This is a genomic window from Pantoea sp. E2023-21 (assembly GCF_051302795.1).
GTDB classification, from domain to species: Bacteria; Pseudomonadota; Gammaproteobacteria; order Enterobacterales; family Enterobacteriaceae; genus Pantoea; species Pantoea ludwigii_A.
Window position 1 is genome coordinate 2,579,905 of record NZ_CP195344.1, and the last position, 230,686, is coordinate 2,810,590.

General features: G+C 53.0%; 215 protein-coding genes, 4 tRNA genes, 1 other RNA gene, 7 pseudogenes and 1 riboswitch (1 of these 228 cut by a window edge). Of the genes and pseudogenes, 84 read left to right on the top strand and 143 right to left on the bottom strand.

Translation table 11 applies throughout. The annotated features are described in order from the left end of the window. The first annotated feature begins 175 nt into the window (after positions 1 to 175). The 3 genes from ACRQ84_RS12010 (at position 176) to ACRQ84_RS12020 (ending at position 10,698) form a co-directional block, all read left to right on the top strand. Entirely contained in the window at positions 176 to 4,978 is a 4,803-nt protein-coding gene (locus tag ACRQ84_RS12010) for an Ig-like domain-containing protein (RefSeq protein WP_483816183.1), read from the top strand. Positions 4,979 to 5,199: 221 nt separating this feature from the next. Further along, positions 5,200 to 9,945, top strand: a complete 4,746-nt coding sequence (locus ACRQ84_RS12015) for an Ig-like domain-containing protein (RefSeq protein WP_483816184.1) — start codon at positions 5,200 to 5,202, stop codon at positions 9,943 to 9,945. A 270-nt stretch (positions 9,946 to 10,215) separates the two neighbouring features. Next, positions 10,216 to 10,698, top strand: coding sequence for a YlaC family protein (locus tag ACRQ84_RS12020; RefSeq protein WP_483816185.1), 483 nt, complete (start codon positions 10,216 to 10,218; stop codon positions 10,696 to 10,698). Here the strand turns inward: ACRQ84_RS12020 and ACRQ84_RS12025 are convergent. The 3 genes from ACRQ84_RS12025 to ACRQ84_RS12035 all read right to left on the bottom strand — a co-directional run bounded on the left by ACRQ84_RS12025 (position 10,695) and on the right by ACRQ84_RS12035 (position 16,649). Continuing rightward, positions 10,695 to 12,107, bottom strand: coding sequence for an aminotransferase-like domain-containing protein (locus ACRQ84_RS12025; RefSeq protein ID WP_483816186.1), 1,413 nt, complete (start codon positions 12,105 to 12,107; stop codon positions 10,695 to 10,697). The genes ACRQ84_RS12020 and ACRQ84_RS12025 overlap by 4 nt on opposite strands. Positions 12,108 to 12,297: 190 nt before the next feature. Further along, entirely contained in the window at positions 12,298 to 14,388 is a 2,091-nt protein-coding gene (locus ACRQ84_RS12030) for a putative bifunctional diguanylate cyclase/phosphodiesterase (RefSeq protein WP_483816187.1), read from the bottom strand. A 158-nt stretch (positions 14,389 to 14,546) separates the two neighbouring features. After that, entirely contained in the window at positions 14,547 to 16,649 is a 2,103-nt protein-coding gene (locus ACRQ84_RS12035) for a putative bifunctional diguanylate cyclase/phosphodiesterase (protein ID WP_483816188.1), read from the bottom strand. Between the two features lie 548 nt (positions 16,650 to 17,197). On the opposite strand from ACRQ84_RS12035, the gene ACRQ84_RS12040 reads away from it, so the two are divergent. From ACRQ84_RS12040 to ACRQ84_RS12060, 5 genes are read left to right on the top strand one after another with little or no spacing between them, the layout of a single operon-like run. Beyond that, positions 17,198 to 17,767 (top strand): spore coat protein U domain-containing protein, encoded by a 570-nt coding sequence (locus ACRQ84_RS12040; RefSeq protein WP_064738508.1) that lies wholly within the window; start codon positions 17,198 to 17,200, stop codon positions 17,765 to 17,767. 37 nt (positions 17,768 to 17,804) lie between these two features. After that, a complete protein-coding gene (locus ACRQ84_RS12045) occupies positions 17,805 to 18,299 on the top strand; it encodes a Csu type fimbrial protein (protein WP_483817920.1) in 495 nt (164 codons plus the stop codon). Positions 18,300 to 18,327: 28 nt separating this feature from the next. Next, complete coding sequence (locus ACRQ84_RS12050; protein WP_483817921.1) at positions 18,328 to 19,023, top strand: fimbrial biogenesis chaperone; 696 nt, start codon at positions 18,328 to 18,330, stop codon at positions 19,021 to 19,023. Further along, the gene (locus ACRQ84_RS12055; RefSeq protein ID WP_483816189.1) at positions 19,023 to 21,458 is read left to right on the top strand and encodes a fimbria/pilus outer membrane usher protein; all 2,436 of its coding nucleotides are present in this window, start codon (positions 19,023 to 19,025) and stop codon (positions 21,456 to 21,458) included. The genes ACRQ84_RS12050 and ACRQ84_RS12055 overlap by 1 nt, the downstream gene beginning before the upstream one ends. After that, positions 21,455 to 22,420 (top strand): Csu type fimbrial protein, encoded by a 966-nt coding sequence (locus ACRQ84_RS12060; RefSeq protein ID WP_483816190.1) that lies wholly within the window; start codon positions 21,455 to 21,457, stop codon positions 22,418 to 22,420. Before ACRQ84_RS12055 ends, ACRQ84_RS12060 begins: the two co-directional genes overlap by 4 nt. Before the next feature lie 499 nt (positions 22,421 to 22,919). Here ACRQ84_RS12060 and ACRQ84_RS12065 read toward each other — a convergent pair whose 3' ends face one another. From ACRQ84_RS12065 to exbB, 3 genes are all read right to left on the bottom strand, one after another. Further along, positions 22,920 to 24,239 carry an MFS transporter gene (locus ACRQ84_RS12065; protein WP_483816191.1) on the bottom strand — a complete coding sequence of 440 codons (1,320 nt, stop codon included), beginning with the start codon at positions 24,237 to 24,239 and terminating at the stop codon, positions 22,920 to 22,922. Positions 24,240 to 24,420: 181 nt separating this feature from the next. After that, positions 24,421 to 24,843 (bottom strand): TonB system transport protein ExbD, encoded by a 423-nt coding sequence (exbD, locus tag ACRQ84_RS12070; RefSeq protein WP_008103349.1) that lies wholly within the window; start codon positions 24,841 to 24,843, stop codon positions 24,421 to 24,423. A gap of 5 nt (positions 24,844 to 24,848) precedes the next feature. Beyond that, positions 24,849 to 25,577 (bottom strand): tol-pal system-associated acyl-CoA thioesterase, encoded by a 729-nt coding sequence (exbB, locus tag ACRQ84_RS12075; protein ID WP_196762319.1) that lies wholly within the window; start codon positions 25,575 to 25,577, stop codon positions 24,849 to 24,851. 260 nt (positions 25,578 to 25,837) lie between these two features. Here exbB and metC point away from each other — a divergent pair, with 260 nt between their 5' ends. Together metC and ACRQ84_RS12085 are read left to right on the top strand one after the other, a co-directional pair. Further along, complete coding sequence (gene metC / locus ACRQ84_RS12080; RefSeq protein WP_483816192.1) at positions 25,838 to 27,028, top strand: cystathionine beta-lyase; 1,191 nt, start codon at positions 25,838 to 25,840, stop codon at positions 27,026 to 27,028. A 98-nt stretch (positions 27,029 to 27,126) separates the two neighbouring features. Beyond that, positions 27,127 to 27,789: a DedA family protein gene (locus tag ACRQ84_RS12085; protein ID WP_061720572.1), complete on the top strand. Its 663-nt coding sequence runs from the start codon at positions 27,127 to 27,129 to the stop codon at positions 27,787 to 27,789. On the opposite strand, the gene ACRQ84_RS12090 is transcribed toward ACRQ84_RS12085, so the two are convergent. Further along, positions 27,790 to 28,710 carry an AraC family transcriptional regulator gene (locus ACRQ84_RS12090; RefSeq protein ID WP_483816193.1) on the bottom strand — a complete coding sequence of 307 codons (921 nt, stop codon included), beginning with the start codon at positions 28,708 to 28,710 and terminating at the stop codon, positions 27,790 to 27,792. Between the two features lie 205 nt (positions 28,711 to 28,915). On the opposite strand from ACRQ84_RS12090, the gene dkgA reads away from it, so the two are divergent. Continuing rightward, a complete protein-coding gene (gene dkgA / locus ACRQ84_RS12095; protein ID WP_483816194.1) occupies positions 28,916 to 29,743 on the top strand; it encodes a 2,5-didehydrogluconate reductase DkgA in 828 nt (275 codons plus the stop codon). Positions 29,744 to 29,805: 62 nt separating this feature from the next. Here dkgA and ftsP read toward each other — a convergent pair whose 3' ends face one another. From ftsP to parC, 3 genes are all read right to left on the bottom strand, one after another. Next, the gene (ftsP, locus tag ACRQ84_RS12100) at positions 29,806 to 31,233 is read right to left on the bottom strand and encodes a cell division protein FtsP (RefSeq protein ID WP_064738498.1); all 1,428 of its coding nucleotides are present in this window, start codon (positions 31,231 to 31,233) and stop codon (positions 29,806 to 29,808) included. Positions 31,234 to 31,351: 118 nt separating this feature from the next. Continuing rightward, entirely contained in the window at positions 31,352 to 32,089 is a 738-nt protein-coding gene (locus tag ACRQ84_RS12105) for a 1-acylglycerol-3-phosphate O-acyltransferase (protein ID WP_064738497.1), read from the bottom strand. 41 nt (positions 32,090 to 32,130) lie between these two features. Next, positions 32,131 to 34,401, bottom strand: a complete 2,271-nt coding sequence (parC, locus tag ACRQ84_RS12110) for a DNA topoisomerase IV subunit A (protein ID WP_483816195.1) — start codon at positions 34,399 to 34,401, stop codon at positions 32,131 to 32,133. 407 nt (positions 34,402 to 34,808) lie between these two features. Here parC and ACRQ84_RS12115 point away from each other — a divergent pair, with 407 nt between their 5' ends. The 6 genes from ACRQ84_RS12115 to ACRQ84_RS12140 all read left to right on the top strand — a co-directional run bounded on the left by ACRQ84_RS12115 (position 34,809) and on the right by ACRQ84_RS12140 (position 40,139). Next, positions 34,809 to 36,371, top strand: a complete 1,563-nt coding sequence (locus ACRQ84_RS12115) for a BglG family transcription antiterminator (RefSeq protein ID WP_483816196.1) — start codon at positions 34,809 to 34,811, stop codon at positions 36,369 to 36,371. A gap of 17 nt (positions 36,372 to 36,388) precedes the next feature. After that, on the top strand, positions 36,389 to 36,859 hold the full coding sequence (locus ACRQ84_RS12120; RefSeq protein WP_483816197.1) for a PTS sugar transporter subunit IIA: 471 nt from the start codon (positions 36,389 to 36,391) through the stop codon (positions 36,857 to 36,859). A gap of 24 nt (positions 36,860 to 36,883) precedes the next feature. Further along, entirely contained in the window at positions 36,884 to 37,198 is a 315-nt protein-coding gene (locus ACRQ84_RS12125) for a PTS fructose transporter subunit IIB (RefSeq protein WP_008103372.1), read from the top strand. A gap of 11 nt (positions 37,199 to 37,209) precedes the next feature. Continuing rightward, positions 37,210 to 38,301, top strand: a complete 1,092-nt coding sequence (locus ACRQ84_RS12130) for a PTS fructose transporter subunit IIC (RefSeq protein WP_483816198.1) — start codon at positions 37,210 to 37,212, stop codon at positions 38,299 to 38,301. 9 nt (positions 38,302 to 38,310) lie between these two features. Then, positions 38,311 to 39,159 carry a class II fructose-bisphosphate aldolase gene (locus ACRQ84_RS12135; RefSeq protein WP_483816199.1) on the top strand — a complete coding sequence of 283 codons (849 nt, stop codon included), beginning with the start codon at positions 38,311 to 38,313 and terminating at the stop codon, positions 39,157 to 39,159. Between the two features lie 116 nt (positions 39,160 to 39,275). Further along, entirely contained in the window at positions 39,276 to 40,139 is an 864-nt protein-coding gene (locus ACRQ84_RS12140) for a ketose-bisphosphate aldolase (RefSeq protein ID WP_483816200.1), read from the top strand. A 71-nt stretch (positions 40,140 to 40,210) separates the two neighbouring features. On the opposite strand, the gene ACRQ84_RS12145 is transcribed toward ACRQ84_RS12140, so the two are convergent. Further along, complete coding sequence (locus ACRQ84_RS12145; protein WP_483816201.1) at positions 40,211 to 40,975, bottom strand: transporter substrate-binding domain-containing protein; 765 nt, start codon at positions 40,973 to 40,975, stop codon at positions 40,211 to 40,213. A gap of 160 nt (positions 40,976 to 41,135) precedes the next feature. On the opposite strand from ACRQ84_RS12145, the gene ACRQ84_RS12150 reads away from it, so the two are divergent. Beyond that, positions 41,136 to 41,714 (top strand): NAD(P)H-dependent oxidoreductase, encoded by a 579-nt coding sequence (locus ACRQ84_RS12150; RefSeq protein ID WP_064738489.1) that lies wholly within the window; start codon positions 41,136 to 41,138, stop codon positions 41,712 to 41,714. A gap of 31 nt (positions 41,715 to 41,745) precedes the next feature. Further along, entirely contained in the window at positions 41,746 to 42,054 is a 309-nt protein-coding gene (locus ACRQ84_RS12155) for a putative quinol monooxygenase (RefSeq protein WP_483816202.1), read from the top strand. A 120-nt stretch (positions 42,055 to 42,174) separates the two neighbouring features. Here the strand turns inward: ACRQ84_RS12155 and ACRQ84_RS12160 are convergent, their stop codons facing one another. The 3 genes from ACRQ84_RS12160 to ACRQ84_RS12170 all read right to left on the bottom strand — a co-directional run bounded on the left by ACRQ84_RS12160 (position 42,175) and on the right by ACRQ84_RS12170 (position 48,589). Further along, on the bottom strand, positions 42,175 to 45,414 hold the full coding sequence (locus ACRQ84_RS12160; protein WP_483816203.1) for an Ig-like domain-containing protein: 3,240 nt from the start codon (positions 45,412 to 45,414) through the stop codon (positions 42,175 to 42,177). Between the two features lie 123 nt (positions 45,415 to 45,537). Continuing rightward, positions 45,538 to 46,413 carry an OmpA family protein gene (locus ACRQ84_RS12165; RefSeq protein WP_483816204.1) on the bottom strand — a complete coding sequence of 292 codons (876 nt, stop codon included), beginning with the start codon at positions 46,411 to 46,413 and terminating at the stop codon, positions 45,538 to 45,540. 46 nt (positions 46,414 to 46,459) lie between these two features. Beyond that, positions 46,460 to 48,589 carry an Ig-like domain-containing protein gene (locus ACRQ84_RS12170; RefSeq protein WP_483816205.1) on the bottom strand — a complete coding sequence of 710 codons (2,130 nt, stop codon included), beginning with the start codon at positions 48,587 to 48,589 and terminating at the stop codon, positions 46,460 to 46,462. 440 nt (positions 48,590 to 49,029) lie between these two features. Here ACRQ84_RS12170 and ACRQ84_RS12175 point away from each other — a divergent pair, with 440 nt between their 5' ends. Then, on the top strand, positions 49,030 to 50,502 hold the full coding sequence (locus ACRQ84_RS12175) for a tetratricopeptide repeat protein (RefSeq protein WP_483816206.1): 1,473 nt from the start codon (positions 49,030 to 49,032) through the stop codon (positions 50,500 to 50,502). 27 nt (positions 50,503 to 50,529) lie between these two features. Here the strand turns inward: ACRQ84_RS12175 and parE are convergent, their stop codons facing one another. Genes parE through nudF form a run of 5 tightly spaced genes read right to left on the bottom strand, consistent with a single transcriptional unit; the run spans position 50,530 to position 54,984 of the window. Then, positions 50,530 to 52,425, bottom strand: coding sequence for a DNA topoisomerase IV subunit B (gene parE, locus ACRQ84_RS12180; RefSeq protein ID WP_064738483.1), 1,896 nt, complete (start codon positions 52,423 to 52,425; stop codon positions 50,530 to 50,532). A gap of 46 nt (positions 52,426 to 52,471) precedes the next feature. Next, a complete protein-coding gene (yqiA, locus tag ACRQ84_RS12185; RefSeq protein WP_064738482.1) occupies positions 52,472 to 53,053 on the bottom strand; it encodes an esterase YqiA in 582 nt (193 codons plus the stop codon). A gap of 3 nt (positions 53,054 to 53,056) precedes the next feature. Further along, positions 53,057 to 53,884: a 3',5'-cyclic-AMP phosphodiesterase gene (gene cpdA, locus ACRQ84_RS12190; protein ID WP_064738481.1), complete on the bottom strand. Its 828-nt coding sequence runs from the start codon at positions 53,882 to 53,884 to the stop codon at positions 53,057 to 53,059. Between the two features lie 42 nt (positions 53,885 to 53,926). Then, a complete protein-coding gene (locus tag ACRQ84_RS12195) occupies positions 53,927 to 54,352 on the bottom strand; it encodes a DUF1249 family protein (protein ID WP_008103400.1) in 426 nt (141 codons plus the stop codon). After that, on the bottom strand, positions 54,349 to 54,984 hold the full coding sequence (nudF, locus tag ACRQ84_RS12200; protein WP_483816207.1) for an ADP-ribose diphosphatase: 636 nt from the start codon (positions 54,982 to 54,984) through the stop codon (positions 54,349 to 54,351). Before nudF ends, ACRQ84_RS12195 begins: the two co-directional genes overlap by 4 nt. A gap of 213 nt (positions 54,985 to 55,197) precedes the next feature. Here nudF and tolC point away from each other — a divergent pair, with 213 nt between their 5' ends. The 3 genes from tolC (at position 55,198) to ACRQ84_RS12215 (ending at position 58,657) form a co-directional block, all read left to right on the top strand. Beyond that, positions 55,198 to 56,670, top strand: coding sequence for an outer membrane channel protein TolC (tolC, locus tag ACRQ84_RS12205; RefSeq protein WP_064738478.1), 1,473 nt, complete (start codon positions 55,198 to 55,200; stop codon positions 56,668 to 56,670). Between the two features lie 140 nt (positions 56,671 to 56,810). Further along, complete coding sequence (locus ACRQ84_RS12210; protein WP_061720467.1) at positions 56,811 to 57,485, top strand: DUF1190 family protein; 675 nt, start codon at positions 56,811 to 56,813, stop codon at positions 57,483 to 57,485. Between the two features lie 8 nt (positions 57,486 to 57,493). Further along, complete coding sequence (locus tag ACRQ84_RS12215; protein WP_483816208.1) at positions 57,494 to 58,657, top strand: glutathionylspermidine synthase family protein; 1,164 nt, start codon at positions 57,494 to 57,496, stop codon at positions 58,655 to 58,657. 38 nt (positions 58,658 to 58,695) lie between these two features. Here ACRQ84_RS12215 and ygiD read toward each other — a convergent pair whose 3' ends face one another. Beyond that, on the bottom strand, positions 58,696 to 59,481 hold the full coding sequence (ygiD, locus tag ACRQ84_RS12220; protein ID WP_064738476.1) for a 4,5-DOPA-extradiol-dioxygenase: 786 nt from the start codon (positions 59,479 to 59,481) through the stop codon (positions 58,696 to 58,698). Between the two features lie 331 nt (positions 59,482 to 59,812). On the opposite strand from ygiD, the gene ACRQ84_RS12225 reads away from it, so the two are divergent. After that, positions 59,813 to 60,196, top strand: a complete 384-nt coding sequence (locus ACRQ84_RS12225; RefSeq protein WP_064738475.1) for a cell wall hydrolase — start codon at positions 59,813 to 59,815, stop codon at positions 60,194 to 60,196. Between the two features lie 56 nt (positions 60,197 to 60,252). Here the strand turns inward: ACRQ84_RS12225 and ribB are convergent, their stop codons facing one another. Continuing rightward, complete coding sequence (gene ribB / locus ACRQ84_RS12230) at positions 60,253 to 60,909, bottom strand: 3,4-dihydroxy-2-butanone-4-phosphate synthase (RefSeq protein ID WP_008103416.1); 657 nt, start codon at positions 60,907 to 60,909, stop codon at positions 60,253 to 60,255. A gap of 107 nt (positions 60,910 to 61,016) precedes the next feature. After that, positions 61,017 to 61,166: riboswitch (FMN riboswitch) on the bottom strand. 171 nt (positions 61,167 to 61,337) lie between these two features. Here ribB and ubiK point away from each other — a divergent pair. Beyond that, on the top strand, positions 61,338 to 61,643 hold the full coding sequence (gene ubiK, locus ACRQ84_RS12235; RefSeq protein ID WP_008103418.1) for a ubiquinone biosynthesis accessory factor UbiK: 306 nt from the start codon (positions 61,338 to 61,340) through the stop codon (positions 61,641 to 61,643). 37 nt (positions 61,644 to 61,680) lie between these two features. Here ubiK and hldE read toward each other — a convergent pair whose 3' ends face one another. Genes hldE through ACRQ84_RS12250 form a run of 3 tightly spaced genes read right to left on the bottom strand, consistent with a single transcriptional unit; the run spans position 61,681 to position 67,359 of the window. Next, positions 61,681 to 63,105: a bifunctional D-glycero-beta-D-manno-heptose-7-phosphate kinase/D-glycero-beta-D-manno-heptose 1-phosphate adenylyltransferase HldE gene (gene hldE, locus ACRQ84_RS12240; protein ID WP_483816209.1), complete on the bottom strand. Its 1,425-nt coding sequence runs from the start codon at positions 63,103 to 63,105 to the stop codon at positions 61,681 to 61,683. Between the two features lie 59 nt (positions 63,106 to 63,164). After that, a complete protein-coding gene (gene glnE / locus ACRQ84_RS12245) occupies positions 63,165 to 66,023 on the bottom strand; it encodes a bifunctional [glutamate--ammonia ligase]-adenylyl-L-tyrosine phosphorylase/[glutamate--ammonia-ligase] adenylyltransferase (protein ID WP_483816210.1) in 2,859 nt (952 codons plus the stop codon). A 25-nt stretch (positions 66,024 to 66,048) separates the two neighbouring features. After that, positions 66,049 to 67,359, bottom strand: coding sequence for a CYTH domain-containing protein (locus tag ACRQ84_RS12250; RefSeq protein WP_483816211.1), 1,311 nt, complete (start codon positions 67,357 to 67,359; stop codon positions 66,049 to 66,051). Between the two features lie 204 nt (positions 67,360 to 67,563). Here ACRQ84_RS12250 and ACRQ84_RS12255 point away from each other — a divergent pair, with 204 nt between their 5' ends. Beyond that, positions 67,564 to 68,187, top strand: coding sequence for a TIGR04211 family SH3 domain-containing protein (locus ACRQ84_RS12255; protein WP_008103426.1), 624 nt, complete (start codon positions 67,564 to 67,566; stop codon positions 68,185 to 68,187). Between the two features lie 143 nt (positions 68,188 to 68,330). Beyond that, positions 68,331 to 69,563: a multifunctional CCA addition/repair protein gene (locus ACRQ84_RS12260; protein ID WP_483816212.1), complete on the top strand. Its 1,233-nt coding sequence runs from the start codon at positions 68,331 to 68,333 to the stop codon at positions 69,561 to 69,563. 18 nt (positions 69,564 to 69,581) lie between these two features. Here the strand turns inward: ACRQ84_RS12260 and bacA are convergent, their stop codons facing one another. Continuing rightward, on the bottom strand, positions 69,582 to 70,400 hold the full coding sequence (bacA, locus tag ACRQ84_RS12265; protein ID WP_064738469.1) for an undecaprenyl-diphosphate phosphatase: 819 nt from the start codon (positions 70,398 to 70,400) through the stop codon (positions 69,582 to 69,584). A gap of 191 nt (positions 70,401 to 70,591) precedes the next feature. Further along, the gene (folB, locus tag ACRQ84_RS12270) at positions 70,592 to 70,951 is read right to left on the bottom strand and encodes a bifunctional dihydroneopterin aldolase/7,8-dihydroneopterin epimerase (protein WP_483816213.1); all 360 of its coding nucleotides are present in this window, start codon (positions 70,949 to 70,951) and stop codon (positions 70,592 to 70,594) included. A gap of 107 nt (positions 70,952 to 71,058) precedes the next feature. Here folB and plsY point away from each other — a divergent pair, with 107 nt between their 5' ends. Continuing rightward, positions 71,059 to 71,658, top strand: coding sequence for a glycerol-3-phosphate 1-O-acyltransferase PlsY (plsY, locus tag ACRQ84_RS12275; RefSeq protein WP_064738467.1), 600 nt, complete (start codon positions 71,059 to 71,061; stop codon positions 71,656 to 71,658). Between the two features lie 29 nt (positions 71,659 to 71,687). Here the strand turns inward: plsY and tsaD are convergent, their stop codons facing one another. Beyond that, positions 71,688 to 72,701, bottom strand: a complete 1,014-nt coding sequence (gene tsaD / locus ACRQ84_RS12280) for a tRNA (adenosine(37)-N6)-threonylcarbamoyltransferase complex transferase subunit TsaD (RefSeq protein ID WP_483816214.1) — start codon at positions 72,699 to 72,701, stop codon at positions 71,688 to 71,690. A 281-nt stretch (positions 72,702 to 72,982) separates the two neighbouring features. Between tsaD and rpsU the strand changes: the two genes are divergently transcribed. From rpsU to rpoD, 3 genes are all read left to right on the top strand, one after another. Next, positions 72,983 to 73,198, top strand: a complete 216-nt coding sequence (rpsU, locus tag ACRQ84_RS12285) for a 30S ribosomal protein S21 (RefSeq protein WP_008103436.1) — start codon at positions 72,983 to 72,985, stop codon at positions 73,196 to 73,198. Positions 73,199 to 73,316: 118 nt separating this feature from the next. Next, the gene (dnaG, locus tag ACRQ84_RS12290; protein ID WP_483816215.1) at positions 73,317 to 75,062 is read left to right on the top strand and encodes a DNA primase; all 1,746 of its coding nucleotides are present in this window, start codon (positions 73,317 to 73,319) and stop codon (positions 75,060 to 75,062) included. A gap of 380 nt (positions 75,063 to 75,442) precedes the next feature. Further along, the gene (rpoD, locus tag ACRQ84_RS12295; protein WP_064738465.1) at positions 75,443 to 77,284 is read left to right on the top strand and encodes an RNA polymerase sigma factor RpoD; all 1,842 of its coding nucleotides are present in this window, start codon (positions 75,443 to 75,445) and stop codon (positions 77,282 to 77,284) included. A 62-nt stretch (positions 77,285 to 77,346) separates the two neighbouring features. On the opposite strand, the gene mug is transcribed toward rpoD, so the two are convergent. Both mug and ACRQ84_RS12305 read right to left on the bottom strand, forming a co-directional pair. Beyond that, entirely contained in the window at positions 77,347 to 77,862 is a 516-nt protein-coding gene (gene mug / locus ACRQ84_RS12300; protein ID WP_483816216.1) for a G/U mismatch-specific DNA glycosylase, read from the bottom strand. After that, positions 77,859 to 78,446, bottom strand: coding sequence for a TetR/AcrR family transcriptional regulator (locus ACRQ84_RS12305; RefSeq protein WP_483816217.1), 588 nt, complete (start codon positions 78,444 to 78,446; stop codon positions 77,859 to 77,861). Before ACRQ84_RS12305 ends, mug begins: the two co-directional genes overlap by 4 nt. Positions 78,447 to 78,580: 134 nt before the next feature. On the opposite strand from ACRQ84_RS12305, the gene ACRQ84_RS12310 reads away from it, so the two are divergent. The 3 genes from ACRQ84_RS12310 to ACRQ84_RS12320 all read left to right on the top strand — a co-directional run bounded on the left by ACRQ84_RS12310 (position 78,581) and on the right by ACRQ84_RS12320 (position 80,178). Beyond that, the gene (locus ACRQ84_RS12310) at positions 78,581 to 79,363 is read left to right on the top strand and encodes an SDR family NAD(P)-dependent oxidoreductase (RefSeq protein WP_483816218.1); all 783 of its coding nucleotides are present in this window, start codon (positions 78,581 to 78,583) and stop codon (positions 79,361 to 79,363) included. 190 nt (positions 79,364 to 79,553) lie between these two features. After that, positions 79,554 to 79,629, top strand: a tRNA-Ile gene (locus ACRQ84_RS12315). A 183-nt stretch (positions 79,630 to 79,812) separates the two neighbouring features. Then, complete coding sequence (locus ACRQ84_RS12320) at positions 79,813 to 80,178, top strand: hypothetical protein (protein ID WP_483816219.1); 366 nt, start codon at positions 79,813 to 79,815, stop codon at positions 80,176 to 80,178. Positions 80,179 to 80,218: 40 nt separating this feature from the next. Here the strand turns inward: ACRQ84_RS12320 and ACRQ84_RS12325 are convergent, their stop codons facing one another. The 25 genes and pseudogenes from ACRQ84_RS12325 to ACRQ84_RS12445 form a co-directional block, all read right to left on the bottom strand. Then, positions 80,219 to 80,437: a DNA-binding transcriptional regulator gene (locus ACRQ84_RS12325; RefSeq protein WP_483816220.1), complete on the bottom strand. Its 219-nt coding sequence runs from the start codon at positions 80,435 to 80,437 to the stop codon at positions 80,219 to 80,221. Positions 80,438 to 80,517: 80 nt separating this feature from the next. After that, complete coding sequence (locus tag ACRQ84_RS12330) at positions 80,518 to 81,678, bottom strand: phage late control D family protein (RefSeq protein ID WP_483816221.1); 1,161 nt, start codon at positions 81,676 to 81,678, stop codon at positions 80,518 to 80,520. Beyond that, on the bottom strand, positions 81,675 to 82,202 hold the full coding sequence (locus ACRQ84_RS12335; RefSeq protein WP_483816222.1) for a phage tail protein: 528 nt from the start codon (positions 82,200 to 82,202) through the stop codon (positions 81,675 to 81,677). Before ACRQ84_RS12335 ends, ACRQ84_RS12330 begins: the two co-directional genes overlap by 4 nt. Before the next feature lie 3 nt (positions 82,203 to 82,205). Beyond that, complete coding sequence (locus ACRQ84_RS12340; RefSeq protein ID WP_483816223.1) at positions 82,206 to 84,686, bottom strand: phage tail tape measure protein; 2,481 nt, start codon at positions 84,684 to 84,686, stop codon at positions 82,206 to 82,208. After that, positions 84,676 to 84,801: a GpE family phage tail protein gene (locus tag ACRQ84_RS12345; protein ID WP_483816224.1), complete on the bottom strand. Its 126-nt coding sequence runs from the start codon at positions 84,799 to 84,801 to the stop codon at positions 84,676 to 84,678. Before ACRQ84_RS12345 ends, ACRQ84_RS12340 begins: the two co-directional genes overlap by 11 nt. Positions 84,802 to 84,833: 32 nt before the next feature. Then, positions 84,834 to 85,112 (bottom strand): phage tail assembly protein, encoded by a 279-nt coding sequence (locus tag ACRQ84_RS12350; protein WP_483816225.1) that lies wholly within the window; start codon positions 85,110 to 85,112, stop codon positions 84,834 to 84,836. 62 nt (positions 85,113 to 85,174) lie between these two features. Beyond that, entirely contained in the window at positions 85,175 to 85,684 is a 510-nt protein-coding gene (locus ACRQ84_RS12355; protein ID WP_483816226.1) for a phage major tail tube protein, read from the bottom strand. A gap of 12 nt (positions 85,685 to 85,696) precedes the next feature. Continuing rightward, a complete protein-coding gene (locus ACRQ84_RS12360; RefSeq protein WP_483816227.1) occupies positions 85,697 to 86,866 on the bottom strand; it encodes a phage tail sheath protein in 1,170 nt (389 codons plus the stop codon). Between the two features lie 117 nt (positions 86,867 to 86,983). Continuing rightward, complete coding sequence (locus ACRQ84_RS12365; RefSeq protein ID WP_483816228.1) at positions 86,984 to 87,583, bottom strand: tail fiber assembly protein; 600 nt, start codon at positions 87,581 to 87,583, stop codon at positions 86,984 to 86,986. Beyond that, positions 87,583 to 88,659, bottom strand: a complete 1,077-nt coding sequence (locus ACRQ84_RS12370) for a phage tail protein (protein WP_483816229.1) — start codon at positions 88,657 to 88,659, stop codon at positions 87,583 to 87,585. Before ACRQ84_RS12370 ends, ACRQ84_RS12365 begins: the two co-directional genes overlap by 1 nt. Continuing rightward, entirely contained in the window at positions 88,656 to 89,264 is a 609-nt protein-coding gene (locus ACRQ84_RS12375; RefSeq protein WP_483816230.1) for a phage tail protein I, read from the bottom strand. Before ACRQ84_RS12375 ends, ACRQ84_RS12370 begins: the two co-directional genes overlap by 4 nt. After that, positions 89,257 to 90,165, bottom strand: coding sequence for a baseplate assembly protein (locus ACRQ84_RS12380; RefSeq protein WP_483816231.1), 909 nt, complete (start codon positions 90,163 to 90,165; stop codon positions 89,257 to 89,259). The genes ACRQ84_RS12375 and ACRQ84_RS12380 overlap by 8 nt, the downstream gene beginning before the upstream one ends. Before the next feature lie 4 nt (positions 90,166 to 90,169). Continuing rightward, complete coding sequence (locus ACRQ84_RS12385) at positions 90,170 to 90,520, bottom strand: GPW/gp25 family protein (RefSeq protein ID WP_483816232.1); 351 nt, start codon at positions 90,518 to 90,520, stop codon at positions 90,170 to 90,172. Then, entirely contained in the window at positions 90,517 to 91,101 is a 585-nt protein-coding gene (locus ACRQ84_RS12390; protein ID WP_483816233.1) for a phage baseplate assembly protein V, read from the bottom strand. Before ACRQ84_RS12390 ends, ACRQ84_RS12385 begins: the two co-directional genes overlap by 4 nt. 70 nt (positions 91,102 to 91,171) lie before the next feature. Continuing rightward, a complete protein-coding gene (locus ACRQ84_RS12395) occupies positions 91,172 to 91,621 on the bottom strand; it encodes a phage virion morphogenesis protein (protein WP_483816234.1) in 450 nt (149 codons plus the stop codon). Further along, positions 91,618 to 92,085 (bottom strand): phage tail protein, encoded by a 468-nt coding sequence (locus ACRQ84_RS12400; protein WP_483816235.1) that lies wholly within the window; start codon positions 92,083 to 92,085, stop codon positions 91,618 to 91,620. Before ACRQ84_RS12400 ends, ACRQ84_RS12395 begins: the two co-directional genes overlap by 4 nt. Beyond that, positions 92,018 to 92,338 carry an Rz1-like lysis system protein LysC gene (gene lysC / locus ACRQ84_RS12405; RefSeq protein ID WP_483816236.1) on the bottom strand — a complete coding sequence of 107 codons (321 nt, stop codon included), beginning with the start codon at positions 92,336 to 92,338 and terminating at the stop codon, positions 92,018 to 92,020. The genes ACRQ84_RS12400 and lysC overlap by 68 nt, the downstream gene beginning before the upstream one ends. Then, positions 92,262 to 92,606, bottom strand: a pseudogene (locus ACRQ84_RS12410) (Rz-like lysis system protein LysB); the annotation flags it as partial. The pseudogene ACRQ84_RS12410 and the gene lysC, both read right to left, overlap by 77 nt. Continuing rightward, entirely contained in the window at positions 92,606 to 93,118 is a 513-nt protein-coding gene (locus ACRQ84_RS12415) for a lysozyme (RefSeq protein WP_483816237.1), read from the bottom strand. The pseudogene ACRQ84_RS12410 and the gene ACRQ84_RS12415, both read right to left, overlap by 1 nt. Further along, complete coding sequence (locus ACRQ84_RS12420; protein WP_039335507.1) at positions 93,099 to 93,314, bottom strand: HP1 family phage holin; 216 nt, start codon at positions 93,312 to 93,314, stop codon at positions 93,099 to 93,101. The genes ACRQ84_RS12415 and ACRQ84_RS12420 overlap by 20 nt, the downstream gene beginning before the upstream one ends. A gap of 8 nt (positions 93,315 to 93,322) precedes the next feature. Further along, positions 93,323 to 93,529 carry a tail protein X gene (locus tag ACRQ84_RS12425; protein ID WP_483816238.1) on the bottom strand — a complete coding sequence of 69 codons (207 nt, stop codon included), beginning with the start codon at positions 93,527 to 93,529 and terminating at the stop codon, positions 93,323 to 93,325. Next, complete coding sequence (locus ACRQ84_RS12430; protein ID WP_483816239.1) at positions 93,526 to 93,993, bottom strand: head completion/stabilization protein; 468 nt, start codon at positions 93,991 to 93,993, stop codon at positions 93,526 to 93,528. Before ACRQ84_RS12430 ends, ACRQ84_RS12425 begins: the two co-directional genes overlap by 4 nt. 90 nt (positions 93,994 to 94,083) lie before the next feature. Continuing rightward, positions 94,084 to 94,752: a phage terminase small subunit gene (locus ACRQ84_RS12435; RefSeq protein WP_483816240.1), complete on the bottom strand. Its 669-nt coding sequence runs from the start codon at positions 94,750 to 94,752 to the stop codon at positions 94,084 to 94,086. Positions 94,753 to 94,755: 3 nt separating this feature from the next. After that, positions 94,756 to 95,838 carry a phage major capsid protein, P2 family gene (locus ACRQ84_RS12440; RefSeq protein WP_483816241.1) on the bottom strand — a complete coding sequence of 361 codons (1,083 nt, stop codon included), beginning with the start codon at positions 95,836 to 95,838 and terminating at the stop codon, positions 94,756 to 94,758. Between the two features lie 31 nt (positions 95,839 to 95,869). Next, positions 95,870 to 96,718 (bottom strand): GPO family capsid scaffolding protein, encoded by an 849-nt coding sequence (locus tag ACRQ84_RS12445; RefSeq protein ID WP_483816242.1) that lies wholly within the window; start codon positions 96,716 to 96,718, stop codon positions 95,870 to 95,872. Between the two features lie 145 nt (positions 96,719 to 96,863). Between ACRQ84_RS12445 and ACRQ84_RS12450 the strand changes: the two genes are divergently transcribed. Further along, positions 96,864 to 98,627 carry a terminase ATPase subunit family protein gene (locus tag ACRQ84_RS12450; protein WP_483816243.1) on the top strand — a complete coding sequence of 588 codons (1,764 nt, stop codon included), beginning with the start codon at positions 96,864 to 96,866 and terminating at the stop codon, positions 98,625 to 98,627. After that, on the top strand, positions 98,627 to 99,652 hold the full coding sequence (locus ACRQ84_RS12455) for a phage portal protein (protein ID WP_483816244.1): 1,026 nt from the start codon (positions 98,627 to 98,629) through the stop codon (positions 99,650 to 99,652). The genes ACRQ84_RS12450 and ACRQ84_RS12455 overlap by 1 nt, the downstream gene beginning before the upstream one ends. Before the next feature lie 39 nt (positions 99,653 to 99,691). Here the strand turns inward: ACRQ84_RS12455 and ACRQ84_RS12460 are convergent, their stop codons facing one another. The 13 genes from ACRQ84_RS12460 to ACRQ84_RS12520 all read right to left on the bottom strand — a co-directional run bounded on the left by ACRQ84_RS12460 (position 99,692) and on the right by ACRQ84_RS12520 (position 109,683). After that, complete coding sequence (locus tag ACRQ84_RS12460) at positions 99,692 to 100,765, bottom strand: hypothetical protein (protein ID WP_483816245.1); 1,074 nt, start codon at positions 100,763 to 100,765, stop codon at positions 99,692 to 99,694. Between the two features lie 783 nt (positions 100,766 to 101,548). Further along, positions 101,549 to 102,238, bottom strand: a complete 690-nt coding sequence (locus tag ACRQ84_RS12465) for a hypothetical protein (RefSeq protein WP_483816246.1) — start codon at positions 102,236 to 102,238, stop codon at positions 101,549 to 101,551. 2 nt (positions 102,239 to 102,240) lie between these two features. Further along, a complete protein-coding gene (locus ACRQ84_RS12470) occupies positions 102,241 to 103,341 on the bottom strand; it encodes a hypothetical protein (protein ID WP_483816247.1) in 1,101 nt (366 codons plus the stop codon). Between the two features lie 674 nt (positions 103,342 to 104,015). Continuing rightward, positions 104,016 to 104,249 carry a DinI-like family protein gene (locus tag ACRQ84_RS12475; RefSeq protein ID WP_483816248.1) on the bottom strand — a complete coding sequence of 78 codons (234 nt, stop codon included), beginning with the start codon at positions 104,247 to 104,249 and terminating at the stop codon, positions 104,016 to 104,018. Positions 104,250 to 104,266: 17 nt separating this feature from the next. Next, positions 104,267 to 104,458: a hypothetical protein gene (locus ACRQ84_RS12480; RefSeq protein ID WP_483816249.1), complete on the bottom strand. Its 192-nt coding sequence runs from the start codon at positions 104,456 to 104,458 to the stop codon at positions 104,267 to 104,269. A gap of 201 nt (positions 104,459 to 104,659) precedes the next feature. Further along, the gene (locus tag ACRQ84_RS12485; RefSeq protein WP_483816250.1) at positions 104,660 to 106,963 is read right to left on the bottom strand and encodes a replication endonuclease; all 2,304 of its coding nucleotides are present in this window, start codon (positions 106,961 to 106,963) and stop codon (positions 104,660 to 104,662) included. Continuing rightward, a complete protein-coding gene (locus ACRQ84_RS12490) occupies positions 106,957 to 107,781 on the bottom strand; it encodes a DNA adenine methylase (RefSeq protein ID WP_483816251.1) in 825 nt (274 codons plus the stop codon). Before ACRQ84_RS12490 ends, ACRQ84_RS12485 begins: the two co-directional genes overlap by 7 nt. Continuing rightward, positions 107,778 to 108,005, bottom strand: coding sequence for a TraR/DksA family transcriptional regulator (locus ACRQ84_RS12495; protein ID WP_483816252.1), 228 nt, complete (start codon positions 108,003 to 108,005; stop codon positions 107,778 to 107,780). Before ACRQ84_RS12495 ends, ACRQ84_RS12490 begins: the two co-directional genes overlap by 4 nt. After that, positions 108,005 to 108,232, bottom strand: coding sequence for a DUF2732 family protein (locus ACRQ84_RS12500; RefSeq protein WP_483816253.1), 228 nt, complete (start codon positions 108,230 to 108,232; stop codon positions 108,005 to 108,007). Before ACRQ84_RS12500 ends, ACRQ84_RS12495 begins: the two co-directional genes overlap by 1 nt. A gap of 69 nt (positions 108,233 to 108,301) precedes the next feature. Next, positions 108,302 to 108,619 carry a hypothetical protein gene (locus ACRQ84_RS12505; protein WP_483817922.1) on the bottom strand — a complete coding sequence of 106 codons (318 nt, stop codon included), beginning with the start codon at positions 108,617 to 108,619 and terminating at the stop codon, positions 108,302 to 108,304. A gap of 67 nt (positions 108,620 to 108,686) precedes the next feature. Next, the gene (locus ACRQ84_RS12510; protein WP_483816254.1) at positions 108,687 to 108,869 is read right to left on the bottom strand and encodes a phage filamentation protein Fil family protein; all 183 of its coding nucleotides are present in this window, start codon (positions 108,867 to 108,869) and stop codon (positions 108,687 to 108,689) included. A gap of 10 nt (positions 108,870 to 108,879) precedes the next feature. Continuing rightward, entirely contained in the window at positions 108,880 to 109,389 is a 510-nt protein-coding gene (locus ACRQ84_RS12515) for a phage regulatory CII family protein (protein ID WP_483816255.1), read from the bottom strand. A 30-nt stretch (positions 109,390 to 109,419) separates the two neighbouring features. After that, a complete protein-coding gene (locus tag ACRQ84_RS12520) occupies positions 109,420 to 109,683 on the bottom strand; it encodes a hypothetical protein (RefSeq protein ID WP_483816256.1) in 264 nt (87 codons plus the stop codon). A gap of 134 nt (positions 109,684 to 109,817) precedes the next feature. Between ACRQ84_RS12520 and ACRQ84_RS12525 the strand changes: the two genes are divergently transcribed. The 5 genes from ACRQ84_RS12525 to ACRQ84_RS12545 all read left to right on the top strand — a co-directional run bounded on the left by ACRQ84_RS12525 (position 109,818) and on the right by ACRQ84_RS12545 (position 113,156). After that, positions 109,818 to 110,390, top strand: coding sequence for a phage repressor protein CI (locus ACRQ84_RS12525; RefSeq protein WP_483816257.1), 573 nt, complete (start codon positions 109,818 to 109,820; stop codon positions 110,388 to 110,390). Further along, entirely contained in the window at positions 110,390 to 111,400 is a 1,011-nt protein-coding gene (locus tag ACRQ84_RS12530) for a phage integrase (RefSeq protein WP_483816258.1), read from the top strand. The genes ACRQ84_RS12525 and ACRQ84_RS12530 overlap by 1 nt, the downstream gene beginning before the upstream one ends. A 1-nt stretch (position 111,401) precedes the next feature. Continuing rightward, the gene (locus tag ACRQ84_RS12535; protein ID WP_483816259.1) at positions 111,402 to 112,340 is read left to right on the top strand and encodes a pPIWI-associating nuclease domain-containing protein; all 939 of its coding nucleotides are present in this window, start codon (positions 111,402 to 111,404) and stop codon (positions 112,338 to 112,340) included. A 37-nt stretch (positions 112,341 to 112,377) separates the two neighbouring features. Further along, positions 112,378 to 112,671 carry a hypothetical protein gene (locus ACRQ84_RS12540; protein ID WP_483816260.1) on the top strand — a complete coding sequence of 98 codons (294 nt, stop codon included), beginning with the start codon at positions 112,378 to 112,380 and terminating at the stop codon, positions 112,669 to 112,671. Positions 112,672 to 112,826: 155 nt separating this feature from the next. Further along, the gene (locus tag ACRQ84_RS12545) at positions 112,827 to 113,156 is read left to right on the top strand and encodes a hypothetical protein (RefSeq protein ID WP_483816261.1); all 330 of its coding nucleotides are present in this window, start codon (positions 112,827 to 112,829) and stop codon (positions 113,154 to 113,156) included. 161 nt (positions 113,157 to 113,317) lie between these two features. Here the strand turns inward: ACRQ84_RS12545 and ACRQ84_RS12550 are convergent, their stop codons facing one another. From ACRQ84_RS12550 to ACRQ84_RS12570, 5 genes and pseudogenes are all read right to left on the bottom strand, one after another. Further along, complete coding sequence (locus ACRQ84_RS12550; protein WP_483816262.1) at positions 113,318 to 113,536, bottom strand: ogr/Delta-like zinc finger family protein; 219 nt, start codon at positions 113,534 to 113,536, stop codon at positions 113,318 to 113,320. Between the two features lie 62 nt (positions 113,537 to 113,598). Then, positions 113,599 to 114,408 (bottom strand): annotated as a pseudogene (locus tag ACRQ84_RS12555) (contractile injection system protein, VgrG/Pvc8 family); the annotation flags it as partial. Next, positions 114,400 to 114,561 (bottom strand): annotated as a pseudogene (locus tag ACRQ84_RS12560) (hypothetical protein); the annotation flags it as partial. The pseudogenes ACRQ84_RS12555 and ACRQ84_RS12560, both read right to left, overlap by 9 nt. Further along, positions 114,554 to 114,754, bottom strand: a pseudogene (locus tag ACRQ84_RS12565) (GPW/gp25 family protein); the annotation flags it as partial. The pseudogenes ACRQ84_RS12565 and ACRQ84_RS12560, both read right to left, overlap by 8 nt. After that, a complete protein-coding gene (locus ACRQ84_RS12570; RefSeq protein ID WP_483816263.1) occupies positions 114,754 to 115,332 on the bottom strand; it encodes a phage baseplate assembly protein V in 579 nt (192 codons plus the stop codon). The pseudogene ACRQ84_RS12565 and the gene ACRQ84_RS12570, both read right to left, overlap by 1 nt. Before the next feature lie 80 nt (positions 115,333 to 115,412). Between ACRQ84_RS12570 and ACRQ84_RS12575 the strand changes: the two genes are divergently transcribed. Then, entirely contained in the window at positions 115,413 to 116,087 is a 675-nt protein-coding gene (locus ACRQ84_RS12575; protein ID WP_483816264.1) for a DUF6216 family protein, read from the top strand. A 41-nt stretch (positions 116,088 to 116,128) separates the two neighbouring features. Here ACRQ84_RS12575 and ACRQ84_RS12580 read toward each other — a convergent pair whose 3' ends face one another. Then, positions 116,129 to 116,215 carry a hypothetical protein gene (locus tag ACRQ84_RS12580; protein WP_483817923.1) on the bottom strand — a complete coding sequence of 29 codons (87 nt, stop codon included), beginning with the start codon at positions 116,213 to 116,215 and terminating at the stop codon, positions 116,129 to 116,131. A gap of 53 nt (positions 116,216 to 116,268) precedes the next feature. Between ACRQ84_RS12580 and ACRQ84_RS12585 the strand changes: the two are divergent. Continuing rightward, a pseudogene (locus ACRQ84_RS12585) lies at positions 116,269 to 116,550 on the top strand (phage portal protein); the annotation flags it as partial. Between the two features lie 30 nt (positions 116,551 to 116,580). Here the strand turns inward: ACRQ84_RS12585 and ACRQ84_RS12590 are convergent. The 5 genes and pseudogenes from ACRQ84_RS12590 to ACRQ84_RS12610 form a co-directional block, all read right to left on the bottom strand. After that, positions 116,581 to 118,524 (bottom strand): AAA family ATPase, encoded by a 1,944-nt coding sequence (locus tag ACRQ84_RS12590; RefSeq protein WP_483816265.1) that lies wholly within the window; start codon positions 118,522 to 118,524, stop codon positions 116,581 to 116,583. A 248-nt stretch (positions 118,525 to 118,772) separates the two neighbouring features. Beyond that, positions 118,773 to 119,030, bottom strand: a complete 258-nt coding sequence (locus ACRQ84_RS12595) for a hypothetical protein (protein WP_483816266.1) — start codon at positions 119,028 to 119,030, stop codon at positions 118,773 to 118,775. A gap of 113 nt (positions 119,031 to 119,143) precedes the next feature. After that, complete coding sequence (locus ACRQ84_RS12600) at positions 119,144 to 119,332, bottom strand: hypothetical protein (RefSeq protein WP_483816267.1); 189 nt, start codon at positions 119,330 to 119,332, stop codon at positions 119,144 to 119,146. 172 nt (positions 119,333 to 119,504) lie between these two features. After that, positions 119,505 to 119,889, bottom strand: a pseudogene (locus ACRQ84_RS12605) (DUF5347 family protein). Beyond that, a complete protein-coding gene (locus ACRQ84_RS12610) occupies positions 119,873 to 120,043 on the bottom strand; it encodes a phage filamentation protein Fil family protein (protein ID WP_483816268.1) in 171 nt (56 codons plus the stop codon). Before ACRQ84_RS12610 ends, ACRQ84_RS12605 begins: the two are co-directional and overlap by 17 nt. Before the next feature lie 139 nt (positions 120,044 to 120,182). Between ACRQ84_RS12610 and ACRQ84_RS12615 the strand changes: the two are divergent. Then, positions 120,183 to 120,551: pseudogene (locus ACRQ84_RS12615) on the top strand (tyrosine-type recombinase/integrase); the annotation flags it as partial. After that, positions 120,551 to 121,129, top strand: a complete 579-nt coding sequence (locus tag ACRQ84_RS12620) for a hypothetical protein (RefSeq protein ID WP_483816269.1) — start codon at positions 120,551 to 120,553, stop codon at positions 121,127 to 121,129. The pseudogene ACRQ84_RS12615 and the gene ACRQ84_RS12620, both read left to right, overlap by 1 nt. Before the next feature lie 287 nt (positions 121,130 to 121,416). Here ACRQ84_RS12620 and ACRQ84_RS12625 read toward each other — a convergent pair whose 3' ends face one another. The 4 genes from ACRQ84_RS12625 to ACRQ84_RS12640 form a co-directional block, all read right to left on the bottom strand. Next, positions 121,417 to 122,121 carry an MgtC/SapB family protein gene (locus ACRQ84_RS12625; RefSeq protein ID WP_064738452.1) on the bottom strand — a complete coding sequence of 235 codons (705 nt, stop codon included), beginning with the start codon at positions 122,119 to 122,121 and terminating at the stop codon, positions 121,417 to 121,419. A 337-nt stretch (positions 122,122 to 122,458) separates the two neighbouring features. Next, a complete protein-coding gene (locus tag ACRQ84_RS12630; RefSeq protein WP_483816270.1) occupies positions 122,459 to 124,309 on the bottom strand; it encodes a TolC family protein in 1,851 nt (616 codons plus the stop codon). 5 nt (positions 124,310 to 124,314) lie between these two features. Continuing rightward, positions 124,315 to 125,556: an HlyD family type I secretion periplasmic adaptor subunit gene (locus tag ACRQ84_RS12635; protein WP_064738450.1), complete on the bottom strand. Its 1,242-nt coding sequence runs from the start codon at positions 125,554 to 125,556 to the stop codon at positions 124,315 to 124,317. Continuing rightward, positions 125,553 to 127,865 (bottom strand): type I secretion system permease/ATPase, encoded by a 2,313-nt coding sequence (locus ACRQ84_RS12640; RefSeq protein WP_483816271.1) that lies wholly within the window; start codon positions 127,863 to 127,865, stop codon positions 125,553 to 125,555. Before ACRQ84_RS12640 ends, ACRQ84_RS12635 begins: the two co-directional genes overlap by 4 nt. Before the next feature lie 266 nt (positions 127,866 to 128,131). Here ACRQ84_RS12640 and ddlA point away from each other — a divergent pair, with 266 nt between their 5' ends. After that, complete coding sequence (ddlA, locus tag ACRQ84_RS12645; RefSeq protein WP_483816272.1) at positions 128,132 to 129,226, top strand: D-alanine--D-alanine ligase; 1,095 nt, start codon at positions 128,132 to 128,134, stop codon at positions 129,224 to 129,226. Between the two features lie 14 nt (positions 129,227 to 129,240). Here the strand turns inward: ddlA and ACRQ84_RS12650 are convergent, their stop codons facing one another. From ACRQ84_RS12650 to ACRQ84_RS12660, 3 genes are all read right to left on the bottom strand, one after another. Beyond that, a complete protein-coding gene (locus tag ACRQ84_RS12650) occupies positions 129,241 to 130,665 on the bottom strand; it encodes a GGDEF domain-containing protein (RefSeq protein ID WP_483816273.1) in 1,425 nt (474 codons plus the stop codon). 294 nt (positions 130,666 to 130,959) lie between these two features. Then, entirely contained in the window at positions 130,960 to 132,429 is a 1,470-nt protein-coding gene (locus tag ACRQ84_RS12655) for a SulP family inorganic anion transporter (RefSeq protein ID WP_483817924.1), read from the bottom strand. A gap of 688 nt (positions 132,430 to 133,117) precedes the next feature. After that, positions 133,118 to 133,927 (bottom strand): 5'-nucleotidase, lipoprotein e(P4) family, encoded by an 810-nt coding sequence (locus tag ACRQ84_RS12660; RefSeq protein WP_483817925.1) that lies wholly within the window; start codon positions 133,925 to 133,927, stop codon positions 133,118 to 133,120. 109 nt (positions 133,928 to 134,036) lie between these two features. Between ACRQ84_RS12660 and ACRQ84_RS12665 the strand changes: the two genes are divergently transcribed. Next, positions 134,037 to 134,756, top strand: coding sequence for a purine nucleoside phosphorylase YfiH/LACC1 family protein (locus ACRQ84_RS12665; RefSeq protein WP_483816274.1), 720 nt, complete (start codon positions 134,037 to 134,039; stop codon positions 134,754 to 134,756). 30 nt (positions 134,757 to 134,786) lie between these two features. On the opposite strand, the gene ACRQ84_RS12670 is transcribed toward ACRQ84_RS12665, so the two are convergent. From ACRQ84_RS12670 to ACRQ84_RS12685, 4 genes are all read right to left on the bottom strand, one after another. Continuing rightward, a complete protein-coding gene (locus ACRQ84_RS12670; RefSeq protein ID WP_064738443.1) occupies positions 134,787 to 136,106 on the bottom strand; it encodes a gluconate:H+ symporter in 1,320 nt (439 codons plus the stop codon). A gap of 79 nt (positions 136,107 to 136,185) precedes the next feature. Next, positions 136,186 to 136,950, bottom strand: a complete 765-nt coding sequence (idnO, locus tag ACRQ84_RS12675) for a gluconate 5-dehydrogenase (RefSeq protein ID WP_064738442.1) — start codon at positions 136,948 to 136,950, stop codon at positions 136,186 to 136,188. 9 nt (positions 136,951 to 136,959) lie between these two features. Then, positions 136,960 to 137,991: an L-idonate 5-dehydrogenase gene (gene idnD / locus ACRQ84_RS12680; RefSeq protein WP_483816275.1), complete on the bottom strand. Its 1,032-nt coding sequence runs from the start codon at positions 137,989 to 137,991 to the stop codon at positions 136,960 to 136,962. 169 nt (positions 137,992 to 138,160) lie between these two features. Then, the gene (locus ACRQ84_RS12685; RefSeq protein WP_483816276.1) at positions 138,161 to 138,862 is read right to left on the bottom strand and encodes a response regulator; all 702 of its coding nucleotides are present in this window, start codon (positions 138,860 to 138,862) and stop codon (positions 138,161 to 138,163) included. A gap of 523 nt (positions 138,863 to 139,385) precedes the next feature. Here ACRQ84_RS12685 and ACRQ84_RS12690 point away from each other — a divergent pair. From ACRQ84_RS12690 to ACRQ84_RS12700, 3 genes are all read left to right on the top strand, one after another. Next, positions 139,386 to 143,021 carry an ATP-binding protein gene (locus ACRQ84_RS12690; protein ID WP_483816277.1) on the top strand — a complete coding sequence of 1,212 codons (3,636 nt, stop codon included), beginning with the start codon at positions 139,386 to 139,388 and terminating at the stop codon, positions 143,019 to 143,021. Positions 143,022 to 143,120: 99 nt separating this feature from the next. Further along, a complete protein-coding gene (locus ACRQ84_RS12695) occupies positions 143,121 to 143,744 on the top strand; it encodes a LuxR C-terminal-related transcriptional regulator (RefSeq protein WP_483816278.1) in 624 nt (207 codons plus the stop codon). A gap of 322 nt (positions 143,745 to 144,066) precedes the next feature. Then, positions 144,067 to 146,070: a 2,4-dienoyl-CoA reductase FMN-binding domain-containing protein gene (locus tag ACRQ84_RS12700; protein WP_483816279.1), complete on the top strand. Its 2,004-nt coding sequence runs from the start codon at positions 144,067 to 144,069 to the stop codon at positions 146,068 to 146,070. Here the strand turns inward: ACRQ84_RS12700 and rlmG are convergent, their stop codons facing one another. Further along, positions 146,071 to 147,189, bottom strand: coding sequence for a 23S rRNA (guanine(1835)-N(2))-methyltransferase RlmG (rlmG, locus tag ACRQ84_RS12705; protein ID WP_064738436.1), 1,119 nt, complete (start codon positions 147,187 to 147,189; stop codon positions 146,071 to 146,073). A gap of 81 nt (positions 147,190 to 147,270) precedes the next feature. Between rlmG and ACRQ84_RS12710 the strand changes: the two genes are divergently transcribed. After that, positions 147,271 to 147,771 (top strand): M48 metallopeptidase family protein, encoded by a 501-nt coding sequence (locus ACRQ84_RS12710; protein WP_064738435.1) that lies wholly within the window; start codon positions 147,271 to 147,273, stop codon positions 147,769 to 147,771. Here the strand turns inward: ACRQ84_RS12710 and ACRQ84_RS12715 are convergent. Beyond that, entirely contained in the window at positions 147,768 to 149,456 is a 1,689-nt protein-coding gene (locus tag ACRQ84_RS12715; protein ID WP_483816280.1) for a chloride channel protein, read from the bottom strand. The two genes, ACRQ84_RS12710 and ACRQ84_RS12715, sit on opposite strands and share 4 nt — an antisense overlap. A 138-nt stretch (positions 149,457 to 149,594) precedes the next feature. Between ACRQ84_RS12715 and ACRQ84_RS12720 the strand changes: the two genes are divergently transcribed. The 3 genes from ACRQ84_RS12720 (at position 149,595) to sstT (ending at position 153,296) form a co-directional block, all read left to right on the top strand. Continuing rightward, the gene (locus ACRQ84_RS12720) at positions 149,595 to 150,581 is read left to right on the top strand and encodes a Gfo/Idh/MocA family protein (protein ID WP_483817926.1); all 987 of its coding nucleotides are present in this window, start codon (positions 149,595 to 149,597) and stop codon (positions 150,579 to 150,581) included. Positions 150,582 to 150,852: 271 nt separating this feature from the next. Beyond that, on the top strand, positions 150,853 to 151,824 hold the full coding sequence (locus ACRQ84_RS12725) for a TerC family protein (protein WP_483816281.1): 972 nt from the start codon (positions 150,853 to 150,855) through the stop codon (positions 151,822 to 151,824). Between the two features lie 230 nt (positions 151,825 to 152,054). Continuing rightward, a complete protein-coding gene (gene sstT / locus ACRQ84_RS12730) occupies positions 152,055 to 153,296 on the top strand; it encodes a serine/threonine transporter SstT (RefSeq protein WP_483816282.1) in 1,242 nt (413 codons plus the stop codon). A gap of 72 nt (positions 153,297 to 153,368) precedes the next feature. On the opposite strand, the gene ACRQ84_RS12735 is transcribed toward sstT, so the two are convergent. The 3 genes from ACRQ84_RS12735 to uxaC are packed head-to-tail and all read right to left on the bottom strand — an operon-like array spanning position 153,369 to position 157,730. Then, a complete protein-coding gene (locus tag ACRQ84_RS12735; protein ID WP_483816283.1) occupies positions 153,369 to 154,859 on the bottom strand; it encodes a UxaA family hydrolase in 1,491 nt (496 codons plus the stop codon). Between the two features lie 4 nt (positions 154,860 to 154,863). Next, positions 154,864 to 156,312: a tagaturonate reductase gene (locus ACRQ84_RS12740; RefSeq protein WP_483817927.1), complete on the bottom strand. Its 1,449-nt coding sequence runs from the start codon at positions 156,310 to 156,312 to the stop codon at positions 154,864 to 154,866. A 2-nt stretch (positions 156,313 to 156,314) separates the two neighbouring features. After that, a complete protein-coding gene (gene uxaC / locus ACRQ84_RS12745; RefSeq protein ID WP_483816284.1) occupies positions 156,315 to 157,730 on the bottom strand; it encodes a glucuronate isomerase in 1,416 nt (471 codons plus the stop codon). Between the two features lie 372 nt (positions 157,731 to 158,102). On the opposite strand from uxaC, the gene ACRQ84_RS12750 reads away from it, so the two are divergent. The 10 genes from ACRQ84_RS12750 (at position 158,103) to ACRQ84_RS12795 (ending at position 164,884) form a co-directional block, all read left to right on the top strand. Next, positions 158,103 to 159,404 carry an MFS transporter gene (locus ACRQ84_RS12750; RefSeq protein ID WP_064738429.1) on the top strand — a complete coding sequence of 434 codons (1,302 nt, stop codon included), beginning with the start codon at positions 158,103 to 158,105 and terminating at the stop codon, positions 159,402 to 159,404. 88 nt (positions 159,405 to 159,492) lie between these two features. Beyond that, on the top strand, positions 159,493 to 160,266 hold the full coding sequence (exuR, locus tag ACRQ84_RS12755) for a transcriptional regulator ExuR (protein WP_483816285.1): 774 nt from the start codon (positions 159,493 to 159,495) through the stop codon (positions 160,264 to 160,266). 334 nt (positions 160,267 to 160,600) lie between these two features. Continuing rightward, on the top strand, positions 160,601 to 161,278 hold the full coding sequence (locus ACRQ84_RS12760) for a DedA family protein (protein ID WP_064738427.1): 678 nt from the start codon (positions 160,601 to 160,603) through the stop codon (positions 161,276 to 161,278). Further along, positions 161,275 to 161,643, top strand: coding sequence for an EnvZ/OmpR regulon moderator MzrA (mzrA, locus tag ACRQ84_RS12765; RefSeq protein WP_483816286.1), 369 nt, complete (start codon positions 161,275 to 161,277; stop codon positions 161,641 to 161,643). Before ACRQ84_RS12760 ends, mzrA begins: the two co-directional genes overlap by 4 nt. Positions 161,644 to 161,817: 174 nt before the next feature. After that, positions 161,818 to 162,189 (top strand): DUF1090 domain-containing protein, encoded by a 372-nt coding sequence (locus ACRQ84_RS12770; RefSeq protein ID WP_155726371.1) that lies wholly within the window; start codon positions 161,818 to 161,820, stop codon positions 162,187 to 162,189. A gap of 35 nt (positions 162,190 to 162,224) precedes the next feature. After that, positions 162,225 to 162,530 carry an ElaB/YgaM/YqjD family protein gene (locus ACRQ84_RS12775; protein ID WP_007890363.1) on the top strand — a complete coding sequence of 102 codons (306 nt, stop codon included), beginning with the start codon at positions 162,225 to 162,227 and terminating at the stop codon, positions 162,528 to 162,530. A 2-nt stretch (positions 162,531 to 162,532) separates the two neighbouring features. Continuing rightward, a complete protein-coding gene (locus tag ACRQ84_RS12780) occupies positions 162,533 to 162,931 on the top strand; it encodes a phage holin family protein (RefSeq protein WP_196762318.1) in 399 nt (132 codons plus the stop codon). After that, entirely contained in the window at positions 162,928 to 163,212 is a 285-nt protein-coding gene (locus tag ACRQ84_RS12785; protein WP_064738423.1) for a YqjK-like family protein, read from the top strand. The genes ACRQ84_RS12780 and ACRQ84_RS12785 overlap by 4 nt, the downstream gene beginning before the upstream one ends. A gap of 206 nt (positions 163,213 to 163,418) precedes the next feature. Beyond that, entirely contained in the window at positions 163,419 to 163,829 is a 411-nt protein-coding gene (locus ACRQ84_RS12790; RefSeq protein WP_064738422.1) for a DoxX family protein, read from the top strand. An 80-nt stretch (positions 163,830 to 163,909) separates the two neighbouring features. Continuing rightward, positions 163,910 to 164,884, top strand: a complete 975-nt coding sequence (locus tag ACRQ84_RS12795) for a glutathione S-transferase family protein (RefSeq protein WP_483816287.1) — start codon at positions 163,910 to 163,912, stop codon at positions 164,882 to 164,884. Positions 164,885 to 164,923: 39 nt separating this feature from the next. On the opposite strand, the gene mdtI is transcribed toward ACRQ84_RS12795, so the two are convergent. The 4 genes from mdtI to rsmI all read right to left on the bottom strand — a co-directional run bounded on the left by mdtI (position 164,924) and on the right by rsmI (position 167,263). Then, entirely contained in the window at positions 164,924 to 165,253 is a 330-nt protein-coding gene (gene mdtI, locus ACRQ84_RS12800; protein ID WP_483816288.1) for a multidrug/spermidine efflux SMR transporter subunit MdtI, read from the bottom strand. Next, on the bottom strand, positions 165,240 to 165,590 hold the full coding sequence (gene mdtJ / locus ACRQ84_RS12805; RefSeq protein ID WP_064738419.1) for a multidrug/spermidine efflux SMR transporter subunit MdtJ: 351 nt from the start codon (positions 165,588 to 165,590) through the stop codon (positions 165,240 to 165,242). Before mdtJ ends, mdtI begins: the two co-directional genes overlap by 14 nt. Before the next feature lie 397 nt (positions 165,591 to 165,987). Then, an RNA gene (rnpB, locus tag ACRQ84_RS12810) (RNase P RNA component class A) lies at positions 165,988 to 166,366 on the bottom strand. A 33-nt stretch (positions 166,367 to 166,399) separates the two neighbouring features. After that, positions 166,400 to 167,263 carry a 16S rRNA (cytidine(1402)-2'-O)-methyltransferase gene (rsmI, locus tag ACRQ84_RS12815; protein ID WP_064738418.1) on the bottom strand — a complete coding sequence of 288 codons (864 nt, stop codon included), beginning with the start codon at positions 167,261 to 167,263 and terminating at the stop codon, positions 166,400 to 166,402. Between the two features lie 62 nt (positions 167,264 to 167,325). Here rsmI and ACRQ84_RS12820 point away from each other — a divergent pair, with 62 nt between their 5' ends. From ACRQ84_RS12820 to dolP, 4 genes are read left to right on the top strand one after another with little or no spacing between them, the layout of a single operon-like run. Continuing rightward, positions 167,326 to 169,347, top strand: a complete 2,022-nt coding sequence (locus ACRQ84_RS12820; RefSeq protein WP_483816289.1) for a penicillin-binding protein activator — start codon at positions 167,326 to 167,328, stop codon at positions 169,345 to 169,347. Further along, complete coding sequence (locus ACRQ84_RS12825) at positions 169,305 to 169,700, top strand: YraN family protein (RefSeq protein WP_064738416.1); 396 nt, start codon at positions 169,305 to 169,307, stop codon at positions 169,698 to 169,700. Before ACRQ84_RS12820 ends, ACRQ84_RS12825 begins: the two co-directional genes overlap by 43 nt. A 14-nt stretch (positions 169,701 to 169,714) precedes the next feature. Beyond that, positions 169,715 to 170,302, top strand: a complete 588-nt coding sequence (gene diaA / locus ACRQ84_RS12830) for a DnaA initiator-associating protein DiaA (protein WP_007890352.1) — start codon at positions 169,715 to 169,717, stop codon at positions 170,300 to 170,302. Positions 170,303 to 170,316: 14 nt separating this feature from the next. Continuing rightward, positions 170,317 to 170,889 carry a division/outer membrane stress-associated lipid-binding lipoprotein gene (gene dolP, locus ACRQ84_RS12835; RefSeq protein WP_064738415.1) on the top strand — a complete coding sequence of 191 codons (573 nt, stop codon included), beginning with the start codon at positions 170,317 to 170,319 and terminating at the stop codon, positions 170,887 to 170,889. A 90-nt stretch (positions 170,890 to 170,979) separates the two neighbouring features. On the opposite strand, the gene ACRQ84_RS12840 is transcribed toward dolP, so the two are convergent. Then, positions 170,980 to 171,681 (bottom strand): pirin family protein, encoded by a 702-nt coding sequence (locus ACRQ84_RS12840; RefSeq protein WP_064738414.1) that lies wholly within the window; start codon positions 171,679 to 171,681, stop codon positions 170,980 to 170,982. A gap of 129 nt (positions 171,682 to 171,810) precedes the next feature. Here ACRQ84_RS12840 and ACRQ84_RS12845 point away from each other — a divergent pair, with 129 nt between their 5' ends. After that, on the top strand, positions 171,811 to 172,710 hold the full coding sequence (locus ACRQ84_RS12845) for a LysR family transcriptional regulator (RefSeq protein ID WP_064738413.1): 900 nt from the start codon (positions 171,811 to 171,813) through the stop codon (positions 172,708 to 172,710). A 51-nt stretch (positions 172,711 to 172,761) separates the two neighbouring features. On the opposite strand, the gene ACRQ84_RS12850 is transcribed toward ACRQ84_RS12845, so the two are convergent. The 11 genes from ACRQ84_RS12850 to pmbA form a co-directional block, all read right to left on the bottom strand. After that, entirely contained in the window at positions 172,762 to 174,672 is a 1,911-nt protein-coding gene (locus tag ACRQ84_RS12850; RefSeq protein WP_064738412.1) for a BglG family transcription antiterminator, read from the bottom strand. A gap of 24 nt (positions 174,673 to 174,696) precedes the next feature. Further along, positions 174,697 to 175,434 carry a 2-dehydro-3-deoxy-phosphogluconate aldolase gene (gene dagF / locus ACRQ84_RS12855; RefSeq protein WP_483816290.1) on the bottom strand — a complete coding sequence of 246 codons (738 nt, stop codon included), beginning with the start codon at positions 175,432 to 175,434 and terminating at the stop codon, positions 174,697 to 174,699. Next, the gene (locus tag ACRQ84_RS12860) at positions 175,431 to 176,552 is read right to left on the bottom strand and encodes a DgaE family pyridoxal phosphate-dependent ammonia lyase (protein ID WP_483816291.1); all 1,122 of its coding nucleotides are present in this window, start codon (positions 176,550 to 176,552) and stop codon (positions 175,431 to 175,433) included. The genes dagF and ACRQ84_RS12860 overlap by 4 nt, the downstream gene beginning before the upstream one ends. Beyond that, complete coding sequence (locus ACRQ84_RS12865) at positions 176,536 to 177,669, bottom strand: amidohydrolase/deacetylase family metallohydrolase (protein ID WP_064738409.1); 1,134 nt, start codon at positions 177,667 to 177,669, stop codon at positions 176,536 to 176,538. Before ACRQ84_RS12865 ends, ACRQ84_RS12860 begins: the two co-directional genes overlap by 17 nt. A 116-nt stretch (positions 177,670 to 177,785) precedes the next feature. Continuing rightward, a complete protein-coding gene (locus tag ACRQ84_RS12870) occupies positions 177,786 to 178,433 on the bottom strand; it encodes a DUF4310 family protein (RefSeq protein ID WP_064738408.1) in 648 nt (215 codons plus the stop codon). A gap of 12 nt (positions 178,434 to 178,445) precedes the next feature. Further along, complete coding sequence (locus tag ACRQ84_RS12875; RefSeq protein WP_007892190.1) at positions 178,446 to 179,222, bottom strand: DUF4311 domain-containing protein; 777 nt, start codon at positions 179,220 to 179,222, stop codon at positions 178,446 to 178,448. A gap of 53 nt (positions 179,223 to 179,275) precedes the next feature. Beyond that, positions 179,276 to 179,575, bottom strand: coding sequence for a DUF4312 family protein (locus ACRQ84_RS12880; protein ID WP_483816292.1), 300 nt, complete (start codon positions 179,573 to 179,575; stop codon positions 179,276 to 179,278). A 2-nt stretch (positions 179,576 to 179,577) separates the two neighbouring features. Continuing rightward, positions 179,578 to 179,934 (bottom strand): SFCGS family glycine-rich protein, encoded by a 357-nt coding sequence (locus tag ACRQ84_RS12885; protein ID WP_008103553.1) that lies wholly within the window; start codon positions 179,932 to 179,934, stop codon positions 179,578 to 179,580. A gap of 17 nt (positions 179,935 to 179,951) precedes the next feature. Continuing rightward, on the bottom strand, positions 179,952 to 180,290 hold the full coding sequence (locus tag ACRQ84_RS12890; RefSeq protein WP_483816293.1) for a glycine dehydrogenase: 339 nt from the start codon (positions 180,288 to 180,290) through the stop codon (positions 179,952 to 179,954). 253 nt (positions 180,291 to 180,543) lie between these two features. Further along, positions 180,544 to 180,933 (bottom strand): cytochrome b562, encoded by a 390-nt coding sequence (gene cybC, locus ACRQ84_RS12895; RefSeq protein ID WP_483816294.1) that lies wholly within the window; start codon positions 180,931 to 180,933, stop codon positions 180,544 to 180,546. A 72-nt stretch (positions 180,934 to 181,005) separates the two neighbouring features. Next, positions 181,006 to 182,346, bottom strand: coding sequence for a metalloprotease PmbA (pmbA, locus tag ACRQ84_RS12900; RefSeq protein WP_483816295.1), 1,341 nt, complete (start codon positions 182,344 to 182,346; stop codon positions 181,006 to 181,008). 116 nt (positions 182,347 to 182,462) lie between these two features. Between pmbA and yjgA the strand changes: the two genes are divergently transcribed. Beyond that, on the top strand, positions 182,463 to 183,005 hold the full coding sequence (gene yjgA, locus ACRQ84_RS12905) for a ribosome biogenesis factor YjgA (protein ID WP_064738403.1): 543 nt from the start codon (positions 182,463 to 182,465) through the stop codon (positions 183,003 to 183,005). Between the two features lie 86 nt (positions 183,006 to 183,091). Here the strand turns inward: yjgA and mpl are convergent, their stop codons facing one another. Then, positions 183,092 to 184,447, bottom strand: a complete 1,356-nt coding sequence (gene mpl / locus ACRQ84_RS12910; RefSeq protein ID WP_064738402.1) for a UDP-N-acetylmuramate:L-alanyl-gamma-D-glutamyl-meso-diaminopimelate ligase — start codon at positions 184,445 to 184,447, stop codon at positions 183,092 to 183,094. Between the two features lie 166 nt (positions 184,448 to 184,613). On the opposite strand from mpl, the gene fbp reads away from it, so the two are divergent. Then, a complete protein-coding gene (gene fbp / locus ACRQ84_RS12915) occupies positions 184,614 to 185,621 on the top strand; it encodes a class 1 fructose-bisphosphatase (RefSeq protein ID WP_064738401.1) in 1,008 nt (335 codons plus the stop codon). A 27-nt stretch (positions 185,622 to 185,648) separates the two neighbouring features. Here the strand turns inward: fbp and ACRQ84_RS12920 are convergent, their stop codons facing one another. Then, on the bottom strand, positions 185,649 to 185,927 hold the full coding sequence (locus ACRQ84_RS12920) for a helix-turn-helix domain-containing protein (RefSeq protein WP_064738400.1): 279 nt from the start codon (positions 185,925 to 185,927) through the stop codon (positions 185,649 to 185,651). A 91-nt stretch (positions 185,928 to 186,018) separates the two neighbouring features. Between ACRQ84_RS12920 and ACRQ84_RS12925 the strand changes: the two genes are divergently transcribed. Next, complete coding sequence (locus ACRQ84_RS12925) at positions 186,019 to 186,291, top strand: helix-turn-helix domain-containing protein (protein ID WP_483816296.1); 273 nt, start codon at positions 186,019 to 186,021, stop codon at positions 186,289 to 186,291. 101 nt (positions 186,292 to 186,392) lie between these two features. Here the strand turns inward: ACRQ84_RS12925 and ACRQ84_RS12930 are convergent, their stop codons facing one another. Further along, a complete protein-coding gene (locus tag ACRQ84_RS12930) occupies positions 186,393 to 187,955 on the bottom strand; it encodes a methyl-accepting chemotaxis protein (protein WP_483816297.1) in 1,563 nt (520 codons plus the stop codon). A 168-nt stretch (positions 187,956 to 188,123) separates the two neighbouring features. Here ACRQ84_RS12930 and ACRQ84_RS12935 point away from each other — a divergent pair, with 168 nt between their 5' ends. From ACRQ84_RS12935 to ppa, 3 genes are all read left to right on the top strand, one after another. Then, entirely contained in the window at positions 188,124 to 188,540 is a 417-nt protein-coding gene (locus tag ACRQ84_RS12935) for a lysozyme inhibitor LprI family protein (protein ID WP_064738398.1), read from the top strand. A gap of 70 nt (positions 188,541 to 188,610) precedes the next feature. After that, entirely contained in the window at positions 188,611 to 189,060 is a 450-nt protein-coding gene (locus ACRQ84_RS12940; protein WP_064738397.1) for a DUF441 domain-containing protein, read from the top strand. A 100-nt stretch (positions 189,061 to 189,160) separates the two neighbouring features. Beyond that, positions 189,161 to 189,691, top strand: coding sequence for an inorganic diphosphatase (gene ppa / locus ACRQ84_RS12945; RefSeq protein WP_007892166.1), 531 nt, complete (start codon positions 189,161 to 189,163; stop codon positions 189,689 to 189,691). A gap of 56 nt (positions 189,692 to 189,747) precedes the next feature. Here the strand turns inward: ppa and ACRQ84_RS12950 are convergent, their stop codons facing one another. From ACRQ84_RS12950 to tamA, 3 genes are read right to left on the bottom strand one after another with little or no spacing between them, the layout of a single operon-like run. Beyond that, positions 189,748 to 190,095 (bottom strand): gamma-glutamylcyclotransferase family protein, encoded by a 348-nt coding sequence (locus ACRQ84_RS12950; RefSeq protein WP_064738396.1) that lies wholly within the window; start codon positions 190,093 to 190,095, stop codon positions 189,748 to 189,750. A gap of 2 nt (positions 190,096 to 190,097) precedes the next feature. Then, positions 190,098 to 193,868, bottom strand: a complete 3,771-nt coding sequence (gene tamB, locus ACRQ84_RS12955; protein ID WP_483816298.1) for an autotransporter assembly complex protein TamB — start codon at positions 193,866 to 193,868, stop codon at positions 190,098 to 190,100. After that, positions 193,865 to 195,604, bottom strand: coding sequence for an autotransporter assembly complex protein TamA (gene tamA / locus ACRQ84_RS12960; RefSeq protein ID WP_483816299.1), 1,740 nt, complete (start codon positions 195,602 to 195,604; stop codon positions 193,865 to 193,867). Before tamA ends, tamB begins: the two co-directional genes overlap by 4 nt. A 453-nt stretch (positions 195,605 to 196,057) precedes the next feature. Between tamA and ACRQ84_RS12965 the strand changes: the two genes are divergently transcribed. Next, the gene (locus ACRQ84_RS12965) at positions 196,058 to 197,389 is read left to right on the top strand and encodes a polyamine export protein PaeA (RefSeq protein WP_064738392.1); all 1,332 of its coding nucleotides are present in this window, start codon (positions 196,058 to 196,060) and stop codon (positions 197,387 to 197,389) included. A gap of 85 nt (positions 197,390 to 197,474) precedes the next feature. On the opposite strand, the gene ACRQ84_RS12970 is transcribed toward ACRQ84_RS12965, so the two are convergent. Beyond that, a complete protein-coding gene (locus ACRQ84_RS12970) occupies positions 197,475 to 197,681 on the bottom strand; it encodes a DUF1107 domain-containing protein (RefSeq protein WP_007892150.1) in 207 nt (68 codons plus the stop codon). A gap of 313 nt (positions 197,682 to 197,994) precedes the next feature. Here ACRQ84_RS12970 and ACRQ84_RS12975 point away from each other — a divergent pair, with 313 nt between their 5' ends. Further along, a complete protein-coding gene (locus tag ACRQ84_RS12975) occupies positions 197,995 to 198,558 on the top strand; it encodes a YtfJ family protein (RefSeq protein WP_483816300.1) in 564 nt (187 codons plus the stop codon). Between the two features lie 78 nt (positions 198,559 to 198,636). Here ACRQ84_RS12975 and cysQ read toward each other — a convergent pair whose 3' ends face one another. After that, on the bottom strand, positions 198,637 to 199,383 hold the full coding sequence (cysQ, locus tag ACRQ84_RS12980; protein ID WP_483816301.1) for a 3'(2'),5'-bisphosphate nucleotidase CysQ: 747 nt from the start codon (positions 199,381 to 199,383) through the stop codon (positions 198,637 to 198,639). Between the two features lie 293 nt (positions 199,384 to 199,676). Here cysQ and ACRQ84_RS12985 point away from each other — a divergent pair, with 293 nt between their 5' ends. Further along, positions 199,677 to 201,623, top strand: a complete 1,947-nt coding sequence (locus ACRQ84_RS12985) for a bifunctional 2',3'-cyclic-nucleotide 2'-phosphodiesterase/3'-nucleotidase (protein WP_483816302.1) — start codon at positions 199,677 to 199,679, stop codon at positions 201,621 to 201,623. A 33-nt stretch (positions 201,624 to 201,656) separates the two neighbouring features. On the opposite strand, the gene fklB is transcribed toward ACRQ84_RS12985, so the two are convergent. Continuing rightward, a complete protein-coding gene (gene fklB / locus ACRQ84_RS12990; protein ID WP_064738388.1) occupies positions 201,657 to 202,277 on the bottom strand; it encodes a BamJ family beta-barrel-assembly machinery protein in 621 nt (206 codons plus the stop codon). Between the two features lie 216 nt (positions 202,278 to 202,493). Between fklB and ACRQ84_RS12995 the strand changes: the two genes are divergently transcribed. Next, the gene (locus ACRQ84_RS12995) at positions 202,494 to 203,156 is read left to right on the top strand and encodes a LysM-like peptidoglycan-binding domain-containing protein (RefSeq protein ID WP_483816303.1); all 663 of its coding nucleotides are present in this window, start codon (positions 202,494 to 202,496) and stop codon (positions 203,154 to 203,156) included. 56 nt (positions 203,157 to 203,212) lie between these two features. Here ACRQ84_RS12995 and rplI read toward each other — a convergent pair whose 3' ends face one another. From rplI to rpsF, 4 genes are read right to left on the bottom strand one after another with little or no spacing between them, the layout of a single operon-like run. Further along, positions 203,213 to 203,662 carry a 50S ribosomal protein L9 gene (gene rplI, locus ACRQ84_RS13000; protein ID WP_008103594.1) on the bottom strand — a complete coding sequence of 150 codons (450 nt, stop codon included), beginning with the start codon at positions 203,660 to 203,662 and terminating at the stop codon, positions 203,213 to 203,215. A 39-nt stretch (positions 203,663 to 203,701) separates the two neighbouring features. Next, on the bottom strand, positions 203,702 to 203,929 hold the full coding sequence (gene rpsR, locus ACRQ84_RS13005) for a 30S ribosomal protein S18 (RefSeq protein ID WP_002210155.1): 228 nt from the start codon (positions 203,927 to 203,929) through the stop codon (positions 203,702 to 203,704). Between the two features lie 4 nt (positions 203,930 to 203,933). Continuing rightward, positions 203,934 to 204,251, bottom strand: coding sequence for a primosomal replication protein N (priB, locus tag ACRQ84_RS13010; RefSeq protein ID WP_007892027.1), 318 nt, complete (start codon positions 204,249 to 204,251; stop codon positions 203,934 to 203,936). 6 nt (positions 204,252 to 204,257) lie between these two features. Continuing rightward, entirely contained in the window at positions 204,258 to 204,653 is a 396-nt protein-coding gene (rpsF, locus tag ACRQ84_RS13015; protein ID WP_007892026.1) for a 30S ribosomal protein S6, read from the bottom strand. A gap of 386 nt (positions 204,654 to 205,039) precedes the next feature. On the opposite strand from rpsF, the gene ACRQ84_RS13020 reads away from it, so the two are divergent. Beyond that, complete coding sequence (locus ACRQ84_RS13020; RefSeq protein WP_064738387.1) at positions 205,040 to 205,249, top strand: hypothetical protein; 210 nt, start codon at positions 205,040 to 205,042, stop codon at positions 205,247 to 205,249. Positions 205,250 to 205,297: 48 nt separating this feature from the next. Here the strand turns inward: ACRQ84_RS13020 and yjfP are convergent, their stop codons facing one another. Further along, positions 205,298 to 206,047: an esterase gene (gene yjfP, locus ACRQ84_RS13025; RefSeq protein ID WP_483816304.1), complete on the bottom strand. Its 750-nt coding sequence runs from the start codon at positions 206,045 to 206,047 to the stop codon at positions 205,298 to 205,300. A gap of 157 nt (positions 206,048 to 206,204) precedes the next feature. Here yjfP and ACRQ84_RS13030 point away from each other — a divergent pair, with 157 nt between their 5' ends. Further along, entirely contained in the window at positions 206,205 to 208,136 is a 1,932-nt protein-coding gene (locus ACRQ84_RS13030) for a methyl-accepting chemotaxis protein (RefSeq protein WP_483816305.1), read from the top strand. 54 nt (positions 208,137 to 208,190) lie between these two features. Then, on the top strand, positions 208,191 to 208,517 hold the full coding sequence (gene bsmA, locus ACRQ84_RS13035; RefSeq protein ID WP_064738384.1) for a biofilm peroxide resistance protein BsmA: 327 nt from the start codon (positions 208,191 to 208,193) through the stop codon (positions 208,515 to 208,517). Here the strand turns inward: bsmA and ACRQ84_RS13040 are convergent. The 15 genes from ACRQ84_RS13040 to nnr form a co-directional block, all read right to left on the bottom strand. Continuing rightward, entirely contained in the window at positions 208,491 to 210,119 is a 1,629-nt protein-coding gene (locus ACRQ84_RS13040) for an isovaleryl-CoA dehydrogenase (protein ID WP_483816306.1), read from the bottom strand. The genes bsmA and ACRQ84_RS13040 overlap by 27 nt on opposite strands. 185 nt (positions 210,120 to 210,304) lie before the next feature. Then, complete coding sequence (gene rlmB, locus ACRQ84_RS13045) at positions 210,305 to 211,039, bottom strand: 23S rRNA (guanosine(2251)-2'-O)-methyltransferase RlmB (RefSeq protein WP_007892019.1); 735 nt, start codon at positions 211,037 to 211,039, stop codon at positions 210,305 to 210,307. Between the two features lie 66 nt (positions 211,040 to 211,105). Beyond that, positions 211,106 to 213,553, bottom strand: a complete 2,448-nt coding sequence (gene rnr / locus ACRQ84_RS13050) for a ribonuclease R (RefSeq protein ID WP_483816307.1) — start codon at positions 213,551 to 213,553, stop codon at positions 211,106 to 211,108. A gap of 16 nt (positions 213,554 to 213,569) precedes the next feature. Further along, complete coding sequence (gene nsrR / locus ACRQ84_RS13055; protein ID WP_064738380.1) at positions 213,570 to 214,013, bottom strand: nitric oxide-sensing transcriptional repressor NsrR; 444 nt, start codon at positions 214,011 to 214,013, stop codon at positions 213,570 to 213,572. 191 nt (positions 214,014 to 214,204) lie between these two features. After that, positions 214,205 to 215,503, bottom strand: coding sequence for an adenylosuccinate synthase (locus ACRQ84_RS13060; RefSeq protein ID WP_064738379.1), 1,299 nt, complete (start codon positions 215,501 to 215,503; stop codon positions 214,205 to 214,207). 177 nt (positions 215,504 to 215,680) lie between these two features. After that, positions 215,681 to 215,881 (bottom strand): DUF2065 domain-containing protein, encoded by a 201-nt coding sequence (locus ACRQ84_RS13065; RefSeq protein WP_064738378.1) that lies wholly within the window; start codon positions 215,879 to 215,881, stop codon positions 215,681 to 215,683. 57 nt (positions 215,882 to 215,938) lie between these two features. Next, positions 215,939 to 216,943: a protease modulator HflC gene (hflC, locus tag ACRQ84_RS13070; RefSeq protein ID WP_007892013.1), complete on the bottom strand. Its 1,005-nt coding sequence runs from the start codon at positions 216,941 to 216,943 to the stop codon at positions 215,939 to 215,941. 3 nt (positions 216,944 to 216,946) lie between these two features. Continuing rightward, the gene (gene hflK, locus ACRQ84_RS13075) at positions 216,947 to 218,182 is read right to left on the bottom strand and encodes an FtsH protease activity modulator HflK (RefSeq protein ID WP_064738377.1); all 1,236 of its coding nucleotides are present in this window, start codon (positions 218,180 to 218,182) and stop codon (positions 216,947 to 216,949) included. A 227-nt stretch (positions 218,183 to 218,409) separates the two neighbouring features. After that, positions 218,410 to 219,690 (bottom strand): ribosome rescue GTPase HflX, encoded by a 1,281-nt coding sequence (hflX, locus tag ACRQ84_RS13080; RefSeq protein ID WP_064738376.1) that lies wholly within the window; start codon positions 219,688 to 219,690, stop codon positions 218,410 to 218,412. A gap of 80 nt (positions 219,691 to 219,770) precedes the next feature. Continuing rightward, positions 219,771 to 220,088: an RNA chaperone Hfq gene (hfq, locus tag ACRQ84_RS13085; protein ID WP_008103618.1), complete on the bottom strand. Its 318-nt coding sequence runs from the start codon at positions 220,086 to 220,088 to the stop codon at positions 219,771 to 219,773. Between the two features lie 110 nt (positions 220,089 to 220,198). Next, entirely contained in the window at positions 220,199 to 221,140 is a 942-nt protein-coding gene (miaA, locus tag ACRQ84_RS13090; protein ID WP_483816308.1) for a tRNA (adenosine(37)-N6)-dimethylallyltransferase MiaA, read from the bottom strand. Beyond that, on the bottom strand, positions 221,133 to 222,995 hold the full coding sequence (gene mutL / locus ACRQ84_RS13095; RefSeq protein ID WP_483816309.1) for a DNA mismatch repair endonuclease MutL: 1,863 nt from the start codon (positions 222,993 to 222,995) through the stop codon (positions 221,133 to 221,135). The genes miaA and mutL overlap by 8 nt, the downstream gene beginning before the upstream one ends. Before the next feature lie 43 nt (positions 222,996 to 223,038). Next, on the bottom strand, positions 223,039 to 224,697 hold the full coding sequence (gene amiB, locus ACRQ84_RS13100; RefSeq protein WP_483816310.1) for an N-acetylmuramoyl-L-alanine amidase AmiB: 1,659 nt from the start codon (positions 224,695 to 224,697) through the stop codon (positions 223,039 to 223,041). After that, on the bottom strand, positions 224,694 to 225,170 hold the full coding sequence (gene tsaE / locus ACRQ84_RS13105; RefSeq protein WP_064738372.1) for a tRNA (adenosine(37)-N6)-threonylcarbamoyltransferase complex ATPase subunit type 1 TsaE: 477 nt from the start codon (positions 225,168 to 225,170) through the stop codon (positions 224,694 to 224,696). The genes amiB and tsaE overlap by 4 nt, the downstream gene beginning before the upstream one ends. A 3-nt stretch (positions 225,171 to 225,173) precedes the next feature. Further along, positions 225,174 to 226,691: a bifunctional ADP-dependent NAD(P)H-hydrate dehydratase/NAD(P)H-hydrate epimerase gene (nnr, locus tag ACRQ84_RS13110; protein ID WP_483816311.1), complete on the bottom strand. Its 1,518-nt coding sequence runs from the start codon at positions 226,689 to 226,691 to the stop codon at positions 225,174 to 225,176. On the opposite strand from nnr, the gene queG reads away from it, so the two are divergent. Continuing rightward, the gene (gene queG, locus ACRQ84_RS13115) at positions 226,690 to 227,829 is read left to right on the top strand and encodes a tRNA epoxyqueuosine(34) reductase QueG (protein ID WP_483816312.1); all 1,140 of its coding nucleotides are present in this window, start codon (positions 226,690 to 226,692) and stop codon (positions 227,827 to 227,829) included. The genes nnr and queG overlap by 2 nt on opposite strands. A 435-nt stretch (positions 227,830 to 228,264) precedes the next feature. Here the strand turns inward: queG and ACRQ84_RS13120 are convergent. The 4 genes from ACRQ84_RS13120 to orn form a co-directional block, all read right to left on the bottom strand. Beyond that, positions 228,265 to 228,340, bottom strand: a tRNA-Gly gene (locus ACRQ84_RS13120). Between the two features lie 197 nt (positions 228,341 to 228,537). Next, positions 228,538 to 228,613, bottom strand: a tRNA-Gly gene (locus ACRQ84_RS13125). Between the two features lie 28 nt (positions 228,614 to 228,641). Then, positions 228,642 to 228,717: transfer RNA gene (locus tag ACRQ84_RS13130), tRNA-Gly, on the bottom strand. 298 nt (positions 228,718 to 229,015) lie between these two features. Beyond that, positions 229,016 to 229,564: an oligoribonuclease gene (gene orn, locus ACRQ84_RS13135; protein WP_064738370.1), complete on the bottom strand. Its 549-nt coding sequence runs from the start codon at positions 229,562 to 229,564 to the stop codon at positions 229,016 to 229,018. Between the two features lie 103 nt (positions 229,565 to 229,667). Between orn and rsgA the strand changes: the two genes are divergently transcribed. Further along, positions 229,668 to 230,686 carry the 5' portion of a small ribosomal subunit biogenesis GTPase RsgA gene (rsgA, locus tag ACRQ84_RS13140; protein ID WP_483816313.1) on the top strand. Its footprint extends 25 nt past the window's final position, so 1,019 of the gene's 1,044 nt are visible here — the first part of the coding sequence; the start codon lies at positions 229,668 to 229,670; its stop codon lies off the right edge, out of view.

Here is a 230,686-nt window from a genome sequence, read left to right on the forward strand (position 1 = left end):
TAAGTGAGCAGAATTAAATCATTTATATTCACACTTTTGATGACATGGATATTAACGTACCTGTTCAACGTTTACTGGAACGTATAACGCGTTCCTTTCCAGACGGTTCTCGTTAGGAATATTCTTAACTCATCGGAAAATTCGTGTCCCTGAATTCGATATCGAGGAACCACGGATGACACGCTCAAACGAACAGTATTTTGCCCCCTCGCCCAGCATTCTGGGCAGCAGCACGACCAGCAACGGCACCGAACTTTTTACCTCAAAAACCCAGCCGAGATTCAACGGCTCGGTGCCGGGTGAAAAGTCCGGCATCGTGGTGATCTGGATTGATGATGTTAAATATACCGCGCCGATTCAGCCCGACGGCAGCTACACCTTCACGCCGCCGGTGCCGCTGGATGAAGGCCTGCACAACATATCGATCCACGCGATAAAAATTTCCGGGCTGATTGGCGAACCGGCGCTGTTTACCTTACATATTGATACCACCGCGCCCGATGCGCCGCTGATTGAATTTGTACTGGATGATGCGGGCAGCAGCACCGGCGCGCGCCTGTCTGATGAAAAAACCGACGACCGCCATCCGGTACTGCGCGGCAACGCCGAGCCCGGCAGCATCGTGAAACTCTATGAAGGCAGCACCCTGCTCGGCAGCGCTCAAGCCGGTGCTGACGGCAGCTGGGCGCTGGAGGTTTCCCTGAGCGATGGCAGCCACGCGCTGACCGCCACCTCCACCGACAGGCTCGGCAACACCAGCGAAAAATCGGCGGCGTTCGTGCTTGAAATCGGTGACGACAGCGCGGCACCGGAACCGCTGCCCGGCGGCGCGGCACAAATTACTCACGCCGTTGATAACGTGGGCAGCAACACCGGTACGGTAACCAGCGGCGGTCTGACCGACGACAACACGCCGGAGCTGCGCGGCAGCGCCCCCGCCGGCAGCACGGTGCGCATTCAGTACCGCAACGAAGCCGGCGCGTGGACCGACGGCGGCAACGCGCTGCTGAACGGCAGCGACTGGAGCTGGACGCCACCCACACTTGGCTCAGGCCAGTGGGAGTTTCGCGCTAACGCCGGTTCGGGCTGGAGCGACGAGTTCCAGCTGGAGATTGACTTTGTACAAGGTGGTGAAGCCACCCTTACCCATGCGTATGACGATTTTGGCGCAAATACAGGGATCCTGAGCAGCGGAGCGATTAGCGACGATCGAGAGCCCACTCTGCACGGACGCGGTGAATCCAACGGCGTGGTGTATCTGCATTACCGCAATACGCTGGGCACCTGGGAGGTGCTGGACAGCGTCAACGTCGGCGCAGACGGACGCTGGACGTATGATTCACCGCGCCTTATCCCTGCTGACTATGAGTTTCAGGCCAGTAGCACCCTGACGCGTGATCCCCAAGGAGAATCTTTTGCGCTGAAAATCGTTTCAGTGGGGAGCTATGCTCCCACCATTGACTATGTATGGGACGATGTAGGAAAAACCGGTCAAATTGTGAATAACGATAAAACAAACGACAGCTCCCCCACATTACACGGAAGCGCTGAAGCAAACAGCATGGTCACAATAAGTTATGCTCGAGATGGCTATCCTTCAGAGGGAAGTCATGATGTGCTAACTGATTCGAGTGGCCACTGGACATGGACACCACCATTAGTGCTGGTTGATTCAAATTGGAAATTTATTGCGTCCTACTCGCTAGATTCAAAATTAACATCAGAAACTTTCACACTAACTATTGATACTCAGCCCCAATCTTACAATTGGGACTTCAATGATAAAACATTCCAAAGCTGGACTGTAGCAGAGGCTTATCTTGATGGCTTATATTATGAATTAGCGGCAGGCGGAAAAGGTGTATTGAGAGCAACAACGCCTACATCAGGTAAAGCTTATGATGGAGATGTTATATACAACACGATCGAGGTAGAAGCAGGTAGCACTTACAAAGTTAACTTGGTCGTTTATAATTATAGCGGAAATTCCAGCACCGTCCTCCACCCAAAACTAGGTTTTATGATGGATGGTAATCTGGTCATTCCTGCCACTCAACTTTCCAGTGCATTGGGTTACACTACTTTATCTGGTAGTTACATAGCCACTGAGACAAAACTCATTAAAATATCAGTCATCAATAATGAATCCGGATACTGGGGTAATGATTTCAGCATAGACAACATCTCTATAAAAGGTGAAAAAACCAGGACTTCTAATGGATTCACACCCCATGCTAATGAAATGGAAGTTATGACAATAGATGAGAGTCATAAACTCACTTTAGATTCAGATAGCATCACCATTATAAAAAGAAATGGATTATTTATTGATAACGGCAATTTCCAGTTAATGATTAAGGGTGGCAATGGCGATACTTTTGAAATAATAAATAGTGCATCTATTAACACTTTAAAAAATGGATGGACTATTCAATCAGGTACAATCACGATTGCAGGAATTCAATACCAGGTATTAAAAAATGGAATTAGAGAGTTACTGGTACAGGACGGTGTGAACGTTGTCATCCCAGACACTGATGCCACTCCTGTTGATGAAGACGTCACCACCTCGCCGCCTGAAATTGCCTCCTTTGGCATACTCGGCAACACCATCACCAGCAACGGCACCGAACTCTGGACGAAAAACACCCAGCCCACCTTTAATGGCAGCGTGCCCGGTGAAAAATCCGGCATCGTGGTTATCTGGATTGATAATGATAAGTACACCGCCGCCATTCAGCCCGACGGCACCTACAGCTTTGCCCTTACTCAGCCGCTGGATGAAGGTCTGCATAACATCTCGATTCACGCGATTAAACTCTCCGGGCTGATTGGCGAACCGACGCTGTTTACCCTGCACGTTGACACCACCGCACCCGACGTTCCCGCCATTGAATTAGCCCTCGATGACGCGGGCAGCAACACCGGCGCGCGCCTTTCCGGCGAGAAAACCGACGACCGCCGTCCGGTGCTGCGCGGTGACGCCGAGCCCGGCAGCATCGTAAAAATCTACGAGGGCAGCACCCTGCTCGGCAGCGTAACCGCCGCTGCTAACGGCGTCTGGCAAATTGAGGTTTCGTTAAGCGAGGGGCCGCACACGCTCACCGCCACCGCCACTGACAAACTGGGCAACACCAGCAAACAATCGGCGTCGTTCGTGATTGAAATCGGCGATGACGCAATGCCGCTGCCCGGCGGTTCAGCGCACATCACCCACGCCGTTGACAACGTGGGCAGCTACACCGGTACGCTGACGAACAGCGGCCTGACCGACGATGCCACGCCGGAGCTGCACGGCAGCGCGCCCGCCGGCAGCACGGTGCGCATTCAGTACCGCAACGGAACCGGCGCGTGGATAGACGGCGGCAACGCGCTGCTGAACGGCAGCGACTGGAGCTGGACGCCCCCTGCACTGGGCGAAGGCTGGTGGGAGTTTCGCGCCAACGCCGGCGGCGGCTGGAGCGATGAGTTCCTGCTGGAGATTGACCTGACGCCCGGTAGCGAAGCCAGCATTACCCACGCGTACGATGATTTTGGTGCCCTTACCGGCTTGCTGACCAGCGGGGCCATCACCGACGACCGCACGCCAACCCTTTACGGGCGCGGCGAGTCCAACAGCGTGGTGTATCTGCACTACCGCAATGTGCTGGGAGACTGGGAGGTGCTGGACAGCGTTAACGTCGGCGCAGACGGACGCTGGCGCTACGATACCGACCGCCTGGTAACGGGCAGCTACGAATTTCAGGTCAGCAGCACCCTGACGCGCGATCCCTCTGCAGAAAGCTTCGCACTCAAAATCGTTGCCGCTGGCAGCTATGTGCCAACCATTGAGTATGCGTGGGATGACTTTGGCGAAGATCATCTGAAGGTGTTACACAACGGCATTACCGATGACATCACGCCCACGCTCCACGGAAGTGCCGAGGCGAACAGCGTCGTGCAGATAGAATTCTGGCACAGCGGTGAACCTGTTTATACGGGGTATTCGGTTAAGACTGACAGCAGCGGACACTGGGAATGGACGCCACCGACCATCCTCACCTACGACACCTGGAACTTTAAGGCCTATCATCAGGCAGCGGATCCTTCCGCTAATTTTACCATCGAGATTGCACCTCCCATTACAGCGCAGTCTTACGCATGGGATTTTAATGACAATACCCTGCAGGGCTGGGTTTTAGGCGCTGCACACGGTGAAATAAGGCCCGGTGGAAAGGGCGGCGCGGGTGATAGTTATAATGCGGCTTATCGGTTAAGCAGAGGTTATTTAGAATTTGTCACTCCGTATACCGGGATTGATTATAAATCAACCGTCATGCATACGATGATCAACGTGGTCGAAGGCCATAAATATGATATATCAATGAATGTAAATAATGCCGTATCGCTAGGAAATAAAAGCGGTATTGACCTGGCATTCATTCTCAACGGAAAAGTCATTGAGCTGGGAAATCTGGATAAAACAAGCTCCGTATTAGAAAGCTGGGTAGCCGATAAAACCGGCTTAATTAAATTTGAAATATTCTCAAACAACAGCTCATGGCGGTATAATGACTTTGCAATAGACAACATAAAGGTCCAGCATATAGGCGGCGGCTTTACGCCTTCTGGTTCAACGAAAAGCCAGGTTGCAGCAGAAGATGCCATCGATGTGGTTTCCGATATGAATTCACACCAGCAAGGCGTTATTGATATCTCTGCCACATCGGAATACAAGAAAGCGCTCACGCTGGATAATATTCTGGAAGAAAGTCAAAAAAGCCTGTTTATTTCCAATGAACATGAGCAGGTGTTGATCGCCGGGGATGAACATTCGGTATTGAGTTTGCACGATCTTATTGCTGACCAGGATGACATCAGCAACTGGACCGAACAGGCCGGACTGATAACGATTGGCGGAATCGAATACAACGTGATTATCAATGATGCTAAAAACATCGATATTTTAGTGCAAAGCGATATCAAAATAGAGTGGTAACACCAGACTTATCAGCGGCGTAATTAGCGCAACAATAATATATAAATATCCATAAGGGCCATCGATTATCATGGCCCTTACTTTTATTATTTGTTAATTAACTTATCACTATCACGTTTACTGGAACGTTTAACGCGTTCCTTTCCAGACGGTTCTCGTTAGGAATATTCTCAACTCATCGGAAAATTCGTATCCCTGAATTCGATTCCGAGGAACCACAGATGACGCACTCAAACGAACAGTATTACTCCCCCTCGCCCAGCATTCTGGGCAGCAGCACGACCAGCAACGGCACCGAACTTTTTACCTCAAAAACCCAGCCGAGATTCAACGGCTCGGTGCCGGGTGAAAAGTCCGGTATCGTGGTGATCTGGATTGATGATGTGAAATACACCGCGCCGATTCAGCCCGACGGCAGCTACACCTTCACGCCGCCGGTGCCGCTGGATGAAGGCCTGCACAACATATCGATCCACGCGATAAAAATTTCCGGGCTGATTGGCGAACCGGCGCTGTTTACCTTACATATTGATACCACCGCGCCCGATGCGCCGCTGATTGAATTTGTACTGGATGATGCGGGCAGCAGCACCGGCGCGCGCCTGTCTGATGAAAAAACCGACGACCGCGATCCGGTACTGCGCGGCAACGCCGAGCCCGGCAGCATCGTGAAACTCTATGAAGGCAGCACCTTGCTCGGCAGCGCTCAAGCCGGTGCTGACGGCAGCTGGGCGCTGGAGGTTTCCCTCAGCGACGGCAGCCATGCGCTGACCGCCACCGCCACCGACAGGCTCGGCAACACCAGCGCAAAATCGGCCTCGTTCGTAATTGAAATTGGTGATGACAGCGCGGCACCGGAACCGCTGCCCGGCGGCGCGGCACAAATTACTCACGCCGTTGATAACGTGGGCAGCAACACCGGTACGGTAACCAGCGGCGGTCTGACCGACGACACCACGCCGGAGCTGCACGGCAGCGCCCCCGCCGGCAGCACGGTGCGCATTCAGTACCGCAACGAAGCCGGCGCGTGGACCGACGGCGGCAACGCGTTAATGAACGGCAGCGACTGGAGCTGGACGCCGCCAACGCTTGGTACCGGCCAGTGGGAGTTTCGCGCTAACGCCGGTTCGGGCTGGAGCGACGAGTTCCAGCTGGAGATTGACTTTGCGCCCGGCAGCAAAACGTCCATTATCCACGCGTATGACGATTTTGGTACGGACACCGGCTTACTGAACAGCGGTACCATCACCGACGATCGTACGCCAACCCTTTACGGACGTGGCGAATCCAACAGCGTGGTGTATCTGCATTATCGCAATACCCAGGGAACCTGGGAGGTGCTAGACAGCGTTGAAGTCGGTTCAGACGGGCGCTGGCGCTACGATACAGGTAGCCTGGTAACGGGCAGCTACGAATTTCAGGTAAGCCAAACCCTGACGCGCGCCCCCGAAGGAGAACCTTTTGCGCTGAAAATCGTTGCCGCAGGCAGCTATGTCCCAACCATTGATTATGCGTGGGATAACGCTGGAGAGAACATTGGCAAGGTTTTACATAATGAAAAGACCGATGATACGACACCCACGCTGCACGGTACTGCTGAAGCGAACAGCATCGTTAATATCGAATTCTGGCACAGCGGGGAACCTGTTAATACGGGCTATTCCGTTAAGACTGACAGCAACGGACACTGGGAATGGACGACACCGAAAATTCTCACCTTCGATACCTGGAATTTTAAAGTGTATAATCAGGCTGCCAGCCCTTCAGCCGTTTATTCGCTGGAAATAACCCCGGTAAAATCCTATTTTTGGGATTTTAATGATAATACACTTCAGGGCTGGCATCTTGCCACGGAATATTCCAAGGAGTCGGGTTCAGATTTAGTAACTACAACTAATATAATTAGTTTAGGCGCCCAAACGATTTTAAATAGAAATTATAAGGGAGATGTCATCTATCGTGATATAGAAGTTAAAGCAGGCATTACTTATGAGGTGAGTTTTAAAGCACTTCGATATGGTACTGATGGCTGGGCAGCAAAACTTGGCTTTTCAATTGATAATAAACTAGTTATTAATCATCAGAATGTAACAAACACCTCGCAATGGCATGTCTTTACTGGAACCTATATTGCAACAGAAACAAAAACAGTTAAAATAGCCATCACAAATAATGAACCATCATATAATGGTAATGATTTTCGCATCGATGATATCAGCGTCAATGCTGTTTCTTCCAAAAAGAATAATACTGAAGAAGTGGCAGAAAACAGTCATGATCAGCACGGCGTGCTTGATATTTCCAATATGGACGAAAGTACCAAAGTAAAACTCCTCAGCCAGCTTATTACCGAAAGTCGCAATAACCTGTTTATCTCCCATGAGTTAAATCAGGTAATGATTAAAGGAGACCGCCACGCCAGCCTTTCACTGAAGGATATTCACCCGGACGGAAACCCCAATACGCTCTGGGTGCAGCAGGCGGGCTTTGTCACCATTGCTGGCATTAACTATCACGTCTACAGAAATGGCGAGGCTGAATTACTGGTTCAGGAGGGCGTAAACGTTACTATCCCTGAAACGGATGCCGCTCCTGTTGATGATGGAATACCAACCTCACCGCCCGATATTCCCTCCTTTGGCATACTCGGCAGCGCCATCACCCGTAACGGCACCGAACTCTGGACGAAAAATACCCAGCCCACCTTCAACGGCAGCGTGCCCGGTGAGAAGTCCGGCATTGTGGTGATCTGGATTGATAATGATAAGTACACCGCCGCCATTCAGCCAGACGGCAGCTACAGCTTTAGCCTTAAGCAGCCGCTGGATGAAGGCCTGCACAACATCTCGATTCACGCGATTAAAATCTCCGGCCTGATTGGCGAACCGGTGCTGTTTACCTTACACATCGACACCACCGCACCCGACGTTCCTGCCATTGAACTTGCCGTTGATGATGCGGGCAGCAACACCGGCGCACGCCTTTACGGCGAGAAAACCGACGACCGCCGTCCGGTGCTGCGCGGTGACGCCGAGCCCGGCAGCATCGTCAAAATCTACGAGGGCAGCACCCTGCTCGGCAGCGTAACCGCCGCTGCTAACGGCGTCTGGCAAATTGAGGTTTCGTTAAGCGAGGGGCCGCACACGCTCACCGCCACCGCCACTGACAAACTGGGCAACACCAGCAAACAATCGGCGTCGTTCGTGATTGAAATCGGCGATGACGCAATGCCGCTGCCCGGCGGTTCAGCGCACATCACCCACGCCGTTGACAACGTGGGCAGCTACACCGGTACGCTGACGAACAGCGGCCTGACCGACGATGCCACACCGGAGCTGCACGGCAGCGCGCCCGCCGGCAGCACGGTGCGCATTCAGTACCGTAGCGGGACCGGCGCGTGGACGGACGGCGGCAACGCGCTGCTGAACGGCAGCGACTGGAGCTGGACGCCTCCGGCGCTCGGCGAAGGCCGGTGGGAGTTTCGCGCCAACGCGGGCGGCGGCTGGAGCGACGAGTTCCTGCTGGAGATTGATTTTACGCCGGGCAGCGAAGCCAGCATTACCCACGCGTACGACGATTTTGGTGCCCTTACCGGCTTGCTGACCAGCGGAGCCATTACCGACGACCGCACGCCAACCCTGCACGGACGCGGCGAATCCAACAGCGTGGTGTATCTGCATTACCGTAATGTGCTGGGAACCTGGGAGGTGCTGGACAGCGTCAACGTCGGTGCAGACGGGCGCTGGAGCTACGATTCAGACCAACTAATACCGGCCAGCTACGAGTTTCAGGCGAGCAGCACCTTGACGCGCGACCCCTCCGCAGAAAACTTCGCACTCAAAATCGTTGCCGCTGACAGCTATGTTCCCACCATTGATTATGCGTGGGATAACTTTGATGGAGAGCAACGTGAGGTTTTACACAACGGCATTACCGATGACATCACGCCAACGCTGCACGGAAGTGCCGAAGCGAACAGCGTCGTGCATATTGCATTCTGGCGCAGCGGTGAACCCACCAACGAGGGTTATTCGGTGGTTGCCGACAACAGCGGACACTGGGAGTGGACGCCGCCGACGATACTGCCTTACGATACCTGGAACTTTAAGGCCTTTAATAAGGCATCGAATCCTTCCGTTAATTTTACCATCGAGATTACTCCTCCGATTATAGCAAAATCCTACACTTGGGATTTTGACGATGGCACTTTTCAAGATTGGCAGGCAAGTGGTGGATATAAATTTAATAATAACCTAACGGTTAGAAAATGGGAATATCATAATGGAACTAAGGCAATGGGAAGCATCACGAATAATGGATCTCATGATCTTTCTGGTGAGGTCGCTTATAATTACATTGAAGTTGCATATGGAAAAACCTATTACATTTCGTATGAGGCGACTCGCCAGACAACAAACGAGGGTGCTGGCTCATATTTGGGTTTCAATGTAGACGGAAAGACGATTATTAGTCCATCTCAGCAGACCACAACAAAAACCCTATATACCGGAACCTATATTGCTGACAAAAGTGGCTTAGTAAAAATTTCCTTTATAAATGCAAGTGATTTAACATCAGGAAATGACTTTAGCATTGATAATATTTCAATTTCCGTTGTTGATAAAGACCAAAGCAATGCTATTCAAACTCCAGAGTCGATGACAAATCACGATGGCATCATTGATATTACGCAAACATCGGAGAACATAAAAAAAATCACTTTAGATGATATTTTGGTTCAAAGCCAAAAGAATCTTTTCATTGCTAATGATCATGAGCAAGTCATCATTATTGGAGATGAAGCCTCCGTTTTATCATGGCAAGATATTATATCCGAAGAGGAAATCGGTAGCTGGGCGGAGCAGGTAGGGTTAATCACTATCGCAGGAGCTGAATATACTGTTTTTGTTAACGATGAAAGAAATTTGGATCTATTAGTTCAGCAAGACATTAAGATTGAACATTAAGCGTTCAAATTTAAAATAAAAAAATAGCAACACTATAAATAAGGGCCGCTTTTCATGGCCCTTATTTATCATCTTTTAAAGCCTCTGGTTAATATTACCAATATGCTCTAAAAGTGAGACTGTATTCAGCTCCCTATATTTATTCTTATCAATGCAATCTTCTCCCACCGCTGTAACATAAACTGTTATACAAAAAATTGACCAATCTGTCTCTAATTCGCTTCACTGTTATGTGCTTTACTGGCAGGCAGTGATAATTAGAGGTGAACAATGGACGCGATCAAACAAATCTTGCTCGACGAAATCGATACGCTGAACCGTGACGAACTGCGTGATAATCGCCCACGCTTTAGCTTCTCGTTTTTAAAAAAACACCCCGGACTCTGGGCCGCTATGTACTTATGCTACGCACTCAGCGTTGCGCTGATCTTCACCACCGAGATGCTCGGCTGGCCGGCGTTCTGGTTTGCCACGGTGTTTGTGCTGGTGATGAGCGTGCTGATGCTGATGGATATCAATCCGAAGTACCGCTTTGAAGATATTGATACGCTGGATCTGCGCGTTTGCTACAACGGCGAATGGTATTATGTGCAGCCGGTTTCTCAGCAGGCGCTGGATAAGATTCTGGATAACCCGCACACCCCGGATCGCGTGCGCAGCGGTATTGATCGTCTGATGAAGCAGAAAGGTGAAGTGGATTTCTACGACGTTTACTATCTCACCTGGGGCCACCAGCAGGCGGCCCACGTTTAGCCCTTTAACCCGGCAATCAGTTTGCCCAACGTCTCTACCGCCGCCTCGGCGCGTGTGTCCCACGGCCAGGCGGTGTTGAAGCGGAAACAGTGGCTGAAGCCGTCGCCGCTGGAAAATAGCTGGCCGGGGGCAATGCTGATCCCCTCGCGCAACGCCAAATGATAAAGCTGCGTGGTGTTAATGTGCGCCGGCAGCGCAATCCACAGGAAATAGCCGCCCGGCGTATCGCTGATGCTGGCGTCATTGGGTAATACTCGGCGCAGCGCCTGCTGTGCCAGCTGCTTGCGCTTTGCCAGCGTCTGACGCAGCTTCTTCAAATGCGCATCGTAACTGCGCGTGCTGAGGAAGTCGGCGAGCGCCAGCTGCATCGGCGCGCTGGTCGACAGCGTGCTCATCAATTGGATGCGCTGCACACGCTGCGCATGGCGTCCCGCCGCCACCCACCCCACGCGAAATCCCGCCACCAGATTCTTGGAGAAACTGCCGCAGTGCAGCACGTTACCGTCACGATCAAAGGCTTTAGCGGGCAGCGGTTTGTCATGGCCTTCATACAGATCGCCGTACACATCGTCTTCAATCATCGCCACGTTGTAGCGCGCCAGCAATTCCACCAGCTGCTGTTTGCGCTCGGCGCTCAGGGTAAAGCCGAGCGGATTTTGCCGGTTGGTCATCAGCCAGCAGGCTTTCACCGGCCAGCGCTGCAGCGCCTGCTCCAGCTCCTCCAGATCCATGCCGTTTTCGACATCGCTGGCAATGGCAATCGCATTCAGCTTGAGGCGCTCAATCGCCTGTAGCGCACCATAAAATGACGGATTTTCAAGGATCACCCAATCGCCAGGTTCGGTAACGGCTTGCAGGCTGAGATTGAGCGCTTCCATCGCGCCGTTAGTGATGACGATGTCATCCGGCGACAACGTGATGCCCTGCTGCGCATAGCGCTGCGCCAGAATTTTACGCAGCGCTTCGTTGCCCGGCGGCAAATTGTTGAGCGCATCGGTGGGTTTAAGGTTGTGCGAGACTTTCACCAGCGAGCGCATCAGCTGGCGCTGGGGAAACAGTTCTGGGTCGGGAAAGGCGGAGCCAAATGGCATGATGGCGGGATTACGCGTGGCTTGCAGCACGTCAAACACAAAGCTGTTGGTATCGGCCTGATCGGTTTTGGCGATTTCCTGGGTCGGCAGGCGTGGACGACTTTCGGCGGCGCGCGGTGCCACGTAATAACCCGATTGCGGCTTCGAGACGATCCAACCCTGGCTCTCCAGCACTTCATAGGCGTGCATCACCGTCATCAGGCTCAGCCCGCTCTGCTCCGCCTGCTGGCGTAGCGAAGGCAGCTTCTCGCCCGGCGGCCAGATGCGCGCCTCGATCTGCGTGCGAAGCTGCTCTACCAACTGCTGATATTTCGCCACCCGAACTCCGATGTAGAGGATTTGGCGGCTAGTTTCCCTCACCCTAACCCTCTCCCGCAAGCGGGAGAGGGAATGAACAGAGGGAGAACACCCGCAAGCAGGGGAAGGTTGGGATGAGAAAAGTGCAAAGTGCTGGATCGGCTCCTTCTCCCGCTTGTGGGAGAAGGTTGGGATGAGGGAATCAATAGCGTTAAGGCATGCGCTCCAGCTCTAACACGTCCTCGTAGAAATTCGGCAGTTCGGCAATCCGCTCCGGCGGTACCGGTTTGCCCAGCAAATAGCCTTGTAAGGTATCGCAGCCCAAACCGGTGAGGAACGCCTGTTGATCCTGAGTTTCAACGCCTTCAGCGACCACTTTAAGATGCAGCGACTGCGCCAGCGCAACAATCGCTGAAACGATGGTGGCATCTTCAGAATTCGCCTGTAGTTCATTGACGAAGGCGCGATCGATCTTCAGCTCGCTAGCCGGTAAACGCTTCAGATACAGCAAGCTGGAGTAGCCGGTGCCGAAATCATCAATCGATGCCTTCACGCCCATGTTGGTCAGTTCGGTGAGAATGCGTACGCTCTCTTCCGGGTCGCGCATGGCGGTGGTTTCCGTCACTTCCAACGTCAGCAGTTCGGCGGGAATTTGGTGATGCGCCAACGCTTCGGTGACGGTTTCGACCAGATTGTTTTGCTCAAACTGCAGCGCCGACAGGTTCACCGCAATCGACCAGTGGGGATGACCTTGCAAATGCCAGGAGCGCAGCTGACGACAGGCTTCGTTGATCACCCAGTTGCCAATACTCACAATCATGCCGGTCTTCTCCGCCATCGGCAGGAAAGTGTCGGGTGCCAGCAAACCGCGCGTTGGATGCTGCCAACGCAGCAGCGCTTCAAAACCGAGGATGGGCCCGCTCGGCGCGCAGTATTTAGGTTGATAGAATAGCCGAAGCTCCTGGTTATCCAGCGCTTGCCACAAATCGTTATTCAGCTGCAACTGCGACTGCGCCAGCATATTCATTGACGGCTGGAAGAAAGTGTAACCGTTGCGACCATTGTTTTTGGTGTGGTACATGGCGGCATCGGCGTTAAACATCAGCTCGCGCTCGTCTTTGCCATCGCCGGGATAGACCGCAATACCAATACTCAGCGACACCACCAGCTCATAGCGCGAGATATCGAACGGACGATCCACCGCTTTGACCAGCGTATCGGCTACGGCTGCGGCATCGTTGGGATCATCAATCTCCAGCAGCAGCACAAATTCGTCGCCGCCCATGCGCGCTAACGTGTAGTGCCCTTTCATCTGGTCGGTCATGCGCTCGGTAACGCCAATCAGCAAATTGTCGCCAACGTGGTGACCAAAGGCATCGTTAACCGCTTTGAAACCGTCGAGGTCCATAAACATCAGCGCAAACTGCGACTTTTCGCGGTTGGCTTTATTGATGGCTTGCTCCAGGCGGTCTTCTAACAGAATGCGGTTAGGCAAACGCGTCAGGTTATCGTGCAGCGCCAGCTGCGCCAGCTCACGATTGGCCTCAGCCAGCGAGTGCGCGAGGATTGAAGTACGCGCCTGCAGACGTGCATCCAGCATCGAGACCAGCAAGGTGATGCCGAGGATCGCCAGCGTCACTACCGTCACCACCACCGCCAGCCAGTTACTGTTGACGCCCATGTGCGTCGCGTGGCTTTGCATCGGGAAGTTGGCGGCCGCCATGCCGGTATAATGCATGCCGGCAATCGCACAGCCCATCACCACTGACGCGCCAAGGCGTAATAGCGTGACGCGACCATGTCCTTCGCGCAGGTTAAACGCCAGCCACAGCGCAGCGCCCGAGGCCACCAACGCAATCGCCACCGATGCCGCCACCCAGCCCCAATTCCAGGTGATACCAGGGGAAAACATCAGCGCCGCCATACCGGTGTAGTGCATGGCCACCACGCCGGAACCCAACACCAACGCGCCGCCACACAGTCGTGACCACGGCAAGGTACTGGTTGAGCACACCAGCCACAGGGCAAAAACCGAGGCCAGCACCGCCACCACCATGGAGGTGACGGTTAGCATTGGGTCGTAGCTCATAACCATGTTGAGGCTCATCGATAACATACCGATGAAGTGCATCGCCCAGATGCCGATGCCCATGGCGAATCCACCGCCGAATAACCAAACCAGCGCCACCTTGCCAGTTGAGGAAGCCACGCGTCCTGCCATATCAAGCGCAGTAAACGAGGCCAGCATCGCCACCAGGATCGAGACGATGACGGTAAACGAGTCGTACGAAGTCACTAACATAGTGATTTCCCAAGTTAAAGCCGGTGTAAGTCAGCTGTGGTGTTGTTATTAAATAGGTGGAATCTGTTGGTTTTATTGTAGGAATTATCGGCAGCGAGCCCGCCGATCTGAGTCTTTGAACGATGAAACCTTCCGATGCGGAAGAAAATAAAAATTGTTTATTGCGCGCCAGCCATCGATACAACGTTATCGGTAAACGGCAGCGGCACGGTAAGCGCAGCGGTAAATTCGCCAATACGCTCTGCGGGTGTCGGCTTGCCGAGCAGATACCCTTGCAGCGTGTCGAAGCCCAACCCGGTTAACAGGCGCTGCTGCTCCTCGGTTTCAACGCCTTCTGCGACCATACGCAGGTTTAGCGTTTGTGCCAGCGTCAGCATGGCACTGACAACAGCGGCGTCTTCGCTACCGGCACGTAGACTATTGATAAATGAACGATCTATTTTAAGCTCGCTGGCTTCCAGATGTTTCAAATGCAGCAAATTGGCGTAGCCGATGCCGAAATTATCGATCGCGACTTTCACGCCTAGCCGATGCAATTCAGCAATGCGCTGCTGGCTGAACTGCGGGTCGCGCATGGCGATGTTCTCAGTAATCTCCAGCATCAGCATGCCCTGAGGAATCTGGTGACGCTGCAGCGCCTGACGCACGCTATCGATAAGATCGCGCTGCTGAAATTGCAGAGCCGAAAGATTGACCGAAACAGTCCAGTCACCGTTGCCTGCGTCGTGCCACTGTTTCAGCTGGCGGCAGGCTTCATTCACCACCCAGTTTCCTAGCGCGACAATTTGCCCGGTTTTTTCGGCGCGCGCCAGAAACATATCCGGCATGAGCAGGCCGCGTCGCGGATGCTGCCAGCGCAACAGCGCTTCAAAGCCCATCAACACCGTGCCGCCCGCACGGAATTTTGGCTGATAGAACAGGCGCATCTCCTGATATTCCAGCGCGTTCCACAGATCGTTAGCGAGCGCCAATTGATGCTGCGCCACGGCACTCATCGCCGGTTCAAACAGGCACCAGCCGTTACGGCCGCTGTGTTTGGTGTGATACATGGCGGAGTCGGCATTAAACATCAACTCCTGCTGGTTGCGGCCATGCAGCGGGAAGATAACAATGCCGACGCTGAGCGAGACGCGCAGCGAATAACGATCGAGATCGAAAGGCGCATCAATCACCTGGACGAGTTGTTGCGCCAGCCTGGTGGCCTGATGGATATGGAACTGTGGACACAGCAACACGAATTCATCGCCTCCCAGACGCGCCAGCAGAACCTCTTCACTCACCTGCACACGCAAGCGCTCAGCAACCGCAACCAGCAAGCGGTCACCGACGTGATGGCCCCACGTATCGTTGACGGCTTTAAAGCCGTCAAGATCCATAAACATCAAGGCGAAGTGCTCGTCCTGCAGCGTCGCCTGTTTGATCTGCGTGGTGAGCTGGTGATCCAGCATCACACGATTTGGCAGCGCAGTAAGATTGTCGTGCATCGCCAGCTGGCGCAGTTCGCTGTTAGCGCGCTTGAGTTTGGCCGCGAGACGAGCAGCACGTAGCTGTGCATCCAGCATCGAGATCAGCAGCATCAGTCCTAAAATGCTCAACGTGATAATGGTGACCCATACCGCCAGCCCCTCTTCGCTCGCACCGTGATGCTGCATGGTCATCGGCAAGATGAATTCCGCTGCGGCCATGCCGGTGTAATGCATCCCCGCAATCGCAATGCCCATGAGTACGGCCGCGCCAGCGCGCAATAGCAGCAGGCTTTCGCCCTGGCGCAGATGGAATGCCAGCCACAATGCCGCGCCAGATGCAGCGTAAGCAATGAGTACCGAGAGCGCGACCAACGGCATATTCCAGCGAATCGGGGTTTCAATCATCAGCGCGTTCATACCGAGGTAGTGCATGACAATGATGCCGCTGCCGAGTATGAGAGTGCCGCGCACTAAGCGCCGGCGGGTGAGATGACTGCCTTGCACGCCCTGCGCGAAAGCGAAGATGGCGCTGATTATTGCCACCAGCAATGAGAGAACGGTGAGCTCGACATCGTAGCGCATGGTCATCGGCATCATCATCGCCAGCATGCCAATAAAGTGCATCGCCCACACCCCGATGCCCATCGCTGTACCGCCACCTATCAACCAAAGTTTTGCTAGCCAGCCGCGTGAGACGGCAACACGCCCGGCGGTATCCAATGCGGTAAAGGCGGCGATGAAAGCCACAATCAGTGAAACGGAAACCAGAACGCTATCCCAGGTAACCAGTAGCATGTGCGCTCCTAAACTTTACCCGCTGCGGAGCAGGTACGCTGTCGTCAAATTAGGACAAGGATGATAAAACGCCGCTCAAGCAGGATTCATGACCGCCTGCGGCGAAGCTCAACAAAAAAAACGACCAGGACAATTCTGGAGTCGTTATGCTGTTTTTTTTATTTTCATCGTCAGCCATTGAGAGAAAAATTAATAATATCTGATTAATGCACGAACATAACATTGAAGCGATGTGCGCGGTAGAGGAAGAAATCATCGACCGTTTAGTTTTTTTAACTGCCCGCTACCCCTTGCGAATACTGAGTTATCGGCGAAAAAAGTGAATTGATTAGGGAAAAAACGAAGCATTGCGGTACAAGGCTTGATTTGCTGATCTATAGTAAAGAAAACTGATATAAGTTATTAACCCAACGTCTAGGAATTTTCTTAGGTAGCGGGCGCTTACGCTGTCTGGCCGGTTCCGGCTCTTGCATGATTTTGGCTGTATTTGCATAAATGTATAACCAGGTGAAAAAGCACTGACCTTGGATAATCAGTAAGGAATGATTATGAAACTCAAGCTTTTTCTTGTGGCAACTAGCCTAAGCGCCGCACTTGTACCTCATGCTGTTTTTGCCGCCACCACAACGGGAACCATCAATGCTACATTGACGCTGACCACCGGCTGTTTGGTGAACGGCCAATCTGCAACGACTGGGGTTAACTTTGGTACCCTGAACTTTGGTAGCAGCGCTGCAACCTTCGATACCCTCAACGCCACGCTGGTCGGAGCCGCGGGTAATGGCATCTTTGTCCGCTGTACCACCGGACAAACTTTCAACGTGCAAGTCACCAGCAGTAACACTGCCCCGTCTACGGTATATGGCACAGTGAGTGGACAACCGCGTTACCTCACCCTTGGTTCAGACAATACCCAAGGCATTGCCTATACGCTGTATAGCGACGCCGCGTTTACCACCGCTATTGCTAACAACACCAATATCGCCGCCAGTGGTACTACGGACCCCACGCTGGGTACCAACTACGCCATTTATGGTCGCGTGGTGGGCGGCGGCTTTAACCCGCTGATCCCGGCAGGTACTTACACTGACACCATTAACGTGGCGGTGAATTACTGAGGAAAGGATAATCAGGGTGGCCGCAGTGCAGCGGTTGATGCACAGTGCAGGCGGCCTTGCCCTGCTGATAGGGAGCGTCTCCGCCTGGGGGTTGCCGACGGCAACGTTTCAGGTTTCAGCATCAGTAGTGGCAGGCTGTGTCGTCTCCGGTACCAATACCGGGGTATTTGGCACGCTTAATTTTGGTACGCAATCGGGCGTGGCTTCCAGCAGCGTCAGCGCCAGCTATGTACAAAGCACCACTATCACTCTTGCCTGCACGCCAGGCACTGCCGTGAGTATGAGCATCAACGGCGGCAGCAATTACACCTCCACCCGCAATCTCAAACACACGGCTAATACCGATACCCTGGCCTATAGCTTGTTCACCAATGCGGCGCATACCACGGCGATCCCGGTGAACAGTGCCGTGGCGTTGAGTTACAGCAATGCCAACAACATCACATTGCCGATTTACGGCCTGTTAACGCTGCCCGGCCCGACGCGCGCCGGGACTTATACCGACACTTTAACCGTCACGCTCAGTTGGTGACGTCAGTGATAAGAAGGATGATATGAAGATGAATCTGCGCGCCCGATTACTGTTGCTCCTTGTGGTACTCACGCCTGCGGTGCACGCCGCCAACTCGCTGATGGTTTGGCCCATCGATCCGGCTATCGATCCGCAAGAAAAAGCCAGCGAGCTGTGGCTGGAAAATCGGGGCAATGCCACCACCATGATGCAGGTGCGCATCTTCAGCTGGCAGCAAATGAATGGTCAGGAACAGTATCAAACACAGCAACAGGTGGCGGCGAGTCCGCCAATGGTGCGTCTTGAACCGGGACAAAGGCAGCTGGTGCGCTTGATTAAACAAACGCCACCCGCGGCCGGGCGTGAAATGTCGTATCGCGTGGTGCTGGATGAGATCCCTACGCCGCGCACGCCGGGCGAAAACCAGGCCGGTCTCACTTTCCAGATGCGCTATTCGGTGCCGCTCTTCGTGTATGGCGACGGCGTCACGCGCGACACGGCGAAACCGCAGCTGAGCTGGCAGGAAGTCAACAGCGGCGGCAAACGCTGGCTGGAGCTGACCAATCGCGGTAACGGCCACGCACGTTTAAGCAACGTCACCATTGGTGGGCGCAAAATGGGCAATGGCTTATTCGGTTACGTGCTGGCGAACAGCAGCAATCGCTGGCCATTAACCAGCAGCGTGAGCGGTGAGCTGGCAGCTGACATGAATAAAGGCCACTGGAGCAGCGCTGCCGCGCGTTGATGAAGTTAACGCCGCATCCCTGCGCGTTGGCCGTTGCCAGTGTGCTCTGTCTCAGTCCGATAAGCAGCAGTGCGGAAACGTTCTCCGAACTGCCACCGCCGCCTGCGCTGGAGAATAATGCCGGCGGTCAGCAATACATGCTGGAACTGGTGGTGAATCAGGGCCAACGCGGCGAGATCGTGCCGGTTGAGCGCAAAAACGGTGATTTCTGGCTGCGACGTGGCGATCTGCAACGCGCAGGAATTCCGGCAGAGAAACTGCAAGGGCAGCAGATTGATGTCAATCAACTCAGCGGAGCGAAAGTGGAGTACGACGAACGACGCCAGCGCCTGTTACTGACGGTGCCGCCCGCCTGGCTGCCGGGTCAAACGATTGGCCAGCGTCAGGATGCGCCGCGCTTTCCCGGCCGCGCCAGCAATGGCGCCTTGCTCAACTATGACTTCTACGCCACGCGTACCGACAATGCCGGTTCGCGCCTCTCCAGCTGGAACGAGCTGCGCTTCTTCGGTCCGGCTGGACAGTTTTCGACCAATGGCGTCTACGTACAGCAGTTGGAAGGGGGCGTTTCAGGGCAGCAGGAAGGTTACATCCGCTACGACACGTGGTTTAGCAACGAAAATGAGAACGCGGTGATCAGCTGGCGCGCCGGGGATTTGGTCACGGATGCGCTGAGCTGGAGCAACAGCGTGCGTCTCGGCGGCGTGCAGATTGGACGCGACTTTAGTGTGCGACCCGATCTGGTGACCTATCCGCTGCCGGCTTTTTCCGGCCAGGCAGCGGTGCCCTCTTCGGTTGATCTCTTTATTAATGGCTACCGCAGCACCCAGGCCGAGGTACAGCCGGGTCCGTGGTCACTCACTAACGTGCCCTTCGTTAATGGTGCGGGCGATGCCGTCATCACCACCACCGATGCCGTGGGTCGACAAATCACCACCACGCTGCCGTTTTATGTCTCCAGCAGTTTGCTGAAGCAAGGGTTATCTGATTACTCATTCTCCGCCGGTGCGATACGCGAAAACTACGGCATTCAGAATTTTGATTACGGCGCAGCAGCCGCCAGCGGATCGTATCGCTACGGATTAACCGACTGGCTGACGCTGGAGAGCCATGCGGAAGGCAGCGACAGCGTAGCGATGGGCGGCGCAGGTGGATTGCTCAAGCTTGGTAGTTTTGGCGTGGTGAATAGCGCGCTGGCACAGAGCCAGATGGACGGTAATCCAGGCACGCAATATAGCTGGGGCTATCAGTACAACAACAGTTGGTTCAGCCTGGGAACCCAGCACATCATTCGCAGCGTCGATTTTGGTAATCTTGCGCTGGTCGGCAGCCGTGGCGACAGCGCTAACACCAGCTATTCGCTGGCGCGCCGCAGCGCGCAGTACACCGCCAGCGTGTCGCTGAGTGACTACGGCAGTCTTGGGTTGGCCTATTTTGATATCGCCGGCGGTAACGGTGACCGCACGCGGTTATTGAACCTTTCGTGGAGTAAAAATCTGTGGGGCAACAGCAGTTTGTACGTCTCCGCCAGCCGCGATCAGGCGCAAGGCAACTGGAGCGGCGCGATTTCGCTGATCATCCCGTTCGGTGAGCAGAGCAGCGCCTCGGTCAGTACGGAGCGCGATCAGCAAGGAAACAATAGCCAGCGTCTGTATGTGTCACGTGCCATGCCAACCGACGGCGGTTTCTCTTATGATGCCGCCTGGGCCAACCAGGGCAGCGACAGCGGCGATTATCGCCAGGCCAGCCTGCGTTATCGCAACAATAAAATTGATACCTCGGCCGGTTTCTACGGCGATAACGACAACACAACGCAATGGGCCGATTTCACCGGCTCGCTGGTGTTAATGGATAACCGCGTCTTCGCCGCCAATGACATCAACGATGCCTTTGTGGTGGTGAAAACCGATTATCCGGACGTAACGGTGCGTTATGAGAACCAGACGATGGGCCGCACGGATAATCAGGGCTATCTGCTGGTGCCCTCGATCAGCAGTTATTACGGCGCTAAATACGATATCGACACCCTCGATTTACCGGCCGATCGGACTGCGCCGAAGGTAGAACAGCGCTTTGCCGTGAAACGCAAAAGCGGCTATCTGCTTAACTTCCCGGTGGAGCGTTTGCGCGCGGCCAGCGTGGTGCTACACGACAGCAACGGGCAGCCGATTCCCATTTCCAGCCAGATATTGCGTCCGAATCAGGCCACCGAATATGTCGGCTGGGACGGCATTGTGTGGATGGAAGATCTCACGGCCAATAACCCGATTCACGTGGTGACGCCGGATGGCCGCAGCTGCGATACACAACTGGATATTGCTCACGGCCAGCCAAAAGCGCTCGAAACTTACGGACCGCTTACCTGTCCGCTGCCACCGCCACCGCAGGGATCTGCGGTGAGCAGCGCGGATAATTCACAGTCAGGGATTTCACCATGAGAAAGCTTCTGCTGCTGCTCGCGCTGTTTTTGCTGCCAGGCACCAGCTATGCGCTTTGCAGCTTATCGGCACCCAGCGCAACCTTCGGTTCAGTCACCACGTTTTCAGTGGGTTCGACGGTGAATAACACATCCAGCACGACCAACGTTAACTGCGGATCGGGCACGCTTTCTCTGCTGGGCTCCGATAACATCACCTATGCCTTCACCACCGCCTCAAACCTCAGCGGCACGCGCGCGGTGTTGAAAACGGCCAGCGGCGGCACCGATAACATTCCAATCAGGTTGTGTATCGACAGCGCCTGCGCCACCGAATTACAACAGGGCGGCAGCTATCGCTGGAGCTCGGCCTCGCTGCTGGCGTTGGGTAACAGCCTCAATTTCAACATTCCGCTCTATTTCCGTACCGTGCCGGGACAAGTGATTGCTGCGGGTTCCTATACCACCACCATTACGCTGACCGTCAGTTATACGGTATGCGCCGGTTTAAACGTGGCGGGATTGTGCGTGGGAACGGTGCAGACCAGCCCCGGCACGGCGATGCCGATTACGGTTAATCTGGTGGTCACCAACGATTGCACCACCATTACCGCACCGAACGTCAGTTTTGGCAGTGCGCCGTTGGTGAGAAGTTTTTCCACGGTGCAGCAGACGATTAATGTGGTGTGCTCAAAAGGCAGCACCTATACCGTGGGTTTGAGCAACGGCAGTTATTACAGCGGCACCACGCGGCAAATGGCGAGCGGAACTAACCGGCTGGCATATGACATCTACAAAGGCACCACCACCACCTCACGCTGGGGGCCAACCGGCACCGATCGCTGGAGCAGCAGCACCTCGACATCGTTGAATGCGGATACCGTGACGCGCAACTTCACCTATACGGCGCAGATTTTGACCACGCAGAATACGCCGGCGGCGGGGAATTACACCGATAGCGTGGTGGTGGATGTGTCGTTTTAATCCGGAGATGAAGATCAGGTCGCCATGAATGGCGTAATGCTCATCAGTTAAGCAGCGCATTGGCTCGGTAACCTGGTCACCATGAATGGCGACCCTACAGCCGTTACAGCGACAGTGATTAAAAAATAGGCATTGATGCTCTAGCGTGGGTGTTGAGGCGACATCCCAGCCCGCTGAGCGAGTGAAGGATTCCAGGGCGAGCCGCAGGGATGCGGCGAGAGGCGGCGCTGAGCAGGAGCGAATCGCCGCCGGTCCGTCAGGAATCGTGAATGAGTGAAGGCACCGCGCAGCGGCGGGCTGGGCTGGCGCAGGGCCCCGGAGTGCAGAGGGCGCGGCCAGGCGTCCTCTGCTCGGTCGCCGCACGGCATAGCTGAAACTGCCCCAGCCGATGGCGAACGAAAGTGGCTTGGTGCTTAACTGATCGGCATTACGCCATTTATGGCGACCCTACGAAATCCGGATGCATACATTGTAGGGTCGCCATTTATGGCGACCTGGTTTACGACGCGCTTAGCGAAACTGCGCCGTGGCGCGCTTGATACTGCTTTACCATCCGGCCAATCAGTAAGGTGCCGACCAGACCACACACCGCCGCAAATGACAGCCACACGCCCGGCATTGCTTTATCACCTGTCGCATGAATCAGATAACTCGATATCGCAGGGGTGAAGCCGCCAAACAGCGCGGTCGCCAGACTATAAGCCATTGAAAAACCAGTGGCACGCACTTCGGCTGGCATAATCTCGGCCAGATAGACCACCATCGCACCGTTGTAGCTGGCATAGAGGAACGACAACCACAGCTCGGCTTCAACCAAACGGGCAAAGCTTGGGGATCCTACCAACCAGTGCAGCACCGGCCAGGTAGTAACAATCATCAATATTGTACATACGATCAACAGCGGACGACGACCCACGCGATCCGAAAGTGAACCCATTATCGGCAGCCAGAACAGGTTGGAAAGGCCGACAAACAGCGTCACCAGAAAGCTCTCTTTATCGCTCATCATTAGCACGGTTTTGCCAAACGTCGGGGTAAAGGCGGTGATCATGTAGAACATCACAGTGGTGGTCACCACCATCAACATTCCTGCCAACACCAACGCCCAATTTTGCCCGACCGAACGCACAATCTGGCTCATTGAAGGATGATGTTTACGCTGGCTAAAAGCGTCGGTCTCTTCCAGCATGCGGCGAATATAGAACAGGAATGGCACGATCATACAGCCCACCACAAATGGAATACGCCAGCCCCATTCGGTGACCGCCTCTTTCGCCAGCAGATGATTCAGACCCAAACCGAGCAGTGCGGCGAAGATCACCGCGACCTGCTGGCTGCCCGATTGCCAGCTGACATAAAAGCCTTTGCGCCCTTTCGGCGCCACTTCCGCCAGATAGACCGACACGCCACCCAATTCAACGCCCGCCGAGAAGCCCTGCAGCAGACGACCGAGCAGAATCAGAATCGGCGCGGCGGCACCCAACGTGGCATAGCCGGGCACCAGCGCAATGGTTAAGGTGCCGATCGCCATCAAACCTAGCGTCAGCAGCAAGCCTTTGCGGCGGCCATGATGGTCGATGTAAGCGCCAAGAATAATCGCGCCGAGCGGGCGCATCAGGAAGCCTGCGCCAAAGGTCATTAGCGTGAGCATTAAAGAGGCAAAGGGATCATCGCCGGGGAAAAAGGTTTTGGCGATGGCCGTGGCGTAGTAGCCAAATACCATAAAATCATACATCTCAAGAAAGTTACCGCTGGTAACGCTAAAGATGGTTTTGGCACCGCCCTGCGACGACTTTTGTAAAGAGTGACTTGAGCTCATATTGTCCTTCCTGGTTTTTCTTCCGTTTTAACGCGCTAAGCCAGGAATAGATGTGATCTTCTTCACCATTGCAGTTTACAAACATGAGACCAAAAGTAACAAGGAATTAACAAGTTGAGTGCGGGACATAAAAAAAGGTCGCCATGAATGGCGACCCTACGGCAAGATGGGTGAGATGAGGTTACTTCTTCACCGTTTCCATGCCCATCAAACCAATCTTCAGATAACCGGCTTCGCGCAGCTGATCCATCACTTCCATCAGCGTGGCGTAATCGACTGATTTATCCGCCTGGAAGAAGATGGTGGTGTCTTTCTTGCCTTCGGTTTGCGCCGTTAGCGCATTCACCAGCGTCTCTTTGGTGACCGCATCGTTACCAATGAAAATCTGCTTATCTTCCTTAATGGAGAGATAAACCGGTTTTTCCGGACGCGGCTGCGGAGCGCTGGTCGATGCTGGCAGGTTTACGCGTACATCGACCGTGGCTAAGGGCGCGGCGACCATAAAGATGATCAGCAGAACCAGCATGACGTCGATAAACGGCGTCACGTTAATTTCGTGCATTTCGCCATCGCCTACCGAGTCATCGTTTAAACGCATCGCCATAATACTTATCCTACGCGCAGTTTCTGTGCCGCCGCTGGACGGTTGGCTTCTTTGGCGGTATCGACGTTGCCGAGATCAAGATCGCGGCTCTGCAGCAGCATCACCTGTGCAGCGACGTCGCCCAGCGAGGCTTTGTAACTGGCAATCATACGCGCGAACACGTTGTAGATAACTACCGCAGGAATCGCTGCAACCAGACCGATCGCGGTGGCCAGCAGCGCTTCCGCGATGCCCGGCGCCACGACCGCAAGGTTGGTGGTTTGCGTTTTGGCGATCCCGATGAAGCTGTTCATGATGCCCCACACGGTACCGAACAGACCGATAAACGGTGCAACGGAACCGATGGTGGCGAGGAAACCATTACCGCGACCGGCATGACGGCTGAATGCCGCAACGCGACGATCGAGACGGAAGCTGGTGCGCTCTTTGATGCCATCCAGATCTTCAGTGCCGGCGGACAGCTCCAGCTCATTCTGCGCATCGTTGAGCAGCACAGCGCTGTGGCTGTTGCCTTTGAAGTTTTCAGCAGCACGGTAAGCATCGTTTAACGATCGGGCTTCACCCAGCGCCTGATGCTCGCGTTTCAGGCGACGTTTCGCCCCGCTCAGCTCAGCAAACTTACCGAAGAAAATTGCCCACGTGACAACGGAAGCCAGTAACAGGCCAATCATCACAATCTTTACCACGATATCGGCATGCTGATACATGCCCCAAACGGAAAGATCCGTTTGCATCAAATCACTGGCTACCACGCTGCATCTCCAACTTCTGTTGCACAGTTCACGATTGAAGCGCGGATCATAGCAAAAAAAACGTCCGAAGTGATAGTGGTTCTCATTACTATTTACAAAGCAAAGATGCCAGCGATATCCACAATTTAGCGGATGTTATGCGCAATACTGGCCTCACTCTGATAATCGCCAATCAGGCTCAACCCACCAGGCTGATTCGTGGTAACGTGGATGTTTTGTGGGAAATGTCAGGAAAGGCAGTGATGGCAACGAAAAAAATAGACACCACGCTGGTCAGCGCGGGACGTAGTAAACGTTACACTCAAGGCTCAGTTAATAGCGTAATTCAACGCGCTTCATCCCTGGTTTTTGACACGGTCGCCGATAAAAAACGCGCGACCGCGGGTCGCGCTTCAGGCGAGCTGTTTTATGGCCGCCGCGGCACCCTCACCCATTTCTCACTGCAAGATGCGATGACCGAACTGGAAGGCGGCGCAGGCTGCGCGCTCTATCCGTGCGGCGCCGCGGCGGTATCCAACGCCATTTTGTCTTTCGTCGAAGCCGGTGACCATATTCTGGTGAGCGGCGCGGTTTACGAACCGACGCAGGATTTCTGCTCGAAAATTCTCAGCAAGCTGAACGTCGCCACCACCTATTTCGATCACTGTATCGGCAGCGAAATCGGTGAGCTGGTGCAGCCGAATACCCGCGTGGTGTTCCTCGAATCGCCTGCGTCTATCACTATGGAAGTGCAGGATATTCCAGCGATTGTTGCCGCCGTGCGTGCTAAAGCGCCGGATGCGATCATCATGATCGACAATACCTGGGCAGCGGGCGTGCTGTTTAACGCGCTGGCGCACGGCATCGATATTTCAATTCAGGCCGGCACCAAATACATCATTGGCCACAGCGATGCGATGATTGGTACCGCTGTAGCGAATGAACGTTGCTGGCCGCAGCTGCGCGAGAATTCCTATCTGATGGGCCAAATGGTCGATGCCGATACCGCCTATATGGCGAGCCGCGGTATTCGCACCCTCGGCACGCGCCTGCGTCAGCACGAAGAGAGCGGTTTGCAGGTGGCCGAATGGCTGGCAACGCGGCCGGAAGTGGCGCGCGTTAATCATCCGGCGCTGGCGCAGTGTAAAGGCCACGCATTCTGGCAACGTGATTTCAGCGGCAGCAGCGGTTTGTTCTCGTTCATCCTGCATGAAAAACTGAGCCGTGAGCAGCTGGCAAATTATCTCGATCACTTCCACCATTTCAGCATGGCGTATTCGTGGGGCGGCTACGAATCGCTGATTCTGGCCAATCAGCCAGAAGAACTGGCGGCGATTCGTCCGGCGGGCGGCGTGGATTTTGACGGGACATTAGTGCGATTACATATCGGCCTCGAACACGTCGATGACTTGCTGGATGATCTTAAAGCCGGCTTTGCGCGCTTAAAAAATTAAACAGAAACTAAACCATGCTGTGGCGGTGATGAGAGATCAACGTATGCCATGCCACAGAAGGTTAAAATTAGAATCCTTGTGACTCGATGGAATAGCTGATGGGTGTTTTACATGAGATTGTCCAGGCGCTTTGGCATCAGGATTTTGCCGCGCTAGGTAATCCGGATGTGGTGTGGATTGTCTATGGCGTGATGTTTTTGACGCTATTTCTGGAAAACGGTTTACTGCCCGCGTCATTCCTGCCGGGCGATAGCCTGCTGTTATTAGCGGGCGCGATGGTCGCTAAAGGTGTGATGGATTTCGTGCCAACCATTGTGATTTTGACCACGGCGGCCAGTCTGGGCTGCTGGCTCAGTTATCTGCAAGGGCGCTGGCTCGGCAATACCAAACTGGTGAAAAGCTGGTTATTACACTTGCCGGCGCAATATCACCAGCGCGCGTGGAATATGTTTAACCGACACGGGTTGATGGCGCTACTGGTTGGCCGCTTCCTCGCCTTTGTGCGCACCTTGCTGCCCACCATGGCGGGCATTTCTGGTTTGAACAACGGTCGCTTTCAATTGTTTAACTGGTTGAGCGGGCTGTTGTGGGTGGGCATTGTGGTGACGCTGGGCTACGGCATCAGCCATGTACCCTTTATCAAACGCCATGAAGATCAGGTAATGGCCATCCTGATGATTCTGCCAATCGCGCTGCTGTTTATCGGCCTTGCCGGCAGCATTGTGGTGATTTGGAAAAAACGCCGCCAGAAAGTCTCCTGATTACGACGCGGCGTCAAACGGTAGCACCGGCACTGTTTGACGCACGCGGCTCGCCTCTTCTCCCGGCGTCACGCCGAAATAGCGCTTAAACTCGCGAGAAAACTGCGACGGGCTTTCATAGCCCACGCGCACCGCTGCTGCGCTGGCTTTCATGCCATCCTGTAGCATCATCAGACGCGCCTGATGCAGACGATAACGCTTGAGATATTGCAGGGGCGAGGTTTGCGTCACGGCTTTAAAGTTGTGATGAAACGCAGAAACGCTCATGTTCACTTCTGCAGCCAGCATGTCGACACTGAGGCTTTCCGCAAAATGGTTTTCGATGCGACGCAGCGCGCGCGCAATCTGGCTGAACTGCGTCTGGCGATTGACCAGCGACAGCAGCGCGCCACCAATCGGTCCGGTTAACACGTAATAAATAATCTCGCGTACCAGCTGCGGGCCAAGTACACGGGCGTCACGCGGATTATTCATCACATCCAGCAAGCGTTCGGCGGCGCACAGCATCTCTTCGCTCATGAACGCCGAGTGGATGCCCGAGGTTTGCGCCTGCGGCTGGAACTGCTCGTCATCGCCGATATCCATCAGCAAATCCTGCAGGCAGGCGACATCCACGCTTAAACACATGCCAGCCAGCGGCTCTGCCAGCGTAGCTTCGGTTTCACACTCCACCGGCAGCGGCACGGTAAGCATCAGATATTTGGTGGCGTCGTAGTGAAAAACGGTGCTGCCGAGATAGCCGGTTTTGCGCCCCTGAAACAGAATCACAATGCCTGGCTGGTACATCATCGGCGTGCGCGGCAGGGTTTCGCAGGCATAAATGAGTTTGACGTTTTCTACTGCGCACAGCGGCTTATGCAGGTCACTCATTAGTGCAACCACGCGCTGCGCCAGCTGGCGACAAAGGGCGTCGTATGACATGGTTCTCTCTCAGGCAGCAAAAAATGCAGTTTGCCGCAAGGCTGCTCAAAACTCCATCAAACTGGAGAATCAGGCAAGAAATTTGCAGAAATCTACCGGGCAAAATTGCTGCCTGCTTGCCACAATGATCCGCAGGCAAGGTTTGTTGACTAGACTTAAGCACATCTTTTCTACGGTAAGTCACTGCAACAGATAAGGAGCAACTATGGCAGAGCAACCCATTATTAAATTGCGCGACGGCAATATGATGCCGCAGCTTGGCCTCGGCGTCTGGCAGGCAAGCATTGACGATGCGCGTAACGCCATCCTGGAAGCGTTGAAAGTCGGCTATCGCTCCATTGATACCGCAGCCATCTACAAAAATGAGGAAGCGGTTGGACAAGCGCTGCATGAGACCGACGTGGCACGCGAAGACATTTTTATCACCACCAAGCTATGGAATGACGATCAAACCAACTGGCAGCAGGCGATGGAAACCAGCCTGAAGAAATTACAGCTGGAGCAGGTGGATTTGTATCTGATGCACTGGCCGTGCCCGGAAAAAGATAACTTCGTTGAAGCCTGGAAGGGATTGATTGAGCTGCAGCAGCAGGGCTTAACCAAGAGCATCGGCGTATGTAACTTCCACGAGGCGCACCTGAAGCGTTTGATCGATGAAACCGGTGTATCGCCGGTAGTGAACCAGATTGAGCTGCATCCAATGCTGCAACAGCGCACGCTGCACGCATGGAATGCGTTGCATCAGATTCAGACTGAATCCTGGAGCCCGCTGGCGCAAGGTGGTAAAGGCGTGTTCGATCAGGAGATCATCCGCGAGCTGGCGAAGAAATACAGCAAGACGCCAGCACAAATCGTTATTCGCTGGCATCTGGATAGCGGCTTAGTGGTGATTCCGAAGTCCATTACGCCGGAACGTATTCGTGAGAATTTCCAGGTGTTTGATTTCAGGTTAGATAAAACTGAGGTGAGCGAGATCAGTAAGCTGGATAGCGGTAATCGTCTGGGGCCAGATCCGGAGACGTTTAACGGCTAGCGTTTTGCAAAGGTCGCCATGATTGGCGACCCTACGGTGCGCATAAATGCGCACCGTTTTAATTAAGACGTGGGATTCACCAATAATTGCCCCGCTGTCCCGCGATCCGCCATCTCTAACGTCTGGCTGTAATAGACAAACGGGAAATGATCTGACGAGCTCTGCGGGAAGCTCACCAGCAATTCCACGCTGCCATCAACCCACACCGTATCTTTCCAGCCGCGATCTTCACCCATCGGCTGCGCACCATTAACGTTCTTAATCAGGAACATTACGCCCTGAATATGGAGCGACTGTGGGCGATCGGCGTGAATGATCCAGCGCTCAAAGGTGCCCTGCTGCGCAGTGGTATCAATGCGGTTCATGTCCCACAGCACACCGTTAATGCCCGGCTCGCTGTCGCCAATACGGAATTCGCGCGTGCGCACCGCCACGCCGTCCAGAATCTGATCCGCCAGCAGACGCATCGGCAAATTGTCCGTCACCAGCGGCAACAAACCAGTAGGACGTAAGCTCAGCACCAGCGTGTTGGTTAGAATGGATGAAGGCTCAAACAAGCCGCGTAGGCGATCCATCAAGCCCGCCGCTGTTCCAGCCATAATCGAGACTTCATCGCCCTGCGACATATCTACCAGCACTTCACGACGTTCTCCCGGCGCCAGCGTAAGCAGCTGTACAGCCACCGGCGCAGGCAGGAAGCCCTGATCGCTGGCGATCACCGTAAACGGACGATTATCGGAAAAGGTAAGATCGAAACGGCGCGCATTCGAGCCATTCAGCAAGCGCAAACGCACCCAGCCGCGTGATACTTCGACGTAGGGATTTTGCACGCCATTGACCAACAGCACATCGCCAATAAACCCGCCATCAGAGGTGGGGTTGTAAACCGGCGTGGCAAAGTTATCGAGACGCTTGTCCTGGATGATCAGCGGGAAATCATCGACGCCGTAATGTTTCGGCAGCGGCAGCGATTTACTGACATCGTCTTCAACCAGCCACATGCCGGCTAAGCCGTTGTAGACGTGCGGCGCCATACGGTTCGGCGTGTTAGCGTGATACCACAATGTGCCGGCGCCCTGACGAATCGGCAGCACCGGCGCCCAATCGGCTCCGGCCGACATCATGCGCGGCGCACCGCCCATTAACGCGCCCGGCACCTGTAAACCGCTGACAGTCATTGATACCGGTTCGTTGAGGCGGTTACTGTAAATCAGCTTCACATCATCGCCACTGTACACGCGCACCGTTGGCCCGAGGTACATTCCGTTAAAGCCCCACACCGGCACTTTGTTGCTGTTGCCACTAAATGACCAATGGCTGCGCTGTAACGTTAAAAATAGCGGCTGACCGCGACGTGATTCAATCAGTGGCGGAATAGGAAGTGGCGTGTCGCCCAATGGCGCGGCGGCACGAGCGGCGTAAGGTATGGCACCGGAAGCCAACGCGACACCGGCAGAAAGCTGAATAAACTGACGTCTGCTGCAAGACATAAAACTTCAGACCTTTTGAGCGTGGCGTGAGGACGCCGTGTCCATGTTGTTTTAATTAATTATTCGTTGCTGTGTGACTTGAGATCGGGGCAGATGATCACCTGCCCCATTTGGCTGGTCAGAGTTTACCGTTTTTTTCGCGTTCGGCGACTTCGGCGTTCAATTCTTCCAGTTTAGTCGACATTAATTCACGGCAATGCGTGGCGAGCTTACGCACCGAGGTGGTAGCAAACTGCGACGTATCGACGGGCGGCAACATCTCCACAATCACCAAACCGTTGTTCCAGCGATTCAGTTTAATCTTGTCGTGGGTGTTGGAGACCACGATCGGAATGATTGGCACGCCTGCCGCCACCGCCGCATGAAACGCACCGGTTTTAAACGGCAATAGGCCGCGGCCACGGCTGCGCGTCCCTTCCGGGAACATCCAGAACGAGATGCGCTTTTTGTTAAATTGGTCCACCAACTCACCGATTGTTCCATGCGCTTTTGAACGATTATCACGATCAATCAACAGGTTGCCGGTTAACCAGTAAAGCTGGCCAAAGAACGGGATCCACAGCAGGCTTTTCTTGCCCACGGTGACCGTTGTTGGCTGCACAATCTTGGCTGCGGTAATCATGTCGTAGTTGTTCTGATGGTTAGCAATGTAGATTGCGTTGCCGTAATGCGCGGCTTCCGGCGGTTTACGCAGTTCTACTTTGAGACCAAACACTGTCGACAGACGACCGAGCATATGGCCGAACGTTGCGACGTGACGCGGATTACGCGGTGAAAAAAGACACCAGATACAGCCAACAATACTGACCAGAATCGAATAAACAATAACAATAATTGCGCGTAAAATTAGTAACATAGATTCCTCAAGTTGGGCATTCCATCGCCTGAATTACAGCGTTACTCTTCGCTCGCGTCGGCTTTTGGACGCGCTGGAGCATTCACTTCTACGCTATCAATACGTTGCAGGCCGCGCGCCACGCTGCCGCGACGACCGCGATCGGCACGCACTTTCTGCAGATCTTCATCACGCATGATCAGCTTACGTTTACCGACATACACCGTGATCGACGCGCCTGGCGGCAGAATCAGCAACCATTGTAGTTTGTCGGTGCCCGCAGCAACGTCCGCAGACGGGATCGAGATGATTTTATTGCCCTTGCCTTTCGACATTTGCGGCAGATCGCCGACCGGGAACATCAACATGCGTCCGGCCTGCGTGATCGCCAGCAGCATATCATCGCCCGAATGCACCGCCATTGGCGTCATCACTTTAGCGTTATCTGGCAGTGTCAGCAGCGCCTTACCGGCACGATTGCGTGACACCAAATCAGCAAAGGTACAGATAAAGCCGTAACCCGCATCCGATGCCATCAGCAGTTTTTGATCGTCTGGCTCCATCAGCACTTGTTCAAAGGCCGCGCCCGGCGGCGGCGTCAGTTTGCCGGTGAGCGGTTCGCCCTGCCCGCGCGCTGACGGCAATGAGGTCGGATCCAGCGTGTAGCTGCGCCCGGTAGAGTCGATAAAGGCCACCGGCTGATTGCTCTTGCCGCGCGCGGCGGCCAGATAGCTGTCACCGGCTTTGTAGCTCAAACCGGCAGGATCGATATCGTGACCTTTGGCACTGCGTACCCAACCCATTTGCGACAGCACGATGGTGACCGGTTCAGCGCTCACCAACTCTGTTTCGCTCAGTGCTTTGGCTTCTTCACGCTCGCGCAATGGCGAACGACGATCGTCGCCGTAAGTTTGGCTATCGGCCAGCAGCTCTTTCTTCAGCAGATTGCTCATCTTGCGTTCAGACGCCAGAATCGCCTGCAGTTGATCGCGCTCTTTTTCCAGTTCCGCCTGCTCGCCGCGAATCTTCATCTCTTCCAGTTTGGCAAGATGACGCAGTTTTAATTCGAGAATCGCTTCGGCCTGGGTTTCGCTGATGTCAAAGCGCGACATCAGCACCGGCTTCGGTTCATCCTCAGTACGGATGATGTGGATCACTTCATCAATATTGAGGAACGCGACCAACATACCTTCAAGAATATGCAGGCGACGCAGTACGCGATCTAAACGGTAGTTGAGGCGGCGCGTCACGGTATCGCGACGATATACCAGCCATTCAGAGAGGATTTCCAGCAGGTTTTTCACCGCCGGGCGGTTATCCAGTCCGATCATATTCAGGTTAACGCGGTAGCTTTTTTCCAGGTCGGTGGTGGCAAACAGGTGATTCATTACCTGCTCCACATCCACACGATTGGAACGCGGCACAATCACCAGGCGCGTCGGGTTCTCGTGGTTGGATTCATCACGCAGATCTTCCACCATCGGCAGCTTTTTATTGCGCATCTGGTTAGCGATTTGCTCCAGCACGCGCGCACCCGACACCTGATGCGGCAGCGCGGTGATCACTACATCGCCATCTTCCTTTTTCCACACCGCACGCTGGCGGATCGAACCGCGACCGCTTTGATAGATCTTACGGATTTCGCTGCGTGGTGTGATGATTTCGGCTTCAGTTGGGTAATCCGGCCCCTGCACAACATCCAGCAGCTCATTGAGCGTGGTTTTCGGGTTGTCGATCAGCTTAACGGCGGCTTCCGCCACTTCGCGCAGGTTATGCGGCGGAATGTCGGTGGCCATACCGACGGCGATGCCGGTGGTGCCGTTCAGCAAAATGTTTGGCAGACGCGCCGGCAACATCTTCGGTTCCTGCAAGGTGCCGTCGAAGTTCGGGATATAGTCCGACGTGCCCTGGCCGAGTTCACCCAGCAGAATTTCCGCGTATTTAGACAGGCGCGATTCGGTATAACGCATCGCGGCGAAGGATTTCGGATCGTCCGGTGCGCCCCAGTTTCCCTGGCCATCCACCAGCGGATAGCGATAGGAGAACGGCTGCGCCATCAATACCATCGCTTCATAACAGGCGCTATCGCCATGCGGATGGTATTTACCCAGCACGTCACCGACGGTACGTGCCGATTTTTTGAATTTGGCGCTGGAATTGAGGCCCAATTCCGACATGGCGTACACAATTCGGCGCTGTACTGGCTTGAGGCCATCGCCGATATACGGCAGCGCACGGTCCATGATCACGTACATGGAGTAGTTCAGGTACGCGTTTTCGGTAAACTTGTGCAGGGCAAGACGCTCTGCACCATCCTGCGTCAATTCGCTCATTAAGCTCGCATCCTCACTTCGTGGCCCGCAACGACGGGTCATCCGGCGCTCATTTGGCGAGGATATTACCTTATTCGTGCGGTTTAGTCACAGAGAAGCCCGCGCGGCGAACAGAATCGTCTCGAATTAAATAACGTGATGTCGGTTGGAAAATTAAAACGGAATGGGAGCGGCGTCACACAGAATATTGCCAATAATATGTGAGCAACTTCGCAATTAATTGCCCACTGAAGATAGCCTATTAATGATGTCCATCAGCAAGGACATCATTTAGTATTGTTGCTTACTCAATGCTCTCCTAAATTCATACTCCACAAGACCCACAGTTTTGCGCTTCTGATTTCTGGCATGGAATAAATATAAACTTCAATTCGCCATAAACGTTTTGCCAAAATAAGGGTGACCGAATGCAAATACTGACTTCGCGACAACACCGATTAGTAAAATGGCTGTTGCATCATGCGGCACCGCAACCCGTTAAAGAGTTAGCGTTACAGCTTGGCGTGTCGGAAAAAACCATTCAGCGCGATCTGCAGTGGCTTGAAAGCTGGCTCAGTAATTGGTCGTTACAGCTGGAGAAAACGCCGGGCCGCGGCGTGCGACTGCGGGTTGATGATATCCAGCAGCGTTTGCAGCTCGAGCAGCAGCTCAACGGCGACGAAAGCAGCTCAGATGCGCTAAGCCACAACAGCCGACGGGTGAAGATTGCCTCGCAGCTATTAAGTGATGCGCCACGCGCGACTTCAATCAGCAAGCTTTCAGAGCGCTACTTCATTAGCCATGCGTCGATTGTTAATGACTTAAAAGTGATTGAAGAGTGGCTGCAGCCGCTGGGTTTGGCGCTACAGCGCGGTCCCGGCGGCACGCACATTGAAGGCAATGAGCAGACGTTACGCCAGGCGATGGTTTCGCTGATCAATGATGTGATGCAGCAAAACGTCGCCGGTACGCCGCTGCTGCCACGCCTCGATCCCGGCAGCCAGCAAGCGCTGGTGCATTATTTTGGCGATGAGGATGTGGCGTTTGTGCAGACGTTACTGCAACAAATGGAGCAGCAATTGAGTTATCCGCTGGGAGACGCGTGGTATCTCAATCTCTGCACCCACATCCTGATCATGATGCATCGCATGGCGCAAGGTAATGCGCTGGCGCTGGAAACGCTGACCAGCGCGCAGGATCTCGATCAGCGCATTCTCACCATTGCCAAACAAATGGTGGCGCAGATTGAGCAACGTATGTGCTGTGCACTGCCAGTCGATGAAGTGGGTTTTATTTATCAATATATTGTTTCGTCCGGCATTGTGCTGGAAGAGCGCGGAGATAATGCGCCGCTGCATAATCAATTTTCCACCGCTGAATCCGTGAAAATAACCTGTGAATTAATCGATCGTTTCTCCTCATTTATTCAGCAGGACTTAGCGCAGGACCGATTATTATTTGAAGGATTATTGGTTCATATAAAGCCACTGTTAAATCGACTCAAATATCATATTCACATTCGTAATCCGCTACTGGAGGATATTCAGCAGGAGATGAAAGAGATATTTTCCCTGACCAAACAGGCCATGCAATTAACGGCGCACGGCCAGGGACTTTCATCGATAGCGGATGACGAAATAGGTTATCTCTGCGTGCATTTTCAGGCGGCGCTGGAACGACAAATCGCCCATAAACGCATTCTGGTGGTGTGTTCCAGCGGCGTCGGGACATCGCATCTGCTCAAGAGCCGCATTCTGCGCGCTTTCCCCGATTGGGAAATTGTCGGCGTGGTATCGGCCAGCAATCACGCGGCATTTTGCCAGCGCGAAACGGTGGATTTGGTGATTACCACCATTCACCTCCATGCCGGAACGGTTCCGGCGGTGTATGTCAGCGCCTTTTTTAACGATGACGATATTCGGCGGGTGACTGACGCCATGATTGGCAGCCAGCTGCCCGACGGCGCCTCCTGCGCTATGGCTGAACATTAATTGAATGAGGATTCCCCATGGATATTTCGCGCATTCTCACGCCACGCCGCGTTAACCTGACGCTCACCGCCACCAGCAAAGAAGAAGCGATTCATGAGCTGACCGATTTGCTGTTCAACGACGGTGCCATTAGCGACCGCGCCGCCTTTATTGAAGATGTGTGGCTGCGAGAAGCCGAGGGTTCTACCGGCTTCGAAAATCACATTGCTATCCCGCATGGAAAATCGGCGGCGGTGAAACAGACCACGCTCGCCATTGGCCGTACCCAACATGATATTCCGTGGGAAACGCTTGATGGCAGCCAGGTGCGCTGCATCATCCTGTTCGCGGTGCGACTGGAAGATCAGAACACCACCCATATTCGCCTGTTGTCGCAGGTGGCCAGTGCGCTGGCCGATGATGAGGTGATTGCCCAACTGCTGGTGGAAAACGACCCCAGCAATATCATCCGGCTGTTTAGTCAGTACGCCGAAACCGACCTCTGTTAACACACTCACTCTCTGAGGTAACACATGAATATCGTCTGTGTAGCGGCCTGCACGGCAGGCATCGCGCATACCTATATTGCGCGCGAAAAACTGATTAAAGGGGCCCACGCGCTGGGCCACACCATCCACGTGGAAACCCAAGGCACCATTGGCACTGAAACTGCGCTGACGCAGGAGGACATTGCCGCCGCCGATGTGGTGATCCTCGCTGTTGACGTGAAGATCAAAGGCGAAGAGCGCTTCCAGGGCAAACCCATTGTGCGAGTGAAAACCGAAGTGGTGATCAAGTCTCCGGTGAAATTCCTCGAAAAAGTGGCGGATTCACTGGCGCGCGCCTGAGGAGATCCAGCATGAGTGACAACAAACGTCAGTACGGCCAGGAGATCAAAGGCCACCTGCTTACCGGTATTTCCTGGATGATCCCGCTGATCGTCGCCGCCGGGATCTGTATCGCGCTCGGCCAGGTGATTGGCGGGCCGGATGTCGGCAAACACACCGGCACCCTCGCGTGGATGCTTAATCAAATCGGCGGCTGGGGCATGGGCCTGATCGTACCGCTGATCAGCGCGGCGATCGCCTACTCGATCGCCGATCGTCCTGGCTTTGCGCCCGGTCTGATCGTCGGCTTTATCTGCGGGCAGATCGGTACCGGCTTTATTGGCGGTATCTTCGGTGGCTTCCTCGTCGGTTATACCGTGCTGCTGCTGCGTCACATCATCAAGCTACCCAAATCAATGCAGGGCTTAATGCCGATTATGGTGCTGCCAGTATTGAGCACCATCATTGCCGGGCTGTTAATGATGACCTTTATCGGCCAGCCGATTGTCTGGTTGCAGAAGGCGCTGATTGGGCTGCTTGAATCGATGCAGGGCGGATCGAAGTTTGTTATGGGCGCAATTCTCGGCGCGATGGCCACGTTCGACTTCGGCGGTCCGGTGAATAAAACCATGTCGCTGTTCGCCGACGGCATGCTGGTTGACGGCATTTACGGGCCAGAAGCGGTGAAGTTTGTCGGTTCAATGATCCCGCCGTTCGGTATCACGCTTTCGTATCTGCTGAGCCGCAATAAGTACACCAAAGCGGAAAAAGAGGCGCTAAAAGCCGCCTTCCCGATGGGTATCTGCATGATTACCGAAGGCGTGATTCCGATTGCTGCACGCGACCTGTTCCGCGTGGTCGGGAGCTGTGTGGTGGCCTCCGCCATCGCCGGTGGACTGATTATGGTGTGGGGCGTAGGCGCGCCGGTGCCGCACGGCGGGATGTTTGTGGTGCCGCTGTTTGAGAAGCCGTGGCTGTTCTGTTTGGCGCTCGGCATCGGTACGACCGTCTGCGGCGTGATGCTGTCGGTGCTGAAGAAACCGGTTACCCAGGCGGATGAGGAGTTCGATGACGTGGAAGCCCCCGGCACCCGCGATGAAGACATTAAATTCACTCTGGAATAAGGAGCCACCATGTTTGCCATGATGAATGACCTCATTCAGACCGCAGCTCAGCAGAAATATGCGGTGCTAGCCATTAACTGCTTCAACCTCGAAACCGCGCGTGCCGCCATACAAGCCGCTGAACAGCAGCGCGCGCCCTTGATTCTGAATGTTTATCAGGGCCACAGCGCACATTTTCCTCCCGCCGTTGCGGTGCCGCTGGTCAGGGCGCTGGCCGATGCCGCCAGCGTGCCGGTGGCGCTGGCACTCGATCACGGCAAAGCGTTTCCGCTGATTGGTCAGGCGTTTCGCGCCGGTTTTACCGGACTGATGATTGATGCTTCATCTGAACCGCTGGCAGAAAACATTCGCCAAACCGCCGCCGTAGTGAAAATGGCGCATACCGCTGGCGTGTGCGTGGAAGGCGAGCTCGGTCATATCGCCGATGCGCCAACCTACGAGCTGGCTGATGCCTCAGTGAAGATGACGCAGGTAGCCGATGTGCTGCCGTTTATTGAGCAGACCGATATCGATTTGCTGGCGATCTCGGTCGGTACTGCGCACGGGCTCTATCCGGCGGGCGTGAAGCCGAAGATCGATTTCCAGCGCTTGCAGGAGCTGCAGGCTGTTGCCACGCGACCGCTGGCGTTGCACGGCGGTTCGGGCACGCCAGCCGAGGATATTCGCCGCGTCAGCGAATTTGGCGTAGCCAAGATCAACGTCGGCGCGGCGGTGTTTGATGCCGGAAAAATGGCTGTTGAACAGGCGCTAAAGCATCCGCACGTCGAATTGGCCGATTTGCTGGGCCTTATGGAATCCGCTTGCCGCGAAGTCGTGGTGGAGTATCTGAGCTGGTCAGGATCGGCGGGTAAGGTTTAAGCACGGCGGTCGCCATAAAGCGACCCTACATCGCAGTGTAAATTTCACATTCCTATCCATCATCGGGTCGGCGCACGCGTCGACTCCGGTAAACATCACGCTGAGGAAATATTAACATGTTGATTTCAATGAAAGAGATGTTGGCACCGACTCGTGAACACCGTTATGCCATTGGCGCATTCAACGTGGCGGACAGCTGCTTTATTCGTGCGGTAGTAGAAGAAGCAGAAGCCACCAATACGCCCGCAATTATCTCCATCCATCCCAGCGAATTGGAGTTCGTTACCGATGAGTTCTTTGGCTACGTGCGTGAACGCACGCTGAAAAGCAAAGTGCCGTTCACTCTTCACCTCGATCATGGTGCATCTATCGCTCATGTGATGCGCGCCATCCAGTGTGGGTTCACTTCGGTGATGATCGATGGCTCGCTGCTGCCGTATGAGGAAAACGTGGCGCTGACCAAAGAAGTGGTGAAACTGGCGCATTCAGTGGGCGTTTCGGTAGAAGGCGAACTCGGCACCATCGGCGATACCGGCACTTCGGTGGAGGGCGGCGTGAGTAAAGTGATCTACACCGAACCGGCGCAGGCGGAGGATTTCGTGCAGCGTACCGGCGTGGATACGCTGGCGGTGGCGATTGGTACCGCGCACGGCATCTACCCGAAAAATATGAAGCCTGAGCTGCAGATGCATATCCTGCGAGACATTTCGCAGCGCGTAACCATTCCGCTGGTGCTGCACGGTGGATCGGCGAATCCGGATGCGGAGATCGCTGAAGCAGTGACATTGGGCGTTGGCAAAATCAACATTTCCAGCGACATGAAATTCGCCTATTTCGACAAGCTGCGTGAAATTCTGGCGCGCGAAACCTGGTGGGATCCGAACGTGATTTATCCGGATGCAATTGCGGCGGCGAAGGCAGTCATTCGCTACAAAATGAATCTGTTTGGTGGCTTGGGTAAGGCGAGTTTGTATCGTTAAGTTCCATTTTGGGCGCGCATGGATGCGTGCGTGGATTAGCGGTCGCCATGAATGGCGACCCTACGATCTTCTTATCGGGCAACACCTAACCACTGTTTTGCAATCTGGGCATATTCTCCCGTAGCGGTGCTGAGATGTAGCCACTGATCGACATACAGCTTCCAGCTCATATCATCACGCGGGATCATGTACGCCTTCTCGCCGTACTGCATCGGTTTATCCGGATTGATGGCGCACAGCGTGGGATAATGCTGCTGCTGGAACAGTGCTTCAGACGCATCAGTGATCATCACATCGGCTTTGTTATCTACTAACTGTTGGAAAATCCCTACGTTATCGGCCAGCTGCAGCGTTGCTTGCGGCAGGTGGCTGTGTACGAAGGCTTCATTGGTGCCACCCGCTGGTTCAATTACGCGCACGGTGGCTTTATTGATCTGTTCAACCGTCTGGTACTTCGCTTTGTCAGCGCAGCGCACCAGCGGGATTTTGCCATCCACACCCAGCGGCTGAGCAAACCAGGCGAGCTGCTGGCGCTTGAGCGTGACGGATACGCCGCCCAGCGCGATATCGCACTGCTTCGCCACAAAATCATCGCTCAAGGTTTTCCATGTGGTCGGCACCCACTGTACTTTTGCCCCAAGACTTGCCGCCAGCGACTGCGCCATGCTGATATCCAATCCTTCATACTGGCCATCGCTGCGAAGATAGGTGTAAGGCTTGTAATCGCCGGTGGTACAGACTTTGAGGGTTTTGTTTGCGCGGATTTCATCGAGATGGGATTGCGCCTGAGCAGCGCCAGTCACCAGAAGTAATGCACTTAAGATTGCGGTTTTCATGATCTCTTCTTTTTAATTGACGGTGGTTTGCGTGCGGATTGTTTCATAAGCGACCGGATTATTGCGTTAAACGCAAAAGTGTTGTGATCAATCACGCATTTTTCTCACTCCTGCGCGCGCGTAGAGTGTGCGGCATCAAACAGAAACGGAGTGAATCTACATGAATTTTTTAATTATCGATGGCGGCAAAACCTTCGCCCATTCGAAAGGCGAATTGAACCACACATTAACGGAGGTTGCGGCCAGTCAACTGCGCGACCTGGGCCATCAGGTGCAAGTCACGCTCGCTGATAGCAATTACAACGTGGCAGAAGAAGTGCAGAAGTATCTCGACAGCGATGTGGTGATTTACCAGATGCCGGGCTGGTGGATGGGTGAGCCGTGGACGGTGAAAAAGTACATTGATGATGTGTTCACCGAAGGTCACGGTTCGTTGTATGCCAGCGATGGCCGCACGCGCAGCGATGCTGGCAAAAAATACGGCTCTGGCGGCTTGATTCAGGGCAAGAAATATATGCTGTCACTGACCTGGAACGCACCGCTGGAAGCCTTTAACGATCCTGAGCAATTCTTCGAAGGTGTTGGCGTGGATGGCTTGTATCTGCACTTCCACAAGGCCAATCAATTCCTTGGTATGGAAAGCTTGCCAACCTTTATCTGTAACGATGTGATTAAAATGCCGGATGTGCCACGCGATATTGAACGTTATCGGACTCATCTCAGCCAGATCTTTGCTTAACTGTAAGCACCCAGGGAAAAGAGGAAGCGCTATGTTAACCGTTGTTGCAGAAATTTGTGTCAAGCCAGGCCGACGTCAGGTGGTGCTTGATGCCATCAATCAACTGATTCCTACCGTGCTGGAAGAAGAAGGCTGCCATCAGTATGACGCCCTTGTTGACCATCAAGCGCAGGTGCCGTGGAAACAGAACTCACCGGATTCAATCTTTATGTTGGAACAGTGGGAATCGCTACGTCATTTGGAGCAGCATCAGCAGATGCCGCATATGGATGATCATCGCGCGGCGATCAAAGATGATGTGGTGGATGTGAAGATTTTGGTTCTGGAGCCAGCAAGTTAGATACTGATTATTCATTTGTGGCTGATATTAAACATACCCTGTGAATTGATACCGTAAAATTAAAAGCCCTTGTCGCGAGACAAGGGCTTAATATTAGGGAAAGAAACAAACCATTAGCTATTAATGATGGGTTTCGATGCCTTGTTGTACTAACAGTTCTACATTGTTTGCGTTGTTTTCGTACACATTATACTGAACACCCGCAACCGTTACAGTGCCAGTTGCCTGCTGCCAGGACGCTGTTTCTGCACCTTCTGGCAGAATATCAGCAATATTCAGCACATCACCTTTCTCGCCATTTACCATCAACTGCGCTTTGCCGTTATCGATGAACAAGTTATTTTCACCTTTCGTGACAATGTCATTAATGGACATTGACATTAAATTGGTAACTTCTTCATCAGACAATTCATTGATTGCAAATACCGAGTTGATGCCAGGAATAACTGGCTTAGTTGGTGCGACGGTATCAACTTCGACTTTATAGTTTGTTGACACATTCAGCTGGTTACCTGCAGGATCCTGTAACACAACATGGAAATCGTACCATTTACCATTGTCATTGAGACTGCGGTCTTCTAACACGCCAGTTGTGAATTCCCATTTACCATCGATTACCGTTGTTGAACCTAATAATTCACCCGTGCCGGTGCTACCGTAAATAAACACGGTGTTACCATCTTCACCACCGGTACCACGCATAATTAAGGTGTTATCGTTGGTTGGTTTAGACAAATCAACTTTGCCTTCTGGCAATGGGCCATACTGGCCAGCATCATAATAAACACCGTCGAAGGTACCAGTAACTGGGGCAGTAGTATCAATGGTGAAGTTAATCGGCGTTGTTGCGTTGCCTTTTACACCTGCTGCGCTAACTGGGATTGCAGAAATGGTATGAGCAGCTTCGGACAGGGCAGTCACTGGCGTATAGCTCCACGCACCATTTTTTACTTCAACACGAGCCACTTCCACACCATCGATGATTACAGCAACTTTAGTGCCGTTAACACCTGTACCACTAAATGTTGGCTTAGTATCGTCGGTGGACATGCCATCCAAAATTGGACCTTGAATTACGCCTACATCATCAGTTAATTGAACATTGTTCAGATCTGCTGGCTTCTGCGTATCAACAATGATTTTCACTGGATCTGAAGGCGTAGATTTGTTGCCTGCAGGGTCAGTTACGCCAACAACAATCTGGTATTCGCCATCGGCTAAGTCAGTTGGTGGAGTAATTGACCAATTGCCCGACGCATCAACAACCTGAGTACCAACAAAGACAGGATTGCCTTTATCGTCTTTAACAACAACTTCTACAGTATCGCCCTCATCTACACCACCGCCTTTAAATTCAGGACGTTTATCATCGGTGACTCCGTCTGATCCAACAGGGCCAGTCACATCGCCTTGATCATCAATAACAATGGCAGGAGCGGGCTTGTCTGGTGCAGTGATGTCGATGACAACATCGCGCGGTTGCGAAACAGGGGCCCATTTGTCCGTTGATGGGTCTTTAGCACGGACAGTTAGCTCATGTGCTTTCTCCGACAAAGGTGTGGTAGGAGTGATGCTCCACTTGCCACCAACAACTGTTGCAGAGCCAATCGGAGAAGTTGCACCATCTACATAGAGGTAAACAATATCGCCATCGTTGCCAACGCCACTAACAACAGGCGTGGTGTCATTGGTTACGCCGCCGTCTGGAATCGAAGAAGTAACACCGCTCACGTTGTCTGCAAAGACATCGCCAATTTCTACTGGCTGCATCAACGTGGAATCAATGACTAAATCAAAGACCGGTGTTTTAGGTGAAGCGTTACCGCCTTTACTGATGGCATCTACCTGAATATCATAGTTTCCATCAACAAGTGCAGGAGATGGGGTGAATGACCATTTGCCCAGCTTGCTGACCGTTGTAGTGCCTAAAAGCGTACTACCAGACCAGATACGAACAATCGAACCCAGCTCTGCAGAACCTGAGAACGTGGGAGTTTTATCATCCGTAGCCTTGCCACTTTCTACTGCACCAGTTAAGCGGCCTTCGTCATCATAAACCAGCTCCAACGTAGGCGTAACTGGAGTATTTGTGTCAATTTCCAGTTTGAAGGCATCCGATTTCGGGCTTACACGACCAAAACTGTCGGTATACTCCGCTGAAATAAAGTGAGCACCTTCAGTTAATCCTATTGATGGCGTAAATGACCAAGTGCCGTCAGCGAGGGCAATAGCGGTACCAATCACGACAGCACCACCATCGTATAATGTAACCTTGCTACCTGGCTGTGCGATACCGCTGAAGGTTGGCATGTTGTCATTGGTAAAATCACCAGGTGAGAGGTTGTGCATACCACCGACATCATCCAGCGCGTTCATGATGATCGGCTTCTCAGGAGAGGCGGCATCAATTTGGTAAATAATTTGGGTTGACTCACCCCAGTTGAGTGAGGCATCTAACAGGCGAACCTGCAAAACATGCAAGCCGTCGGTCAGCACTTCTGAACTCCAGGACCATTTGCCATCGGCACGAACATGAGTCGTGTACACATTGTTGTCTAATACGATCTGAACCAGTGAACCCACTTCACCCGCACCAGCTTCAATATCCGTAAGCTTGATGGTGTTCTCTTTCTGCGGAGAAAGGCTTGATCCACCAACGGCTTTATACGGTTCTGGCATGGCCTGAGTTTCAGCCGTATTGGATTGATCATCAAGGCCAACAACTGTAATGGCGTCAGCCACCTTAATTATATACGGGCTTGATGCTGCTCCCGTATTGCCCGTCTCATCAGTGGCTTTCACTGTGATAGTGTGGCTACCTTTAGCCAGCGTAACTTCGCGCTCCCATACGCCCAATTTATTGGCAGTTGCAGTGCCTAAAACCGTCGCACCATCATAAATGGTGACCGTTGAACCGGGTTCAGCAGAACCAGACAGAACCGGCGTTTTATCTGCAATTTCATCGCCTGGAGTCAGATAATGATCGTCACTTCCACTGTTATCTACAATGCGCATAATTTTCGGCGCAGCGGGTGGTTTGGTATCAATGTCCAGCACGAACAAAGATGGGCTGCTACGCGAACCTGCAGGATCGACAGTAACAATTTGCACAACGTGCATACCATCTTCCCAGCCATCAGGCAGTGAGAAATTATATTTCCCGCTAGCTGAAACAGTGGTCGTATAAACAACTTCATTAATAATGATTTCAACCCAGCCACCGACTGCATCAGGAGCAGGCCAATCTTTGAATTCAAATTTAGAATCTTTAGAATGAATAGGTTTTACTGCTGGTAATTCGTTGATTGTAGATGACATTGTAATGCTCCTTAATAAATTGGTAACTTCCAGATCATTCACTGCGAAACATGTCTATATTAAAAGCGTTACGAGAATACGTTACACAGGACATGTCCCAAATCACGTTTGGTAATTACTTTCCCAGTTGTCAATCGAACGTAAAAGGAATGATGTGTTTATGAATTAATCTTCAATACTAATTACAACTCGACGTTCACTTGAAAAACATTGAATTTTCTCTGTCCTGCCGCCATAGCACTGTTTATTAACCTGGCTTTCCCCCATGCTGCGAGACATGACTTTGTTGATTGAAACACCATTATTAACGAGCATTTGTTTAACCGTGTCAGCTCTACGTTGCCCAAGCAATTGGTTGCTCTGCTCATCACCGAGTGGATCAGTATATCCAGTAACAATGATATTTTTCTGCAACATATTTCTGGCACGGATCATTTGAGCAAAATCGACTAAAGCTTTTCGACCCTCTTCCTGGATATCATTAATTCCATACCCTTTGAAACGGAAAAGAAGGTCACTTGAGAAAGAATAATTTTCATATGTCTGTTGGCTACTACCATGACAAACCACGACTGCAGAGGCACGAGATAAAACATGCTTCTGTTTTTTTAACCCCACCATTTCAGCCAAGGCTATTTCTGGTTTAATTACCAGAGGGCGACCGGACGCATCAAGATTAGCTCGCACATAATAAGTTACACCGGCTTTCAACGTATCTCGCCAAGGTTGTAACTCCTTACCTGAATAGTGTGGAGCATCGCCCACATAACTTCCTAACGAGTGTTGTCCGGGTGTAACACAAAAGTCACTAAATCCATTCGGTAACAGCGCAGTTTGAAATTCGCCATCAACATAAATATGAGCAGGCTTAGTGTCCTCGTTCGACGCAGGTCGATAATAAACGATTCTCGCCTGATCTGACGCTGCAACAATTGTATCTCGCCAAACCTCCCCAAACACCTGACTAGCTTGTAAATCCAAAGCTGCAGCCATAGGTAGAGCCAATAATGCTGGCAAGACTAATTTTATATTCATTTTCATGGTTAATCCCTGGTATATAATCACTCAATAAAATCAAACTAAAGCATCAATAATCATTTAAATTAACAATGACATTATTAAGCTCATCAATAGCATGATGGTTATCAATGCCTGATGTCACACCATATGATGACTCCAGGGTTAGATTGCCAAGTTCCAACTTCATTTTTACGCCATTATCTAATTCTTCACTTAACAAAATATCATTTTCAACAGCATTTAAAATTTGACCAACATCCAATTCATTAAGGATGTCAAATATTTCATTAATATTTTCTGTCGGTCTTATCGGTGGTTTGATGGGTATTATTGTATCAATCTCAAACTTATAATCTGCAGAGAGCCCTGTAGTCTCTGTTCCATTATAAAATGCGGCTTGAAGGTTATAATTATCATCCTTCAATTCTGGCGTATTGATCGACCACTTACCATCGCCATCGATTGGCGCTGAGAATGAATAGCTATATTTATCGCCTTTGATATAGATAATAACAGTATCCCCAGGATTGCCATGTCCAATAATGTGCAAAGTTGAATCATTTGAATGCCCATCACGAGGGATAGATGTTTCTATTTTAGCCAGGTTATTATCTTTAAAAACATCATCAACATCACCGGAAGGTGGAATGTTAGGATTTGGCGGAGGAAGAACCTCCGAGGAAATAATATCAATAACTACAGGCTGAGATTTATCAGAATTATTACCCGCAGGATCAGTAACAATAATTTCAAACTCGTGCCGCCCTTCTGCAAGCTCTTCCGGGGTGAAACTCCACTTGCCATTTTCAACTATAGCAGAACCAATAATCTCCCCATGATCGATAATGTAAACGATGTCACCATCCTCACCACTTCCTTCTAAGGTTGGTGTTTTATCATCAGTAGAACCACCACCAATAATTTTGTGATCTGCATCATCTTTAATATTTTCAATCCCACCGTTATTGGGAGCCGTTGTATCGACATCAACAATAAATGGCGGCGTGGGTAAAGACTTGTTCCCTACTGCATCGATAACAATGGCGCTGAATTTATGTTCGCCTTCTGATAATTTAGGTGTTATGAAAGACCAGTTTCCGTCTTTATCTGTTTTAACTGTACCGATTAATTTTCCATTATCCCAAATTTCGACGGTTGAATCTTTCTCCGCTGTACCAGAAATTTTTGGAGTTTCATCATTTGTTGATCCGCCGTTTTTAATAGGTAGTTCTGGATTTATTTCATTATTTACCACCGCGCCAATACTTCCCGCCGCTGGCGCAGTGAGATCTACGGTAAATTTCCACGGATCGCTAGGCTTACTGGCATTACCTTTAGGATCTTTTTCAATGCTGATTAATGAGTGATCACCTGCGCCAATAGACTTACCTGGTGTGAAGGTCCATTCACCTTTATCATTAACTTTAGCATCGCCCAATTTGGTGCTGCCGTCCCAAATTTCGATGGTGTTACCCGGCGTACCTTTACCATTTAAGGTTGGTTTTGCATCGTCGGTGCGACCACCATTGGCAATTGGACCGGTAATACTTCCAACATCATCAATCATTCCGCTGATCTGCGGTTGATGCGCATTACCTGCCTCGCCCCCGCCTTCACCACCACCTTCACCACCGCCTTCACCGCCACTATTTTTAACAGTAGAAGTAGATCCTTTGTCACCTTGGTTTTTTCCGACTAAATAGCCTAATCCAGCGGCTGCTGCGAGTGCGGCGATACCGCCAAGAGCCAATAATGCTGGAGACCAATCAAATCCTTCGGCGAGCGTTAAGCCCGTTAAATCCTGCTCACTTTCTTCTCCCAGAGCAAGAGAAGCGATTTCACCATCCTGCAATTGCTCAGCATCATGCTCACTGTCACCATCAGTGGAGACAAAAGGATGCATACTGCCATCTTCTGCTTTGCCAATTAATTCGCCTGGTTTGTCATAAAACTCTTCAATAATGAGATCGGGATTGAACTCATCAGAACCTTCTAAAATAACATGCAGGTTTTTCCCAACACGTTTAACTGTAATGTTTTCTGGTGCGACACCATTCTCACCTTCTGCCAGAACGTATTTACCTTCTGCAACTGCTGTAATTTTTACTGGCTTACCTGATTTGGAAGCTGAAAGCGCTTCCGCTTTAGTGATTTTTTTATTGGCAATCACCGCCACATTCACTGGTGAAATACTCATTTTTTTATCCTTCGTCAGAAACACTAGGCGCGAGAAATCATTTCTGGCGCTCAACTTCCTTGAATCCCAAACCGCCTGATTCAAACTGCGCACATCCTGGCTAAAAAAAAAAAATGACACATAAGACATGTCTCGATACCCATTTTTTTCTAACAAGGGAATGAAAGAGTTAAAAAAACCATTCGACCGAGGCAACTCTATGTTTTTAAATGAAAAAGAAAAAACATGAATCTCAATTAATGGTTAATCTAATTAGAGTTCTTTTTGAGAAGCGTCTGTTGTTACAGATGATTAAGAATGGAAAAAACAAGACAAGAGATGGCTGTATTACAGCACCCGCCTGGTAGGGACGAACTTAACAAGAGTTCAAGACTCGTCTTGACGCTACTGAAACGCTAACTGACTTAAATTATGCCCTTTGCCAGCGACCGGACAGTAGAATGAATTATAAATCCCGCCTCAATAACGATACTCGTCAGCAAAAGGCCGTTACTCAGTTATTGCAACAAGGCAAGAAAGAAGAGGCTTGGCGAAAAATTAAGGCACGCTTGACTCTCGTGCCTTATGACAGCTGGTTTCTACATGAAGCGGCACGTCTGGCGCGACATAGTAACGATCTGGAACTGGCGCAGCATTACTATACTCGTGCATTGAAACTGGCACCTAATGATGCTGGGTTGCTAAATGGTCTTGGCTTAACCCACTATGATGCTGGTCGTTTTACCGATGCCGAGACATGTTATCAATCGGCGATGCATGCCCATTCTCGTTACGCAGCCTGCCACAACAATTACGCTATTTTGTTACACAAACAGCAACGTTATAAAGAAGCTCTTTTTCAATATCGACTGGCATTACAAATTCAACCCGATTACATCGAAGCGCGCTACAGCATGAGCACTGTGCTGGCACACATGGGTCAACTATCTGAAGCTGAAAGCCTTATGCAGCAAGTGTTGCGTGAGCGCCAAAACGATCATCGCTGCCGCAATGCACTTGGGATTGTGCAACTACAACAAGGTAACTTTGCAGAAGGCTGGTGCAATTATCAGTCACGTTATGTGGCAGATAATCCTGAACGCTTCTTTACGCTGCCGGCCATGCCGATGCGCTACTGGCAAGGTGAAGATCTTAGCGGAAAAACGCTTTTGGTCCGCACCGAGCAAGGGATGGGCGATGAAATTCAGTTTTGTCGTTTCCTCTCGCGCATAAAAACGGAAAAACAGGCTGCGCAAATTATTATGTTAGGAACGCCAGCACTTAAGTCGTTGATGACAACACTGGCACATTTAGACGGCTATTTGACGCGTGAAGATAAGCAATCAGCACTGCCACATGCTGATTATTGGTGCTCGCTTTTGGATTTACCCCAACATTTTCTAACATCCGATCAACCATTTTGTATCCAGCCCTCTTATCTAAGCAGCTCAACTGAGCATCAGGCGCTCTGGCCGCTCACAGGCGGGAGCAAGAAAATCGGTATCGTGTGGAAAGGCTCAAGCGAGCATAGAAACGATAGCCAGCGTTCACTAGCACATCTTTCTCAGCTCGCTCCTTTATTCGATCTACCTGATACGCAGTGGTTTAGCCTGCAAAAAGGGGCGGGTGAAAATGAAGTGATGGGTTTCCCGCAGGTGCAGCCGCTGGGCGCGCAATTCGCGAATTATCAGGATACCGCAGCGGTGATTGCGCAACTAGATTTAGTGATTGGTGTGGATACATCCGTAATTCATCTTGCCGGTGCGCTAGGCGTGCCCTGCTGGGTAATGTTACCTGCCTGGGCACGAGATTGGCGCTGGCTGGAAGGCCGTGAAGATTCTCCCTGGTATCCACAGATGCGCCTGTTTGCCCGGGGGCAGGATGAAGAGTGGGAGGCGGTGATTGCACGTATTAAGCACGCATTGCAGCAATAAGAAAAGGACGCCGTAGCGTCCCTTTTTTTAGACTTCGAGGTCGGCGAGATCGCCTTTCTCTTGCAGCCAGTTTCGACGATCTTCCGAGCGCTTCTTCGCCAGCAGCATATCCATCACGCGCAGCGTTTGATCGACATCCTCGTCACTAACGGTGAGCTGCACCAGGCGACGCGTATTTGGATCGAGCGTGGTCTCGCGCAACTGCAGCGGGTTCATTTCACCCAACCCTTTAAAGCGCTGCACGTTCGGCTTCCCTTTCTTACGCTTCAGTTGCTCCAGCACGCCTTCTTTCTCGTCTTCATCCAGCGCGTAATAGACCTCTTTACCGAGATCGATGCGATACAACGGCGGCATCGCAACATACACGTGGCCGTGCTGCACCAGCGAACGGAAATGCTTCACAAATAGCGCGCATAGCAAGGTGGCAATGTGCAGCCCATCGGAGTCTGCATCCGCCAGAATACAGATTTTGCCGTAACGCAGCTGGCTAAGATCTTCGCTATCGGGATCGATACCGATGGCTACCGAAATATCATGCACTTCCTGCGAGGCCAACACTTCATCGGAAGAGACTTCCCAGGTATTCAGGATTTTACCTTTCAGTGGCATGATCGCCTGATAATCGCGATCGCGCGCCTGCTTGGCGGATCCGCCTGCAGAATCCCCCTCGACGAGGAACAATTCGGTTCGATTTAAATCCTGTGCGGTGCAGTCTGCCAACTTGCCTGGCAGCGCCGGTCCGCTGGTGAGCTTTTTACGCACCACTTTCTTTGCGGCACGCATACGGCGCTGCGCGCTGGAAATTGCCAGCTCGGCCAGCATTTCAGCGGCCTGCACGTTTTGGTTCAGCCACAGGCTAAAAGCATCTTTCACCACTGCCGATACGAATGCCGCACATTGACGTGACGACAGGCGCTCTTTGGTTTGACCGGCAAACTGCGGATCCTGCATTTTCACCGATAGCACGTACGCACAGCGATCCCAGATATCTTCGGCTGAGAGCTTCACGCCGCGCGGCAGAATGTTGCGGTATTCGCAGAACTCACGCATGGCATCCAGCAATCCCTGACGCAAGCCGTTGACGTGCGTGCCGCCCTGCATGGTTGGGATGAGGTTAACGTAGCTTTCCGTCAGCAGTTCACCGCCTTCCGGTAGCCACAGCAGTGCCCAATCTACCGCTTCCACATCACCAGCAAAACTGCCAACGAACGGTTTTTCTGGCAGCGTTGGCAAGCCGTCAATCGCTTCACACAGGTAATCGGTCAGGCCATCCTGATACATCCAGGTTTGTTCGGTGTCGTTGACCTTGTCTTTAAAGACAATCTCAACGCCCGGACACAATACGGCTTTGGCTTTTAACAAATGCGATAAGCGGGAAACCGAGAAACGCGGGCTATCAAAGAAGCTTTCATCTGGCCAGAAGTGCACGCTGGTGCCGGTGTTGCGTTTACCGACGGTGCCGATAACCGTAAGATCCTGCACTTTATCGCCATTTTCAAAAGCAATCTGATAAATCTCACCATTTCGACGCACGGTAACTTCCACGCGCTTCGACAAGGCGTTAACCACAGAGATGCCTACGCCGTGCAAGCCGCCTGAAAATTGATAGTTTTTGTTGGAGAATTTGCCGCCCGCATGCAGCCGACAGAGAATCAGCTCAACCGCAGGCACGCCCTCTTCCGGATGGATATCTACCGGCATGCCACGACCGTCATCAATGACTTCCAGCGACTGATCGGCATGAAGAATCACTTCCACGCGTTTGGCGTGACCGGCCAGCGCCTCATCGACGCTGTTATCGATCACTTCCTGACCCAGATGGTTCGGGCGCGTGGTGTCGGTGTACATCCCCGGACGACGACGCACGGGTTCAAGGCCGGTCAGGACCTCAATGGCATCGGCATTATAGCTTGATTGGCTCATCGTAAATGTCTGATTAGCAATAGGAAAATGGCCCCACCTCACAACATCACTGAGTGTTTAATCCCAGAAAATCAACGATTTGTGCGAAATGGCGTTCGAATCCGATATAGGCATGATTGCCGCCCTCTTCAACCGTCTGGCGGCATGCGCTGTAATACTCCAGCGCCTGGCGATAATCGAGAATTTCATCGCCGGTTTGTTGCAACAGCCAGAGTAAATCGGGCGCTTCAAGAGGGTCAATCTGCATTACTTTCAGATCGTAAATGTGGCGAGACTCTAACACATATTGCTGGCCGGTGTAGGGATTACGGTTTTCACCGAGGTAATCCACCAGCAGCTCAAACGGCCGTACGGCGGGATTAACCACCACCGCTGGCAACATAAAGCACTGCGACAGCCAGGTCGCAAAATAGCCGCCGAGCGACGATCCCACCAATCCCAGCGGTTCACCGGCATATTGCATCACCAGATCTTCCAGCATGCTGGCGGCTTCTGCCGGGAACGTCGGTAACTGCGGCACCATAACATTGATGTGTGGATGCTGCTCGTTGAGCCATTGCTGCAGCTGTGTGGCTTTCGCCGATTGTGGAGAGCTGTTGAATCCGTGCAGATAGATCAGCGCCGCCATTGCCTAGTAGCCCTCGGAGTCAAGATCGGGGCGGAACATGTCACTTTGCAGGCGGTTCACTTCGGTTTCCAGCGTGCCATCGGGCTGCAAGGTGAACCAGCGCCAGCCTGGAGCAAGCGTATCAATGGTGAAGTTGGTGCAATGCGGTTTGAACTGAACGCAGGTCGATGGCGAAGCCAACACGCGGCGGCCGTGCCAGTCAAGATCGAGTTCCTGATGAATGTGGCCACAAACCAAATTGCGCGCGCGCGGGAAGTGCTGCAGTACCGCTTCCAACTGATGTGGATTGCGCAAGCTGTGCTGATCTAACCAGGTACAACCGGAAGCCAGCGGATGATGATGCAGCAACACCAAGGTATGACGCTCAGGATACTTACGTAGCGCGGTGTCCAGCCACTCCAGCTGGTATTCACTCAACATACCGTGCGGTACACCAAATACCTGGCTATCCAGCAACACTAACTGCCAGTGATCACCTAACAGAACATGCTTATCTGACTTAATGCCAGCATCAGCCAACGTATTTACCATTGCCGGCTGAAAATCGTGATTACCCGGCAGCCAAACGCACGGCTTCGGCAGACGATTAATCCCTGCTACAAAGTGTTGGTAAGCTTCGACGGTATGATCCTGAGCGAGATCGCCAGTGGCAATAATCAGATCATACTGGCGCTGTTGTACCTCAATCGCATCCAGCACCGCATCAAAACTCGACCAGGTGTTTACCCCGAGCAGCGATTGATGTTTTCCGGCAAAAAGATGGGTATCTGTGATTTGTAGAATCCTGATATCAGACCCATCTTGCGCAGGAAGAGTTAGCAGGCTATCCAAAGCGTTTCCTTAATCTCCACGCCATCGTTGCGTTTTACGCTATCAGCAGACCGGTACTGCTACAGCGCCGTGCGCTAGGCAGTAACGCAACCAATCCGCAAGGAACTGGTTAATCTGATGTTTTTCATCGCGCTGATGCAGTTTTTTATTAGGATAATCATAGCGCGCTTTAAAACGGTAGATCTGTTTAGTGGAACACACTTCAGCGACCATCGCATCATGGTAGAGCCGCACCGACATAGAGGGCAGGCTCCAGTAGCTCACTGCAGGCGCCACCTGACGCACTTCCACCAGCGTGGTGTAACGCGTCGATTCTTCGATGGTGAGCTGATAGCTGGCGCCATTCACCTGATAGATCACCGATGCACCCGCCTCATCATTGCGCGGCAGCAGGCGACGCAACTGGGCGAAATTGGTTTCGCACAGACGCATCATTTCGGGAAAGTCAGGGGTATAGCGCTGTTTCATAATTGCTTCCACTCTTCTCGTAGTTTTTCATGGTGCAACGCCAGCCATTGCAAGGCGATGACAGATGCCGCGTTATCAATAATCCCCTCTTCCACCCAACGGTAAGCCTGTTCGCGGCTCACCACATGGACAAGAATATCCTCATTCTCTTCCTCCAGCCCGTGATTTCCCTCTGCCAGGCTGGCATCCACTTCGCCCACCAGCACCGACAAACGCTCTGACGTTCCGCCTGGGCTGGCTAAGTAATTCACTATCGGTTTCACGCGGCCAACCTTGAGGCCCGCTTCTTCTACCGCCTCACGTCGCGCGACATCTTCTGGCGTTTCGCCCGATTCAATGATGCCAGCCACCATTTCCAGCAGCCAGGGCGTTGGGCTGGAATCAAAAGCAGGAATGCGGATCTGTTCGATCAGCACCACTTCGTCACGTAAGGGATCATAGGGTAGCAGCACGGCGGCGTGTCCGCGCTCAAAAACTTCGCGTACCACTTCACCACTCATTTCGCCATTAAAACGGCGGTGACGGAAACGGTAGCTAACGATGGAAAAAAAACCATCGTAACGCGTTTCGCGTGCAATAATTTCTACATCGTTTTTTGTGAAAGTCACAGGGGATTTTTTTTCACTCATCATCGTCTGATTCCTTATGCAGATTGGGATGGAGCAAAGAAAAGCCAAGTCTACCGCTCCGTCCGAGTGGTTCTTTTTGAATTATTTACGTAAATTAGGGGAAGAAGGCACGTTCAGCCAACTTATCTCTGACGCCGCCTCTGTAGAATCGGCGATTATTTTTTTGGCTTACCTGCAGCACTACCCGTGCATTTTGCTGCAACAAAAGGAATGCAAATGAAAAAACTGCTCCCACTTTTTATTGGACTGAGCCTGGGCGGATTCAGCCTTGCCAGCCAGGCAGAAAACCTGTTGCAGGTCTATCAGCAGGCGCGCCTTAGCAACCCCGATCTGCGATCTTCTGCCGCTGACCGCGACGCTGCATTTGAGAAAATTAATGAAGCGCGTAGTCCTTTATTGCCGCAGTTAGGTTTGGGCGCAGATTACACTTATAACAACGGCTACCGTGACAGCAGCGGAATTCATTCCAACACGACCAGCGCATCTCTGCAATTAACTCAAACTATTTTCGATATGTCGAAATGGCGTGCGCTGTCGCTGCAGGAAAAACAGGCCGGTATTCAAGACGTCACTTATCAGGTTGCCCAGCAAGACCTGATTCTGAACAGTGCAACAGCCTATTTCAACGTGTTGAAGGCAATCGATACGCTTTCTTACACCGAAGCACAGAAACAGTCGATCTACCGCGAATTGGATCAAACCACGCAACGCTTCAACGTTGGCCTGGTGGCGATTACCGACGTACAGAACGCCCGCGCACAGTATGACACCGTGCTGGCTAACGAAGTAACCGCACGTAACAACCTCGATAATGCGGTGGAATCGCTGCGCCAGATTACCGGCATGGATTATCTGTCGCTGGCTTCACTGAATATCGATCGTTTCAAAACCGCGCGTCCAGACGCCGTTGCCAGCCTGTTGAAAGAAGCAGAAAGCCGTAATTTGACGTTATTGTCTGCGCGTTTGAGCCAGGATCTGGCGCGTGAGCAGATTCGCTCAGCCGAAACCGGGCATATGCCAACGCTGGATTTGACCGCTTCAACAGGTATGTCGAACAGCAAATATGGCGGCAGCCGCGCTAACCAGAGTGCCGGTAGCACTGACTCGATCACCGGTTCTAACCAGGTTGGCCTGAGCTTCACCATGCCGCTGTACAGCGGCGGTTCGGTTACCTCTCAGGTGAAACAGGCGCAGTACAACTATGTGGCTGCCAGCGAACAGCTTGAAGGCGCACACCGTAGCGCGGTTCAGACGGTTCGTTCATCGTTCAACAACGTAAATGCGTCTATCAGCAGCATCGATGCCTACAAGCAGGCAGTGGTCTCTGCACAAAGCTCATTGGATGCGATGGAAGCCGGCTATCAGGTGGGTACGCGTACTATCGTTGATGTACTGGATGCAACTACCACCCTGTTCAACGCCAAACAGCAGCTTTCTGATGCGCGTTACAGCTACCTGATCAACCAGCTGAACATCAAGTATGCGCTGGGTACGCTCAACGAGCAGGATCTGCAGCAGCTGAATAGCACGCTGGGCAAAGAGATTACCACTACACCAGAAGTGGTAGCGCCGGAAAATAACCAACAGGCCGCGCGTGTCGATAACGGTCCTAAGGCATCATCGCCTTCTGCCGCCGCACAAGCCCGTCCAGCTGCCGCACGCAGCAGTGGAAATCCATTCGGTAATTAATTCCCCAAGGGGCCGCATGCGGCCCCTTTCGCATTCAATCGTATAGCTACGTAAAGATCCTTTCCCCATCTGGCTTCCCGCTTCATTTTCCACCGCTCATCCCCTATCCTTACCCCACCTTTGGGCACAGGATGAAAAAAATGAAACGGACGAAAAATATTCGCCATGCCGCTTTCCGTAAAAGCTGGCAGGCACGCCACTTAACGCCAGTCGCCTTTGCCGTTAGCGCAGTGTTTATGCTGGCAGGCTGCGAACAGAGTGATGAAACGGTGTCGCTCTATCAAAACGCGGATGATTGTGCAAAAGCCAACCCTGGCCAGAGCGCGCAATGTACCACTGCGTATAACAACGCACAGAAAGAAGCCGAACGTACTGCGCCAAAATATGCCACGCGTGAAGATTGTGTGGCTGAATTTGGTGAAAACCAGTGCCAGCAAACTCCAGCGCAAGCGGGCGTAGGGACTACCGCTAATAATGCCGAAGCACAGCAAAGCGGTAGCTTCTGGATGCCGTTGATGGCCGGTTACATGATGGGGCGTATGATGAGCGGCGGCGCAGGTTTTGCCCAACAGCCGCTCTTCTCGCCAAAAAATCCTAACAGCCCGGCAAATGGTAAATTTGTTGATGCTGCGGGTAAAAACTACGGCAATGCGACATCGGGCCGCACCATTAACGTGCCGAAAACAGCGATGGCGCCTAAACCCGCGACCACTTCCACCATCACGCGTGGCGGCTTTGGTGACAGCGTGGCAAAACAAAACACCATGCAGCGCAGCAGTGCCTCAGGCACCGGCAGCCGCTCGCTGGGAGGCTAAGCCGCAGCATGCAACGTATTCCAATCCAGGAACGTCCAGACTGGCGTGAAAAAGCAGCAGAATATGGTTTTCAGTTTCACACCATGTATGGCGAACCTTACTGGTGTGAAGACGCTTACTACCATTTCACGCTCGCGCAGGTTGAACAGCTGGAAGATACCACCGCCGAACTGCACCAGATGAGTTTGCAGGCGGTGGAGAAAGTGGTGAACAGTGACGAGCTACTCACCCGTTTCTGCATTCCTAAGCACACCTGGGATTTTGTGCGTGAATCCTGGAAGTTGCGCCAGCCATCACTCTATTCACGCCTCGATCTGGCATGGGATGGCAAAGGTGACGCCAAGCTGCTGGAAAACAATGCTGATACGCCTACTTCATTGTATGAAGCTGCTTTCTTCCAGTGGATCTGGCTGGAGGATCAGGTCAAAGCGGGCAACCTGCCGCAGGGCAGCGACCAATTCAACAGCCTGCAAGAGAAGCTGATCGATCGCTTCGCCACACTGCATCAGCAATTCGGTTTCAACTGGCTTCACTTCTCCTGCTGTCGGGATACCGAAGAAGATCGTGCCACAGTGCAATATTTGCAGGACTGCGCCACCGAAGCCGGGCTGCCGAGCGAGTTTCTCTATATTGATGAGATTGGATTGGGTGAAAGAGGCCAGTTTACCGATGTAAACGATCAGGTCATCAGTAATCTGTTCAAGCTCTATCCGTGGGAATTCATGCTGCGCGAGGTGTTCTCCACCAAGCTGGCGGACGCCGGTGTGCGCTGGCTGGAACCGGCGTGGAAAAGCATTATTTCCAATAAAGCGCTCTTGCCATTATTGTGGGAGATGTTCCCCAACCATCCTAACTTGCTGCCGGCTTACTTTGAAGATGATGAAAACGCGCCGCAGATGGATAAATATGTGGTGAAACCGCTGTTTTCCCGCGAAGGTGCCAATATTCGCATTATTGAAAACGGTCAGGAAATCGCGCGCGCCGAGGGTCCATATGGCGAAGAAGGCACGATTATCCAGCAGTTCTATCAGTTACCCAAATTTGGTGATAGCTACACGCTGATTGGTAGCTGGCTGATTGACGATCAACCTGCCGGCATCGGCCTGCGTGAAGATCGCGCACTGATCACTCAGGATCTGTCGCGTTTCTATCCGCACGTCTTTATTGAGTAAACGCGACGCCGCCCGCACGCTTCGGGCGGCTGCGTTCGTTAGCCAATCTGCACTGACATCATACTGATCGCGCCCATTTCCATCCCTTCCACGGGAAGGGTAATCGCTTCATCAGCGGCACGCGCGCCGAGAATATAGAGCAGCGGTAAATAGTGTTCAGGCGTTGGATTCGACTGCTGTGCATCTGGATGCTGCATAAAGTTCACCAGCGGATGATCCGCGGCCTCGCCCTGGAAAGCCAAATTATCCCGCACAAACTGATTAAAACGCTCCGCCCACGGATACGCGGTTTCAGCTCCCTGCCAGCGCAGCATGCGCAGATTGTGCACCACGTTACCGCTCGCAACGATCATCACTCCTGCTTCTCGCAATGACGCCAGCTTTTGACCTAACGCGTAGTGCCATTCGGCAGGTTTGGTGCCGTCGATACTTAATTGCACCACCGGGATATCAGCATCGGGATACATTTTTGCCAGTACACCCCAGGAACCATGATCAAACCCCCACTCCTGATCGGCATGAACTGCGATTGGTGCGAGTAAATCAATGATTTGCTGAGCGAGTTCGGGCGACCCGGGCGCCGGATATCGCACATCAAATAGCGCCTGAGGGAACCCGCCAAAATCATGGATAGTGCGTGGATTATTCATCGCCGTCACCGCCGTGCCGCGTGTGTACCAGTGCGCCGAAACCGCGAGAATCGCGCGTGGACGCGGCAAGGTGGCGCCCAAATGCTGCCAGGTTTGGGTATAACGATTATCTTCCAGTACGTTCATCGGGCTACCGTGGCCAAGGAACAGCGCAGGCATGCGTGTAGTGCTCATGATTAATCCTCTGACGAAGTGTCGCTTTGTTAAACGTTACGATACGCGCTTTCGCATAAGGATTAACGCTGATAAGCATGATGAATTCATTCAGAAAATTTGAATGATATTCAGGCATGATTTAGCATCATGCGCTCCTGATTGGCTTTAGGACTCAATGACAAACTGAGAGAGGGAAGTTGATGGAAGAATTGTCGCAATAAAACTTTACGTTGTTCTATTTATCAGTGATATAGCGCGCACGTAAGACTGAGCGAGACCGGTCTTGTTACATCCCTTAAATATGCTTCTTAAACTCCACTCGATTTTAGAAACAAGAGCAGTGGAATATATGTTAATTCAGGGAGCAATATTGTGCCTGGCGATGAATATCTACCATGAAGCGCGTGGCGAACCGATTAAAGGACAAATAGCCGTTGGCACGGTGACCATGAACCGTGCGAACTGGGATGTCAAAGAGATCTGTCCTGTGGTGTACGCACCAAAGCAGTTCTCCTGGACGTCTCTCAAGAAAAATCCTTATCGTTACCCACCACATGAAGATAAGAGCTGGCAGCGCGCCAGGAATCTGGCACAGAAGATCGTTGAAGGGGAATTAGAAGACGTGACAAAAGGTGCGACCTTCTTCCATGCACATAGCGTCAAACCGGCATGGCGTCATACCTTTCAGCGTACTGTGGTAATTGGCAATCACGTGTTTTATGCCAATCGCTAAAACATAAAAAGGCCGGGTAGATATCTACCCGGCCTTTTTCTTGCACATCCATTCAGTTAGCTGGCGTGACGCGTTTCACGCTGACGGCGATACGCCACCAGATCTTCAATGGTGACGACCGGCATATCATGTTGCTTAGCAAACACGATCGCTTCTGGCGCGTGCGCCATGCTGCCATCATCATTGGTCAATTCGCACAGCACGCCCGCAGGTTTAAATCCTGCCAGCGTCACCAGATCGATAGTCGCTTCAGTATGCCCGCCACGAGACAACACTCCGCCTTCACGCGCACGCAGCGGAAAAACATGGCCCGGGCGGTTAAGGTCTGAAGGCTTGGCACCATCAGCCACTGCAGCACGAATGGTGGTGATACGATCGGCAGCAGAAACACCGGTGGTGACACCGCTTGCGGCTTCAATAGTCACCGTGAAACCTGTGCCGTACGCGCTGGTATTCGTTTCCACCATCATTGGCAGCTCAAGCTGCTGGCGGCGCTCTTCAGTAATGCAGAGGCAAACAATACCGCTACCGTGACGAATGGTTAATGCCATCTGTTCCACGGTCATGGTTTCTGCCGGGAAGATCATGTCACCTTCGTTTTCACGATTTTCATCGTCAAGCACCATTACACCGCGACCGTTGCGCAGCGCATCAATGGCACGTTCTACACGCTGTTCAGGCGTGCCAAATTCAGAAAGAAGCGTCTGATTCATGGTAAAAAAACCTTATAAAATATGAGTTACCAGAACCAGGGCGTGCTTAGGAGTGCGTACAGAACACATGGCAATAACGTGACGCGCGGGCAAAGCCCGGCTGATGTCGTTACCCTCTCCCATCCGGACTTTAACCGTCGGCTCCGGAATTACACCGGATCTGCTGACCTTTCACATTGCTGTGAGAGCGCTCGCGGGCTTTCAGCTAAAGCTGATTTACCGCCGGTGGGGAATTTCGCCCCGCCCTGAGAATAAGCGAACAAACTATAACGCCAATCATCTGGTCGGGCAATCGACAAAAGTGCAAATGCTTTTGCATTTCCTGCGTTGCGGATTTCAGGTTTAACCTTTTCGTTTCAGGCATTACACTTAATAGCTATTGAGTCCGAACACGCGCAGCTATCGGCCACCGTAACCAGGAAATAATCATGATCGACACGAAAAAAATTGAACAACTGGCTCGCCAGGTACATGAAGCTATGCCGAAAGGGATTCGCGATTTTGGCGATGATGTCGAAAAGAAAATCCGTCAGGTTTTGCAGGCGCAGTTGACGCGCATGGACCTGGTGAATCGTGAAGAGTTTGATGTGCAGACGCAGGTTCTGCTGCGCACGCGCGAGAAGTTAGCTGCTTTGGAACAGCGCCTGGCGAAGTTAGAAAGTGAAAGCCCAGCGGCACCCGCGCCGGCAATCATCACGCCAGATCCTGCTGGGAAAATCGATACTCCGCAATAAGCTAATCGGCGGGAGCCTGACTCCCGCCCATTCACACTTAATGACTGCGAATAGTTTTGATGATATTGCTGGTTGAGATGCCATCTTCGAAGTTAAGCACACGCACGTCACCGCCGTTCGCCCAAACCTCTTTGCTTCCCGCGATATCTTCCGGCTTATAATCACCGCCTTTTACCAGCAGATCCGGCAACACCTCAGCAATCAGACGCTGTGGCGTATCCTCTTCAAACAGTACCACCCAATCCACCGCTTCAAGCGCACCCAGCACAATCATGCGGTTTTCTTGTGGGTTGACTGGACGCGTTTCGCCTTTCAGACGCTTCGTGGACGCATCACTGTTTACAGCCACAATCAGGCGATCGCCCAGCTTGCGCGCGTTCGCCAGATAAGAAACATGGCCAGCGTGTAGGATGTCAAACACGCCGTTAGTCATCACCACTTTCTCACCACGCTGACGTGCCAGAGCAACAGCGCCTTTCAACTCTGCCTCAGTCATCACACCAAATCCGGTTTCCGGACGTGCGTGAATCGCGTTCTCCAACTCAACGGTGCTAACAGTGGAAGTACCCAGCTTGCCAACGACTACGCCTGCTGCAGCATTGGCGAGGAAACACGCCTCTTCCAGGCTGTCGCCAGCGGCCAGAACGGCTGCCAGCACGCCAATCACCGTATCGCCCGCGCCGGTAACGTCATACACTTCCTGCGCCTGTGTGGGCAGATGCAGCGGTTCTTTGCCCGGCTGCAGCAGTGTCATACCATTTTCAGAACGGGTTACCAGTAGCGCGGAGAGTTCGTAATCAGCGATTAACTGCATGCCACGGCTGACAATCTCTTCGACGGTTTTGCATTTACCCACCACCGCTTCAAATTCCGACAAATTCGGCGTCAGCAGCGTTGCACCGCGGTAACGCTCGAAATCCGTGCCTTTTGGATCAATCAACACCGGCACTTTCGCTTCACGCGCCAGTTGGATCATGGTTTGTATGCTGTTCAGCGCGCCCTTGGCGTAGTCAGAAAGCACCAGAGCACCCGCTTGTGTCAGCGATTGACGCATACGATCGTGAATTGGCTGCGGATCAATCTGCTCAAAACCCTCTTCGAAATCGAGACGAATCAGCTGCTGATTGCGCGATAGCACGCGCAGTTTAGTAATGGTTGGATGGGTTTTCACCGCCACAAAATCGCAGTCGACATTCACCTTCTGCAAGGTTTCACTCAGTACACGCGCGGCGTCATCGGCGCCGGTCAAACCAATAAGCCGCGACGCTGCACCGAGTGCAGCAATGTTCATTGCAACGTTTGCCGCGCCCCCTGGACGCTCCTCAATGGTATCCACTTTCACCACCGGCACCGGCGCTTCCGGTGAAATACGGCTGGTTGGGCCATACCAATAGCGGTCTAACATCACATCGCCGACGACCAGCACAGTGGCCTTGCCAAAAGTGGGCAGTGTTACTTTCATTCAGAGACTCCAACACGGTCAAAATAATGCGCGGGATATTACCACATAAGCCATAAGGCTCACTGTTCCGCGCCGTCAGATTCGGTGGCGCTTAGCCAGCGCTGCCAACTGCTGTTTACTACTGCGCGCTCTGCGACAAAGGCTTCTGGTGCCACATGGCCAGGTAATTCCTGCAGCGCAAGATGATGCAGCGCATCACGCAGCGTAACGTAAGCGTGCGTTAAAGCCTGCGCTTCCTCTTCGGGCATAATCGTCTGCCGCGCCATCAGTTCAAAAATACGCACGTTATCCGACCAGCGCGTCAACGCAGGCTGATCGGCTGCGTAGCCTAAGACAAGATATTGCGCGATGAATTCAATGTCGGTGATACCGCCCTCATCGGTCTTAATTTCCCAGCGACCTTTATGTTTATTGCTGAGATGCGCACGCATTTTTTCACGCATTTCACGCACTTCTTTTCGTAATGAGCCCGCTTCGCGCGGCAGGCAAAGAATGCCTCGTCGGATATCATCAAAGCGTTCACACAACGCGGGTTCGCCAAACACAATACGCGCACGCACTAGCGCCTGATGTTCCCAGGTCCAGGCCTCGCTGCGCTGATATTCGTTAAAAGCGGTAAAAGTACTGACCAGCATGCCCGCCGAGCCAGAAGGACGCAGACGCGCATCCACTTCATATAAAATGCCGGACGATGTGCGCGTACTAAACAGATGCATCACACGCTGCGCCAGGCGTAGATAGAACTGACGACCATCAATTACGCGCTCGCCATCGGTTTCAGCATCATCCGGACAATCATGTAAGAACACTAAATCCAGATCAGAGCTGTAACCTAGCTCCCAACCACCGAGTTTACCGTAACCGACAACCGCGAAGCCGCGCTCATTATCGCTTGTAAGATGCGATGGACGACCATAACGCTGCACCATCATCTGCCAGGCCTGCTGCACCACGGATTCGATAATCGCTTCGGCCAGCCAGGTTAAGTGATCGCTCACTTTCATCACTGGCAGCGTTTCAGCAATATCGGCAGCGGCAATACGTAGATGTTGCGCCTGTTTAAACTGGCGTAACGCTTCGAGTTGCTGCTCTTCGTCATCGGTAGGAATACGCAGCAGATATTGACGCAGTTCGTCGCGGTAGGCGTCGGTTGCGGTGGGTTGATACAGCGTTGCGGGATCGAGCAGCTCATCCAGTAATAGCGGATAACGTGCCAGCTGGCTGGCAACCATGGGTGAGGCGGCACAGAGGCGAATCAGATGACGCAGCGCGCTATGATATTCGGTAAGTAACTCGAGATAGGTGCTACGTGTCAGCACGCCCAGTAACAGCGGTGTCAGGCGGTTGAGCAGCACATCCGCATCTTCGCGCGGACAAACTTCACTGAGCAAACGCGGCATTAGCTGATCGAGTGCCAGACGACCGCGTGGACCAATGGTACGGCGGCTTACATCCTGGCGGAAATTGTTTAGCGCGTTATAAAGCGCGTGACGCTGCGCATCTGCTAGCTGCGGCACCACCGGGATGAGATCGCTTTCTTCCAGCGCGTCCTGCCACAAACCGGCAAATTCGGCCAACTGTGGCTGATCGTCCACATCCGGCGCATCGTCGCCAATTAGCTCATCAAAAATGGCTCGCACGCCTGACATCTGTTGTTCAAGCCGCAGCATCAGGGCGCTCCAGTCTGCCGCGCCCATGGCCCAGGCCAGGCGCTGACGATCAAGCTCGTTTTCCGGCAGCGTTTGCGTTTGCTCATCATTAATACTTTGCAGCAGGTTTTCCAGCCGACGCAGGAAGAGATAGGCATCACGCAGGTGATCAACCTGCTTGGGACTCAATAAAGCCAGCTCGCCAATTGCTTTGAGCGTGGGCAGCAAGGAGCGTAGCTGTAGTGAACGCTCACGTCCACCGCGAATCAGTTGGAACACCTGAACGATGAATTCGGTTTCACGAATGCCGCCGGCGCCAAGCTTGATGTTGTCTTTCAAGCCGCGTCGACGTACTTCTCGGGCAATCATGCCCTTCATGTTACGCAGCGATTGAATCACGCTGAAATCGATATAACGTCGATAGACGAACGGACGCAGCATTTGCTGCAATTCCTGGCTCCAGTGGCCATGATCGTCACCCATCAGGCGCGCTTTAACCATTGCATAGCGTTCCCAGTCGCGGCCTTGCTCCTGATAATAATCTTCCAGTGCCGCAAAGCTCAGCACCAGCGGACCGCTGTCACCAAACGGACGCAGACGCATATCCACGCGATAAACAAATCCATCCACCGTCGGTTGATCTAATACTTTAATCAGCCGCTGACCCATGCGCGTAAAGAACTGCGCATTGTCGAGCTCGCGCCGTCCACCTTGCGTCACGCCGTTTTCCGGCCAGGCAAAAATCAGATCGATATCAGAAGAGAAGTTGAGTTCGCAGCCGCCGAGTTTACCCATGCCAAGAATCAGCATCGGTTGGGCTTCACCGGCTTCATTACATGGCGTGCCAAAATCGCGGCTGCAATCCTGCCATACCCAATCGCGCGCCGCCGCGATAAGGATTTCCGCCAGCGTGCTGAGTTGCTGCAAACTCTGTTCAGTGCTGGATTGCTGTAGCGCCTGCATCCAGGCAATGCGCACCAGCATATGACGACGGAACAAACGCAGTTCGCGCATCAGGGAGGTTTCGTTATCAACCGCTTGCAGCGCGTCCTTCAGCCAGCGGGCATAGTGCTGCCACTCATCTGGTGCAGGCACCTGCTGTTGTAGATGCTGCCACCATTCGGGATGCTGCTGCAGATTATCAAGGATAAAGTCACTAAAGGTCAGCGCACTCGCCTGTTCTGGCGTGAACGCTGAGAGTGGCAAATTAAGTCGCTCTGCCACATTAGCCAACTGCGCCTGCATTAGCGCCGGTAACGGTAACAACATCTTCTCTCCCTGATTGGATTTTTCGTTAGCGTTTGATTCCGCTATTGAGCCAGAACGGAGCCGGTTTAATCGCCAGATTCACGAGCTGCATTAAGCCGTGATTCTGTTTGACGCGAATGGCATGCTGTAACTCCAGCCAACCTTCCAGCCAAATATTTACCTCTTCCGCTGGATAGGCACCCGCCAGCAGATTCACTGCCAGCAGCTGGCGATTCAGGCGCGTCGCTTTATCCTGAAATTCATTGAACAGCTGTACGTCAACAAAGGTTTCTCTGAGATCGGCCGAGATGCGGCTCAGCATAATATCGCTGAAGCGCTTGAACGATCCCTCCAGCTTGCTTTTGCTCTTGTCGTCGAGCCAGTGTTGCCACTGAGACTCAACCAGCCAGTGAGTAAGTGCTAACTGCGCTTCAACGGAGATCAATGAGAAGCAGGTTGCTTCTGCATTATTCTCTTCATCGGCCAGCAGCTCTTCCTGACGGGTTAATTTTTGGCGCAGATCGCTGCTCGCTTTGCGTGGCACCAATGCACCAAACAAGGAGAAAGCCTGACGCAGTGTCTCCAGCGCATCGATCACAGCCGCTTTGGCCTCTTTATTACCACGCAACCAGACTTCTTCGTGATATTGCCAATGATTCAGTGCAGCGGTCATCGCGTTGATCATGCCCTGCTCAACCGACGCTTTAGCGGCGATTTTCTGTAACGGTAAAGTGCGGATTGGACGCGGTAGGTTACCTTGCGCCAACTGGTAGCCGCGCGCGGCTTTGCTCAAGCTACCAAGACGCAATCCGCCCATGGCGATAAGCGCTTCGGCGAATGTCAGCATATCGGCGCGCTGCCCACTCTTGAGCTCCAGCTCAACTTCATAAAGTGGTTCTTTAAATTCACCGGCAGCCACTTCACCGCGGTCAAACGCCACTTCAATTTCGCTGTCGCCAAATTGCACCAGCCACGTTTCGCGCTGGAAATGCGTGCTGAACAGCGGCTGCAGTCGCGCTTGCAACTCCGCAACGTCAGTACCCTGCGGCCAAATTTCTGCTGGCAGGCGTGCAATATCCAGCTGCGGCTCAGGGAGATCAACGTTGTATTCCGGACGCTGATGCAGACCGCCAACGGTTTTACCGGCCGCCTTTAGCGTCATTTCATAGCGCTGATCGACACCACGAATGCGCAGGCCCATGTCCCAACGACGCAGTTGGTTGTCGTCGGTTTCATAATAGATGTTAGTCAGCTCGCGCGCGGCGAAGTGCTGATGTGGCCAGGTGGCAAGCGTTTCAGCCAGTTTTTCGGCTGCTTGCGGTGTGGCAATGAACTTTAATTCGATTTCAATGGTCATAATTTTTTATTCAATACGCTGCTGGCACTTACGAGTTTAATCTGGCGAAGAGTAATGCACCGGAAGCCCGCTGTCTCCGCTTTCTTGCGCTTTTACGACCCTTTTCGCACCGGATTGAGACCAGGATAGTTCTCATTCAGATTTTTGAGAAGCGTCTCCAGACTGTGCCGGTAATTTTACGCCATTAAGAAAAAACGACATCGAATGAAAAAAATCACACTTGCTGCCCTTTCTTTGCTGGCTTTCAGCGCCATCACGCCTGCTCATGCTGCTGACGAAAAGCGTTACATCTCCGATGAATTGTCCACTTGGGTGCGCAGCGGTCCCGGCGATCAGTATCGCCTGATCGGCAAGCTGAACGCCGGAGAGGAAGTGACCTTACTGCAAACCAATAACGATTCTCAATATGGCCAAATTCGTGATGCAGAAGGCAAAACCAACTGGATTCCACTTTCGCAGCTGAGCGCTAATCCTAGCCTGCGCACCCGCGTGCCGCAGCTGGAGCAGCAGGTTAAAGACCTAACGGCTAAGCTGGCGAATATCGACAACAGCTGGAACCAGCGCACTTCCGAGATGCAGAACAAAGTGGCCAACAGCGATGGCACCATTGATGGCCTGAAAGCGGAGAATCAGAAGCTGAAGAATGAGCTGATTGTCGCGCAGAAGAAAGTCAGTGCCGCCAATGTGCAGTTGGATGACAAACAGCGCACCATCATCATGCAGTGGTTTATGTATGGCGGCGGCGTGCTGGGTGTCGGTCTGCTGCTGGGTCTGTTGCTGCCGCATATGGTGCCGCGCCGGAAGAAAAACGATCGCTGGATGAACTAACACTCCACGCAGATTTGTTCTTTTATTTAAGGGGATCGTAAGATGCCCTTTTTGGCGTGCCCGATTTTTAGCCAAAGTATGCAACAATAAAGCAACAAGCGTGTTGAGCACGCAATTTTTTGATTTGCTTCTGGAGTGGTTGAGTGAAGACGTTTCTGGTCGGTGGTGCAGTACGCGATGCCTTACTGCGTTTGCCGGTAAAAGATCGAGATTGGGTAGTGGTGGGCACGACGCCCGAGGCGATGCTGGCTGAAGGTTATCAGCAAGTTGGCCGGGATTTTCCGGTTTTTTTGCATCCGCGAAGTCGTGAAGAGTATGCGCTGGCGCGTACCGAACGAAAAAACGGCAAGGGTTACACGGGTTTCGTGACGCAATTCGCACCGGATGTCTCGCTCGAACAAGATCTGCAGCGTCGCGATCTCACCATCAATGCCATCGCCCAAAGCGACAGTGGCGAACTGATTGATCCTTATGGCGGTCAACGCGATCTGGCTCAACGCCAGCTGCGCCATGTTTCCGCCGCCTTTAATGAAGATCCGCTGCGTGTATTGCGCGTGGCGCGTTTCGCCGCCCGCTTTGCTCATCTAAATTTCCGTATTGCCGATGAAACCCAGGCGCTCATGCGCGAAATGGCGGTCAGTGGTGAACTGGCGCATCTCACCGCAGAACGCGTGTGGAAAGAGACAGAAAAAGCGTTGCTGACGCGCAATCCTCAGGTCTATTTCCAGGTGCTGCGTGATTGCGGCGCACTGCAGGTGCTGTTCCCGGAAATTGATAGCCTTTACGGCATTCCAGCCCCGATTAAATGGCATCCCGAAATTGATACCGGCGTACATGCGCTGATGACGCTGACAATGTCAGCCGCCCTCTCAGATCAACTGGATGTGCGTTTCGCTACGCTGTTTCACGATGTCGGCAAAGCGCTGACGCCACCCGAAAAATGGCCTAGCCATCATGGGCATGGCCTCGCAGGTGTGCCGATTGTTGAAGCGCTGTGCCAACGTCTGCGCGTGCCGAATCAGATACGTGATTTGGCGTTAGTGGTGACCGAATTCCATGACGTGGTGCACACCATTGAGCGTCAACCGGCAGACGCTTTAATCGCACTTTTTGATCGTATCGATGCCTGGCGCAAGCCCGATCGGGTGGAAAAAATGGCGCTGACCAGCGAAGCGGATGCACGCGGGCGCGCGGGCATGGAAAGCATGGCTTATCCGCAAGGCGACTATTTGCGTCAGGCGTTTTCGCTGGCGCAAGCGGTGCCAACCAAAGAGGTGGTTGCGGCAGGATTTAAAGGTGCTGAAGTGCGGGAAGAGTTAACGCGTCGGCGTATTGCGGTACTGCAGGCGGAGTTGATTAACGCGCGACCCGTTTAACCGGCCGCGCGTTGCAACTTACATAAAGACGGCGTAGACCACTGCCGCAACAATGAAGCGGTAGATGGCGAAAGAGACGAACGAGATACGCTTGATGAGCTCAAGGAACACTTTGATCGCCAGCAGCGCCACAACGAAAGCCGTCACAAATCCGACGGCAAACATTGGCAAATCCTGCATCGTCAGGAAGCCCAGGCTCTTGTAGAGATCCAGTCCGGTTGCGCCAATCATCATCGGCACCGCCAGAATGAACGAGAACTCCGATGCCGCATAGCGACTTACGCCCATCAACATACCGCCAGAAATCGTCGCCCCCGAACGCGAGAAGCCCGGCCACAGCGCCAGACACTGGAAGCAGCCAATCATAAACGCCTGACGGTAGGTGATATCGTCCACGCCAACCGCTTTAGGTTGCTTCGGCTTGAAGTATTCCGCCACCAGCAGCAGCACACCACCGACGACCAGCGCATACATTACGTTGATGGGGTTAAACAGCGTTTTGATTTGATCGTGCAGCAACAAACCAATCACCACAGCCGGTACCATTCCCAATAAAATATGAATCAGCGTTAATTTACCGGTACCGACGCCTTCATGTTTGACCTCACCGAAGTGAATCCCAATCAAACCAAACAGGCGACGCCAGAACATCACGACCACAGCCAGAATTGATCCCAACTGAATCACAACTTCGAAGGTTTCAGCGGTCTCACCTTCAAAACCCAGTAGATGGCCAACGATAATCATGTGGCCCGTGGAGGAGACCGGCAGGAATTCCGTGAGGCCTTCTACAACCCCCAGGATTGCAGCTACCCAAAGCTGGTGAATGTCTGCCATCAAAATATTTCCTCTATCCGTTTTAAACAGTAAAAAGGCGGTCGCAAAGGGCTACCGCCTGAAATTATGCCTGCGTCACGCTGAAGGAAACCTTAAGAAATTCAGGTAGAATCTGTTCGTTAGCGCAACGGCCTCAAGTGAGACACACCATAATTTGGTTTGGTTTCATTGTGATGGCAATCACGGAAGATTTATTTCGGAATAGTCCCGCGCTCAATACGCACGCCAACGGTCGCTGCCTGGGCTACAGCGCCCGGTTTACCTACCTTTATTCGCACGCCGGGCGTTTTGAAACGATTCATCAACAGAACGGCGATTTCTTCCGCCACCCTTTCGACCAAAGCAAAACGCTGGCCTTGCAGATGATTGAGGATCACTTCGGTGACATCAGCGTAGCTCAGGCAATCCTTCACATCGTCGCTGGCCGCGGCCTGACGGTTGTCCCACGCCATTTCGACATCGAGCACTAGCTTCTGCTGCATGCCCTGTTCCCAGTCGTAAACGCCAATGGTCGTGAACACGGTAAGCTGCTCGATAAATACGATATCCATGATGTCAGTCTCTGTTTTTGGCTAAGCCGGATACCACTTCCGGCGGATTATGCGTATTATCCACGCTTATCGAGAACAAAACGACCCAAAAGGAACGGTACGATGCTATGAGTGCTATCGCGCTTGGTATGATTATTTTCGCGTATCTGTGCGGCTCGATTTCCAGTGCGATTCTGGTGTGTAAACTGGCTGGTTTACCCGATCCGCGCCTGGAAGGCTCAGGTAATCCTGGCGCGACCAACGTTTTGCGCATTGGAGGCAAAGTTGCCGCTGCCGCGGTACTGATTTTTGACGTGGCGAAAGGCATGCTTCCCGTGTGGATCGCTTATCTGCTGCATGTTACGCCGCTCTATCTTGGATTAACGGCGATTGCTGCCTGCCTCGGCCATATCTATCCAGTATTCTTTCGTTTCCGCGGCGGTAAAGGCGTGGCGACGGCATTTGGTGCCATTGCGCCGATTGGCTGGGATTTAACGGGGTTAATGACCGGTACCTGGCTGCTGACGGTGTTGCTGAGTGGTTACTCCTCACTCGGCGCAATTGTTAGCGCGCTCATCGCACCGTTTTACGTGTGGTGGTTCAAACCACAATTCACTTTTCCCGTATCTATGCTGTCCTGCCTGATTCTGTTGCGGCATCACGACAACATCCAGCGCCTGTGGCGCGGACAGGAAAATAAAATCTGGAAGCGGAAGAAGAAGAAATAAAAAACCGGCGCGAGGCCGGTTTTTTCGTTTTAGATGGCGGGCAATTCTGACAGTGGCCAACGCGGCCGTACACTGACGCCGAGTCCCCCGCTTGTGCCGCCTTTGAGGCGCACCATGCCAGCGTAAGCAATCATCGCACCGTTATCGGTGCAAAACTCAGGGCGCGCATAAAACACTTCGCCGCCACGCTTTTGCATCATCTCGGCCATTCGCTCACGCAGCGTGCGGTTCGCGCTGACGCCACCCGCAATCACCAAACGTTTGAAGCCGGTTTGATCAAGCGCACGTTTGCACTTAATCATCAACGTATCGACCACTGCATCCTCAAACGCGCGGGCGATATCAGCGCGCGCTTGCTCATCGCCCTGATGCTCACGAATGGTGTTTGCCGCAAAAGTCTTTAAGCCGGAGAAGCTGAAATCCAGCCCCGGACGATCGGTCATTGGCCGCGGGAAGCGGAAACGGTTTGGAGTGCCCTGCTGCGCCATGCGCGACAGCATCGGTCCGCCGGGATAATCCAGACCGAGCAATTTGGCCGTTTTATCAAAGGCTTCACCTGCAGCATCGTCAATCGATTCCCCAAGCAAAGTGTATTCTCCAATGCCGGTCACGCTGATTAACTGCGTGTGCCCGCCGGAAACCAGCAGCGCAACAAAGGGAAATTCAGGTGGATTCTCTTCCAGCATCGGCGCCAACAGATGCCCTTCCATGTGATGCACCGGTACTGCCGGCACATTCCAGGCGAACGCCAACGCACGGCCAATGGTGGCACCAACCAGCAGCGCACCCACTAAACCTGGCCCTGCAGTGTAAGCCACACCATCAATTTGCTGCGGCTCAAGGCCGGCTTCTTTTAGTGCAGCCTGAATCAGCGGCACGGTTTTACGTACGTGGTCACGCGATGCCAGTTCAGGCACCACGCCACCGTAATCGGCATGCAGTTTGACCTGGCTATATAATTGATTTGCCAGCAGACCGGACGCATCATCATATATCGCGATGCCGGTTTCATCGCAGGACGTTTCAATACCCAGAACTCGCATAGCTTTTATCACCCTCTTCGTGCGGCGCGCAGTGTAACACAGGCAATTCTTACGCCAGAGACTTTGCCCCTGAAAAAGTGTTTTTCTGTCGCACAAAGAGTGCGCTATACTCCACGGCCTGAAAAAACCGGCAGCCGCGATGGCATATGCCCCTGTTGGTTCTAAATTATACATGGTGCTTTACAAGTCAGCCGCGGCTGGAGTAAAATGCTGCACCATTTTGAAATGTGCTGGCGCCGCAGTCAGCAGCAAAAACCGAATTTTATCGAGGTAAGAGTTACATGCCGGTAATTAAAGTACGTGAAAACGAGCCGTTCGACGTAGCACTGCGTCGCTTTAAGCGTTCATGCGAGAAAGCAGGTGTTTTGGCAGAAGTTCGTAGCCGTGAGTTCTACGAGAAGCCTACCACTGAGCGTAAGCGCGCTAAAGCATCTGCAGTTAAGCGTCACGCCAAGAAACTGGCTCGCGAAAACGCACGCCGCACTCGTCTGTACTAATTTCTTGCGGAAGTTCGCTTCCGCCGCGTGATAAACGCAGACAGAGTCAAGTAAAAGGCCGTGCTTTCCGAAAGGAAGCGCGGCTTGTTGTCGTTTATGAGCTGAAAAATCGGGGCTTATGGCTGGACGAATTCCACGCATATTTATCAACGACTTACTTGCCCGCACGGACATCGTGGATATCATCGATGCTCGCGTTAAGCTGAAAAAGCAGGGTAAGAACTATCACGCGTGCTGTCCTTTTCATAATGAGAAAACCCCCTCTTTCACCGTAAGCGGTGAGAAGCAGTTTTATTACTGCTTCGGCTGTGGCGCCAAAGGCAACGCTATCGACTTCCTGATGAATCACGATCGTCTGGAATTTGTTGAAAGCGTTGAGGAGCTGGCCACGCTTCATGGCTTAGAAGTGCCCTATGAAGCGGGCAATGGCCCTAGCCAGATGGAGCGCCATCAACGTCAAAGTCTTTATCAGTTGCTGGAAGGTCTTAACGACTTCTATCAACAGAGCCTGCGTAATCCACAAGCGCAATCTGCACAGCACTATCTCGCCACCCGTGGTCTTAGTCAGGAAGTGATCGATCACTTCGCTATCGGCTATGCACCTGCCGGTTGGGATAATGCACTGAAGCGCTTTGGGCAGCAGAAAGATGATCGCGAATCACTGATGGAAGCCGGCATGTTGGTCAGCAATGACTCAGGCCGCACCTATGATCGCTTCCGCGATCGCGTGATGTTCCCTATCCGCGATAAGCGTGGCCGCGTGATTGGTTTTGGTGGTCGCGTGCTGGGCAACGACACGCCGAAGTATCTGAACTCGCCTGAAACACCGATTTTCCATAAAGGCCGCCAGTTATACGGGCTTTATGAAGCGCAGAAAAATCATCCGCAACCCACGCGTTTACTGGTTGTCGAAGGTTATATGGACGTGGTGGCACTGGCGCAATTCGGCATTGATTATGCTGTAGCGTCGTTAGGCACCTCGACCACTGCTGAACACGTTCAGCTGCTTTACCGTTCAACCGATACCGTGATTTGCTGTTATGACGGTGACCGAGCCGGACGTGAAGCGGCATGGCGTACGCTCGAAACTGCATTGCCTTACATGAATGATGGTCGTCAGCTACGCTTTATGTTTTTGCCTGATGGCGAGGATCCGGACACGCTGGTACGCAAAGAGGGCAAAGCAGCCTTTGAAGCGCGGATGGAGCAAGCTACACCGCTCTCCACGTTTTTGTTCGACAGCCTGATGCCGCAAGTGGATTTGAGCACACGCGACGGCAAGACCAAGCTGGCGACACTGGCGTTACCGCTGATCAGTCAGATCCCCGGTGAAACGCTGCGCATTTATATGCGTCAAACATTGGGTAATAAACTTGGGATTCTTGACGATAACCAGTTAGACAAGCTGATGCCGAAGCTGGCAGAAAGTGGCGTGCTGCCAACTGCCCCTCCGTTGAAACGCACCACCATGCGCGTGTTGATTGCGTTATTAGTGCAGAACCCACAGTTTGCCTCCATCGTGCCTACACTGGATGGATTAGAGCAGTCGAAAATGGCGGGTTTACCGCTATTTGTGGAGTTAGTCAGCCGTTGTACAGAGAATCCTGGCTTGACCACCGGACAGCTACTAGAGTTATATCGCGGAACAAATTTTAGCCAGACCCTTGAAACACTGGCCACCTGGAACCACATGATAGTGGATGAAGAGGCGGAAGAAGTGTTCCAGGATTCACTGGCGAGCATTTACGATTCCGCGCTCGAACAGCGCCTTGAAGCGCTGATCGCACGCGAGCGAACTGAAGGCTTAAGCGCCATCGAACGCCGCGAATTCTGGGCTTTAAGCCAGGCATTAGCGAAAAAATAAGATTTTAACTGGGTCTGAACGGCAAGCACGTTAAAAACCGCATTCTGGCTCAGTCATTTCCGGATTGTTAGACGCGATAAGCGAACCGGAAAACAAACAGCTCAAGATTTAGAGGCATTAACGTCGCAGCCAGTTTCAGTGCTGCCAGCGCGCAGCACCCGGAGCGTACTGAAGTACGTGAGGAGTGCGAGCACTGCCAGCGCTGAAAATGGCAAGTAAGTTAGCCTCGGAAAGAACACAAGCGGCTTAAGTGCCGATTATATGAGGGCAAAGGCCCTGGCCGCGATGTAGGCAGCGGCAAAAACACAACGCCTTCACTGTTATAGTTGGCTCGCGCCGACCGACACCAATCTAATTAACAGAAGTGTGGATACCGTCTTATGGAGCAAAACCCGCAGTCACAGCTTAAGCTACTTGTCACCCGTGGTAAGGAGCAAGGCTATTTGACCTATGCTGAGGTCAATGACCATCTGCCGGAAGATATCGTCGACTCCGATCAGATCGAAGACATCATCCAGATGATTAATGACATGGGTATTCAGGTTGTAGAAGAAGCGCCTGATGCTGATGATCTGATACTGAATGAAAACAGCTCCGATACTGACGAAGATGCCGCAGAAGCCGCCGCTCAGGTTTTATCCAGTGTTGAATCTGAAATTGGCCGTACTACCGACCCGGTGCGCATGTATATGCGTGAAATGGGTACCGTTGAACTGCTGACGCGTGAAGGCGAAATTGACATCGCTAAGCGCATCGAAGACGGTATCAATCAGGTCCAATGCTCTGTAGCCGAATATCCGGAAGCGATCACCTATCTGCTCGATCAGTATGATCGCGTAGAAGCGGGCGACTATCGACTGTCAGACTTAATCATCGGATTCATCGATCCTAACGCGGAAGAAGATATCGCGCCGACCGCCACGCACGTGGGTTCTGAGTTATCTCAGGAAGATCGGAATGACGACGAAGAAGAAGATGAAGAGGATGATGACAGCTCTGACGACGATAATTCTATCGACCCAGAACTGGCTCGCGAGAAGTTTGGCGACCTGCGTACGCAGTACGAAACGACGCGTACCGTCATCAAAGCCAAAGGCCGCAGCCATGCTGACGCCGTTGCTGAAATCCAGAACCTCTCTGAAGTGTTCAAGCAGTTCCGCCTGGTACCGAAGCAGTTCGATTACCTGGTAAACAATATGCGTGAAATGATGGAGCGCGTGCGTACGCAAGAGCGCCTGATCATGAAGCTGTGTATTGAACTGTGCAAAATGCCGAAGAAAAACTTCATCACGTTGTTTACCGGCAACGAAACTAACCCAAGCTGGTTTAAAGCCGCGCTGGCTATGAACAAGCCATGGTCAGAAAAACTGCTGGAAGTTGAAGATGATGTGAATCGTTCGCTGTACAAACTGCAGCAGATCGAAGAAGAAACTGGCTTGACCATCGAGCAGGTGAAGGACATCAACCGTCGCATGTCAATTGGCGAAGCGAAAGCGCGTCGTGCGAAGAAAGAGATGGTTGAAGCGAACTTACGTCTGGTTATCTCCATCGCGAAGAAATACACCAACCGTGGTCTGCAGTTCCTCGATCTGATTCAGGAAGGCAACATCGGCTTGATGAAAGCGGTTGATAAGTTTGAATACCGTCGTGGTTATAAGTTCTCAACTTACGCGACATGGTGGATTCGTCAGGCTATCACCCGCTCTATCGCTGACCAGGCGCGCACCATCCGTATTCCGGTGCATATGATTGAGACTATCAACAAACTCAACCGTATTTCGCGTCAGATGCTGCAAGAGATGGGTCGCGAACCGACGCCGGAAGAGTTGGCTGAACGTATGCTGATGCCGGAAGATAAGATCCGCAAAGTGCTGAAAATTGCTAAAGAGCCAATCTCTATGGAGACGCCGATTGGTGATGATGAAGATTCGCATCTGGGCGATTTTATCGAAGACACCACGCTGGAGCTGCCGCTGGATTCCGCAACCTCGGAAAGCCTGCGCTCAGCTACCCACGACGTGTTGGCTGGCCTGACTGCGCGTGAAGCGAAAGTTCTGCGTATGCGTTTCGGTATTGATATGAACACCGACCACACGCTGGAAGAGGTAGGCAAACAGTTTGACGTAACGCGTGAGCGTATTCGTCAGATCGAAGCCAAGGCGCTGCGTAAACTGCGTCACCCAAGCCGCTCTGAAGTACTGCGTAGCTTCCTCGACGATTAATCGTTGTCGAGACGAAAAAACCCCGGCTTGCCGGGGTTTTTTATTGCCTGAAAATCAGTGTTTCACGCGTTAATCTGCAGCCAGTCATGCAGTTGGCGATAAGATTCGACCATCTCTTCCAGCGTCGCACGATTCAAACCGCTCGGATTGGGCAGCACCCACAGACGCGTTTCACCCAGCGTTTGCGACTGTTCGCCCCACTCGACCTTGCGCTGGCGAAACGCTTTCTGAAAAGCATCCTTGCCCAACACCGCCAACGCACGCGGCTGATAGCGGAGAATCTTTTGCTGCAAACGTGAGCCACCGTCGCGAAGCTCATCACCGCCTAGCTCATTAGCCTGCACTGTCGGACGCTCAACCAGCATCGTGATGCCACAGCCGGTTTCCATCAGCCGCTGCTCCTGTTCGGGTTTAAGCAACTCACGCGTAAAGCCAGCCTGATATATCACTTTCCAGAAACGATTACCGGGATGCGCAAAGTGAAATCCGGTGTGCGCCGACGACTTGCCCGGATTAATGCCACAGAACAGTACCTGTAAATCAGGCGCAATGATGTCGCGGATATCGTGCTCACTCATGCAGCCTCCAGTCCGGCGCGTTGTTTAACCGATCGACGGCTGCTTGCTAACATAGTGCGAGCCTCCTCATGGTCCGGACAGGCGCGTGCCATTGCTACCGCGCCTACCATCTCAGCCAATATCGTGGTGGACGCGTCGTCCGCGTGCGGATGATTGAGTTCACGTAGCGTCATTGCCAAACGCTGCCGCATCGCTTCTCGTTGCTGGGAAAATAGCGTGCGCGCCTCGACCGGCAAATGCGCCATTTCACTTATCAGCGCAGGAAGCGGACAGCCTTCACCCGGCGTGTTGCAATGCTGCTCAGACAAATAGTTATCAATCAGCTGATTCAGTCGTTCAGCGGGATCGTTGATTGAAGTGATACCCGCAAAGCGGCGCGCTGAATCGGTAAACATTTCAGCAATCACCGCTTGCACCAGATCCTCGCGAGAAGCGAAATGTGCATAAAATCCGCCGTGTGTTAAGCCCACGCGCTTCATCAGCGCTGCGACGCCAATGCTTTCAGTTCCGTTCTCGCGCATCACCACAGAGGCCTCATCCAAAATGCGCTGTCGTGTACGCGCTTTATGGCTCAGCTTTTCCATCTTTATTGACTCCGACATCGTTGATGGCAATCAGTGTAATTATTACAACCATCATATTCTAGCTTGACGGTAAATATTATGATCGTCATATTAAACCACGTAAATATGATAACCATCATCCAGAGGAGCATTCCATGTCACAACAATTGGCTTTGATCACCGGCGCATCAAGTGGTATTGGCGCGACCTATGCAAAACAACTGGCAGCACACGGCACAAACCTGATTCTGGTGGCGCGCGATGAAGCCAGGCTCAAGGCATTGGCACAATCACTGCGCGAGGCGCACGGCGTTGAAGTCGGCGTATTAGTTGCAGACCTAACCAGGCACGATGATTTGCAAAGAATCGATCGCGAAATCCAGCAAAATAATGCAATTACTCTTTTGATCAACAACGCTGGCATGACAGTAGAAGGCGAATTTCTTGACGGTGACATCGCGAAAATACAAACGATGCTAACGTTGAATATCGTTGCGCTGACGCAGCTGGCCCACAGTGCAGCCCAGGTATTTCGTGCACGTCACACTGGCACGATTGTGAATATTGCTTCGGTGCTAGCGCTGGTGAGCGAATCGGCAAATGGGGCGTACAACGCCAGTAAAGCGTATGTGCTTTCCCTGACTCGTAATCTGCATCGCGAATTAGCCGATAGTGGTGTGCGTGTGCAAGCTGTACTGCCCGGTTTAACGCGTACCGAGATCTTTGAGCGCGCAGGAAAATCTATCCACGAACTTCCGGCAGAGATGTTGATGGAAGTGGACGATTTAGTCTCGGCAGCGCTACGTGGACTTGATGCCGGTGAGTTGGTGACTATCCCATCCGTGGAAGATATGCAGCTTTGGCAAACGTACGAAGAGGCACGCATCGCCATATTGCCCTTCATCTCGCTCAACAAGCCTGCATCACGCTATTTGTAGCATTGGCAAACTTTCGAATGAGCCTGGTCTCAAAAAACCAATGATGATTGGGCGCTTAATAAGCGATAAAGCATGGGATGATAGATTTTTCTATTTGAGATCAAAGAGTCAGCCATTGCTGTAATTTTCACCAACCAAATGGTGAACTCTGGATCACCCTAACAAGATACTCTATAATCCCCGCTCCGCTGGCCCCTTAGCTCAGTGGTTAGAGCAGGCGACTCATAATCGCTTGGTCGCTGGTTCAAACCCAGCAGGGGCCACCAAATTTAGTGACGAAAATCATACACTTAAGCCACCTAAGCCGGTGGCTTTTTTGTTTCCGCTTTTTGAAGTGGCGATGAAATGGCGATGGAATTTTACCTACATCGCGCCCTGCCCTCAAAATTTCGAGCAAACTGCCGATAGGGCTATGGTTATCATTTCGTTTTTTGAACAAGGAGTTCACTATGAAAAAGATCTTTGGGTTGGCAGTTCTACTATGCTCTTTTGCCGCGCAGGCTGGTTTCATACACCCTATGAAATTTGATGGTTCAGAGGCACAAAAACAGGAAGTAATAAACTTCATACAAGCAAGAGTAAAAGCTGATTACTGCGACGGGCAGTTAGATATGTGTCAGCCCACAACCTTGCGCATGATGGAGCAGCAAAACCTTTCGGCTTTCAAAAAGCTAACTAAGGCGCAAGACAGAAAAGTGCTGGATCGAGTAATCAAAGATTATTGCGATGGGAGTTTAGATATGTGCAATTACACAATTATCGAAATGATGTATCAGCAGAACTTAAAAGCTAGTGGCGAACAGCTCACTTGGTAAAAAAATAAACCACCGGCTTTTCGGTGGTTTATCTTCTAACTCAATGTAATGCTAATGACTGCTGGCCGTGTTGATTGTGGGGCGCCACCATATTCACTGTGCCGGGGCAAACAATCATTAAAGCAATTGATTCATGCGTTTTGAAAGTGCAACTGCAATTGATATTCGTGCACTGGTGATAGCGCTCTTTAGTTTCTTTTGAAATATATCTGCTGCTTTTGGCGTGTGCTGCGTTCTGACATAGCGGGCAATGCATCATCGGTGGCGTCTCCCTGTTGGCTCGTAACTTTAATACGGCAAATTCACCAAAAGAGCAACAAAATTCACTTATTGTGAATTTTAGTTTTCATCTACGGCTTGATAGTCAACATCCGAAAGTAATACCTCGAACTCCAGCTGCGTGGTGTAACCCCCACTGCTTAGGTTGTGCGTCACCTTGCTGATAAGCCATGGTTGGGCGTCGATCACTGATTTAAAGCCGCTGACTTTAACCGGCGTTTCCGGGTACAGGTCGGCGCGCCCCATAGCCAGCGTGAGCGAAAACTCTGCCACACCTCGCTGCAGTTTCTCCCACTTCGCCTTTGCCGCGCTCATTGCAGTTTTCTGGCTGGAAAAGACTGTCGTTAACGTAAGTACGTTGTCCTGGCTGCCTTCTAAGTAATTACCTTCTTTTGCTTCTGGCACTTTCTCCTTCTTTGCGGTGGTCTTCTTCGCGTCAGGGTGCACCACGGTGCTCTGCTGCTGTGCTTTTGGCTTGCGCTGCAGCTTCACTTTCTTCGGCTTCGGGTCTTTGGTGTACAGCCAGCTCGCCGACACGCCGGTGTAAGCACCGCGATCGGCAATGCTGAAACTGTGCTGGTCGCCGTCTTTGCGTGTGATGGTCATCTGCGGGATCGGCTTGCCGCTGAGGGTGACGCCGTTCCCCGGCCGGATAAACAGCAGCCGCCCGGCCTTTATCGCCGCAACCGCGCCATACAGCGTGGCAAGGCGGGTTAAAAACTTCGCATCGGTTTCCTGCGTCTGGTCGATGTGCGCTACCGAAATCGCTGCAAAGCCGTCGGCCAGCATGGCTTTCAGGTTGTTGCGTCCGGCAATCTGCTCGACGATCGCGCCCAGTGTGGTGTCGTGATAGGACACCTCGCGCCGGGAATTCAGCGAGCCGCGAAAGTCAGCGCTGCGGGCGCGGATGGTCATGGTGTCCGGCGCACCGTGGTGCTCGACTTCATCCACGGTAAACGTGCCTTTACCTATCAGCGCCTGCCCCTTCCAGCCGAGAAACAGCAAAAGCTCAGCGCCGCGCACCGGCATTGCCAGTTTGCCGTCGGCGTCGTCCAGCTCAATGTCGAGCTGATCAGCCTCAAAGCCGCGGTTATCGGTGAGAGTTAGCGAAATCAGCCGGTCGCGCAGGTTGGTCGTCACGTCCTTAGAGTTCACCTTGAGCAAAAAATCCGGCGTCAGGCGTGAGCCCATCTGCACCGGTAAGCCACTGATGCCGGTCATCCGAACAGGCCTCCCGCCGATGAAACCAAGCTGCCCGCCGCTGATTTTGCGCTGTCGATGGCCGTGGTGATTTGCTCTGGCAGATTACTCACGCCACCGATCAAACCGTTAGCCTGCTTGTTCAGGTCGCCAAACATCGAGGTGAGCGATTCATCCACACGCTTGAGGTTCAGGGTAAACATGATTTTGCTGGCCGCGCCGTTGGGGAAAAACTCGCTGTGCGTGTTCGAAATGCCCTCAATCACGTACATGCCGTAAATCATGCCGCTGCCGCCAATCAGCGGCCACGCCATGCCCTGATCGGCCAGCAGGCGCACCGTCATCAGTGAAACCGCGCCGCCGGTGATTTCCGGGCGCAGCTCACCCGACAGCGTGATTTTCTCATCGCCCACGCCGATAAACTGCGCCGCCGGTCGCTGCCCGATACGGCTGTTCGTCGGCCAGCGGTAGTCGATATTCTGCTGCAGCTCGCCGTAGGGCAGCGTCTGCCGCATGAACGGCATCATGCCGTAAATCATCATCATCGTTTAATCCTCCCAGCTCATTTTGCTGCGGTTCTGCGCCTGCCGGTTGCGCTGCTCTTTCGCCTGATGCTGCGCCATCAGCGCCAGCGCATCGTCTTTGGTCATGCCTTCGTACATCTTGATTTCATACTGGTAGGTGTTCTGGCTGCGATCGGTAAAACCGCCACCCGCAGACGGTGCAGACACCGGGCGATACGGCGCGCCGCCGGTTGCCAGACTGTACTGCAGACCATTGGTTTCCACGCCCGCGCCGCCGGTCGCCAGCGGATCGGGTGACGGCACTTTGTCTTTAATACCGCTGGATTTGGTGTCGATAACGCCGAGCTTTTCCAGCACCCAGTCGATGCCGGCGCGTAGCTGATCGAGTGCGAGGCTCGGGATTTTCAACGCTCCGGCCAGCATGTTGCCGAACTTCTTGCCCATCTCACCGGCCGATGCCAGCTCCGACTGAGTGGACTTCACCGGCTCCAGCAGGCGGCCGAACCATTCCCACAGCTCTTTCACCTTGCCGCCCAACCATTCAAACGGCGGTTTGAGCGAGCCAAACGACTCACCAATCGGACCCATCGCGGCGGTAAAGCCTGCGGCGACGCCCGACATAAAGGCGCTGATAGGCTCCCAGTATTTACGCACCAGCAGCGCACCGGCGACGATAGCCGCACCGACAGCCAGCACCGGCAGCGTGATTGCGCCGAGCACCGTGACAATCGCGCCACCGGCAATGCTGAATCCGACGCTCAGCATGCCCGCGCCCGCGATAAGCGCATTGATGCCCATCATTACCGGCCAGACAACCAGCCCCACGCCACCGAGCACCGCCGCTACTCCGGCAATCGCACCGGTTACCATCACCAGATTGGACGCGAGGGTGGGATTTTTAGTCACCCACGCATCAAGCTTTTCAATCCACTTCGTCGCGCTTTTGGTCATTACGCGAAGATGGCCATCCATCCCTTTAAAGGCATTAAAGCGCAGCCCCTCAAACGATCCCTTAAGCTTCGCCACGTCGCCCGACAGGTTATCGCGCAGCGTGTTGCCCATGCGCTCGGCCGCGCCGGTGACATCGCCGAGCTGGTTTTTCACGCCTGCCAGCGCGCCGAGAAACGCCGGTATCTGATCAACGGATAAATCTTCGACCGGTGTACCGAACAGCGAAATCGCCGCGTTAGCCCGCGCGGCCGGGTCTTTAATGGCAAGCAATCCCTTTGCCGTCTTCTGCATCGCCACGCGGGCTTTATCACCGCCACTGGCAATATCACGTGACATCTTTTTCGCGTTGAGGCCAATTTCCTGATAGGCGGCGACACTGTTTTTTGACATGTCCGAGCCGCGAATGCTGAATTCCTTTACCGCGTCACCGGTCTTGTCGAGCGCGAACTTGCCCTGCTTCGACATATCAACCAGCAGCGACATGGCTTCCGCGCCGGTGAATCCCATATTGCGGAAGTGTGTTGAATACTCGTGCAGGATTTCGGGCATCTCGCCGCGCATGCCCGCCGATACGCGCTGCATGCCGGAAACGATGAGATCCAGCGCCTCGTCGCTGTTGGCCGCCAGCTTGTTTTTCATCATGATCGCGGCAATCTGAATGCTTTCGGCGGTGTCGGTGCCGAAAGTGGACTGCATATCCAGCGCCTTACGGGTGATGCGGTCTAACTCCGCTTCGCCCACGTTACCCAGTGTGCCGAGCGTGCTGCGTACCGCCGACACCGCATCGGTGATTTGCTCGATGTCGCCGTTCACGCCCGACGCATTGATGCGCTGAATGGCTGCGGTGTACTCGCCACCTTTTGCCGCGCTTTCGCCCTGGCGGGCGGCAATCAGCGCGCCGCTGTGCTGCGTCTGTATTTCTGGCGCCATTAACCGGCTACCGGCATAGAGCGCGGCTGTCCCTCCGGCAAACGCGGCCGCGCCACCGTTGCGCACCTTCGCGGATAACTCCTGCCCGCGCCGGTAGCGCTCGCTGACGCGGTTGAGCCGTTCCTGCTGTGAGTTGAGGCGCTGCAGCTCCAGCTTTTGCCGGTTGAGGTTCTGGGTTGCCTGCGCGGCGGCCTCTTTCAGTCGCCGCTGCTCGCTGCTCAGGTTACGCGTTGAAATGCCCGCCGCCGCCAGCGCGTCGCGCTGCTGCTGCACCGACAGGCGCAGCGAGTTTGATTTGGTCTGCAGCGCGGCCGCTGCCTGCTTTGCCTTCTCCAGCTCGCGCGCCTGCTGTGCGGTGGGGCGGGCGGTGTTGCGAAACGTCACGGCCAGCGCTTCGGCCTCGACTTTGGCGCTTTTCAGCTTTTGCTGCGTAACGGCCAGCTGTGCGCTGGTCTGGCGGAAACCGTCGATTTTCCCTGCCTGCACATCCAGATCCCGGATGTTGTCCTGCGTCTGGCGGATGCCGGTCGCAAGTCCTTTAGTGGCAGTCTGCACGGCTTTGAAAGGTCGCGATGCACGGTCTACCGCGTTCAGCAGCACCTGCACCTTGAGGTTATTGCTCATACGGGTCTGCTCCGCTGCGGATCAAGGCTTTGTGCCGCCACTCCAGCAGTTCGGCCAGCGGCATGGCGTACATCTCGGAGGGCGGCCAGTGGAATATCGTGGCGACATCGGCCATCAGGTCGTTGACCGTCAGGCCGCCCGGCCAGGCTATTCGGCCGACTTCGAGGTTAAAAAAACAATCACCTTGCCGCCGAGCGAAATCAGGTCAACCGGATCGAGGTTGTTACACTCCGCCTTGGTCAGCGAAGGCGAGGTGATGCGCGGCAGCACGGTCAGCAGCGCGTCAACGTCCGACTGACACAAATCCGCCAGGCGCACGCCGCGCAGGCTTCCGGCGGTTGGTTTAATCAGCTCAACCTGTGTAATCTCGGTGTCACCACGCTTAATTGGGGTTTCAAAAATGACGGTATTTTCATTCTGTTCCATATTTGTGTTCTCTATTCACTGTAGTCAGGGAAGGCCAGCACCGAACGGAGCTGGCATCTGTGTTAAACGAGGCCGATGTTCTTGCGGCGCTGCTCAAGGCGGTCAACGCCGTTGACCTTTTCCACCATGTTGATGGTGTCGATCTCAATCAGCTCTTTGCCGTTCCACGTCAGCTTGAAATAGGTGTTCTTACTGGTGATTTTGGTTTCAGTGTCCTCGCCCTGTTTGGCTTCGCCAAAGTCAAAGCTCTGGTGCTTGCCGCGAACCTCGACCTCGACCGCGATTTCTTCGCCGGTGTCGTCGCGCTGATACGAGCCGGTAAAGCGCATCGGGACAGCGGATGCGCCCCACTGTGAGAGCACCAGCTCATCAATGCCGCCGATAGTCCATTCCATATCAAGCGCGTCATCTTCCAGCCCGTTGTCGATGAAGGCCGCACCGCTCATGCCACCTGCGCGGTACGCGTCGAGCTTGCGCGCCAGCTTCGGCAACGTCACGGCGGTGACAACGCCCTGATAGCTGTTTGCGTCGTTGAACAGGTTCATGCCTTTTAATTTGCGTGGCAGTGCCATTTATCCGGCTCCTTAGCTGTTTACGGATGCGGCGAAAGTCGCCAGATAGCTGTCGGTAATGCGCTGGCGGAACGTTAAATCTTCCAGCGGCGGAACCGGCGTGTAGTCGTAGTCGATAAAGAGTTTGCCTGCTTTCAGGGTGTCTTTATCGTTGGCGCTTTCGTCATACCAGGCGGACGCGCCTAGCAGATAACCGGCGCTCACCAGCTCGCGGAATTTGGCGTTGATGCCCGCGATAATCTCTTTCACCAGCACCGGCGTCAGCGGCTTATCGACAGCCCACATGTGCGCCTCGGCGATGGTGTCCGCCAGCACCTGCGCGGTGCGGGTGTAGTTCTCGAACTGGAACAACGGGTCATCGCTGCAAGTGCGGTTACCCCAGAAGCGGAAACCGTCCTTGCGGATAAGCGTGGTGACGTCCGCCTCGTTGAGTAAATCGGCATCAGTGCCGACCTGCTGCAAGTCCCAGAACACCGACGCGGAAATCCCGGTTACGCCGTTAACGCCGACGTTTGACAGGGTTTTATGCCAGCCGGTGTCGTTGTCGATTTTGGCGCGCAGGCCCAGCGCGCGGGCGGTGGCGTAGGCCACGTCCGATTTGTTGGTGGTGGTGTTCCACGCAAGGAAATCCGGCCAGATCACCATGATTTCGCGCTGGCTGAAATTCTGGCGGTACAGGCGGGCGTCTGAAATGGTGCTGCATTCCCACGCCGACACGTAGGCGAAGGCGCGCAGCTGCTGCGCGATACTGGCAAGCGCGGTCGCCACTTCCAGTGAGTCGAGTCCCGGCACGCCGATGATACGCGGCTTCACGTCGAGCTGTGTCTGCGCGGCGAGCAACGCTTTCATGCCGGTGTACTGGCCGTTGAGGTCAGTGCCGCCGATGATGTTGGAAATGGTTTCGGCTTCGTCGTCGCCTTCGGCCACGCGCACCACGACGGTGACGGGCTTCGACTGATCGGCGATTGCCTGCAGCACGGCGGCGAGCGTGCCTTTGACGCCAGCTTTGCCGACTGCGCCCTGAACGTTGGTGATAAGCACCGGGGTATTGAGCGGAAAGGTTGCCGCGTCCGCATCGTCGGCGGTGCAGACTACGCCGACAATAGCGGTGGATACGGTAGAAATGGTGCGCGTGCCGTCGTTGACTTCGACAACCCGGACACCGTGATGATAATCGGCCATCTGTTGCACTCCTGATTAAAGGTGTGCTCAGAGTGTCAGGTCAGGCGGGGCGGCGCATGCGGTTGCGGTTTGCTCATGGATCAGCGGACAAAAGAAAAGCCCCTCAGGGCTTTCTCATCAGACGGGCTTTGCCGGCCACTCAATGTTTGGCGCGTCAGATTCATTTATAGCCTGCACCGCCTGAATATACTGCATCCACTTTGTCAGCAGCGCCTTATCATCGTCAGTGATGATGCCAAGCATAAGCTGGGTCTGCCATGCCTGTGTAAAGGCATTGGCCTCGGCAATACGTACCGACTTTTCATCCTTTGCCGCTCTCACCGCAGCCGCTTGCTGTGCGGCTTCATCAGTCACCCAGGCTTCTCCATTCCACACATCAAATGCCGTGACGGGTTTTAACACTGTTGTGTCTGCCGGGTAATCGCCCGGCTGGCTGATTTCAACAGGTTCACCAGTTACTATGCAATATACAATCTCTCCACGATGATCGGCCACCTGCTTCCAGATTCCGCCACGAAATACGCTGACTTTTCCCGCCACCCCGGCCAATGGAGCCTCAGCGGTTGAGTGCGCTGGGATGCCTACTCCCTGTGCAAGAATTTCCTGACTGCTGCCGGTGTAAAGGCCGGTTTTGGGATCGAAGTTAAACACAGTGAGTAAGCCCGATGACGTTGCCAGCCCTTCTTTATCAAGCGTAACGTTATTTTCCGATACCATTATGCGGCCCTTACAATGTAATTAAGTGCGATGTTACGCGGGCGGTTCTCAGCTGCCGTTGGAACCTGACGTGATGCATCCATTCCTGAAGTTCTCCCGGCATTGCTTCCGCTCTGAGGCTGAAGAACGGTGCCCGCATCTAATGCCACATCAAAAAAGACGCCTGATGAAGCACCACGAAATGCATAGAAGTTAGACCCCATAACCTGGCCTGTCAGGTTGCGCATCGCATCCCCTTGACTGGTGCCGATGCCTCGCCCTGAATCAACCCCACGCCCGTCATCCCATCCACGAATAAATTCACCGCGTAAATCCAGTAGCTTAAGCGCCGGATATACCTTTGCCAGTTGCGGATAATCAGTCGCGCTAAACGCAGCACCGTTGCATTTAAGCCAGCCTGCGGGCGGCGTAGCAGTAGGCCACGGTAATGGCACGCCAACGGGTAGCGTAGAACCATCTCCTAAACCAAGGTTTTTAAGAACGTTGCCAATCAGGCCGGCGCTTTTAATTTCAGCAAGTGCATTTGCTATCTGCAGGTACTGACTGTGCGGATTAGCTGAATCTGCGTGCTTCTTCATTACGCTGTCGGTGTAGGCCTTAACCTCGATCACAGCGTCATCAGCGTACTTACGCGTCGCCAGCACCACGGACGGATCGATTTTCAGCGTTACCGCGCTGGTACTGTTCACAATAAGAATCATGCGCACTGTCTGCGTGCGCCCGCTACCCTCGGCAAGCTGCGGCTTGTAGGTCTCTGCGCAGTTCGCCACAGCAATCAACACGCCGTCAGCGTCATAAAGCCCAATCTCACGGATCCAGAAACCGCCGTCGCTCTCAGGGATTATCTGCTCGGCAATAATCTGATTGCTGTTCAACGCGTCAATCGACAACGAGTTAAGCTGTGCACGACGTTTCTCGCCGATGAGCTTCGTCTGCGCCGGGTCTGGCGTGGGCAGCGTGCCGCCACCGTCACCGACGGCCATTTCTTTAAGGTCGACTTTAGTGCCGAGTGCGGCAGCGTTCGCCAGCTTAGCCGCGCCCTGATTGGTCAGCAGGGCAAAATATTTAGTTGTCATGCGCTCACTTCCGTCAGGTCGATAAGATGCACCGCCGCACCGGAATAGACCGGCCCGCCGACGCTGATAAGTTCAGGGGTGTAAGGATAAACAGTCAGCTCGTCGCCGCTGTAGCTGGCAACGGCAACCGGGATTGCACCATTCGCATCGAGATTGATGGACAGCCCGATGAGATGGCGGCTGCATGGTTTGGCGTCGGCTATCAGGCGCTCCAGCTCGTTGTACATTTCCTCGGTGATGCCGGTATCGAGCACACCAACATCAAGGCGAAACGTGCCAGGTGCTTCATTTGTCTTCCACCATTCCAGCACCCGGATCAGATAGCCCAGCGGCTCTACCACGCGCCGGATAGCGCCAATAGTGCCTTTGTGCCGGTGTACGTAACGCGCGGCCGCCACCACGTCGCGCTTTGTGGATTCGCTCCAGCCCGAATCCCAGCGGTCAACCGACCACGCCCACGCCAGATAGGGCAGCAGCGCCAGCGGGCAGGTTTGCGGGTTCCACAATTGACGCAGCGGCACATGCATCGTGCTGATACTTGCCAGCGCCTCAGCGGCGGCCACTTCCAGCGCCGACGAACCGGTGGGCAGCAGGCGATCACTCATCGGAACCCCCGACGCTCAGCGTGTAGCCGGTGCAGTACGCGGCCTGCGTTTTATCGAGCACCACGTCGGCGGCGGGCTGGATCAGGTTGACGCGCTGCACGCCCTCAACGTGAATGGCCGCATACAGCGCCGACAGCCGAATGTCGCGCCCGAGCCGCTTCTGCGCCGTAACGTACGCGGCAAGCTTCGCCTCAGATGCCGCCCGCACCGGCTCCGCTTCAGGACCAGGGTAAATAAAGATTTCGGCCTCGATCGCGTAGTTCACGATGTCCGCCGACCGCACGTTCACGCGGTCAGCCACCGGGCGCACGTTCTCATCGTTCAGCGCCTTATCGATCACGGCCAGCAGGTCAGCGGCGGCCGTGCCGTCACCCTCGCGGGCAAGTACCGTCACGGTGACAACGGCAGGCGACGGGCTGATCGCGGACGCATCCGCCACGCGGCCGTCGGCGCTGCGCGCGTGGTATTCATATGCGCCGGTCGGACCGGCCACGCTCAGCCCTTCAAACGCGGCGGCGATGCGGGCGCGGTAATCGTCGTTGCTTTCCATTACCGCCGCCGTCGGCGGAATGGTGGTGTTGTCGGCCGGTGTGATGGTCAGACGCTCGACGCCGTTGTTTGCGCCGAGCTGGTCGAGGTCAGCGTCCAGCGCATACGCCACCATGACGCCTTTTGCCGCCTCGTTGATGCGCTGGCGCAGCAGCACTTCGCGATAGGCATTTTCCTGCAACAGCTTGACGATGGGTTCTGATTCGAGCGACAGCGTGCGTGCAATCGCCTCGCGCTGTTCTTCGGGATAGAGCGAAATCAGCGTGGCTTTGCGCTCGGCCAGCAGGGTTTCATAGTCCAGCGTTTCCACCACGACGGGCGCGGGCAGCTGGCTCAGGTCGATGGTTGCCATGTTCTCAGCTCACAGGAACGGTTAGGGAAAAGGGTTGCGTGGTGTCGGTGCGTGCGCCGGTCAGCTCGACCACCATGCCGCCGTTGAAATCAGACTCAAAGTTGATAGCGGTGAGTTTGACGCGCGGCTCCCACTGCAAAATAGCCACGTAACAGGCCGACATGATCTGCAGGCGCAGTGCTTCGTTCTGCGGCATTCCAATCAGTGCCGACAGCAGCGAACCATAGCGGCGGCGCATCACCCGCGAACCGAGTGGCGTGATCAGGATGTCGCGCACCGACTGCCGGATGTGCTCGATGTCATTCAGCGCCGCGCCGGTGTCGCGGTTCATGCCGGTATATTTTGCCGCTGTCATATTGGTGTCCCCGTCTGGCCGCCGCTGTCGCCCGGATGTTTATGCAGGTGCAGCACTTTGCCGTTTGAACTCAGCGAGCCGCCGGTATGCGTAACGTTGCCTTTCATCGTGCCGCCGTCGGTGACGTCGAGCTGCGCGGTTCGCAGTAGCTGCGTGCATTCAACCAGAGGCGTATCGAGCAACACCTGCACCGCTGCGCTGATGGTGGCGGTCTGAATGCCGCTGGCCGCCAGCGCACCGGTCGCCGGTTCATATTCGATCACCGCGCCGTCGGGGAATGACCAGTGCAGCGCATCGGCAGAGGCAGACGGGGCGGGATTATCGTCAGAGAAAATGCCTGGCAGAACAAAACCGGTTTCGAGTTCGCCACCGAGACATAACACGAGCACCTGCTCGCCCACCGACGGCGCATTCCACGAACGGGTTTTACCCGCACGCGCTGTAAGCCAGTGAAGCCAGCCGGTTGTGTTGTTTCCTGTATCCACGCGGCATAACCCGTCGTCCAGATTTACGGCGGACACGGTGCCGATGCGTATCAGGTTGCGCAGCAGGCGCAGGATTTCTGCTATCTGTTCGTTCATGGGCATTAGTGTCACGTTGGAGGATAAGGGCGGCAATACATTGCCGCGCGCTCATCAATGGCAGGACAGATCAGTGGGATAATCGGGTGATGATTTCAGTTTCGATGAGCTGCATCTCGTGCTCGCTCACCCCCAGCAGCGGGCGCGCTTCGTATCGCACATCTTTGCCTTTACGCGACGGGCGATCGCGCAAGCCATAATGATGCACCCGCACCATGCGTTGCACTTTTCCGGCAAACTCGACCACCGCCTCATTCGTGGTTGCCCGCGCCTTCAGATATTTTGCCGTGCGCAGCCTGGCAAACATCTCGCGCTTTACCCGGCCTTTCTTGCCGCGTATCGGCTGCTCTTTGCGCGGCTTGTACGGCGTGCCGTCCGGTGACTGTTGGCGCTTGATGTTTTGCTGCTGGCTGGCGCGCAGCTTCTTCGCGATGTTGCGCGCCATCTCTTTGCGTGACTGTGGCGACAGGGTGCCGATCAGCGCATTCAGGCGGTCATTAACCACCTCTAAGTCGCTCATGACTGCCACTCACTGATGAGCTGGCCGTGCGCATAAAGCTGCAGCGGTCGCACATCATTCTCCGGCAGCGGATTTTCGCCAACGTGATTGACGTGAAGTTCATCGCCGACGCGCTTAACGATCACCCGCTCGCTGAGTTGCAGGTCGATGCTGATATCGCTGGCCGTGTCGCTGATCACGTCCGCCTTGAACGTGAAGCCGCTCTGCTGCTTGTCTTTCGTCGCCATGATGTCGGGTTCATTCATCCGCAGCCATTCCAGCATCGGCACAATCAGCAGGTCGATATCGCCGGTGTAGTCGGTAATCACCATATTCAGCCGGTACTGATATTCAAACGACAGCGAGGTGGCGAGCGTGGACACAATGCGCCCACTGTCGATAAACACGTTCAGACTATCAGGGTTGCGCTGCAGCAGCGGCACGCTGTCGGTCAGCGCCTTGCGCAGTTGTTGCGGTTTCAGCATCGTGTTGCTCCTGGCACTCTTTGATGACTTCAATCTGCAGCCCGCAGGATACGAGCGCCGCCTCAAGCTGGCGGTTATCCGCCGCCAGATCGCCCGCCGTTTTGAGGCTGTTGCCCGGAACCGGGCAGCTTGTCACGCGCGGACAGCCAATCCAGATAATCTCTGGCGCTGGCGAAGGCGGGACGGGTGTGCAGCCGGATAACATCGTCAGGCAGAGCAGCAGCAGACCACTCACGTAAAATCGGACTCGCATCGGTTTCTCTCTGTATGTGTGCTTCGCGGGTTAAGGCTCCGGCGCTGGCGCGCCCCTGCATCAGCCTGAGCGCGGCCTCGCGCCTCTGCTCCTGCAGGTTTTCACTGTTGAGGCGGTTAATCGCTTTGTCGCGGCTCTCGATGCCCGCCGACAGCGTGCCGATGATGCGCTGCGCGCCCGCCAGCTCGTCACTGACCACCGACCAGCGCCAGCCGGTAAAGGCCAGCGCGAACAGCACGACGGCAAGCAGCGTAGTGGTAATGCGCATCACGCCGCCCCCCTGAGACACCACGCCAGCTCGCGCACGCGGCGGTTATCCAGCCCCTGATTAAATACGCCTTTCACGTACACCCAGCGCGGCAGCTGGTAGCAGGCTTCGCGCCAGCGCCCCTCATTAAGCAGATTCACCATCGTTGAGCTACAGGCGTTGCCCGTGCCGATGTTGAAGGCGAGCGACACGAAGGCGTCGTACACCTTTTGAGGCACGACCGTGAAAAGACAGCGAGACAGCGCTTTTTCGGTGCGCAGCACGTTGGCAATAAACGTGCCCGCCGCCTGTCTCTCGGTAATGGTTTTCCCCGGCACGACGCCGACCGTGTTGCCGATGCCGTCCGTCCACTTGTCCGCGTCACATTTGTACGGACTCAGGCGACAGCCCTCATAGTCGGCAATCAGTTTCAGCCCCTCGATCGAGGTGTGCAGCTGCTGAAAGCCTGGCAGCGTGGCAGCGATTGCCAGTACCACGCCGACCGCGCAGCGCTTAACGATTTGCAGATTCATAGTCACCCCGGCTTATGCGCCCGCTCAGGAAAAGCTGATAGGTTTTGCGCCGGTAATACCAGCTCACCAGAAACATGCCGACGCCGAGCACCATGCCGAGCAGCGTTGCCACGTCCTGCAAATCCCACTTGCCGAGCCAGCCCATCACCACCGCCACGCAGTAGGTGATAAAGGCGGTGATGCGCTCCATTGTGATGTTCATAGTCAGTCCCATAGGTTCACGGTTTCACCCGACGAGGATTCCGGTAGCTCGGGCAGGTCAACCGGCCAGCCGTGCGGCAGCACCGCACCGGCGTCAGCGAGGCCGGGATTAGCGGCAAGCACCGATTCCGTGACCTGCTGCGTGCGGCCGTAATAGCGATAACAGATGTCGTCAACCGTATCGCCCTGCAGCGCGTAAACCCGTGTCACAGTAGGCTCACGATGCAGTTAGGCCGCTCACCGACGCGGCTGATGCTGAACCGCGCGTCGCGCCAGTATTCGTCGGCGCTGGCTTCAACGGAGCTGGCTTTGTTTGCGCCGCTGGCGTCGTAACCTCGATAGCGCTCGGCGATGGTGGCGGCGGTGATCGCCTCAACGGCCGCGAGGTAGTAGGTGATTTTCTCGCTTACGCCGTCCAGCGATTCAGCCGGAACGTCGGCAAGCGTTTTGAAGCCCGCCGCCATGCGCTCGGCGCGCCACTCGTACAGCTCGGCGTTGACTTCGGCAATTGCCGTTTTCACCGCCAGCCGCAGGCGCTGCGCGGTGACGGTTCCCTCATAGCGCAGCGATTCGCGCAGTTGCTGCAGGTCGATGTCAGGCCAGAAAAAGGTGTTCTTAACCGGCGGCTCGGCTGTCTCTGCCGGTCGCTGTGCTGCTATTACCAGCGTGCTCATAGTTGGCCTCAGAATAGGTGGGCGGTGGAGGACGGCGCAGACACTGAAAGTGCGTTGCCGTCCTGCCGCCCTGCGCGGGGTCGCGTCCGGTCAGCGGCTGGCCTGCGCCTGCTTTTTCATCGCAGTCGCCAGCCGCTCTATGTCTTTTTTCACGCCGCAGCCCTCGTTGAGCTGCAGCGCGCGTTTCAAGTGGTTCATCGCTTCCAGAGTCCCGCCCGCGTCGCGATACACATACCCGGCGATTTTGTGCAGCTTGGCGCGCACCTGATCGGGCATGTCTTCGGCGTCGGTCAGCCGGATGGTTTCAAGGAGTGGCGCAATATCGACCGCTTCTTTCGCCGTCCAGGCGCGTGTCGCGGCGCTGGCCACCTCTTCGGCCAGCAGGTACGGCAGGCTGTCTCGTTTAAATCCGTCGGGCGGTACCAGACCGTGCGTGAGAGCGTAACGGGCGATTTCGAGCGCGCCGGTTACGTCGCCAGTGTCCAGTCGCCAGATCATGACGGTCATCACGATGGCATCCTGCGCGCCGCGCCCGCTGTTCATCACGCCTGCAATCCACGGCAGGTAATCGGGCAGGAGTTGGCGTTTTAGCTCAGCCTTGCGCTCTACCGAGTGGATTTTTTTCAGTCGGCGCTTGTCCTCGTTGAGTTTCACGAGCATCTGCTCATAGCAGGTGGCGTGGCGCAGCGGATTCGCGTTCCGCTGCGTTTCGGTTTCGGCCTGGACGCGCATCCGGTGACGGCGGGCGGGACTCAGCATGCGTTACTCTCCCGCTTCCGGGGCTGGCGTGGTGGCTGCTGCCGCTTCGCTGAAATCACCGAGTTCGATGTTTTCAATGACGCAGCCCGCCGCGTAGTCTTCCACCACGTAGTCTTCGTTGGCCGACTCGTAGTTCTCGATGCGGTCGCGCTTCGGCACCTCTTCGATGTGGCGGCGCTGCGTGCCTTCCTGCCAGTAAATCGACAGGTTGTCGGTGCGGGTGATCATCATGGAGTTGGCCGGGAAGTACGGCACGCGTACGGCGGGCAGGTTGCCGATGCGCTTCTGGCTGATGATGAGGTCAGCGGCCAGCTGCTCGGTGTTCGCCTGACTCTGGTTGACGATCGGGAAATACTTGTCGGCCAGCAGCTGTCGGCCAACGATGACGACCAGTTCCGGGTCTTCCTGATACCACGGCTCGATCAGGTTGTTGGTGGCATCCATCACCAGCGCGTCAAGGTTGGCGTAGTCGCCGCCTTTACCAATGCGGATGGTCGGTGAAATCACCGCACCTGAACCGTCGGTGATTTTGCTCATCACGCGGGTCGACGCTTCGTTGCGGTACTTCTGCAGCCAGCCCACGGCCACGTCCTGGAGCATCGGATTTGCTGCGCGGTTCGAGGTTTTGGCGCGGTGCGTGCCGTTGAAACCGATCATGATGCGGTCAAGCGCCTGACGCTGAATGATGGCGTCACGCAAGCGGGTCTGGAAATCTTCGTAGCGCGCCCAGAGGTCAAGCGTGTTGTAGCGGATGTGGAAATCGAAGTTCACCTGCACGCACTCATAGCCCTGACTATCCAGCGCGGCAAAGTCCGCGGTTTCGCGCTCGTCGCCGCCAGCGGTGTCCGTGGTGCTGGCAATCGAGCCGGACACGCCCACGCCGATTTTTTCCCCCTTCATTTCCGGCACGGGCACGATGTTGATGCGGGTCAGAAACGCGGACGACTCCTGCACACGGGTCATAAGCTTCTGCGTGACGGACGGCTCGACGCTGAATTTCTTGTTCATGTCGTCAACTTCGACGCCGTTCAGCTCGGCGACGCGGGACATATAGGCATTAAATTTGAAACGGGTTTGCTTGCGCATTGGCTTTCCTGTTTATCAATGTTCGGGTTTATCAGCAGTCGGTCATCACGCTGGTTTTGCTGTCGCCGCCGGTGGCAGACGGACGGCGGTTAAAGTTGCTGTCGGTGCGGGTGAGCGTTTCCTGCAGCGCGCTCAGCGCTTCGCGGTCTTTGCCGGATTCGGCTTCCAGCACATCAAGACGCTCGGTGAAAGATTTTTCCAGCGTTGCCAGCTGCTGCGCGTAGCTTTCACTGTTGTGCTGCACCTGCTCGGCGATGACCGTGACCGCAGCGCTTACGTCGTTAAAACGCTCGTCGTCGGTTTTCTCTTTGCGGGTAAACAGCTCTTTCACGCGGGACAGCAGCGACGGCGCGGCGTCGGCTTCTTCGAAGAACTCAATCAGGGTTTCTTCGGCGGCGGTAAACAGGTTGTCTTTGTCCAGCTTGCGCGACGCCAGCGGGTTGGCTTTCGCCGTGGCGCTGAAACTCAGAATTTCGGTGCCGAGGCTGGCCGGGTCATCGGTAACGGCCAGACCGACCAGATAGGCTTCGCCGGTGTCGGCAAACTTGGTGTTGATTTCAACAGATGTGTAAATCTTCTGGCGCGCTTTGGTCAGATCAATCAGCTCCGGTGTCGGGTCGATGTAGCCAAATAGCGCGAGCTTGCCCGCCAGTGCGCCTTCGGTAATTTCTTCGGCTTCCACTTTCGTCACGTCGCCATAGCGGCGGAACGGGCTGTCGGCAGCGTAGCCCTTAATGTGCTCCATATTGACGCGCGCACCGTACACGGTCGGGTCGTAGTTCTTCGCCATCTGAGAAATCCACTCGCGGGAAATCTCGCGGCCGTCGGTGGTTGCGCCCTCAACAGCGATACGAAAACGCTTTGCTTTGGTTGTTGCCATTAAACAGGCTCCGGTCAGTGGGTTGGTTCGGTTCGGGGTCAGTTTCCCCGTCGCCACCTCATCCCTCAACGAAAGCCAGCCCGCTCACGTACCAGCAAACAGCCAGTGCAGGCGCGCCATTTTCGCCACCGGTAGCCTTATAGGCATGAACATGACACCCGGCACTATCATCAGCGATCCGCGCCGTCAGGCTGCGCTGCTTTACTGGCAGGGATATTCCGTGCGCCAGATTGCGGAAGCGATTGGACAGAAAACGCCGACCGTGCAGAGCTGGAAGCTGCGCGACGAGTGGGACAGCATCGCGCCCATCAGTCGCGTGGAAGCCAGCATGGAAGCGCGGTTGATTCAGCTCATAATGAAAGAGGTCAAGGGGAATGGAGACTATAAGGAGATAGACGCACTCGGCCGCCAGATTGAGCGGCTTGCGCGCGTTGAGCGCTACCGCAGCAGCGGTAATGAGGCAGACTTAAATCCCAACGTACGCAACCGAAATAAAGGCGAACGCCAGCCGGTGATTAAAAACGTGTTCAGCGACGAGCAGACCGACAAACTCACCGGCCTGTTTATGGACGGCTGTTTTGACTACCAGCTCGGCTGGCACAAAGCCGGGCTGGCGCACCGTATCCGCAACATCCTCAAGTCGCGACAAATTGGCGCAACATTCTACTTTGCCCGCGAGGCGCTGATCGATGCACTGACCACCGGCCGCAATCAGATTTTCCTGTCAGCCAGCAAGGCGCAGGCGCACGTCTTCAAGAATTACATTCTCGACTTTGCCCGGCAGGCTGACGTTGACCTAAAAGGCGATCCGATTGTGCTGCCCAACGGCGCACGCCTGATTTTTCTTGGCACCAACGTGCGCACCGCGCAGAGCTACACCGGCAATCTGTACCTGGATGAATATTTCTGGATTCCCAAGTTTCAGGAGCTACGCAAGGTCGCCAGCGGCATGTCGCTGCACAAGAAGTGGCGCACGACCTACTTTTCCACTCCGTCGAGCCTGTCACACAGCGCCTATCCGTTCTGGTCTGGCGAATTGTTCAATAAGGGGCGACGCAACCGTGATGACCGCATCGAGCTGGATCTCTCGCATTCTCACCTGGCGAAAGGCGCGCTGTGCGGCGACGGCCAGTGGCGGCAGATTGTCACCGTTGAGGACGCGCTGACGGGCGGCTGCAACCTGTTCGACATCGATCAGCTGCAGCTTGAATACAGCCCGGCGGAGTATCAGAACCTGCTGATGTGTGAATTTGTCGATGATGAGGCCAGCGTGTTCCCGTTCGCCGAGCTTCAGACCTGCATGGTAGACAGCATGGAAGAGTGGGACGACTTCAACCCTTACGCATTGCGCCCATTCGATTATCGCCCGGTATGGATTGGATATGACCCCTCACACACCGGCGACAGTGCCGGATGTGCGGTGATTGCGCCGCCGCTGGTTGCGGGCGGCAAGTTCCGCGTGCTGGAGCGTCACCAGTGGCGCGGCATGGACTTCGCAGCTCAGGCGCAGTCGATTAAGCAGCTGACGGAAAAATACGTCGTGGAGTACATCGGCGTGGATGCCACCGGTATCGGGCAAGGCGTGTTCCAGCTCGTGCGACAGTTCTTCCCGGCGGCGCGTGAAATCAAATACTCGCCCGAAGTCAAAACCGCAATGGTGCTGAAAGCGAAAGACACTATCAGCAGCGGCCGGCTCGAATACGACGCGGGCCAGACGGATATCACCCAATCCTTTATGGCGATCCGCAAAACCATGACCGCCAGCGGCAACCGCTCAACCTACGAAGCCAGCCGCAGCGAGGAAGCCAGCCACGCCGACGTTGCATGGGCAATCATGCACGCACTCTTAAACGAACCACTTACCGCTGCCAGCGGCGGCGATAACCCTTCATTTATGGAATTTTACTGATGAGTAAACGCAAAAACCGCAAAGCATTCCACGCATCAACCCAGCCCGCGCAGGCATCATCGCAGCCTTTCGAGGCGTTCAGCTTCGGCGAGCCGACGGCGGTACTGGATAAGCGCGACATCATGGATTACGCCGAGTGCATCCACAACGGCCGATGGTACGAGCCGCCGGTCAGTTTTCACGGTCTGGCGAAAAGTCTGCGTTCGGCGGTGCATCACAGCTCGCCGCTGTACGTGAAGCGCAACATTCTGGCCTCAACGTTTATCCCGCATCCGTTGCTGAGTCAGCAGGAGTTCAGCAAGTTTGCGCTCGACTATCTGGTATTTGGTAACGCCTTCGCCGAGCTGCGCCGCAACACGCTCGGCAAACCGCTGCGTCTGGAAACGTCTCCGGCCAAATACACGCGGCGCGGCGTGGAGAAAGGCACGTACTGGTTTGTAAGCGAATGGAAAGAGGCGCACCAGTTCGAGGCGGATCAGGTTTTCCACCTGATTGAGCCGGACGTCAATCAGGAGTTGTACGGCCTGCCGGAATATCTCAGCGCGCTTAATTCAGCCTGGCTGAATGAGGCAGCGACACTCTTCCGCCGCAAGTATTACCAGAACGGCGCGCACGCTGGTTACATACTGTATATGACCGACGCGGCGCAGAGCAGCAGCGACATCGAGCGCATGCGACAGGCAATGCGAGACACCAAAGGGATCGGCAACTTCCGCAACCTGTTTATGTACGCGCCCAACGGCAAGCCGGACGGCATAAAGATTTTGCCGCTCAGCGAAGTGGCAACACGAGATGATTTCTTTAACATCAAGAAGGCCAGCCGCGATGACCTACTAAGCGCACACCGCGTGCCACCGCAGATGATGGGTATTATTCCGGATAGTGCAGGCGGTTTTGGAGATGCGGTGAAGGCGGCGCAGGTGTTTGTGCGTAATGAGCTGACGCCCCTGCAGGAGCGGATGAAAGAAATGAATTCTTGGGCTGGAGATAATATAATTTCATTTCAACCTTATTCACTGCAATAAATATTTTAGATATTAGGCCAATTTATCTGGCCTAATAAATCAGTCATATTTTAACTCACCGAATAAACCTATCATTAAATCATCATCTAGTACTTCAAATGGCAGCTCAAGATATTCGTCAGGGTGTCTTGGCTTTGCTTTTCCATCATGAGGCGCATTCTTAGTATGACCTTGAACACATTCGCCATTTTCCTTTATATAAGGAAAAACCACTATTCGACCATGATTCTTCGAAATAATTGTTCCTTCATGCCATATTGTCTCACCATTTTTAGATGATTCGTTACTATTTGACTCTTTGACAATCCATCCAACATTTCCTTTTTCTTCGTACCAAAAAACGAACCCTCCAGCCATCAGAACTTTTTGCCCTCTCAACTTCGCCTCTGCAAGCAATCTTTTTACACTGGCTAGTTGAAGCAATTCATTTGCTCGTGGCAATAAAATCCTTCTGATTTCAGCCTTAGTCTTTCCCCAGTTATCTCCACCAGATAAACCAAAGGCACGAGCTATTATTTCTCTATGAGCTATATTTGCTGTTCTGTCGTTTCGAATATATCTATCTTGCCAGAGGTTGTTGTGAATATCGCTTGGTGCCAACCCTAATATCCTTCTATTTTTTCTGAGGTGAGCAATTCGGATTAGGGGGTTTTTGTTTAATTCACCAACCAGCTCACTTAAGATTTCATCTTTATCAGATGAAATATAATATGACGACAAGTTAACGTCATGTATTGTTGGCCTAGGCGTTGCCTCTAATTTCTTTTGAGCGACCGACAACATTAGCTCTTCTTCTTTTAATAGTCGGGAACGAGAAGTTACAGCCTTATCAGCCCTTAGTAATAACGAGGATTTTATATCATCACTACAATCCAATAAGTTAATGGTCTTAACTAGCTCTTCATTTATTTCGGTCGCAGCTTCATTTGCTTTTTCAAAGCTATCGTAAGAAATAACTCTCATGTACTCTTTATAATCATCGAATCTTTTCCGCCACCTGAATGAAGAATCGTTATTGCTCGAATAATTAAATAGCACCCAATCACCAAGTAAAGGGCGAAAGGTTGGATACACAGCAATTATGAACTCAGAGGGATTTCTAACAATTATCATAAAAGTTCCTTAGTTAATAATATTAAGTCCTCAAAAATAACAAATAAATTTTTTAGAATAAATGAATCGCCTTCACATTGTAAGCATTTACCCCACTTGCGCGCAATTCTATCCCCGCCACGCCTACCCGCTTCGTAGGCCGCTTTTAATGCACTTGCACGGTCCAAAAAAACGAGGCCAGCACTGGCCCCGTTTGGTGTTTTTTACTTTGTCTGCTGTATGCAAATCCATGCACCTTGTGCATGCATTGGTCATGTTAGTTAAAATCTTAAGGCGCTTCCAGTTTAAAAATATTTTGTGCATCCGGACTATTTAACAAAATATGCCTTGGTGAAACAATACAGGCATTCCAGGCACATGATGAATACGAAATCGTAGAATTGGTAAAATTAATATTTTCCACCATGGTTCAGGCTCCTTCTCCATAGCAAGCATGGCGACAAACTATGTATAATAGTCCGGTAGTTGCCACCAAAACACAGCTCTTGGTCTTCCTGGCACCCACCACGCGTCGTTTAAGTACATTTTAGCAAATCAAGCGAATTTTTTCTTTAAAACATGTTGAGAATGTAGCTAAATTTTTTTCAAATAGCCAATTCTATATTAATAACGAAATGATGAGATAGCAGACTTTAACTGAGGGGGGGGGGTTATTACCTTTAAGCATATAAAATTTAACACTAGTATATTGCAAAAGAACACACGCCTTTAACGATATTCTTTGCTCAATCCTGTGTGAAATTAGAAACCGACAGTATTGACTCTCATTATTAAACTGCAAACCTAATTTTTTACATCTACGTATGAAGAAGAAAACCAAATTGATTTTTTGCCATTTATTAATTTAGAAATTGGAGAGCCTTTTTCATCCATAGCTTGCGCACTGAACGTAACATAATACATGCCAGCCTTCTTAGTTGAAACTAAATAGCTCAAACTTCTTTCAGCAGAAATAGGAACCGAAATGTCATACATCGGAATATTTTCAGCCTTCTTCCCTTCATTACTCTCTGAATTTATAAGAGTCAACTCTTCATAATAATTGGGGTGATAAATTTCCATGGCTGCTTGTTTAGCACCCTCTGAAGCAACACGACTGACTGTAAGAGATTCTTTATTCAGTTTCACATAGATTCTTTCATTACTACTATTTTTTATTTTCACCACTGGATTAAGGTAAAAAACATCGTCAATCTTTACAACTTTGACGTCTACATTAAAGAAGGTAGCCTCAGTATTTTTTATTCTATTAGTGAGCTCTAAAAGATCAGCTTCTGCTTTATCTCTCTGATGTAAGGCATCAAACGTGTAACCTCCCCATATAATGGTAAATATTGCACAGAGCGATATAACCACATTATTAAACTGATCGTGAGTCCTATATATATCTCTAAACTTATAGACGAACGAACATAATGCTACTAAAAGCACTATTAAAATAAACCAATGTTCTTTAATAAATTCATAAAACATAGTTATTCACCTGAATGTCTCGCATCACCATCCTCAGGGAAGTCTACACCTGAATTGCGTTCACGGCTTGTAGGATTCGCTTGAGCGAAATTTCTATTTTGTCTTTTTACATGCAATTCAAGGGATTGCGAAACTCTTTCGAAGTTCAATCCACTTTTAGCTACGTCTGCTGTGCCTGCAACTTGAGGTAAAACCTCATGCATGATTTGGCTATCGTGAACTGAAGCAAATGAAACATTTTGATTAAATATAGCAGCCATGATCAATATGAAAGCGATTCCCGCTTTTCTATTGGCAGTTCTAAATTGTAGCCAAACGTCACCAGGGGACATTAACATCTGTTGAGCTGTTAACGTTAATTGACCATCCTCATAAAACCTATCCATCTGCATTTGGACGAAATCATTTGAAAATTCTCCCTCAAAATTTTCGCCAATTAACAATGCCATTACTTGAACGCGGTCAACGAGTTCAGATAATTGTTTTAAAGTATGATGCCTTATGGCTTCGTGCTGCTCAATTCTCAAACTAGTGCAAAATGTGTTATCTGTTATAAAGAATGACATTAGCCAATGAAGAACTTCATCAGACCTATCACCAAGTGAGAATACAGCTTGGTAAGCATTAAATGATTTTTGTATTGCTAACGGCACCTCCCTTTTGCGGATAGGATCACCCCACGTAACGTGACGTCTCACATGGAATCCACTGCTATCCTGATCATCTGATATGCGTGCTCTATCAAAGTAAGGCAGTGAAGTTATTACGCCTGGAACAACCAAATCCCCTGACAACGTGAAAACCACATCACCAATACGCATTTCAGAGATAAAACTTTCAATTTGAGTATGAATATTTCTTGAACCAATCCTTTCGAAACCATCGATTCTTTCAAAAAGTTCTTCTTGCAAAATTTCAGTGGTAAAGTCGATATTGCCAGGAGTAAGACCATCCAAATGAGCAGTTGCGATTACATTATTTTCAATAAAATATGAAAAATACTTATATCTAACGCCAGGTCTAACCACCCAACATTTGGCAGACAGATCAAGTTGTTGTACAGAAATCGCGGCTCTATTATGTTGTAATCCATTATCAGTCATCTAAGAGTCTTCTCATTGAAAATGTTAAATTGTCTTATATTTTTTCACTTATAAACCTATTATCCCTTTTCCACAATCATTAAAACTCACGGCTCACCTCTCAAGTCATTATGCTGTGTAAAATCTATCGAACTCTGAAAAACTTACTATTATATTTTATGAAAAGTTTCAATGGCTTAAGTCCGTTCCTTGACGCGCAATGCTCTAACTGCAACTTTTGCTCACTTAGCGTATCCTTTGATTGCAGTTGCATCATACAAAATCGAGAACAGCACTGGTCCCTTCGGTATGTTTTTTTGTGGGTACTGCATTCAAATCCATGCGTCTTATGCATGCATGGCTCATTGAAGCCTAAAATCGTCTACTGAGTCGGGCTTAACCGTTGTCAGTGCTTACTGTTTGCTCATGAATTTCATGCCCTGAGCGATTGAAACAGTGTGCGGAATTTCCAGCAAAAAAACGAAATCGAATGTCTTGCCTGACTAGTACCCGCCGCCGTTATCTTTAGCCCGCTGAATAAAAACCTATTCACCTAGCTTTTAGAAAGTGAGCGTTTCCCCTCTATAGTAATCTGAAATTTGTCTGGTGATTTAGCCATAACCTAACGCCTCGCGGTGCTCGTTGTTCAACCTTGCTAACGCCAAAATCAAGATTTTGACGTCAGCAACGTTTACTCAATGCATCCAGCTATCATCTTCCCAGACGGTCTGCAGCAGATCATGCAGGCGGCGTTTGTCTTCATCGAGATTGAATCCCAGCATTTCAATGTTTGTATAACTACCTTGGCGAACCCGCACAATGGTTTCAGGGAATAGCGCGAGAACTCGCTTGCTGACTTCATCTTGAAAAGCACTCAAAATTGATTGGCTTAGCTTTTGATTCTTATCGAGCATGATTTCAATTCGCATCGCAGCAACCTCAAGGATTATTTATCAAGTGGCACAGCTGAAAACACGACTGAAAATTGTTTATTTGCCATCGCGGTGTTACTCGCGATCTCAGCGATAAGACTAAGCGCAATCTCCCTGTCTCGTTCTTTACAAATCCCTTCACTAGTTAGCCGAGCAATCAACTCGACACGCTCAAGCATTACCCGCTCTTGTAAATCGTTATCCACGCGCCCTCCCCATCAAAATCACTGTACATCTATACAGTAGCATAGCATTCAGATTAAGCGGAAGAAAAATGTGGTAGTTGACAGGGGTTTTTATCTTCATGATATGACAAGGCTTTATCTGTATTAACCCAGCGGCTAACAACCCCCTAAAATTACTTAAATTTGCCTAACAAAATTCTCCGCTCAGTTAACCTTAGCCCATTAATGAGCGTTTTTTGCTCTAACTGAATCAGCTAATCGGTTAAATCTGGCTAATACTCCAGTGCTGCCAGCTTCATTTTTTGGCCTTAACAAGTCGCCATAAGCAGAGCTGCGGATAATTTTTCCTGCGATTTCAGTTTGCGTGCCACCAATTAGACGTACAGCCAATCCGCGGCTAATTGTTTCGCCGCATAAATCTTTCACCTGGCTGATTACGTTGTCGCAAGCAGTCTCAACCTTGTCTGATCTCCTCAACTTAAGGTGTCGCTTTTTAGGTTGCTCCGCCCTTATTCGGGCAAGAAGTTGCCGCCGCTCTTTCGCACTCAGGCTTTTGATGTCGATTTTTTTGAAACTTTCCGGTGGGTTCGAATCCTCAGATCTCAAAGCCCCCGTACAGTTATTGACAGAACTCCGAGAGGACGCAGACGCGTCCAAAAATTCGAAGGCCAAATCAAGGTCAACATCCAATGCTGAAAGCGGCTTCGGCGCGCTTTCAAAGACGGCATCGATTGAACGCTTTGGGACAATCTTCCACTGTGCCAGGCGAGTTAAAATTGGCGTGTCTGCTCCAACCTCGGTAGCAAAGACGCCCTTGATGCGCACGGTCTCTTCGCCATACTCATTAACGTCTTCGCCTGGCTGATACCACGTGCGCACCGCCAGATCGTCACGGCGTACAAACGGCCCACCCTGTGCGTTAACGTAACCAGCCCAATCACCGGCATCTGCTGCATCATGCGCAGCTGCAAATTCAACGCTCAGACCATGGGCGGTTTCGCTGTCGGCCATACGGCGCAGCTCGCGATAAACCGTCACCGGCGCGCCGCCCACAAACTGGAACTGGCGAATATGCCAGCGTGCAGCCCACGCGGAAACGGCTGGCGCAGTCTCTTTCAGCTCTTTGCCGCTTTCATCATCCAGCTCGCCATCGAGAGCGTAGCCGTCGATGTTCTTTGAAATATATTTAGCTACGTACCCGGTAGCGCTGCCTTTCTCCGGGTCGATAGCTTCTGCATGAAAGCGTGCTTTGCGCGCTTTATCTGTTGTCAGCTCGCCGCTGTCTTCCTGATATGCGTAATCGAGGATTATCTGCCGTACCTGATCCACATTCTCAGGACGCATAAACATCAGCATGTGCCAGTGGGGTGTGCCATCGTGATGTGGCTCGGCAACCCGGATGCCGAATATGCGAATTTCTTCGCGGTGTAATTTGGCGCGGATTTTCTGCCAGACGTTGCATAGATAGCGCTGCGTGTCAGCCGGGCTTGCACCGTTCCATTTGCGGTTGCGATGGCCGGTCTTAATTGTTGCGTGGTAGCGTGACGGAGCGGTCAACGTGTAGAACTCACCGACGAACCCCATCTCATTGCAGATATTTTCAAAGCCACGGATGCGCGTCATAAGCTCACAACGACGGATAGCAGGGTTAGCAACACTTCCGTCGTATTTGTCGATCAGGCTGATACGGTTGCCCTCTTCGTCTTCCAGCTCAAGCGACTTTAAAAATTCACGCGTACGGCGCTTTTGCTCGCGCCATTCAGCAACGTTCATGCTGCTGGCGTAAGGGGTATATTTTTTACTGACGTTTGCCAGCGCGATCTGCAAATGTTCACGCCATGAAGCAGCTACGCGACGCAGCTTACTTTTCCACCATTTTTCAGTTTGCATGCGCCGGATCGCCGGGGTTACTTCTTCCGGGTCAAATAGTCGGGAAGTAACTTTTTCCCACAGCGGTGGCGTTTGGTTGAATTCCCGCGTGATGGTGGCAGCGGTCATATATACACGGTGGGTGTACTTATAATCTGACTCTTCCCTTGCTTGCTGATGCGCTTGCACCAGTTCAGCAAGGATAAGATTAGCAATATCGCCAGCAAGCAAATCAACATCAGCGCGCGCCATGTCTGGAAGACGATTAAAGCGACGCATCAAATTAAATAATTGCCCGCCAGCAATAGCGGTGTTTTCCCGGTCAGTGGTATTTTTACCCAGCATATTTAGGGTACTACCTTTCATTACGCCAAGACGATATTGAGCGCTTACAATCTCAACGCGTGGCAATGTGCGTTCTACGAAAGTCTTCGTAAAATACGCATTGGCACGGGCTAAACCCTGTGTTTTTTCAAGCTCATTGGTGCGGCGCTTAACGTCGAGCTGTACCAGCGTCGGCTGCTGCTCAAGTAACTCCTGCGCACGCACTAAAGCCGCAATCATTTGATTGCGGCTGTGCATTTCCTCATATGTGGGATAAGGGCTGGCGATGGCTTCCCGTGGAGCATTCCACGGGTAAGCAAACTGTTCTAGCATGCCAGTGCCTTAGTTCCAGCAACGGGGCTTACCCCATGACTCACCGCAATAATCTCGGCACCACGCTTTGAAATTCCGGCTTTGCTGCCTATGCTACGGGGCGCATTTACTTGAGATTTATGAAACCCGCTGTAAAGCTGACGGGTGAACTCGTTATCGCTATTCGAGCAAACAACCGCATTCGTTTCGGCAATTTCGGATAACATTGATGACAGTTGGCTGTGCTGTTCTTTGCCGAATCCCTCTCCGAAGTACTGACTGAATGTGCCGTCATACGGAGGATCGCAATAAACAACATCCCCACCTTCAACCATTTGAAGGGTTTCTTTGAAGTCGGCACAGATGAAGGTCGCTCGCTGCGCTTTTTCTGCAAAGGCTTCGATTTCAGCCAGAGGGAAATATGCAGTGTCGTTTTTGGCGAATGGAGTATTAAATCCGCCTTTCTGGTTGTAGCGGCAAAGCCCTCGGTATCCATGACGATTCAGGTACAGAAAATAAACAGCACGCTGCAAAAGCGTCAGTGAGAGGCAAAGATTAAACTCCGCGCGGATGCGGTAATAATCCTCAAAGTTGGCATTCTGATTAAACATTTGCGCCGCCATAACAATAAACGGGCGAGTATGCTCTTTAACCTGACGATAGAGATTAATAAGATCGGGGTTAATATCAGCGATTAAATATTGCGGATAATCAGTATTCATCATTACCGCACACGAACCCGCGAACGGCTCAACTAAACGTTTACCCTGCGGCAGATGTACAGAAAGAGCGGGCATAATACCCGCTTTGCTGCCAGCCCATTTCAGAATGGTGTTCATAACGCCGCCCCTTTGTAATGAGTGCTTTTCAGCTCTCTGATCTCTTTGCAGGTAACGCAGAAAGAAACTCCCGGCAGCGCACGGCGGCGGGCTTCAGGAATTTCGGCATCACATGAAAGGCAGAAAAATTCACTTGCGCCGGTAGGGTGCTGCTTTGCATTTGCCAGATTGCGCGCTAATTCTTCTTCAACACGCTGCTGTACATGATCCATTGAGTCGGCCATTAGTGCAGCTCCCGTGCTTGGTTCTCATAACGCTCGGCCTCTCTGTCCAGCAGGTCGATAATTTCCGCAGCGTTCATCTCCTTTTTGCGGGCGTGTATTGCGAGTGCAGCAATGTGGATTGATACGGCCAGCGCATCATCACTACGCTGTTCTTTTTTGGCCTTGCTAAGCATCGTGTTTAGCGCGTCAGCGTCAGCTTTGAAATTACGGGTTTCAGTATTTCGCATATCTAAATCTCCAGAAATTGGGCAAAAGAATGCCCGGCGGGTTTACGCCATTAATTTTTTGAGTCTTATTTATTCAGGTAAAAAACAGTCGGCAGTTGAAAACTGGCGAGGTAATATCCGGCCCCAGCGTGCAACTTTATTCATCGCGATGATTATTAATTCACGGCGGTGCTCATCGAAATATTCAAAAGGCTTTCCTATTTCCTCGGGTTTAAATGACTTCGGATTCTCGCGATTAGCCAGAGTCATTACGCAGAACTTAAATTCATCATTCTGATGATTGAAATAACGCAGTGCCGGGTTTGCGTTGTTATCACGCATCTGGCGCCATTTTTTGCGAAATTCATCAAACGTCATTGGCTGAATTTTATCAACACGCGCGCCCATCAAATGAATTTTGGAAAAACTGGCGGGTTCGTGTTGCTTCGGTACTTCCCATAAAACTCGCGTCATATTATCCACCGATAATTTTAAGCAGACGGTTTAATAATCCTGTGCGCTTTGTTGTCAGACCATTTAACAGAGGCTTCTGGTCAGTGCATGGATGCCAGCGCTTACCGTTCTCGCCCATAATCCAGCCGTTGCCATATGACATAGACGGATTCTTACGTTTGAGGTGTGCTGCAAATGAGATCATCGCTTAGCTCTCAACTAATGCCGATAGAAGCGCTCAGGCCACTAATTGCATCAACGGTTGAAGCCAATGTCGGGTTCGAGTGAATTCGCGTCTGCACAGCAATCGCAGCTAACATAAGGCAACGAATGCCAGTATTAGCAGCCTCAACAACTCCACGGCGACAGGAAGCTGTGACTTTCTCACTACTTGCCGCCTTGGCCGCCAACACGCCAACTTCTGCAGTTGCTTTAAGGACATACGCCGAGTATTTCTCATGAGCCACCTCGTTAACGGGTACACAGGGCAGGCATTGCAGTTGTGCCAGCGCACCATCAATTAGCGTTGCATCCTCGGTCAGATCAGTCAGTAACAGCATTTCGTTAACTGTTAGTTGGTGAGCCTGATCGGGATTCAACTTATTACGTAAGGTTTGCACCTTCATTCCAGCAAGCTCTGACAATTTAGAAATGCTATGAGTTAGAGCAAATTTCCGGCAGGCATCATCAAAGTGTGATTGGGTGGAAATCTTAAAATCAAACATGTGCGAATCTCCCTATTCACTTAATGTGAATTAGCCGCCAATAATGAGCTGAAAACGAGAGTGACCAAATGCTTTACGCAGCTGTTCTTCTTTCCAGCGAGCGTAGTAAATGCGGATGGGGCCTCCTGCTTTCTTGCAGCCTTTACGGATTGTGCGGGGTTCGATAGGTAGTTGAGGGTTATCACCAGTCGTCCAGCGATAAACGGTGCGAACAGAAACCCCTTCCAACTCTGCAAACTGGTCAGTGGTTACGATCGGAGCTGGTACTTTGAAGATTGCGATTTCAGAAGCCATATAGCATCATTCCTTTTTTGAAAAGTTTCTGACATTGATTGCCAAAGTTTTGCCGACGTTTGCCATCAATTGCCTTATTCACAGTGATACTAATGCTAATTTTAGTATCGCGCAACATAGGAATGCTAATTTTAATGTTAGATGCTAATTTTAATAACGAGGCGTTACTAAATCGAATTTGCGAGGTTTATGGTTTTACTCAAAAAATTCAGTTAGCCAATCACTTCAAAATCGCTGCCAGTTCGCTACAAAATCGCTATACACGCGGTAATGTCTCTTATGACTTTGCTGTCCACTGCGCACTTGAAACAGGTGTCGATCTCATGTGGCTAATGACTGGTGAAGGCTCTAAGTTCCTGACACACAGCGAACCTAATGCCGCGATTGAACTGGACTTATTCACTTTAAGTGAAGGCTCCCTGACAAAAATTAGCACTCTGAATATTGACCAAGAGTTATTTGGAAAGCCGCTCAAGAGAGCAATCTGCGTTAGAAGTGAAGGGAAAAGTTTTATCGTCGAACAAGAGGCATCATTAGCTGACGGCCAATGGATCGTAGATGTTGAAGGCTCAGTGAGCTTAAGAGAACTAACCGTTCTGCCCGGCAAAAAGCTACATGTTGCAGGCGGCAAAATCACATTCGAGTGTGCCATTGATGAAATTAAATCGCTGGGGCGTGTGATTGGCGTTTATAGCGAGGTGAACTGATGGCGATCCGCAAACTTCCAGAAGGGGGCTGGCTCAGCGAGCTTTACCCTAACGGCGCAAAGGGAAAACGTATGCGTCGTAAGTTTGCAACGAAGGGGGAAGCTTTAGCCTACGAACAACACACCGTACAGCAGCCATGGGAAGATAAAATATCAGATCGCCGCACCTTAAAAGATTTAATTAAATCTTGGTACGACGCGCATGGCACAACGCTAAGAGATGGGGAAAAGCGAAAGCTTGCTATGGAGCACGCTTTTGAATGCATGGGCGAACCATTAGCCATAGATTTTGATGCGCAGATGTTTTCTCGCTATAGAGAGCGGAGACTGAAAGGTGATTATGCCCGCTCTAATCGCGTAAAGAAGGTTTCCCCCCGCACGCTTAATCTTGAATTAGCTTATTTTCGGGCCGTGTTTAATGAGTTAGGCAGGTTGGGTGAATGGAGTGGTGAGAACCCCCTCAAGCACATTCGACCTTTCCGAACTGAAGAAACAGAAATGGCCTGGCTTAACCATTCTCAGATCTCCCACTTATTATCAGAATGCAGAAACAGCGATCAACCAGATTTAGAAACAGTCGTTAAAATTTGTCTTGCTACTGGCGCTCGCTGGTCAGAAGCAGAAGAGCTTAAGAAGAGCCAAGTCTCAAAATTTAAAATCACGTACATTAAAACTAAAGGCCGGAAGAACAGAACAGTTCCAATAACAAAGGCCATTTACGAAAGCATTCCTGAGGAACGAACTGGCAGATTATTTTCTGAATGTTATGGTGCTTTCCGATCAGCATTAGACAGGACGGGCATTGAACTACCAGCCGGTCAGTTAACGCATGTTTTGCGTCACACATTTGCTAGTCATTTTATGATGAACGGAGGAAATTTGCTTGTATTACAACGTGTCCTCGGGCATACCGACATTAAAATGACTATGCGATATGCCCACTTTGCTCCAGAGCACTTAGAAGACGCCGCCCGTTTGAATCCACTATCCGGAATAGCAGAAGGCATTTAGAATGAAATTAAAAAAATTATACTCTTTAGATTTTGTAAAAAGATTTGAAATTCTATTAGAAAATGATTTTGAAAGAGAGCTATATCGCGCAAGTTTAAGAAATTATGCTTCTCATGGAAATCCGTTACGTTTCCATAACTTCGCATTTTCGCTTAGAAGCCTTATCGATCATATTATCCTCCGAAAATCACCAGATAATGAAGTTAAGAAAGCCCCTTGGTACACAAAAGATCATGAACATTATGACGTATCAAGGCGACAGCGCCTTAAATATTGTTCTCAGATGAAAATTTCTGATGAATATCTTGGGAAAGACTTTTTGGAGCAATCCAACGAAGAAATTAGTTACATGTTAAAACTTTATTCATCATTAAATAGTTATACTCATATTAATCAAAAGTCTTTAAAACCTAATCCAATAAGATTTTTTGAAGATGCTAAAGACATTCTGAAAACCGCATCTAATATACTTAATGGATTAGAAGAATGTAAGAGCGAACTTATTAATACTATGGAAGAAAAAATCCGAGATGCCGTTTTTGATATGGCAGCGAATAGTGCTCCTGAAGAACTTATTACTATTGCAAACCATGCGAGTATTGAATACGTAGATATTGAAGAATTTGGGATTAATAAAATTGATGACGAGTACATATATATCTATGCTAAAGGAAACGCTTCAGTAACGCAGGAGTACGGACCAAAAAACGACTCAGCTACCATAGATGAAGAATACCCATTCACTCTGAACATGATCTCACACTTGAGCCATCCTGAAACATTTGAAGTGACATCAGAGGCTCTAGAAGTTGATACGACTTCATGGTACGGGTGTGGGGATGAAGAGGATGAAACTTCTGTCATGAGTCAAGAATTAAGCCCTTCCAAAGTGCCAAATCTGACACCTGCGATTTACCAAGATGATGATATGCCGTTCTAATGATAAAGTGGCGATGAAATGGCGATGGAAATGGCTAATGATGGCAAATAAAGGTAAACATTGGCAATCTATGTCATTGTTTAACAAAGCAAGTTATTGTTTTTACGTTGCTATCCAACTTTCTCATAATCGCTTGGTCGCTGGTTCAAACCCAGCAGGGGCCACCAAATTTAGTGATGAAAATCATGCAGTTAAGCCACCTCTCCGGGTGGCTTTTTTGTTTGAACAATCTGCTATTGGCGACAAAATGGCAGCAGGTTTTTTTCACGCTCTCCTTTTGCAATTGCCTATCATGCACGACGCCCCTCCGCCCATTGCATATGCCCCTTAGGGCTACCATTTGAGCCAGATGATTTCACTCCACAACAATACGATGTCGTTGATCACTACCTAATCAAAGAACGAACTGAACATTTATTAGTTCTAAAACTGGCTTTGAAGTTTTGCTATCTATCAGTTAGCAAGGCGTGGGAATTGATTTAATTCATGAGAAAAATTGAAGTTATGATCTGCCTCAATGATCAATTTCCCCATGGTGAATATAACAGTCGAGCAGCAATTATCGCTGTAATCGGAGAAGGTAAAAAAATGCCAGCTTATGCAAATAAAGGCGGTGATTCTGGGGTAGTGTCGTATGAAACTACTGCCGAATCTATTACTGTACAGTTCAAAGATGGATGGAAATACGTTTACGATTCCAATAAGCCCGGCGCTGCAACTGTAGCTAAGATGAAGGAACTTGCCCAAGCTGGGCATGGACTAAATAGCTATATAAGTAGCGTTGTTAAGAAGAACTTCTCAGATAAGCATCGGTAGTAAAGTAATTGAGAGGGGGAGTTTCCCCTCTCGCAATTCAATATCATTACTTATTCTAAGGTACAGGCATCTAAACATCTGGATGTAGCCCCCCAGTAAATTCGAAAATTATCCAAGCATAAAAGTAAAACCTACTCGAATGATCCAAAATACTACAGTAGTCATAACCACAATGGTTGCTGCTGATTTCTTCCCGGAAGCGGTGGCACAGGTTTAACGCTACCCGGTTTCATAATGATTTCAGAAACCGTTTCATGAAATTTAAACGTGCAGCTGCAATTAATGTTCTGGCACTGGTTATATCGTTCTTTGGTTGTTGCTGATAATTGAAAGCTGCTGCGGGTATGTGCGGCATTCCCGCACAAAGGGCAATTCATCATTATGTCGTCTCCAAATCCCAATTGAGAGAAATATCACTCAATTTAACCCTTTTGAGATAGCACTATTCCATTTCAAGTGAACCTATTTTCACTTCCAGCTCAATGCTGGTCGTGTAGCCGTTCTCCGCGCTTAAACCGTGCGTCAGCGTCGTGATAATCCATTCCGCTGTATCAATCTGCTGCTTGTACCCGCTCACCTTCACCGGCATTTCCGTGTAGAGATCGGCCCGGCCACGCGCCAGCTGAATAGAGAACGTTGCCCCCGCCCGCACTGCAGCCGTTCCCACTGCATTTTTTGCGGCGCGCCCGGCGTTTGCCCGGTTCACATAGGTGCGGCTCAGTACCAGGACGTTTTCATCCGTGCCGATCAGATAGTCGCCCTGCTTTGCCCCGGCTCCTTCTTCTGTGCGGCTGGTTTGCGCCGCCTGCGCTTTACCGCGGCTTCCGGTTTCTTCTTCGGTTCGCGGGTGTGCAGCCAGCTCGCGATCACGCCAGTGTAGGCGTCACGGTCAGCCAGCGTAAAGCGATGGCCGTAGCTATCTTTGCGCACGAGGGTGATGGTGGGCAGCACTTTACCGCTCGCCGTTTTGCCCTGCCCCTACCGGATAAACAGCAGGTTGCCGTCCTTGATGCACGGCCATCGCACCGCACTGTTTCGCCAGGCGCATAAAAAAGATGGCGTCTGACTAGTTGGTCTGGTCGATATGATCGAGCGCCATTTTCGCCACGTCGTCGCCCATCGCCGTTTTGAGGTTGTGTCGCCCGGCAATCTCTATCACCACCTCGCCGACGCTGGTCTGGTTCCACGACTTTTCGCGCTTGGTGTTCAGCGTATGTCAGAAGTCCGCGCTGCGCACGCGCAGGGCGAGCTTCGCCGCGCCCTTGCCGAACACCATGGTCATCGAGGTAAGACGCTTGTCGGCGGGCAGGTTGTTAACCTTCTCCGGCACCCGCTGAATGGTGCCCATCGCGTCCGTGGTCATCTGCTTATCAATCTGTTTAGGATCGAGCTTCAGCTGCGCCATACGCCGCCGCCATCACTTGAAGGCGCACCACGTTGTTCTGCGGCTGGTCAATCAGCACCGACAGCAGCGAACCGTATTCCCGTCGCGCGATGCGGCTGCCTTCCGGCATTAGCAGGATGTCGCGCACACTCTGGCGGATGTGCTCGGTGTCGGTGATGGCTGCGCCGGTGTCGCGGTTCATGCCGAGATACATCAATGCGGACCTCCTGACATATCGCCGCCGGATTTCACACCGTCATGGGCGTGAGCATCTGCCACTACGCCGTTAGAACTCCTCTTGCCGCCGCCCTGCGTCACATCGCCGTTCATCACGGTCAGGCTGTCAATCAGCGTCCGGCTGGCATCAACGCTCAGCTGGTCGGTGATCAGCTGAATGCCGTCTGCGGCCTCAACATGCACGCTTTTGATATTTTTAATCAGCAGCGGGCCGGTGTCCGGCTCGTACTGGAACCAGCCGCCATCGTTGAACACGGTGGTGCTGCCGTTCTCTGAATTATCAGGCGGCGGGAAGGCGCTGGAATAAATGGCCGGCAGCGCAAATGCGGTTTCAAGATTGCCGCGGAGGCTCAGCAGCAGCACCTGCTCGCCGATCGAAGGCTGCCACCACGTGCGGGTATTCCCGGCGCGTAACGGGAGCCAGTTAATCCAGTTGGTTTCAAGTTCGCCCGTTTTCACCCGGCATAGCCAGTTAACCGGATCCACGGCGGATACGGTGCCGGTGCGGATCAGGTTAGTAATAAGACGCATGATTTCGGTGAGTTGTGCATTCATAGATGTAGCTTGATCTATTTAAAACATTTTTATAAACAAATATGATTGTTTGAGCATTCACAAAAGACATGGAGTTCATTTTGAATAGTATTGGTTTTCTTAGCGTATTAAACACAAGTTTCTTCACCGCACTTATTCCATACTTATTGAGTGCAATAGCATTATTGTATAAATGGTTGCACAAGAAACCAGACAATGATGGTGGTTATTTTTCTAAGGCGGGTGTTAAGCCTTACGAGTTGAAACTAAGCTTTACAAGGTTCGATTTTTGGAAAACTAATGCATTGGATAAAAAACATAAAACTGTTTATTACATCATTATTTTAATCTTATTCCTTACAATAGGAGGATGTGCATACTTAGGCTCTGATACCATAAAAAAACAACCAGATAATAACGCTGCATTAGTCCTGATCAAAACAAAAGAAAAATTCCTCTTAAGTTATGATGAAGCAGTGAATTTTCCCGGTGAAAAAAACTGGAAATTAACAACTGATGATTGTTACTCTGATTTATACGACAACCTTGCAGCAGAAAGAAAAATATCGTCTTATCTAGTCCATTCCATTTGCAGTAGAATTGGATTGCGTAATGAAAAGGATGGAATCGAAAAAAGGATAAAGGCCACACAAACAGACAAACAAATATCATTATTTATTTGTTTTTCATTTATATTATTTATGCTCTATGTTCTTGTTGGATTACTAACTGACATGAACATTCACAATAAAGTAGCGCGTTACAAAATGAATTGATTTTAATTTGTTGCTCAAATGAGCATGACAACAATTAGCCCTCAAGCAAGCCAGCGCAGCAGCGTTTCCTGTATCATGTTCTCGACTTCGCTGCTAATCCCTAGCAGCGGTCGCTCCACATGCTTCACTAAAGTGCCGCGCCGGTTTACCCGATCCCGTAGGCCGTAATGATGCGCGGATAAAAGACGGTATTCAGATCATCCCGCTGTCGGAGGTGGCGGCCAAGGATGAGTTTCTGAACGTCAAGAACGTGAGCCGCGACGATATGATGGCGCGCACAGGATGCTGCCGCAGATTATGGGGATTATGCCGAACAATGTAGGGGGGGGGGGTGAGGATGTTAGAAAAGCTAGCAAAGTTTTTGTAAGAAATGAGCTCACTCCTTTAAAAAATGGAAAAATTGAATTATTGGATTGGGGATGAGGTAGTAAGATTCACATCTTACTACCTCAATCATGCCTGAATATATACCCCTCCAACCAAGAGTTAGTTACTATGATTTGACAATTAACTCTCGGATCTCGTTAATCCATTCAGGCGTACTATTATTTACACTCATCATCTCAACATATCTTTGAGCGAACAGGAATTTATTATTACCTTCATCAAAAAATTTAGTTATAATATCTTTCTGACTAGGTTTTAAATCAAATGCCGAAAATGATTCCAAACCTTCGGATGGTTCTTCAATCTCATTAATAAATTCTAAGTCTTTATTCTCTTCTGAAAATGCAGTTAATACTTGATGATATACCTTAGCATTCAAAACATCCTCTATTTCGGTAGCCGGAGATACAGGGTTAGAATCTATTTTGACTAAAATAGCTTTATTTTTATCAGGATCGTGAACAAAACGTTTGCAATGGAAGTTTTTATGCGTGCCAACTTCATAACGCACCAACTCTCTGTCTGTATCAGCTAGTAAAAAAATAGAACCAGTAATCTCACCTTCAACATCTTTATAACACGCGGATAGATAATTATAAATTTTCTTAATTTCAGACGCTCCACCCACGGGCACTATGCGTAACCTATTACTTTTAATTAAATCGTCAAAGTAAGCTGAGAGATAAATCCTTTCTGATGACCCTTCACAAATCAACCAATTATAAGGTTCATCCCCGGTTGCACTTGATAATAGCGATTGAGTGAAATCATTCATGCTTTTGATTCTAATATCAAATGGCAATTTACCTTTACTGTCTCTGACCAACTGTTTTACTTCCTCTCTGTAAGAAGAAACATTTATCAAATCAAATAAATGCTCATTATCTTTTTTAGTTATTATTGTTACAGCACCTTTGTCTAAAGTAGGCAGAAAACCATACCAGTGAGAAGAAAAAAGTAACTGCCTACAGCCATTACTAAGTTCTGACAAAGCCTGGAACTGTTCAAAGCATGCAGACATATGTAATGACGACTCAGGTTCATCTATAGCTATTATAAGGTTGTCACTGCTACTTCTATGCTTGGTTAAAAGAGCATGGGCAACATCTATCATCGCCTTCTGTTTTTCACCTGAACTGAGATTGCTAATATCTAAATATTGTTCATCACCATGAGCCTTATGTAACTTTCTTACATTAAAAAAAGCCTGGATAATGAGATTATAGACTTCTTTTTTTTGTATTTTCTTTTGTCTATCTCTAGACGTCCGATATGTATAATTAACCAGCTTGCTTGAAATATCTTCTAAGAAACCATTTAACTCTTGATTTATTTCTACGATTTTGGTGTCACCCACAATTCTATCAAGAATCTCATGCAGAGATTCCCCCATTAGAACTTGAGTGCCTAAACTTTCAAGTTTAGTAAAAATCTCCGCATCAATTTCCTTAGGAATATAAAGATACTCAAGCTCACTGATTATGTATTCAAGTAGTTCACTAAAGGATTGAGAATATTCCCCCTCCCCATCAGTAAGATCAACTCCCATCCCATGTGAATCCTTCTCCATAAGGGCGGAGAAAGATTTACCTGCTAGAACTGATAATGAAATCATATTATTAAAAAGGCGCCCAACAGGAACAATAAGTCGAGCATGCATATCATGGCGCTCTAAAATCCTGTCACGATGATTAATGAAACTTCCTAATATCGCTCTGGTTGATGAGTTAGTTGCATCATCTAAACTTACCTCTCTTGCTAGTGCATCTAACGTTCTTGCAAAAGGCAAAGTTTCAGAATTAAAAAAGTCCTCCTCTAATACAAAAACGGGAACTATATATGGACTTGTCTTTTCCATTCCGCTCTTTTTAACTACAGAGTTATAATTCCATTCTTTTCCATTGAATATCATATCAATGGACTCTAATATCGAACTTTTACCAATTCCGTTGTTACCTAAAAAACCGCTTAAGTTTGGAGAATCTGTTAACGGAATATAATTAATTCCTTGATAGGTCTTCACATTGCGAATAAATATCCCAGCGATCATAAAACATCCTGTTTTGAGTGGTGTGAGAGAGAGGCGAGATCTTTAAGATAACGTGCTATTGACAATGTCGTCTATATTAAATTTCTATGCATGAGCGCGCGCTCGTACCCCCGCCACGCCTGCCCGCTTTATGATGCGGTTTTCATGCACCTGCATGACATAAACGAAAGCCCGCCAGAACTGGCGGGCCGAGTGTAAAGCGATCCTTTTCGGATCATGCAAATTCATGCGGCATAGTCATGCACTCTTCACTCCAGTTTGAAGTCGTCCACAGAAGCGAGTTTGTGGATGCCAATTCCTTCTGCTTCATTCAGAAAATCCATGCCCTGCCGTAAAGAAATGGGATATGGAATCTCAAACATGAAAACGAAGTCGTAGGTTTTACCGAGCCAGTAACCCCCGCCGCATTCTTTCGGCCGTTGGAAAAATACCCATTCGCCGGGTTTGTAGTAAGTGAGAATCTTACCCCGGTAAACGATTTGGAATTTTTCGGGACTTTTAGCCATAACCTAACGCCTCGTAACTCTAATTATGTTCGGACTCACCTTCAGTAATCATTTCCAGCCTGATTTGTAGTTTCTATCCGATCGCATCTCGCAACGCATAACACCTGAGAAAACTAGTCAGAAGCGTGCATCATGCGTGAATATTCGTGGCTTCTGACTTTTCGCATCAGCTCATCGGTCAGTTCTGAAACCCATTGGATGGCAAGCTGCTTCTCGTCATCCGCACATTCAGTAGCTTCAACAATTTTCATAAATAAATCAATACGATGGAGCTTAATTGACGCCAAAAAATAATCCTGCACATTCCCTCCGCACAATGAACAGCTGTTTATACATACAGTATATTATGAGTTTCGGAATTTGAAATTTTTTTTCCTTACGTTCAGAATCTTCCGCGTAAATCAGATGGTTATCTTTTGTTCCTGTAGTCTGCCGTTTCGTTAAAACAGCCGCATTCGCGCGCCTGTAGCGTGGTCAGTTCGTCAGCGTCTTCTTTGCTGGCGTGCTCACGCATGATCTGCTGCACACGCTCGCGATGTTCCTCTTAGGAAATAAAATCACGACTGCGCGAAGGTGATTCATTGCACCTATCAGCGCGATAATTTCGTCACTCGTCACTTCACTAGATTCAACGTTGTGACGTTCTTTATTGATGTTTGCCAGAAAGAATATGGCGTTCATCGCCGGTTATTTTTTCGTACTGGGCATCACGGGTATTTCGCATGTAATTGATGAACCGCTTTAGCTCATTACCGCAATCCTCGGACACCATCGTACGAAGTGCGGCGATATGATAAAGCACGCTCACTCGTTGCCCGGCTCTCATTTGAACAGTGATGCTTTCACCTTTGTAAGCCATGTCGCTTTTTTATGTTACCGGTTAAACCTGCCAGCAGTTCGGCTTGAAAGTTTGCCGGATGCCAGCGCCTGCCATTTTCAACTCCGATCCAGCCGTGCCCGAATGCGTGTGAAGGTTTTTGCCGCTTTAGAAGCGGTGCCACTGAAAACGCCATAACTACACAACCCCTATTGATGTGCTGATACCGCTTAACACATCTGCAGTGCCAGCCATTACAGGGTTTGAATGCACACGAGTTTGAACGGCTATCACAGCTAAGGTCAGGCAGCGAATGCCGGCGTTAACGTTCTGCACAAATCCGCGCCGGTCAGATCATCTACGTGAAAACTAAAGGCAAGAAAAACCGCGCGGTGCCGATAACTGAAAAATTACAGGCTGATCTGCCATCCAGCAGGAAAGCGCAAGTGCTCTTTAAATCATGCTATTCAGCTTTTAGGAAGGCCATACAACGCGCTGGCATTGAAACACCGGCAGGCCAGCTTACGCACGTATTACGGCACACCTTCGCATCTCATTTCATGATGAACGGCGGCAATATCCTTGTGCTTCAGCGGATATTGGGGCATACAGATATTAAGGTAACAATGAGATATGCGCATTTTGCGCCAGATCACCTGTCTGAAGCTATTTTACTTAACCCTCTCAGCAAAATGGAATCGTGATGGAGAAGGAAATTCAGTGTGATGATTTAGAACTCGAAGAACTCCTATGCTTTAGGGTTTTCAGTAATACATTTCATGTAATTGGCTTGGATAGATATTACAAAGCGATAACAGAATGGGCTGAAAGAAAAGTTTTAACAGGCGAAGAGTCTGACACCCTCCTTATTCTGGCATCTCTAAATTTAGATGCGATACCTGATCGCCATGAAGTAGAGCAATATCTACACCTTTACCAGCAAGAGATGAACATACAAAATCCACATCCTCATTACAGCGCATTAGTATGGCTACGGATGCAAATAGGATATTTGATGGCTTCTAAATCCTGTGAAGATGTTGAGGGCAAGCTTGCATTATTTACTCATTATTTCTTAGATTTTCCGCCAAGAGCTTTCGCCAGATCAGCGAATATTCTATCCAATTTCTATTGGGAACTGTTTGACGAAGCAATACCTATCTTTTATTCAAAAGCTTCTGAAATGAGTGAAAACGAACTCATTTTGCACGTTAAAGAGCGTCTCACCCCCCTCTACAGGAAGTTGCACAACTCTGACTGGATGGGAATTCTAGCTAGATAAATTTTTGTGTAGAAATGGCAGCAAAGTGGCAGCAGAGCGCAACGCTATGTGCCACTTCTCGTCACTACTCTGCCTAAATAAAACAAAAAAATCAGTAAGTTACTGTTTTTTTTTCTCGCTTTGAATTAGGACTCACAATCGCTTGGTCGCTGGTTCAAACCCAGCAGGGGCCACCAAATTTAGTGATTAAAATCATACTATTAAGCCACCTCTTTCAAGGTGGCTTTTTGTTGGTATTGCAAAGTAGCGATTAAATGGCGATACGTTTGCCAACGCAATTATTGATATCAATCATGTTCTAAATCACTCACCTGCCATCTTACCGAACTTACACCTTTTTCCAGACTAATGCGGCTCACCAGGCTTTCAAGCTGATCGGTTAACGTTGGATGACCAATCACTTCGGCATTCACCTCCATACGATGCGGTGGATCCATATCTTCACTGTGCAACGATTGCAGCCGCAGGCCGCTGCCGCCCAGCGTGTGCAGCATCAGACTACGAACCTGAACCTCATCTTGCGCCAAACAGATAATTTGAACTTTATAGTGTTGTATCGCTTCGGCTGCAGAGACGATGTTTTGTCGATTAATCCCTAAAGCCAGTTCACGCAGCAGAATATTCGCGCACAGGATCATCATGCAACCGATCGTCGCTTCCAGCAGCAATCCCATGCTGCACAGCACGCCAATGGCGGCGGTACACCACAAGGTGGCGGCAGTATTCAATCCGCGAATATTTAAACCATCGCGCATGATTACGCCGCCGCCGAGAAAACCGATACCGGAAACCACATAGGCTGCAACGCGCGATGCGTCGGTTGCGATGCCAGGCACGCTTTGAGTCATCAGAACGAAGAGACAAGCGCCGGTGCTAACCAGCGCATTGGTGCGCAATCCGGTCATACGTTGACGTAACTGGCGCTCACAACCGATCAGCGCGCCCAATACCAGCGCGACGGTGACGCGCAATAAAAAGATTTTCCAATCCATGTCAGACCCCACTCCGCCACTCTTTGTTTGCGGAATATCCGGTTAAATAATGGATCACAGACAGTGCTAATACAGCCAGGAATCAGCTGCATCATGCTAATGAAAAGGGGTGATTCTGGAAGGAAATCCACCGTCTTAACAGGCAGTTAAGACAGCTTTAAGGCTATCTTACCGCGAGGTCCTGCTGTAATCGTTCGGGACAAATGTCCAATGTCGCTCTCCTCTTGGGTAAAAATTCGCCGCGATTCTAAAGTGACTTATGCCGCGCCGCCAACTCAAAAATTCAGTTCGTTTACGTTGGGTTAAAAAAACCCGCCGAAGCGGGTTTGTCTGTGCATTATTTTCCCGTCAGTAGCCAACGGCTTAGCGTTCCTGAGTTAGCATAACCGCTGATAATGGCGGCATAACTATCAAAACGGTTAGTAACTTCGCTAACCTGGTTGTTGTAAAGATCGCTTTCTGCACTCAGTACGTCCAGCAATGAACGGCGGCCTAAGTGATACCACTGATCAAAGAAGTCCTTACGTATACGATCGGATTCCACAATCAGGTTTTTGTACAACACGGCGCGTTCCGCTGTTGAGTGTGCATTCTGACTTGCTGCACGCACACGGTTTTCCAGATCGCGGCGCTGCTCCTGCACCTGCTGACGGCTCGCTTCAGCCCGTTTAATCGCAGCAATTTCTTGTGCGTTGGTTGAACCGCCACGGAATAAACCCCAGGAGACGTTCAGCCCGGTTTGCCATGCAGGCTGGCGTCCGTATTGATCTTCCCGCGTGTTTTTACTGACGGTCCAGTTCAGTTTTGGTAAGCCCGAGGCTTTAATCGCTTCCGCTTCTTTGAAAGCCGCTCGTTCTTCGGCGCTGGCGCGCAAGATCAGCGGATGCACATCCAGACTCGCGAGCTGGCGATTTAAATCACCAAAGGAAAGCGACCACTTATCGCTGGCCGGTAAAGTCACACGACTGTTGCCCATCAAACGATTCAGAGTGATTTCGACATCACGTGCGCGTGATTCGGCATTTTCCAGGTAGCTCTGTGCTTGCAACAAGCGCCCTTTTGCCTGCGTCAGTTCACTGCGACGTCCGGTATCTGACTGAACAATACCGCTGAGCATTTTGGTCAGCTCCGCCATACGCGCCAGATACTGCTTGCTAATTGCAATAACGTGCTGCTGTTTATTCCACTCAATCAATGCATTACTGACCTGCATCGCCAAATCTTCACGCTGTGCCTGCACTGATTGCAGTGCAGACGTAACGCGCTCTTCGCGACTTTCAATAGTACGGCTGGTTTGGCCAAAATCGATAAGATTGGTTGCTACCGAAACGCCTAACGAAGGCTTATTACCCTGATATTCATAGTTTTTAGCCCCACTGCCAAACTCCTTGGTCGCGGAAGCTGCACTGACGTCCACCTGCGGCCAGCGTTGCCCTTTAGCTTCATCAACGCTGGCTTCAGCCGCATCACCTTGGGCGATATAAGACTTTAACGACGGACTTATACGCCAGGTGATGCGTGCTGCTGAGAGAAACTTTTGACGTACTTCGCTCTCAGCCACCGTTTCATTGGCTGTTCCGCTCAAGGTTACAGGCGAAAGCCTCACTGCCGCATCGGCTACTGGCTGGCTAACATATTTGAAATCCGACGTTGAGCTTTCTGCTGGCGCATAAGTCGCCGTTGGCGCAGATTGCTGTGGGCTTACCTTAAGCGCCGGTTGCATCGGATTAAACGGCTGGGGTTGTGGACGACGCTGCTCTTCAGTCAGGAAGCCTCCGCCCTGCGTCTCAGCGGGCTGAGTCGGCCTGGATTTGATCTGAACGGGCTGCTCGACATTGACCCGTTGCGGCGAAACGTCTACCACCGCAGGCGGAGAAACGGGTGGCGTTGCTGGCTGAACCGGCGCAGCACTGTAGGCCACCGGTGCAGGCACTTGCCTTTCAACAAAGATTGGCCGCGCTGCAGGCGCTGCCGGAGCAGCAACCGGCAAAGGTTGAGTTCGCACTGGCTTTATCGATGCCGCCGCCGGAGCGGCCGGGCGCTGGCCGCTCATCTCCGCAAACATCATCAGCTCACTGGTGGAATCAGCCATGACATTGATCGCAGGCGCCATGACAACCGCGACACAAACGGCAAGCAAAGAGAGATGACGCGCCTTTGCGTGCCGCATCTTGTTATTATTTTTCATGATTATTAACGCTCGCGGAATGCTTCTTTGGCTTTCAGGACCGGCTTCAACAGGTAATCGAGAATGGTCTTCTCACCCGTGCGCACTTCAACGGTAGCGATCATGCCGGGTATGATCGGCAGATCTTTATTACCCGCATGCAGCGTGCTTTTATCGGTCAGGATCAATACGCGATAGTAGGTATCGTCTGGACGTCCACTCGCGGCTTTTTGATCGTCTTTTAGGGTGTCTGGACTGATGTACTCAACATGTCCATCAAGCCCACCATAAATGGCAAAGTCATAAGCGGTGATTTTCACTTTGGCCGGCAGACCAGGACGCAGGAAGGCGACATCCGATGGCCGAATTTTACCTTCCACCAGCAGTTGTTCTTCCAGCGGTACAATTTCGAGAATGTGTTCACCGGGTTGAATAACGCCGCCAATGGTATTTACACGCACGTTTTTAACCGTACCGCGCACGGGTGCAGTGACCGTGGTGCGATCAACGATATCGGCACGACCAATCAGGTTTTCGCTCACCTGACTCAGCTCTAATTCCAGGCGACCTAACTCGGTATGAGCGTCAGATTGATAGCGGTTACGTCGTTCAACAATCTGAGCCTGAATATCGTTCGCCTGACGCTGCATACGCAGTAGCTCGACTTCCGACAGCAAACCTTTTGCCGCCAGCGGTTCCGCCAAATGAATCTCGCGCATTGACAGCGCATAGCTACGTTGTAATGAGGTAATGCTGTCATTTAACGCGCGCTTACGTGATTCATACGCTTTGGTTTCCTGGGCAACAACAGCGGGATCGCTTTTCACCTGCTCATCAAAGGAAAGAGGCTGTGAATAGGCTTCTGCACGCAGACGTGCAATGCTACCTTTCAAGCCCACCACTTTGCTCAAGACTTCGCGATAGCTGGACTGCGCACGAGTAGGATCGATCTTTAGCAATACTTCACCGCGATCGACAACCGTGCCTTCCCGCACATTCATCTCCGCCAGAATGCCGCCTTCCAGGCTCTGAATAACCTGCTCGCGGCTGCGTGAAATGACTTTGCCATCGCCTTTCGTTATCTCTTCAACACGCGCGTAATTAGCCCAGGTCAATCCGCCCACGAGGACAGCAATGATGATCCACATCACCAGCTTCGAACCGGGCGTGGTTTGCGACAGCAAAGAAGCCTGCACGTCGTTCATAAACTCCGCATCAGCGGCAGAAAGGTTCTTTGCACTTTTACGCCATGGCATCAACTTACTCATACTGCAGCCTCCTCTGCTGGGGCTTCTGCTGGCGCTGACGCCGCCGAAGCATCGTTTGCGGGTTCTGGCGGACGAACTGCCTGTTCAACCGCCTGACGCGGCTGCGGACGCGCTTTATTTTTGCCTTCCAGCGCGGCCAGAACCTGCTCTTTCGGGCCATCCGCAACCACTTTCCCTTCCTCAACCACGATGATGCGGTCAACCAGCGCCAGAATGGACGGACGATGCGTCACTACAATCAGCGTGTGTCCTTCACTGGCACGACGTAAGTGGGCGAGGAATTGGTTTTCAGTCATGCTATCCATCGCGCTGGTCGGCTCATCCATCAGCAATACTTTGGGACGCGTTAACAGTGTTCTGGCCAGTGAAACCAGCTGACGCTGACCGCCGGACAAGCCTTCACCGCCCTCACCTACGGTTAAATTGATGCCACTTGGATGGCGTGCAGCGACTTGATCTAAACCGGTCAGATTCAGCACGCGCAGCAGCTCACTGGCCGTCGCATCTGGGCGCCCAATCATCACGTTTTCACGCAGCGTGCCGTAAAACAGGCGCGCATCCTGGCCGACAAAACCAACGGCTTTGCGCCAGTCCGCTGGATCAATCTGGTTAACATCCAGACCATCGGCCGAAAGCTGCCCTTTCACCGGTTGATAAAGACGTGCCATCACACGTAATAAGGTGGATTTACCGCTACCGATGCGGCCAAGAATCGCAACGCGTTCTCCGGCTTTGATGCTCAACGAAATATCTTTGAGAATCTCCGGGTTCGGTTTCATCGGCGGTGCCGGATAGGAGAAGTTGACGTTGGTCAGCGTGATCTCACCACTCAGCGGTGGATCGGTGAGATAGGTTTTGCTGCTGTCACGATCGACAGGCATCTCCATCAGCTTATTGAGCGAGGTTAATGCCGCTTTTGCCTGCTGATAACGTACAGCCAGACCAATCACCTGCCCGAGTGGGCCGGTGGCGCGGCTGGCGAGCATCACGGTGGCGATCATCGCACCCATGGTGAACGTGCCTTCATTGATCAGATAAACACCGGCAACCACCAACATCACTGTCTGGAACTGCTGCAGGAACGTCACTACGCCAGTTGCCAGCGTGGAGTAACGCTTCGATTTCATTGAGTTAGCTGATTGCAATGCACTGAAGTTTTCCCAGCGGCGCTGCATGTGTGCTTCGCCGCCTACCGCCTTCAGCGTTTCCATACCTTCAACCGACTCAATCAGCACACCTTGCTTGAGTGAGGCATCACGCAGGTTCTCTTTCATGATGCGCGCCAGCGGCCACTGGATCGCGGCACTGACGATGATGATCAACGGGATCATCATCAGCGGAATGATCGCTAGCGGACCGCTGATAAAGAAGATCACGCCGACAAACATCAGGATGAAGGGCAAATCAGAGATCGCCGCCAGCGTGGCGGAGGCCACGAAATCACGCACCGATTCATACTCACGAATCTGGTTGGCAAACGTACCCGAGGAAGCCGGTTTGTGCTCCATCTGAATAGAGAGCGCCTGGCGGAATAGCATGCTGCCGAGCACTAAATCAGCCTTTTTACCGGCCATGTCCAGCAGATGCGCACGCACGAAACGGGTGACGGCTTCGAAGACCATGGCAATGGTGACACCAATCGCCAATGACCACAGTGTTACGAATGCCTGGTTCGGCACTACGCGGTCATAGACGTTCATGGTGAAGAAGATGCTGGAAAGGCCCAGTACGTTGATCAATACCGCCGCAATCGCAGCGCTGCGGTAATAACGGCGATAGCGCCACAGCGTGGTAAACAGCCAATGACCGTTAACTTCCGGCAGCATTTCACTGGCGCGCTCATCAACCACAGCAGCGGGTTTCGCCATCACGGCAAAGCCTGCATAGATTTCATTAAGTTCTGCCAGGCTCATCTCTACTGCAGAGGCGCTCACTTCTGGCATCACCAGTTGAAAACGTAATTCGCGCTGATTTTCCTCATTAGTGTGAATGCGGCGCGAGAGCACAATGCAGCCGCCGCCCTCTTTGCGTAACAGAATCATCGGCATCAACTGTTCCGGCAGATCCTGCAGACGACGCTCTACCATACCGCCGGTAATGCCCGCATTTCCCAGCGCTGTCATGGCCTGTGATGGGGAAAGCAACGTGGCCTTAGGCAAACCTGCCACCAGCGCTTCTTCACTTTTATCGCGTTTATAGTGTTTGCAGATCCAAGCCACGCTTTTTAACAGCGTGTCATCCACCGTGGTTTCAATACGAGCAACAGAACGCGCATCCTGCTCCACAGCATCCTGCTTCTGGTCGACCATTTCCCAACTCCTGTAAACCTGACAAAAAACGGTGAGCACATTGCCCACCGTTGTACCTGTTTGAATTGGGAAAAGTCTGACAGAAGGCAGGTTTTGAGCCGTCCAAGACTTGTCTCAAACGGTTATGAATAATTGTTTAAAGTCGTGACTAAGGGCACGACGACAGGCTTTTTCCATGACTTTATGCAGGAAAAAGCAAGGCTGTTGATGGCTGTCCTGGGCGTGTTATCTTACTGGCTCGCTTTATCGCAATCGGACAAATAGCAATGGCAAAACAGCGTGTAGGGATAGTGTTTGGCGGCAAGTCGGCTGAGCATGAAGTGTCATTACAATCAGCCAAAAACATCCTCGAAGCCATCGATAAGAGCAAGTATGAGGTGGTTTTACTGGGAATTGATAAACAGGGTGAATGGCATCTTAATGATGCATCGGGTTTTTTACTCAACGCTGAGAATCCTACGCTCATTGCCCTTAATCGTTCAGGTGAAAATGTCGCGCTGGTACCCGGAAGTTCCTCGCAACAGTTGATTACCCGTCAGCAGGCACAGCCGCTGTCACAGGTAGATGTGATTTTCCCGATCGTACACGGCACGCTGGGTGAAGATGGCTCGCTGCAGGGTTTGTTACGCATGGCCAATCTGCCGTTTGTTGGTTCCGACGTGCTCGGTTCCGCCGTCAGCATGGACAAGGATTTCACCAAACGTCTGCTGCGCGATGCCGGACTTAATGTCGCCCCGTGGATCAGTGTGACGCAGGCGCAGCGAGCGCATGTTGATGCCGAGGCCGTCATCGCGCGCTTGGGCTTACCACTGTTTATCAAACCGGCTAACCAGGGATCGTCGGTTGGCGTAAGTAAAGTCGACAGCCTTGAAGAATTTGCTACTGCTCTGGAGCTGGCTTTTACTTTCGATCGCAAAGTCTTGATCGAGCAAGGGATTAAAGGTCGTGAGATTGAATGCGCGGTGTTGGGTAATGATGCACCGGAAGCCAGCCCGTGCGGCGAAGTGGTCGTGCATGACGCCTTCTACTCGTATGACACCAAATACATCAGCGAAAGTGGCGCGCAGGTGGTGGTTCCTGCCGCGATCAGCGATGAAGCCAGCGATGCGATTCGTAAGGTGGCGATTACCGCGTTTCAGGCATTAGAGTGTTTTGGTCTGGCGCGCGTTGACGTGTTCCTGACGGACAGTGGCGAAATCATTGTCAATGAAGTCAATACATTACCCGGATTCACCAACATCAGCATGTATCCGAAGTTATGGCAGGCAGCCGGCTTGAGCTACAGCGAGCTGATTTCCCGTCTGATTGAGCTGGCGCAGCAACGTCACCAGCAAACCAGCCAACTGAAAAGCAGCGTGTGAAAGGCGGACGTGGCTCAGGCCACGTCATTCATTATGCTACGCGGTTCCATCGCCGGTGAGGTTTGATTACGACCGTTGCGTTTAGAGAGATACAAATTCTTGTCCGCCGCTGAAACCAAACGGTTAATGACGCTCGGCCATTCCCGCTCAGTCTGCGCACTGCCGCGCGCCAGGCCTAAGCTGGCTGTAACCGTCACCGTGTTGCCCTGAATCCAGAACTTCTCTTTGACCATCGCCTGACGCACCGTTTCGGCCAGCTGGTAGAGCTGGCTGTGGCTACAATCAAACACGACCACCACAAACTCTTCCCCACCGAAACGACACACCATGCCACGATTACCGACCACGCGTTGAATCCTCCGCGCAATCTCTTCCAACACACAATCGCCGGCATCGTGGCCAAAATTGTCGTTAATGGCCTTGAAATAGTCGACATCGAGCATGACTACACCTACTTCACGCTGCTGCGAAAAGGGTTCATTTCTCAGGCTTTCATACAGGCCGGAACGCGACAACAGCTGGGTGAGGAAATCAAAATTTGCGCGTAACGCGAGGCGATAATTCAACTGGCGAATGGCGTCCATGCTCACGGCAACCAGCAATGGACTGAGCGCGACGGTGGCCACGCCGAGGCGTGCCGACGTGAGATGGCTAATCGGCAGCAGCGCGTCGTCACCCTGAATATTCATGACTCCGTGGGATACCAGCACAATCTCGGTAATACCCGTTATCAGAATCATCAAACTGGTCAGCGGGATGGGGAGTACGATGGCGCACCAAATGAGCGCCGGCACCGGGAACGTCAGGCTGCCCGCCCCGCCAATCATTGCCCCGATAATCAACGACAACAGCACCGCCGCCAGCGGCAGTAGTTTCCCGGGATGCAACAAGGTGCGGGGTGAGACCGAGCGTAGCGGACGTGCCAGCATTACTGGCAGTAACATCAGAGAAGTGGAGAATTGTTCGCTAAACCAGTCACTCCACGCCACGATAAAGCGCGCATTGAAGTCGATATCCTGCGCCCACGCCCCCCAGGTTGCACAAGCTGCAGCAGCAAGAAAACAGGCGGGGAAAATGCGCATAGCATTGAACACCTGACTATTGGCTGAAGGTCGTTGCAGATGTTTGATCAGCATGCTGACCGCGACGAGGATAAACAGGATATTGGCAAAATTAACGGTAAACGCGGGCAGCGCCCAGCCGGAAAATACCGTGTCGTTAAATATCATCGCACTGAAGCACACCAGATAGCTGGAGGTGGTGTGCAAAAACGGGTTCCTCACCATTAAACCGGCTACCAACGCATTGACCGGCCAGAACAGAGAAAACTCTTCGGGGATGCGTAAATGGCTGCCAATAAAGCAGAAAAACAGCGTAATGAAGAACAGTGTGAGAGCATTCTTTTTAAAATTATTCTCTTCAAACAGCATAACGCGCATACGTCTGAACCCTGTAACCTGGAAAGTGCCGGCATCAGCCATAGGCATCAGCAAGCATTAAACCGGAAATAACCGTGCGATGATTCGGTAATTAAGCAAGTGTTCGTCATCCTACTCTGCGGCTGGGCGGCGCTCAACCTGCTATAAAAAGCAGCGTCGGCCAAATGGCATTGTGGAAACGCCTGAGACAAAGGATGTAACTTGCGGCAATTATGCCCTGTAAATAAAAAAATCGGCTATCCGAGATATCCGATTTTTTAGTTTTAAAACGTTTATTCCAGCGAAGACTTATGGCTATTTCACCGCAACGGGCCACTGACTAAGACGAATACCGCGTTCCCGCGCATTTTCACCAAAGTCTTTCAGCACGGCTTTAACATCGGGATCCATATACTCGGCATTATCGTGATCCACAATCACCACACTGTTTTCCGGAATCTCGGCCAGTAATCCCTGCAGCTTCGGATTGTGCATGAAAGTCAGATTCTGCTGAAAACGCAAAACGTAGTGATCGTCATGGCGCGTGAGCTGCAATGCATTGCGATGGCTTTTATAAATGCTGTAGAGGATTTGGGTAGCGATACCTATTCCGATACCGGCCAGCATGCCAAATACGATAATGCCGCCGATGGTGGCAAGGAATGGCACATATTGCTGCGGCCCCATTCGTATCTGTTCAATGAACAGGCGCGGCGTGGCCAGCTTATAGCCGGTATAGAGCAGCACCGCCGCAAGACTGGCAAGTGGAATCGCGTTAAGCAGATTACTGAACCACAGCCCGCAGATTAACAACAGCACACCATGAATGAGAATCGACAGCTTGGTTTGGGCGCCAACGCTAACATTCACCGAGCTGCGCACGATCACTGCGGTAATCGGCATTGCACCAAGGAAACCGGCGGTCAGGTTACCAATGCCCTGCGCAAACATCTCTTTATTGGGTGAAGGTGCAGGATTTTGCGGGCGCAGTTTCTTCAGTGCTTCCTGGCTGAGCAGCGTCTCAAGACTCGCCACCAGCGCCAGCGTCACTGCCACCATCCAAACTGAAGGGTTCTGCCACGCTTGCCAATCTGGCGTTTCCAGCTCAGCCACCAGCGCAGACATGCTATCAAAAGCAGGCAGTGTGATACGTGGCAAGCCTTCGGCCAGCGTTGGAAACAGGCGATCGCCAAATACCGTAGCGGCACAACCCACCAGCACCGCGACCAAAGGGCCCGGCATCCAGCTTAGTGCTTTCACCGATTTGATCAGCGGAGTAGTCCACAGCCATAAAATGAACAGCCCCACACCGGCAACCAGCATCGCACTGCTCGAAAATTGAAACTCACCGTTGACCAACGCAAGCAGCTCGACATCACCCGCTGCGCCGAATGCCACCGGAATTTGCTGCATAATCAGCAGAATACCAATCGCCGCCAGCATGCCTTTAATGACGCTGCTTGGTACCAGCGCGATAAAACGTCCTGCACGCACTAAGCCAAATAGGCATTGCAACACTCCAGCCAGAATCAGCGCGGTGAGAAAGGCGGAAAAGCTTCCTAACGTGGCGATTGACGCGACCACAATCGTCACCAATCCCGCAGCCGGACCGCTGACCGCAAAACGCGATGGGCTAAGCGCAGTGACCAGCAAACCGCCAATCACGCCAGTAAGCAGACCGGCAAAAGGCGGCAATCCGCTCGCTTGTGCAATGCCCAGACAGAGCGGCAGTGCGACAAGAAACACCACTAAACCAGCCGGAATATCCTGACGAAGTGTATTTATATTCATGGCATCGTTTCCTCTGCAGGCTGGATAATTAACCGCTCGCAGCGCTGCAAATCCCAACTGCGATTTTTCGCTAATAAGGCTTTCAGGATCATCACAATAATCTTCTCTCTACGTTTAAAAATATCGCTTTCAGGTAAATAGCGACGTCATTAAACGCGGCTATGGAGAACAATTGAGGATGAAAGCAGAACTTCCTCACAAAAATTGTTTATAGACGCTTAAGCATAGCGTTGCATCATGAATATTTCTAACAGCGACAAAGTGAGCTTTTTTGTAAACAAACATTCAGTAAACGTATGAGTCAGGTAAGTTTATGCAAGGAATGAAATATTAGAGCAGCCCTATAAAAACCAATATTAACAATCAAATGAGATGATTTATAAATATAATATTCTTAATGCAATTACAAAAAATTACACGCATCAATACTGTGCCTTTCGATTGGCGGTATAAGCTAAACCTTTTGAGCTGAGAAGAATCCTAATTCTAAAATTTATGATTAGCGTGATTCACTGCCTTTTTGCAAACAAGGCAATATATTTCACTATTTTTATCGAATTAATAAAGTAAGAAATCAGGAAAAAAGTAAGGAGAATAATAGTTACGGATGAATGTAAATATGAATGGTCCTGAAGAGGACATTAATGCGCCTGCCAGGACAGACGCTATTTCACATAATGAATTATTTACCGTTCCACGCTTTCATACGCGCTTCACGTACCTGCAATTGCTGTTCAGGTGTCAGTTTGTTGTAGTTCTCCGCCATGCCACTTTCCCAGTCGCCATACAGAGGGTTCGGTAACACGATGAACTGGGTGCCAAAACGCTGATGGTTAAGGCTAACGAACTGTTGACGCTGCGCATTCCCCTGATGCCAGGTTGAACCGCCAAAGTCATTCAGGTTGTCACCCACATACAGCACCACGTTGTAACCGGCGTTTTTCACGGCATCGAAGCGCTCTTGCTTGTTGGAATTGCCCGTGCTGAGGCGCACCGTTTTATCGCTCACGCCGGTGAAGCCCAGCTTGGTTAGGTTCTCCACCGTTGCGGCATAATCTTTTTGATCGCGGTTGGAGATATAGAACATGGTGCCGCCGTGGCTATTCACGTAATTGGCAAACTCCACAGCCCCCGGAACCGCTGTTGCCTGACGCGCCTGCGTCCAGGCTGACCAGGTTTTACCGGAGAAGGGCTGACCGTTCTTCGCCTGCCACGCGCTATAGGCGCTGTTATCGATCATCGTTTCATCTAAATCGACGATAACCGCTTTCGGTTTACCCGCCAGCGATGGCGCCTGATCAAAGGCCATGCGCGCACTGTTAAACGCCTGCCAGCTCAATGCCTGATATTCGCCGGATTGCTGGAACCAGTTCACTGCCAGTACCGATTGCTGGCCGAGCTGCTGCTGCGCCTGCTGTTTGGAGGGTTGCGCACAACCGGTCAACGCCAACGCCATTAAGCCGGACGCCGCCAGCAAAGTGGTTTTCTTCATCATTTCATCCTTAAGTGATTAGGGTCAGTTTTTGTAAAGCTTTAAAAATGTAGCAGTTAACGTAAGCTGTGGGCAGCAGAATGCAGCCGTTTGGTGAGAGGAGACACTTATGGCACAGCACCAACATAGCGGTCCACGTTCAAGACTGCTGGATGACTTTTCCTGGCTGGAATATGCCTTTCAGCCCGCTGGCCAGCCGGTTCCAGTTAATGCCGCTTACGGCCAACAGCGTCACAGCGCTAACGTGTTGCTGGCAAGCCAAAACATCCCGCCTAAGCGGTGCGAATCGGATGGCTTGATTAGCGAAGATCATCTGCCGGTCGCGGTGTATACCGCCGATTGTCTGCCGGTGTTATTTGCCGATCCGCAACAGCAGCAAGTTGCGGCGGTACACGCCGGATTAAAAGGTACGCTGGGTGGCGTGTTGAATAACGCGATTGACCGTCTGCTGGAACGCGGCGCCAGCCGTGAAACGCTGCGCGTGGCAATCGGTCCGGCGATCGGGCCGTGCTGCTATGAGTTGGGTAAAGATTGGCTGACGCAGATGCAGGATCGTCACGATCTTCCACCGTTGCCATATTCCACTCGGCAGCCGCACAATGCGCAAGCGATCCGTCCGCAGGCCGGGGCAAAGCAAGACGGAATCTGGTTTGATTTGCCTAATCTGGCGCAGCGCTTGCTGTTACAGCGGGGAATCATGGCGGAACATATTGAGGTACTGAACGTTTGCACCTACTGCATGGCGGAGTCGGGTTCCAGCTATCGCTATAACACCCATTTTGACAGCGGCTATCAGTCACGTTTCTCATGGATCCGTACGCGAGGTTAAGGGCTTCACATCCTTGTGAAGCCTGATCGATCAGTGAATTACCGCATTGAGCGCCAGTACGCCGGCTAAACCGAGAATCGAGATCAGCGTTTCCATCACCGTCCAGGTTTTCAGGGTTTCCACCACGCTGAGGTTAAAGTAGCCCTTGAATAGCCAGAAGCCGGGATCGTTAACGTGTGAAGCGATCACGCTGCCGGAACCTACCGCCAGCACCATCAAAGCCGGATCGGCATGTGTGGCAGCGATAATGGGCGTCACAATGCCGGCGGTGGTAATGGCCGCCACCGTGGCGGAACCCAGCGCTACACGCAGCATCGCCGCAACCGTCCAGCACATCAGCAGCGGTGACAGTGACGATCCCTTCATCATATCGGCGATGTAGTTACCGACGCCGCTGTCCACCAGCACCTGTTTGAACGCACCGCCACCCGCAATGATAAAGATGATCATGGCGATGGCGGCAATCGATTCGCCGCACATATCCATCACTTCTTCCATCTTACGACCGTTGCGCAGCCCCAACGTCAGCACTGCAATCACTACCGCGATAAACAGCGCCACCGCCGGATTACCAATGAATTCGAAGAACTGACGCAGCGCGTTCTCTTTCGGTGTGGTCAATTCAAAGACGGCGGCAATCGCCATCAGCACCACTGGAATCACCGCGGCAAAGATACTGATACCGAAGCCCGGCATCTCTTCTTCCGTGAAAATTTTTGGGTTATACAGCCCTTCCGGCGGTGACTTCTCAAAACTCTTGAGAAACTTCGAGAAAACCGGTCCGGCAATGATCACTGTTGGAATGGTGATGATCATGCCGTACAGCAATGTCGTACCGAGATTGGCGCCAAAGATGGTGGCAATCGCCGTTGGACCGGGATGTGGTGGCAGGAAGCAGTGGGTTACCGAGAGCGCAGCCACCATTGGCACACCGACATACAACAGCGGCAAACCGGCGGCCGCCACGATAGTGAACACCAGCGGCAGCAGCAGCACGAAGCCAACTTCATAGAACATCGCCAGACCTACGATCAGTCCGGTCACCACCAACGCCCATTGCAACCGCTCCTTTCCAAAAGCGGCGATCAGCGTGGTGGCCACACGTTGTGCTGCACCGGTATCGGAAACCAGCCGCCCGAGCATGGCGCCGAAACCGAGGATCATCGCTAATCCGCCCAGCGTCGAACCGATACCTTTCTGGATCGAAGCCATGACATTCAGCGGCGTCATACCTTCGGCAATACCGACTACCGCCGAGACAAACACTAACGCAATGAAGCCATTGACCTTAAAAACAATCATCAACACCAGCAGCAGTATCACACCCAGCACAATGATGGTTATTGGCATTTTTTATTATCCTTAGGAATACAGAGGGGTGATTAAGGTTTAGGCGCGGCCCGGCGATAACGCCAGCCGCGCCCTGGCATCACACGGCAACACGCATGCCGCCATCAACGAACAGCAGATGGCCGTTAACGAAGTTGGATGCAGCCGATGCGAGGAATACTGCTGCGCCAATCAGCTCTTCCGGCTTGCCCCAGCGTGCAGCGGGTGTGCGCTTGGTCAGCCAGCCGGTAAAGGCGGGATCGTCAGCCAGCGCTTGGGTCATTTCAGTGACGAAATAGCCTGGCGCAATGGCATTCACCTGAATATTGTGACGCGCCAACTCCACGCACATACCGCGCGTCAGCATGGTGACGGCACCTTTTGAGGCGGCGTAAGGGGTGATGGTGTCGCGGCCTAATTCGCTCTGCATTGAACCAATATTGATGATTTTGCCCTGTTGCCGCTCCACCATTTTTTTCGCCACGGTTTGCGAAACCAGAAATACGGCGGTCTGGTTTACCGCGATGACGTCATTCCAGTCCTGCTCCGGGAATTCGAGGAATGGCCGACGGCGCTGAATGCCCGCATTGTTCACCAGCACATCTATCGCGCCCCACTCCGCTTCTATCTCGTCAACCGCCTGCTTGACCTGCGACGATTGCGTGACATCAAAAGCTTTGGCGTGCGCACGTAATCCCAACTCACGTAACTGCGCGGCGCCCTTCTCCGCACCTTCAGCGGTGGTGGCGTTAACGATCACTTCAGCACCGGCTTCAGCCAGGCCTCGCGCCAAAAGAAACCCAATGCCGCGCGCCGAACCGGTCAACAACACACGCTTGCCTTCGAGGGAAAATAACTGACTCATCACTGCTCCTTAAAAGGTTAACTGGACTTTAGCGGCGCGGGTTTTATCACCGGCAAACTGCAGCGCGGCATCAATATCCTGCAAGGCGAATTCACCGCTAAACAGCGGCAACGGATTAATCACGCCGGTGGCCAGCCATTCGACGGCGGTAGTGAATTCATGAGTGAAGCGGAAGGAACCGACCAGATTAATCTCTTTGGCAATCAACGCCATGATCGGGAAATTGGGAATGGTGCCGCCCATGCCAACCTGCACCAGCGTACCTTTAGCGCAGACCACATTGAGACAGCGCTGTAGCGAAGCAGGATGCCCCGAGGCTTCAAACGCCACATCAAAGTAGCCTTTATCGGCGAGATAAGGCGCGAAATCGCCTTCAGCGGCATGAATGACCGCAGTGGCGCCCATCTGCTGCGCCATCTCCAGTGAACGCTCGCTGATATCGCTGCACACAATTGAGGCGGCACCGCGCGCTTTTGCCGCCGCCGCAATCAGGCAACCAATCGGACCCACACCGGAAATGAAAACGTGCTTGCCGCTGAGATCGCCCGCCTGGCGCGTGGCGTGGATGCATACCGCCAACGGCTCAGCGAATACCATGACCGTTTCGTCGGCATCCGATGGGAACGGTACGCATTGCGCGCTATCCACTACTTTGTATTGCGTGAACCCGCCGTCAACGTGCGGCACATACATGGCGCTGCCAAAAAAGCGCATAGTGGTGCACTGATTCTCCTGATCGCGCTGACAATATTTGCACTCACCGCAGGGCTTAGAAGGATTAACCGCGACTTTTTGCTCTGGCTTGAGTGCCGGGTTATCGCTTTCCACCACGTAACCGATCACTTCATGGCCAAGGACCATCGGCATCTTAATTTCAAAACTGCCGACCTTACCTTCCTGATAATAATGCAGATCGGAGCCACAAATGCCGCCGCGCGTAATGCGCACCAGCGTACCTTTGCCGTCCCATTTAACCTGCTGTTGTGCCACGCTGACTTGTTTTTTTCCGGTGATCACGCCGGATTGTGTTTCGATGTTCATAACGTCCCCCTAAGTGCTGTCGCAATGGGGCCATCAGACCGGGTTATGCAGTTTAAAACTGTGACAGAGATCACTCAAAATTATGTTACGGGAAGCTGTTACCTGGAACGTGAAGTATGTGATGCAGGAGAGGAACAAGGCGGACGTGAGGTACCGCCTGTGAAGAACATTAATAGCCTGACATCAGGTCATGACTGTATTTGAACAGCTCTGAATCGGAGCGCAAACCGAGTTTTTTCAGCGCCGATTGTTTTTGGCCGCTCACTGTTTTACGGCTGCGTTTAAACTTCACGGCAATTTGTGACACGCTCAAACCATCCAGGAAACAACGCACCACTTCGACTTCACGCGGGCTGAGAGTTTTCACCTTCTCATACATATTTCCCTTGTTACTAAAGTCGAGACTATCATCCAGTGATTCTTCACTCATTACATACAGATTTTCCACTTCATAGGCCACTTCTCTGGACAAGAATAAACGTCCCTGCGCAACCTGACGAATCGCGTGCGTAATCTCCTGCATGTTATGGCTCTTACCAATAAATCCTTTCACGCCGGCGCTTAGCACCATTTTGACAATCGCCGGACTTTCCATTGAAGAGGAGATCAGAATTTTTTGCTGTGGATAGTGATTACGTAATTGCTTAACTAATGCCAGGCCGTCAAGTTCACGCTCGCCCAGCAGGAAATCGAGCACCAGAACATCAACCACCGTACTTCTTAACTGATTAAACAGCTCATTGCTTGAAGCCCAAGTGCCCACCAAATGAATATCGGGCTCATGTTTTAAACATAACTCGAAAACGGTACGGACCATTGGGTGATCATCAAGGACAGCAACACGCACTTGTTTGTTGTGTGCATATACCATTTCTTTATTCCCTTATTACAGTTTTAATTTTGTCCAATTGTGATAACCACACCAGTTAAAATACCTGATGACATTAATAAGTGACAATTGAGATAATTTATATACCTCAATGTTATTATTTTTAAAATCAACTCACCTGCAAAGTCGATGATGAGTACGATTTTGCAGGTTTTATTATTCATCGCGATGGCTTTATTGTTGCCGGCTCACGTAAAACTGCGAAAATTCTGACTTAACTCATCCGCTAGACCACATAAGAATTGTCTTGAAAGGATAGTGCGTAAGTAACAGATTGAATAAAATGAACAATTAATGAAAATGACAATTCATGCATTTAAGCACTTTCTTTAACAACAAATTAATTGCTTGAGAATGGTCGCAAAAAAATGACGTCTGAGAAATAACAGGAGAGAATTGTTCGAATATCTCTATACTCCCATGTCCTTACTGAAATTAATGCAATTCATTTTTTCGAGATGGTGCCGTGTCTAATCAGCTCACTACTTTTCGCTGTGCAATTTTGTTGCTTGTTTCGTTATTCTCCTGCTCATTATTCGCTACGGAAAAAACACTGCAACTGCTGGCGAGATATGACACTGCACAGCCAGCCCTGCAATTAGCAGAGCCGATTGCTTCTGGATTTCGCAATAAAGTGCTTAAAGTGGCTGTGGCGGGCCAGCCACAACCCCCTTTATTTATGGATACCGATACGCGACGTTTTGAAGGGCTCAGTGCCGATTACCTCTCCCTGATTCAAAGTATGCTCGACACCACTATCGAGCTGTATCACTACCCCAGCCATAGCGCTGCGCAAAATGCCGTGATGACTGGCGAAATGCACATGCTGGCGATCAATGTGGTTTATCCTTCATCTCTGCCACAACCGCTGATCGCCAGTACGCCATGGATGCTGGACTACAGCGTAATGGGTTACAAAGCCGATCATCCGCTTAGTCTGAGTCAGACTTTTGCACAGCGTATTGCCTGGTCTGGCGCGCCACCGCTGCGCGAGTATCTGGAGCGCACCTATAAAAATGAGCCTTTGGTGCGCTTCCCTGGCAATTACGATGCCGTGGCTTCAGTGGTTTTTGGTCAAACGGGAAAAGTGTGGGGCAATGCCGCAACACTAAACCATCTCAATCGTTATCTCTTTGCTAATGCCTTAAAAGTGGTGCCCGATGAGCACAGCATTCCGATGAATGTTAGCTTCGGCATAAGCCCGCACTTACCCTTACTGGCGGCGGCGATTAATCAGGCATTACCGCAAATCCCCCTCGCCATTCGCATGCAGATAGCCAAACGCTGGCAGCTTGATGCCCACCATGTTTTGCAGCGCAATCCGCTGGCCTTAACGCAGGAAGAGGAGAAGTGGCTGCAGGAGCATATGCGCATTGATACATCCCTGCCGATGGCGCTGGCCCCTCTTAGCAGTCGCTCCAACAAAATGCCATTTCGCGGCATGGTCGTCGATGTCCTGGAGCTGATCACTAACCTCACAGGCCTCAGCTTTCACGCCCATTTACCTGAAGAGCCTCCCGAGAGCAGCAGCAGTTACGTACCTCCACGGCTCTTCCCACTCGACATCCTTGAACGGGAGGATGAGGCGAGTCCTGCGCTGAGAACACGCCCGTGGCTGGTATCGCATTGGGTAATTATCCGTAATCAGAAGCCCCGCACGATTATTGGTCGCGAGACCTTCCCCTTTGGCTCAGCGTTGATGCTAAATAATCGGGCGATGAAAGAGTGGATGCAGCAGCATTATCCCAATCTGAACCTTGCTAAGAGTGATGATCCCATTGATGCCTTGCGCCAGCTGCAAGAGCATAAGATTGATGCGGTGGTGCTACCGAAAATTTTTGCAGATTATCTGCTACGTAATCCTTTCGGCGATAAGTTAGTGGTTGAAAGCACACTCGGCGCAGAACCAGCGCGTTTCGTGATGCGCGTTGAACCCGGTAATGAAATGCTGGTGAGTATCATCAACAAAGCCTTATTAGCTATTCCACCCGAAACTCTATTCACACTGCTGGCACAGTGGCGTCAGGCAGAAACGCCGTTTCTCAGCGCATCATGGCAAAACTATAAACAAGCGATCCTCATGATCGTGATGGTTTCCGCCGGGTTAATTATGCTGATTCTGCTGTGGAACCGACATTTACGTAAAGTGATTCAGCAACGTATTCAAGCCGAAAATGCGTTGAAAAATCAGCTTAATTTCACCCATACATTATTTAATGAATCGCCCGTCGCTATGTATATTCGCGACAAAAACACCCGGTTGGTTGACTGTAATAAAGCTTATTTGCGCTTTATGAATTTCCGGCGAGAAGAAGTGATTGGCAAACGACTGTCCGACGTGTTTACGGGCAATAATGCCAGTATCCAAAGTATTGAAGATGGCTATCAGCAAACCTTACGCGATGGCGAAGCCGTGATGCGCGATATTCATATGGTGTTTGATCAACAACCCTTTCAGCTCTACAACTGGACGCTACCGTTTCGCGATCGTCTTGGCGATGTGGCTGGTGTCATTGGCGGCTGGCTGGATGTCACCGAACGCAATGCGCTGTTGCAAGAGTTACAGCTAGCCAAAGATATTGCGGATAAAGCGAATCGTTCGAAAAGTGAATTCCTTGCCAGCATGAGCCATGAGATCCGCACTCCGTTGCATGCCATTATTGGGTTGCTGGAACTGGAAACCCGATCGCAACCGGCAGAGTCACTTTCAGAGAATATTCGTGTTGCCTACAGTTCAGCACACGCGTTGTTGTCGTTAATTGGTGATGTACTCGATCTTTCGAAGATCGAATCCGGTATGTATCAGCCAACGCCAGAAACCGTCTATTTGCCGGATGTGATCGAACAGGCAGTCGCACTGTTTCGTAATAAGGCAGAAAGTAAGGGTCTGGAGCTGCGTGTGGAGATGGATATTGCTGCCTACTGGGTGAAAACCGATCCGCTGATGATCAACCAAATTCTCTCTAATCTTTTGAGCAACGCGATTAAGTTTACCGAAGAAGGTACGGTCACCGTGGTACTCATGCAAGGCATCGCGCAGGAAGAGGAAGGCAGCGAATTCGTCATAGAGGTGAGCGATAACGGCTGCGGCATGACAGAAGATCAACAACATGCCATCTTCGAGCCCTTTGTACAGTTGGGCGAACGTCATCAACAACAACTTGGCACCGGATTAGGTTTAAGTATCTGCCGTAATCTGGCCCATCTTCTTGATGGCGAATTGATTGTCGAGAGTACGCCAGGCGTAGGTGCCGTGTTCTCTTTTTACTTCCGTGCGCCGCTGGGCGAACCACGCGATCAGACGCAGCCACACCTGTCACAGCCCCTGCTTTCGGACAAGTTGTCGGTGCTGGTAATTGATGATCATGCCCCTAACCGCTTACTACTCGGCAAACAGCTTGAGTTGTCAGGCCATCAGGTTGTAGTGAGTGAAAGTGCTGCAGAAGCGTTAACGCTGTGGCAGCAAGAGCCGCTGCGCTTTGATTTGATTATTACCGATTGCAATATGCCGGGAATGAATGGCTTTCAGTTTGCTGAGGCGCTGCGCCAATATGAACAGCAGCAACAATTACCGCCCATTATGCTCTTCGGGCTAACGGCCTCTGCAGAGCAGCACATTATGCAGCGCTGTTTAAAATCGGGAATGGATGACTGCCTGTTCAAACCCCTGAATCTTGATCGATTGCTGGCACAGATTGCACACTGCACACGCCGCAGCCAGGCCCATTCGGGACAAACTCGGGTTATTGGTGAAACCAAAGAAACGGTTAACGCTGCTGAGTTAGTGGCTACGAGCATCACAAGCTTCCCGCCGCTCCTGACGCAACTTGCCGAGCGAGATGTTGAGAGCTGCTTGGAATTACTCTCCAGCATTCGCACCAGCCATGCAACATTACTGGCGGAAATGCAGCAAACGCAGGAACCCAGCACCTTGTCGCAACTTGGCCATAAACTCAAAGGCGGCGCGGCTATTCTCAATGCGCAGGCGCTGGTGCAATTAGGTCGCCAACTGGAGAGGCATCAAGAGGAGGCACACGATGTAGAAGCGTTAATTCTAAAAATTGCCACGGAAATAGATCGCGTAAATCAATCATTAATAGAATTTGCAGAAGTTCGTCTGAAAAATAATCAGTTTTTATAGAATCATAATCTTAACGAGACATTTCTCGGTTCGCCCTATTACTTCGCCGGACATAATGGCCGCCAGCGTCATCATTACGGTGTCGTTAAAGGGAGATATATGTTTAATGCAAAAATCCTCATCGTTGATGAGCATCGTTTGGTTGCCGCCGGCGTGCAGGCTTTATTATTAATGAATGGTTTTAATTGTGTCACTACAGCGCACACAATTAACGATGGAATTGATGATATCATTCATCATCACATCGACATACTCATATTAGATCCTGACTTTAAAGAAAAAAATGGCATCGCATTTTTACGTGATATCGTTAAATCAAAGACATGGATGAAAGTGATCCTGATAAGCCAGGGCGGTAATAATCATTTATCTATACAGTCGCTTAGTCAGGGAGCTAATGGCTTCGTGTCTACATACGATCCTATTCAAACGCTGATCGCCGCTATTGGATGCGTATCTAACAACGTGAATTATCTACCGGGCGATATTCTGGATAAACGTCAGCGTTATGCGAATGAGCAAGACATGCTGTCTCGCCTAACGGAGCGTGAACATTTGATTTTACGACAATTAGCACAGGGGAAATCAAATAAAATCATCGCTTTCGAGCTGGGATTAAATAATAAAACCATTAGTACTTATAAAACAAAAATATTCCAAAAGCTTGAGTCGAAAAATCTGGTTGATATCATTGAACTCGCCCGGCGCAACGGTGCGTGTTAAAAGAAAAATCAAGACCAGTCTTGCGGATTAATCGCGTAGTGATCTGGCATGATATGCCCTGTCCTCACCCCGGACAGTTTTTACAAAGATTGAGTTTTAAAGGAATTAATAACCACAGAGCTAATTTATTAGCCCCTTTTTCATGCTCTTACAGGGCGAGTAGGTTTCTTCCCGTGCCTGGCGAAAGAAGTCCGATACTTTCGTCTGCGACTTACCGCCCTGCTTTTTTTTGATGCTTCTCACAGGCTGAACGCCACACATTTCCTTCCCAATAAAATCCCGGTAAAGTTCACTCATCCGACCACTTTCTGAGTATGTGATCATGTCTGAACATTATCCCCACCTGTTCGCCCCGCTGGATTTGGGCTTTACCCAGCTCAAAAACCGTTTCCTGATGGGTTCAATGCATACCGGATTGGAAGAACATGCTGAAGGCGCTCAACGTCTGGCCGCCTTTTATGCTGAACGCGCACGCGAAGGCGTGGCGCTGATTGTCACCGGCGGCATTGCGCCCAACCCACAAGGCGTGGTGGCTCAAGGCGGTGCCATCCTTAACCAGGAAAGTCAGTGCGACTGGCACCGCGTCATCACCGATGCTGTCCATGCCGAAGGTGGGAAAATTGCGCTGCAAATTTTGCATGCTGGACGCTACAGCTATCAACGCGATCTGGTTGCGCCTTCCGCGCTGCAGGCGCCGATCAATCCTTTTACGCCGCAAGCGCTCAGCGATGACGATATTCAGCAAACCATTCGTGACTTTGCACACTGCGCCAAACTGGCGCAACAGGCCGGCTATGACGGCGTCGAGATCATGGGCTCGGAAGGTTATCTGATTAACCAGTTTCTGGTAGCACATACCAATAAGCGTAATGATGATTGGGGCGGCGATGTGGCGCGACGCCAGCGTTTTGCATTAGCAGTCACTCAAGCGGTGCGCGATGCCGTCGGCAGCGATTTCATCATTATCTTCCGCCTGTCGATGCTCGATTTGGTCAATAACGGCAGCTCGCTGGATGAGACGCTGGCGCTAGCACAAGCGCTGGAACAGTGTGGCGTCACACTATTCAACAGCGGTATTGGCTGGCATGAAGCGCGCATTCCTACCATCGCCACCTGCGTACCACGCGCCGGTTTTGCCTGGGTTACTCAGCATCTGCGCGAACGTGTCTCGGTGCCGGTCATCGCCACCAATCGCATCAACCATCCCGATGTTGCGGAACAACTCTTGCGTGACGGCATCGCCGATATGGTATCGATGGCGCGCCCGTTCCTCGCCGATGCGGCTTTTGTCCGCAAGACGGCAAACGGCCATCCCGATGCTATTAACACCTGCATTGCCTGTAATCAGGCATGCCTCGATCAAATCTTTGTCGGCAAAGTCACCTCGTGTCTGGTGAATCCGCGCGCCTGTCACGAAACCCTGATGCCGGTGATCAATACCGCACAGCCAAAAAAGCTGGCGGTGGTTGGCGCAGGGCCCGCTGGCATGGCATTCGCGCTGCAGGCGGCCCAACGCGGCCATCAGGTTACGCTGTACGAAGCCGATGCGCAGATTGGTGGGCAGTTTAATATCGCCCGCCAGATTCCTGGCAAAGATGAATTTAGTGAAACGCTGCGCTATTTCCGCCACCAACTCGCCGCCGCTGGCGTAGCGATAAAGACTGAACACTACGTGAACGCTAACGAACTGGAAGCCTACGATGAAGTGATCATCGCCACTGGCATTGTACCGCGCCAGCTGGCGATTCCCGGCATCGACCATCCCAGCGTACTGAGCTATCTCGACGTGATACGCGATAAAAAAGCGGTCGGAAAACGCGTGGCGATTATTGGCGCGGGCGGCATCGGTTTTGATACCGCCGAGTTTTTATTGCATCAAGCCAGCCATGACGATTTCTACCAAAGCTGGGGCATCGATCGCAGCTTGCAGGCGCGTGGCGGATTGATGGCGCCACAACCACAGCCCGCCGATCGACAAATCTGGCTGCTGCAGCGCAAATCCGGTAAGCCGGGCGCCGGGTTGGCGAAAACCACCGGCTGGATCCACCGCGCCAGCTTGCAAGCGCACGGCGTGCAAATGTGGGGCGACGTCGAGTATTTAAAGATTGATGATGCCGGATTGCATCTGCGCCATCAGGGTGAAGCAATCGCGCTGACGGTGGATAACGTGGTGATTTGTGCCGGGCAGGAACCGCTGCGTCTGCTGGCGGACGAGCTGAGCGCGCGAGGTAAATCAGTACACGTGATTGGTGGTGCGGATGTGGCGCAGGAGCTGGATGCTCGCCGCGCCATCGCTCAGGCAACCGAACTGGCGCTGAGCGTGTAATTAACGCAGTTTTACCGAACGCAGCACTACAAACTTAGCGTTGGACGCCACCAGCTCGCAGTTGCCAAACAGCTTTTTCATTTTGACGTGATAACCGAGGTGGCGGTTGCCGACGATGCGCAACTCGCCGCCGTATTGCAGGCAGCGTTTCGCATCACGCAGCATTTGCCACGCCAGATGATCGGTCACCGCGTGCTGCTGATGGAAAGGTGGATTGCACAATACCGCATGCAAACGATCCGAGGGGAAACCGCTCAGCACGTTGTTAACGCGGAATTGGCAGCGCGCCATATCCTGCGGGCGGTTCACTTCCACGTTCAGTTTGCTTGATGCCACCGCCATGTAAGATTCGTCATAAAACAGCACATCCGCATTCGGGTTCTGTTCCAGCGCCAGCAAGCCAATCACGCCATTGCCACAGCCCAAATCGAGAATCTCGCCTTCAATGTCAAAGGGCAGATGTTGCATAAAGAAACGCGCGCCAACATCCAGCGAGGCGCGGGAGAACACGTTGGCATGGTTGTGGATCTGATATTCAGAATCGTCAAGCGGCCAAACCGTGGTCGCAGGCTGATCCACTAAGGCAGGCGCGGTGAAGCGGCTGTAAATCAGACGCGCTTTTTTCCACGCCAGCGACGTTTTGCTCTCGCCCAGAATACGCTCGAACAGTTGCAGCGTGGAGTTGTGAATATCCTTGGCTTTCGCCGCCGCCAAAATCAGTGTGTCTGGCGTGACCACTTCGCGCAGTGCTCGCAATTGATGCTCCAGCAAAGCCAGCGCTTTGGGGATTTTGATCATCACCACCGCCGGCGCGGCTGGCAGTGGTGCCAGGCTATCGATAAAGTGCACCTGATCTTCATCCATCTCATTGAGACGCAGGTTCTGTTTCGCCGCCTGTTCGCTCAGCAGCGAATCGCTGACGTGCCACACGGGACGCGCGCCAAGTCCGCAGGTCAAGGCTCCAAAGCTGTCGTTGAACACCAATACCGGTCCCTCAGGCAGCGCTTGCTGCAACAAATATTCATCGGCGGAATCCCATGCCTGTAGCGGGCTTTCCTCACGCATGGGCGGGAAGCGGTGCAGCGTCAGCGTGCGATTGGTCAGTTCAAGTTGGCTCATGGAATCTCCGGCGTGGTACACTTTGCGCGATTTTCGCCCTAAAAAGGGGGCGCAGTATACTGTCTTTCGCCGGGAATCCCAATGTCATTAATCTATCTGCAGGGTTACCCTGAAAACATCCTCGAGCAGGTTCAGACACTGATCGAACATGAGCGTTTAGGTTCCTTTCTCCAGCAACGCTATCCCAATACGCACAATATCGTCAGCGACCGGGCGCTTTATGATTACACGCAGGCGCTGAAAAACCGCTACATGCGCAGCGCGCCACCGGTGAGCAAAGTGATTTGGGACAATAAGATCAAGGTGATGAAGCACGCATTAGGGCTGCATACGGCGATTTCGCGCGTGCAAGGTGGCAACCTAAAAGCCAAGGCGGAGATCCGCATCTCCACGTTCTTCCGTCTCGCACCGGAAGCATTTCTGCGTATGATCGTGGTACACGAGTTGGCTCATCTGAAAGAGAAAGAACATGACAAAGCCTTTTACCAACTCTGCTGCCACATGGAACCGGATTATCATCAGTTGGAGTTTGACGCCCGCCTGTGGATGACCGACCAGGCGATGCGCGGCAACGCGGCTTAAAGAAACTCCTGCGCTTTTTGAATCAGGCTGGTTTTCGTCAATGCGCCCATAAAACGGCGCTCTTGCGGATTATTCAGCACCGGTAAACGCTCAAGCGTGACACGGGCAAAGGCTTCCCAACCTTCGCGCATGCTTTGATTTTGATAAATGCAGGGAAAATTATTGTCCATCACGCTACTCACTGGTGAATGCAGGGTAATCTCCTGCGCTAACACCTTGCGTGAAATATCGTGAATCGACACCACGCCGAGAAATTGTCCTTCGCTATTAATCACATAAACATAACGTTCACGCTTGAGTGAGCTCACCGCCAGCGCCTGCCCAACCGACTCTTCCGGCTGTAGCGCCGCGCCGGGAATGATCAACTGATCGACACGCATGTTATCGAAGTCATATTTAGCTTCGGAACGGCTGAAATGACTGCTCACCACCGGATAGGTGCTGGAAGATTGCAGGCGATACACCACCATTGACGCCAACACCGACGCGATCATAATCGGGAACAGCAGGCTGCTATTTAGCGTCATCTCTAACACCATCAGCATCGCCATTAACGGTGCCTGACTGACCGCCGCCAGCACCGCCGCCATGCCGATGGCCGCATACAGCAAGGTATTGCCGACCGGTAAATGCAGCATCACGCCCATTTGCGCCAGTGCCACGCCGAGCAGTGCGCCGATCAACAATGAAGGGGTAAATAGCCCGCCGACCGCATTGGACCCAACCGACAGCGTGGTCGCCAGCGTTTTCAGCAGCAGCAATCCTAACAAGCCCATCAGTACATACTGGCCATCAATAATTTTCACGATCACTTCGTAGCCATTACCGAGAATATCGGTAGAGATCAGCGCCAGAAAGCCCACCGCCAACCCACCCGCACCCAACCGCAGCGGCAGCGAACGCACGCGGCCAAACAGCGCTTTGCTGCGGGCAATCAGTTTGATCAGCAGCCACCCGGCGATACCGGCGACAAAACCAATCAGCAGTGTCATCAGCAAACTGCTGATATCCATCTGAAATAGTGCTTCGGATAATGGATATAGCGCGCTGCGGAAACCCAGCGACCACATGGTCATCACCGCCACCGCCGACGAGACTATCAGCGGAATCAAGCGTTGCAGCGCCGAGATGCCAAAAGCGATTTCCGCCACAAATATCGCCGATGCCAGCGGGGCGTGATACACCGACGAAAGCCCGGCGGCAGCGGCCATCGCCACGATATCGCTATTGCGCAGATTGAATGAGGCAGGCAGCCAGCGGCCAATTAAACTGCCGCTCAGCGCCGATAGCTGCACCATCGGCCCCTCTTTACCAATCGACGCGCCGCTGCCGATACTGGCAATTGACGAGAGTGCACGGAACAACGAGGTTTTCGTGGGTACCGCATCAAGCCGGGCGTTGATCACTTCCAGATAATCGGTCTGCACCGTTTCCTGTTTTTCAATCGCCACCGCATAGCGCAGGAAGAAACCAGCTAATACGCCGCCCGCCCCTACCAGCAGCGGCCAGAAGATCCATGGCCAGACATGCATTGCCACGGTGATTTCACTATCACTGTTAAAAAGTAGGTGGTTGATCAATTCGATCACGCCGCGAAATGCCAGCGTTACCAGCGAAGCCACACATCCAACGGGAATGGCGATCAGTAATGTGGTCCAGTTCAGAGCATGTTTACTTCCACTCACCCGCGCGTCCCCGCTAGTCGGTTAAAAAGTTGTGCGGCATCATCATATTGGAATGCAGATCTCAGGATCAAATTTCGCCTGCCTGGCACTCAGATGAACATGTTACTCTGCCGTTTTACTTTAGCAGGAGAGCAGCACGTGATTCGTTTCGCCATCGTGGGAACTAACTGGATTACCCGCCAGTTTATCGACGCCGCGCATGAAACCGGCAAGATGAAGTTGAGCGGCGTTTATTCACGTAATCAGCAGCAGGCCGATGCCTTTGTGGTGGATTACCCCTGCAAGCTGACCTTCACCTCACTGGATGAACTTGCCGCCAGCAGTGAAATCGATGCGGTGTATATTGCCAGCCCGAATGCGTTGCACAGTGAACAGGCGATACTGTTTATGTCGCACGGTAAGCATGTGATTTGCGAGAAGCCGATGGCGTCTAACCTGCGTGAAGCCGAGGCGATGATTGCCTGCGCACGTCAGCATCAGGTGGTGCTATTCGAAGCCTTTAAAACCGCCAGCCTGCCAACGTTCCTGCAACTGCAAAAAACACTGCCACAGCTGGGTAAACTGCGTAAGGCATTAATCAATTACTGCCAATATTCGTCGCGTTATCAGCGCTATCTTGATGGTGAGAATCCGAATACCTTTAATCCGCAATGGTCGAACGGCTCGATCATGGATATCGGCTTTTACTGCCTGGCCGCGGCCGTCACCTTGTGGGGCGCACCGCAACAGGTGAAAGCGCAAGCTTCCCTGCTGGAAAGTGGCGTTGATGCGCATGGTGTGGTGGTGCTGGGCTACGGCGACTTTGATGTCACCTTGCTGCACTCAAAAGTTAGCGATTCACTGATTCCGAGTGAAATTCAGGGTGAAGCGGGATCGCTGGTGATTGAAAAGATCGCCGAATGCCAGCAGCTGCGCTTTATTCCACGCGGCGGTGAGAGCCAAAACCTGACGCAGCCGCAGCACATCAATACCATGCTGTATGAAGCAGAGATCTTTGCCGGATTAGTTGAAGCCGGTGACGTTGAGCACGCGGCGTTAGAAACCTCGCGCATTACGGCGGCGCTGCTCACCGAAATCCGCCGCCAGACGGGCGTAGTATTCCCGGCAGATCGGGCTGAAGTGTAAATATTGCAAAACATTTCCGCAGCCTCTTGAAAGCGATGATTCAACTCCGTATGTTGAGCGCTGCAAAGGGGAGTAACTTGTAAGCTGATTGATCGTCATTACGATGCGCTATGTAACATGCAACACGCATCCGGTCGTCAGGCAACCCGGAATCTATTCTGCGTTGTAAGTGAGACCTTGCCGGAAGGCGAGGTTTGCTTGCAGCACGATCAAAGCGGCTGACGTCTTCTGACCTCAGCCGCTTTTTTTATGTCTGGAAAAGGATACGACTATGCACTCAGTGGGCACACCGTTACTTTGGGGCAGCTTCGCTGTCGTAGTGATCATCATGCTGGCGATTGACCTGCTATTACAGGGCCGACGCGGCGCACAAACCATGTCATTCAAGCAAGCGGCTATATGGTCGCTGATTTGGGTCTCCGTTTCACTGCTGTTCAGCGCCGCTTTCTGGTGGTATCTCGATGGCACCGCCGGGCGCGAAGTCGCTACCGCGCAAACCCTTGCGTTCCTTACCGGTTACGTATTAGAGAAAGCGCTGGCGGTTGATAACGTCTTTGTCTGGCTGATGCTGTTTAGCTACTTCGCTGTTCCAGCCAACCTACAGCGTCGTGTACTGATTTATGGCGTATTAGGCGCGATTGTGCTGCGTACCATTATGATCTTCGCCGGTAGCTGGCTTGTGGTGCAGTTCAGCTGGATTCTGTATATCTTCGGCGCCTTCCTGCTGTTCACCGGCCTTAAAATGGCGCTGGCGAAAGAGGAAGATGACAGCGCGGTCGGTGATAAGCCGGTGGTACGCTGGTTGCGCAAGCATCTTCGTATGACCGATAGCCTTGACGGTGAGAAGTTCTTCACCCGCAAAAACGGTGTGCTGTTCGCCACGCCGCTGCTGCTGGTGCTGATCATGGTCGAACTGAGTGACGTGATTTTCGCCGTGGACAGCATCCCCGCGATCTTCGCGGTGACCACCGATCCGTTCATTGTACTCACCTCAAACCTGTTCGCGATTCTCGGCCTGCGTGCCATGTACTTCCTTTTAGCCAACGTGGCTGAGCGCTTCTCAATGCTGAAATATGGCCTGGCGATTGTGTTGGTGTTTATCGGTATCAAGATGCTGATCGTCGAGTTCTATCACATTCCAGTCGGCATCTCGCTGACGGTGGTGGGCGTGATTCTCGGCGGCACGCTGCTGATCAACGCCTGGGTGAACCACAGAAACGACCAGAAGAAGATCTCACCATAATCTTCTGCAGGGGCGCTAATCGCCCCTGCTTTGTTTCGCCAGTGGCAACCTTCGCCTTTTATATATCTGTCACACTTCCCATCATCAGCAGATCAAAAAACCGATCTGCTGCGCATGCACAGAATTATCTCTTTCTTCATAAGCTCTTTTCCTTATACTCCGCCGGGCAAACCGTTGCGCGTGGTGGAACCGCGCACAACACTCATGACCGCGAATAAAAAGACTGTGATATGCAAAACAACTTTATTGGACGTCTGGGCGCGCTGTTCGCAGGCAGCCTGGTAAAACAAATCATGATTGGCCTGGTGGCGGGCGTGGCGCTGGCGTGGTTCTCGCGCGATGCCGCATTAGCCGTTGGCTTGCTGGGTGAGCTGTTCGTGCGGGCGCTGAAAGCCGTCGCGCCGCTGCTGGTTTTGGTGCTGGTTATCTCCTCGATCGCCAACCATCAGCAGGGACAGAAAACCAATATCCGCCCGATCATCATGCTGTATCTGCTCAGCACCTTTTTTGCTGCCGTGGTGGCGGTGATCTTCAGCCATCTGTTCCCACAGACGCTCTCGATGAATGTTGGAGCCACGCAAATCACGCCCCCTTCGGGCATTACCGAAGTGCTACACGGCTTGCTGATCAGCATGGTTTCCAATCCGATTGAAGCACTGATGAACGCCAATTACATCGGCATTCTGGTGTGGGCGCTGGGCTTAGGTCTGGCGTTTCGTCATGCTAGCCCCAGTAGCAAAGCGTTTCTCAATGATGCGTCCAATGCCGCAACCTGGGTGGTACGCTGTGTGATCCGCTGTGCGCCGCTGGGGATTTTTGGCCTGGTGGCATCTATCCTCGCCTCAACCGGCTTTGATGCCATCTGGGAATACGCCAATCTGCTGGCGCTGCTGCTCGGCTGCATGCTGATTATGGCGCTGGTAATCAACCCGATGTTGGTGTTCCAGAAGATCCGCCGCAATCCCTATCCGCTGGTGTTTACCTGCCTGCGAGAAAGTGGCGTCACCGCGTTCTTTACCCGCAGTTCGGCGGCGAATATCCCGGTGAATATGGCGCTGGCTAAGCGTCTCAATCTGGATGAAGACACCTATTCGGTATCGATTCCGCTTGGTGCCACCATCAGCATGGCGGGTGCATCGATCACCATCACCGTGTTGACGCTGGCAGCGGTGCATACGCTGGGCATTTCGGTGGATGTACCGACTGCGATTCTGTTGAGCTTGGTGGCTTCGCTGTGTGCCTGTGGCGCATCCGGCGTGGCTGGCGGTTCGCTGCTGCTGATTCCAGTGGCCTGCAATATGTTTGGTATTCCGAACGACCTGGCAATGCAGGTGGTTGCAGTGGGCTTTATTATTGGTGTGCTGCAGGATTCCGCCGAGACCGCATTGAACTCCTCGACGGATATTCTGTTTACCGCAGCCGTATGCCAGGCCGAAGCCGAGCGTGAGCCGCGTCGTACGGTCTCCGAATAATCATTGCCCCAGGTCGCCATAAATGGCGACCCTACGCGAATCCGTAGGGTGCGCATTGATGCGCACCGGGTTTTAAAGCGTCACGCCACTTTTAAAGATGGCTAACTCGCGGAAATCATTCGTTTCATTCCGCGCCGGTTGGCCATTGGCAATCGCCACAATCATATCGACGAAATCCTCCAGCATCTCCGTCATGCTCATGCCTTCGATCAAACGCCCGGCATTGAAATCGATCCAGTGCGGCTTCTTCTCAGCCAGCTGCGTATTGGTGGCGATTTTAACCGTCGGCACAAAACCGCCGTACGGCGTGCCGCGGCCGGTGGTAAACAGCACCATATGACAGCCCGCCCCCGCCAGCGCGCTGGTTGCCACAGCATCATTACCCGGGGCACTTAATAGATTCAGTCCCGGCGTATGCAAGCGCTCACCGTACTTCAGCACATCCACCACCTGACTTTGGCCAGCTTTCTGCGTGCAGCCAAGTGACTTCTCTTCCAGCGTGGTGATGCCGCCCGCTTTGTTGCCCGGTGACGGATTTTCGTAGATTGGCTGCTGGTGATCGATAAAGTAGCGTTTGAAGTCGTTGATCATCGCCACGGTCTTTTCAAAGGTGGCTTCATCGCGGCAGCGGCTCATCAAAATACGCTCGGCACCAAACATCTCCGGCACTTCGGTCAGCACCGTGGTACCACCGTTAGCAATCATCTGGTCAGAGAAACAGCCGAGCATGGGATTGGCGGTGATACCGGAAAAACCATCCGAACCGCCGCACTCCAGACCAAACTTCAGCTCGCTGAGTTTGCCCGGCTGACGTTGATCCGCGCGCATCGCAGTGTAAAGTTCGTGCAGGCGTTCCAGCCCGGCTTCCACTTCATCGTCCTGCTTCTGGCACTCCATAAACTGCACGCGATCGCTATCGAAGCCACCGAGCGTTTCCCGGAACACATCGACCTGGTTGTTCTCGCAGCCAAGGCCAATCACCAACACTGCGCCAGCATTGGGATGGCGCACCATATTTTGCAACATGGTGCGGGTGTTCTCGTGATCCTGTCCAAGCTGCGAACAGCCAAACGGATGGCTGAACAGGTGCACGCCATCAATGCCTTCGGCATCGTTGGTCTCTTTCATAAAGCGCGTCAGGATTTGCCGCGCGATGCCATTTACGCAACCCACGGTGGGCAGGATCCACAACTCATTACGGATGCCGACTTCTCCGCTGGCGCGGCGATAGATCTGCACGTCACGGTCGCCTGCTTGCGGCGGCAGCTCAAGGAAATCGGGCTGATAATCGTATTCGTCTACATCGCTCAGATTGGTGCGCGCGTTGCTGGAGTGGATAATCTCACCCGCCGCAATCGGCTGGGTGGCATGAGCAATGGGCAAACCGTATTTGATCACCAGCGCGTCTGTGGCTAAAGGCTGCAGCGCAAACTTATGGCCGCGCCCAACCTCCTGCTGCAAGGTGATCGCCTGTTGATTGATTTCGACCTGGGTATTGGCTGGCAAATCGCGCAACGCCACAGCAACGTTGTCGCGTGAATGTATTCTAATGGCATCTTGCATAGCGTTATCTCAGTTGTGTCAACGCCGTCCGCATCCCGTGGACGATGATGTTTTGCAGGTGTTGGCTGACCGCAGCCACTAATCCGGGCCGCTGAGTGAGATCTTCGCCCCAGTGATTGGCATCGCTCAGTACCGCGCGTACCAACTGCTCCGGAGTCTGTTTATCGTTCTGTACTGCGGGCCACAGTTCAGCAAAACGCTGCAGCCAGTGTTCGTCATCCTGCAGTGGCCAGTGACGTTCGCCCTCTGCACCACGATAAAAAGCCAGCAGCGCGGCAAAGGCGAAGGTCAGGCGCGAAGGCCACTGCCCGTTTTGCTGCTGCGACAGTAAAAGCTGCGGCAGCAAACGGGTGCGAAATTTGGTCATGCTGTTGAGGGCGATTGAGAGCAACGCATGACGAATAAACGGATTACGGAAACGGCGCTGCACTGCGTCGGCAAAAGCGTGCAGCTCATCGCGCGGCAGATCCAGCGTCGGGATGACTTCCTCGCGCAGCAGCGCCTCGACGAAGCCAGCAATCTGCGCGTCATCCATTGCTTCACCGACGCTCTCCAGCCCGGCCTGAAACGCCACCGGCACCAGCGCGGTGTGCGCGCCGTTGAGGATTGCCACTTTCTGCGCTTTGTACGGCGTGATGTCATCCACCAACTTCACTTCCGGTGCCAGCGTGTCGAGCTTCAGCTCTTGCGCCAGCATGTTTGGCCCCTGAATCACAAACTGGTAATAGACTTCGCCCGCCACCAGATAGCGATCTTTGTAGCCCAACTGCGCTTCGATCGCCGCGCTATCCGCCGGATAACCGGTGACAATACGGTCCACCAGCGTGTTGTAGAACGCACAATGATCCTGCACCCAGCGGGAAAACTCCGGCGGCAGCTGCCACTGTTTGCTGTAGCGCAGCACCAGTTCACGCAGCGTATCGCCGTTGTAATCGATCAGTTCACACGGCACCACCAGCCAACCTTTATCGCTGGCGCCGGCAAAATGGTTGAAGCGCGCCCACAGCAGCTGCGTGAGTTTGCCGGGAAAAGATGAGGCGGGCGCATCGTCCAGCCGATCCTGCTCAGCGAAGGCGATGCCCGCTTCCGTAGTATTGGAGAAGACAAAGCGCATTTGTGGCGCGCGTGCCAGCGCAAGGAATTCGTCAAACTGTTGATAAGGTTGAATTTCACGATTCACGCTGCGGATAAGGCGAGCTTCACTTACCTGCTCGCCCGCCGCATTGAGCCCGCGAATCAGCGTGGTGTATAAGCCGTCTTGCTGATTCAGCGTCTCTTCCACCACGCGGTTGCGCGGCCGTACCACCACTACGCCCGCATCGGTGTTGTGATGCTGATTGAGCCAGTCGAGCTGCCAATCAATAAAGGCGCGCAGGAAGTTACCTTCACCAAACTGGATGACGCGCTCGCTATAGTGCGCGCCGGGGAAATTGTGGCGGTTGAGGTGCTGCATCATTAGGCTCCCAGCTCAATGCCGAAGTAATCGCGCGCATTGTTGAAACTGATGTTCTGTACCATCCGCCCTAACAACGCCTCGTCGGCCGGCGCTTCGCCGCGCGCCACCCAATTGCCCATCATTTGGCACAGCAGGCGACGGAAATATTCGTGGCGCGTGTAGGAGAGGAAGCTGCGGCTGTCGGTTAGCATGCCGACAAAGCGGCTCAGTAGGCCAATTTGCGCTAACTGCGTCATCTGCCGCTGCATGCCATCCAACTGATCGTTGAACCACCACGCCGAACCAAACTGCATTTTGCCCGGTTCGCCTTCGCCCTGGAAATTGCCCGCCATGGTGGCCAGCACTTCATTGTCGCGCGGGTTAACGCAGTAAAGGATGGTTTTTGGCAGCGCATTATTGCGGTTTTGCGCATCCAGCAAGCGCGCCAGCGGAATCGCCAGCGGCGCATCGTTAATCGAATCGAAGCCAACATCTGGGCCAAGCAGATCGAACTGACGACGATTGGCATTACGCAGCGCCCCAATGTGGTACTGCTGCGCCCAGCCGCGGCGTGCATATTCGCTGCCGAGCCATACCAACACCGCGGTTTTAAATTGGGCCGTCTCTTCAGCGGAAGGCGCAGCACCTTGCAGACGGCGCGCCAGAATGCCATCCAGCGTGGCTTCATCCGCTTCAGCAAACACCACCACATCTAACGCGTGATCGGAGATTTTGCAGCCATGTGCAGCGAAGTGATCAAGTCGCAGACTTAAGGCGCGGCGCAGATCGTCAAAGCGCAGCACGCTGACATCCGCCACTTGCTCTAAGCGCTGAATCCACGGCAGGAAACTCGCCAGTTCAATGTTGAAAGCTTTGTCCGGACGCCAGCTCGGCAGCACTTTAACGTCAAAGCTGCTGTCCTGCGCCAGCTTGCGATGATGCTGTAAGTCATCAAGCGGATCGTCCGTCGTGCCGACCATTTTCACTTTCATCTGCTGCATGATGCCGCGCGCGCTGAATGCGTCCTGCGCCAGCAATTCATTGCACTGCTGCCAAATACGCTCAGCGCTCTGTTCGTTCAGCAGCACATCGGTAATGCCGAAAGGACGACGCAGTTCGAGGTGTGTCCAGTGATAGAGCGGATTTCCGATGGTATGCGGCACGGTACGCGCCCAGGCGTTAAATTTCTCACGATCGCTGGCATCGCCGGTGCATAACGCTTCCGGCACGCCGTTCGCTCGCATCGCACGCCATTTGTAATGATCGCCTTTCAGCCAGATGTCATAGAGGTTGGTAAAGCGGTAATTATCGGCAATCTGCTGCGGCGGTAAGTGACAGTGATAGTCGAAAATCGGCTGGTCTTTAGCGTAGTTGTGGTACAGACGACGGGCGAACTCGGTATCGAGTAGAAAATCCTCACTCATAAAACGCGACATACCTGCTTCCTCATTTTATAGCCAGATGGCTTTACCTAAAAGTTATCATACCAATTCAAGCAAACGGCAAAATTGTTTGCGATGCGACTCACAATAATGACAGTTTCACTGTGGGTATATGGACATCCCTGTTGTGAATATGGCGTTAAATGGCTGTTTTAGCGATCTTTAGTCCTTACACACACGAGCTGCAAGGTTTATGTGATGGCATTCAACTTTTGAGGCTGTATAACAAGTTAACCTCTCGCCCCGTTGCTACCGGACTTTATGGCACAGGCAAGGAACTGCGGGAGTGGACGGCATTGTTCACGCTTTCCCGCTCCAGATAACTACAGCGGTAAATCCGCAACGACAGACTGGATGAGGTTAATAATGCGTAAGATCAAAGGGCTACGCTGGTATATGATTGGGCTGGTGACGCTGGGCACCGTGCTCGGTTACCTGACGCGCAATACCATTGCCGTCGCCGCCCCCACGCTGGAAACGCAGCTGGGTATCACTACACAACAATATTCTTATATCGTCGCCGCTTACTCGGCTTGCTACACCATCATGCAACCGGTGGCCGGTTACGTGCTGGATATGCTCGGCACCAAAATCGGCTATGCGGTATTTGCCGTGATGTGGGCAATCTTCTGTGCGGCCACTGCGATGGCGGGCAGTTGGGGCGGCTTTGCGCTGGCGCGCGGCGCGGTGGGCGCAGCAGAAGCAGCCATGATTCCTGCCGGTTTAAAAGCCAGTAGCGAATGGTTCCCGGCCAAAGAGCGTTCTGTCGCGGTGGGTTATTTCAACGTGGGATCGTCGATTGGCGCAATGCTGGCACCGCCGTTAGTCGTGTGGGCAATCATGGCGCATAGCTGGCAAATGGCGTTTATTATCACCGGCGTGCTGAGCATGGTGTGGGCAATCTGCTGGCTGGTGTTTTACAAGCATCCCAAACAGCAAACCAAGCTGAGCGATGAGGAGCGTCACTACATCATTGCCGGCCAGGAGCTACAGCATCAAACCGGCAACAATAAGAAGATGTCGGCGCGCCAGATCCTGCGCAATCGTCAATTTTGGGGCATTGCGCTGCCGCGTTTCCTCGCAGAACCGGCATGGGGAACCTTTAACGCGTGGATTCCCCTCTTTATGTTCAAGGTGTACGGCTTCAATCTGAAAGAGATCGCTATGTTTGCCTGGATGCCAATGTTGTTCGCCGATCTCGGCTGCATCGTTGGCGGCTACTTGCCACCCCTGTTCCAGCGCTGGTTTGGCGTCAATCTCATCGTTTCGCGCAAGTTGGTGGTCACCATGGGCGCGGTGTTGATGATTGCTCCGGGCACCATCGGTTTGTTCACCAGTCCCTATGTCGCCATTGCGCTGCTGTGCGTCGGCGGATTTGCCCATCAGGCGCTTTCTGGCGCGCTGATCACCCTCTCTTCAGATGTGTTTGGCCGTAACGAAGTGGCTACCGCGAATGGCTTAACCGGCATGGCGGCCTGGACGGCGAGCACCATGTTTGCATTGGTGGTGGGTGCGCTGGCCGATACGCTGGGTTTCAGCCCGCTGTTTGCGGCGCTGGCGGTGTTTGATCTGTTAGGCGCAGTTGTCATTTGGACTGTTCTTAAAAACCAACCGGTTTCTGAACTCGACGATCAGCCTGCCGTGCCATCCGCCGCGGTAGGCACATAAGCTCATCGGGCTGGCATCAGCCAGCCCATTTCCTCTGTGCGACTGAAGTGGTATAACAACTCAACTTTTTTTCACAGCGGACCGCGCAATGGACCTGACCGAATCACGACGCCTCTATCAACAGCTTGCTAGCGAGCTTAAACGCCGCATTGAAGCAGGCGACTACCGCGTCGGCGACAAACTGCCTGCCGAGCGTCTGATCGCGGAAGAGATGCAGGTGAGCCGAACCGTGGTACGTGAAGCGATTATCATGCTGGAAGTGGAAGGTTATGTGGAGGTGCGTAAAGGCTCCGGCATTCACGTGATCAGCAGCCAGCAGCAGAATCGCGTGGTGACGTCGAGCCAACTGGAGTTCGCCAATTTTGGCCCCTTCGAGTTATTGCAGGCGCGTCAGCTGATTGAAAGCAACGTGGCCGAGTTTGCCGCCACGCAGGTGACGCGTCAGGATATCGTGGCACTGATGGCGATTCAGGAGAAAGCGCGTCAGGAAGACCATTCTCGCGATTCTGCGTGGGATATGGAGTTTCATGTGCGCATCGCGCAATCCACACAAAACAGCGCCTTAGCGGCGATTGTCGAAAAGATGTGGCTGCATCGCCTGCATAATCCTTACTGGCTGAAGCTGCATGAACACATTGATGCCAAAAATATCACCAGCTGGTGTGACGATCACGACCAGATCCTCAAAGCCCTGATCCGCAAAGATCCCGCCGCCAGTAAGCTGGCAATGTGGCAACATCTGGAAAATACTAAACAGATGCTGTTTAACGCCACCACTGACGATTTCGAATTCAACGTCGACCGTTACATGTTTGCGGAAAATCCAGTCATCCTTCCAGAAGGTAGCGACAACGCACGCTGATCCTGCTTATTTTTCAGGCGTTTTGCTGACGAAAAAGTCAGTTAGTCTGCAATAGTGTCAGCTCATGTAAAGCTCCTTTTGACCACCTGCGTCTAAAGGTAAAACTCCTGTGCGGCAGGCACTTTCCCCTGTCTGGATAACGTTATTTTTGTTACAGTTATCGCCCTTTTATTACCCTTTGCGACAGGGCTTTAAAAAGTCGCTGATTTAACAATCAATTCTGGAAGGATCCGGAAACTCCTGCTCAGGCTGCTTATCTAAAATGTATAACCAACGCCAGTCTGCGCCTAAGCCCCTCACGGGCACGTTTAACAATGATGTTCAGGAATGATTGATGGATATTTTGCAAGCATTGCTGCATGCCTTATGGCAGCAGGATTACGAAATGCTCTCCGACCCAACATTGGTTTGGGCTATTTATGGCGTGCTGTTCATGATTCTGTTTCTGGAAAATGGACTGCTGCCCGCCGCCTTTCTACCGGGCGACAGTTTGCTGATTCTGGTCGGTGTCCTGATTGCGAAAGGCACGATGGGTTTCCCGCTGACTCTGCTGATTCTGACCACCGGCGCCAGCCTTGGCTGCTGGGTGAGCTACATTCAGGGCCGCTGGCTCGGTAATACGCCCACCGTACAAAATTGGTTATCGCATTTGCCGGCGCAATATCACCAGCGCGCGCACGCCTTGTTTCATCGCCACGGCTTATCAGCCTTGTTGATTGGTCGTTTTATTGCCTTTGTCCGCACCTTGCTTCCCACCATCGCCGGGCTTTCTGGCCTGAGTAATGCGCGCTTCCAGTTCTTCAACTGGGTAAGTGGCTTCCTGTGGGTGCTAATCCTGACCGTGTTGGGCTTCGCACTGGGCAAAACCCCGATTTTCCGTCGTTACGAAGATGAGTTGATGTTGTGCCTGATGCTGCTGCCGCTGGTGCTGCTGGTGATTGGCCTGGTCGGTTCTTTAGTGGTGCTATGGCGTAAACGTCAATCAACGCGTAACGGGAATTCACAGTCATGATTAACCTCCGTGGATTCCCAAGGCGTTTCCTGCCTTGGGTGCTAGGCGGCGCGTTGGCGCTGCTGGCGGTCTGTTTCGTGCCGAATTTGATGCAGCACGAAACCGTGGTGCAAATCCGTGTCGCGAATAGCGGCACCAATTTGCCCGATGGTTTTTACCTCTATCAGCAACTTTCCGCGCAAGGCGTGCGTATCAAAAGTATTACGCCTTCTGGCGATGCGCTGGTGATTCATTTTGAGAATGAAGAGCAGAGCCTGGCAGCACAAAAAGTGTTGCGACGCCTGTTGCCACAAGGCTTTGTCGTGGCGGCGGGTCCGCAGGCGTCACAGCAATATCCAGACGCCAATCGCCCCACTTACAGCTAAATTTCACCGCTTGACGTTAAGCCAGGCGGTGAGCTAATCCTCGCTATCCCCGCGTCTTCTTTGAATTTTTTCATCTGCTGTCTATTCTTAGAGGTAGCGTAAGCCTAAGACATGCTGGGAAGCCCCTCCTGTCTGATCTCTGGCAGGTTATTAACAATGGAAGGTCACAACCTGATGAAACGTCAATTACTGCTAGGTGCTATTCTTTTCTCACTCTCGGGTTCGCTGCTGGCGGCTGAATCGCTCTGCCAACAAAAAGAGCAGGACATTCAACGTGAGATCGATATGGCGAAGCAGCATAACAACCAGCGCCGCGTAACCGGGCTGGAGCGCGCATTGACCGAAGTCCGTGCAGGCTGCACCGATGAGAAATTGAAATCTGCACAAAGCGAACGCATCGCTGAGCAGAAGCACAAAATCGCCGAGCGTGAGCGTGAGCTGAAAGAAGAGCGTCAGGACGGTGACAAGGACAAAATCGAGAAGCGCGAACGTAAGCTAGAAGAGGCGCGGCACGAACTGAAAAAGCTTGAAGCTGAGCCTTATTAATCGGACTTAACTAAATGCTGTAAAAGGAGATTTCCATGGCTAAAGAAACAACATCTGAACATCTGCGCGCTGAATTGAAAAATCTGGCTGATACCCTGGAAGAAGTGCTGAGTAGCTCAGCAGATAAATCCAAAGGTGAGCTGGACAAACTGCGTCATAAAGCGCGCGGTGCTATTGAAAGCTCCCGTGAACGCCTCGGCGATTCCGGCGAACGTATTGCACAAACTACGCGTGAAGCGGCGGAAAAAGCGGACGAATACGTGCGTGATAATCCGTGGCACGGCGTGGGTATTGGTGCAGCGGTAGGTATTCTCATCGGCATTCTAATCTCACGGCGTTAATGATGAGTGATAGTCAGCAAAGCCACGGCCCCGGCAAAGGGGTCTTTAACATCGGTCAACGGATAGTTACCACGCTGGTCAGCATGGTCGAGACGCGTGTCCGACTGGCCATTGTGGAACTGGAAGAGGAGAAGGCAAACCTGATTCAGATGCTGATGATGGTTGGCCTCACCATGCTGTTTACCGCTTTCGGTCTTATGAGCCTGATGGTACTGATCATCTGGGCGGTAGATGCGCAATATCGCCTGATGGCTATTGCTATCACCACCGCGGTACTGTTTGCGTTGGCGCTGATCTTTGGTTTGTGGACGTTGTACAAGTCACGCCAGTCAACGTTGTTACGCCACACCCGTAAAGAGCTGGATACCGATCGTAAATTGCTGGAGGAAGATCGCTCATGAGCCGCCGCGAACGTGAAGCACGCATTCACGAACTGCTTAATCAGGTGCAGCAACAGCGACTCGATCTCAGCGCCGATGGACGCGATTGGCTAGCCAGCACCGCGCAATACGATCGTGGCTGGCTGACCTTCATTGGCATGCGCCGCTACCTGGCAATCGGGAGCAGCGCATTGGCCATCTGGTCGATTCGCAGCCCCAATCGCCTGCTGCGCTGGGCCAAGCGCGGCTTCGGCGCCTGGAGCACCTGGCGCATGATCAAATCCACCTTAAATACACGCTAATCCCTCTATTTAAAACCGGATCGTAAAGGTTCGGTTTCGCCCCCTCAAATTTACTGAACAACATTGACAGTATATCTCGCTTACAACTATTCCAACCTGCGATTATTATCTCCCTCCATCAGCCCACTGAACTAAAACAGCCGGTTCAAGGGGATTCAAAACCCGCAGGCCAACAACCTGCAACAAAAACCTTGTTGGAGTAGATGATGAAAAAATTCGAAGACTCAGGCCTGCTGGTAGCACGCGTATTGATGACCATTCTGTTTATCACCGCAGGCTGGGGCAAAATCACCGGTTATGCGGGTACCGCACAGTACATGCAGGCGATGGGCGTCCCTGGCTTCCTGCTGCCACTGGTTATCCTGCTGGAGTTCGGCGGCGGCTTGGCCATTCTGTTCGGTTTCCTGACGCGCTTTACCGCACTGTTCACCGCGGGTTTCACCCTGCTGACGGCGTTCCTGTTCCACAGCAACTTTGCGGAAGGTGTTAACCAGCTGATGTTCATGAAAAACCTCTCCATCGCCGGCGGTTTCCTGGTGTTGGGTCTGGTAGGTCCAGGGGCTTACAGCATTGACCGTCTGATTCGTCAGCGCGTCCAGCCAGCGGCCGCACGCTAAGCAGCATAAGCGTCCGAGAACACATATACTGAATGACAGGGGCGGGGATTTTCCTCGCCCTTTTTTATTATGGAGGGCTTATGGGACAGCTGATTGACGGTGTCTGGCATGACACCTGGTACGATACGAAGTCAACCGGTGGCCGCTTCAAACGCTCTGACGCCGTCTGGCGTAACTGGGTTACCGCCGATGGCAGCGCCGGCCCAACCGGCCAAGCGGGCTTCGCTGCTGAACGCGGTCGTTACCATCTTTATGTCTCTCTTGCTTGCCCGTGGGCGCATCGCACGCTGTTAATGCGCCAGCTCAAGGGACTGGAAGAGATGATTTCGGTTTCGGTGGTACATCCGCTGATGCTGGAAAACGGCTGGACCTTCGACACCAGTTTCCCTGACGCCACTGGCGACGCGTTGTATCAAAAAGAATTTCTCTATCAGCTCTATCTGCACGCCGATGCGCACTACACCGGTCGCGTCACCGTGCCGGTGCTGTGGGATAAAACTCAGCAAACCATCGTCAGCAATGAATCCGCCGACATCATGCGTATGCTCAACAGTGCGTTCGATGCGCAAGGTGCCCGCGCGGGTGACTATTATCCCGCCGACCTGCGTGAAAAGATCGATGAGGTGAACAGCTGGGTTTACGACACGGTAAACAACGGTGTTTATAAAAGCGGTTTTGCTACTTCGCAAGCAGCCTACGATGAATCCGTTACATCGCTGTTTCACTCCTTAGCGCGTCTTGAGCAGATTCTCGGTCAGCATCGCTATCTCACTGGCGATCAACTTACCGAAGCCGATTTGCGCTTGTGGACTACGTTAGTGCGCTTTGATCCGGTCTACGTCACCCACTTTAAGTGCGACCGCCATCGCATCAGTGATTACCGTAACCTCAGTGGCTTCCTGCGCGACATCTATCAGATGCCCGGCATCGCTGACACGGTTAACCTGCCGCACATCCGCCATCACTATTATTGCAGCCACAAAACCATTAACCCAAGCGGTGTGATCTCGCTGGGCCCAGCCTTTGACTGGGATGAGCCACACGGCCGGGATTGAGGGTAATCTTCACCTCTCCGGTGGAGAGGTGAAGCTTTTTCAAGCGAACTTAATCAGCACCATACCGATTAACAGCAATCCCACACCCAGCCAACCGGTGCGGCTCAGTCGCTGGCCGAATAAAATCCAGCCGGCCGCCACCGTGGCCACTAATCCCAGCCCGCCCCATAATGCATACGCGACGGTGAGATCGATGCCTTTCACCGCCTGCGCCAGCGCACTGAACGCCGCCAGCACAGCAACCAGCGATAACACGCCAAATAGCGGACGGCGAAAACCATTAGAATATTTCAGGAAGATATTGGCGACGATTTCCAGACCAATAGCCAGCAACAGCCACGCGATGTGTATCCAGTTAAACGTTGCCATGGCGCAGCTCCTTGCGACTCAACGTACCTAATTTGATTAGGACAATGCCGAGGATCAGCGTTAGCAGTCCGGCGACTTTGACGACAGATAAGGTCTCATCAAACAACAGCACGCTGAACAGCGTAATAAACAGAATACCCACGCCCTCCCACATGGCATACGCCACCCCAAGGGCAATACGCTTAATGGCAAAGGATAAACAAATATAAGAAAGTGCGATCATTACCAGCATAAAAATATAACCGGCGTTGCCGCCGTTAACGCTGGCCCATTTCATCGAGACGGTACCAATAATTTCCGCGGCAATCGCCAGCGCTAATAAAATCCAATACAGCATAATTTCTCTCCTGAACGAGAAATAAACGCCACCCACGCGAAAATAGGCGTGTGAGCCGAATTAATGTAAAAAGTCAGAAAGGAGAGAACGGAACTAAAGCGCGAAACGCCAGTGCTGATCGCAGATTGGGCAGTTTAAAGCAGGGAAAGAAGAAGAGAATAAAGCCTTATTTGGCGCGAAAATTTTGTCCATAAAATTACAACTTATCCACGTTGTTGCTTCTCATCAGTGTGGATTAAATTTGTCCTCGGTGGTTAAACACGCGCTTATTCTGGCATAGCCGCAATAATGTTTTCCGGGATTTTCATTTCTTTACGTGGGCGCGATTAATTAATTTACTTGCTCATCCCACCCCAGAAAACACAAAACCCGCCGAAGCGGGTTTTGTGTTTAAAAAAGTCGAAACTGACCGATAAGCCGGGTTCTGTCGTGGACAGTCATTCATCTAGGCCAGCAATCGCTCACTGGCTCAAGCAGCCTACCCGGGTTCAGTACGGGCCGTACCTTGTGAACCCCTATTTGGCCTTGCTCCGGGTGGAGTTTACCGTGCCACGAACTGTTGCCAGCCGCGCGGTGCGCTCTTACCGCACCCTTTCACCCTTACCTGATCCCATTACTGGGCCATCGGCGGTTTGCTCTCTGTTGCACTGGTCGTAGGCTTGCGCCCCCCAGGCGTTACCTGGCACCCTGCCCTATGGAGCCCGGACTTTCCTCCCCTTTGCCCGTCTCCCCCCGAAAGAGGACGACGACAAAGCGGCGACTGTCTAGTCAGCTTCGGCGCGGGATAATAGGCGATCCGCCGCCATTTGTCACGCCTCTTGCTGCTCCAGCGCGTACTTATATAGTGCGTTCTTCTTCACGCCATGAATTTCCGCCGTCAGCGCGGCGGCTTTCTTCAGGGGCAGCTCTTTTTGCAGCAGCGCCAGCGTACGCAACGCCTCAGCCGGCAGCGCTTCTTCATCGGCTTTGTGGCCTTCAACAATCAGCACCATCTCACCTTTACGACGGTTTTCATCTTCCAGCACCCACGCCAGCAGTTCGCCCACCGGCGCGCCCTGCAGCGATTCCCAGGTTTTGGTTAATTCACGCGCCAGCACCACATAGCGCTCGCCGCCCCACACACTGACCATATCTTGCAGGCTATCGATCAGGCGATGAGTCGATTCATAGAAAATCAGCGTACGCGGCTCCTCGCCCAGCGCACGCAGCACATCGCAGCGTCCTTTACTTTTAGCCGGTAGAAACCCTTCGTAACAGAAACGATCGGACGGTAACCCCGCCGCGCTTAATGCTGTAATCGCTGCGCAGGCGCCTGGCAATGGCACTACGCGCACGCCAGCTTCACGACAGCGACGCACTAAATGGTAGCCGGGATCGTTGATTAACGGCGTACCCGCATCAGAGACCAGCGCAATGCTCTGGCCCTCTTGCAGCTTGGCTAACAGTACCTCAGCTTTCTGCTGTTCGTTGTGGTCGTGAAGTGCGAAGAGTCGCGCATTGATGGCGAAATGTTGTAGCAACAGCCCGGTATGACGTGTATCTTCCGCTGCGACTAGATCGACGCTCGAGAGCACCGTCAACGCTCGTTGAGTGATATCACCCAGGTTACCGATCGGGGTAGGAACGATATAGAGCGTGCTGGCAGAAATCTCTGCCCGATCGAGTTGTTTCATTGTTTCATCCGAATTGCCGATTTAATATTGAGCATCTTGAAAAAAACATCACTGGATACAGTATGCTTCCTTCAAAAGTCGTACGTCATAAAGCAGGACGCTTAGTACCTGTTCTTCTCGCTGGGCTGATTTTAGCCGCATGTAGTGGTCAGGGACCGCAACAAACCTCTAACGTCAATATTCAGGGTCCTGCGACTGGCCGGTCTGACTATTATCTGCAACAGGTGCAGCAAAGCAGCGATGATAGCAAGACCGACTGGCAATTACTTGCCATCCGTGCCCTGTTGAAGGAAGGAAAGTATCCGCAGGCGGCTAATCAGCTGAATCAACTGCCGCAACAGCTGAGCGATGTGCAACAGCAAGAACTGCTGCTGCTGCGTGCGCAAATGCAGATTGGTCAGCAGGACTATAGCGGCGCACAACAGTTGCTCGGTAAGGTAAAAAGCGGCGATCTGTCGCAGGATCAGCAGGTGCGCTACTACGCGCTGCAAATCGCGGCGGCCCAGAATCGTCCTTCACTGCCGCTGCTGCGTGCCTATATTGCTCAGGAACCGCTGCTGAAAGGCGTTGATCACCAAAGTAATATCGATGCAACCTGGCAAGCGCTGACGCAAATGACGCAGGATCAGATCAATAGCCTGGTGATTAATGCTGACGAAAATACGCTGCAAGGCTGGCTCGATCTGCTGAATACCTGGCGCACGAACAGCCAGGATCCGCAGATGTTGAAAGCGGCGATTAAAGACTGGCAGACGCGCTATCCGCAGAACCCAGGCGCGAAAATGCTGCCCACTCAGCTCAGCCAGGTGCAAAACTTCACTAAAGCGTCGACGAATACCATCGCGTTGCTGCTGCCGCTCAATGGCCAGGCGCAGGTGTTTGCCAACGCGATTCAGAAAGGCTTCACCGATGCACGCAATGGCGTGCTCAACGCGCCCGCGCCGCAAGCCGCGCCAGCAGCACCTGCCGCCGACGATGCCAGCGCGCAGACGCCAGCCGACACTAACAGCGTTGTCAGCCCAGCCGTTGCAGGGAATACACCACCGCAAACCGAGCAGCCGCAGCCAGCCGCACAACCGGCTGCCGCGCAAGGCGACAGCAATGCGCAGGTGAAAGTGTATGACACCAGCAGCCAGCCCATTGCGCAGGTGATGCAGCAAGCACAGCAAGATGGCGCCACGCTGGTGGTCGGCCCGCTGCTGAAAAACGACGTAGAACAAGTGGTCAACAGCCAAACCCCACTTAACGTGTTGGCGCTTAACGAGCCAGAACAGATCCAGAACCATCCGAATATTTGTTACTTTGCGCTTTCTCCTGAAGACGAAGCACGCGATGCCGCGCACCATATCTACGAGCAGGGCAAACGCCAGCCGTTGCTGCTGGTGCCGCGCAGCAGTTATGGCGATCGCATCAGCAAAGCGTTCGCGCAAGAGTGGCAAACGCTGGGTGGTTCAACCGTACTGCAGCAGCGTTTCGGCGGCGTCGGCGAACTGAAGCAAGGGATCAACAGCGGCGCCGGTATCGCGTTAAGCGGTACACCGCTGAGCGTTGAGCCTGCACCATCGCAGAGTGTAGCGATTGCTGGCCTGACGATCCCAGCGCCGCAATCCAGCGCACCGGCGCCAACGGCAGATGCCAGCAGCGGCAGCGTTGATGCGGTGTACATTGTTGCCAGCCAGGATGAGCTGCAGCTGATCAAACCAATGATTGCGATGCGTACCAGCAGCCGTAACAATACTGCGCTGTACGCCAGTTCACGTAGTGCGCAGGCGGGCGCAGGTCCGGACTTCCGTCTGGAGATGGATGGACTGCAATTCAGCGATATTCCGCTGCTGTCCGGTAACAATCCCGGCCTGATGCAGCAAGCGGCGAAGTCGTTCAACAACGATTATTCGCTGGTTCGCCTTTATGCGATGGGCATTGATGCCTGGACGCTGGCGAATCACTTTAACCAGATGCGTCAGGTGCCAGGCTTTGCCATTGATGGCAACACCGGCAAGCTGAACGCCGACACGGATTGCGTGATCAACAGGAAGTTGGCATGGAACCAGTATCGTCAGGGACAGATCGTTCCGGTGCAGTAAACCGCCAGCGCATTGGCGCTGAGCAGGAACAACTGGCGCGCCGTTTTCTGGAGCGCGCCGGACTGCAGTGGTTCGCCAGCAATGTCCGCTGTCGCAGCGGGGAAATTGACCTGATTATGCGCGACGCCGATTGCTGGGTTTTTGTTGAAGTGCGCTATCGTCGCGATGCGCGCTACGGCGGTGCCGCCGCCAGCGTAACGCGCCAGAAACAACAAAAGCTGCTGCGTGCTGCCGCGCTCTGGTTGCTGGCGCGTGGCGGCAGTTTTGATACGGTGAATTGCCGTTTTGACATCATTGCCATTACCGGGCGTGAGCTGGAGTGGCTGCCCGATGCCTTTAATGCCGATGGATAGAACCAGGTGGTCTTGTGCAGGACAGAATTAAAGCGTGTTTTACCGAAAGTATTCAGACACAAATCGCCGCAGCCGAAGCGCTGCCCGATGCGATTTCTCGCGCCGCGATGACGCTGGTGCAATCGCTGCTGAACGGTAACAAAATCCTTAGCTGCGGGAACGGTGCTTCGTCGGCCAATGCCCAGCATTTTGCCGCCAGCATGATTAACCGTTTCGAGACGGAGCGCCCTAGCCTGCCTGCGCTGGCACTGAGCGCCGATAATGTGATGCTGACGGCGATTGGCAACGATCGTCTGCACGATGAAATTTACGCCAAGCAGGTTCGCGCGCTTGGTCAGGCTGGTGATGTGCTGCTGGCCATTTCCACCCGTGGCAACACCCGCGATATCGTCAAAGCGGTTGAAGCTGCGGTTACCCGCGATATGACCATCGTTGCGTTAACCGGCCACGATGGCGGTGAACTGGCGGGCCTGCTCGGTCCGCATGATGTGGAAATTCGCATTCCATCACATCGTAGTGCGCGCATTCAGGAAATGCATATGCTGACGCTGAACTGCCTGTGCGATTTGATTGATAACACTTTGTTCCCACACCAGGAATGACTGAAGGAGCTCAAATGAAAGCATTGAACGCTGTCGCCATTCTCTTCACGGCCCTGCTGCTGCAAGGCTGTGTTGCCGTGGTTGCAGGCGGCGCTGCCGTCGCCACCAAAACCGCCACTGACCCGCGCACCGTGGGTACGCAGGTAGATGACGGTACGCTGGAGCTGCGCGTCTCTAACGCACTGGCAAAAGATGAGCAGATTAAAAACCAGGCACGCGTTGTTGTCACCGCCTATCAGGGCAAAGTGCTGCTGACCGGTCAATCGCCAACGCCAGATCTGGCGAGCCGCGCTAAACAGATCGCCATGGGCGTAGACGGTGCAACCGAGGTATATAACGAAATCCGTAGCGGACAGAAAGTCAGCCTCGGCACCTCGTCATCCGATACCTGGATTACCACCAAAATCCGCTCGCAGCTGCTGGGCAGCGATCAGGTGAAATCTTCGAACGTCAAAGTGACCACCGAAAACGGTGAAGTGTTCTTGCTGGGTCTGGTCACAGCAGAAGAAGCGAAGGCGGCGGCCGATGTTGCCAGCCGTGTGAGCGGTGTGAAGCACGTGACCACGGCCTTCACCATTCTCAAATAAACGTTATTGCACATTATCAGGGCGACTTTGGTCGCCCTTTTTTATGCTGCACGGTTTGATGCGCAATAGATTGCGCCGCGACAAAAGATGTTATGCAGGCAGATCAATCACCAGCGCGCGCAGCGGCGTTCTGGCCTGCAGGCTAATCTGGTTCTCATCGCTAAGAAACGCGCCGTCGCCGCAGCTCAGCGGCTGCTGATTGGCGCTGCTCGCCTGCACATCCAGCGAACCATGAATCGATTGCAGATAAGCGCGCGGCCCGTGTAATTTCACCGTGTACTGCTCGCCCGGCGCTAACGTCACCTGATGCACCCAAACCTGCTGGCGCAACTGCAGGCTGCCCTCCGCACCATCGGGTGAGGCGATCAACACGCTGGTTTGCTGCGGCAGTTCGAGCTTCTGCAACAGCGGATTTTCACGCTCCGGGCAGGCAGCCAGCCACAGCTGCATACGCGTAAGCGGGCGATCTTTGCTGATGTTGATTTCGCTGTAATTCACCCCCTGACGCGCAGAGAGCAGCATCGCCTCGCCTTCACGCGCAATCAGGTGATTGCCTTCACTGTCGCGGTACTCGGCTTCACCTTGGAGCACCAGATTCAGCACATCGACCTGCGGATAACTGCGCGGCTGGAATGCGGCGCCCGGCGCCAGAATTTCCTGGTTAAGCACGCGCAGTGACGCGTAGCCCATTAATTTTGGATCGAAATAGTGGCCAAATGAGAAGCTGTAGCGCGCCTGCAACCAACCGAAATCGGCCTGGCCACATGCGGACGCGCAGCGGGTTGTCATCATGATAATCCTCCGACACGCTGCGGTGAGATTCGACCGCAGGCTTGATGGGATTATGGTAAAAGTCTGGACGCCGGATTGTAAGCCAGTTAATCTGCCCGGCATGTTCAAATTTACTGACAGAGAATCGGCATGGCAAAAGACCGCGCGTTAACCCTTGAAGCTTTACGTGTGATGGATGCTATTGACCGCCGTGGCAGCTTTGCCGCTGCGGCCGATGAACTGGGTCGCGTCCCTTCCGCGCTGAGTTACACCATGCAGAAGCTGGAAGAGGAGCTGGATGTGGTGCTGTTTGACCGTTCCGGCCACCGCACCAAGTTCACCAATGTGGGTCGCATGCTGCTGGAACGTGGCCGCGTGCTGCTCGAAGCCGCCGATAAACTCACCACCGATGCTGAAGCGCTAGCGCGCGGTTGGGAAACGCATCTCACCATCGTGGCCGAAGCGCTGGTTCCTACCGAACGTCTGTTTCCACTGGTAGAAAAGCTGTCAGAAAAAGCCAATACGCAGATTTCGCTGATCACCGAAGTGTTAGCCGGTGCCTGGGAGCGGCTGGAACAGGGACGCGCCGATATCGTTATTGCCCCGGATCTGCACTTTCGCGCCTCAACCGAAATCAACACCCGCAAGCTTTACAGCATTATGAGCGTCTACGTTGCCAGCCCGGATCATCCGATTCATCAGGAAGCTGAGCCGCTGTCAGAAGTGACGCGCGTAAAATACCGCGGCATTGCGGTAGCGGATACGGCGCGCGAGCGACCGGTGCTAACGGTGCAGTTACTGGATAAGCAGCAGCGTCTGACGGTAAGCAGCATGGATGATAAACGTCGCGCACTGCTGGCAGGTTTAGGCGTGGCGACGATGCCCTATCCGATGGTGGAGCAAGATATCGCCGAGGGGCGTTTACGCGTGGTGAGCGCAGAGTATACGCGCGAAGTGGATATTATTATGGCGTGGCGCCGCGACAGCATGGGCGAAGCGAAAGCCTGGTGTTTGCGTGAGATTCCGAGGTTGTTAGCGAAGCGCGGATAATCTGATTGAGCAGGTCGCCATTCATGGTGACCTCGTTGCAAACCGCACCGTTCACAACCGGCTCAAACAATCGATCGCCACCGCTTTAAAGCTGACAAAATCCGCGCAATCGCGCAGCCGCGTCGTCGCCCTTTCGCGCAGGAAGGTGACGAACAGATCATAAATCGCCATCGCCTCTTCGTATTCGCTTTTGCTGATCGCCAGCAGGAAAATCACTGACGCGGTTTCCTCACCCCAGCTGACGCCGTGCGGCGCCAGCACCGTGTAGACCACGGTTTTCTGCGCCAGCAAACCAAGTGAATGCGGCAGCGCGATGCCTTCGCCGAGCAGGGTGCTGACGATCGCTTCGCGCTCCTCCACCGACGGATAGAAATCCGCATCGACAAAACCTTCGCTTTCCAGCTGATTGCACAGCAGGCGGAACAGATCCGACTGCGCCATCGGCTTATCCAGCACCATAAAGTGCTGCGCGTCGAAGTACTTCTCCAGCATGTAAGGACGCGTGCGATCCACCAGCACCAGCTTACCGAGCTGCTCCAGCTGGAATTCGGTCGGGAACGGCGACATCACCACAATCGGCTTGTTCTTCTCGCTCAGCCGCGCAGTGGAAACGACGAAGTCTTCATCAATATGCTCGCGTAGCTCGTAGTCGCGCTGCGACAGCCGCGCCGTAACCACTAACTGTGGATATTTGCGCAGCAGCAGCGCCTCAATCATGCGCAGCGTTGAGTTGCCGCTGTCGCACACCAGCAATACCTGCGGATGGCGCTGATAGCCAACTTCGTAATGCCTCTCTAGCCCCACGCCGATATGCAGTACCAGAAAACCGATCTCGTTTTCGCTGATGGTGTAAGGCGTGTATTTGCCCCAGCTGGTTACCGCCGCCAGCGTCACATCGTAGGCCATTGGATAGTGCTGCTTAATGTTGCTCAGCAGCGGATTGGGGATATGGATCTGATAGCGTACCCGCGTGATCATGGTTTTGATATGGGTGCGCAGGTCGGCGCGCAGCTGTTCATCGTGCTGCAGTCGATAGTTGTAATGGGTGTTGATGTAATTCAGCAGGTAATCGACCAGCGCATCGGCATCGTCGGCATTAATGGTGCTGGGTGCCAGCGCCTGAATCTGCCGCGCAGCGATATTGACCCGCAGCCAGTTCTCTTCCGCCTGTGAAATCGGCTTGCCGACCAGCGGGCGCATCAGGTTAATCAGGTCGTGTGCCGCTTCGCGCACTTCCTCACCCACATCTTCTGCCCCGGGATCGTTAAGCGGGAAACCTTCGCTAATACGCCGCACCGCCACCGCGCAGTAGATTTGTAAATAACGATCGCCTTCATCGCTAAGGCGAATCGCGTGCTGGGCAAAGCACTGTTGCAGCAAAGGTTCGAGCTGCGCCAGCATGCCGCTGTGTAATGCTTCCACCGTCAGCAGCGGGCTCTCCGGCGTTTCCTGGTCGATCTGCCACAGCAAGTCAGTTAAGCAGGTGCGGATCGCCGCCTCGCTGCCAAACAGCTTCATACCGTAATGCGGTTTGGTTTCGATATTAAGGTGATAACGGCCGAGCCATTCGCGAACGATCGCCATATCGCTTTGCAGCGTGGCGCGGCTAACGAACCACTCTTCCGACAGATCTTCCAGCTTGATGGAATAGGCGGCGGTGAGAAAGCGCGTCAGCAGATAACGCACGCGCTCCTGCGACGTGCGCGGCACCCGCAGCGGCGTGGCGCTCTCTTGCTGTAAGCGACCAAAGCGCGCCGCATCGTCAATTTTGAGTTGATATCCCGCGCCGCGTGCCAGTACAAACTGCGCGCCGTGCTGTTCCAGCAGCGCGTTCAGCGCGGTGATATCGGTGCGCACCGTGCGCGTCGAAACGGAAAAGCGGCGTGCCAGTTCGTCCTGCGGCAGGGTTTCATTTTGCAGCGCAGCGAAAAGCTGGGTCAGACGCTGATTGGGAAATCTCACGGAGCCTCACCTGTTACTCATTTGTTACAGCAGTTTCTTGCACGTTGCCAGAAGCTGACGCACATCGTCAATGCGCGTATCGCCGGTTGCGCTATCGATAATCGAACTGTAGACGTGTGGGATCACTTTGCTGACACCGGCATCGAGCGCAATGCGCACAATCTCTTCGAAGTTGTTGAGATCGATACCGCCGGTTGGCTCCAGCCAGAAGTCGTGACGCGCACAGGCTTCCGCCACCGCACGATACTCATTCACCGCCTTCAGCCCGCCCATCGGGAAGTACTTTACCGAGCTGCCACCCATGTCCTGCAGCATGGCGATGGCGCTGTCAATCGGCACAATCGCGTCGGTGCCCTGCGAGCTGCGCGGCCCGGTAGAGATTTTCACCATCCCCGGCGTGCCGGTAGGTGAAATCAAGCCATTCACCACGGTGTGGCTCTGGCCGAGCAGCGCACGGCTGGTCGCCACGCCAGTGAATACCTGATTGACGTGCTGCGGTTGCAGCACCGCCGAGATTTCACTCACCATCGCCGACTGGTTCGGATCGCCCGCGCCCAAACCTACAGAGAGCGCATTGTCGATCAGTGCAGCATACTCGCGCATATCGGCAATCGCTTCGTCATTGCTGGCATAGTTTTTTGACAGCACGCCCACCAGCACATGGCCTTCCGCCGCCTGCCAGATTTCTTTGGCATTCTGCTTCGAACCGGCCAGCACATTCAGGCACAGGCGGCCCTGATAGAAATTCGGGTTGAGACTCATGCGCGTGTTCCTCCGCTGATCAACGCCTGAATAGCGCTAAAGATGATGTGCAGCTGATCGGCGCTGACGCTGCGCACATCGGCTTCGATGATGCCTTCGTTGGCTTTGTAGCCACGGAAATAGATGGCGATGTCGCCGGTTTTCAATGCCTGCACCAGCTCGCCGGTCGGCCAGCCGGTGACCGCTTCATCGAACTTGATTTCAGCACGCGCGATATCGCGTCCCGCCGCATCCCACACCACGCGCGCGGTGACACCGTTCAGGGTGTTGAGGTTGTCGATGAAAGGCGTCATGTTGGTCACCATCTCGGCACCGCTGGTTTTCGGCTGCACCAGATAGTTTTCAATCGCCTGCGTCAGGCCGAGAATGCCCTCTTTGCCGACTTTCATCGCGCGACCAATGCCATTGCTCTGGCGTTTCACCCATTCAACGTACTGTGTGCGACCAATCACCAAGCCGCTGGTCGGCCCTTCAATTGCTTTGGCACCGCTGTAAATCACTAAATCAGCGCCCATTTGGTAGTAACACTGCAAATCTTCTTCAGCTGCCGCATCAACGATCAGTGGAATGCCGTGTTTACGCGCAACAACCGCCGCCTGCTCAACGCTGAGATGGCTTTTCTGCACGCAGTGGTGCGATTTGATATACATCAGCGCCGCCGTGGTCGGCGTGATCGCTGCCGCCAGCTGCTCTGGCGAACATTCATTGCTGTAACCGGCTTCGATCAAGCGACCGCCGCCCAGTGCCACCATGCTGCCAACCGGCGCGCCAAAGTTCACGTTGTGCCCTTTTGGCACCACGATATCGTGCGGCACGCTGAGCGGCGCGGCGTGCAGATTCTCCAGCAGCCAGTCGTTATCTTTAACGATCACCGCCGCCACGCTCTGCGCAATGCCCGCCGAGGCGCACGACACCACCACCGCGTTTTCTACGTCCAGCAGTTTGGCGATGTAAGCGCCAGTCTTGTTGACCAGATCTTTCATCTCGAAGTAATGATTCAGACCGTAGCTGACGGTATCCACCACATCCGCAGACGGCGTGGAAACGCCCAGAATAGTCATGCGGCCCGAGGCATTGATGACCTGCTTCAGGTCATATTTTTCATAAATCGAAGACATGATTCGCTTTCCCTTCATCAGTCAGATGCCAGTGACCCGCGATAACCACGGCCAGCGGCAGCACATGTTGTTCACCCATCACCCGCTCGCCTTCAGCATCGACGAACGGGCGGGCTTCCTCTTTGACGGTAAAAATGGTCAGGTCGGCGTCATAACCTGCGGTTAAGCGCCCTTTGCCCGCCAGACGCAGACCAGCAGCGGCATTAACGGTGACGCACGCGATGATTTGCGGCAGCGTCATGCCAATGCTGAAGAATTTCGACATCACGTGCGCCAGGCTGTGTACCGGGCCGTTGATGCGGTTACGACAGTAAATATCGGAGCTGATGGTGTCGGGCAGAATGCCCTGCGCGATCGCCTGACGCGCCACCTCGAAGCTAAAGCTGGCGCCGCCGTGACCGATATCCAGCTTCACGCCACGCGCAATGGCATTTTTTACTGCCGCTTTCAGCTCGCCCTGCGGCGATAAGATGCGGTTTGGTTTGCCGTTGAAGCAGTGGGTGATGATGTCGCCAGAGGTCAGCAGATCGGCGATCTCTTCCAGCACCGGCGGGTTATTGCCGATGTGTACCATCAGCGGCAAATTGCCCGCCGCCTGCTGAATGGCCTTGGCACGCACCAACGGCTGAATGCCGTTTTCGCCCACCACGCTGCTGCTCATACGGGCTTTCAGGCCGACGATAAAATCGGGGCGGCGTTTCACCGCCTGTACCACCGCCTCGCCATCGATCTGTGCCATATCGGCCAGCTCGTTTTGCGTCACAATGCCGGTGCGCGAGATGTTAATCAGCGCACGTACTTCGGTGGTGGCCGAACGCGTGAGCTGGTAAAAGTCGTCGATATCATCTGCGCCGGTGCTGCCTGCATCCACCACGGTGGTGACGCCTTGCGCCATGCCAATGGTGTCGGCTTCGTCGTGATAAATCGGAGATTTGGGATAACAGTGCACGTGGCTATCAATCCAGCCAGCGCTGACGTAGTAGCGTCCCGCGAGATCGCGCTCCTGCTGTGCCGCGCCGCTCACCTCGCCGACGGCGGCAATTTTGCCGTGCTGGATCGCAATATCTACCAGCTGTTCATCGCACAGACGGGCGCGGCGCAGAATCAGATCAAACATGTTTACTCCTATACTGCGATTGTTGCCAGGTGCGCATGAATGCGCACCCTACATGACTGAAAATGCGCACCCAACATGTAGGGTCGCCATTTATGGCGACCGTTCTATCAGCCGCATTACAGCGAAATCGGGAACATCGCACCTAACACCATCGCGCCCAGAATCGCGCCACCGGTAATCGGCTTATTCCACAGGTAGAACAGCAGCGCGCCGACCAGCGAACCGAGACCGATGGGAATCGATGCGGCCATGGCAGACAGGATAATCAACGGCCCAAGGAAGCGGCCTGATGCGTTACCCGCGCCCATCATCACGTCTGCACCGTACGTCGAGTCGCTCTGGTTGATGGTGAACTTACGCGCCAGGATGATCAGATAACCAATCGCTAACCCCACCACCAAACCGGTGGCCAGCGAGGCGGCGAAGTTGGCGACCGGGAACACGATGCCCGCACCGAGCAGCAGCGCGGGCACGCCGAGGCCGACGCCAGTCTGGATCGCACCGCCGATATCGAGAATCCCTACCAGCGAACCTTCGATAATGCGTGCGAACAGGAAGCTGGCACCAAATGCCGCGACCGCGCCATACACGCCGGTCTCCATACCGGAACGCAGCATGGAGACAAACGCCACTTCGTTAAACGCACCAATGCCGTACAGGTAATACATGTGGGTACCGGCAAACACGCCGGAGGAGAGCAGGCCAACAAAAATCGGGAAAGACCAGTCGGCGTACCAGAACCCTTTGTTTTCGTTCTCGTTCATGCTGATGGCTCCTTATTTGCCGCTGACGCTGTTGTGGATCATATCCAACCAACCCGGAATACCCAGCTGGAAGGATTGCAGCAGTTTCATATCGAAACCGCGGAAGAAGCCACTCAGGGCAAACAGCAATACGATGGCAAACATCATCACCTTGGTGACTTTGTTCCAGCCGCTCTCTTCCACGCCTTTACCGATCAGGATGCCCAGCACCAAACCCGGTACGGCATTGCCCATGATCAGCTGCGCCAGACCGCCAAAGATGGTGGCCCAGAAACCTGATTTCTTACCGGCATCAATCGCGGCCAGCCAGAAAATCACCGGCATCACGGTGTTCACCAGCAGGTTAGCCGCCGGCACCAGCACTTTGACGGCGGTGACTTGCAGCGCCGCCGGCACCGCCGACGCGGTGCTGTTAAGGAAGGCCACCACAATCATGCCGATGATGCCGCAGGCAATCGCCATGCGTTTCGGGTTATGCAGCGTTTCGGCCACGTTACGATTCTTCACCATCAATGCTGCCGCGCCCCAGTTCGGCAGGATGCGGTGGTCAACGTCCTGCGTGAAGGAGCCTGCCGCAACGGATGATGCCCAGGCGTTAAAGAAGAAGCCGAGACCAAAGGAGAAGTGCGATGCCGGATCGCCTTCACAGGAATTGAGTTCACCCAAGGTACGGAACGCGCCCATACCTTGCGTGGTCGGGGCGTGGAACATGCGCGCTGCGCCTGCTCCCACCCCAACACCAACCAATCCGCCAATGATTAACGACTTAAACAAAATGATTAAAAACATGATGTTGACCCTTTGTTGTCGTTTTTACCCTACATATTTAGATGCTGGGATGATTAGGGTGTCGCCGTGAACGTGATGTTCTCGGTGTCGATCACGGTGACGCTAACGGTAATGTCCAGCTCAACGCTGTAACTCCGTCGCTCACGCGCGAGGAAGAAGAAGAGAAACTTCTCCTTTCGCACGCTCTCCTGCGCGCGCAGCACCCGCACATCCATAGGTTCAATGCGCAACAGAATCTTTTGGCTGGTGCGCAGCACTTGCTGCTGCACCTTGCTCAGCGCATCGGCAAAGGCTTTTGCTTTACTGTCGCCTTTGCCCTGCACCGTTACCTGCGTCTCATATTGCTGTTTCATGCTTAGCTGCCGTGTTTTTTAGTCCAGGCCTGCACCAGACGCTCACCCAGCTCTTCTTTATCCATAAAGCCAAAGCCCAGCACGGTGGCACCTTCATTGATGGCGGTAACCCCTTCGTCAATTGAGCGCATGCCGTGTTTGGCTTTGTAGCCATATTTGTTCTGCGCGGTAATAGCGCCCGCACCGCCGCTGCCGCAGAAGGAGATGCCGAAGTCAGCGTTTTCCGCTTTCATCACGTCACCCAACTTCATGTCGGCTGCCACGCCCGGCACCACCACCGCACGACCACCCGCTTTCTCAATACCCGCGGCTACTTTCTGACCTTTACCCAGACGATCGCCAATCACTACAGTTACCATGTTCAATTCCTCGCAATTTATGCTTCGTTCGCTTTCGCCACTTCGATATGGACCGATAACAGCCAGGCTTCTTCTTTTGGCAGATTGCCAAACAGATCCACCACCTGATGCGCCAGCGCCATGGTTTGCGGCGAGATATCTTCAAACAGTTCAGCCTCGACCTCTGGCAGCGCTTCACCCGTCAGGGAGCGCGCTGCCATCGCACGGACATGCGAAGCCAGCATCTGCTGCTGTACGGCATTGGCTTCGATGTGGTGTGCGGTGTAGATCGCGGCAATTTGGCTTAACACATTATCCGCCAGCGCCTGAATCGCTTCCGGCGTGCTCGGTTTCAGCGGGACAGCTTCACTCCTCACCTTGTTACTCCTGTTTACAGCGGACAATTACAGATAATTCGCGTTGAAAAGAAATTACGCTTTCCGCTACAGGCTGTTGAGACGCATCTTTTCCACCTCAAAGTGGAAATCCCACGGGCGGGTGTGCGCCAGATCTCAGGACGCACGAAGTGTGCGAAATCGGTCACAAAATGCGATAAATGATGGGTTTATGTGGATTCAAACGGTGAAAAGGCAAGAAGGGATAAGACCAGCCGTTGGGCTGGCCGGGTTATCAGCGGAATTTCTTATGGTTGGCGTTGCGAATCTCTTCCAGTTTCTTCGCTTCGGTTTTGGCTTCATCCAGCTTGTTGGCCTGCGCTAACTTATCGACCACGTCGATTTGCGCAATCAGCGAATCCAGACCGGCATGGTAATCCTTGATCTGCGCGCTATCGGCCGCCTGACCTTCCAGTTTTTCCGGCGTAGATTGCTTAGCATCCGTTGCCGCCTGGCGCATTTTGCCTAACGCGGTGTGCATTTCCTGCGCGTCAGAGGTTTTTTTCACCACGCTCAGCCCCTCCTTGAGCGCATCCATATCTTTTTCCAGATCGGCCGCAAACACGTTAGCCGAGGAGAACAACAGCGACAAAGACAACATTGCGATCAAATGCTTATTACGCATTGGTATTTCCTTTTATTATTGTCGGGCGAAAAAAAAGCAGCCTCTTGGGCTGCTTTCAGAAAGCGATGACTCTTATTGTCCGGCGATTTTCATCTCCGGCAGCAGCACCGAACCGCATTGTATATTGCTGCGGGTTTCAATGTCGTTACCGACGGTTACCATATTGAGCCACATATCCTTAAGGTTTCCGGCGATTGTGATCTCGCTCACAGGGTATTGAATCTCACCGTTTTCCACCCAGAAACCGGATGCACCACGTGAATAGTCGCCGGTCATACCGTTGATGCTGGAACCCATCATCTCGGTGACCACCAAACCGGTCCCCATCTGCTTCAGCATATCGTCGAAGCTATGGCCCTGGCCGGCAATACGCCAGTTATGAATACCGCCCGCGTGGCCGGTGCTTTGCAAGCCCAGCTTGCGCGCCGAGTAGCTGGTCAACAGCCAGTTTTGCAGCACGCCATCTTTAATGATGTCACGCGATTGCGTGCGCACGCCTTCGCTGTCGAACGGCGTGGACGCCAATCCTTTCAGCAGGTGCGGATGCTCTTCAATGGTGAGCCATTCCGGCAGAATCTGCTTACCGAGTGAATCGAGCAGGAAGGTGGATTTACGATAGACGCTGCTACCGCTGATCATGCCAACCAGATGACCAAACAAACCGGTCGCCACTTCCGGCGCGAAGATCACCGGCGCTTTCATGGTCGAGAGCTTGCGTGGCGCCAGACGTGCCAGCACGCGACGCGCGCACTCTGCACCCACCCAATCGGCGCTTTTCAAATCGTCAAAGGAGCGGCCAATGGTGTAGGCGTAATCACGCTCCATGTTGCCATCCTGCTCAGCAATCACGCAGCTGGAGAGCGAATGGCGGCTGGAGCAGTAGCTCTGCAACATGCCGTGGCTGTTACCAAAAACTTTGATTCCCACGTGGCTGTTGAAACTGCCGCCTTCGGTATTGGTGATGCGCTTGTCGGCCTGCAGCGACGCTTGTTCCGCCTGAGCAGCCAGCTCGATAGCGCGATCGGCATCGATCTCCCACGGATGGTAGAGATCGAGATCCGGCGCGTCAAACGCCAGCAGATCGGGATCGGCTGGTGCGCCAAAAGGATCCACTGAGGTGTAGCGCGCAATGTCGATCGCCGCCTGCACGGTGCGTTTGATCGCATCCGGGCTGAGATCGGTTGATGAGGCGCTGCCTTTACGGTTTTGATGGTAGACGGTGATGCCGAGCGCACCATCGCTGTTGAATTCGACGTTTTCCACTTCGCCATAACGGGTACTGACGCCGATGCCGGTGGTTTTGGTGACCGCCACTTCAGCGCCATCGGTGCTGGCTTTTGCCAATTCCAACGCCTGCGCGACAGCCTGTTCCAACACTTTACGTTGTTCTGCAACCTGAGTAGATACGTTCATCGACCTGCCGTCTAATCTTAAGTATGAATGAATTGAGTCTATCAGACTCAGAGAACAATTTCGCAGTCGCCCGATAAACTGGTAGGATTAGCCTCTTTTTTTTAGGGAGCCAAGAGATGACCAAGCAGCCCGAAGACTGGCTCGACGATGTGCCGGATAATAATGACGAAGAAGATGAAGAGATTATCTGGGTCAGCAAAAGCGAAATTAAACGCGATGCCGAAGAGCTGAAACGCCTTGGTGCCGAGCTCGTTGACCTGGGGAAAAACTCCCTCGACAAAATCCCCCTCGACGAACAACTGCGCGACGCGATTGAACTGGCGCAGCGCATCAAGAAAGAAGGCCGTCGCCGTCAGTTACAGCTGATCGGTAAGATGCTGCGCTCCCGCGATGAAGATCCGATTCGCCAGGCGCTGGATAAGCTGAAGAACCGTCACAACCAGCAGGTTGCGCTGTTCCATAAGCTCGAGATATTGCGCGATCGTTTGATCGAGCAAGGTGATGACGCGGTAGCAGAAGTGTTTAACCTCTATCCGCACGCCGATCGTCAGCAACTGCGCAGCATGATCCGTAATGCGCAGAAAGAGAAAGCCACCAATAAGCCGCCTAAATCCGCCCGCCTGATTTTCCAGTATCTGCGCGAGCTGGCAGAAGCTTAAGTCTGCTGCGGACATGAAAAAGGTCGGCACGAATGCCGACCTTACAACGGTACATCGTAGGGTGGCCATTAATGGCCACCGCACAATTACCGCCCTAACCGCTCCAGCAGTTTCTGGTGAATCCCACCAAACCCGCCGTTACTCATCACCAGAATCGAATCGCCTGGCTGAGCTTTCTTCGCCACCATTTCTACCAGCGTATCGATATCCGCGCTCCACTGCGCCGGCTGGATGCACGCCTCGGCCACGTCGGACACCTGCCATGGAATGTGATGGGGCTGGAACAGGAACACTTCATCTGCGCGTCCCAGCGACGGCGCCAGCTCGTTCTTGCTCACGCCCATCTTCATGGTATTTGAGCGCGGCTCAAGCACCGCCAAAATGCGCGCCGTGCCGCCGACTTTACTGCGCAGCGCCGCCAGCGTGGCCAGAATCGCGGTAGGATGATGAGCGAAATCGTCATACACCTTGATGGCATTCACTTCACCGCGCAGTTCAAGACGACGGCGGGCATTAATGAAACTGCTCAGCGCTTCACCGGCATCCACCGGCTTCACCCCAACGTGACGTGCCGCCGCAATCGCCATCAGGCCATTGTGCATGTTGTGCTCGCCCACCAGCGCCCAGTTCACTTCGCCGACTTTCTCGCCGTCGAGCCACACTTCCCAGTGTGAGGAGTCCGGCGTGAGCTTTTTCGCCTGCCAGTGACCGTTGTCGCCCACGGTTTCCTGCTCGCTCCAGCAGCCCATCGCCATCACTTGCTTGATGTTGTTGTCGTGCTCCGGCAGCAGGATCTTGCCCTGGCCCGGCACGATGCGGATCAAGTGATGGAACTGCTTCTGGATAGCGCGCAGATCGTCAAAAATATCCGCATGATCGAATTCGAGATTATTGAGAATCAGCGTGCGCGGGCAGTAATGCACAAACTTGGAACGCTTGTCGAAGAACGCGCTGTCGTACTCATCCGCCTCGATGACGAAGAATGGACTTTTTCCTAATTTTGCTGAAACCTCGAAGTTTCCTGGCACACCACCGATGATAAAGCCCGGTTCAAGGCCGCAAGCCTCGAGAATCCACGCTGCCATGCCGGCTGTAGTGGTTTTACCGTGGGTTCCCGCCACCGCCAGCACCCAACGATCGCGCAGCACGAAATCGTGCAGCCATTGCGGGCCGGAGAGGTAAGGAATGTTGCGTTCCAGTACCGCTTCCACACAAGGATTGCCGCGCGTCATCGCGTTACCAATGATCACCAGATCGGGTTGCGGATCGAGCTGGCTGGCATCATAACCTTCCGTTAATTCAATGCCTTGCTGTTCCAGCAACGTGCTCATCGGCGGATAGACATTGGCGTCTGAACCGGTAACGTCGTGTCCCAGCGAGCGCGCCAGCATTGCCAGTCCGCCCATGAAAGTGCCACAAATCCCGAGGATGTGAATACGCATAAAGAGATCCATTACTCAAAAGTTCGGCGCACAGTGTAACGCCGAGTTGCGAGGGAAGAAACGGATTAGGACTATGGTTTTTAAAGTTCAATCGGCTAAACTGCGCTCATACGTTGGTAGCTTGTTACAGCTGCTGCCACTCCATCGTAGATGCAGGGAATGTGTTATGAAAACGTTAGGCGAATTCATCGTCGAGAAGCAACACGACTTTCCACACGCCACAGGTGAACTGACGGCGCTGATTTCTTCCATTAAGCTTGGCGCTAAAATTATCCACCGCGATATCAACAAAGCGGGTCTGGTGGATATTCTGGGTGCCAGCGGCGTGGAAAACGTGCAGGGTGAGCAGCAGATGAAGCTTGATCTGTTCGCAAATGAAAAGCTGAAAGCCGCCCTGAAAGCGCGCGGCGTGGTTGCCGGTATCGCGTCTGAAGAAGAAGATGAATTCGTCATCTTCGAAGGTTCAGAAAATGGCAAATACGTCGTGTTAATGGATCCACTGGATGGTTCTTCGAATATCGACGTTAACGTTTCCGTCGGCACCATTTTCTCTATCTACCATCGTATCAGCGAGCCGGGTACGCCAATCACCGAAGCCGATTTCATGCAGCCAGGCAACAAGCAGGTTGCTGCCGGTTATGTGGTTTACGGTTCTTCCACCATGATGGTTTACACCACCGGTGTGGGCGTGCATGCGTTTACCTACGATCCGTCGCTCGGTGTCTTCTGCCTGAGCCACGAGCGCATGACCTTCCCGGAGCAGGGTTACACTTACTCCATTAACGAAGGTAACTACATTCGCTTCCCACAGGGCGTGAAGAAATACCTGAAGTTCTGTCAGGAAGAAGATATCGCCACCAAGCGCCCGTACACCTCGCGCTATATTGGTTCCCTGGTGGCGGATTTCCACCGCAACCTGCTGAAAGGCGGCATCTATCTTTATCCAAGCACCGCAAGCCATCCGCAAGGTAAGCTGCGTCTGCTGTATGAATGCAACCCGATGGCCTTCCTGGCAGAGCAAGCGGGCGGTAAAGCCAGCGATGGCGCGAATCGCATCCTTGACATCCAGCCAGAAACGCTGCATCAGCGCTGCCCGTTCTTCTGCGGCAACGACTCGATGGTGGGTGACGTTGAGCGCTTTATCCGTGAGTATCCGGACAATCATTCGGCGTAAGTGACATCCCGCATTGCCAAGCCCGCCTTAGTGCGGGTTTTTTGTTTTCATATTCCTGATCCTGGCCTGACGATCAATGAGCGCGCCATCTTCCGCATAATAGCGACTTGGCCAAATTTCGGCGGGCGAAATACCAATCGCTTCGGCAATTAATAATTCCCCTTTTGGCCATGGCCGCACTAATGCATTGGCGAGGGTGGTTGAGCATAATCCAGATTGTCGCGATACCGCCGCCATTGACGTTCCTTTCTTTCGCAGAGCAGCAATAATATCGGCAGGATGCCAGTCTGGTTTCGAATTATTCACGCAACTCTCCTTAGTCCGCTTATCCGTTCTATTTACGATACTACGTTACTCGTAGTATCTGACAAGCAGTAAATCTACGATTCTCGTAGCCATGAAATCGACCTCCTCTCTCCAGCTAACCTTCCAACGACGCTTAAAACAAGCGCGTCTGGCTAAAGGCTTGTCGCAGAAAGGATTGGGGATGGCCGCGGGAATTGATGAGTTTGTTGCCAGTACGCGAATTAATCGTTACGAGAATGGAATTCATCAGGTTGATTTAGATACCGCTCAGAGATTGGCGGATGTATTAGGAATACCTGCCGCCTATTTTTACGCGGAAGATGATGCATTAGCGGAAAAAATTCGCACGCATAATAATAATTAAATAACGGCCTATTGATTCACTGCATTTAAATACGCTTTGCGATTATTTGATTGTTGGGTCGCTATTTATAGCGACCCACTTTATTTCACGTATTTACTTTATTACGCCGCAGCAACCCGAAATTGCGCCATCGAATCCTGCAACTGCTGCGACTGCGCTTCCAGCGACTGCGTTGCGGCACTGGCTTCTTCAACCAATGCAGCGTTTTGCTGCGCGGCTTCATCCATCTGCGTCACCGCCTGATTCACCTGTTCAATACCGCGACTTTGCTCTTCCGAGGCGATGGAAATCTCTTTCATCAGCGTGGTGACACGCATTACTTCGCTGGAGATTTCATCCATGGTTTCGCCTGCGCGCGTAGCCATGTCGCTGCCCTCTTTCACCCGCGTTTGCGATTCCGCAATCAGCTCACGAATCTCTTTGGCGGCGGTAGCGCTACGGCCCGCCAGCGTACGCACTTCATTGGCGACCACGGCGAAGCCGCGACCTTGTTCACCTGCACGCGCCGCTTCGACCGAGGCATTCAGCGCCAGGATGTTGGTCTGGAAGGCGATGCCATCAATTACGCTGAGGATGTCGCCGATACGATTGGAGCTTTGGGTAATCTCCTGCATCTTCTCCATCACGTAGCCCACCACTTCGGCACCGCGGTCGGCGCTGTCAGAGACATTGCTGGCGAGCTGATTGGCCTCTTTGGCATTGCTGGCATTGAGACGCACGGTGGCGGTGAGCTGCTCCATGCTGGCAGCGGTTTGCTCCAGCGAGGCGGCTGACTCTTCGGTACGCTGGGAAAGATGCACGGTGCCAGCGGCTAACTCGCGACTGCCCACATCAATCTGCAAGCTGGCTTCGCGCACCTGGCTTACCGAACTGCTCAGCGCCAGCTGCATATTCGCTAACGCCTGATTGAGGCGGCCTAACTCATTTTTCCCGGCCGCTGGCAGCGGCTGTGACAAATCGCCTGCGGCAATTTGCTCCAGATGCACAATCGCGCCGTCGAGTGGACGCAGCAACAGACGACGCAGCAGTTGCCACGCCAGCGCAATCAGCAGCAAGGTCAGGGCCACTGAAACACCAATCAGAATCTGCAGCTTCAGCTCATCATGTGCTGCCTGCGCAAGGCGCGTCGCGGAAACATCATCGGCGTACACGCTAAAATCATTGACCGCTTTCGAGTAACTGGCCGCCAGCGCCGATTGTTTGCCTTCCAGCACCTGATAATATTCGTCGGTGTACTGTTTTTTCAGAGCATCAATCATCGGTGTGATGCCCTCTTTCTCGTACGCGTTATAGGTCGCGACAACGGCATCAGCCAGCGTTTTACCGTGCGCGGTGACCGTTCCGGCATCCACAAAGGCTTGCAAATACTTATGTGAACTCTCTACCGCAGCCTGGGTTTGTTTGGTGATCACATCCCCGTCATCCAGTAAACCAATTTCAATTTTACGCACCGCCAGCGCAGCGTTGGCGCGAGCCCGCATCAATTCAGAACGACTTTGATACAAACTGTTGAGCTCAACCCCCTGAATGCGGTTGAGCGCATCCAACGATTGATTACCTGCGTTGATAGCAGAAATCCCCATCGCGCTCACCGCCAGTAGCAGCAGCGTCATAAAAGCCAAGAGCGTGAGTAATGCAGTACGAATAGATAGCTGTTTGATCATGATCATCCCCGTTTGCAAGAAAAGGCAAAATCCGCTGGCCCTAAAACGGAGAGATTATCGGCAGTTGATCGCAGAAACTTTATCCGGCATTGATGGTCAATCTGCTGACGATCACATACGCTTCAGTTTTACTGAACTCTGCCCCCGCAAAATTTAAGGAATGAAACAATGAAAAAATGGCTCCCAATGGCGTTTTTACTGGCAAGTGGTTTCGCCACGGCACAGCAGCAGAATCCTATCGATCAGCAGCTCGACCAGTGTATGAATAAGGAATCCACCACCCTTGGTATGTCGCAATGCTATGGCACAGCCAGTAAGGCGTGGGATAAAGAGATGAATGCGCAGTACACGCAAGCGATGAAAAAATTAACCGGCGAGCCTAAAGACAAATTGCGCAACGCCCAACGTGCATGGCTGACGTATCGCGATAACTGGCTGGATGCCAGCCGCAGCTATTTCATGAGCAGCCAGGGCACGATGGCCGCGCTCTCGGTCGGTGCGCAGGGTGTCAGTCTGGTGCGTAATCAGGCCCTGATGTTGCAATCAATTAACAAAGGCAGTTGCGCCAACCCCGACGATTGTTGATTAATGTAAGCGTTTAATACGCTTAGCGCTGGTAACAGCCAGCGCGCCCATCAATCTGCAGGGAGAAATCATGGCTGCTTATGCCTCCACCATCATTCTTGTTTGCCTCGCCGTCCTCAGCTATTTCGTTCATAACAGCGCCGTTACCATTTCGATTCTAATCCTGCTGGCGATTAAGCTCACCCCGCTGTCGCAGTTCTTTCCCTATGTGGAAAAACAGGGCATTCAAATCGGCATCATTATTTTGACCGTTGCGGTAATGGCGCCGCTGGCCAGCGGTACGCTGCCGGCATCTTCGCTGCTGAAATCGTTCGCTAACTGGCAATCAATTATCGCGATTGTGGTGGGCATTTTTGTTGCCTGGCTTGGCGGACGCGGCGTGAACTTTATGAGCGTGCAGCCGTCGGTAATTGGTGGGCTGCTGATTGGTACGGTGATTGGTGTAGCCTTCTTTCGCGGTGTACCGGTTGGACCACTGATTGCTGCGGGTATCGTCTCGTTGTTTGTCACCGCGAAGTAGCGGGTTGGAGCATTCTGAAACGCCAAAAAGGGGGCATACTTTCAGAGTCAGTTGGCTATAATAGCCGTCACTCAACATATGACTAATGAAGGAAAGCCAGATGAGTTTGAACCAGGTGCCTGCAGGTAAAGAGTTGCCAGAAGATATCTATGTTGTCATCGAGATCCCGGCGAATGCCGATCCGATCAAATATGAAGTCGACAAAGAGTCTGGCGCCCTGTTTGTAGACCGTTTCATGTCTACCGCCATGTTCTATCCGTGCAACTACGGTTATATCAACCACACGCTGTCTCTGGATGGTGACCCGGTTGACGTACTGGTGCCAACCCCATATCCGCTGGTGCCGGGCTCCGTTATCCGCTGCCGTCCCGTTGGCGTGCTGAAAATGACCGATGAGTCTGGCGAAGATGCCAAACTGGTTGCGGTTCCACACACCAAGCTGAGCAAAGAGTACGATCACATCAAAGATGTGAACGACCTGCCAGAACTGCTGAAAGCGCAGATCACCCACTTCTTCGAGCACTACAAAGATCTGGAAAAAGGCAAATGGGTCAAGGTTGACGGCTGGGATAACGCAGAAGCGGCTAAAGCTGAAATCATCGCCTCTTACGAGCGCGCGCAGAAGAAATAAGTTTCTTTTCTGCCAGCCATAAAAAAACACCGTCCAATGGACGGTGTTTTTATTTGTTAGCTATCGCCATCGCGCCTTAGCCAGTCGCCGCTCGCAATGTGCGTGCGACCTGCAATGGAGCGTTGATAGACATACAGCCAGGCACTGCCGTAAGGCGTCTGAATAAGCTGGCGCTTGTATTCGCCATTTTTGGTGCGCAAGGCATCAAGTTCGCCGAGCGTGCTGGCGTCAATGCGATACACCTCGCAATAGACGCTACCTTCTCCTTCCACCACGCCCGGATAGTGACCCAGATTGTAGAGATCAAACCCCACAATCTGATGGTCGCCGAGCCACTGCGCATTCGTCATCCAATGACTGTTTCCCTGTTTGCGCCGTAAACTGCCGTAGACAATTATTCGCATTGCTAAAACTCAAACTGATAGAGCAAATCCAGTGCCTGATCGAGACCTGACACGGCTTCTAAATAGAGTTTGGGCATCAGGCGATAACGCAAGGTTAACGTCGCCAGTGAATCAAATATGCCAACACCGTATTTTACTTGTAGACCCGGCAACACGTAACCACTCACCTGCACCTGCTGGCTATCACCTACGCCAGCGGTATCAACTGCCAGATTACTGACGCCGAAGGTCTCGCCGATTTTACCCACAACCTGACCACTTTGCGCAACCCCCAATCCAACAAGGGCGGAAGTTAATGCGTTACTGTCGCCATCGCTGTTGAGTCCCTGACCGCGTAACAGGTAAGAAAGCGCTTCCTGCTGCGACATCGCCGGATCGGAGAACACTTCCACTTTCGGCTCATCCGCCAGCCCGGTTACACGCAATCCGGCGGTGACATCGTCTTCAGTGGCCTCTGGATTACGGATCGCCTCAAGGTTGACGTAAGGTTGATCCGGCGGACCGGCAAACTGCAACTCACCTTTGCGCACCACCAGATCCTGACCATACGCATGGAAGCGACCGGACGGGATATTGATCTGACCGTTTAAGCCAAGGCCATTTTTATCCTGCACCAGTTTGAGATCGCCATTCAGCTTGGCTTTCAGTCCAAATGCCGAGAGACGCACATCATTACCAACGTGGATCACCAGATTACTGTTGATCGGAATGGCGGCGGTTTTCGGCGCAATCGGCTTGAGGTTTTGATCCAGCATCACTTCATCCGACGAGACGCCGGTGGCGCTTTCCGGCACTTCCTGCACGGTAATGCGCGCCCACGGAATATCCACTTTGCCATCAAGACTGAACGCCGCTGGTGTGGCTTCAAAAACCAGATCCGGCGAGACATCCATGCGCACCATGGGTGGCACCGTGACGCGGATGCGGCTGCCCTGAGCGGCGACGCGTGCGCGCCAGTTGTCCAGCTGGCTCCAGTCGGCATTACCGCTCAGGTTAAGATTGCCCTGCGCTGTCTGAATCATGCCGTTGAGCGTTGAGCTCATGCCGTTGAACACCATGTTGAGATTGGCAGCGGTGAGATCGACCGGCATAAAGCTGCCGTCCACATCCACGTCGCTCAGCCCCAACTGACCAAATACCTGCGGCTGTTGCAGCGTGCCGCCAAGGCGCAGATTGCTGTTCAGGTTGCCTTTGATCTTCTCGCCCTGCATCAGCGCCGGATTCAACATCGCCAGCGAAATGTTACTGATGCCGATGTTGCCTGACAGCTGACGACGATTTTCAGGATCGGCGATCTGCACATTGCCGCTCAGTTGGCCGTTATTAACGATATGAATCAGCCAATCCAGCTGGGCCCGACCGTTTTTCAGCGCTGCATTCAGATTCAGCGTGTCGAAGGCGATCGGCAAGGTGTTGCCCTGCACGTCCTGTTCCACTTTCACGCCGTTGCCTTTCAGCGCTAGCGTGCCGGTCGGCAGCGCGCCGTCAGCGGTCCAGTTGACGCGCGCATCACCGCTGAACACGCCGTTCAGTTTGGTCGCATCGGTGAGAAACGGTTTGATCATCGCCAGATCAAAACGATTGAGCACCACATGCGCATGTCCGCTGGCACCCGCTTCAATCGGTTCCGGTACGCACAGCTGAGCGTTCGGGTTCTGCCAGCAGTGCGGCCCGATGGTCGCGGTTTGCTTGCTGTTGAGGTAATCGATCGCCATCGCGCGCGTCAGGCGCCATTCGCCTACCGGCGTGTCGAAACGCGTATTGTTGAGATTGCCCTGCCAGCGCTCAGTTTTGCGATCAAAGCTGCCGTTAAGCGCCAACTGACCGGAAACCGGTTCGCCCTGCACCTCGAGCTTCAGCTGATGCTGCTTTTCGTTGCCATCGGCGTTGAGAGTCAGCAGATTCACTTTTAGCGCATCCTGCTGCAGCTGTTCCACGCGCAGTTGCAACTTCCCGGCGATTTGATCGCTGGATTTCACATCGCCCTGCAACGCCACACGACGAATTTGCAGTTGCTGCCAGCGCAAACCGGTTGCCGTAAGATCGGCCAGCAGCTGCGGTGCCTGCAAGGTGCCGCGCGCTTTGATGGTACCTTTGGCTACGCCGCCCAGTCCCGGCAGCGCGTTATCCAGATTCGGCGCATCAATGTTAGCGTCGAGATTGAGCGTATCCCCCAGCTCGCCCTTCACGTCCAGATGGTTGCGGCCCAGCGCAATATTCAGGCCGGGCACCTTCCACTGGTTGTAGCTGTTGCCGGTCAACGTACCTTTGGCGCTTACTGCGTTCTGCTTGACGTTACCTTTCAGCTCCAGCTGCGGCACGCTGAGCTGCCAACTGCCGCCGTACAGGCTGCCGCGCGTGGCGATTTTTCCTTCCAGCTTCGCTGGCCAATCCGGATACTGTTTGGCGGTGTTGATGCCTGAGAGCGTCAATTCACTGCGCCAGCTGATGGCTTTGCTCCAGTCCACCAGCGCCGTCAGATCGATATTGCCCTGCAGCGCCGCAACCCGCAGCTTATCGAGATTGAACTGCTGTACGTTGCCTTTGCCGTCCAGCGCAATCGTGGCGGGTGGCACACCTTCGCCCTTCACTGCGGTGCGCAGTGACATGACGTAATCGGTGGCTTTGCCTTTGAACTGATAATCGAGGTTATCCGCCTGATACTGCACCGCACCGGTCAGCGGCCAGCGCAGTTGCGGGCTGGTAAGTTTCAACGCCAGCGGCAAACCGGCTACGGCAGGTTGTGCCGTTGCATCCAACTGTGCGCGTACTGGTCCGGAGAGATTCAGTCCCAGTTTCAGTTCATCGCGCATTGCACCCGCGAGGTTCATTTTGATCTTCTCGCCCTTGATCGGGTCGAGATTAAGCGTGCCGTTTAACGCGAAATTCACCGGCCAGTTGTCGGCCAGCGTCGCTTCCCCACTGGCGTTGACTTGCCCTTGCGGCGAATCGACATCAAAGGTTTCCAGCTGCAGATGGCGATCGGCGGTTTTGGCTTTCAATAACAGGCGCGTAATCGATACATCAGTATCGCCGGTAATGCGCAGCTGTTCACCCAGCAGTTCCTGCACGGTGATATCCAGCGGCAGCTGGAAGTCCGGCATTTCCGGTAACAGCGGCTTAGCAAACATTGCCTGCAGCGTTTCACCCAGCGGTTTTTCATCCGGCTGCGGCTGCTGCACTTTTGGCTGCACCACTTGTTCATCCACCACGTTGGCGGCTTTTGGCAGCGCGATCAGCAGGCTTTGGATATGGGTTGGCGTCAGCGTCAGTGCGCGATCCTGCCACTGCAGGCCAGTGGTGAAATCGAGCAGTGAAATCGCCGTATCGTCAACTTTAACGTTGATGTTATGCAGGCCGACTTTGCTCAGCGTGATCGGATACGGCGTGCTGAGATTGGTGCTGCCGCTCTCCTCTTCTGGCGGCGGCGCGCTGGCAGGCGCCATTTTTTTGCTGTCCACCACCACGCTGACATCCTGCAGCGCGATGTCATTCACACACACCGATGAATGCAACAGACAGTTGAGATTCAGCGCCAGATGGAAACGTCCCGCATCCACGTTGACGCCTGGCATTTCATACTTCACGCCGCTTAGCGTCAGGTCGCGCCAGCCCCCTTCAACCTGCTTGATCGACAACCCTGGCACCCAACGATCGGCGCCTTTCAGCAGCAGATGCAAACCTGGCGTGGTGCCAACCAGAAACGCGATGCTGCCAACCAGCAGCACCAGAAAAATACCGATACCAATCAGGACCTTTTTCCACAGCTTCATAGTTCAGGCCCCAATCCTACATAAAATTGCAATCCATGCTCCTTGTCGTCGCCAATCGGCCGCGCGATATCAAACTTGATTGGCCCTACCGGAGAAGACCAGCGCACGCCGAAGCCGGCGCCGGTTTTAACGTTGCTCTGTTTGATGTCGTTAACCGCTTCACCGGAATCGACGAACACCGCGCCCCACCATTTTCCGGTCACGTTGTATTGATATTCGAGCGAGCCGGTGACCATTTTCGAGGCGCCGGTCAGCTTGCCGTCGTCATCGCGTGGCGAAACGTCTTTGTATTTGTAACCGCGAATACTGCGATCGCCACCGGCGAAGAAGCGCAGATCCGGCGGCACTTTGTCGAAATCGTTGGTTTCGATCCAGCCGAGATTGCCACGCGCCACAAAGCGATGTTTGTCGGCAAGGGTACGAATCCAGACGTTTTGCGCCTGCATGATGACGAAATCAACGTCCGAACCCCAAGTGGTATCCGACACGTCAACCGAGTAACGCTGCGAATCACCCCACGTCGGCATTAAACCGCCGCGCGAACGGGTGCGGTTCAGGCTGACGCCCGGATAGAGCAACATGGTGGTGTTGGTGACGCTGGCTTGGGTAAAGTGATCGAGGCTCCAGCGCAGGTTAATCGCCTTCTGCCATCCGCTGCTGCTGTCCCAGTTACGTGACATCGCCAGCGTGGTGGTATCGGCTTTGGTGTCGTTGAGATCGGTGCGCTTCACGCCGCCGGAGAAGGTGTAATACTGCTCCAGCGGACTTTTCAGCAGCGGGACTTTGTAACTGAGATCGAGCTGCTGCTCCGGCGCAGAGACATAGGCGCTGGCGGCCAGACTGTGGCCGCTGCTGTTGATCCACGGTTTTTTCCACGTACCTTTAATACGCGGCCCCACATCGGTGGAGTATCCGACGCCGGTTTCAATGGTGTTTTCTACGCGTGGTGAGACCACAGCATTCAGCGGCAACACTTTGGTTTGGCGGCCTTTATCAAATTCAGGCGCCACTACCACCGAGTTGAACCAGCCGGTCGCCGACAGGCGGCGGTTGAGTTCCGCCAGATCGCGCGAGCTGTAGTGATCGCCCTTTTTGAACGGCACCAGATTTTGCAGATAGGCTTCGTCGATTTGCGAACCCTGGAAACTGACATCGCCAAAACGGTAACGCGGGCCGCTATCGTAGTTGATGTCCCAGAAGGCTTCGCGTCGTTCGACCGAAACGCCAAGCTGGCTTTGCTTAAAGTCACCGTCGAAGTAACCATTACGCAATGCCAGGCTGGAGAAACCGTTTTTGAATTTGTCGTAGGCGCCGTGATTCAGCTGCGTACCCACTTTCGGCCTGCCCTGTTTGACCCAAGCTTGATAATCCGCGTTAGTTCGGGCTTCACCTTCAATCACGATGGTGCTGCCGCCAATCTTTACCGGTTCGCCGGGCGTGACGTGGGCGATCAATACCGGACGACCACCTTGCGGCGGTGCCGGGCGCGATTCGAAATCGATCTGGGGCTCGTAATAGCCCAGCGCGCGCAAGCCTTCCTTGATCGCTTCCGCGACGCGCGCCTGGAAACGGCCGTCATTCGACACCTCGTCACTGCCAATAGTGGACAAGCGCGCTCTGACGTTCTTCTGCAAATCCCCGGTCAGACCATCCAGCTGCAAGCGCACTTTTGCTGCCTCAACGGCAGGTGCAGCAAGCAACAGGCTGGCCAAACAATAAACATGAAATCGTGGCACACGTACTCCTGTTAATAATGCCGGCCCCTATTCCGCAGGGGCATTTATTCTGTAGAAGGGTATCACCACCGCTCGTATACCCATCAGCATAGCCGCCTTTTTTCTGCCCATCGGCGTAAACCCAGCGACTAAGCCAAATTGTGACCTATTGTCGGTAAATGGGGGAAACGATACAACCGCCAAGCGATTCTTCTGTGCGTGGCCATTGCTCACTCGGATTAATCCGAACGCATAACGCACGCCTCTGGCGGCATGATAAGCGCTGCTGCTATAATCAGCGACCTGCAGGCCTCGCCTGCGTTCATTATCTGCCCCGACGTTACCCTTATCTTGTCGATATGGCGCAGACATTTTTGGCACGGATAGCCTGTTTGACTGGCAAGTACCGGATGTACGCCCACTCCCGCGCTGCCCAGGCCAAAAATGACAAGTTATTAACCCAACGGATCTTTTATGCTCGATAGCTTGCTTGTCATTCTTTTACTGATAGTCATCAGTTCATTTTTTTCTCTTTCGGAGATCTCGCTGGCGGCTGCCCGCAAGATTAAGCTGAAGCTGCTGGCTGACGAAGGCAATATCAACGCCCAGCGCGTGTTGAAAATGCAGGAACAACCTGGCATGTTCTTCACCGTGGTGCAGATTGGCCTGAATGCCGTTGCCATCCTTGGCGGTATCGTTGGTGATGCGGCCTTCTCACCTGCCTTTAATAGCCTGTTCAGCCACATCGTGGCACCGGAACTGGCTGAACAGCTCAGCTTTATCTGCTCCTTCACCATTGTTACCAGCCTGTTCATTCTGTTTGCTGACCTGACGCCAAAACGCGTCGGCATGATCGCACCGGAAGCCGTGGCGCTGCGTATCATCAACCCGATGCGCTTCTGCCTGGTGGTATTGCGTCCGCTGGTGTGGCTGTTTAACGGCCTGGCTAACGTCTTCTTCCGCATGTTCAAACTGCCGATGGTGCGAAAAGACGACATCACTTCTGACGATATTTATGCGGTGGTAGAAGCCGGCGCGCTGGCGGGTGTGCTGCGTAAGCAGGAGCATGAGCTGATTGAGAACGTGTTTGAGCTGGAATCGCGTACCGTGCCGTCTTCGATGACCTCGCGCGAGAATGTGGTGTGGTTTGATCTACACGAAGATGAAACCACGCTTAAAACCAAAATCGCACAGCATCCGCACTCCAAATTTATTGTCTGCGATGGCGATATCGACCATATCGTTGGCTATGTTGATTCCAAAGAGCTGCTGCTGCGTGTGCTGGGCAACCAAAGCCTGACGCTGAACAGCGGCGTGCAGATTCGCTCGGCGCTGATTGTGCCGGACACGCTGACGCTCTCCGAAGCGCTGGAAAGCTTCAAAACCGCGGGCGAAGATTTCGCGGTGATCATGAACGAATATGCGCTGGTGGTGGGCATCATTACGCTGAATGACGTGATGACCACGCTGATGGGCGATTTGGTCGGACAAGGTCAGGAAGAGCAGATTGTCGCGCGTGATGAGAACTCATGGCTGGTGGAAGGCGGTACGCCAATTGATGACGTGATGCGCGTGCTGGATATCGACGATTTCCCGCAGTCTGGCAACTACGAAACGATTGGCGGCTTCATGATGTATATGCTGCGCAAGATTCCGAAGCGTACCGACTTTGTGAAGTTTTCCGGCTATAAGTTTGAAGTGGTGGATATTGATAGCTATCGCATCGATCAGTTGCTGGTCACGCGTATTGATGAGCGCCCGCCCGTGCTAAATGTGACGAAGAATGCCGTGGAAGAATCGGAATAAACTTCAGTTTGATCCTGACTAAAAAAACAAGGCGCGATTAATCGCGCCGCTACGGGGCGCCATTAGCGCCCTTTTTTATACTTGCTTAGTTGTACTCGGCTTGCAGTCGCAGCACCTGGCGATTGATTTCTGACATCACGCTGAGATGCTGTTTATCTTTGACGCGCGGCAACATCACTTTGCCTTTATCAAACTCGAACGCGCCCACATCCTTGATGTACAACCTTCCTCTAAATAGCGTTTTTACATATTTCGCAATTTGCAGCGGATTATAGCGCTGGAAGATCTTCATGCTGTTTAACTCCTAAAATGTTTAATACGCTCCGTCGTAACCAAATTTGGTACGAACCCATGAAGCGCAAATGAGGCATAACTATAGAGCATCCTTTCTTACCCATGTTCCGAAAAAGTGAATTATTTACTGAATTGACACATCATTACAGAATACTCTGTTATCAGCTTCACTAAACCCAGTATAAACCTTCACTCATTAAGGAATTGTGGCATAGGTTGCAAACCTGTTAACTCATTGCGACAGACGCATCATCCATGCCTAATATTGCAGGAACATGAACAACTGGTCGGATCACCAAGGAGTTTGATAAATGCGTTTGAGACACACTGTGATAGCACTGGCACTTCTGCTGCCTAACCTTGCTTCGGCACATGCATTCAAACTGGGTGAACGCGTGCCCGCGGTTGGCATTAGCGACAGAGGAGAGCTGGTTTATCAACAAGATAAAGACAAGTTTAGCTACAAATCCTGGAATAGCGCGCAGCTGAGTGGAAAAGTTCGCGTCATTCTGCACATTGCCGGTCGCTCTTCCGCTAAAGAGCAGAACGCGGCGTTAATTGAAGCCATTAAAGCCGCGCATCTGCCGCACGATCGTTATCAAACCACCACCATCGTAAATACCGATGACGCGATTCCGGGCACCGGCATGTTCGTACGCAGCAGCATTGAGAGCAATAAGCAGCAATTTCCGTGGTCGCAGTTCATCATCGATAGCAACGGCAGCGCGCGTCAGGCCTGGCAGCTGGAGAAGGGTGGAGCTGCGATTGTGGTGCTGGATAACACCGCACATGTGCGTTACGTCAAAGATGGCCCGCTGACGCAGGATGAAGTGCAGCAAGCGATGAAGTTGATTCATGAGTTGTTGCAGAAGTGAGTGGCGTAAAGTCTTTCAGATGAGCACCGCATCATTGCACATTCCGTCACGGCGCGATTTATCGCGCCGTGACCAATCTTAAAACAGCGAAACGCGGAAGCCGGGATTAAGGAATGATTCGCGCGGTGCGTAATCGAGCGTTTTGCCCTGCCAGTCGTGGACATGCGCGCCGGCTGCAATGGCCACCGCATGTCCTGCGCCGGTATCCCAGATGTTAGTGGGTCCGAAACGCGGATAAAGTTGCGCGCTGCCTTCGGCCACCAGACAGAACTTCAGCGATGAACCAATCGCCGTGGTTTGATGCTCACCAAGCTGATGCAGATACTCCTGCAACTCGGTATCGCTATCAAAATGCGAACGGCTAACGACCACTAACGGTGGACGCGCCTCACGCGCGTGAATTTGCGTCTGCTGACCCTTCTCTTCTTTCCAGGCTTTACCTTCAGCAGCTGAGTACATTACGCCCAGCACCGGCGCATACACCACGCCCAACACCGGTTTGCCGTTTTCGATTAGCGCAATGTTCACCGTGAACTCGCCGTTGCGCTTGATGAACTCCTTGGTGCCATCCAGCGGATCGACCAGCCAATATTTTTGCCAGTGCTGACGCACGTCCCAGCTCGGTGGATCCTCTTCAGACAGCACCGGTACATCTGGCGAAAGCGCCGTTAGTCCCTGAACAATGATACGGTGCGCAGCGAGATCGGCCGCCGTCACCGGCGAATCATCCGACTTGCGGGTTACGTCTACTGGCTCTGCGCCGTTATACACCTGCATGATGGCATCGCCCGCTTCACGTGCCAGCTGACAAATTTTATCTAACATTATTTACCTCTTTTCCGCTGATTCTGCCTGTCAGACACTAACCGCCAATCTGTATTCATTTTAGCAGTTGTCCTTCAACAGCCTGCGGCTGCACGGACTGCTGCGGCAATCTATATGATTATCAATACCATAGTTAATCGATGGCGGCTATGGCGGGATGCTGAATGCGCTTTTGCCCTGACGCGGCGGCAGATATTGGATGAAAGTCCGAGCTCCATCACAAATTGAAATGATAATTCGTCATGGTTTTACATTATTTTGAGAGGCCCATTGGACCGAACAAGGAGCAAGCGATGTTGAAAGCGAGCATGTCGTTATTGGCACTCTGTATTACTGCCGCCACGGTACAGGCTGCAACGGTGGATCTGCGCATTCTGGAAACCACCGATCTGCACAGCAATATGATGGATTTCGATTATTACAAAGATACGCCGACCGAGAAATTTGGCCTGGTGCGCACTGCCACCTTAATTCAGCAAGCGCGCGCTGAAGCGAAGAACAGCGTGCTGGTCGATAACGGCGATATCATTCAGGGCAGCCCGCTGGGCGATTACATGGCGGCGAAAGGACTAAAACAGGGTGAGGTGCATCCCGTCTACAAAGCGATGAACACGCTGGATTACGCCGTTGGTAACCTTGGTAATCATGAATTCAATTATGGCTTGCCGTACCTGCAAAAAGCGCTGGCCGGTGCGCGTTTTCCCTACGTCAACGCCAATATTATCGATGAAAAAAGCGGAAAACCGCTGTTTACACCCTACCTCATCAAGGAAACCACGGTCGCAGACCGCGAAGGTAAGCCGCATACGCTGAAAATTGGTTACATCGGCTTCGTTCCCCCGCAGATTATGGTTTGGGATCGCAACAATCTGCAGGGAAAAGTACGGGTTGATGACATCACTGAAACAGCGAAGCGCTATGTGCCGGAAATGCGCGCAAAAGGTGCTGAAATAATCGTCGCTATTCCGCACTCCGGTTTAAGCAGTGAACCCTATCACGCCATGGCAGAAAATTCGGTTTACTACCTCAGCCAGGTTCCCGGTATCAATGCCATTATGTTCGGCCATGCACATGCGGTATTCCCGAGCAAAGAGTTCGCCGCCATAAAAGGTGCTGATATTGCTCAGGGCATGCTCAATGGTGTGCCGGCCGTGATGCCCGGCATGTGGGGAGATCATCTTGGCGTGGTCGATTTGGTGCTGAATAACGACGGCGGCCAATGGCGGGTGACGCAGGGCAAAGCTGAAGCGCGACCGATTTATGACAGCGTGGCGAAAAAATCGCTGGCCGCCGAAGATGCCAACCTGGTGCGAGTGCTGGAGCAGGATCATCGCGCCACGCGTGAGTTTGTTGCCAAACCGATCGGCAAATCTGCCGACGTGATGTACAGCTATCTGTCGCTGGTGCAGGACGATCCCACGGTACAGATCGTCAACAACGCGCAGCGCGCTTATGTTGAGCACTTTATTCAGGGCGATCCCGATCTGGGCCGCTTGCCGGTGCTTTCAGCCGCTGCGCCTTTCAAAGCCGGCGGTCGTAAAAACGATCCTGCAAGCTATGTTGAAGTGGAAAAAGGCAATCTCACCTTCCGCAATGCCGCCGATCTCTACCTCTATCCCAACACGTTGGTGGTGATGAAGGTCAGCGGTGCGCAGGTGAAGGAGTGGCTGGAGTGCTCAGCCGCGCAGTTTAATCAAATCGATCCGCACAGCAGCAAACCGCAATCGCTGATTAACTGGGATTTCCGCACCTATAACTTCGATGTGATTGATGGCGTGCAGTACCAAATCGACGTCACGCAACCGCCGCGTTACGATGCGGAATGCACAATAATCAACAAAGAGGCTTCGCGCATTAAAGATCTTAGCTGGCAAGGCAAGCCTATCGACCCTCATGCGACGTTCCTGGTCGCTACCAATAACTACCGCGCTTACGGCGGCAAGTTTGCCGGTACCGGCGATAAGTATGTCGCGTTCGCGTCACCGGATGAGAACCGCTCGGTGGTTGCCGCCTACATCAGCAGCGAAACCAAAACGCATGGCGAAGTGAAACCGCAGGCGGATCACAACTGGCGCTTAGCCCCCATTAGCAGCACCACGCCGTTGGATATCCGTTTTGAAACCGCGCCTGGCGCGAAAGCGACGACATTTATCGAGCAGCATGCTGATTATCCGATGAAAGCGGTGGGCAGCGATGAGATAGGTTTTGCGTTGTGGCAGGTGGATTTGCAGAAGAAGTGACGATCAAGGGCGGCGATAGCCGCCCTTCAGAGCTTACAGAATTTCCAGCAGCTCGACTTCGAAGACCAGAGTGCTGAATGGCGGGATAGAGGCACCAGCACCGCGCTCGCCGTAAGCAAGGTTGTGTGGAATCGCCAGTTCCCACTTGGAACCCACTGGCATCAGGGTCAGCGCTTCGATCCAACCCGCGATAACGCCGCTGACCGGGAATTCTGCCGGTTCGCCACGCGCCACTGAGCTATCGAATACGGTGCCATCGATCAGTTTACCGGTGTAATGCACGCGGACACGATCCTGACGTGAAGGGATTGGACCCTCGCCCTGAGTGATTACGCTGAACTGCAGACCGGTTTCGGTGCTGCTTACGCCTTCGCGCTGCGCGTTTTGCTCAAGGAAAGTCTGACCTTCTGCCGCCATCGCTTCTACACGCTCACGACGCACGCCTTCTGCGCGCTCGTGCACTTCACGCAGTGCGCGATGTACCACGTCAACCGGGACGGCCGGCGAGTTCCCTTCCAGCGCGTCGCGCAGGCCGGCGAGCAGTGCTTCTGGCTGCAGACCCTGCAGTCCAGACTCTTGCAGCTGCTGGCCTACCTGTAAACCGATACCGTAACTTGCTTGTGATTCGACGCTGTCGAATGAAGGGGTCGTCATCTTGTTTCCTTAATCCCGGAGAAAAATAGAACCGGCAGCATACCAGCGCGGGCGGCTGGCGTAAAATCTCACGCGCCGCAGATGACATTTCCCGGCGAAACGGAAACAATACCCCGGTCAAATTTTTCAATGCTGCCAGGCACTTCCTGTCAGCATTGCTCATACTATAGCTGTGGCAAGGTTTTCACCTGCCACCGTCGGCACAAGAGAGAATACATGGGCCAGATTGCCCCACGACGTCGCAGGACGCGCGCACCGCGTACTTTATTACCTTGGTTGCAACGTTGGCTGCCGCGCATTTCGCGCCAAGCCGCCAGCGAGGAGGATTCACGAATGGCTTCCGATCACCCTTCCCGCGTTCCCGCCGCACTGCAGCGCGTCTGGCATCTGCTGGATAATGTGCGCTGGATGGATCCGCTGCCCGCTTTTCATCGTCGTGGCATTGTCATTGCATTGCTGGTGCTGCTGCTGGCGTTTCTGTGGCCGAGCACTACGCCGCAGTACCCGGTTGAGCGTCCGGCTGACAATCCCGCTAAAGAAGTGCCAATGCAGGCGGAGATTTACGATAACAAGCAACAGCAGCAACAGCAGAATACGCCGCCGAAAACCGATTCGCAGGGCGAATGGCGCACTTACAACGTGGCGTCGGGTCAGACGCTAGCGCAGCTGTTCCGTGATAACAATTTGCCGGTCAATGATGTATTTGCCATGGCGCGTGTCGAAGGTGATGGGCAGCCATTAAGCGCGTTGCAGAATGGTCAGCAGGTGAAGATTCGTCAGAATGCGCAAGGCATGGTGACGGGGTTAACAGTGGATGGCAGCAACGGCCCGGTGCTGTTTACGCGCCAACCAGATGGCAGCTTTATCCGCGCCCAGTAGTACGCAGAAACAAAAACGCCGGCACAAGGCCGGCGTTTTTACATTACCGAGTAAAATTACTCAGCAACTACATTCACAACCAGTTTAGCGAAGACTTCGCTATGGATCTGGAAGTCAACTTCGTGCTCACCGGTGGTGCGCAGTACGCCTTCTGGAAGACGAACTTCGCTTTTAGCCACTTCAACGCCAGCTGCAGTTACTGCATCAGCGATGTCACGGGTACCGATGGAACCGAACAGTTTACCAGCGTCGCCTGATTTAGACGCGATGGTTACGTTGCCCAGTGCGTTGATTTTCTCTGCACGTGCGTTAGCAGCAGCCAGAACGTCAGCCAGTTTGGCTTCCAGTTCAGCGCGACGTGTTTCGAAGAACTCAACGTTTTTCTTGGTAGCAGGAACAGCTTTACCCTGTGGAACCAGGAAGTTACGAGCGTAGCCCGCTTTAACGTTAACCTGATCACCCAGGCTGCCCAGGTTTGCTACTTTATCAAGCAGAATAACTTGCATTACCTTATCCTCTTAAAGTCGTTAATGGACAACTACCGATTACTGATGACGATCAGTGTACGGAAGCAGGGACAGGTAGCGAGCGCGCTTGATGCAACGAGCGAGCTGGCGCTGGTATTTTGCACGAGTACCGGTGATACGGCTCGGGACAATTTTACCGCTTTCGGTAATGTAGTTTTTCAGTGTAGCGATATCTTTGTAATCAATCTCTACAACGCCTTCCGCGGTGAAACGGCAGAACTTGCGACGACGGAAATAACGTGCCATTTGGCTAGTCTCCAGAATCTATCAAATCAATCTGCTCGGCATGTAACACCATTCTACTCTGACCATTGCGTGCCTGATGGCAGCTAATAAAGCCTTCGAGAGTGAGTTGCGTGCCGACCGTTATATGTTGAGTAATCACCTGATGGGTGCTGCCGCTGATAATCACCGGCATTTGACACCAGGCTTGCCGGTGAAAACCGGCTTCCTCTTGCACAGAACGATGCTCAAGCACGAACTGGCAATGAGGAATCCCTGACGGACTGACTTTTCGAACCGGCGTCTTGCACACAGTGCCAGACAGGCGCAGTCGATTTGCCGTCATGTCGGATTACTCTTCAGAATCCCCAGCATCTGAGTCATCAGCCGATTCGTTAGCAAAGTCTTCGCGGCGATCACGACGCTCGTCTTTGGCTTTAACCATCGGAGATGCTTCAGTTACCGCGTGCTTAACGCGCATAACCATGCTGCGGATAACGGCGTCGTTGAAGCGGAAGTTAGTTTCCAGCTCGTCAATCACTTCCTGCGGCGCTTCTACGTTCAGCAGAACATAGTGAGCTTTGTGCAGTTTGTTGATTGGGTAAGCCAGCTGACGGCGGCCCCAGTCTTCCAGACGGTGAATCGTGCCCTGTGCACCGGTGATAGCACCAGTGTAACGCTCGATCATACCTGGAACCTGTTCGCTCTGGTCAGGGTGGACCATAAATACGATTTCGTAATGACGCATCGATAGCTCCTTACGGATTATTCAGCCTCCTGTCAGGGTCAGCTGCGGCCCACGGAAGCAAGGAACGTTATAGGTTGTGAATCATTTAAAAAATGAAACACACCTCTGAATGCAGCTGAAAAATTGACGCGTAATCATACTGGCGTCCTTGCGGAAACTCAAGCGCACAATTCATCAAATGGCGACTATCGTGCCAGCTGATGCGGCTTTTTGTGCTAAGTGAGGTGCTTCAGGGAGTTAGATGACACTTTGTCAAAATCGCTGAAGAAGGCGTTCAACGGGACGATCTGGCGGCAAACTGGTTAAGAACTACACTATTTACAGACGCCACGATTTACCCTTTTCGAAACGTCTGAGAGTGCAATCCCTGGAGTGAGGAGTCGATAATGAAAACGATCATTTTCGCCACTTTACTGGGTCTCTTCCTGTCTACACCCGCTCTTGCCAGCACCGCTGACTTCGCGCAGCAGATGAGAAGTCACAGCAGCAACGCGGCATCAGGCTATGTCTACGTCAATCGGCTGGATGCGCCTGCCAGCAGTAACCCAGTCAGTGCCAATACCAGCGCCGCCGAACGGTTGTCATCACAACTTTAAAACGGCCTACAGAAACGGGCTGGCGCCAATCACGCCAACCCGCGTTGTTTATAAATGATGTTTAAAGAAACTGACCAACGCGGTTAGCGCCGAAGGCGTGATTTTATGGCCGATATTCGTCTCAGAAAGCGAAGTCATCTGCTGATCTAATCCAGCTTCGCGTAAGGCTTTCTCCAGCCGTACCGTTTCGGCAAACGGTACCACTTCATCCGCTTCGCCGTGCCATAGCAGCAAAGGCCGATTCGCCAGCTTCTTCAGTTTTTCACTGGGATCGTACGGTGCCAGCGGCGCTAAACGTGCGGCAAAAGCCGCTTTCTGTTCTGGCGTACGCGCCACCAGCGGCGGGAAAAGCGTATGACTCAGTTGCATAAAATAGCCGGAACCCATTAAGCACGCCACGCTATGAATCTGCGGATAGCGCGCCATCGCGCCCAGTGCGGTCATGCCGCCCATCGAGGCTCCCGCCACGGCAAAACGCTCATCAGCAATCCAGTCGTTATCGCGCAGCACCTTTTCCAGCAATGGCACTTCATCGATGTTCTGTTTGAGGATTTCCCAGAAGTGGGTCATCCGCGCGTCGGTATCGCCGTTATAACGTGCGCCGTGCATGTCCGCATCGGGCATAATCACGCGAAAACCGGCCTGCGCCAGCGCCACGGCAAAGTAGCTGTAAACTTCTTTGGATGAGGTAAAACCGTGATAGAACAACACCGTCGGCAAGCGCGCCTGGCGCTGCCCGGCCGGTGATGCATGAATACATTCGATGCCTGCCAGATTCTCCGTCGCCAACTCAATCATACCGCCTCCATTGAGAATGATTATCACTGGACTGAGTGTAAGCGCTACGTGCCAAAATGCGAGCCACTTCACATTAAGTTTGAATAATTCCCGCCCTAAACATTTAGCGTATTTTGCCGTTGATCTTGTACCCCTAAATAAACTCAAAAGGTACTTTATGAAGCGTCTTTCTCTCAGCGCCATGGGTCTCGGAATTAAGCTGTCTGTATTGACGTCTTTGAGCGTGGCAATTGTGCTATTTACGCTGACCTTAACCCTGAGCCATAACGCGGCACGCCAGCTCGAGCAGTTGGCAACCGATGATATGCAAAATCAGGTGCAAGGCATCAATGAAATGGCCACCATGTTCAACGCCACGCTGTCAGAAGAGGTGGCGAATTACACCAAATTGTTCCAAAGCTTCCTGCCTAAACGCTTTAGTCGTGATGAAAACGAACGCATTCAGGTGGGCGAATTCAGTACGCCAACACTGCGTGCCGGGCTGAAAACCCTTAATCTCGATCAGATCGCGGTCGATGATTTCCTCGACCGCACCGGCGCGGTATCAACCATTTTCGTGCGCGACGGTGAGGATTATGTGCGCATCTCTACCTCACTGAAAAAAGAGGATGGCAGTCGGGCGATTGGCACCAAACTCGATCGCAGTAGCGCGGCCTGGCGCAACGTCAATCAGGGCACGGTTTATCGTGGCCTGGCGACGCTGTTCGGCCATCGCTACATCACGCAGTATCAGCCGGTGCAGGATAGCAGCGGCGCGGTGATCGCCATTCTGTTCGTAGGCGTGCAGATCGATGCGCAGTATGGATTGATGCGCGACAAAGTGCTGGCGCGTCATCTTGGCGACAGCGGCACCTTCTCGGTGCTGAACGGTGCGCCGGGTAAAAACCAGGGCCAATATCTGTTTGATCGTCAATCTGAAGGAAAACTGCCGCGCTGGGATAGCGCCACTCAGCAGCAACTGCTTAGCCAGCCGAAGGGATTGGTCACAGTTGAAATCGATGGCGAAACCAAACTGCTAGCGTGGCAACAGTTGCCTGGCTGGAACTGGATTATTGCCGGTGAAGTGAGCCGTGCCAGTCTGTTGGCGCCCATCACGCACAGCCGTAATCTGTTTATTGCCATTGGGCTGGCGCTGGTGATCGTTTTTGCCATGAGTTTTATGTGGTACAGCCGCCGCGCTATCACGCGCCCGTTGCAGCAGGTCATTCATCTGGCTGAACAGTACGCCGCCGGTAATCTGCAGGCTCATCTCGACTCTTCGCGCCGCGATGAAATTGGTCAACTGATCAGCGCGATCAACGGCATTGGCGATGGACTGGAGAAAGTCGTCAGTCAGGTACGTTCAGCCGCGCGTGAAATCAGCAGTGGCACCGATACTATCGCCGCCAGCAGCTCCAGCATCAGTGAACAGATTGGTCGTCAGGCCAGCAGCGTGGAAGAAACCTCAGCCAGCATGGAGCAGTTTGGCGCCACGGTGGCACAAACCGCGGCCAATGTGCGTCAGGCCATGGCACTGGTCGGTGAAGCGGCCAACACCGTGAATCACGGTGGCAGCACCGTGGCACGTTCGGTAGAAACCATGTCGGAGATTCGCGTGGCATCGCAAAGTATCGCCGATATCACCCATGTGATTGAGTCGATTGCTTTCCAGACCAACATTCTGGCGCTCAATGCCGCCGTTGAAGCCGCGCGCGCCGGTGAACACGGTAAAGGCTTTGCGGTGGTCGCGGCGGAAGTCCGTGCGCTGGCACAGCGCAGTGCCACGGCGGCGAAGGAGATTGATGGGTTGATCGCCAGCTCAATCGACAAAGTGGCGGCGGGCCACACGTTGTCGGAGCAAACACGCGATGCAATGAGCCATATCGTCAATCACATCGAGCAGGTTAAAAACCTGATGGGTGAGATCAATATTGCCGCGCAGGAACAGGCGGCGGGCATTGGTCAGGTGAATCTGGCGATGAACCACATCAGTCAGGCCACTCATCAAAGCAGCGATATGATTAACCAGTCAGAAACCACCGCCATTCATCTGAGTAAGAAAGGCCATCATCTGACGCAGTTGGTGAGCATTTTTCATCTGAAGGACTAAAAGCCACAGGAAGATGGCTTACACTTGAGCCATCTTCCTGCTTCAGGAGTTGCTATGCGTACTCTCTTTTTGGCTTTGACTCTGCTGCTCAGCGGCTGCGCCGCGTTTACCACCACACCACAAGCTCCGCCGCCGCCAACGCAGCACGCGCAGGAGATTTCACGCGCCCAGAGTGTTGGCCTGCCTAAGCTCGGTAACATCACCGCCACCACGCGCGGCTCGCCGGATGATGCACAGCGCGCTATTGCCGCCAAAGCCAATCAGGCGGGCGCGGTTTACTATCAAATTCTGATGCTGGATGAAACCACCATTCCCAGCTTCTGGTACGCCACCGCCATTCTTTATGGCGCGCCATCAACCGGTGCTGCAGCGCAACAGTAAGCGCGCGCAGAGATCGCCGCTTAATGCACGCGAGCCGCGCAGATCAAGATGCTGCTGACACCAACCATCGGCCAGTGGCGGTTCTGCCACTTTTAGCAGAATCGCAGCACTCGCCAGCTGCAGCAGTTCGCGCGTGGTCTCGCGTGCCTGCCCTTCGCGGGGATTTGCGAGCTGCAAGCGTAATTGACGCCAGCGGCGATCAAAGTGACGATTGCTGCCTTTTACCGCATCAAACTCATCATGTAACATGGTCATCACCTCGGCATGACGTCCGAGTACACGCAGGACATCAAGGCACATCACATTGCCGGAGCCTTCCCAAATGCTGTTGACTGGCATTTCGCGATAGAGGCGCGGCAGCTCGCTCTCTTCGCAATAACCAATGCCACCTAACACTTCCATCGCTTCCGCGACAAAGGGGATACCCGCCTGACAGACAACATATTTAGCGGCGGGTGTGAACAAGCGTGCATATAAGCGCTCATGCTCGCTGGCGGGGGTTGACCAGGCGCGCGCCAGCCGCAACAGCAATGCGGTTTGGCCCTCCAGCTGCAGCGCTTGCTGCGCCAGCACCGCGCGCATCAGCGGCTGATCGATAAGGTTCTTGCCCATCACCTGACGCCGTTGCGCATGGTGTACGGCAATCGACAGCGCACGGCGCATTTGTCCATGGCTACCCAGCGCGCAGTCAAAGCGCGTCATGCCGCCCATCTTCAGGATCAGCCGCACGCCGTTGCCCTCCTCGCCCATCAGCCAGCCAACGGCATCCTGAAACTCCACTTCCGCGCTGGCATTGGAGCGATTACCGAGCTTGTCTTTGAGGCGTTCGATGCGGATAGCGTTGCGTGTGCCATCAGGCAGCAAGCGGGGCAGGAAGAAGCAACTTAAACCTTGTGAGGTTTGCGCCAGAACCAGATGTGCATCGCTTTGCGGTACCGAGAAAAACCATTTGTGGCCGGTGATACGATACGCTTCGCCCGGCCCGCGCACGCCGAGCGGTTCGGCGCGTGTGGTGTTACTCAACACATCGGTGCCGCCCTGTTTTTCCGTCATGCCCATGCCAATCAGCAGGCCACGTTTCTTATTGCCCGGCAGATGATGCGCATCGTAACGATCGCTGAGCAGCGCTTCGCGCCAGTCAGCATAGGGTTCAGGCAGATGATTCTGCAGCAGCGGAATGGCGGCGTGCGTCATCGTGACGGAACAGAGCGAGCCTGCTTCAACTTGCGCATGCAGGATAAATCTTGCGGCACGCGCCACCATCGCCTGCGGCTGTACGTCGGGCTGCCAGCTGAGATTGTGTAGACGGCTGGCGCATAATCCTTGCATCAAAAGATGCCAGGCGGGATGAAAACGCACTTCGTCAAGACGTTCGCCGCGCGCGTTGTAACGCAGCAATTCCGGCGCTTCAACGTTGGCTAAGCGGCCTAATTCGAGGGATTCTGCACTGCCAAGTTGCAGACCAACTGAAGCCAGCCATTCACGATCCCAGCTGGCACCTTCGCGGACTACCGCCTCGCACAAAGCAATATCGCGCGTGAACAGGTTGCTGTTGCTGAGCGGATGGGGCTGATTGAATACGGTGTGGGTGGTCCAGGTCATAAATATCCCCGTCATACTTCGAGCTACAGGTGCGTTGGCTGCGTGTGTTCACCCCAGTCACTTACTGATGTAAGCTCCTGGGGACTTACGCACTTGCCGCCTTCCTGTAACTCGAATTATTTAGGGTATAAGTATGTAGCTGTTTTGCAGTTATGCCCGGCCTGGAAAATTTTTTGCGGCGGGGATCACGCCTGACGCTGACGAACGGCTTCGAACAGACATACACCGGTGGCAACGGACACGTTAAGTGATGAAACGCTGCCGGCCATTGGGATGCTGATCAGTTCATCGCAGTGTTCACGCGTTAAACGACGCATCCCTTCACCTTCCGCCCCCATCACCAGCGCCATTGGACCGGTCATTTTACTTTGGTAAACGGTGTGATCGGCTTCGCCCGCCGTACCCACTACCCAGACGTTGTATTCCTGCAGCAAACGCAGGGTACGCGCCAGGTTAGTCACACGAATCAACGGCACGTTTTCCGCCGCACCGCTGGCCACTTTCTTCGCCGTGGCATTCAACGGGGCTGCGCGATCTTTCGGCACGATCACCGCATGCACGCCTGCGGCGTCAGCGCTACGCAGGCAAGCGCCAAGATTGTGCGGATCGGTAACGCCATCCAGTACCAGCAAGAAGGGTTTCTCCAGGCTCTGCAGCAGATCCGGTAAATCACCTTCCTGGTATTGCTTACCGGGTTTCACACGCGCCACGATACCTTGATGCACGCCGCCTTCAACCTGGCTATCCAGCCATTGACGATTGGCAACCTGCACCGGGATTCCCTGAGCTTCCAGTGCGAGGATCAGCGGCTGCAGGCGACGATCTTCGCGGCCTTTAAGGATAAAGACTTCCTGGAAACGCTGTGGATCGCGTTCCAGTAGCGCCTGCACGCTATGAATACCAAAAATTATTTCACTCATTACTTTGCTCAAGGTTGGATTTGATACGTTGAAAACTGGCCCATTCGGGCCAGCCATCTTCAGGCTTTAGGCTTCGCCCGGCTTCTTCTTAGATACGCGCTTGGCCTTGGTGGCGGCGGCGATTTTACGGGTTTTTTCGGAGACTTTTTTGCCTTTTTTCTCAGTTTTAGCCGGTTGTTCAGCAAGCGCAGGCTTCTTCTCGCTGCGGAACACTGAATCAGGCTCGAAAGTTCCCTTCTTACCGGCATCACGACGACGTTTAGCGGGCGGTTTGCCGCCACGTTTCTCACGCTCGCGCTCAGTTTTGCCTTCGCCACGCGGTACGCGCTTGCTGGAGATCAGCGCGAAGTCGATTTTGCGCTCGTCCATATGTACCGCGTCAACGCGCACTTCCACCGCATCGCCAAGGCGATAAGTGCGGCCGCCGGATTCACCAATCAGACGCTGGCCCACCGCATCGAAGCGATAATAATCGTTATCCAGTGCGGAGACGTGTACCAGACCATCGATAAACAGATCGTTAAGGCGCACGAAGAATCCAAAACCAGTCACGCTGGAGATCACGCCGTTGAACACGTTACCAACCTGATCTTGCATGAAGTCACACTTCAGCCAATCCGCGACATCACGCGTGGCTTCATCAGCACGACGCTCGGTTAGCGAGCAGTGTTGACCGAGCTGCAGCATCTGCTGCATATCGTAGTGATAACCGCCGGTCGGCGTGGTGATGCCATCCACTTCACCCTTCTCTTTCGCCAGCAGATACTTGATGGCGCGATGCAGAAGTAAGTCCGGATAACGGCGAATCGGTGAGGTAAAGTGCGCATAAGACGCCAGCGCCAGGCCGAAGTGACCACGGTTTTCCGGATCGTAAACTGCCTGCTTCATCGAACGCAGCAACATGGTTTGCAGCATTTCGGCGTCTGGACGATCGGCCACTTGCTTCAGCAGAGCAGCATAATCGGTTGGGTGTGGCTTAGCGCCGCCCGGCAGGCTTAAGCCCAGCTCGTTCAGTACGGTACGGAAGCTTTTGATGCTGTCTTCGCTTGGACGATCGTGATCGCGGAACAATGCAGGCTCTTCGTTTTTCTCAACAAAACGCGCCGACGCGATATTAGCGAGAATCATGCACTCTTCAATCAGCTTATGCGCATCATTGCGTGAGGTGCGCTCAACGCGCTCAATGCGACGCTCGGCGTTGAAGATGAACTTGGCTTCGTCGGTTTCAAAGGAGATGCCGCCACGCTGCTCACGCGCGGTCTCCAGCACCTGGTACATGTTGTGTAACTCATGCAGATGGGGAACCTGCGCCGCATATTGTTCGCACAGATCGGCATCACCTTGCAGAATGTTCCACACTTTGTTGTAAGTCAGTCGCGCATGGGAATTCATCACCGCTTCATAGTGTTTGAAACCGGTAAGTTTGCCGCTGGAGGAGATGGTCATCTCACACACCATGCACAAACGATCAACCTGCGGATTCAGCGAGCATAAGCCGTTGGAGAGAATCTCCGGCAGCATCGGGATAACCTGCGACGGGAAATAGACGGATGTGCCACGCTGATGCGCTTCATCATCCAGCGGCGTACCCGGACGCACGTAATAGCTCACATCGGCAATCGCCACCCACAAACGCCAGCCGCCGCCGCGCTTTTTCTCGCAGAAGACCGCGTCATCAAAGTCGCGCGCATCTTCACCGTCGATGGTGACCAGCGGCAGCTTGCGTAAATCAACACGCCCACGCTTTGCCTCTTCCGGAACGTCTTCTTTCAGCTTAGCGACCTGCTTCTCTACCTCTTCCGGCCAGGTGTGCGGGATTTCATGGGTGCGCACCGCCATATCAACAGCAAGGCTGGTCCCCATATCATCGCCCAGCAGTTCAGTAACTTTACCGAGCGCTTTAGTGCGACGCGTGGCACGCTGAGTAATCTCAACCACCACCACGGAACCCATACGCGCATTCAGCGTTTCTTCCTGCGGGATTAGGATGTCGAAGCTCAGACGGCTATCGTCTGGCACCACAAATCCAGTACCTGCATCGGTAAAGTAACGGCCGACGATCTGGCTGTTACGTGGCTCAAGCACACGTACCACGCGCGCTTCGCGACGACCTTTACGATCGGCGCTGCCCGGCTGCGCCAGAATCACGTCGCCGTGCAGGCAGAACTTCATCTGTTCGGCAGAGAGATAGAAATCATCTTTCTGTCCTTCAACACGCAGGAAGCCGTAGCCATCGCGGTGACCAATCACTTTACCGCGGATAAGATCGAGACGTTCCGGCAGGGCGTAACATTGACGGCGCGTAAACACCAGCTGACCATCGCGTTCCATCGCCCGCAGACGGCGACGCAGCGCTTCTAGCTGCTCTTCGCTGGTGATATTCAATTCCTGCGCGATGTCATCGCGGTTGGTCGGTTTTTCCCTTTTTTCTAACAGAGCCAGAATAAATTCGCGGCTTGGAATAGGGTTTTCGTATTTTTCAGCTTCTCTATCCTGAAAAGGATCTTTTGACATTACGGTTCCTCCGATGTCATTTAATTTGGATTGCCACCGGCGGTTCGGACAACAAAAGTTGGTACAGCGAGTCGTTGTTTTTGACCAAATCGGCCAGCGTGTACTTGTCCAGTTCCTTGAGGAATAGCTGGACCGCATCGTGCAATGCTTTACGCAAACGACAGGCAGGCGTAATCACGCACTCGTCACAATTCACCAACTGCAATGGCTCCATTCTACGCACCACATCGCCAATGACGATTTTTTCCGGGTCCATGCCTAAACGAATTCCGCCGTTTTTACCGCGTGTAGCGGCGACAAAGCCAGCCCGGCTAAGTTGGTTGATGATTTTAACCATATGGTTACGCGATACCCCATAGGTATCGGTGACTTCGGTAATGTTGGTCTGCTTACCTTCCGGTAACGTCGCCATGTAAATCAGGGCACGCAGACCATAATCGGTAAAACTTGTTAGCTGCACATATACCTCAGTGAATCATCGGACGTTATGGTTATGCGCCGGTCGGCGTGATGTTTAAGTATGATGATAAACCAGAGCGTGGTGGCCGGTGCGTTTTTTTCAGGCAAGTATCGATATTTGCAAGAAAAAATAGAGTGAGTGGGGTCAAAGATTAGAAATACAAAGGCCGGACATTGTCCGGCCTGAGGAGATTATGCGTCGAACGGATCGCGCAGAATCATGGTCTCACTACGGTCTGGGCCGGTAGAAATAATATCAATCGGCACGCCAGTCACATCTTCTACACGCTTAATGTAGTCGCGTGCCGCTTGCGGCAGACCTTCCACCGTTTTCACGCCAAAGGTCGTTTCGCTCCAGCCTGGCATGGTTTCGTAAATCGGCTCAATGCCTTCCCAACCTTCAGCCGCCAGCGGCGTGGTGGTCATTTCGCGGCCATCAGGCATGCGATAAGCCACACAGATTTTCACTTCTTTCAGGCCATCCAGCACATCCAGTTTGGTCATGCAGAAACCTGACAGTGAGTTGATCTGTACTGCACGGCGCACAGCAACCGCATCCAGCCAGCCGGTACGACGACGACGACCGGTCGTCGCGCCAAACTCGTTACCTTGAGCACACAGGAACTCGCCGGTTTCGTCAAACAGTTCGGTCGGGAATGGACCTGCACCCACGCGCGTTGAGTAGGCTTTCACGATACCCAGCACGTAATCAACATAGCGTGGGCCAATACCAGAACCGGTCGCTACGCCACCTGCGGTGGTGTTAGATGAGGTTACGTACGGATAAGTACCGTGATCGATATCCAGCAGCGTACCCTGCGCACCTTCAAACATGATCAGGTCGCCACGCTTACGCGCGCCGTCCAACAGATCAGACACGTCAACCACCATGCTGGTAATGATGTCGGCCACCGCCAGCGTATCACTCAACACTTTTTCGTAGTCAACTGCGTCAGTTTTGTAATAGTTAACCAGTTGGAAGTTGTAGAAATCGACGATCTCTTTCAGCTTCACCGCAAAGGTTTCTTTGTTGAAGAGATCGCTCACGCGCAGACCGCGACGAGCCACTTTATCTTCATAAGCAGGACCGATACCACGACCGGTAGTGCCGATAGCTTTGGCGCCACGCGCTTTTTCACGCGCTACATCCATTGCTACGTGGTATTGCAGAATCAATGGGCAGGCTTCAGAGATCAGCAGACGTTCACGTACCGGCACACCGCGTTCTTCCAGACCTTTCATCTCTTTCATCAGCGCTTCAGGCGACAGTACAACGCCGTTACCAATGATGCTGGTGACGTTTTCACGCAGGATGCCAGATGGAATTAAGTGGAGGACGGTTTTTTCACCGTTGATGACAAGTGTGTGGCCTGCATTATGGCCACCTTGGTAACGCACGACGTAATTCGCGCGCTCTGTCAGAAGGTCTACGATCTTACCTTTACCTTCGTCACCCCATTGGGTGCCCAGTACGACGACGTTCTTACCCATTTTTTCAAAATCACCGATTGCTTAAAAATGGATTCTACCACCTGACTTTTACTCTTTCAGCACTTTTAGCATACGATTGCGCTGTTTTTTGCCTGAGTTTTGCTCAGCTCACAACATGTTGGGTGAACAGTGGCCAACAGACACAACTGAGTCGTACGACATCACATTAATTTTTACTTATCCTCGCGCATGCATGCTGATCATGGCGTAAATCACCACGCCGGCCACCACTAATCCGCCACCAAAACGATGGAGGAGACGATCGGGTAATTGTGTCATCGCCAGGATCATGCGGCGCCAGGCACGTGGCATAAACATCGGCCCAAGACCTTCCAGCACCAAAACCAAAGCCAGCGCCATCCAGATGGTTGAGTTCATGATTTTTTCCCAAAAAAAAGGCCGACAACATTGTCGGCCTGGACTTTATATCAGTTCTTAACGCGTGGCGTTAGAGGGCGCTTTCATATAGCGGAAGAAATCGCTATCCGGGCTCAGCACCAACACATCCTGATTGTCTGAGAAGCTATTCTCATAGGCACGCAGGCTGCGGATAAAGGCGTAGAAATCCGGATCTTTGCTGAAAGCATCAGCAAACAATTTAGCCGCTTCACCATCACCTTCACCACGTGAAATCAGTGCTTCACGCTGAGCTTCTGCCAGCGTACGCGTCACCTGATAATCGGCCTGCGCGCGCAGTTTCTCTGCTTCTTCCTGACCTTGTGAACGCTGACTACGCGCTACCGCTTCACGCTCAGCGCGCATACGGTTGTAGATCGCGTCAGACACTTCAGTCGGCAAGTTGATCTGCTTGATACGCACGTCGACAACCTGAATACCCAACGCAGCCATGCTGTTCGGGTTTGGTGCCGGTTCGCTGCTATTGGTTTCACGCTCTACGCGTGCCGCCGCATTGGCAATCGCATCATCGGCTGCAGGAGTCTGAACGTCATCATCATTGCCCGCACTACCGGTGTTCAGCGCATCGCGAACGTCGGTGGTCAAACGGCCACGCGAATCGGTTACGATGTCTTTCACATCCAGACGACCCATTTCAGAACGCAGACGGTCACTGAATTTACGCTTCAGCAACACTTCAGCCTGAGAAACATCGCCACCACCGGTTGCGAGGTAGTAACGGCTGAAATCACTGATGCGCCATTTGATGTAGGAATCAACGATCAGGTCTTTCTTCTCTTTAGTAACAAAGCGGTCGGCTTGGTTATCCATGGTCTGAATGCGCGCATCCAGTGATTTCATGGTTTCGATAAACGGAATTTTGAAATGCAGACCCGGTGCGTACACCAGCGGTTTGTTTTCGTCATCACGCAGAACTTTACCAAAGCGCAGCACGATGCCACGCTGGCCTTCCTGCACCACGAACAGTGACGCGTAAAGCACCACCAGCACTACAATAATTACGGCGATGATTGGCTTACGCATCGATTACTCCCTCCCCTGGCGCTGGGTATCGTTGCGCAGCGCATTAGCGCGACGCTGATCCATGATGCTGTCTGGACTGTATGATGAAGTATCTCCACGGTTCGCACTGCTATCGGACGACGAAGGAGACTTCATTAAATTAGTCATTTTTTGACCGCCCTGGCCAGATGCCTGACCACCGCGCATCAGTTGATCCAATGGCAGAACGGTCAAATTGCTACCACGATCGCTGATTAATACCTTGCGGGTATGGCTCAACACACGTTCCATGGTTTCAATGTAGAGACGTTCTTTAGTGATTTCTGGTGCAGCTTTATATTCTGGCAGCAAGCGGGCAAAGCGTGCTACTTCACCCTGCGCTTCTAACACCGTACGTTCTTTGTAAGCACGACCCTCTTCGAGGATACGCTGCGCCTGGCCATTGGCACGCGGCTGAACTTCGTTCGAATAAGCTTCAGCTTCACGAACATACTGTTCGCGGTTTTCACGCGCGGCAATCGCATCATCGAACGAGGCTTTAACTTCTTCCGGTGGACGCGCCGCCTGGAAGTTTACGTCCAGCAAGGTAATACCCATGTTGTACGGACGGATAGTCTCGTCAAGTTCACGCTGCGTTTCGCTACGTACCACGGTACGACCTTCCGTCAGGATGCGGTCCATGGTTGAGCGACCAATGACGCCACGCAAGGCGCTGTCAGTGGCCTGACGCAGACTGTCGTCGGCGCTGGTCACGGCATACAGATAACGCTCAGGATCGGTCACGCGGTACTGCACGTTCATCTCAACGCGCACCACGTTCTCGTCGGAAGTCAGCATCACGCCAGACGCCGCCAGTTCACGTACCGCTTCAACATTCACGGCGCGAACTTGATCGATAAAGGTCGGTTTCCAGTTAAGGCCAGGCTCAACCAAATGGCTGAATTTGCCAAAACGTGTAACGACGCCACGTTCCGCTTCTTTAATGGTGTAGAAACCGCTAGCCGCCCAAATAACGACTGCTGCTACGGCAACAATGCCAACCACTTTGCCACCGCTACCGCCGCTGCGTTGGCCATTGTCATTCTGTTTGCCACCGCCCAGTCCACCGAGTTTTTTACTCAGCTTTCGGAAGATATCATCCAGATCAGGTGGTCCCTGATCGCGACCTCCTTTATTTCCCCCAGAGTTGCCGCCTTGATTATTGCTGCTTCCCCACGGGTCGCGGTCCTGTCCGTTATTTCCGGGCTGATTCCACGCCATGTCTCTACTCCATTTATTGTATTTACGTTTTTTACCCTTCATCTTCCGGATTGCAGCTTCGTTGGCTGCCTTCGTTCACCGCAGTCACTTACTGATGTAAGCTCCCAGGGATTCACTCAGTTGCCGCCTTGCTGGAATCCGAAATATTCGGTTAAATCCTGCACATACGGCTTGCAACGATAATGACGACAATCTAAAAGATATTGAGTAAAGGCGTTAGGGCAATTTCAAACAATATAACTGGCTAGCGACGGCTCTTGTTTACACAAACGACGCCAATCAACAATCGGCATACGCACGTGCAAACCCACACAGCCATCATCCTCATTCCATTCTTTTTCTATTGCATGTAGCTGATAAAAACGACTGCGTAAACGGCCGGCTTCCGGCGGCAGACGTAAGTCGTACTGCGCAATTTCACCGGCTAAACGCTCAGAAAGCGCTTGCCACAGCAACGGCAGACCCACGCCGCTCTGTGCAGATAACCAAACGCGAATCGGTTGATTCTCTTCATTACGATCGATACGCGGCACAAAGTCCTCCAGCATATCGATTTTGTTCATGATCAGCAGCGCCGGAATTTCGTCGGCTTCAATCTCTTCCAGAACGTCGTTTACGGCATCAATGTTGTCATTAACGCGCAAATCCGCGGCATCAATCACATGCAGCAGTAATGTTGCCTGACGTGTTTCCTGCAGCGTGGCTTTAAACGCCGCGACCAAGTCGTGCGGCAAGTGACGGATAAAACCGACCGTGTCCGCTAACACCACTTCACCGACATCCGCCACATTCAGACGACGTAACGTCGGATCCAGTGTTGCGAACAGTTGATCCGCTACATAAACATCCGCAGAGGTGATCGCGTTAAACAGGGTTGATTTGCCGGCGTTGGTATAACCCACCAGCGAGACCGTAGGCACGTCAGCTTTGGCGCGCGCTTGTCTGCCCTGATCGCGCTGCTTTTCAACGCGTTCAAGACGGGAGAGAATCTGACTGATGCGACCACGCAGCAGGCGTCGGTCCGTTTCCAGCTGAGTTTCACCCGGACCCCGTAAACCGATACCGCCTTTTTGGCGTTCAAGGTGTGTCCATCCGCGAACCAAACGGGTGGCTAAATGGCGCAACTGTGCCAGCTCGACCTGCAGTTTCCCTTCATGGGTGCGGGCGCGCTGGGCGAAAATATCGAGAATTAAGCCGGTGCGATCGATTACGCGACATTCGCACAGCCGTTCAAGATTACGTTCCTGAGCAGGAGTTAAGGCATGATCGAATAACACGACCGATGCTCCACTCGCTTTTACCGCATCGGCAATTTCAACTGCCTTTCCTTCACCGACAAAATATTTGGGATGTGGCGCTTTACGGCTGCCCGTAATGACTTGCAGCGCTTCAACGCCCGCAGAAGAGACAAGAGTTTCAAACTCCTGCAAATCTTCCAGCTCTTTGTCTTGGGAGAACCAGATGTGTACCAGTACGGCCTGCTCACCGGCATCATAACGGTCAAACAAGCTATAACCTCGCTAAAATAAAATAACCAGGACAGGAAAACGTGCTCGTTCTCCAGCCCTGGCTTTACGGCAGCGCAAAATTATTCTGCGTTATCGCCGTCTTGTTGTGGCTGCGACTGAGCGCCTTGGTTGCTTCCGCTGTGATGATAGTTGCTGCTACCACCGCTGCCGCCCGCGTTGTTGCTATGGTGCGACACTGGACGAGAAGGAACCACTGTAGAGATGGCGTGCTTATACACCATCTGGCTAACCGTGTTTTTTAGCAGAATGACGAACTGATCAAAGGATTCAATTTGCCCTTGCAGCTTAATACCATTCACCAAATAGATCGAAACCGGTACACGTTCACGACGCAATGCGTTCAAAAACGGGTCTTGTAAAGATTGCCCCTTAGCCATTCTATCTTTTCCTTATATGCTTGTTGTTTATTGCTTTAAGAACCGTGGTTCAGAAAAACTGCGTAAAAATTTGCGCACGATAACGGACCAATTGTACACAATCATCCCTGCTACGCACTAACTACCTTAAGCACCGCATTACGCGCTAACTCTGGCTCATCACTGTTTAACCAGTGTACTTCAGGCCAGCCACGTAACCAGGTCATCTGGCGTTTAGCGAGCTGCCGAGTGGCGCAAATTCCCCGATAAACCATTTCGTCGTAATCGATTTCACCAGATAAATAAGACCACATCTGGCGATAACCTACACAACGAATGGAAGGCATGTCCGTATGCAAATCACCTCGCGCAAACAGTGCACGAGCCTCCGCTTCAAATCCTGACGCTAGCATCTGGTCGTAACGCAACGCAATGCGTTGATGTATCAGTTCACGGCTCGCCGGTGCGATAGCAAACTGGTACACGTCGTAGGGTAACGCTTCGCCGGAGGTTTTTGTCAGTTCCGTTAAAGTTTTACCCGAAATAAAAAAAACTTCCAGTGCTCGCGAAAGTCTCTGCGGATCATTCGGATGAATACGACTACCGGCGACCGGATCGATTTCACACAGCTGGCGGTGCAGGACTTCCCATCCTTTCTCCGCCGCCATTTGCTCTATTTGCTGACGCACCTCGGGATCGGCCGAGGGCAACGGCGACAATCCTTCAAGTAACGCCTTGAAGTAGAGCATGGTTCCACCAACAAGCAACGGAATCTTCCCCTTCTGGGTAATTTCCGCCATTTCTGCCAACGCATCGCGACGAAACTCTGCAGCGGAATACGCTTCCGCTGGATCGCGAATGTCCAGCAAACGATGGGGCGCCAGTGCTAACTCTTCTGCCGACGGTTTCGCCGTGCCAATATCCATCCCGCGATAGATTAAGGCAGAGTCAACGCTAATAAGTTCCACCGGAAGTTGCTGACGCAGCGAAATCGCTAATGCCGTCTTACCGGAGGCGGTAGGCCCCATCAAAAAAATTGCCTTTGGCCGGCTAGCCTGGTTTAGTTCACTCATGCTTCAACGCGTTCAGCGCGCTCTCAATCTCAATGGCCTGTAACAGACCTGAAGGCGGCGACTTCAGCAGTTGCGGACAAAGCCTTTCCAGCTCTGCCAGCAGTGCAATCGCCTGCGAGTGATTCCAGTGAGCGTCTTCTGCATCATCTCGACGCGCCAGCCATTGGGCCAACGTGGATGCAGAAACCTCTTGCTGCCGGGCCAGGTAGCCTAACAGTTCTGGAATCAAGATTTGTAAATTTTGTGTTCGTAACGGTAAAGGCACCGCGCGCAGCGTCACGTGCTGCCCTTCTCGTTGTAAATCAATGCCCATCAGGTTAAGCAACGCTGCGTGATCGGCGATAGCGGCCAGCTCGGGCGCGGCAATTTTCAGGCGTACCGGGATCAACAGCGGCTGCGGTTTCAAACCCTCTTCTCCAGGTTGCAGCTGGGCCTGTTTTAGCCACCGCGCGGCTACCGTCAGCGATAACAATTGCAACGTATTTCCGCGCTCCAGCAGCGCATAACGATCCTGCATTACGCTCAACACACGGCCAAAACTTTGCGCGTGGGCGGTCAGCGGCGCATCAAGCGTTTCCGGCTGACGTACGGACGTAGCAGCAGCAGGCGCGGGCGCAGCGCGTGGCGTTGCTGCCGCCGGCGTTTTGATTAACTGCTTATACGCATTACCTTCACGCGCACTGTAAACAGGTTCTTTATTCTGCCAGTTTGCACTCGCCGCCGCCGCCGCAGAAGCACCACCGCTGCGTGGCGTGTTGGTGGGTTGAGCAAAGTGGTTCGCACCCGCCGCCTGGCGGTTTTCTGGCTGCCACTTAGGTGCAGGTTCTTCGGCGTGTAGAATAGGCAATTCCGGCGCGCGGCTGGCTTGCAGCACACTCATCACGCCTTGCCAGATAAAGTCATGAACCAGGCGCGACTGATGGAATCGCACCTCATGCTTAGCGGGATGGACATTCACATCCACCTGATGTGGGTCAATCTCGAGATACAGCACGTAAGCGGGCTGCTGATCGTCGCCGAGCTGCGTTTGATACGCCTGACGAATCGCGTGATTAATCAGCTTGTCGCGCATCATGCGTCCGTTGACGTAGCAATATTGCAGATCGGTAACCTGGCGCGAACCGTTTGGATCGGCGACCCAACCGCGCAGCGCTAAATCATCGTGCTGCCACTCAATGCGTAAGGCGTGCTGCATAAACGTGGTGCCGCAAATAGCACCTAAGCGTCGCTCTCGCTGCGCATCCTCACTGACCGCGCGATACTGGCGCATCAACTTACCGTTGTGGCTGAGCGAAATAGCAACGTCAAAGCGTGCCAGAGCAATACGACGAATCACCTCATCAATATGGGTGAATTCGGTCTTTTCGGTGCGCATAAATTTGCGGCGTGCGGGCGTGTTATAAAACAAGTCGAGCACTTCCAACGACGTGCCCACTGGATGTGCAGCCGGTTTCACCGTCACATCCATGTCGCGTCCTTCCGCATAGGCCTGCCAGGCTTCGCTTTGATCGGCAGTGCGCGAGGTCAGGGTTAAACGCGAAACGGAACTGATACTGGCGAGCGCTTCGCCACGAAAACCGAGGCTCATAATCGCCTCAAGATCGTCGAGCGAAGCAATTTTGCTGGTTGCATGTCGCGCCAGTGCCATCGCCAATTCGGCTTTAGCGATGCCGCAGCCGTTATCGCGAATGCGGATGAGCTTGGCGCCGCCTTTCTCGATATCGACATCAATGCGCGTGGCACCGGCATCAAGGCTGTTTTCCACCAGCTCTTTTACGACCGACGCCGGACGCTCAACCACTTCGCCTGCGGCAATCTGGTTCGCCAGCTGCGGCGGTAAAATCTGTATTGGCATGGTGGTGATCCTTCTGGCTGGTTGGCTCACTGGGAGCCAACAATCAGGATTGCGGAATTTTTAAGTTTTGCCCCAGCATCACATTGCTCGACTTCATATTATTCGCCTGCATGATGGCTTTCGAGCTCACACCGTAGTGCGCCGCAATCGCAGTCAGCGAATCGCCGCGCACCACTTTATGTCGCGTCGGACGGCTTGTTGCCGCAGCGCTGACGCTGGATTGCGCCGGTACTTTCAGGCGCTGCCCCACCCAAACCACATCACGCTTCAGGCTATTCATCTCACGTAACGTCGCCATGTTCACGCCATATTTCGCCGCAATACCCGACAGCGTTTCGCCACGCGTGACGGTATGACGCTGCGTCGCGCCGGTATATTGCACCGTACCGGTCGCCGGGTTGCTGGCGACGCTAACCGCTGGTGCGCTGTCCAGCGGCCGGTTTTCCTCCTTTGGGATCGATTGCAGCGGATGCGTAAGGAAATAATTGCGTAGGCCTTTATAAATCGACTGAGCAATCTTCTCCTGATACGCGCTGCTGCCAAGCAGCCGCTCCTCCGCGGCATTACTGATAAAGCCGGTTTCGACCAGTAAAGAAGGAATATCCGGGGAACGTAAAACGCCAAGGCTGGCATGTTCCGGCAGACGTTTATGCAACGGCGTAATGCCGCGCAGCTGCTGCAGGACTTTGACGGCGACGTCATAGCCTACACGCTGTGAATGACCGAACTGCAAATCCAGCACGGCCTGGCTGAGATAGGGATCGGCCTGGCTGTTCGCCAGCAGATCGCCTGCGCCGCCCAGCAGCTCAGATTGTTTCTCTTTCTGTTCCAGCCAGTTAGCCATTTCGTTATTGGCACGACGGTTAGACAGCACCCAAACCGATGCGCCCGTGGCGGAATGGTTCGGCGCGGCGTCGGCGTGAATGGATACCAGCAGATTCGCGTTCTCTTTACGCGCCACTTCAGAGCGGCCCATCACCGAAATGAAATAGTCGCCATTACGCGTCAGCACCGGTTTAAACATCGGATCTTGATCCATCAGTGCCTTCAACTTACGTGCAATCGAAATGGTGACATTTTTCTCGTGCAAACCGCGCTGGCCGGAGGCGCCGGGATCCTGACCGCCGTGTCCGGCATCAATCGCCACAATCACCACATCGTTGCGGCTTAACGCTCCACCGGGCCGCACGGTGGTATTGCTGCTGCTGACGGCAGTAACCTGATTGGCATTGAACGGATTGCCCTGACTGCTGCTCGGGCTCTGGCTTTCACGTGCCGTGGTCACGGGTGCTGCGGCGGTGCGTTTCGCTGGCTGAGTGCCGCGGATGGTGAACACCACGCGATAATGATTGCCATCACGCTGCGTGCTGGCGCGCGTCTGCGCTGGCTGCGTCAGTTCGAACACCAAACGCAGGCTTTGCTTGTCCTTCGGCTGACTGTGGCGAATGCGCTGCACAATATTTTCGCCGCTAAAATTCAACGGCAAGCCTTTAATCGCGCCGCTTTGACGGATATCCAGCACCACGCGGTTGGGATTATGCAGCGGGAAAAAGCCATACACTGGCTGACCGTTAAAGCTCAGCGTGACGGTGGCCTGGCTATCGCCATTCTCAACTTTGATATCAGATAACGTGGCAGACAACGCCGAGGCAGAAAACAGGCACAGCAAGCCCAGTACAATGATTTTCATCCGTGACATCATGCCGGATCCCTGCCTTGCTCGAATTGGTTTAACAGCGCGTCGCCCGTCGTGGAAACCGCGCTAATTTCAGCTTCACGCGCCGCGTCAACATAGCGCAAGGTCAACGCTAAATCAGGCTCAGGCAATACGCCGGTGCCCTGTTGTGGCCACTCCACCAGACAGAGCGCATCCCCCGTGAAGTAATCGCGGATGCCCATGAACTCCAGCTCTTCGGGATCGGCAAGACGATAAAGATCGAAATGGTACAGCGTGCGAGATCCGAGCTCGTAGGGTTCGACCAGCGTATAAGTTGGGCTTTTAACATTGCCTTGATGGCCGAGCGCCTGCAGAAAACCACGGCTAAAGGTGGTCTTACCGGCACCCAGATCGCCATAAAGATAGATCACCAGCGCGCTGTTGCAGACGCGCGCCAATTGCGCACCCAGATTCAGGGTTGCCGCCTCATCGGGCAAAGGGATAACACAGGTTTTCATGCTTTATTGTTGGATCATCTCTGGATTAACAAACTGCCATAGCAGCTCGAACAAATCAGTGGCTAACATGCCCCGAGTACCGCGCTGACGCGCGACGGCATCGGCTGTTGCCCCATGCGCGACACAGCCTGCACAGGCTGCATCAAGTAATGTCAGTTTTTGGCCTAGCAGAGCGGCAATCATTCCGCTCAGCACATCGCCCATTCCGCCGGACGCCATGCCCGCATTGCCAACATCGGCAATGGCGATATCACCCGCTGCACTGGCAATCACCGTGCCCGCGCCTTTCAGTACTACCACGCCACCGTAGCGTTTCACCAAGGCGCGCGCAGCATGTAAGCGATCACTTTCAATCTCGCTGGTTTTCACCCCAAGTAAGCGCGCGGCTTCGCCTGGATGCGGCGTAATGATGCGATTCTGACGGTTATCCTGCTTGATTGCCAGCAGGTTAAGCGCATCCGCATCCCAAAGCATCGGCTTTTCACTGGCCGCGATCTTTTTCAGTGCCTTCTGAGCCCAATCGCGCTGGCCGAGCCCCGGTCCAACGGCGATCACATCCGCCCACTCCAGCGCCTGGTCAAGGCGTTCATCGGTGAGCGCATCAACCATTAACTCCGGTCTCGCGGTGAGAATCGGGCCAATATTATCTTCATGCGTCAGCACACGCACAAGCCCGGCGCCTGTTCGCAGCGCGGCTTCGCCGGTCATACGAATCGCACCCGCCGTACCGCTATCGCCGCCGACGACTAACAGCCGGCCTTGATCGCCTTTGTGTGAGGTAGCACGACGCGGTTTAAGCCAGCGCGCTAAATCCGCGGCGTCATAGCGTGAAATCGGCGCCTGTGCTGCGGCAAGGAACGGTGACAAGCCCAACTCATGGTTATGCAGGACACCAATGTAATCGCGCGCCTTGCCGGTCAGTTGGCCCGGTTTCAGCGTAATCATGCTCAGCGTGTGATCAGCAACGACCGTCTCGCCGGGCGTCGTGCCGTTAGCCGCCACTAAACCGGAGGGGATATCGATTGCCAGTACCGGTGCGGTATGCGTGTTGATGAGAGTAATGAGGCGATCGTAAGGCGCCGCAGGCGCACGATTTAGGCCGGTGCCGAGCAGCGCATCAACAATGACATCGACCTGCTCCGGCCAGGCCGAATCCGCCGCATGAATCACGCCCCCCGCCGCCAGCCACGCGTCTTGCGCCTGCTGCGCCTCTTCTGGCAAGGCTTTGCTGCCTTCACAGGCCAGCAGCGTTACGTTCAATCCTGCCGCCTGCGCCAGCCGCGCGACCACATAACCATCGCCGCCGTTATTGCCATGCCCGCACAGGACCAACCAATGCTGCGACTGAGGCCACAGTTGGCGGGCTAATTCGTAGCTGGCTTGTCCAGCACGCTGCATCAGCTCAAACAGCGTTAGGCCCAGGCTATCAGCGGCATCGCGTTCCAGCTGTGGCATCGCCTGCGCAGGCCAGACAGAGTGTGTTAAACTGCACGCGTTTGCATCAATTGCCTGGTTTCTCATGTCATATCCTCTCGATCTTCAACAGCTCGCTCTACATATTAAACAATGGGGACGCGACCTCGGTTTCCAACAGGTGGGTATTTGCGATACCGATCTGAGCGCCGAAGAGCCCAAACTGCAGGCGTGGCTGGATAAGCAGTATCACGGCGAGATGGATTGGATGGCGCGCCACGGCATGATGCGCGCGCGGCCACATGAACTGCTGCCCGGCACGCTGCGCGTGATCAGCGTACGCATGAACTACCTTCCTGCCAAAGCCGCCTTTGCCAGCACGTTGAAAAATCCTCAGCTGGGCTATGTAAGCCGCTATGCACTGGGCCGCGACTATCACAAAGTATTACGCAATCGACTGAAAAAGCTTGGAGAAATGATTCAGGCGCATTGTGGCGAGCTCAATTTTCGCCCGTTCGTCGATTCCGCGCCAATTCTCGAACGCCCGATAGCCGCTAAAGCAGGGTTAGGCTGGACCGGCAAACATTCGCTCATCCTTAACCGTGAAGCCGGTTCATGGTTCTTTCTCGGCGAACTGCTGATTGATTTGCCGTTACCGGTGGATCAGCCACAGGAAGAACAGTGTGGACGCTGTGTCGCCTGCATGACCATCTGCCCCACTGCCGCTATCGTCGAGCCTTACGTCGTCGATGCGCGTCGCTGCATCTCCTATCTCACCATCGAGTTGGAAGGCGCAATCCCAGAAGAGTTCCGTCCGTTAATGGGTAATCGGATTTATGGCTGCGACGATTGCCAGCTGATTTGCCCGTGGAATCGTTACGGCCAGTTAACCGATGAAGACGATTTTTCACCGCGCGCGGTGCTGCATGCGCCGCCGCTCACCGATCTGTTCAAATGGGACGAAGCCAAATTTCTGCGCATCACCGAAGGTTCAGCGATTCGGCGCATTGGGCATTTACGCTGGTTGCGCAATATTGCGGTGGCATTGGGCAATGCGCCTTGGGCAGAAGAAAATATGGCGGCATTAGAATTGCGGAGCGGCGAACATTCCCTGCTTGATGAACATATTGAATGGGCGATTGCACAGCAGTTGCAGAAACGCGCGGCGCAAGCGGTTGAGGTGCAGCCAGCGAAGAAACAGCGACTGGTGCGCGCGGTCGAAAAAGGCCTGCCACGTGATGCGTGATTGAGCAGTCGCACAGGATAAAACTCTTTTCCACATGCTGTGAATAAAATTATCCAACTGAATAGTGACGGAGATCGTAATTTCGTCTAAAGGGGAAGATTACAGACTGAAATACGTTTAACTAACTATAAATCAATTAGTTAACCGATTATTGTAAATATTCACGTCGTGTTTAGCGCGCAGGGGTTTGTCCAGAGCTTGTGGATAACTCTGTTCAAAACTGTTTTAAAGAACGGGGAAAACGCCGTCAGAACCTTGCAGGCACATTGTGGATAACCTGTAAGATAACTGCATCAGACATCAGCATTATCGGTACTCGCGAGGCGTGCAAAATTTCCAGAAAAAAACGGTGTCGCATGCGATCAAAAAAGATCTGCAGCAGTTTTAATTCTGATTGCGCCTTAGGGCAAATAACATTAGTGAATATAAAAAAATTGGAGCGGGAAACGAGACTCGAACTCGCGACCCCGACCTTGGCAAGGTCGTGCTCTACCAACTGAGCTATTCCCGCATAATCTTCGTATTTTAGTCTGCTACTGCGTTGGCTGCCTTCACTTACCCTTGTCACTTACTGATGTAAGCGCCGAGGGATTCGTTCAGTTGCCGCCTTGTTGTAAACTAAAATACTTGATTCTGACTCTTCGTATTTTTGTCACAACAATCACGCTAACGACTAAATCCGTGATTTGGATGGTTAACTACAAACTCTGGAGCGGGAAACGAGACTCGAACTCGCGACCCCGACCTTGGCAAGGTCGTGCTCTACCAACTGAGCTATTCCCGCATTAGAGGTTTACTGCTTAACGAAAGTTTGGAGCGGGAAACGAGACTCGAACTCGCGACCCCGACCTTGGCAAGGTCGTGCTCTACCAACTGAGCTATTCCCGCATAATCTTCGCCTGTTTATTTGCTGCTGCGTTGGCTGCCTTCACTCGCACAGGTCACTTACTTAAGTAAGCTCGCTGTGACTCGTTCAGTTGCCGTCTTGCATCAAATGAACATGCTCGATTCTGTCTTTCGTTACAAACTTTGCTGCTCCGTCCCGCATGAATTTCTTCACCGGTACGGGGTGCGCATTATACGAGAAATCCTTTCAGTCGCAAGAGTCTAAAAGCAAAATTTTGCGCTTTCCGCGCGTTCGCTGCTTTTATCGACAACCTGATGATTTCCTGCGCACCCGCGGAGGTTAAAGCTGCAGGAAGTGCTCGCGATAGTAAGCCAACTCGGCGACAGACTCACGAATATCATCCAGTGCCTGATGGCTGCCGGACTTTTTGAAGCCTGGCAAGATATCCGGTTTCCAGCGGCGCGCCAGCTCTTTCAGCGTGCTGACGTCGAGATAGCGATAGTGGAAATAGGCTTCCAGTTCAGGCATGTACTTGAACAGGAAACGACGATCCTGACCAATACTGTTGCCGCAAATCGGCGAGGTATTCGCCGGCACCCACTGTTTCAGGAATTCAATAGTGGCCCGTTCCGCGGCACGATCGTCATGCTCGCTGGCTTTGACTCGCGCCACCAAACCGCTATTGGTATGCGTGCGCACGTTCCAGTCATCCATCAACGCGAGCTGCTCGTCCGATTGATGCACTGCGAATACCGGACCTTCTGCGAGGATGTTAAGGTTGGCATCGGTCACGATAGTGGCGATCTCAATAATGCGATCGCGTTCCGGATCCAATCCGGTCATTTCGAGGTCGATCCAAATCAGGTTGTTTTCATTTCCAGCTGTCATGCGTTTCCCGCCTGTTGCCAAAGTCGTCATTAAACTCATTTCAGGTGTATCATAGACGTTTTGCCCAGCAGGGCGAAACCTGGCGAAAGCCGTGAGAGGATGCGTGAGTAAAAACAAACTGTCGAAAGGTCAACAACGCCGCGTAAGCGCCAACCATCAGCGTCGTCTGCAGCAACGGAGTGATAAGCCGGAGCCGGATGATAGCCTGTTTGGAGAAGCGGCTGATGGCGTGGTGATCAGCCGTTTCGGCATGCACGCAGACGTGGAAGATAGCGAGGGCGTTGTGCATCGCTGTAACATCCGCCGTACTCTTCGCTCGCTGGTAACGGGCGATCGCGTATTGTGGCGCGTGGCGATTGGTGGCGGTAAAGGGATTGTCGAAGCGGTACACGATCGCAAAACGGTGCTAACGCGTCCAGACTTCTATGACGGCGTGAAACCGATCGCTGCCAACATCGATCAGATCATCATCGTTTCAGCGATCCTGCCGGAACTGTCGCTTAACATCATCGATCGCTATCTGGTCGCGAGCGAAACGCTCGGCATTGAGCCCTTGCTGGTGCTGAACAAAACCGATCTTTTGGATGCCGAAGGACGGGCGTTTGTTGATGAGCAGATGGAGATTTATCGCAACATTGGTTATCGCGTGTTGATGGTTTCCAGCCACGCTAAAAATGGGTTGGTTGAACTGGAAAGTGCCTTAACCGGTCGCGTCAGCATCTTTGCCGGTCAATCTGGCGTGGGCAAATCGAGCCTGTTAAATAACCTGCTTGGCCTGGATGTGGCGGCTGAAATTCTGACCAACGATGTGTCGAATGTTTCCGGCCTGGGTCAACACACCACCACTGCTTCACGTCTCTATCACTTCCCAGCGGGCGGTGATGTGATCGATTCCCCAGGCGTGCGTGAGTTTGGTTTATGGCATCTTGAACCGGAACAGGTAACGCGCGGATTTGTCGAATTCCGTGAATTTCTCGGCAGTTGCCGCTTCCGCGACTGTAAGCATGATACCGATCCTGGCTGCGCCATCCGCGAAGCGGTAGAAGAAGGCAAGATTGATGTCTCCCGCTTCGATAACTACCACCGAATTCTTGAGAGTATGGCGCAGGTAAAGACGCGTAA

Coding starts and splice junctions, on each gene's coding strand:
- ACRQ84_RS12845 (WP_064738413.1), top strand. CDS start 171,811: ATGGCAAAAGACCGCGCGTTAACCCTTGAAGCTTTACGTGTGATGGAT.
- ACRQ84_RS12610 (WP_483816268.1), bottom strand. CDS start 120,043: ATGGCGTTTTCAGTGGCACCGCTTCTAAAGCGGCAAAAACCTTCACAC.
- ACRQ84_RS12525 (WP_483816257.1), top strand. CDS start 109,818: ATGTTAGATGCTAATTTTAATAACGAGGCGTTACTAAATCGAATTTGC.
- ACRQ84_RS12545 (WP_483816261.1), top strand. CDS start 112,827: ATGAGAAAAATTGAAGTTATGATCTGCCTCAATGATCAATTTCCCCAT.
- ACRQ84_RS12350 (WP_483816225.1), bottom strand. CDS start 85,112: ATGGAACAGAATGAAAATACCGTCATTTTTGAAACCCCAATTAAGCGT.
- ACRQ84_RS12165 (WP_483816204.1), bottom strand. CDS start 46,413: ATGAAAATGAATATAAAATTAGTCTTGCCAGCATTATTGGCTCTACCT.
- ACRQ84_RS12450 (WP_483816243.1), top strand. CDS start 96,864: ATGAACATGACACCCGGCACTATCATCAGCGATCCGCGCCGTCAGGCT.
- ACRQ84_RS12030 (WP_483816187.1), bottom strand. CDS start 14,388: ATGTTAGTGACTTCGTACGACTCGTTTACCGTCATCGTCTCGATCCTG.
- ACRQ84_RS12385 (WP_483816232.1), bottom strand. CDS start 90,520: ATGACAGCGGCAAAATATACCGGCATGAACCGCGACACCGGCGCGGCG.
- ACRQ84_RS13040 (WP_483816306.1), bottom strand. CDS start 210,119: ATGACCTGGACCACCCACACCGTATTCAATCAGCCCCATCCGCTCAGC.
- ACRQ84_RS12035 (WP_483816188.1), bottom strand. CDS start 16,649: ATGCTACTGGTTACCTGGGATAGCGTTCTGGTTTCCGTTTCACTGATT.
- nudF (WP_483816207.1), bottom strand. CDS start 54,984: ATGATGAGTGAAAAAAAATCCCCTGTGACTTTCACAAAAAACGATGTA.
- ACRQ84_RS12685 (WP_483816276.1), bottom strand. CDS start 138,862: ATGGTATATGCACACAACAAACAAGTGCGTGTTGCTGTCCTTGATGAT.
- dnaG (WP_483816215.1), top strand. CDS start 73,317: ATGGCTGGACGAATTCCACGCATATTTATCAACGACTTACTTGCCCGC.
- ACRQ84_RS12935 (WP_064738398.1), top strand. CDS start 188,124: ATGAAAAAATGGCTCCCAATGGCGTTTTTACTGGCAAGTGGTTTCGCC.
- ACRQ84_RS12540 (WP_483816260.1), top strand. CDS start 112,378: ATGATGGCAAATAAAGGTAAACATTGGCAATCTATGTCATTGTTTAAC.
- ACRQ84_RS12700 (WP_483816279.1), top strand. CDS start 144,067: ATGTCTGAACATTATCCCCACCTGTTCGCCCCGCTGGATTTGGGCTTT.
- ACRQ84_RS12335 (WP_483816222.1), bottom strand. CDS start 82,202: ATGATGATGATTTACGGCATGATGCCGTTCATGCGGCAGACGCTGCCC.
- ACRQ84_RS12865 (WP_064738409.1), bottom strand. CDS start 177,669: ATGTTTGATCTGATTCTGCGCCGCGCCCGTCTGTGCGATGAACAGCTG.
- ACRQ84_RS12870 (WP_064738408.1), bottom strand. CDS start 178,433: ATGAACGAGAACGAAAACAAAGGGTTCTGGTACGCCGACTGGTCTTTC.
- bsmA (WP_064738384.1), top strand. CDS start 208,191: ATGCGTACTCTCTTTTTGGCTTTGACTCTGCTGCTCAGCGGCTGCGCC.
- ACRQ84_RS12550 (WP_483816262.1), bottom strand. CDS start 113,536: ATGATGAATTGCCCTTTGTGCGGGAATGCCGCACATACCCGCAGCAGC.
- tsaD (WP_483816214.1), bottom strand. CDS start 72,701: ATGCGAGTTCTGGGTATTGAAACGTCCTGCGATGAAACCGGCATCGCG.
- ACRQ84_RS12020 (WP_483816185.1), top strand. CDS start 10,216: ATGGACGCGATCAAACAAATCTTGCTCGACGAAATCGATACGCTGAAC.
- ACRQ84_RS12475 (WP_483816248.1), bottom strand. CDS start 104,249: ATGCGAATTGAAATCATGCTCGATAAGAATCAAAAGCTAAGCCAATCA.
- ACRQ84_RS12995 (WP_483816303.1), top strand. CDS start 202,494: ATGGGCCAGATTGCCCCACGACGTCGCAGGACGCGCGCACCGCGTACT.
- ACRQ84_RS12215 (WP_483816208.1), top strand. CDS start 57,494: ATGCAACGTATTCCAATCCAGGAACGTCCAGACTGGCGTGAAAAAGCA.
- ACRQ84_RS12725 (WP_483816281.1), top strand. CDS start 150,853: ATGCACTCAGTGGGCACACCGTTACTTTGGGGCAGCTTCGCTGTCGTA.
- ACRQ84_RS12985 (WP_483816302.1), top strand. CDS start 199,677: ATGTTGAAAGCGAGCATGTCGTTATTGGCACTCTGTATTACTGCCGCC.
- ACRQ84_RS13030 (WP_483816305.1), top strand. CDS start 206,205: ATGAAGCGTCTTTCTCTCAGCGCCATGGGTCTCGGAATTAAGCTGTCT.
- ACRQ84_RS12485 (WP_483816250.1), bottom strand. CDS start 106,963: ATGCTAGAACAGTTTGCTTACCCGTGGAATGCTCCACGGGAAGCCATC.
- ACRQ84_RS12375 (WP_483816230.1), bottom strand. CDS start 89,264: ATGAGTGATCGCCTGCTGCCCACCGGTTCGTCGGCGCTGGAAGTGGCC.
- ACRQ84_RS12125 (WP_008103372.1), top strand. CDS start 36,884: ATGAATATCGTCTGTGTAGCGGCCTGCACGGCAGGCATCGCGCATACC.
- ACRQ84_RS12250 (WP_483816211.1), bottom strand. CDS start 67,359: ATGACCATTGAAATCGAATTAAAGTTCATTGCCACACCGCAAGCAGCC.
- ACRQ84_RS12460 (WP_483816245.1), bottom strand. CDS start 100,765: ATGATAATTGTTAGAAATCCCTCTGAGTTCATAATTGCTGTGTATCCA.
- tsaE (WP_064738372.1), bottom strand. CDS start 225,170: ATGAAAACCTGTGTTATCCCTTTGCCCGATGAGGCGGCAACCCTGAAT.
- ACRQ84_RS12650 (WP_483816273.1), bottom strand. CDS start 130,665: ATGCGCGTTATGCTGTTTGAAGAGAATAATTTTAAAAAGAATGCTCTC.
- ACRQ84_RS12595 (WP_483816266.1), bottom strand. CDS start 119,030: ATGGCTAAAAGTCCCGAAAAATTCCAAATCGTTTACCGGGGTAAGATT.
- ACRQ84_RS12085 (WP_061720572.1), top strand. CDS start 27,127: ATGGGTGTTTTACATGAGATTGTCCAGGCGCTTTGGCATCAGGATTTT.
- ubiK (WP_008103418.1), top strand. CDS start 61,338: ATGATCGACACGAAAAAAATTGAACAACTGGCTCGCCAGGTACATGAA.
- ACRQ84_RS12940 (WP_064738397.1), top strand. CDS start 188,611: ATGGCTGCTTATGCCTCCACCATCATTCTTGTTTGCCTCGCCGTCCTC.
- ACRQ84_RS12665 (WP_483816274.1), top strand. CDS start 134,037: ATGGCACAGCACCAACATAGCGGTCCACGTTCAAGACTGCTGGATGAC.
- idnO (WP_064738442.1), bottom strand. CDS start 136,950: ATGAGTCAGTTATTTTCCCTCGAAGGCAAGCGTGTGTTGTTGACCGGT.
- plsY (WP_064738467.1), top strand. CDS start 71,059: ATGAGTGCTATCGCGCTTGGTATGATTATTTTCGCGTATCTGTGCGGC.
- tolC (WP_064738478.1), top strand. CDS start 55,198: ATGAAAAAACTGCTCCCACTTTTTATTGGACTGAGCCTGGGCGGATTC.
- ACRQ84_RS12010 (WP_483816183.1), top strand. CDS start 176: ATGACACGCTCAAACGAACAGTATTTTGCCCCCTCGCCCAGCATTCTG.
- rpoD (WP_064738465.1), top strand. CDS start 75,443: ATGGAGCAAAACCCGCAGTCACAGCTTAAGCTACTTGTCACCCGTGGT.
- ACRQ84_RS12430 (WP_483816239.1), bottom strand. CDS start 93,993: ATGAGCACGCTGGTAATAGCAGCACAGCGACCGGCAGAGACAGCCGAG.
- cybC (WP_483816294.1), bottom strand. CDS start 180,933: ATGCGTAATAAGCATTTGATCGCAATGTTGTCTTTGTCGCTGTTGTTC.
- ACRQ84_RS12340 (WP_483816223.1), bottom strand. CDS start 84,686: ATGAGCAATAACCTCAAGGTGCAGGTGCTGCTGAACGCGGTAGACCGT.
- ACRQ84_RS12155 (WP_483816202.1), top strand. CDS start 41,746: ATGTTAACCGTTGTTGCAGAAATTTGTGTCAAGCCAGGCCGACGTCAG.
- dkgA (WP_483816194.1), top strand. CDS start 28,916: ATGGCAGAGCAACCCATTATTAAATTGCGCGACGGCAATATGATGCCG.
- ACRQ84_RS13020 (WP_064738387.1), top strand. CDS start 205,040: ATGAAAACGATCATTTTCGCCACTTTACTGGGTCTCTTCCTGTCTACA.
- ACRQ84_RS12880 (WP_483816292.1), bottom strand. CDS start 179,575: ATGAAACAGCAATATGAGACGCAGGTAACGGTGCAGGGCAAAGGCGAC.
- ACRQ84_RS12130 (WP_483816198.1), top strand. CDS start 37,210: ATGAGTGACAACAAACGTCAGTACGGCCAGGAGATCAAAGGCCACCTG.
- ACRQ84_RS12045 (WP_483817920.1), top strand. CDS start 17,805: ATGCACAGTGCAGGCGGCCTTGCCCTGCTGATAGGGAGCGTCTCCGCC.
- ACRQ84_RS12505 (WP_483817922.1), bottom strand. CDS start 108,619: ATGGGCGCGCGTGTTGATAAAATTCAGCCAATGACGTTTGATGAATTT.
- ACRQ84_RS12495 (WP_483816252.1), bottom strand. CDS start 108,005: ATGGCCGACTCAATGGATCATGTACAGCAGCGTGTTGAAGAAGAATTA.
- ACRQ84_RS12150 (WP_064738489.1), top strand. CDS start 41,136: ATGAATTTTTTAATTATCGATGGCGGCAAAACCTTCGCCCATTCGAAA.
- sstT (WP_483816282.1), top strand. CDS start 152,055: ATGCAAAACAACTTTATTGGACGTCTGGGCGCGCTGTTCGCAGGCAGC.
- ACRQ84_RS12090 (WP_483816193.1), bottom strand. CDS start 28,710: ATGTCATACGACGCCCTTTGTCGCCAGCTGGCGCAGCGCGTGGTTGCA.
- ACRQ84_RS12365 (WP_483816228.1), bottom strand. CDS start 87,583: ATGGTATCGGAAAATAACGTTACGCTTGATAAAGAAGGGCTGGCAACG.
- hldE (WP_483816209.1), bottom strand. CDS start 63,105: ATGAAAGTAACACTGCCCACTTTTGGCAAGGCCACTGTGCTGGTCGTC.
- ACRQ84_RS12380 (WP_483816231.1), bottom strand. CDS start 90,165: ATGGCAACCATCGACCTGAGCCAGCTGCCCGCGCCCGTCGTGGTGGAA.
- ACRQ84_RS12885 (WP_008103553.1), bottom strand. CDS start 179,934: ATGGTAACTGTAGTGATTGGCGATCGTCTGGGTAAAGGTCAGAAAGTA.
- ACRQ84_RS12635 (WP_064738450.1), bottom strand. CDS start 125,556: ATGAGTAAGTTGATGCCATGGCGTAAAAGTGCAAAGAACCTTTCTGCC.
- ACRQ84_RS12840 (WP_064738414.1), bottom strand. CDS start 171,681: ATGATGACAACCCGCTGCGCGTCCGCATGTGGCCAGGCCGATTTCGGT.
- ACRQ84_RS12395 (WP_483816234.1), bottom strand. CDS start 91,621: ATGAGCGACTTAGAGGTGGTTAATGACCGCCTGAATGCGCTGATCGGC.
- dolP (WP_064738415.1), top strand. CDS start 170,317: ATGAAAGCATTGAACGCTGTCGCCATTCTCTTCACGGCCCTGCTGCTG.
- exbD (WP_008103349.1), bottom strand. CDS start 24,843: ATGGCGATGCGTTTAAACGATGACTCGGTAGGCGATGGCGAAATGCAC.
- ACRQ84_RS12710 (WP_064738435.1), top strand. CDS start 147,271: ATGTCATTAATCTATCTGCAGGGTTACCCTGAAAACATCCTCGAGCAG.
- ACRQ84_RS12625 (WP_064738452.1), bottom strand. CDS start 122,121: ATGGATTGGAAAATCTTTTTATTGCGCGTCACCGTCGCGCTGGTATTG.
- ACRQ84_RS12670 (WP_064738443.1), bottom strand. CDS start 136,106: ATGCCAATAACCATCATTGTGCTGGGTGTGATACTGCTGCTGGTGTTG.
- ACRQ84_RS12760 (WP_064738427.1), top strand. CDS start 160,601: ATGGATATTTTGCAAGCATTGCTGCATGCCTTATGGCAGCAGGATTAC.
- mpl (WP_064738402.1), bottom strand. CDS start 184,447: ATGCGTATTCACATCCTCGGGATTTGTGGCACTTTCATGGGCGGACTG.
- uxaC (WP_483816284.1), bottom strand. CDS start 157,730: ATGTCGCGTTTTATGAGTGAGGATTTTCTACTCGATACCGAGTTCGCC.
- ACRQ84_RS12860 (WP_483816291.1), bottom strand. CDS start 176,552: ATGTCTTCGATTTATGAAAAATATGACCTGAAGCAGGTCATCAATGCC.
- exuR (WP_483816285.1), top strand. CDS start 159,493: ATGGACCTGACCGAATCACGACGCCTCTATCAACAGCTTGCTAGCGAG.
- ACRQ84_RS12115 (WP_483816196.1), top strand. CDS start 34,809: ATGCAAATACTGACTTCGCGACAACACCGATTAGTAAAATGGCTGTTG.
- exbB (WP_196762319.1), bottom strand. CDS start 25,577: ATGCAAACGGATCTTTCCGTTTGGGGCATGTATCAGCATGCCGATATC.
- fklB (WP_064738388.1), bottom strand. CDS start 202,277: ATGACGACCCCTTCATTCGACAGCGTCGAATCACAAGCAAGTTACGGT.
- rsmI (WP_064738418.1), bottom strand. CDS start 167,263: ATGAAACAACTCGATCGGGCAGAGATTTCTGCCAGCACGCTCTATATC.
- ACRQ84_RS12310 (WP_483816218.1), top strand. CDS start 78,581: ATGTCACAACAATTGGCTTTGATCACCGGCGCATCAAGTGGTATTGGC.
- yjfP (WP_483816304.1), bottom strand. CDS start 206,047: ATGATTGAGTTGGCGACGGAGAATCTGGCAGGCATCGAATGTATTCAT.
- ACRQ84_RS12735 (WP_483816283.1), bottom strand. CDS start 154,859: ATGCAAGATGCCATTAGAATACATTCACGCGACAACGTTGCTGTGGCG.
- glnE (WP_483816210.1), bottom strand. CDS start 66,023: ATGTTGTTACCGTTACCGGCGCTAATGCAGGCGCAGTTGGCTAATGTG.
- ACRQ84_RS12455 (WP_483816244.1), top strand. CDS start 98,627: ATGAGTAAACGCAAAAACCGCAAAGCATTCCACGCATCAACCCAGCCC.
- ACRQ84_RS12970 (WP_007892150.1), bottom strand. CDS start 197,681: ATGAAGATCTTCCAGCGCTATAATCCGCTGCAAATTGCGAAATATGTA.
- ACRQ84_RS12925 (WP_483816296.1), top strand. CDS start 186,019: ATGAAATCGACCTCCTCTCTCCAGCTAACCTTCCAACGACGCTTAAAA.
- queG (WP_483816312.1), top strand. CDS start 226,690: ATGTCATATCCTCTCGATCTTCAACAGCTCGCTCTACATATTAAACAA.
- ACRQ84_RS12120 (WP_483816197.1), top strand. CDS start 36,389: ATGGATATTTCGCGCATTCTCACGCCACGCCGCGTTAACCTGACGCTC.
- ACRQ84_RS12325 (WP_483816220.1), bottom strand. CDS start 80,437: ATGATGCATTGCCCGCTATGTCAGAACGCAGCACACGCCAAAAGCAGC.
- priB (WP_007892027.1), bottom strand. CDS start 204,251: ATGACGGCAAATCGACTGCGCCTGTCTGGCACTGTGTGCAAGACGCCG.
- ACRQ84_RS12440 (WP_483816241.1), bottom strand. CDS start 95,838: ATGCGCAAGCAAACCCGTTTCAAATTTAATGCCTATATGTCCCGCGTC.
- miaA (WP_483816308.1), bottom strand. CDS start 221,140: ATGAGTGAACTAAACCAGGCTAGCCGGCCAAAGGCAATTTTTTTGATG.
- tamB (WP_483816298.1), bottom strand. CDS start 193,868: ATGAAGCTGTGGAAAAAGGTCCTGATTGGTATCGGTATTTTTCTGGTG.
- amiB (WP_483816310.1), bottom strand. CDS start 224,697: ATGATGTCACGGATGAAAATCATTGTACTGGGCTTGCTGTGCCTGTTT.
- ACRQ84_RS12015 (WP_483816184.1), top strand. CDS start 5,200: ATGACGCACTCAAACGAACAGTATTACTCCCCCTCGCCCAGCATTCTG.
- ACRQ84_RS12040 (WP_064738508.1), top strand. CDS start 17,198: ATGAAACTCAAGCTTTTTCTTGTGGCAACTAGCCTAAGCGCCGCACTT.
- ACRQ84_RS12355 (WP_483816226.1), bottom strand. CDS start 85,684: ATGGCACTGCCACGCAAATTAAAAGGCATGAACCTGTTCAACGACGCA.
- ACRQ84_RS12795 (WP_483816287.1), top strand. CDS start 163,910: ATGGGACAGCTGATTGACGGTGTCTGGCATGACACCTGGTACGATACG.
- ACRQ84_RS12055 (WP_483816189.1), top strand. CDS start 19,023: ATGAAGTTAACGCCGCATCCCTGCGCGTTGGCCGTTGCCAGTGTGCTC.
- ACRQ84_RS12930 (WP_483816297.1), bottom strand. CDS start 187,955: ATGATCAAACAGCTATCTATTCGTACTGCATTACTCACGCTCTTGGCT.
- hflK (WP_064738377.1), bottom strand. CDS start 218,182: ATGGCGTGGAATCAGCCCGGAAATAACGGACAGGACCGCGACCCGTGG.
- ACRQ84_RS12785 (WP_064738423.1), top strand. CDS start 162,928: ATGAGCCGCCGCGAACGTGAAGCACGCATTCACGAACTGCTTAATCAG.
- ACRQ84_RS12500 (WP_483816253.1), bottom strand. CDS start 108,232: ATGCGAAATACTGAAACCCGTAATTTCAAAGCTGACGCTGACGCGCTA.
- ACRQ84_RS12660 (WP_483817925.1), bottom strand. CDS start 133,927: ATGAAGAAAACCACTTTGCTGGCGGCGTCCGGCTTAATGGCGTTGGCG.
- ACRQ84_RS13065 (WP_064738378.1), bottom strand. CDS start 215,881: ATGAACTCAACCATCTGGATGGCGCTGGCTTTGGTTTTGGTGCTGGAA.
- hflC (WP_007892013.1), bottom strand. CDS start 216,943: ATGCGTAAGCCAATCATCGCCGTAATTATTGTAGTGCTGGTGGTGCTT.
- ACRQ84_RS12135 (WP_483816199.1), top strand. CDS start 38,311: ATGTTTGCCATGATGAATGACCTCATTCAGACCGCAGCTCAGCAGAAA.
- ACRQ84_RS12750 (WP_064738429.1), top strand. CDS start 158,103: ATGCGTAAGATCAAAGGGCTACGCTGGTATATGATTGGGCTGGTGACG.
- ACRQ84_RS12050 (WP_483817921.1), top strand. CDS start 18,328: ATGAATCTGCGCGCCCGATTACTGTTGCTCCTTGTGGTACTCACGCCT.
- parE (WP_064738483.1), bottom strand. CDS start 52,425: ATGAGCCAATCAAGCTATAATGCCGATGCCATTGAGGTCCTGACCGGC.
- ACRQ84_RS12225 (WP_064738475.1), top strand. CDS start 59,813: ATGTTAATTCAGGGAGCAATATTGTGCCTGGCGATGAATATCTACCAT.
- ACRQ84_RS12775 (WP_007890363.1), top strand. CDS start 162,225: ATGGCTAAAGAAACAACATCTGAACATCTGCGCGCTGAATTGAAAAAT.
- mutL (WP_483816309.1), bottom strand. CDS start 222,995: ATGCCAATACAGATTTTACCGCCGCAGCTGGCGAACCAGATTGCCGCA.
- ACRQ84_RS12360 (WP_483816227.1), bottom strand. CDS start 86,866: ATGGCCGATTATCATCACGGTGTCCGGGTTGTCGAAGTCAACGACGGC.
- mdtI (WP_483816288.1), bottom strand. CDS start 165,253: ATGGCAACGTTTAACTGGATACACATCGCGTGGCTGTTGCTGGCTATT.
- ACRQ84_RS12060 (WP_483816190.1), top strand. CDS start 21,455: ATGAGAAAGCTTCTGCTGCTGCTCGCGCTGTTTTTGCTGCCAGGCACC.
- ACRQ84_RS12145 (WP_483816201.1), bottom strand. CDS start 40,975: ATGAAAACCGCAATCTTAAGTGCATTACTTCTGGTGACTGGCGCTGCT.
- ACRQ84_RS12370 (WP_483816229.1), bottom strand. CDS start 88,659: ATGACAACTAAATATTTTGCCCTGCTGACCAATCAGGGCGCGGCTAAG.
- ACRQ84_RS12435 (WP_483816240.1), bottom strand. CDS start 94,752: ATGCTGAGTCCCGCCCGCCGTCACCGGATGCGCGTCCAGGCCGAAACC.
- ACRQ84_RS12400 (WP_483816235.1), bottom strand. CDS start 92,085: ATGCTGAAACCGCAACAACTGCGCAAGGCGCTGACCGACAGCGTGCCG.
- ACRQ84_RS12320 (WP_483816219.1), top strand. CDS start 79,813: ATGAAAAAGATCTTTGGGTTGGCAGTTCTACTATGCTCTTTTGCCGCG.
- ACRQ84_RS12640 (WP_483816271.1), bottom strand. CDS start 127,865: ATGGTCGACCAGAAGCAGGATGCTGTGGAGCAGGATGCGCGTTCTGTT.
- ACRQ84_RS12105 (WP_064738497.1), bottom strand. CDS start 32,089: ATGTTACTAATTTTACGCGCAATTATTGTTATTGTTTATTCGATTCTG.
- ACRQ84_RS12620 (WP_483816269.1), top strand. CDS start 120,551: ATGGAGAAGGAAATTCAGTGTGATGATTTAGAACTCGAAGAACTCCTA.
- ddlA (WP_483816272.1), top strand. CDS start 128,132: ATGGCAAAACAGCGTGTAGGGATAGTGTTTGGCGGCAAGTCGGCTGAG.
- ACRQ84_RS12770 (WP_155726371.1), top strand. CDS start 161,818: ATGAAACGTCAATTACTGCTAGGTGCTATTCTTTTCTCACTCTCGGGT.
- fbp (WP_064738401.1), top strand. CDS start 184,614: ATGAAAACGTTAGGCGAATTCATCGTCGAGAAGCAACACGACTTTCCA.
- rnr (WP_483816307.1), bottom strand. CDS start 213,553: ATGTCAAAAGATCCTTTTCAGGATAGAGAAGCTGAAAAATACGAAAAC.
- ygiD (WP_064738476.1), bottom strand. CDS start 59,481: ATGAGCACTACACGCATGCCTGCGCTGTTCCTTGGCCACGGTAGCCCG.
- ACRQ84_RS12445 (WP_483816242.1), bottom strand. CDS start 96,718: ATGGCAACAACCAAAGCAAAGCGTTTTCGTATCGCTGTTGAGGGCGCA.
- ribB (WP_008103416.1), bottom strand. CDS start 60,909: ATGAATCAGACGCTTCTTTCTGAATTTGGCACGCCTGAACAGCGTGTA.
- bacA (WP_064738469.1), bottom strand. CDS start 70,400: ATGGCAGACATTCACCAGCTTTGGGTAGCTGCAATCCTGGGGGTTGTA.
- ACRQ84_RS12140 (WP_483816200.1), top strand. CDS start 39,276: ATGTTGATTTCAATGAAAGAGATGTTGGCACCGACTCGTGAACACCGT.
- ftsP (WP_064738498.1), bottom strand. CDS start 31,233: ATGTCTTGCAGCAGACGTCAGTTTATTCAGCTTTCTGCCGGTGTCGCG.
- rpsF (WP_007892026.1), bottom strand. CDS start 204,653: ATGCGTCATTACGAAATCGTATTTATGGTCCACCCTGACCAGAGCGAA.
- ACRQ84_RS12515 (WP_483816255.1), bottom strand. CDS start 109,389: ATGTTTGATTTTAAGATTTCCACCCAATCACACTTTGATGATGCCTGC.
- ACRQ84_RS12965 (WP_064738392.1), top strand. CDS start 196,058: ATGCTCGATAGCTTGCTTGTCATTCTTTTACTGATAGTCATCAGTTCA.
- ACRQ84_RS12630 (WP_483816270.1), bottom strand. CDS start 124,309: ATGAAAAATAATAACAAGATGCGGCACGCAAAGGCGCGTCATCTCTCT.
- rpsR (WP_002210155.1), bottom strand. CDS start 203,929: ATGGCACGTTATTTCCGTCGTCGCAAGTTCTGCCGTTTCACCGCGGAA.
- ACRQ84_RS12195 (WP_008103400.1), bottom strand. CDS start 54,352: ATGAAACAGCGCTATACCCCTGACTTTCCCGAAATGATGCGTCTGTGC.
- rlmG (WP_064738436.1), bottom strand. CDS start 147,189: ATGAGCCAACTTGAACTGACCAATCGCACGCTGACGCTGCACCGCTTC.
- ACRQ84_RS12065 (WP_483816191.1), bottom strand. CDS start 24,239: ATGAGCTCAAGTCACTCTTTACAAAAGTCGTCGCAGGGCGGTGCCAAA.
- ACRQ84_RS13060 (WP_064738379.1), bottom strand. CDS start 215,503: ATGGGTAAGAACGTCGTCGTACTGGGCACCCAATGGGGTGACGAAGGT.
- ACRQ84_RS12520 (WP_483816256.1), bottom strand. CDS start 109,683: ATGGCTTCTGAAATCGCAATCTTCAAAGTACCAGCTCCGATCGTAACC.
- ppa (WP_007892166.1), top strand. CDS start 189,161: ATGAGTTTGAACCAGGTGCCTGCAGGTAAAGAGTTGCCAGAAGATATC.
- mug (WP_483816216.1), bottom strand. CDS start 77,862: ATGAGTGAGCACGATATCCGCGACATCATTGCGCCTGATTTACAGGTA.
- ACRQ84_RS12695 (WP_483816278.1), top strand. CDS start 143,121: ATGTTTAATGCAAAAATCCTCATCGTTGATGAGCATCGTTTGGTTGCC.
- hfq (WP_008103618.1), bottom strand. CDS start 220,088: ATGGCTAAGGGGCAATCTTTACAAGACCCGTTTTTGAACGCATTGCGT.
- rplI (WP_008103594.1), bottom strand. CDS start 203,662: ATGCAAGTTATTCTGCTTGATAAAGTAGCAAACCTGGGCAGCCTGGGT.
- yqiA (WP_064738482.1), bottom strand. CDS start 53,053: ATGGCGGCGCTGATCTATCTGCACGGATTCAACAGCTCTCCACAATCG.
- cysQ (WP_483816301.1), bottom strand. CDS start 199,383: ATGTTAGATAAAATTTGTCAGCTGGCACGTGAAGCGGGCGATGCCATC.
- ACRQ84_RS12530 (WP_483816258.1), top strand. CDS start 110,390: ATGGCGATCCGCAAACTTCCAGAAGGGGGCTGGCTCAGCGAGCTTTAC.
- ACRQ84_RS12330 (WP_483816221.1), bottom strand. CDS start 81,678: ATGACCGGCATCAGTGGCTTACCGGTGCAGATGGGCTCACGCCTGACG.
- yjgA (WP_064738403.1), top strand. CDS start 182,463: ATGACCAAGCAGCCCGAAGACTGGCTCGACGATGTGCCGGATAATAAT.
- ACRQ84_RS12255 (WP_008103426.1), top strand. CDS start 67,564: ATGAAAAAAATCACACTTGCTGCCCTTTCTTTGCTGGCTTTCAGCGCC.
- ACRQ84_RS12875 (WP_007892190.1), bottom strand. CDS start 179,222: ATGTTTTTAATCATTTTGTTTAAGTCGTTAATCATTGGCGGATTGGTT.
- ACRQ84_RS12570 (WP_483816263.1), bottom strand. CDS start 115,332: ATGAATGCACAACTCACCGAAATCATGCGTCTTATTACTAACCTGATC.
- pmbA (WP_483816295.1), bottom strand. CDS start 182,346: ATGAACGTATCTACTCAGGTTGCAGAACAACGTAAAGTGTTGGAACAG.
- dagF (WP_483816290.1), bottom strand. CDS start 175,434: ATGAGTCTCAACCCGAATTTCTATCAGGGCCGCCTGTGCCTGAATGTG.
- ACRQ84_RS12345 (WP_483816224.1), bottom strand. CDS start 84,801: ATGGCCGATGTCGCCACGATATTCCACTGGCCGCCCTCCGAGATGTAC.
- rpsU (WP_008103436.1), top strand. CDS start 72,983: ATGCCGGTAATTAAAGTACGTGAAAACGAGCCGTTCGACGTAGCACTG.
- mzrA (WP_483816286.1), top strand. CDS start 161,275: ATGATTAACCTCCGTGGATTCCCAAGGCGTTTCCTGCCTTGGGTGCTA.
- ACRQ84_RS12465 (WP_483816246.1), bottom strand. CDS start 102,238: ATGTTTTATGAATTTATTAAAGAACATTGGTTTATTTTAATAGTGCTT.
- folB (WP_483816213.1), bottom strand. CDS start 70,951: ATGGATATCGTATTTATCGAGCAGCTTACCGTGTTCACGACCATTGGC.
- ACRQ84_RS12470 (WP_483816247.1), bottom strand. CDS start 103,341: ATGACTGATAATGGATTACAACATAATAGAGCCGCGATTTCTGTACAA.
- ACRQ84_RS12535 (WP_483816259.1), top strand. CDS start 111,402: ATGAAATTAAAAAAATTATACTCTTTAGATTTTGTAAAAAGATTTGAA.
- mdtJ (WP_064738419.1), bottom strand. CDS start 165,590: ATGCTGTATTGGATTTTATTAGCGCTGGCGATTGCCGCGGAAATTATT.
- ACRQ84_RS12820 (WP_483816289.1), top strand. CDS start 167,326: ATGCTTCCTTCAAAAGTCGTACGTCATAAAGCAGGACGCTTAGTACCT.
- ACRQ84_RS12305 (WP_483816217.1), bottom strand. CDS start 78,446: ATGGAAAAGCTGAGCCATAAAGCGCGTACACGACAGCGCATTTTGGAT.
- ACRQ84_RS12740 (WP_483817927.1), bottom strand. CDS start 156,312: ATGCAGCACCTCAACCGCCACAATTTCCCCGGCGCGCACTATAGCGAG.
- ACRQ84_RS12790 (WP_064738422.1), top strand. CDS start 163,419: ATGAAAAAATTCGAAGACTCAGGCCTGCTGGTAGCACGCGTATTGATG.
- ACRQ84_RS12975 (WP_483816300.1), top strand. CDS start 197,995: ATGCGTTTGAGACACACTGTGATAGCACTGGCACTTCTGCTGCCTAAC.
- idnD (WP_483816275.1), bottom strand. CDS start 137,991: ATGAACATCGAAACACAATCCGGCGTGATCACCGGAAAAAAACAAGTC.
- ACRQ84_RS12170 (WP_483816205.1), bottom strand. CDS start 48,589: ATGAGTATTTCACCAGTGAATGTGGCGGTGATTGCCAATAAAAAAATC.
- ACRQ84_RS12390 (WP_483816233.1), bottom strand. CDS start 91,101: ATGAACGAACAGATAGCAGAAATCCTGCGCCTGCTGCGCAACCTGATA.
- rlmB (WP_007892019.1), bottom strand. CDS start 211,039: ATGAGTGAAATAATTTTTGGTATTCATAGCGTGCAGGCGCTACTGGAA.
- metC (WP_483816192.1), top strand. CDS start 25,838: ATGGCAACGAAAAAAATAGACACCACGCTGGTCAGCGCGGGACGTAGT.
- ACRQ84_RS12780 (WP_196762318.1), top strand. CDS start 162,533: ATGAGTGATAGTCAGCAAAGCCACGGCCCCGGCAAAGGGGTCTTTAAC.
- ACRQ84_RS12510 (WP_483816254.1), bottom strand. CDS start 108,869: ATGATCTCATTTGCAGCACACCTCAAACGTAAGAATCCGTCTATGTCA.
- ACRQ84_RS12590 (WP_483816265.1), bottom strand. CDS start 118,524: ATGATCGCTGGGATATTTATTCGCAATGTGAAGACCTATCAAGGAATT.
- ACRQ84_RS12415 (WP_483816237.1), bottom strand. CDS start 93,118: ATGAATCTGCAAATCGTTAAGCGCTGCGCGGTCGGCGTGGTACTGGCA.
- ACRQ84_RS12175 (WP_483816206.1), top strand. CDS start 49,030: ATGAATTATAAATCCCGCCTCAATAACGATACTCGTCAGCAAAAGGCC.
- ACRQ84_RS12825 (WP_064738416.1), top strand. CDS start 169,305: ATGGAACCAGTATCGTCAGGGACAGATCGTTCCGGTGCAGTAAACCGC.
- nnr (WP_483816311.1), bottom strand. CDS start 226,691: ATGAGAAACCAGGCAATTGATGCAAACGCGTGCAGTTTAACACACTCT.
- ACRQ84_RS12210 (WP_061720467.1), top strand. CDS start 56,811: ATGAAACGGACGAAAAATATTCGCCATGCCGCTTTCCGTAAAAGCTGG.
- ACRQ84_RS12950 (WP_064738396.1), bottom strand. CDS start 190,095: ATGCGAATAATTGTCTACGGCAGTTTACGGCGCAAACAGGGAAACAGT.
- ACRQ84_RS12490 (WP_483816251.1), bottom strand. CDS start 107,781: ATGAACACCATTCTGAAATGGGCTGGCAGCAAAGCGGGTATTATGCCC.
- orn (WP_064738370.1), bottom strand. CDS start 229,564: ATGACAGCTGGAAATGAAAACAACCTGATTTGGATCGACCTCGAAATG.
- lysC (WP_483816236.1), bottom strand. CDS start 92,338: ATGCGAGTCCGATTTTACGTGAGTGGTCTGCTGCTGCTCTGCCTGACG.
- parC (WP_483816195.1), bottom strand. CDS start 34,401: ATGAGCGAATTGACGCAGGATGGTGCAGAGCGTCTTGCCCTGCACAAG.